The following is a 230,686-nucleotide window of genomic DNA, read 5'->3' as shown; positions in this document are numbered from 1 at the left end:
AATGCCGGCAAGTCCACCTGCATCAACACGCTCACGCAGCAAAAGCAACTGGCCTTCGCCTCCAAGAAGCCCGGTCGCACGCAGCACATCAATCTGTTCTCGCTGGGCAAGCAGGGCGTGACCGACGCCGTGCTGGCCGACCTGCCCGGCTACGGCTACGCCGCCGTGTCGCGCTCGGACAAGATCCGCTGGCAGCAGGTGATGCTGAGCTACCTGGTCACCCGCCAGAGCCTGACCGGCATCGTGCTGCTGTGCGATCCGCGCCTGGGCCTGACCGAGCTGGACGAGGCACTGCTGGAGGCCGTGCGCCACCGCGTCGAGGCGGGCCTGAAGTTCCTGGTGCTGCTCACCAAGGCCGACAAGCTCACCCGCGCCGAGCAGGCCAAGGCGCTGTCCATCACGCGACTGCAGGCCGGCGGCGGCGAGGTCAAGATGTTCTCGGCCCTCAAGAAGCAAGGGGTGGACGAGGTGGCGCAACTGCTGTGGCAGTGGTCGCACCCGGTAGCCGGCCCGTCGCCCGAGGCGCAGGACGGCACCGAAGAGGCACCCCTGGACGAGGATTCGGAAGACAACTAGTGGTGTGCACCAGAGATTCGCATGAACTTCTATGATGTGTTTCTGGCGGCTGTTTTTTGCAGCCCGGGAGCACATCATGGCCCGACCGCATGCCGTTGCTATCGAGTTGAGCGAAGCCGACCGAGCTGTGTTGCTCGGTTGGTCACGCCGTCGCAAGACCGCCCAGGCCTTGGCGCTGCGAGCACGCATCGTGCTGGCCTGTGCCGATTCAGCAGCGACCAACACGGCGATTGCCGAAGCCATGGGTTTGAGCCTGATGACGGTGTCGAAGTGGCGTCGGCGCTTTGCCCAGCATGGCATTGCCGGCCTCGACGATGCACCCCGCTCAGGCGCTCCGCGCACGATCCTGGACGAGCAGGTCGAGGCCGTGATCACCACGACGCTGGAGACCGTGCCAGAGAATGCCACCCATTGGTCCACCCGTACGCTCGCCGCTCATCTGGGACTGAGCCAGACCACCATCTCGCGCATCTGGCGTGCCTTTGCATTGGCGCCGCATCGCACCGAAGGCTTCAAGCTCTCCACCGACCCGTACTTCGTCGACAAGGTGCGTGACATCGTGGGGTTGTACTTGCATCCACCCGAGCGCGCTCTGGTGCTGTGCGTGGACGAGAAGCCCTCCATCCAGGCCCACAGTGATACCGCTCCGGCCATACCCATGCAACCGGGCCAGCCGGAGCGCCACACGCATGACTACCTGAGACACGGCACGACAGACCTCTTTGCCGCCCTCGATGTCAAGGCCGGCACGGTCATCGCCGAGGTCCACCGACGTCATCGCAGCGTGGAGTTCCGTCACTTCCTGCAGACCGTCGAACGTGCCACGCCCGCGGAGTTCGAACTGCATCTCGTGCTCGACAATGCCAGCACCCACAAGAGCCCGATCATCCAGCGCTGGCTGCTCAGGCATACGCGTGTGCACCTGCACTTTACGCCCACCTCGGCCTCTTGGATCAACCTGGTGGAATGCTGGTTCTCGATCCTCACGGCGCGTCGGCTCAAGCGCGGGAGATTCCCCTCGACCCGCGCCCTGGAGAACGCCATCCGCGCCTACGTGGCTACCAACAACGTCAATCCCAAGCCCTTCGTCTGGACCAAGACGGCCGATCAAATCCTTCAGTCCGTTGCAGAGTTCTGCATACGAACTTCCGGTTCACACCACTAGGCGCCCGCGCAGACAGGTCATGCGCGGGCTGCGATCCAAAGCAGAGCACCATGATCGACACCATTGCGCACGCCCTGCCCCACGGCACCACGCTGCACTGCCGCACCCGCGGCGAGCGCGGCCGCCCGGTGCTGCTGTTCCTGCACGGGTTTCCCGAAGGCGCCTTCATCTGGGATGCGCTGCTGGAGCACTTCGCCGACCCGGCCCACGGCGGCTACCGCTGCGTGGCGCCCTGGCTGCGCGGCTTCGCGCCATCGAGCGCCCCGCCGGACGTGGCCGCCTACCGCGCCAAGCACCTGGTGCAGGACATCACGGCCCTGATCGCGGCCGAATGCGGCGACTCGCAGCCCCTGGCCGCGCTGATCGCGCACGACTGGGGCGGCGCAGTGGCCTGGAACCTGGCCAACCAGCGGCCTGAGTTGATGCAGCGGCTGGTGATCGTCAATTCGCCGCATCCGGGCACGTTCCTGCGCGAGCTGCAGAACAACCCGGCCCAGCAGGCGGCCAGCCAGTACATGCACTTTCTCTGCCGGCCGGACGCCGAGGCGCTGCTTGCGGCCGACGACTTCCGGCGCCTGTTCGGCTTTTTCGACCGGGCCGACGGCACGGCGCCCGCATGGCTCACCCCCGAGGTGCGCGGCCAGTACCGCGCCACCTGGGGCGCCGGCCTGACCGGCCCGTGCAACTACTACCGCGCCAGCCCGCTGCGCCCGCCGCGCGAGGGCGATCCCGCCGCCGGCGCGCTCACCCTGCCGGATTCGATGCTCACCGTGAACGTGCCCACCCGCGTGGTCTGGGGCCTGGACGACCCGGCCCTGCTGCCGGGGCTGCTGCAGGGGCTCGCGCAATGGGTGCCTTCGCTCACCCGCACCGAGGTGCCGGGCGCCTCGCACTGGATCGTGCACGAGCAGCCGGCGGCGGTGATCCAGGCCATCACCGAAAGCCTGACGCCTGGAACGCTACAAAATCAATAGCAATACAGGCAATCAAACCGACGGCATGGCGCCGATTTGGCCACATATTGCTTTTATTTTTGGTACACCGAAGGCTCGCCGTCCGGGCGCGACTTGAAGCGCTTGTGCACCCAGTAGTACTGGCCCGGCATGGTGTCGATCCACTGCTGCAGCTCGCGGTTCATGCGGGCCGTGTCGGCTTCGGCATCCTCGGTCGGGAAGTTCTCCCAGGCCGGCATCATCTCGGCGCTGTAGCCGGTGGGGGTCAGGCGCCCCACCAGCGGCACGACCTTGGCGCGGCCCAGGCGGGCGAAGCGCGACAGCGAGGGGATCGTCGCCGCGCGCACGCCGTAGAACGGCACGAAGACCGACTCGCTCGGGCCGAAGTCCATGTCGGGCAGCAAATACAGCAGCCCGCCCTTGCGCAGCCCGCTCAGGATGGGCTTGACGCCGTCGCCCCGGTTGAGCATGCGCACGTTGCCGAAGCGCTGGCGGCCCGCGAACAGCCAGGCGTCCACGGCCGGGTCCGGGTGCGGCGTGAAGATCGAGGTGAAGGCCCGGTCGGTCTGCAGGGTGAGCGCCGTGCCCGCCGCATCCATGCCGAGGAAATGCGGCGCGAAGATGATGGTGGGCGCGTCGCCGTCCAGCTCGTGCAGCGCTCCGTGGATGGTGAGCCGCTTTTCGACCACCGCGCGCGGCGCCATCCACAGCCAGCTGCGGTCCAGCCAGGTCTGGCAAAAGCGCACGAAGGTCTCGCGGGCCCAGGCACGCCGCTGGGCGGGGGACGCATCGGGAAAGCACAGCTCCAGATTGCGCAGCGCCACCTTGCGGCGCGGCGCGGCCAGCCGATACAGCACCTGGCCGATCGACCAGCCCAGGCCGCGCAGCACCGGCAGCGGCAGGCGGGCCAGCACGCCCATCAGCCACACGTTCATGCGGCCCGTCATGCCGCGGCCCCCGCGGCGTGCGCTTCGGCCCGCGGCTGCTTGTAGCGGGCATAGCCCCACAGGTACTGGTCGGGGCTCTGACGGATGGTGCGCTCCATCGCCTGGTTGATCTGCAGCACGGCCGCGTCAAGGTCTTCGGACAGGGGCACGGACAACTCCTCGAAATGCAAGACATAGCCGCGGCCGGCGCCCAGCCGCTCGCAGCGCGCCAGCACCACGGTGGCGCCCGTCTGCTGCGCCAGCCGCGCGGCCAGGGTCATGGTGTAGGCCTCGCGGCCGAAGAACGGCGACCACACGCCCTGGCCTTGCGGCGGGACCTGGTCGGGCAGCAGGCCCACGGCCTCGCCGCGGCGCAGCGCCTTGATCATCTGGCGCACGCCCGTCAGCGCCGTGGGCACCGCGCGGATGCCGGGGCGGTTGCGCGCGGTGGCCATCACGCCGGCCAGCCAGGGCTGGCGCGCGGGGCGGTACAGGATGGTGATGGGTCCGCGCTCGGCGGCCCAGCGCTGGGCCGCGGCCTGCACCGACAGCTCGAAGCAGCCCAGGTGCGGCGTGAGAAAGACGATGCCCTTGCCCGCTTCCCAGGCCCGCTCCACCGCGGCAGCGTTCTCGATGCGGCACGGGGTCTGCTCGCGAAGCCACAGGCGGGGCAATTCGGCCGCCATGCGGCCGGCGTGGCCCACGGCCGCACGCACCTGTCCGAACGAATAGCCGGCCCGCGCCGCGTTCTCGCGAAAGCGCCGCCGGTAGGTGGGCGAGAGGCAAAAAACCAGCCAGCCCGCGGCCGCGCCGAGGGCATGGGCGAGCCAGAGCGGAAGCCGCGAAAGGAAACGGAAAAGGGTTGGCATTAAAATGGCGCGGTCGCTGAGTTAAATGAGCAACTTGCAGGGCGACGTAAAACAAATCTGCTAAAGCGTTCGCCAAAGCTCCCAAGGCTGAGGGCAACGCCCAAAATGCCGGAACACAGGAGTTTATTCAAATGGCGAACGATTTCCTTTTCACCTCCGAATCCGTCTCGGAAGGCCACCCCGACAAGGTCGCCGACCAGATTTCCGACGCGATTCTCGACGCGATCTTCAAGCAGGACCCCCGCAGCCGCGTGGCGGCCGAGACCCTCACCAACACCGGGCTCGTGGTGCTGGCGGGCGAGATCACCACCAACGCGCATGTGGACTACATCCAGATCGCGCGCGACACCATCAAGCGCATCGGCTACGACAACACCGACTACGGCATCGATTACAAGGGCTGTGCGGTGCTGGTGGCCTACGACAAGCAGAGCAACGACATCGCCCAGGGCGTGGACCAGGCGAGCGACGACCACCTGAACACCGGCGCCGGCGACCAGGGCCTGATGTTCGGCTACGCCTGCGACGAGACGCCCGAGCTGATGCCCGCGCCCATCTACTACGCCCACCGCCTGGTCGAGCGCCAGGCCCAGCTGCGCAAGGACGGGCGCCTGCCCTTCCTGCGGCCCGACGCCAAGAGCCAGGTCACGATGCGCTACGTGGACGGCAAGCCCCACAGCATCGACACCGTGGTGCTCTCCACCCAGCACCACCCCGACCAGAGCGAGACCTCCACCAAGATGAAGGCCAGCTTCACCGAAGCCATCATCGAGGAGATCATCAAGCCCGTCCTGCCCAGCGAGTGGCTTCAGGACACCAAGTACCTGATCAACCCCACCGGCCGCTTCGTCATCGGCGGCCCGCAAGGCGATTGCGGCCTGACCGGCCGCAAGATCATCGTGGATACCTACGGCGGCGCCTGCCCCCACGGCGGCGGCGCGTTCAGCGGCAAGGACCCGACGAAGGTGGACCGCTCGGCCGCCTACGCCGCGCGCTACGTGGCCAAGAACATCGTCGCCGCAGGCCTGGCGCGCCAGTGCCAGATCCAGGTGGCCTACGCCATCGGCGTGGCCCGCCCCATGAACGTGACGGTGTACACCGAAGGCACGGGCGTGATCCCGGACGACCAGATCGCCAAGCTGGTGCAGGAGCACTTCGACCTGCGCCCCAAGGGCATCATCCAGATGCTGGACCTGCTGCGCCCCATCTACGAAAAAACCGCCGCCTACGGCCACTTCGGCCGCGAAGAGCCCGAGTTCACCTGGGAGAAGACGGACAAAGCAGCGGCACTGCGTGCCGCTGCCGGGCTGTAAGCCCGCCACGCGACCAGCGTGGTTGGGCCGGGCTTCGGCAAAGGCTCGTATCGCACAGCGATGCGAAGGCCCACCGGGCCGGCCGGAGCCAAAAGACCGACAAGGCTGCGGCACTGCGGTCGGCCGCCGGGCGCTGAGCCCCTGAGGGCGCCAGGGCGGCGCCCTGCCGGCGGGCAATGCCGCCGCGCGAACGGCAGGCGCCCACCGCATCGCCCCCCTCCTACGCCCATGCCCCGCCCCGGCCGACGGGTGGGGCGCTTCCATGGCACTTATCGTCCTTGCATCCACCATCCAGTGCATGCACTGACTTTTCTAGGAGCTCTGCCATGCTGAAGTACGCCATCGTTTTCGCCATCATTTCCCTCATCGCCGGCGCGCTGGGGTTCACCGGGGTCGCCGCGGGCGCTGCCGGCATCGCGAAGATCCTGTTCTTCATCTTCCTGGTGATCGCCGTGGTGTTCGTCGTGCTGGCCGTGCTGGGCATCGGCGCGGCGCGCAAGGCCCTCAAGTAAGGGGCACCGCGCATGAACATCTTCGAAGCCCTGCGCGAAAGCCACGAGCGGCAGCGCGACATGGTCCGCCAGGTGGAGGCCACCAGCGGAGACACCCCGGAACGGCACGAGCGGTTCATCGAGCTCAAGCGCGAACTGGCGGCCCATGAACTGGCGGAAGACCGCCACTTCTACCGACCGCTCATGGAGCACGATGCCGGCATCGACCTGTCGCGCCACGCCATCGCGGAGCACCATGCCCTGGACGAACTGGTCGAAGACCTGGAGGCGGCCGACCCCGGCAGCTCCGCCTGGCTGGCAGTGGCCAAAAAGCTGGGCGAGAAGGTGCGGCACCATCTGGAGGAAGAGGAACACCGGTTCTTCCAGATGGCCGGCAAGCTGCTGACCGAAAAGCAGAAGACCGAGTTGGCGCAGCAGTACTTGCAAACCTACGACGAAGCCAAGGCGGTCGCCGCCTGAGATGCGGCTTGCTCCGTTCCCCACAAGCCCCGAAAGGGGCTTTTTTCTGTTCAGAGCGCGCGGGACGACAGCGCCAGGGCCTTTCGGAACGCGGGGCGCAGGCGGTACATCTGCGCGGGCCGGTGGGCACCGCCCTGCACCAGGCCGGGCACGGGTTCGAGCATGTCCAGCTCGTCCATCTTGCGGCGAAAGCTCACCTTGTTGAGCGGCTCGCCCAGCACCGCCTCGTACACCGCCTGCAGCTGCGGCAGGGTGAACGCGTCGCCGCACAGGTGCACGGGCAGCGAGGAATACAGGCTCTTGCTGCGCACGCGCGCCAGCGCCGCATCCACCATGGCGCGGTGGTCGAACGGCAGGGGCGGCAAGGCATCGACCGGCACCAGCTTCACGCCCTGCCGGGGCGGGATGCCCTGGAGCGCCTCGCCAGGCACCAGCGCGCAATACGCCACCGCCAGCGACCAGCCCCGCGGATCGCGCGCCAGGCCCGAGAACGTGGCGAGCTGCTCCAGGTAAGGGCTTTGCAGGCCGGCCTTCTCGCGCAGCACGCGCGCGGCGCTGGCCTGGGCATCGACATCGTCCTGCGCGTGGATGTAGCCCCCCGGCAAAGCCCACGCGCCGGCATAGGGGGCCTTGTCACGGCGCACGAGCAGCACGTGCAGGGTGCCGTCCTGCAGCGTGAGCAGCACGGTATCCACGGTGCAGATGACGGCGGGCGAAACGGCAGAAGACATTGAGGGATGGGTTATGTGCAGGATTGGACGAACGAGCCTACCACTCCCGGAATGCCGATGCCACCCATCAAGCCACTTCAGCCGGCTTTTCATTTCGTGAAAATGCCTTGCGATCTACTTAGTTGCAAAGTCAAACTAACAGGAATAGACTGCACCCATCGCACCGAGGACCTTGCACCATGACCCGATCCATGAACCGCTCCATGACGACCCAGTTGCTGATGATCGACCCCCAGAACGATTTCTGCGACCTGCCCACCGATTGGCAGCCGGCGCACCCGCTCACCGGCCAGCCCATCGCCCCCGCCTTGCCCGTGCCCGGCACCCATGCCGACATGCAGCGCCTGGCCGCCTTCATCCGGCGCCATGGCCCGGCGCTGGAGGCGATCACCGTCACGCTCGACTCGCACCAGCGCTACGACGTGGCGCACCCCCCGTTCTGGCACCAGGGCGACGGCGGCGAGGTCGCCCCGTTCACGACCATCACCGCGGCGCAGGTGCGCGCCGGCGAGGTCGCCCCGTTCACGACCATCACCGCGGCGCAGGTGCGCGCCGGCGCGTTCGCCCCGCGCGATGCCGCGGCCCTGCCCCGCGTGCTGGCCTACCTGGACGCGCTGGAGTCTCAAGGGCGCTACACGCTGATGGTGTGGCCCGTGCACTGTGAGATCGGCAGCTGGGGTCACGGCGTGCATGCCGACGTGCTGGCCGCCTGCGGCGCGTGGCAGGCACAGCGCCAGCGCGCGGTGCACCCCGTGTTCAAGGGCACCAACCCCTGGACCGAGCACTACAGCGCCATCGAGGCCGAGGTGCCCAATGCCGACGACCCCTCCACGTTGATCAACACCCGGCTGCTCCACGCGCTGGGGACGGCGGACCGCCTCGTCATTGCGGGCGAGGCCGGCAGCCACTGCGTGCGCGCCACCACCGAGCACATCGTGCAGCACCTGCCCCGGCTGCAGCCGGGCTGGCGGGCCGACCGCCTCGTGCTGCTGACCGACTGCATGGCGCCCGTGGCCGGTTTCGGGGCGCAGCAGCAGGACTTTCTGGACGCCCTGCAGGCCCAGGGAGCGCAACTGGCGCGCAGCGATGAAATCCGCCTCTAGCGCATATTCCATCCCGGCATCCACTCCTAAAACAATAGCAAACGCCATGCAACCCGTCATCACCAGCCTGCTCGACACCGACCTCTACAAATTCACGATGTGGCAGGCGCTGCTGCACGGCCACCCGCAGACGCAGGCCGAATACCGCTTCGTCTGCCGCAACCGGCCGGCCTATCCGCTGGCCGAGCTGCTCGGCGAAGTGAACGCAGCGCTGGACGCGCTGTGCACGCTGCGGTTTTCCCGGGGCGAGCTGGATTACCTGGCCGGCCTGCGCTTCATCAAAAGCGACTTCGTGGACTTCCTGCGCCTGTTCCAGTTCCAGCGCGCGTTCATCGAGGCACGGGCCGAGGGCGGCGACCTGCACATCGTGGCGCGCGGCCCGCAGGTGCATGTGATGGGTTTCGAGATCTTCGTGCTGGCGATCGTGAACGAGCTGTATTTCCGCCGCTTCGATCCGGCCGCGGCGCTGGACGAGGGACGCCGCCGGCTGACGGACAAGATCGCCCACGTGCAGGCGCTCTCGGGCGAGCCCGAGCGCACGCACCCGTTCGAGATGTTCGACTTCGGGCTGCGCCGGCGCTACAGCGGCGCGTGGCAGCGCGAGGTGGTGCAAGCTTTCGCACAGCAGGCGCCGCAGTGGTTCAAGGGCACCTCCAACGTGATGCTGGCGCGCGACCTGAACCTGGTGCCCATCGGCACCATGGCGCACGAGTATTTGCAGACCTACCAGGCCCTGGGCGTGCGGCTGCGCGACTTTCAAAAGGCCGCGCTGGAGGACTGGGTGCAGGAGTACCGGGGCGACCTCGGGATCGCGCTGACCGACACGGTGGGCATGGACGCATTCCTGGCGGACTTCGACCTGTACTTCGCCAAGCTCTTCGACGGCCTGCGCCACGATTCGGGCGACCCGGTGGCCTGGGGCGAGAAGGCGCTGGCGCACTACGCCCGCCTGCGCATCGACGCGCACACCAAGCGGCTCGTGTTCTCGGACGGGCTGAACGTGGACAAGGCGCTGTCGCTGCACCGCCATTTCAGCGACCGGGTGCAACTGGGCTTCGGCATCGGTACGCAACTGACCAACGACATGGGCGTGGCGCCGCTCAACATCGTGATGAAGATCACCCACGCCAACGGCCAGCCGGTGGCCAAGCTCTCGGACAGCCCGGGCAAGACTCTGTGCGACGACGAAACCTACCTGGCCTACCTGCGGCAGGTGTTCAACGTGCCACCGCCATGAGGCGCCGCGGCACGCCGCCGCCCCGCCACCGACCCATCGCCGCTTGAAGAAGAAAGACAGAAAGGAAAGACACCATGCTCCGCATCACCCTGGCCCAGTTGAACCTCACCGTGGGCGACATCGAAGGCAACGTCGATCGCATGATCGCCGCCGCGCAGGAGGCCGCGGCCGCGCAGTCCGACCTCGTGGTGTTCTCCGAGCTGTCGCTGTGCGGCTACTACCCCGGCGACCTGCTGGAGGAGCCCGCCTTTCTCGAACGCCTGGACGCGGGCCTGGCCCGGCTGTGCGAAGCATCGGCCGGCCTGCCCGCGCTGCACTGGGTGGTCGGTATGCCGGTGCGCACGCCGGGGCCGGGCAAGCGGCTGCTGAACGCGCTGCGGGTGCTGCGGGCGGGCGAGGTGCGGCTGTCGTATGCCAAGCAGCTGCTGCCCACCTACAACGTCTTCGACGAGCGTCGCCATTTCGAGCCCGGCCCGGACGTGGCCAAGGTGCTGCGCATCGGCACCTCGCAGGTGGGGTTCATCGTGTGCGAGGACGGCTGGAACGACAGCGGCGCCGACTACCAGACCAACCCCTTCCAGCGCATGGCCGATGCCGCGCCCGACCTGGTGGTGAGCATCAACGCCAGCCCCAGCCACATCGGCAAGCGAGAGCTGCGCCACCAGGTGTTCGGCGATGCGGCACGGCGTCACGGCCTGCCCATCGTCTACGTGAACCAGGTCGGCGGGCACGACCAGCTGGTCTATGACGGCGCCTCCTTCGCGGTCGAGCCCGAGGACGGCGTGGTCTTCGAATCGCGCCGCTTCGAGGAGGACGTGTCCACCGTGCAGTTGCTGGACAACGGCCACTTCGCCCGGCTGGACGGCACCGACCTGCCGCCCGTGCCCCGCGAGGGCCTGCCCACCATGGCGTTCTACCGCCAGCAGATCGTGCTGGGCCTGAGGGACTACGCACGCCGCTGCGGGTTCACGCAGGCGGTGGTGGGCAGCTCGGGCGGCATCGACAGCGCACTCACGCTGGCGCTGGCGGCCGAAGCGCTGGGGCCGGAGAACGTGGTGGGCATCACCATGCCCTCGCGGTTTTCGTCCAGCGGCTCGGTGGACGATTCGGTGCAGCTGTGCCGCAACCTGGGCGTGGTGCTGCACACCCACCCCATCGCGGACCTGGTGGCGGGCTTTTCCGCGCAGTTCGAGGCCAGCTTCGGGCAGCCGCTGCGCGGCCTGCCGCTGGAGAACGTGCAGGCCCGCATCCGCGGCACGACGCTGATGGAGTATTCCAACGCCTTCGGGCACCTGCTGCTCACCACCGGCAACAAGTCGGAAATCTCGGTGGGCTACTGCACGCTGTACGGCGACACCAACGGCGGCCTGGGCCTGCTGGGCGACCTGTACAAGACCGAGGTGTTCGAGCTGTCGCGCCACGTGAACGAGAACGCGGGGCGCGAGATCATTCCCCAGGCCATCATCGACAAGCCGCCCTCGGCCGAACTCGCGCCCGGCCAGAAGGACGACGACAGCCTGCCGCCCTACCCCGTGCTGGACGAGATCCTCAAGCTGCTCATCGAAGGTGAGGGCCTGTCGCGCGCCGAGTACGCCAACGCACAGGACTTCGCGCGCCAGTTGCAGGCCAGCGCGGACGGCCAGGCCCTGGCGCACCGCGTGCGCATGCTGGTGGCGCGCAGCGAATACAAGCGGCGCCAGGCCCCGCCCATCGTGCGCGTGAGGGCCAAGGCCTTCGGCACCGGGCGGCAGATGCCGATCGCCGCGCGGTATGTGTGAGGCGCTGGCCTGCGCCACGGAGAGGTTTGCATCAAAAATGCCTCCAGCACAATCATTACTAGGGCATATCGCTACTATTTTTATAGCAAATCGATAAATCCGGCCGCGTAGCGACCCATGCGGAGCGGTCGGCGCATTCGCCGCGCCCGCCGCCCGTCCCGGCCCGCCCGGCTACATTCCCAGAAGCCCCGAAGGCGCCGCTCACGGCGCGGGGCGCCCAACCGGAACACACATGTACGACACCGCCATCTACATCGGCCGCTTCGAGCCCGTCCACAACGGCCACCTGGCCCTTTTGCAGTGTGCGCTGGACAGCGCCAAAAACGTGATCGTGGTCATGGGCTCGGCCTGGCAGGCCCGATCGCCCAAGAACCCGTTCACCTGGGCCGAGCGCGAAGCCATGCTGCGCAATGCCCTGCCCGAGGCCGACCGGGCCCGGCTGACCGTGCTGCCCGTGCGCGATCACTACAACGAGGCCCTGTGGGTGGCGGCGGTGTTGCGCGCCGTGTCCACGCACGTGCTGCCCGATGCGCGCATCGGCCTGGTCGGCCATTTCAAGGACGCGACCAGCAGCTACCTGGACGCCTTCCCCGGCTGGTCGCTGATCCCCATGGACCGGCAGGGCACCATCGATGCCACCGCCATCCGCGACGCGTACTTCGGCGCGGCGCCGCAGGGCGTGCTGACGGCGCTCGGCCCCCTGGCCGACCAGATGCCGGCCAGCACGCTCGAATTTCTGGACGTGTTCGCCCGGCAGCCGCACTACGCGGCGCTGCAGGAAGAGTGGCGCGTGCTGCGCAGCTACCGCGAATCGTGGGCGCAGGCGCCTTACCCGCCGGTGTTCGTCACGGTGGACGCCGTGCTGCGCTGCCAGGACCACGTGCTCGTCATCCGCCGCGCGCACGCCCCGGGCAAGGGCCAATTGGCCATGCCGGGCGGCTTCATCGAGCAGCGCGAGACGCTGTGGCAGTCGTGCCTGCGCGAACTGGCCGAAGAGACGCACTGCGACGTGCCCGACGCCACCCTGCGCCGCGCACTGCGCGCCACGGCCGTCTTCGACCACCCCGACCGCAGCCAGCGCGGGCGCACCATCACGCACGCCCACTACTTCGACCTGGGCGATGCGCCCTTCCCTGCCGTGCAGGCCGACGACGACGCCATGCAGGTGCAGTGGATACCGGTCGCGGACCTGGCGGCCATGGAAGAGGCCTTCTTCGAGGACCACTTCCACATGCTGGACCACTTCCTGAACCTGACCGGCGCGCACGGTGCCGGCTAGTGTCCTGTCCCGTTAATTCGCAGGCACGATAGCTGCATGGTTTCGGGCCATCCTTGAGGTGCCGCCATGCCCAATGCAACGACCCGAACAGAAATTGCGCTTAGTGAAGTGGAGCGCGCGGAACTGACGTCCATGGCGCGATCACGTTCGCTGCCAGCGGCGTTGTCGCTCAGGGCGCGCATCGTGCTGACTTGCGAAGGCACAGATAAAGCCAGCACCGCGGTTGCGCAGGCTCTGGGGATCAGTCGTAGCACTGTCACCAAGTGGCGCGGGCGCTATGCGCGCCATCGCATTGCAGGGCTTTACGACGAGTTGCGCCCGGGTCGCCCCCGCACGGTAGATGACGAGCGTGTTGCTGAGTTGATTACCAAGACGTTGCACACCAAGCCTGCTGATGGGGGTACCCACTGGAGCACCCGCACGCTGGCCGCCGATACGGGCATCAGCAAGAGCACGGTGGCGCGCTATCTGCAGACCTTCAACCTCAAGCCGCACCGGGCCGACAGCTTCAAGCTGTCGACCGATCCGCTGTTCATCGAGAAGCTGCGCGACGTTGTGGGGCTGTACCTGAACCCACCTGACAACGCGCTGGTGCTGTGCGTGGACGAGAAGAGCCAATGCCAAGCTTTGGAGCGTACGCAGCCGATGCTGCCAATGGGGTTTGGCTATGTCGAAGGTGTCACGCACGACTACGTGCGCCACGGCACCACCACCTTGTTCGCGGCCCTGAACGTGATGAATGGCCAAGTGATCGCGCAGTGCCGGCCCCGGCATCGTCATCAAGAGTTCCTTGCCTTCCTGCGCGCCATCGACAAGGCAGTGCCCGACGAACTGGATGTGCACTGCATAGCTGATAACTACGCCAGCCACAAGCATCCAAAGGTGCGCGCTTGGTTGGCCGAGCGGCCTCGCTGGCACATGCACTTCGTTCCGACCTATTCAAGCTGGCTCAATCAGGTCGAGCGCTTCTTCTCGATCATCACCACGCGGGCAATCCGCCGTGGCTCGTTCACCAGCGTGAAGGATCTGATCAACAAGATCGACACATTCATCGCGAATTACAACCAGTCCTGCCAGCCGTTTACTTGGACAGCTACAGCAGACTCCATCCTCGAAAAACTCGCCAGACTATGCGGGCGAATTAACGGGACAGGACACTAGGCGCCAGCCGCCAGTGGGCGCGGACGACCGACTCGAAGCCGGCAGCCGTCCGGCAGCCGTTACTGGCTCAACTGGGCCGCGGTGGCGGCGTCGAGCCGGCCGGTAATGGGCAGGCCCCGCTCCTTCTGGAAGGCACGCAGGGCGGCCGCCGTCTTGGCGCCCATGGCACCGTCGGGCGTGCCGGTGTCATGCCCCAGGGCGTTCAGCTTGGCCTGCGCATCGCGCAGCGACAGGCCGCCGGTGGCCGCCGACACGGGCTGCGCGCGCGGCGCCGAGGTCTGCGACGGCGCGGCGCCGCCATCCACCCCCAGGCGACCGCCGCCGCCCAGGCCCTGGCCCTTGACCGACTGGGCCTTGTAGCTGCGCAGCGAACGCACCATCTGGTTGAAGGCGTCCATGAAGGCCGCGGCGATCACCTTGCCTTCGGCCGTGTTGCTGTAGCCGCCCAGGCGCGCGCCGCCCGATCCGCCGAACAGCTGGCCCACGGCGCCGAAGTCGGTCTTGGAGGCGCTGCCTTCGGAGGCTGCCACCTGCACGCCGGAGCGGTGGTCGATGAGGGTGAGCAATGCGCTCGCTTCCTTGGTGTTCAGGCTGCCGCCCAGCGCACCCAGCAGGCCGCCCGCGCGCCCGCCCAGCAGGCCGCCCAGCGATGCGGAGGCGCCGCCCGCGTTGTTGTTGTTGAACACGATCTCGGGCGACAGGCCGTAGTCGGAGGCGACCATCTGGCCCTTGCCGAAGTTGCTGCCGCCGCGCATCTCTCCGGATTGCATGATGGCGCGCTCGCGGTCCATGGCTGTCATGCCGGCCGCGCCGCGCTCGATCACGACGAAGCAGTTGGACTGCTGCACCAGCAGGCGCAGCAGGTTGGCCGTGGGCGGCAGGCGGTATTCATTGCGCAGAATGGTGTACCAGCCGGCCTGCTGGTTCTCGATCAGCGAGACGGTGCCCAGCGGCGATTCGCAGCGTTCGAGCTCGCTGCTGGCGCCTTCGGTGGCGCCACCGGTTGCGCTGCCTGTGGCCACGGTCTTGGCATCGGGGCTGCCCATGCGCATGTTGGTGGTCTCGCAGCCGGCCAGGGCCAGCGCGGCCACCACGGTGGCGGCCACGAGGGTCGCGCGGGCGGGGGTGGAAGGGAAGAAGGCGGAGGCAGCGCGCCCATCGGGCCGGTTCGGTGTCGTCATGGAAGGCATGGCTTCAAGCAAAGCGTTGAACGTTATGCGCTGAAGGGGCCTGCCACAACCCCACCGGGGGAGGGTTGCTGTAACACGGCGGCAGGCCGCCACCCCGGCCCCGCACCATTCAGGTGCCGGCGCGTTCCAGCATGGCATGCAGCAGCACGTTGCAGCCGGCGGTGATGTGCTCGGGTTGGGCGTCTTCGATCTCGTTGTGGCTGATGCCGTCCTTGCACGGAATGAAGACCATGCCCGCAGGTGCCAGGCGCGCCATGTAGACCGCGTCGTGCCCCGCGCCCGACACGGCCGGCATGTGGCTGTAGCCCAGGCTGGCGGCGGCCCGGCCGACCGCGTCCACGCAGTCGGGGTGAAACACCTGCGCGGGGTAGCTGGACACCAGGTCGATCTGGATCGGCAGGCCGGTTTCGGCGCTGAGGCGGGTGGCCACGTCGCGGATGTCGCGGTCCATGCTTTCGCAATCGGCGTCAGTGGCGTTGCGCAGGTCGATGCTGAACTTGACCTGGCCGGGGATCACGTTGCGGCTGTTGGGGTGCACCTGCACCATGCCCACCGTGCCGCGACCATGCGGCGGATGGCGGTGCGCGCAGGCCACCACCTCCTGCATGAGGCGCGTGGCGACCTGCAGCGCATCCTTGCGCAGGGCCATGGGCGTGGGGCCGGCATGGGCCTCCATGCCGGTCACGGTGCAGTCGTACCAGCGGATGCCGAGCACGCCCGTCACCACGCCGATGGTCTTGTCGTGGTCCTCCAGCACCGGGCCCTGCTCGATGTGGGTCTCGAAGTACGCGCCGATGGGGTGGTCGCCGGGCACCTGATCGCCCACGTAGCCGATGCGCTCGAGCTCGCCCTTCACCGTCTTGCCTTCGGTATCGGTGGCGGCGTAGGCATGCTCCAGGGTGAAGGCCTTGGCGAACACGCCCGAGCCCATCATCACGGGCACGAAGCGGCTGCCTTCCTCGTTGGTCCAGAAGGCCACCTCGATCGGCGCCTCGGTCTCGATGCCGTGGTCGTTCAGCGTGCGCACCACCTCGATGCCGGCCAGCACGCCGTAGTTGCCGTCGAACTTGCCGCCCGTAGGCTGGGTGTCGATGTGGCTGCCGGTCATGATGGGCGGAAGGTTGTTATTGCGCCCCGGGCGGCGCATGAAGCCGTTGCCGATCTGGTCGATGGTGACGGTCATGCCGGCCTCGCGCGCCCAGCGGGTGACGAGGTCGCGGCCCTGCTTGTCCAGATCGGTGAGGGTGAGGCGGCAGACGCCGCCTTTGGGCGTGGCACCGATCTGCGCCAGCTCCATGAGGGAATCCCACAGGCGCTCGCCGTTGACGCGCAGGTGGCTGATGTCGGTTCGGGTGGTCGTGTCCATGGTGTTCTCCGGATGCGTGGGCGGCCGTCAGCGGGCGACCGCCGTGGGGGCGAGGTCCTGCGCGCGCTTTTGCACGGCCTGGAACTGGGGGCCGAACGCGGGGCGCTTGATGTAGCGGCCCCGGCCCGGCTCGGCGCGCAGGTCGCCGTTGGCGAACACCACGCGCCCCTGGCTGATGGTGTGACTGGGAATGCCGCGCACGGTGCGGCCCTCGAAGATGTTGAAGTCGCCCTTGCTGTGCTGCGTCCTCGCAGAAAACGTCTTCGTGCCTTGCGGGTCCCAGAGCACCAGGTCGGCATCGGCCCCGGCGCCGACGAAGCCTTTGCGCGGGTAGATGTTGAAGAGTTTGGCCGCATTGGTGGAGGTGATGGCGACGAACTCCGAGGGCGTGAGCCGCCCGGTGTTCACGCCGCCGTCCCAGATGGCGGCCATGCGCTCTTCCACGCCGCCCGTGCCGTTGGGGATCTTGGCGAAGTTGTCGCGGCCCATGGCTTTCTGCGCAGCGCAGAAGGTGCAGTGGTCGGTGGCCGTGGTGTGCAACTGGCCCGATTGCAGGCCGCGCCACAGCGCCTCCTGGTGGCCGCCCGAGCGGGGGCGGAACGGCGGGCTCATCACGTGGGCGGCGGCGGTGGCGAAGTCCGGGTCGCGGTACACGCTGTCGTCGATCAGCAGGTGACCGGCCAGCACTTCGCCGAACACGCGCTGGCCCCGGGCGCGGGCGCGGGCGATGGCCTCCGCCGCTTCGGCGCAGCTCACATGCACCACGTAGATGGGCACGCCCAGCACGTCGGCGATGGCGATGGCGCGGTTGGCCGCCTCGGCCTCCACCATGGGCGGGCGGGCCAGCGGATGGCCCTCGGGACCGGTGATGCCCATCTTGGCCACCTCCTGCTGCAGCAGGTAGACGAGTTCGCCGTTCTCGGCGTGCACGGTGGGCATGGCGCCCAGCTCCAGCGCGCGCCGGAAGCTGTTCACCAGCGTTTCGTCGTCGCACATGATGGCGTTCTTGTAGGCCATGAAGTGCTTGAAGCTATTGACGCCCTCTTCCTGCACCAGCGTGCCCATGTCGGCCCGCACCTGCTCGCTCCACCAGGTGACGGCGACGTGAAAGCCGTAGTCGGCCGCCGATTTCTCGGCCCAGCCGCGCCACTTGCGGTAGGCGTCCATCATGGGCTCCTGCGGGTCGGGGATCACGAAGTCGATGATGCTGGTGGTGCCGCCCGCCAGGCCTGCCGCCGTGCCGGTGAAGAAATCGTCCATGGTGACGGTGCCCATGAAGGGCAGCTGCATGTGCGTGTGCGGATCGATGCCGCCCGGCAGCACGTACTGGCCGCTCGCATCCAGCGTCTCGGCACCGGCAGGCGCCTCGCCCGCCACATCGGGGCCCACGGCGGCGATGCGGCCGTCCACGCACAGCACGTCGGCGCGCTCTTCGCGGTCGGCATGAACCACGGTGCCGCCGCGGATCAGCACGGCGTTGGAAGGGGTCGGGCTCATGGCAGGTCTCCTGAAAGATGAAGGGGTGCCCGCCGCGCTCAGGCGCGGCGCAACGGAGTGGGCGCCAGGTGCGCCTGGCCGGCCATGCCCAGGCGGTACACCACGGCGGCAATCGCCAGGCCGATGAACCAGGCATAGGCATAGATCTGCTTGAACACCTCGCCCACGCCGGGGAAGGTGGCGGGGAATGCCGCGTTCAGGAAGCCGGGAATGTTGGGCGCCACGCCCAGCACGAAGGCCACCACGGCCACCGCATTCCAGCCGCCGCGGTAACGGTAGGCGCCGCGCTCTTCGTACAGCGCGGCCACGTCCAGCTCGGTGCGGCGCACCAGGTAATAGTCCACCATCAGGATGCCGGCCACCGGCCCCAGTAGCGCCGAGTAGCCGATGAGCCAGGTGAAGATGTAGCCCTGGGTCGATTCCAGGATCTTCCAAGGCATCATCGCGATGGCGATGCCCACGGTGATGTAGCCGCCCACGCGGTAGCTGATGCGCGACGGGCTCAGTGCCGAGAAGTCGTAGGCCGGCCCCACGAGGTTGGCTGCGAGGTTCACGCTGACGGTGTCGATCAGCAGGATGATGAGCGCGATCAGCACGGCCGCGCCCGTCATGCGGCTGGCCAGGTCCACCGGGTCCCACAGCGCCTTGCCGTAGATGACCACCGTGGCCGAGGTCACGAACACCGCCAGCGCGGCCAGCAGTCCCATGGGCACGGGCAGGCCGATGGCCTGGCCCACCACCTGATCGCGCTGCGACTGGGCGAACCGCGTGAAGTCTGGAATGTTGAGCGCCAGCGTGGCCCAGAAGCCCACCATGGCGGTCAGCGACGGCCAGAACACGGCGCTGAACTGCCCCGCCTTCTTGCCGCCGGGCGTGAACTGCGAGGGCTGGTCCAGGATGGGCCCGAAACCGCCCGCCTTGTCATACGCCCACCACAGCAGCAGAAAGCAGATGACGATCTTGATCGGCGCCGTCCACGTTTCGAGCTTGCGGATGGACTCGATGCCGTGCACCACGAAATAGAACTGGATGGCCCAGAACACCAGGAAGCACACCAGCTGGCCCAGGTTGATGCCCAGCCCCGCGATCTTGTCGCCCTCCAGGGGGTGCCCGAGGAGCACACCGGCCAGCGTGTAGATCATCATGCCGCCGAACCAGGTCTGGATGCCGTACCAGCCGCAGGCCACCAGTGCGCGCAGCAGCGCCGGCAGCTTGGCGCCGCGCGTGCCGAACGAGGCACGCGCCAGCACCGCGTAGGGAATGCCGTACTTGGCCCCCGCATGGCCGATGAGCAGCATGGGCACCAGCACGATCAGGTTGCCCAGGAACACCGTGCCCACCGCCTGCCCCCACGACATGCCGCTGTCGATCAGGCTGGCGGCCAGCGTGTAGGCGGGGATGCACATCACCATGCCCACCCACAAGGCCGCGAAGTGGTACCAGCGCCAGGTGCGCTGGTGCGGCTGGGTGGGCGCCAGGTCGTCGTTCCACAGTTCGTTGCTGGCACCGGGGGCATGCAGGGTCTTCATGGGGCGGTCTCCGAGACGTTGCAGACAGGCTGGCAGGCGGGAAGCGGGCGCGAAGGTGGGCAACAGCGCGGGCAATGGGCCGCGGCAGCGCGGCTCAGGCGGCCACGCGCTGCGGGTTGTTGGGGTGCATGGTCCAGTTGGCGTACTCGCCCGTCACCACCTTGCCGGTGCGCGCATCGACCTCGCCGGGCGCGAGGCTGCGCAGCGTGATGCATTCGGGCACGGGGCAGATCGAAACGCACAGGTTGCAGCCCACGCATTCGGCCTCGTTCACCTCGAACAAGCGCACGCCGCCTTCCTTGGTGAAGGTGATGGCCTGGTGCGAGGTGTCTTCGCACACCACATGGCAACGGCCGCACTGGATGCACGAATCCTGATCGATCACCGCCTTGTCGATGTGGTTCAGGTCGAGCTGCTTCCAGTCCTTGACCGTCGGCACGGCCTGGCCGCGGAAGTCGTCGAGGGTGTGGTAGCCGTGCGCGTCCATGAAGTTGGACAACCCGTCGCACATGTCCTGCACGATCTTGAAGCCGTACACCATGGCCGCCGTGCACACCTGCACGGTGCCGCAGCCCAGGGCGATGTACTCGGCCGCATCGCGCCAGGTGGAGATGCCGCCGATGCCGCTGATGGGCAGGCCGGCGGTCTGCGCGTCGCGCGCGATCTCGGCCACCATGTTGAGCGCGATGGGCTTGACCGCCGGGCCGCAATAGCCGCCGTGCGAGCCCAGGCCGCCGGTGCTGGGACTCATGGCCATGCGCTCCAGGTCCACGCCCATGATGGAGTTGATGGTGTTGATGAGCGACACCGCATCGGCCCCGCCGGCCTTGGCAGCGCAGGCGGGCTGGCGCACGTCGGTGATGTTGGGCGTGAGCTTCACGATCACCGGCAGCCGGCTGTAGTGCTTGCACCAGGCCGTCACCATCTGGATGTACTCGGGCACCTGGCCCACGGCGGCGCCCATGCCGCGCTCGCTCATGCCGTGCGGGCAGCCGAAGTTCAGCTCGATGCCGTCGGCCCCCACGTCCTCCACCATGGGCAGGATGCGCTTCCAGCTTTCTTCCACGCAGGGCACCATGAGCGAGACGATCATTGCGCGGTCGGGCCAGTTGCGTTTGACGCGGCGGATCTCGTCCAGGTTGGTCTGCAACGGGCGGTCGGTGATGAGCTCGATGTTGTTGAGCCCGATCACGCGGCGGTCCTGCGACATCAGCGTGGCATAGCGCGGGCCGTTGACGTTGACCACGTGCGGGTCTTCGCCCAGCGTCTTCCAGACCACGCCGCCCCAGCCCGCCTCGAAGGCGCGGGTGACGTTGATTTCCTTGTCGGTGGGCGGTGCGGAGGCCAGCCAGAACGGGTTGGGGCTCTCGATGCCGAGAAAGCGGCTGCGGATGTCTGCCATGGGAAATGCTCCGGGGATGCGGGGTGTTGGAGGGAGAAGGCGCCGGCCGTCAGCCGCGCAGCGCCTCGCTGATGGAGAGGGCGGACACCTTGCCGTGCTCGACCGCCTCGACCGTGAGGTCGCGCCCGCCGGCACGGCAGTCCCCGCCGGCCCACAGCCGCGCCACGCTGGTGCGGCCCATGTCGTCGGTGGCGATGCGCCCGCCCTGCAGGGCCACCGTGGGACCTGCATGCTCGGGCAGGTAACTCTGGCCGATGGCCTTGAGCACCATGTCGGCCTCCAGCGTGAAGGCTTCGCCCGTGTCCACGAGGCGTCCACCCGCCAGGGCCGTGGCCGCGAACCGCATGCCACGCACCACCCCGCCTTCGCTGAGCAGTTCCTTCGGCGCCGCCCAGTGGCGGATGGCCACGCCGTTCGTCTGCGCCCAGCGCTGCTCCACGGCGGAGGCGGACATGCCGTCGGCACTGCGGCGATAGACGATCGTCACCTCTTCGGCGCCCAGCTTGCGCGCCTGCACAGCAGCGTCCACGGCCGTCATGCCGCCGCCGATCACGACCACGCGGCGGCCCACGGGGACGGTCGAAAGGTCCTGCGCCTGGCGCACGTCGGCAATGAAGTCGACCGCGTTGCACAGCCCCTCGACCTGCGGCTCGGCGATGCCCAGCGCATTGACGCCCGCCAGTCCCAAACCCAGGAACACGGCGTCGTAGGCCTGAAGCAGGCTGTCCACGGTGGCATCGCGGCCCAGAACCTGATTGCAGCGCACCTCGATGCCGCCGATGGACAGCAGCCATTCGATTTCCTTTTGCGCGAAGCCGCCCGTGGTCTTGTAGCTGGCCAGGCCGTATTCGTTCAAACCGCCCAGCTTGGGGCGCGCCTCGAACAGCACCACGTCGTGCCCGCGCACCGCCAGGCCATGGGCGCAGGCCAGCCCTGCGGGCCCCGCGCCCACCACAGCCACCCGACGGCCCGTGGGCGCGGCACGGGTGAACAGGGGCGCGCCCGGGTCGGCAAAGTACGCATCGGTGGCGCGGCGCTGCAGCGCGCCTATCTCCACCGGCTTGTCGTCATGCGAGTTGCGCACGCAGGCCTGCTCGCACAGCACCTCGGTCGGGCAGACGCGGGCGCACATGCCGCCGAGCGGGTTGGCCTCGAGAATGGCGCGGGCCGCGCCGCGGTCGTTGCCCTGGGCGACGCGGTGGATGAACGCGGGAATGTCGATGCCGGTCGGGCACGCCGTGGCGCACGGCGCATCGAAGCAGTAGTAGCAGCGCTCGGCCTCCACCAGAGCCTGCGCCTTGGTGAGCGGCGGATGCGCGTCGCCGAAGTTCACGGCGTAGTCGGCCAGGTTCAGGCGTGCGGCATGAATGCCGCACGCGCGGTTTGCGGTCGTTTCCATCGGGAGTCCTCGGGGCGAAGGGTCAGGGACGGGAGATCAGGGGCGGGAAAGGGGCGCGCGAACACGGCGGGGCGCGTGGGCGTGGCGCTTGCGGCGTTGGCGGGGCCAGGCGCAGGCGACCGGGCGGCCGCACATCGGAACAGTCTGCAGAGGTTTCATCGGGGGGCCTCGCTGTCGTGGTGCAGGTGTCTTCGGCGGTGCCGTGCCCTGCTGGTTTTCAATTTACCAATCAGTAAAAATTTACCAATCGGTAAAATCCCCTAGTGCAAACACCGTGCCAGCGAAAACACCCCGCAGTCGTTCCACAATGGTGCAAATGAGCCCTTCGCCCAAGCCCTCCCGCCCCGCACCTGTGCGAACGCTCACCGCCCTGCAGCCCCCCGCGCCCGATGGAGCGCCCGCCGACCCGGGGCGCCCGCCCACCGCCTCGCGGCTCAAAAAGGAACAGGCCATCCTCACCGAGGCGGAGACGCAGTTTGCGCAGTTCGGTTTCGAGGGCGCGTCGCTGGAGAGCATCGCCGCGGCCATCGGGCTGAGCCGCCACAACCTGCTGTACTACTTTCCGAGCAAGGAGGCGCTGTACCTGCGCGTGCTGGACGACGTGCTCAACCAGTGGCTGGCCGGCATGGAAGAGATGTCCCATGGCGATGATCCGCACGAGGCGCTGCGCCGCTACATCCGCGCCAAGCTGCGCTCGTCGCTGGAGCGGCCGAACGCCGCCAAGGTGTTCGCCAAGGAGGTCATCGCCGGTGCGCCGCGCTACGCGGGCGTGATCGCCGAACGCGTGGGCCCTGTGCTCAAGAACGATGTGCGCACCTTCGAGCGCTGGGCGCGCGAGGGCCGCATCGCCAAGGTGAATTTCACCCACCTCATGTTCATCATCTGGTCCGTGACCCAGGCCTACGCCGACCAGCAGGCCCAGTTCGCGCTGCTGCTGGGCAAGCCCGCGCTGACCGAGCGCGACTACGACAAGGCGGAGGAATTGCTCTGCCACCTGGTGCTGCGGGGCCTGGAACCCGGGCCGGCGGCGCCCGTCCAGGACTGAAACCGGGCCGCTGCGAGCCCCTGCGTGTCGCTGGAAAATGGTCGGGCCTGGAGGCACCCCGCATCCGGCGGTGCCAAGCGGGTGCGAAAATTCCATCGCTTAGACTTCCCGGCTGCCTGCGCGCACTGCCACGCACCGCTGCGCCCGTCCACCTGCTTTCTATCCGCCCATGGCCAAACCGTCCATTTCCCTTGCTGTATTCGGCATCGCCGTTCTGGCGGCCGTGCTGGCCATCTACCTGCCCGGCTGGAACCATGCGTTGCTGTTCGACGATCTGCGGCTTTCCGACGGCGCGATCTTCGGTAGCTACGGCAGCCTGCTCACCTTCAAGCAGCGGATGCTGTCGTACGGCAGCTTCATCTGGGTGGACTCCTTGGCCGGCCCCGGCTGGGGCAAGCAGCGGCTCGTGAACATTGCACTGCACCTGGCCACGGTGGCCGCGCTGTATGCGCTGGTGCGCGATCTGCTGGCCCGCACGCGCTTCCCGGAGGAATTCGAATCGCAGCCGCATTTCGGCCTGTCGCAACAGGCGGCGGTGCGGGTGGGCGTGGCACTGTTCGCGGTCAATCCCATGGCGGTGTATGCCGTGGCGTACCTAGTGCAGCGCTCGATCGTCATGGCCACGCTGTTCTCGGTGCTGGCGTGCTGGTGCTTCGTGCGGGGCCTGTCCGGCCGGGGCGTGCTCTGGTATGGCCTGGCCCTGCTGAGCTACGTGGCGGCGGTGCTGTCCAAGGAACATGCGGTCATGGTCGCCGCAATGAGCGTGCCGCTGTACATCCATGTCCGCCGCCCGAGCTGGAAGACGGTCGCCACGCTGGCTGGCGCATCCGCCGCGCTGATCGCGGTGGCAGCGGTGGTCTTTTTCGGCATCTACGGCGAATTCATCGGCAAGCTCTTCGACCAGCGCTCGCTGGACTTCGCCCAGCAGCTGGAGCGCCTGAGCCCGGGGATCACGCAGCGCATGTACCCGCTCAGCATCCTGAACGAGGCGGCGCTCTTCTTTGCCTACGGGTTCCTGTGGTTCTTCCCCAACGTGATGTGGATGTCGGTGGACCTGCGGCCGGCGTTCCCGCTGTCGTATGCCGCATTCCCGCAGATCCTGGGCGTCTTCGGCTATGTGGCGCTGTGGGCCGCCGCGCTCTGGGCCGTGCTGCGCCGCCGCGGGGCGTTGAGCCTCGTGGGCGTGGCGCTGATGTTCCCGCTGCTGCTGTACGTGACCGAGTTCGCGACCGTGTGGGTGCAGGACCCGTTCGTGCTCTACCGCAGCTATCTCTGGGCCATCGCCGTGCCGGTGCTGGTCGCCATCGTGCTGACCGGCTTCAAGCCGAAAACCATTTACGTGCTGGGCTGCATGGTGGGCCTGGTGTTCAGCCTGCTGGCGTTCGAGCGGGTGGAATCCCTGCGGGATGACTACGCCGCCTGGGGCGATGCGGCCGAAAAGATCGATCTGCAGGCATCGCCGAGCGCCGTCGGCCGCTGGCGGCCGTTCCTGAACCTCGGGGCATACCACCTCGATCGCGGCTCGGTGGCCGAGGCCCAGAAGAGCTTTGCCACCGCCGAGGCGCTGGGATCGTTGCAGGGCTCCGCCCGCTTCAATATCGGCGTCGCGCTGCAACAGCAAAAAAAGCACACCGAGGCCTTGGCGGCCTTCGCAGAAGCGGAAAAGCAGGGCTTCACCGACCTGCCGCTGTACTACCACCGGGGCGAGTCCGCCTTCGCTCTGGGGCAGTTCGCCGCGGCGTACGACGCCTTCACGCAGGGCATGACCCGCGCGGCAGAAGGCATCACCGACAAGGAGGTCGAGCGCATGCGCGAATCCATGCGCATGCGCCGCGCCGAAGCCGCCATCGGCGCACAGCGGTACGACGATGCCATCAGCGATTTCAGTGCCTTGATGAAAGCCGCCCCTAACAACCAGCGCCTGATGCTGGGCCTGGGCATGGCGCAGGTGGGCAAGGGCGATGTGAAGGCGGCGATCGCGCTGTTCGACCAGATCATCGCGCGCATCCCCAACGCAGCGCCGGCGTACTACGGTCGGGCCATGGCCCACCGCGCGGCCGGCCGCCTGGACGACAGCCTCAAGGACCTGGACCGCGCCATCGCGATCGATCCGCGCAATCCGCAGTACCCGCAGGTGCGCGCCCAGGTGGCGGCCCTGAAGAAATAGCCTGCGGCAGCGAGACCCCCGTGGCACTGCGCGTCCTGCACATCGGCAAGTTCTTTCCGCCCTATCTGGGCGGTATGGAAGTGTTCCTGGCCGACCTCATCGAAGCCCAGCGGGCCCAGGGCATCGAGGCGTTCGCGCTGGTGCACGGAGCCCCCTTGCCGGACGACCCTCCCTGGCTGGTGCGGGTGCCGGTGCAGTTCAACCTGGTCTATGCGCCCATCGCCCTGGGCTTTCGCTCCGCGCTGGGAAGGGCCATCCGGCGCTTTCAGCCCGATGTGCTGCACCTGCACCTGCCCAACAACTCTGCGCTGTGGGCGCTGACGCTGCCTGCGGCCCGCAAGGTGCCGTGCGTGGTGCACTGGCATTCCGACATCGTCGTCTCGGACATCAAGTTGTCCGTGGCGCTGGCGTATTTTCTGTACCGCCCGTTCGAGCACGCGGTGCTGGACCGGGCGCAGTTGATTTTCGCCACGTCGCCCCCCTACCTGGAGGCCAGCCGTGCGCTGCAGCCGTGGCGCAGCAAGTGCGAGGTCATTCCGCTGGGCATCAACCTGCGCCGCCCTCCCCCGCCCGCTACCTTGCGCAGTGGGCTGCAATGGAGACCCGAAACCCAGCTGCGGCTTCTGTCCATCGGTCGGCTCACCTACTACAAGGGGTTTGAGACACTGATTCAGGCCGTGCAGGCCATGCCGGGGGTCGAACTCGTGATCGCCGGCGAAGGCGAGTTGCGGGTGTCGCTGGAGGCACTGATCCGGGATACCACGCCAGCCGGCCGAGAACCCGCGGTGCGCTTGGTCGGCTCGGTGCTCGATGCGGAAAAGCACGCCTTGCTGGAAGGCTGCGACGTCTTTTGCCTGGCGTCGCGCGAGCGCACCGAGGCGTTCGGCATCGTGTTGCTGGAGGCCATGATGCACAAGCGCCCCTGCGTGGTGACGGACCTGCCCGGCTCCGGCATGCCCTGGGTGGTGGCCTACGCCCATGCCGGGCTGCATGTGCCCATCGAAGACGTGGAGAGCTGGCGCAGTACCCTGGCCCGCCTGCAGCACGACACGCGGCTGCGCGCACAGTTCGGCGAGGCGGGCCATCAGGCACTGCTGAAGTACTTCGACATTGCCCAGTGCGAGCGTGCACTGGCGCACCAGTACCAATACCTGGCCCTGGGCAGCACGCCGGCCGAACCGAATCCGCGCGTACTGGTGGTGATTTCGACACGCAACCACGCGGCCGGCATTCAGCACCTCATCCAGCGGGTGCGATCACTCGTAGGCGCCGACGTGCTGGTGGTGGACAACCGCAGTACCGATGGCACCTGTCACCTCGCGGAGAGCACTGGCGCCACGGTGTTGCGCCCGCTGCTGGCCATGACCACCTGGGGGAGCTTGCAGACGGGGCTTCGCTACGGACTGGCGCGCGGGTACGACGCGGTGATCACCATCGATGCGGAAGGCCGTTACGAGGTGGAGGAGATCTCCAGCCTGTTGTCCCGACGCCAGGAAGGCGATGTGGTGGTGAGCCACTTTTCCACACGGACCAGTTGGGCGCGCCGGCTGGCGTGGAGCTGGTTCCGGTTCCTGACGGGTTTTGCGCTGCACGATTTCGTGTCCGGCTTTCGGCTCTACAATCGCAAGGCTCTCGAAGTCGCGGTCTCCACCGAAGCGACCTTGCTGGACTACCAAGACATCGGCACGTTGCTGCTGATGCGGCGCCAGGGCCTGCGCATCAAGGAAGTCGCCTTGCCCATGCACACCGCCAAGGTAGACCGGTCGAAGATCTTCCAGTCCTGGGCCAATGCGCTGCGATACGTTGCGGTGTCGTCGCTGCTGTGCATCGCGCACTGGAGAACCCGCGGCTCGGCCGACTGAGCCCAGGACCTATCGCAGGATCGCCTGCATTCGGTCGATGAAGGCGGCTTCGGTGAATCGCCTGGCGCGTTGCCGGCATTGTGCAGAAAGTCTCTCGCCATGGATCTGCTCAATCCGTGCCACGGCGTCCATCACCGCCTGGGGGGCGGGATCGGGTGCGATGAGCACCCCCGTTTCGCCGGGCAGCACCGTTTCCAATAACCCCCCTTCGGCCACACCGATCACGGGTTTGCCTGCAGCCATGGCCTCCACGGGCGACATGCCAAAATCCTCGTCCACCGGCAGGTAGATCACGCACCGGGCATTACCCACCCAGCGCCTCAGCGCCTCATCGGCCTGCCAGCCGGTGAACCGGATGTTGGGAGCCTCTCCGGCGATCGCTTTCAATCGCTCCAGTTCCGGCCCGCCAGAGAGCACGACCAGGGAGCGATCGGGCATCTGAAGGAAAGCCCGCACGATCACATCCACCCGCTTGTTGGGCACCAGTCGAGCGGTAGAGAGGTAGTAGCCTTCATCGGCCAAAAACCGGAAGTGCTGTGTGGCCACAGGGGGGTAGACCACCTCGGCATCCAGCCCGGTATACCGCTGGAGCCGTGCGCGAACGTTCTCCGAGTTCACGAAAATGCAATCCATACGGCCGATGGCCGCTTCGTACTGCTTGCGGAACCACCGCACGAAGATGGCGTAGAACGGCCGAAGCCACCACGGAAAACCCGCCAACGTGCTGTCGTACAGGTCATAGGCGAATCGGGGAATGGTGTGGCAATAGTAAAAGCGCCGGCCAGACCGCTGCTGGTAGACCGCCAATGGGGCATAGAAGCCGCTGTAGAGCACGGTATGGGCATCGTGCAACCGTCCGGCCCGAAACCGGAAGCACCACATGCTTTCCAGAATGCGCGGCAGGCGCGCAGACCAGCCACCCCGCAACTCCTGCACTTGGGCGGTGGAGGTATCCAGCAAGGGTTGGGCGTCCGGGTAGCACCGGCTGACCAGGGTCTGAAAGTCCGGAAAGGCCTCGGCCAGCGTGAGCGTGACCCGCTCCGCGCCTCCGGCCACCTGCATGAAGTCGTAGAGAAGGTAGTTTTTCATGCCAGCAACATCTCCAGACGGGCCAGCATGGCCTGGGCGCGCACACTCCAGTCGTGGGCTTGCACGAAGTCTTTCGCGAAGCTCGCAGGGCGACCCTGCGCCTGCTCCCGGGCCTGTACGATGGCATCGACAAATGTCCGCGCATCGTTGCCGTAGCAGGCCAGATCACCCATCCCATGGCGCATTGCGCCCAGATCCGTGCTGGCTACACCCAATCCCGTGGCGATGTACTCATAGAACTTCAAGGGACGCTCGACATAGCGCATGCGCCCATCGGCCTCGCAAAAAGGAATCAGGCCGACTTCATGGCTCTGAAGAACCGCTGGCAGTTCCGCACGGCCGACACTGCCGCGCCATTGGAGGTTGACAGGCCATCCGTGCTGCGGTGGCGTACCAGGGGCGTACACCGCAAAGGTCCAATCGGGAAGCAACCGCGCGGCCTGGGCGAGCAAGCCCGTGTCCAGCCAAGCCGTCAGCCCGCCGACATAGACCGCGCTGCGCGGCTGCCGCGCCACCGGGCTTTGCGTGGCAGGCATCAAAAGGCGGGCCTCCACCCCATTGGGAATGTGCACCACCTCACCCCGCGGGTGCAGCGCACGGGCATATTCCGCCAGGGGTTCAGAGACGGCCCAGACTTCATCGAAATCGGGGCCACCCACCATGGACTCGAGCGCATTGATGAGCACGGGGTGCAGGTCGCGGGCGAACCCCTGCGGCCAATCGTTGAGGCGGCAGATCTTGGCGCGGGCCGTGATCTGGTGCAGCAGCAACATGTTGGGTGCGACATCGGCGATGCACGCGTCGAACGGCACGTCGCGCAATGGCGACGGGCAGCGTCGGCCATACGCCTCCAATTGCCAAGGCCACCGCAGAAAAAGCCGATGCGCGGGAAACACCGATTGAAGACTCCACTCGGTGAGACCTTGCGAAATGCCCACTGCTCGCCGCGGCATCCCATGTCCCCATGCCCTCGCCAGCCGGGCATGGCGCTGGCGGCCCACGACGTCCAGCGGGGAGGAGAGCGTGGGCACATAGTCGACCGACCAACCCGCCGCCGCCAACGCTTGCGCCAGATGCTGAGAACCCACCTTGGTGCCGCCGTCGATGAACGACTGGGTTCCGAGAACAAGCGCGCGCATGGTGTCAATGCACCAAGCAGGCACGGTCGGCCAGCAAGCCGCGCACCTCGTCACGAAGCCATTGGCGGGTGGCCGCCGCATTGAACCGCTGGCTGGCCGAGTCCGAAGCGCGCTTCATGGCGTCGATGTCCTGGGGCGTGAGGCGCGAGAGATGCGCGGCCAGGTCTGCTGCTTCGAAACTACCGCTCACCACGCCACAACCCAGTTCGGTCACCAGCGCCTGCATCTCGGGCGACGGACCGATGGCGATGGCCAAGCGTGCCTGCATGAATTCGAAGAATTTGTTGGGCAGTGCATGCAGGTAATTGAAATTGGTGGGGGGCAGCAGGAACAATCCGATGTCATAGCCATTGGTGTGCGCGGCGATATCGCGCATGGGCACTGGCGGAATGAACCGGATGCGCGAATGCCGTGCGGCCCGTTGCTTCAGGGTGGCGAGGTACGCCGGGTCTTGCTCCATCAGCATCAGGTCGAGGCTGAAGCGATCATCCAGATGGTCCATGAGGTCGATCATCACCTCGATCTTGCGCGAGGCGATGGCTGCGCCATGGTGGATCAGCCGAATACGTTCGGCATGCGTTGGCCGCACGGGTAAGCGCTCTGGCTCGGGGCAATTGGGCATGACGGATACCGGAACGCCGTAGCACCGCTCGTACTCGCGCGCGATGCCTGTGCACACGGTACTCATGCGCGCGACCCGCGGCAGCGCATCGCGGCAGGTGGCATCGAAGAAAGGCCCCAGCAACGTGCGCCACGCCCAAAGGTCTTCGAATTCCCGCGGCGCGTATTCGTGCGCGTCCAGCCACACGGGCGCATTGCCGGCCAACCGCAACGCCATCGGCAGAGCCATCACATCGTTGGCCAATACCATGTCAAAACCCGCTGGCACCTGCGCTGCGGACTTCTCCAGCGCGCGGATCTGAGGGTGTTGCCAGTAATAGGCGTCGTAGCGTCGAAAGGCCAGACGCAGCGCATTGCGCAAAACCCCTTTGCGATCCGCACGCGTCTGTTCCACGGAGGTGAAATGCAGCACTCCAGGTGGACGTTCTCCGAACCCCAGCACATGGACTTCATGCTCGTCCTTCAGCGCCCCGTACTGGCGCATCACGCGGGGATCGGAGGCAATGGGTGAAAGCGACAACAGCAGCAGGCGGGCCACGGCAAACTCACCCAGCAAAATGCCGCGCATGCCAGCGCGTGAAGTTGATCCAGCGCCACACTTGCCAACTGAAAGGACGCTGTCCGGCAACGACCTGATCGAACGCCTTCAGCACCTCGTCCTGGCGAAAGAACGGCAAACCCAGCGGATACCGCAACCATTCCCGCACCTGTGGTGCCATTTGCAAAAGCCACGCTTGCTCGGGCGTGGCGAAGCCGATCTTGTCCCGGCGATCCAGCACTTCCTGCGGCACCAGGCCACGCATCGCCCGGCGCAATAGATGCTTGGTCTCACCTTGGGGCGACACCAGGTATTCCTCAGGCAGCGTCAGCAGAAAATCGGCCAACCCCGTCGTGAGGAAAGGGACCCGGCTTTCCACCGAGAACCGCATGGAATTGCGATCGCCATGGCGCAAAAGCCCAGGCAGGCCGACGCCATGCAGCGAACGGGCCAACTCTGCCACCAAACGGCGTCCCGGCGCCGTCTGGGGAGGCCGTTCGCGTGGGAAACGCAGCACCACGCCTGCATCGGACAGTACCTGTCCGTCGAGCCAAGGGGGGCAGGCCTTAGCTCCATTCAAGCGGCGCAACCTTTGGTAGGCGGAATCGCTGGTGTATTCCGCCACCGCAGCCTTGAATCCGTCCAGCGACGCCCTGCCGGGCCAATGCCCCCAATCCCGCAAGAATGCAGCCGCACCCAGCAACTGCCCTTCGTCCAGGAGACTGCGTACGCGCGGCCCAGGGTAGCCGACATAACCGCCGCACAGTTCATCCGCGCCTTGTCCATCGAGCGTCACGGTCACCCCGTGCTCCCGTGCCAGCTGAAACACCCGGTATTGGGCATAAATGCTGGTGCTGCCGAAGGGCTCACCCTGCGTCGCGATCATGTCGTCCAGGTCGGCGGCAAGCTCCTGCGGCGTGATGCTCAGCTTGTGCGACACCGCACCAACGTGCGCAGTCATGCGGTCGACCCATTGCTCTTCCGAAACCGAGTCCCCGGCTGCAATGAAGCTGAACGTATGGATGGTCGCTTCGGGCTCAAGGTGCCGCATGCAACCCACGATCGCGGACGAATCCAGGCCACCCGATAACGCGGCCCCCAGGGGTACGTCGCTGCGCAGATGAAGCCGCACGCTGTCCAACAGATGGCCGCGAAGCGCCTGCGCCGCGTCGTCGATCGTCAGTCGCGGGGCGGGTGCAATTTTGGGTGCCCACCAGCGTTGCAGGTCCAGACGCTGGGATCCCAGGTCGTACGTGAAACGGTGTCCGGGCGGCAGCGCACGCACTCCGGCAAAGAAGGTGCGCTCGCCCGTGTCGTAAGAACCATGCGCCAGGTAGTCATAGGCCACCTGCCAGTCGAGCGCCGGGGCGAACGACCGCAATGCCTGGACCGCCGGGATCTCGGAGGCGAAGCAGAAATTTCGATCATCCTGGTGGTAGTAAAGCGGCTTGATGCCAAAGGCATCGCGGGCGCCATGGAGCAAATTCGTTTCGCGATCGAAGACGACGAACGCGAACATGCCGACAAACCGGCCGAGTGCGGCTTCGCCCCATTGGGCCCAAGCCTGCAACAGCACTTCGGTGTCGGAAGCCGAGTGGACATGCCGGCCCAGCGATTGCAGTTCCGAACGGAGTTCGCGATAGTTGTAGATCTCTCCGTTGAAGACCAGCAAGAATCGCCCGTCCCGGCTCGCCATGGGCTGGTGGGCTGCATCGGTCAGGTCGATCACACTGAGACGGGTGTGCCCGAGGTGCATTTGGCCATCGGGTAACCACACGCTCGACAATCCATGATCGTCGGGGCCCCGGCGCCCCAACGTCGAAAGGCCCAGCTTGAGCCTGGCCTCAGCATTGTCGAGACGGCCAGCGCCATACAAACCAAGAATGCCGCACATGCTTATTTCGCCTTCAACGCTTCTTCGTACTTGGCCACGGTCAATGAAGCGACATGAACGGGGTCATGCCACCTGCGGGCATATTCAAAGCAGGCTTCTGCGTGTCCAGCTAACTTTGCGGGTGAATCCAGTAACCCTTCAAGAACCTCTTCAATGGTGTTCGGATCTGCCTGAATGACAGCTTGAAAAAGCTCTTCGCGCATCGGTGCAGGCACCGCAGGTACATCCCGTTCATCTATCCGCACGACGACAGGCTTTCCCAACATCATCGTCTCGACTGCAAATGCTCCATACCAGCCGATCAGCAATTGGTCTACGACGACATCCGCGGCACCGTAGATTTCAAGCGCCTCGGCATGCGATTTTCCCTCGACCAAAACAAGTTCGATGGCGTCGGGATGCCGCTTGTTAATTTTCTCCACGGCCTTCAGAAGAAACGCGGTGCCCTTGATTTCGCGGTTGGTAGGGGCGTGCGCAACACGCAGGCGACGCCTGGCCTCGTTCCGCAACGGCCTCGCCTTCTCCACAATGGGCACGGCATATGGAAGAAATCCAGAACGCTGGCTCGGCAAGAAGGGGAGCAAGTCGGGATTCAATGCCCAAAGGTGCTGGGCATGGCGTTCCATCTTGATGATTCCAGCCTCGCGGCTCCTGTCGAGGGCTGGCCCGCAATCCCGGACGACGCAGTGCTCACAAGCGCTGAAGCCACCCTTGGCCAGCGTGGGCGATTTCTGACGGGCATCGCACCCGTTGTATGTCGCAAACAAGGCCGCTGTGTCAGGGTAGAAAGGCAACTCAAGGTGCTGCAGATTGATTCCGCGCATCGTGAACAATGACGAGCCCCAGTTGAAGTGAAATACGTCATAGCGCGCTCTCACAGACAGGAACGCCTTGAGCAGGAGGTACCACCTTCCCCATGCCGTGCTGGAACCGCTGAGATCGATGATCGAGTCGGCAGGGTAGTCCAGATAGGACGTCTGAGTCACCAAAGTATCGCTGTGCACGCCCAATGACCGTTCGCCCCTGGAAAGGGCCCAGGCATTGTTGCCAACAGAGGTGGGAAGATGAAGAACCCTCATTGCGAGGCTTCTAGCACCTTTTGAACGCCCTCTTTGAATGGGGTCAGCGGAGAGGTGTAGTGAGAGCGGAACAGGGACGTGTCCCCGATCAGATCTCCTGCCCGCTCACGATCGTTCACGGCCACCTGCGGCAAGGTACCAGCCACTTCGCCAATGATTCCCACCATCTGCCGAATCGAAAGCACCTCATCGCCTGCAAAGTTCATGACCGGCACACCGCGCATCCCTGCCACCATTTCGATGGCCCGCACAGTGTCATCGATATAGATGGGATTGGTTCTCAACCCTTCAGGCTGGGCCTCCGCGGCGCAGGGCTGACGATCGACGGTCACGGTTTCACCCCGTGTCACACGCGTTATGAGATTGGGGATTAGCTTGTCTGTTTGGCCGGGCCCGTACACGCCGAAAATTCTGAGGCACGTCAGGTCCATTCCACCGGCGGCCAGGCGCAAACCTTCCTCGCCCATTATTTTCGATAGCGAATACCAGTTTCCACGGTCCAGCGTGGAATGCTCTTTGAATGCATCAAAAGATGCTTGGTAGACGTTTCCTGTCGATGCATAAATAAACTTGGAAACGTTCGATGCCTGAGCAGCGATCGCGACATGGACTGCACTGACGCAATTGACCGCTAAAAGATGGGGGGCCCGCTGAGGCAACTGCCGATAGAACGGCGACTGAGCGAGATACACCACGACGTCGACCTGTGCCAAATCCAACCCGGACAACAGTCCTGTGGCTGGGTCGATGCCCCCTGCCAGCGAGGAACTGACCTTGTCGACAGAGTGCCCCTGCTTGACCAAATACTCGCAAAGAAACCGGCCTATGTAACCACCAGACCCGACGACACAATATCTCATTTAGACACTCCAAGCTCCGTATATGCCTTGCCCAGACGTTTGGCAAAAGCGTCCATAGAATAATGCTTCTCAATAAAATGGCGACCCTGCAGGCCGCGGCCGAGACGTTCCGATCGACTCGCATTCACCCATGATCGGAGCACCTCTTTGATGTTCTCCGGATTGGCGTTGATAATGGGAGAGTTTTTTGCATCGATAAGATAGCGCTCCGGGTCGCGAATGAAGCATACGACCGGCTTGCTCATGGCCATTGCCTCCAGAGCAAAAAACCCATGAAAGCCCACCATGACTTGATCCACAATAATATCCGCTGTTTGGTAGATCTTGAGGGCCTGCTGATTTGGAACCCTCTCAACCAGCACGAGCTCTACAGCCAGTCCTTCGGCAGATAATTCCGAAACAGCCGCCTCTATGAATCTCGTGCCCTTGAACATACGATGGTTGGGAGCGTGGACAATCCGCACCAATGGTGAATTCAATTCAGAAACAGACTGAATATTTTTATATTTTTCATCGCCAATATCCAGTGGCCAGAAATATAGCGCATTGACGCTTCCCGGAGTGTACTCAATCATATCACCCATTGAGAAAACTGCCACGCATTTATCTCGCGCATAATCATATCGAGGTCTAAACAAGCCCTCATCACAGATACACGCTGAATTTTGAGCAGTGCAGTCTGTACAGCAGTTCGGATCTCCCAGCGAACGGGTGATGCGCTGGGTGCGGCAATCTCCACCATAGGTCCACGCGAAAACATCTACTGACAACAATTTATAGGCGAAAAGTTCCAGTTTATTGAAGGATCGCATCTTCGCGTTCGGCAAGATACCCCCATCCAAATAAATATGAACACGATCAGCGATCAAACAAATGATCCAAAAAGCAATATATCTATATTGCGTATTAAAAATTCGCCCAAGAGGAAGCCTTTGAAGATCGAAATCGAATTTATTGGTGATGAAATAGGTATGGGCAACCACCGAATAAGACCTGGCACCTGTCAACCTCTCCGAGTTGGAGTTGATTGCCATATTTAGAATGGGTGCACCAGTCCAAATACTGATAGGCGTTCGCCCCAGAGCCCACTTCAATGGCAGCCTCAGCACCGCAATCAAGGGCAATACAAGGATAGAAACCGAGTTGAGGAGAGAAATCATTCCTCCACGAAAAATATACATCGGCCAACCTAAAGATCTTGAATCGACATGCACGTCATGGCAATATAACCACCTCTGCAGTCAATGAATAACTCTTGTCCAAAGTTACGCGGCGATTTCTTTAATCAACCCGACGAGGCGCTCGGCGATCAATTTATTGGAATGATGCTGCAAATACCATTCTCGAGATTCATTCTCAACGCTATTGCGATAGGAAATATCACTCGCGAGTTGTTGCAGACAAGCGGCAACATCAGCATGCGACTCCACGCTAATTAGTGGTGGAATGACATCGAAGCAAGCCCTGTGCGGCTCCGGGTCGATATGACACAGTGTCGCCTTTCCACACATCAACGATTTGGCGGCCAAGCTCCCGAAAGCACCCACACCGATTTGATCCACTACAACGTGAGACAGACTGATCATCTCAATCATGTGCTGATTGGGTAAGACTGGTATCCAGACCACGGCATCTTCAATGCCCAATTTCTTGATAAGCCGTCGGCTCTGATCTATCGTCAATCCCCATTCCGTAAGAACCAAAACAGTTTTGACCTTTGATGTTTTTTTAAACTTTGCGAAGCCTGCAATGATTTTATCGTTTCCCTTTTCCCAACTGGGATCACGATGCCTGTCCCAATGGTGCCTAGCGGGATGAAAGACGATGAAGTCCTGTCCGTGAAGGCGCTCAGTACAACTGGGCGGAAGCTGGACCTTCTGAACCTCCTCGTTGATCGGGTGAGGAATAAATCGATAGTCTTTTAACTGCAACGTCTTTGCGGCCTTGATGTTGTCGCAGTTGGTAATAATTACTTTGTCTGCAGCTTTATAAACGGCTTTGCAAATTCGCCCCAGAGCATCATCAACAAATGGAATCTTCCTGATCGTTCCATGCTCAAAGGCAATGTATTTTTTATTGCATATCAGCGGATAAATTCCGTCTATGGAATATCCGATAACTGCATCATATTTCTTAAAAACCCGTTCCCACAAAGCTTGATGAAAAAAATAAGGGACTGCCTCTGAGCGCCTCAGGTCACATTTGGTACGTTTATTGATCTGATCCAAAGTAACGCGTATTTTTGCGAATCGATCCCCACCATTTTTTTTTAGTGCAGATTCAGCATAAAAATGCAAGCGACACATGACATGCAGGATCGGCACCGAAACCTTCGTCAGCAGGTTGACCAAGGATTTCTGTTTGGATCCGAAAAGTTTCGTCCAAGCATCCGTCAAAAGAAGCTCAAGCGTTCCCCCAAATGCGTGGCTGTGCGCTGTCCCGATGATTCGCGACAGGCGCCCCATCTTCTGCTCTGGAGCCGCAGCGTCTCCAGCCAACTCAGCCAGAATTTGACCTAAGGCACCTGAATGAAACCAATTCGGCCTTTTAAAGCCTTGCAAATCCAGACTGGCCCAATCAGGATTGAAGTGATCGATTCCCTCAAAATCAAATACCGCGTCTTCCCATTCTGGCGTACCCATGATATGATAATAATCTGCACAAATCACATCTGATTCCACCTCATGCTGGAGAAGCAATTTTGCGTTAAGATAAGCATTATTAGCAATATTGCCAATATGCAATACCTTATAGGATCTTCCCGCGGAAGAAATTCTCTTATTCATTTTTTATAAATTGTCTGATCATTGACTCCAGACTGATCAGTGACCAGATCTGTAAGCGGTGATTCATTTCTCCGCTGCCGTGCTGCCTGACGATCTCACTCACATAGTCACGGTTCAAGTATTGATGGGTCAACGCATTAGGACTGAGTAAAGTACGCTTGACATAATCAATACTTTCACCTTTGAACCAGCTCGCATCTGGAGCAGAGAAGCCCTGCTTTTCGCGATCCGTGATTACAGGAGGCAACAAGCGCTGCATCACCTGGCGTAAGAGCAGCTTCCCATCTTTGGTTTTCTGAAAATATTTGGCGGTCTTGGCTCCGGGTTCATTTTCATTCAGCTTGACGACTTCACCCAGATTTCCGAGCTTCATCCGTGCTGGCAATTGCATGGAAAAATCCACCAGATCATTGTCCAGGAATGGAACTCGCGTTTCAATGCCATGGGCCATGCTCAATTTATCTTCAACCACCAGCAAACCATGGAGGAACGTCCTGGCTTCAAAGTACAGGGAGTGATTGATATAGTCTTCCGGTCGGCCAATGTTTTGAGGTCGCTGATGAAAGACGGACTTGAACAAGTCTCGCGAATCAATGTGCTGAACCTCTGCCCACACAGGAGCCAGCGCGGCGGACATTCTTCCCTGGGGAATCAAACGCTGCCAGAAAGCGTGGTATTTATCTATATAGTGATCAAAGTCATTATTAACCACCGCCCTATAATATCGCCACGGATATCCACCGAAGAGTTCATCGCCACCGGCACCGGACAGCACAACTTTGACAAATTTGCTGGCCAACTGCGCCGCATAATAATTCGGATAACTTTGCCCTACGCGCGGCTCTTCGATGTGCCACGCCAACTTGGGCATGACTCGCTCCATATCTCCCGCCTTGAGCACCATTTCATAATGCTCGGTTTTGAAGAGATATGACATGTATTCAGCCGTCGGGCGTTCATCAAACCCCAGTTCAATCCCTGAAGCCGAGTTCAAATCGAAACCGCAGGTGAACGTTTTCATGTATGGGATCTGCTGGGCGGCGACTGCTGTGATGGACCCGCTGTCCATGCCACCACTCAAATAAGATCCAATGTCTACGTCACTGACCAGCTGCCGGGAGACAGCCTGCACGAACAGGCGATCCAGCTCTTCTGCATATTCCTCCAAATTTCGTGGAGATTCAGGCTCGACGAATTCATAGTCCCAGTACCGCGTAAACCTGGCTTCAGCAGATCCAGTATTGCTGCTTTTCACCGTTGCAAAGGTGCCAGCAGGAAAAAGACTGATGCCACTGAATATCGTTCGATCAGCAAGGAAATTTTGAAAACTCAGATATTCAAACAACCCGATGGAATCGACCTTAGGATCAACAACTCCATGTGCAAAAATTGCCTTGATTTCAGACCCAAAAACAAATGACTTTCCAGAGTTGTGATAATAAAGCGGCTTGACCCCATAGCGATCGCGTGCGAGCGTCAAAGTCTTTTCAGCATTGTCCCAAATTGCCAACGCGAACATGCCGTTGAGGCGGCTGAAACATTTCACGCCCCATTCGACAAATGCGTAAAGCAGGACTTCCGTATCGCTATGGGTATGGAAATGGCGGCCCAAGCTCTCCAGTTCCATACGGATTTCTTTGAAATTGTAGATTTCCCCGTTGTAGGTAATAACGTAACGGCCATCTTCGGAGGCTTTGGGTTGGTGCCCCCCGGGCGAGAGGTCGATAATGGCAAGACGTCGATGGCCTAAGGCCAAAGCTTCATGAACATAACTTCCTTCGCCATCTGGTCCCCGGTGCGCAATCGCATCGGTCATGCGTTTAATCACCACCGCCGAGGCTGGGTATTGGTCCGTGTTGAAATAACCCGCGATGCCGCACACGTTGGATACCTCAGAGGCCGACGGAAGCGCGACGAGCAGCCACCTCTGCTTTATGTGACGCACGCCAATCGATCAGCTTGCGCAAGCCTTCGTCGAGATCGATCTCTGCATTGAATTGAATTTCTTTGCGAGCCTTGTCAGGACTCCCAATGCGGTTGCGCACGAGCGTGGCCTGACTGCGGGGTGCATAAGTGATTTCTTTGGTAGAGCCAGTGATACGCAGAAGCTTTTCTGCCAACTCCTTCAACGACGTCCGCTTGCCGGTACCGACGTTGTAGAAAGCGTCAGTCGCGCTCGCCTTCATCGCGCAGACGTTAGCCAACGCACAGTCTTCCACGGCAACAAAGTCGAACGCCTCGGAACCATCGCCCATGATGGTAGGGCTATTGCCGCTGTCGATTGCATCGAGCATTTTCATGATCACGGCAATATAGGCACCATGATAATCTTGACGGGGGCCGTAAACATTCATGTATCGCAGTCCCACATAATCCATTCCGTAGCGATGATGATAGGCCCGCAAAAAAGCCTCGCCTGCAATTTTGGTGGCTCCATAGAAATTCTTGTTATTGAATGGATGATCCTCCGTCATGGGCTCCTGCACCGCATCGCCATAGACAGAAGCTGAAGAGGAATACACCAAGCGCTTCACCCCATTCCTCACACACGCGTCCATTACATTGAAAGTTCCCCGAACATTGGTTTCGAATGCGGTCCTGGGATATTCATGGCATTGAAGGAGCCAAAGCGCCGCCAGATGAAAAACCCCGTCGACGCCCTTGAGAGCAGCATCCAATATATCTGTCTGCAGAATATCGCCGCCAGCTTCAAAGATTTTTACCCGTGGATCTTTGAGCGACTCCGTTAAATTCTCTATTCGACCGCGTACGAAGTTATCGTAGATCACCACTTCGGCTACGTCTTCTTTCAGTAGCCGGTCAACGGTATGGGATCCGATCAAGCCGCCACCACCGATGATGACGAAGCGTTTGTTTTTGATGTCCATGATCATTCTTTCTAACAATTGATTGGGGCTGCCGACAGGCTTAGATGCGAGGCGACTCCCGACGACGAAATCAGGCAGAGGGGTTTTCGAAATAAAACTGCTGAATAGCCCGGGCTACCAAGGACTGATCCGAGTCGTTGAGGTAAGGGCCCATGGGAAGACTTAAAACCTCATTGGCCAGCTGATCGCCAATGGGGAGTTGCTTGCTGCCATCTTCCACTGCAGGCTGCTTGTTCAGAGGCAACGGATAATGCACCGTGGTGGGTATGTCTAATTTTTTCAGTGCTTGCTGAAGGTCATCGCGATGATTCGACCGGATCGTGTATTGGGCCCAGGCGCTCAGGTTGCCATTTTTGATGGATGGACAAGCTATTTGAGGAATTGGCAGCAATTTGCTTGCATATTGATCCGCGATCTTTTGGCGCTTGGCAATCTCTTCATCGAAAACCGCCAGCTTTCCCAGAAGCACTGCCGCTTGCAATGTATCGAGGCGGCTGTTCACACCTACGCGAACGTGGTGATAGCGGCGATCCTGTCCATGACGCGAAATCTGACGGACGACCCGAGCCAATTCCTCGTCACTAGTGAAAATGGCTCCGCCATCTCCATAGCAGCCTAAAGGTTTGCTGGGGAAAAAGCTGGCGCAAGCCAAAGTGGTGAGGTTGCAACTCTTGCGCCCTTTATAGGTGGCACCAAAACTCTGAGCCGCGTCCTCAATGACAGGAATTCGATATTTGGCGGCTATCTCGTTGATACGATCAAATTCAGCGCATTGCCCATACAGGCTGACCGGAATGATGGCCTTCGTACGGTGCGTGATGGCGGCCTCGAGTAATGAGGGATCCAGGTTGTATGTATCCGGCGACACATCTACATATACGGGCTTCGCACCAAGCAGCGCGACCGTCTCGGCAGTGGCGATATACGTAAAACCGGGGGTGATTACCTCGTCTCCAGGCTCAATGCCCAGAGCCATCTGGGCAATTTGAAGCGCATCAGTGCCATTGGCTACCGTAATGCAATATTTGGCTCCGGTGTACGTCGCCAATTGCTCTTCCAGTTCATGCACTTCCGGGCCCAGGATGTACTGGCCATGATCCAGTACTTTCTGAATGCGCACGTCGATATCAGACTTGAGCCGACGGTATTGCGCTCTTAGATCGGTGAATTCCATTACAACTCCATGCGATGGTGGGGATCAAACTCGCTGCAGCTCACCATCGATCAAACGATATAAATGACCGGTTTGCGGACAATGTGCTTGCGCGTCTCCAGTCAAGGGAAGATCGAGACGCTCCCCGTGTTCGCTCATCCATCCGATTTGCCGAGCAGGCACGCCTGCAACCAGTGCATAGGCCTTGACGTCGCGTGTGATCACCGCACCAGCGCCGACGAATGCGTGGGCACCAATGGTGGTTCCGCATACCACGGTTGCATTGGCACCGAGCGTGGCCCCCTTGCAAACCTGGGTTCGCCTGTACTCGTTTTTACGCACGACGCTGCTGCGAGGGTTGTACACATTGGTGAAAACAACGCTGGGCCCGCAGAAAACATCGTCTTCCAGCGTGACCGCATCGTAGACACTGACATTGTTCTGAACCTTGACGTTGTTGCCGATCATCACGTCATTGCCGACATAGACGTTCTGCCCGAAAGAGCAAGAAAGGCCAATCCGCGCCCCCGCTGAGATATGCACCCAGTGCCAGATGCGGGTCCCCGCGCCAATTTGCGCCCCTGCATCGACGATCGACGTCGGGTGTGCGGTATAGGATTTTTCGCTCATGCTGCCCAAAATAATGAAGCTAGTTGCCGTGATAGGCAGCCAGACAGTCTTCGATACTTCCCTGCATGCGGATCTGGCCCTCGTTGAGCCATATCCCTGTATTGCAGAACGTTTTCAAGATCGAGTCGTTGTGTGAAGCAAGTACTAGGATCTTGACCTTGCTCATCATGTTTTCCAGCCGAATACGTGCCTTATCAATGAATTGCGCGTCGCCCACCCCAATCATCTCGTCCATCAGCAAGATATCGGGCGCGACGGCTGTCGACACTGCGAAGGCGAGACGAAGCATCATTCCGGAAGAGTACGTGCGCACGGGCAGATGCAGGTAGTCGCCCAGTTCTGTGAACTCCTCTATATCGGGGACCAGGTCCTTGGCTTCTTTGCTGCCAATTCCCATCACGACGCACCGTGTGGCAATGAACTCGTAGCCACTGGCATCGGGATCCATGCCCAACATCAGGTCAATCAGGGAAGAGATGTGGCCATCCGCCCTCATCACGCCAGAGGTGGGTTCATACACGCTGGACAGCACCCGCAGCATGGTGGACTTGCCAGCCCCGTTGCGGCCGATCAGGCCCATCCGATCCCCATCCTTGAGAGACAGCGTGATGTCTCGCAGTGCACGCACTGCGATTGCGCCATGCCCGATGTCTTCGATTCGTCCCCGGTGCCCTTGGGCCTTGCCGAGCAGAGTGTTCAGCAATCCGCGTGAGCGTGATGAAAACAGCGGGAAGTCGACATTGACTCGCTCCAGTTCGATGCTTGCCATGATCAGAGCCAATACACAAGCCTGCGACGGCTCTGCAAAAACACGGTGAAAAATGCCAACAGCAATGCGAGAAAGGTGGCACCGGCCATCAGATAGCTGTAGGGATTGACGGATTCGCCTAAAACGGGGGCCCTCACCAAGTCAAGAAACGCAGCCAAAGGATTGACGTGCACGATCAATTGGGCCCGCTCACTGAGTTGCGATGCCTGCCACATGACCGGCGTGAGAAACATCGCAATCTGCATCAAGCTCGTGACAATCATGGGTATGTCGCGAAAACGCGCGCACAGGGCACCCAGGATGCAGGAAACGAGTACCGCGCACAACACCGTGAATGCGAGCCCGAGCAAAAATGGGATGGGCCTCACATCGTCCAGGCGCCCAAACGCCAGAAGAACGATCAAGGCAATCGGAATGTTGTGCCCCATCATCAACAGGTTGCGCCATATGACTCGCAAACCGAATGCAGTCTTGGGATAAGGTGTTTGTTTCAGGAATGCGCTGGAGCCAATAAACGTCTGGCAACTGTCGGAAATGCACTGTGAGATAAACAAAAACAGAACATGGCTGACACAGAAGAATGGCAGGTACGTCTGGATATCTATCTTGAAGACCTGCGATCCGATCAAGCCGAATGCGCCGATGAAAATAGCCGTGTTGATCGATATCCACACGGGTCCGAGAAACGAGCGGCGGTACTGCTTGAGGATGTCTTCCAATCCCAGATGCAGCCAGAAGCGCCAAAGCTTGAGCGCGCCCCGCACATCCCCGACCAGCAATTCGAACTGGGAAAGCGGCTTCAAACCAGAAGCTTGCATGCTCTCAATACCCCTTGCTGCGCACGAAGGGATGCACACGCTCATCCGTATCGGCCGCAATGGACGCGCTGCGAATCACGTCCACCGTTTCGATGCAATGCCGCGCATCCGCCAAGCCGTACCCTCGGCCCGCCAGGATCTCGCGGTAGCTGGTGGTGTGCAGATCGGTGAAGCCTTCGGAAAACTCGAGTTGCTCACCGCTGACATCGATGTTCCGGTACGTGGGCTTCTTGCCCTTGACTTCGTCCGGAAGATCATTCGCGTCGATCGACAGAAACCACCTCACCCGGGCCCGCTCGTATTCCAGATAGCCGGCCGCCTTGGTTTCTTCGCTCAAGTGAATGCGATTGTCCTGTAGCTTGCCGAAGATGAAGTGCAGCATGTCGAAGAAGTGCACCCCGATGTTGGTGGCCACGCCGAACGATTTGCGCGGGTCGCCCTTCCAGCTCTCCAGGTACCACTTGCCGCGCGAGGTGATGTAGGTCAGTTCGACATCGAACTTGGTGTCCTTGGGTGCCGCAGCCACTTTGTCGCGCAACTTCAGGATCGCTTCATGGTGGCGCAACTGGAGAATGTTGAATACCCGCCGGCCCGTTTCCTGTTCGATGCGCGCCAGTTCGTCCATCAATTGCGGCGTGGGAACGAGCGGTTTTTCGCAGATGACATCACACCCCAGGCGCAGGCCAGCGGCGATGTGGGCATGGTGCAAGTAGTTGGGCGAGCAGATGGACACGTAATCGAGTGCGGTGGCTGGATCGCGCTTGAGTTGGTGCGCATGCTCCGCAAACCGCTCGAACTCGGTAAAGAAGTCGCTCTGCGGCGAAATGCTGTCGATGATGCCGACCGAGTCGTTGATGTCGTAAGCCACTGCCAAATGGTTGCCGGTGTCCTTGATGGCACGCATGTGGCGCGGCGCGATGTAACCGGCGGCGCCGATGAGGGCGAAGTTTTTCATGGCGGATCCGAAGGAGAGAATTACAAGCGAAAGACGGTGAAGCCGGCCTCGGCGGCCTGCCCGCGGTGGTAGAGGCTTTTGACGTCGGCCAGGACAGGCTGTGCGCCACGGCAGTACGTGCGAAGCTCCACGGGCGTGGCCTGCCGGTATTCGTTATGGCCGACGGCCACCACCAGGGCATCGACCGGATGGTCGGCATCGACGCGGCCCAACGCCAGGCCGTACTCGTGATCCACCTCTTGCGCACTGGCCCAGGGATCGGCGATCACCACGTCCGCGCCCCACGCCAGGAACTCGCGCACCATGTCCACGACCTTGCTGTTGCGGATGTCCGGGCAGTTTTCCTTGAACGTGATGCCCAGGATGCCGATGCGGCAGCGGGGCACGTCCATGCCGTTCTTCAGCATGAGGCGGATGGTGTTGCGCGCCACGTAGCGCGCCATGTTGTCGTTGATGCGCCGCCCGGCCAGGATGACCTGCGGGTGGTAGCCCACTTCCTCGGCCTTGTGCGTCAGGTAGTAAGGATCGACGCCGATGCAGTGCCCGCCCACCAGACCGGGACGGAACGGCAGGAAGTTCCATTTGCTGCCGGCCGCTTCCAGCACGTCGAGGGTGTCGATGCCCAGCCGTTCGAAGATGACGGACAGCTCGTTCACCAGGGCGATGTTCAAGTCGCGCTGGGTGTTTTCGATGACTTTGGCCGCTTCGGCCACTTTCAGGCTGCTGGCCTTGTGGGTGCCAGCCGTGATGATGCTGCCATACAGGGCGTCCACAGCGTCGGCCACTTCGGGCGTGCTGCCGCTGGTGATCTTCTTGATCTTCGTAAGGGTATTGACCCGGTCGCCCGGATTGATGCGCTCCGGACTGTAGCCGCAGAAGAAGTCCGTGTTGAAGGTCTTGCCGCTGAGCCGTTCGAGCACCGGCACGCACACTTCTTCTGTCGCGCCGGGGTACACGGTGGATTCGTAGATCACCACGGCGCCGTCCGGCATGACCCTGCCCACCGTTTCACTCGCCTTGACCAGGGGCGTCATGTCGGGGCGGTTGGCCTTGTCCACCGGGGTGGGCACCGTCACGATGAAGACCTTGCAATCGCGCAGGTCCTCCGGGTTGGCGCTGTATTGCAGGTGGCTGGCGGCTTGCAGGTTTTCCGGGGTCACCTCCAGCGTGCCGTCCTGGCCCGATTGCAACTCGGCGATGCGTGAGGCATTGATGTCAAAGCCGATGACCGGCCTTTTGCGGCCGAACTCCACCGCCAAAGGCAGGCCCACGTAGCCGAGCCCGATCACGGCGATCCTTGCTTGTTCTAGATTCATGTTGTTATGTTGGAAGAATAGAGAGAGTCAAATGCGGGCGCCGCACTGCTCGCATGCCGGGAAATGCGCGCGCGGGCCTGGCAATCGTCACGCCGGTCGCAAAGGCAATCCAATCCCTCATGAAACGCCTTCGGCACCGGTAGAGCGCCCGTAGATGTCGTCGAACCGGACGATGTCGTCCTCGCCCAGATAGTCGCCCGACTGAACCTCGATGATTTCGAGAGGCGTCTTGCCCGGATTGGCCAGCCGATGACGGCGGCCCACCGGAATGAACGTGGACTCGTTCTGTGCCAGCAGATAGGTGTCGTCGCCATTGGTGATCTCGGCGGTGCCCCGCACCACCACCCAATGCTCGGCGCGGTGGTAGTGCATCTGCATGCTCAGGCGCGCGCCCGGGTTCACCACGATGCGCTTGACCTGAAAGCGTTCGCCGCTGTCGACGGCGTCGTACCAGCCCCACGGCCGGTGTACCTTCCGGTGGTGGTGGGCCAGCGCATGCCCTGCCTGCTTCAGCCGGGCCACGATGTGCTTGACGTCCTGGGTACGGCGCTTGTCGGCCACGAGGACCGCATCGGGTGTTTCTACGACCACGATGTGGTCGAGCCCCACGCCGGCCACGAGCCGGTGGGTGGACATCAGCAGCGTGTTCTGGCTGTCTTCCAGCAGGGCATCGCCGACGGTGGCGTTGCCTTCGCTGTCCCGCGGCAGCACGCCCCACAGGGCATCCCAGGCGCCCAGGTCGGACCAGCCGGCCTGCAGCGCGACCGCGAACGTGGGGATGCCGATCTCCGGCATCAGCGGCAGCCGTTCCATCACGGCGTAGTCGATGGAATCCGAAGGGCAGGCCTGGAAGGCCGCCGCGTCAGGCCGGATGAAATCGAGATCGCGCTGCGCCCCCTCCATCGCGGCCTCGCAAGCCTGGAGGATGTCGGGGCGGCAAGCGCGGATGGCGTCCAACCACTGGCTGGCGCGCACCATGAAAAGGCCGCTGTTCCAGAAATAATCGCCCGCGTCCAGATAGCGCTGCGCGGTCGCGGCATCGGGCTTCTCGGCAAAGCTGGCGATGCGGTGGATGTCCGCCCCCTCCGGGCCCGCCGCATGGCACTGGATGTAGCCGTAGCCGGTTTCCGGCCGGTCCGGCACGACGCCGAACGTCACCAGTCCGCCCGACAAGGCCATGGAATGGGCTCGCCGGACCGCGGCGTGAAACGCGGGCAGATCCTTCACCACGTGATCGGCCGGCATGGCCAGCATGATGGGATCGTCGCCCCCGGCGCATGCCTGCAAGGCGGCCAGCGTCAGTGCGGGCGCGGTGTTGCGACCCTCTGGCTCCAGCAGCACACGTGCCTTGCGAATGCCGACTGCCAGCAACTGGCTGGCAGCGATGAAACGGTGCTCGGTGTTGCAGACGAGGATGGGATCAGGCGCGACGCCGATCTCCGGCGCCCACCCCTTCAGCCTCAGTGCCGTGTCCTGAAGCATGGTGCTGGCGCCGGCCAACGCCAGAAACTGCTTGGGATAGGCCTCCCGCGACAGGGGCCACAAACGCGTGCCCGCCCCGCCGCACAGGATGACCGGCAACAACGGCCGCGCCAAGGTCATGGCTGCGTTCCATCGCCCATCACGCGCGCGCGCAGGCTTTCATTGTCGGCTTGCAACAGGGCCAGCCGCTGGTTCAACCGGCGGACATCCCTCTCGATGCGGGTGTTCACCATGTCGGTGTGCAACGACTTCACCAGCAGCACCATGCTGGCCAGCAGCAGCAGCAACGCGGGGGGATAGCTGATGCCCAGCAGCTTGGCCAGACGATCGATCAACCCCGGCCAGGCCCCCAGCAAGGCAGCGGCCCCAGCCACCACCACCCAGAACAGGCCGTGCATCAGATACAGGTGATCCCTGCGGATCAGGTAAAGGATCAGCACCGCCAGGCCGATGCCCATCAGCGCGGTGGTTGCTTGCAAAGACGCCATTGGACTTCCGAATCTATGGATCTGACCCGCATCGGGCGTTTGATGGAGAGCACCGCCGAGAACGGCACCTGCTTGGGAGGCCCCAAGCGGATTGCAGGAGGTCGGTATTGTAGGTGCACACCCCATCCTCCCCTCAGCCGCCGTCCTTCCGAATGCTGCGCCGCGCTCCCACGGCTGACCACCCTCTTGAAATGCAAAAGAATGCCCGTATCATTAGCACTCGACGCGACCGAGTGCTAGCAACCCTGGCGCCGGGCCGCTGAAGTCAGAAAGCGCCCGCACCCTGCGGGCGTGTTGTTGATGTCGCAATCCTTTTTTGAACCAGGAGAGATGCAATGAACCTTCGCCCCCTGCACGATCGCGTGATCGTCAAGCGCATTGAAAGCGAAACCACGACCGCTTCCGGCATCGTGATCCCCGACAACGCCGCTGAAAAGCCCGATCAAGGTGAAGTGCTGGCCGTCGGTCCCGGCAAGAAGAACGACAAGGGCGAACTGATCGCTCTGAACGTGAAGGTCGGCGACCGCGTTCTGTTCGGCAAGTACTCTGGCCAGACCGTCAAGGTCAAGGGCGACGAGTTGCTGGTGATGAAGGAAGACGACCTGTTCGCAGTCGTCGAAAAGTAAGCCTTCCGGCCCTTTTCCCGAACATCCTGTTTACTGAATCCGGAGAAATCAAATGGCAGCAAAAGACGTAGTTTTCGGCGGCGAAGCCCGCGCCCGCATGGTCGAAGGCGTGAACATCCTGGCCAATGCGGTCAAGGTCACCCTGGGCCCCAAGGGTCGCAACGTGGTGCTGGAGCGCTCGTTCGGCGCCCCCACCGTGACCAAGGACGGTGTGTCCGTGGCCAAGGAAATCGAACTCAAGGACAAGCTGCAGAACATGGGCGCCCAGCTCGTGAAGGAAGTGGCATCCAAGACGTCCGACAACGCCGGCGACGGCACCACGACCGCCACCGTACTGGCACAGGCCATCGTGCGCGAAGGCTTCAAATATGTGGCCGCGGGCATCAACCCCATGGACCTCAAGCGCGGCATCGACAAGGCTGTGACGGCCCTGGTGGAAGAGCTGAAGAAGGCTTCCAAGGCCACCACGACCTCCAAGGAAATCGCCCAGGTGGGTTCGATCTCCGCCAATTCCGACGAAACCATTGGCAAGCTGATCGCGGACGCCATGGACAAGGTCGGCAAGGAAGGCGTGATCACCGTGGAAGACGGCAAGTCCCTCGAGTCCGAACTGGACGTCGTGGAAGGCATGCAGTTCGACCGCGGCTACCTGTCGCCCTACTTCATCAACAACCCCGAAAAGCAATCCGCGATTCTGGACAACCCCTTCGTGCTGCTGTTCGACAAGAAGATCAGCAACATCCGTGACCTGCTGCCCACGCTGGAGCAAGTCGCCAAGGCCGGCCGTCCGCTGCTGATCATTGCCGAAGAAGTCGAAGGCGAAGCCCTGGCGACGCTGGTGGTCAACACGATCCGCGGCATCCTGAAGGTCGTGGCAGTGAAGGCCCCTGGCTTCGGCGACCGCCGCAAGGCCATGCTGGAAGACATCGCCATCCTGACGGGCGGCAAGGTCATCGCCGAAGAAGTGGGCCTGACGCTCGAGAAGGTGACCCTGGCCGACCTGGGCCAAGCCAAGCGCATCGAAGTGGGCAAGGAAAACACGATCATCATCGACGGCGCCGGCGCCGCTGAAGACATCGAAGCCCGCGTCAAGCAAGTGCGCGTGCAGATCGAGGAAGCCACGTCCGACTACGACCGCGAAAAGCTGCAAGAGCGCGTGGCCAAGCTGGCCGGCGGTGTGGCCGTGATCAAGGTCGGCGCTGCCACCGAAGTCGAAATGAAGGAAAAGAAGGCCCGCGTGGAAGACGCCCTGCACGCCACGCGTGCGGCGGTGGAAGAAGGCGTTGTGGCCGGTGGCGGCGTGGCTCTGCTGCGCGCCAAGCAAGCCGTGGGCAACTCGATCAAGGGCGACAACGCCGATCAGGACGCCGGTATCAAGCTGGTGCTGAAGGCCATCGAAGCCCCCCTGCGCGAAATCGTGAACAACGCCGGTGGCGAAGCCTCGGTCGTGGTGAACGCCGTGCTGGCTGGCAAGGGCAACTACGGTTTCAATGCCGCCAACGACACGTATGGCGACATGCTGGAACTGGGCATTCTGGACCCCACGAAGGTCACCCGCACGGCCCTGCAGAACGCCGCTTCCGTGGCTTCCCTGCTGCTGACGACGGAATGCATGATCGCTGAAGCCCCCAAGGACGACGCACCGGCCGGCGGCGGCATGCCCGACATGGGTGGCATGGGCGGCATGGGCGGCATGGGCATGTAATTGCCGGCCGCACCGGACGGGATGCACTCCCGCCCGGCTGCTCCATCAAAAAACCCCGCAGGCTGCAAGGCCTGCGGGGTTTTTCTTTGGCGGGGCCGTGGGTACGGCCCGCAGGATCGATGGGCCGCTCAGAAACGGTAGGTCGCGCTCAGCACCACGTTGCGCCGGGGTGCCCACCAGCAATCGCCGCGCGACAGGCAGGTGCTCATGTACTGCTTGTCGGCCACGTTGTTGATGTTGAGCGCGTAGCGCCATGCCTGGCTGTCATAGGCCAGCAGCGCATCTCCGACGAGCGAGGACGGAATGCGCGGGCCGGAACCATCGCGGAACGCGGAGAGGTACCGCACCCCGGCCCCGGCCGAGAAGCCGCGAATTCCCGCGACGGAAAATCGATACAGGCCCCACATCGCCGCCTGGTTGCGGGGCAGTCCTTCCAGGGTCGGATCCACGTCGGTGTAGTTGTAGTGGGCGATCAGATCGAACGCGGTGGTCACGCGGGTCTTCAGTTCCAGTTCCAGCCCCTTGTTGCGGGTCTGGCCGGCCTGCAGCGTGTTCATCGGATTGGTCGGATCGGTGACCTTCTGGTTCTTTTCCTTCAGGTCGTACACCGAGGCGGTGAACGAGGTCGCGCCGCCTTCGGGCAGGTACTTCACCCCCACTTCGATCTGCTCGCCTTGCAGCGGCTTGAAGCGGGCCCCCGAGGTGTTCGTGCCGCTCACCGGGCTGAACGACTCCGCATAGCTGATGTACGGCGTCCAGCCGCCGGCCAGTTGGTACATCACGCCCAGGCGCTTGGTGGTGTCGCTGGTGCGGTCATCGGCCGAGCCGGCCAGGGCATTCGCCACGCGGTCATGGCGCAGGCCGGCGATGAAGATCCATCGGTCCCACTTCATCTGGTCCTGCACATAAATACCGGTCTGGCGCTGCACATTCCGAGGCTGTGCGGTGAGCGGCCGGTCGGTCCGCCCGCTGTACACCGGCGCGAACGCGTCGATGGGCGAATCGTAGGCATCGCCGGATTCCGCCTTGTCCTCCGACTGGCGATTCCAGTCGAGGCCCAGCAGCAGCTGGTGCTGCACGGTGCCCGTGGTGAGCCGGCCCAGCAGGTTGGTGTCGACCGCGGCCATGCGCGTGCGCGTCACGTTCTGCCCGTACAGCCGGCCGATCAGGCGCTGGTTGACCGGGTCGGCGCCCCAGCCGCCCGGACTGGTGAAGAAATCCGCGTAGTGGTAGCCGCCCCGGTTCTCGTTGCGGGCCCAGCGCAGGTTCTGGCGTGCCGTCCAGGCATCGTTGAAACGGTGTTCGAACTGGTAGCCGATGGATTGCCGATCGGTGTCGTAGTAGTCGCCCGGCTCGCCGATGAACCGGCTGGTGGGCAACTGGCCGTTGGGATTGGGAAGCAAGGTGCCCGACCAGGGCAGGAACTGCGAGGTGCTGCCCGACCGGTCCTGCTGCCAGTGCGCCTGGAGCAGCAACGACGTCGCCGCATTGGGCCGCCACATCAGCGACGGTGCGATCAGGCGGCGGTCGTCGGGCACGTGGTCCACCTGCGTGTCGGCGTCGCGGGCCAGCGCCACGAGTCGGTACGACCACTGGCCATCGGCCGTCAGCGGGCCGGTCAGGTCGGCCTGCAGCTGCTTGCGGTTCCAGCTGCCGATCTGCACGCCCACTTCGCGCTGCGCCTCCTGCAGCGGGCGCTTGCTCACCATGTTGACAACGCCCGCCACGGTGCCGGTGCCGAACAACATGCCCGACGGGCCGCGCAGCACCTCCAGGCGCTCCAGCGTGCACAGCTCCGCGGGCGTGGTGCTGGTGTAGTAGTTGTAGCTCTGGCGCAGGCCATCGAGATAGATGTCCGGATAGCTGCCGCGCACGCGCACGCTGTCGGAGCGGCTGTCCAGCCCGTAGGCATCGCTGCGCACGCCCGCGGCATAGAGCAGCGCCCCCTGGAAGGTCGTCGCGCCCTGGTCGACCATCTGGTCGCGCGTGATGACGGTGACCGATTGCGGCGTTTCGCTGAGCGGCGTGTCGGTCTTGGTGGCCGTGGTGGCGTTGCGGGCGCGGTAGCCCACCACGGGGCCGGTGGCGGATTCCTTTTCGGCGTTGGCATCCACCCGCACTTCGGACAGCGTGGCGCCCACGCCCTGTGCATGCGCCCAAGGCACCAGCCCCAGGGCGGCGGCCACGCAAGCCGTGCCCCGCAGATCAATGAATTTCATGGCAAACATAAATAGTATTGATAACGATTACCATTCTAGAAATCGATGGCCGATCTGTAAGCAATTTGTCGCAATCAGGCGACATGCCGACGCTGCAACCGGCGGCAGCCCCTCCTGCCTCGGTGGACCCCCAAGAAAAATCCCCGCGGGTCGCGAGACCGGCGGGGATTGTCTGGATGCGCTGGCGATGTCAGCGCCGGCAGCGAAGCCTTCCCGTCACACCTTGAAGGCCCCCACCACCTGCCGCAACAGGTCGGTCTGCTCCTGCATGGAGCGCGCCGCGGCGGACACTTCCTCCACCAGCGCCGCGTTCTGCTGCGTCGTGGTGTCGAGCTGGGCGATGGCCTGGTTCACCCGCTCGATGTCCCGGCTCTGCTCCACGCTGGCGGCCATGATCTCGCCCATGATCGAGGCCACGCTGGTGTTGGTGGCGATGATCTCGCTCATCGTCGTGCCGGCCTGCACCACCAGGGCGCTGCCGGACTCCACCTTGGTGACCGAGTCCGCGATCAGGTTCTTGATGTCCTTGGCCGCTTCGGCCGAACGCTGGGCCAGGCTGCGCACCTCGCTGGCCACCACCGCGAACCCGCGGCCCTGCTCGCCCGCGCGGGCCGCCTCGACCGCGGCGTTCAGCGCCAGGATGTTGGTCTGAAACGCGATGCCGTCGATCACCCCGATGATGTCCACCACCTTCTTGGAAGACGTGCTGATCGAATCCATGGTCTCGACCACGTTGCCGATGACCTGACCGCCCCGGGACGCCACCTGGAACGCATCGGTGGCCAGGCGGTTGGCCTGGTTGGCGCTGTCGGCGTTGCGCTTGACGGTGCTGGTGATCTGTTCCATGGAGCCCGCCGTTTCCTGCAGGAACGCGGCCTGCTCCTCCGTGCGCACGGAAAGGTCGTGGTTGCCGCTGGAGATTTCACCGGAGGCCGAGGCAATCGACGATGCGCCCGTGACCACCTGGCTCACCACGCCCTGCAGGCGGGCGATGAAGGCATTGAAGCTCGCCGCGACCGCGCCGAACTCCGCCCCGCCGGTTTCGGGCAGGCGGCGCGTCAGGTCCGCCTCGCCGGCCGAGAGCGCGTCGATGTTGCCCTTGAGGACGGCCAGGCGCTTCATGAACAGGCGAACGCCCATCACCATCAGGCCCAGCAGCACCAGGGCCATGGGCACCTGCACGGCGGCCAGCTTGGTCAGGATGCGGTGGCTGTTGACCGCCAGCAACGAGGCCGGAAGGGCCGTGGCGATGAACCAGGGGCTGCCGGGAATGGGTTTCAGAAACAGCACCTGGGTCCCCTCGCTGTCCTTGAACGAACTCTCGGCCGCCGCGTTGGCTTGCAGGGTCGGCAGCATTTTCTGGATTTCCGCCGCCATGGGCGAGCTCGCCGCGATGTCCGAGACGTTCTTCAAGACGACGTTGCCCTGGATCTTCGTGCTGTTGCTGACGATCTTGCCGTCGCCCTCGACGATCAGGATCTGTCCCTGGATCCTGCTTTCCATGTCCGCCACGAGGCGGTTGAAAAAGCCCAGCGTCACGTCGATGGTGGACACGCCATACAGCTCGTCGCCCTTGTAGATGGGCATGGCGCAGTTGGTGCGCGGCTGCGGGCTGGCGGCGTCCTGGTAGGCCTTGGCCCACTTGCACTGGCCCTTGGGCGCCGTCTTGCCGTTCTCATACCAGGGCTGCTCCCAGTATTTGAGCGATTCCGGCGAGTTCCAATGGGTGTTCACCACCAGCTTGTTGCTGGCATCGCGCGCAAAGAAGGTGCTGAACTTGTCCCGCCCCGGTTCCCGCTTGTTGGGCAGGGGCCAGATGCCGCCGCCGAACACATTGGGGTCGCCGTATTGATCCACCAGACCGGGCTGCAGGACGTCGATCTGGTCGCTGGCGAGCAGGGCCACCGTCTGGGTGATGCTGCGCGATTGCGCCTCGACCTGCCGTAGCTGCTCGCTGATGCGCACGGAAATCTGGTCAACATTGCCAGCGGCGACCTTGCCTTCGAGGGTGGACAGGTCTGGCGTGACGGACAGTTGAATGACGGCGAACGTTCCCAGCAGCAGGAGCAGGAAGAAGCCGCAGATCAGGAGAGTGAACCGTGTTTGAGTGGAGGAGGTGCGGATCATAGGCAGCCAGGGAGTGGATGAAAGGATGAAAGACACGCGGTGTCCCCCGTTTATCGACAACAGCCAGGCAGTATTTAGGCCTGTCGGACTGCCATGACATTCCACCTCGCCCCGGCCCTCAATGCACTACGGGGTTTTCCCCCCCTGGCATGGGCCACCAGAGATTTCGATCACCGCAGCTGGCGCAGCAGGCCGGCGGTCGACGCGTCCAGCCCGTCGGTGTCGCCCGAGGACAGGCGGGGCTCCAGCTCCCGGGCCAGCACCTTGCCCAGTTCCACTCCCCACTGGTCGAAGCTGTTGATGCCCCAGACCGCGCCGCTCACGAACACGCGGTGCTCGTAGAGCGCGATGAGCGCGCCCAGCGACGCGGGTGCCAGCTGGTCCAGCACCAGGAACGTGCTGGGGCGGTTGCCGGTGAAGTGCCGGTGCCCGGACTCCTGCGGCCGGCCCAGCATCAGCGCCTTGGCCTGGGCCAGGGCATTGGCCACGAGGCGCGAGTGGTGGTGCGGCAGGTCGCGCGCGCCCTTGCGCAACGCGATGAACTCCACCGGAATCACGTCGGGGCCCTGGTGGACCATCTGGAAGAACGCGTGCTGGCCGTTGGTGCCGGGTTCTCCCCACACCACGGGCGAGGTCTGCACCGCCAGCGGCCGGCCTTCCCAGTCCACGCCCTTGCCGTTGCTCTCCATCTCCAGCTGCTGCAGGTAGGCCGGCAGCCGGCGAAGGCCGTGGCTGTAGGGCGCCACGCAGCGGCTGGCGAACCGGTGAAAGTTGCGGTACCACACGTCCAGCAGGCCGAGGCGCACCGGCAGGTTGCGCTCCAGCGGCGCGTGGCGAAAGTGCTCGTCCATCGCGTGGGCGCCGGCCAGCAGGTCGCGGAAATGCGCCGCGCCGATGGCGATGGCGATCGGCAGGCCGATGGCCGACCACAGCGAATAGCGCCCGCCCACCCAGTCCCAGAAGCCGAGCGTGGTGTCGATGCCGAACTCCGCCGCGGCTTCGACGTTGGTCGTGAGCGCGACGAAATGGCGCGACACCGACACGCGCCCGGCCTGCCGCGGGCTGCCGCCGTGCGACAGGAACCAGTCGCGCGCCGCGTGGGCGTTGGACATGGTCTCGGCGGTGGTGAACGTCTTGGAGGCGATGAGGAACAGCGTGCTCTCGGGCCGCAGCGTGTGCAGCAGCGTGCCCAGTTCCTGCCCGTCGACGTTGGAGACGAAGTGCAGGCGCTTGTCGCTCTGGCGCAGGTCGTCCAGCGCCTTCACCACCATCGAGGGGCCGAGGTCCGACCCGCCGATGCCGATGTTCACGATGTCGGTGATGGCGGTGTCGGCACGCACGCGCTCGGCCAGCGCCAGCATCGCATCGAGCGTGGTGTGCACGTCGCGCAGGCTGTTTGCTACGAAATCAGTAGCACCAGGGGCATGATTTTCTAGGGCATCGGCCGGATTTCGCAACAACCAGTGCATCACCGCGCGCTGCTCGGTGTGGTTGATCGCCTTGCCGGCGAACATGGCGTCGCGGTAGGCCTCCAGGCCGCACTCGCGCGCCAGTTGCATGAGCAGCGCCTCGGTCGGCCGGTCGATGCGGTTCTTGGACAGGTCGGCGAACAGGTGCGGAGCCTCCTGGCTGAAGTCCTCGAAGCGCAGCGGATCGGTGGCGAACGCCTGGCGCACATCGAAGGTGCGGCCGCTGTCGTCGTAGCGGGCCTGCAGCGCCGCCCAGGCGGTGGTGTGGTCGCAGCGGATGCGTTGGGGCATGGTCATGGGTCAGGCGGCCTGCATCATGTGTTCGAGCTTGGCCGCATCGGCCGCGAAGGCGCGGATGCCTTCGGCGAGCTTCTCGGTCGCCATGGCGTCGGCATTGAACGCGTAGCGGAAGGCGGGCTCGTCGTATTCGACGGCCGGCAGGTCCAGCGCGCGCGCGGCCTCGGGGTCGAGTGCCCGGGTCAGCGGCGCCTCGCTGGCCGCCAGTTGCGCGAGCAGGTCGGGGGCGATGGTCAGCAGGTCGCAGCCGGCCAGCGCTGTGATCTGCCCCACGTTGCGAAAGCTCGCTCCCATGACCTCGGTGGCGATGCCGAAGTGCTTGTAGTACTGGTAGATCTGGCGCACCGACTGCACGCCGGGGTCGTTGGGGCCGGCCATGGCCGCCTCGTCCCACTGGGCGCCGGCCTGCTTCTTGTACCAGTCGTAGATGCGGCCGACGAAGGGCGAGATCAATTGCACCTTGGCGCGGCCGCAGGCCACGGCCTGCACGGGCGAGAACAGGAGCGTGAGGTTGGTGTGGATGCCGCGCTCTTCCAGGATGCGGGCGGCTTCGATGCCCTCCCAGGTGGCGGCGATCTTGATGAGCACGCGGGCGGTGTCCACGCCCTCGGCCTGGTACAGCTCGATGATGCGTTCGCCTCGCGTGACGGTGGCCATGGTGTCGAACGACAGGCGCGCATCCACTTCGGTGGAGACGCGGCCGGGAATGAGGGAGAGGATTTCGCAGCCGAACCGCACGATCAGCCGGTCCATGATTTCTTCGACCGGATGGCCCTTCCAGCGGGTCACGGCTTCTTGCAGCAAGGGGGCGTAGTCGGGCTTTTGCACCGCCTTGAGGATGAGCGAGGGGTTGGTCGTCGCATCCTGCGGCTGGTAGGCGCTCAGTTGGCGGAAGTCGCCCGTGTCGGCCACCACGGTGGTGACTTGTTTGAGGGCGTCGAGTTGGTTCATGCAATGCTCCCGTGAGGTGGCGTGCGGGGGCGCTCGGGCGGGCCCCGTCGGCACGGCAACCGCAGAGTGTATTGCGCGGTAACCCGGGTTCCTGTCAGTCGCCGCCTCATCATGAAACTCGGTAACATGCCCGGCAGCTTAATTACCAATCTTCTGGGGACGCGACAACGATGAGTTTCGATCTGGTTCTGTTCGGCGGCACGGGCGATCTGGCATGGCGCAAGCTGCTGCCGGCCCTTTTCCAGGCGTTCCGCCACGGCTCGCTGCCCGCAGGCGGCCGCATCATCGGCGTAGCGCGGGACGACCTGACCGACGCCGCCTACCGCGAACTGATCGCCAGCCGCTTCGCCGCCGTGGTGGACGACAAGCGCCCGAGCGCGGAGGAGTTCCAGCAGTTCGCGGCCTTGCTGCAGTACCAGCGCATGGACCTGTCCAAGCCCGAGGACTACGCCCGGCTGGCCGAGCGGCTGGGCGAGCGGCAGGCCGACACCGTGGTGATGTATCTGGCCACCGCCCCAGGCCTGTTCACCACCGCCTGCGAGCAGCTCGGCGCCGCCGGGCTGGCCACCCCGAACACGCGCGTGGTGCTGGAAAAGCCGCTGGGCCACGACCTCGAATCCAACCGCGCCATCAACGCGGCGGTGCGCACGGTGTTCAACGAGTGGCAGATCTTCCGCATCGACCACTACCTGGGCAAGCCGTCGGTGCAGAACCTGCTGGCGCTGCGCTTCGGCAATGCGCTCTTTGAGCCCCTGTGGCGCCGCGAGACCGTCGCCAGCATCGAGATCACCATGGCCGAGAAGCTCGGCGTGGAAAAGCGCGGCGCGTTCTACGACGGCACGGGCGCCCTGCGCGACATGGTGCAGAACCACGCGCTGCAGCTACTCTGCGCGATCGGCATGGAGCCGCCCATCAACGCCCATGCCGATGCCATCCGCGACGAAAAGCTCAAGGTGCTGCGCTCGCTGGTCCCCTGGACGCCCGCCACCCTGGCACGCGACGTGGTGCGCGGCCAGTACACGGCCGGCAGCCTGAGCGGCGAGCGCGTGAAAGGCTACGCCGACGAGGACGGCGTGGCGCCCGGCAGCCGCACCGAGACCTTCGTGGCCCTGCGCACCGAGATCGCCAACTGGCGCTGGGCCGGCGTGCCCTTCTACGTGCGCACCGGCAAGCGACTGGCCTCGCACGAGGCGCACATCGCCATCAACTTCCGGCCCACGCCCCACCCCATCTACCGCTCGCCGATGGGCGCGGCCAACCGCCTGGTGATCCACCTGCAGCCGCGCGACGGCGTGGCCCTGCACCTGTTCGCGGCGGGCCAGGAAAAGCGCGGCACCCGCGTGTCGGAAGCGCAGGCGCTCGCGCCCGTGCACCTGGACCTCGACTTCGAGCAGCGCTTCGGCACCGAGCGCGTGGGCGCCTACGAACGCCTGCTGCTGGACGTGATCGGTGGACGCCTGAACCTCTTCGTGCGGGCCGACGAGCAGGAGGCCGCCTGGCGCTGGGTGGAGCCCATCATGCAGGCCTGGCGCGACTCCGACGACGGCCCCCGGCCCTACGCCGCCGGCAGCTGGGGCCCCAGCGCCGCCAGCGCCATGGTGGCGCGCGACGGCCACACCTGGATGGAGGAAGCGTGAGCCCCCCCCTGAGTCGCCTGCGGCGCCTTCCCCCCAAGGGGGGACGACGCCCGTGGCCTGGCAAAGCCAGTTCCACGGCGTCTGCGGGCGTGGCCTGCTCCGCGGCCATTCGACGGGTCAGGCCGCAGCGGGCGCATGGGCTGCAGGCGATGGGCTGCGCGCAGGAGCACTGACATGCTCGAACGCATCACCGCATCCCTGCCCTCGCTGGCCCCTGCCGAGCAGCGCGTGGCGCAGCTCGTGCTGGACGACGCGCGGGCCTTCGCCCGGCTGCCGGTGCGCGAACTGGCCGCCCGCGCCAGCGTGAGCAAGCCCACCGTGGTGCGGTTTTGCCGCAGCATGGGCTACGACGGCCTGGCCGACTTCAAGCTCAAGCTGGCCGGCAGCGTGAGCGAAGGGGTGCCCTTCATCCACCGCAGCGTGGACGCCGACGACAAGACCGGCGACGTGCTGGTGAAGGTGGTGGACAACGCCGCCGCCGCCTTCCTGCAGTACCGCAACGCCGCCAGCACGGGCGCCATCGAGCGCGCCGCCAAGGCCATCGCGGACACCTGGCAGACCGGCCGGCGCATCGAGTTCTACGGCGCCGGCAATTCGGGCATCGTCGCGCAGGATGCGCAGCACAAGTTCTTTCGGCTGGGCATCACCAGCATCAGCACGAGCGACGGCCACATGCAGGTCATGAGCGCCACCCTGCTCGGCCCGGGCGACTGTGCGGTGATCGTCTCCAACTCCGGCCGCACGCGCGACCTGATGGACGCGGCCGACATCGCGCGCAAGAACGGCGCCACCACCATCGCCATCACCGCGAGCGGATCGCCCCTGGCCCTGGCCTGCCACATCCACCTGGCGGCCGACCACCCCGAGGGCTACGACCGCTACAGCCCGATGGTGTCGCGCCTGCTGCACCTGCTGGTGATCGACGTGCTCGCCACCTGCGTGGCCCTGCGCATCGGCGAGCCGCTGCAGCCCCGCCTGCAGCAGATGAAGGACAACCTGCGGGCCAAGCGGTACACCTGATGCGGGGCGCCCACCAAAAGCAGAGGCTTTCAGGCCTCCAGCGCAATATCCACTAGGGCATTTAGCTATTATTTTTATAGCATTTCAGGGCGCCCATCGGCGGAACACCAGCGATGCGTTCACGCCTCCGAATCCGAACCCGTTGACCAGCGCATGCGCCAGACCAGCATGCCGGCGCCCTCCCCCATCGCGCGGCCGCATGCACAGCCATCTCCCGGGCGCAAAGTTGTGCGAAAACGCACTGACAGCCCCGGCGCGTCCCCGCATACTGCGGTTTTTTGACCTGGAGAGGAGAACCCCATGAACAACGCATCCCGCCACCCCGCTTCCGCCGCCGCATCCGACGATGCCGGCAAACTCATCTTGCGTGTCGCCGTCGGCGTGCTCGTGCTGCTGCACGGCATCTTCAAGCTGCAGAACGGGGTGGGCTTCGTCAGCGGCCTGCTGGAGCGGGCCGGCCTGCCGGGCGCGCTGGGCTACCTGGTGTTCGTCGGCGAAATCCTGGCGCCGGTGCTGATGATCGTCGGCCTGGCCACCCGCGCCGGCGCCGCCATCGTGGTGGTCAACATGCTGGTGGCGTTCGGCCTGGTGCACATGGCCGACCTGTTCGCGCTCAACAAGCAGGGCGGCTGGGCGCTGGAACTGCAGGGCCTGTACCTGTTCGGCGCGTTGAGCGTGGTGCTGCTGGGCGCCGGGCGCTACAGCGTGGGCGGCGTGAACGGCAAATTCAACTGAAGGGGGATGGGCGGTGGCGCCTGCCGCCCCTCACCCGAATCCACCCGAGCCACCCCTTTTTGCTATGAAAAATATAGCAAAAGGAACATGATCCACTAGGGCATCGGCCCGATTTCGATCAAACCGCGGCAGGAACGGGCACCGCCACCAGCGGAATGCGGCCTTCCTCGATGCCATGGCAGGCCACGCGGGCACCGCCCTGGTTCAGCAACTGCGGCCGCTCGGTGCGGCAGCGGTCGTTGGCGTGGGGGCAACGCGGGTTGAACGCGCAGCCGGATGGCGGATTCAACGGATTGGGCACCTCCCCCTGCACCGGCGTGCGCGAACGGCCGGTGTCGTGCATCTTGGGAATGGCGTCCAGCAGCATGCGCGTGTAGGGGTGGCGCGGCGTGGCGAACAGCTCGCGCTTGTCGGCCAGCTCCACCAGGCGCCCCAGGTACATCACGCCCACCTGGTCGCTCACATGGCGCACCACCGCGAGGTTGTGCGAGATGAACAGGTAGGTCAGGTGCCGCTCGCGCTGCAGGTCCTTCATGATGTTGAGCACCTGCGCCTGCACCGACACGTCCAGCGCCGACGTGGGCTCGTCGCACACGAGGAATTCCGGCTCGGTGGCGAGCGCCCGCGCGATCGAGATGCGCTGGCGCTGGCCGCCCGAGAACTGGTGCGGGTACTTCACCATGTCCAGCGGCGACAGGCCCACCGACTGCAGCAGCTCGCCCACGCGGGCCTTCAGCTCGGCCTTGTCGGTGATGAGGCCGTGCTCGCGCAGCGGCTCGCCGATGATGTCCTCGACCAGCCAGCGCGGGTTGAGGCTGGCATACGGGTCCTGAAAGATCATCTGGATGCGGCGGCGCATGGCCTGGGCATCCTTGCCCTTGAAGGCCGCGTGCGCGTCCTGCCCGTCGAAGGTGAGACCGCCGCGCGTGGGCTCGTACAGGCCCACCAGCAGCCGCGCCACCGTGCTCTTGCCGCAGCCGGATTCGCCCACGAGCGCCAGCGTCTTGCCGCGCTCGATCTCGAAGCTCACGCCGTCGACGGCGTGCAGCAGCGTGCGCGGCTTGCGCTCCAGCACGCGGTTGAGCCAGGGGGCGGACACATCGAAGGTCTTGGCCAGGTCGTGCGCCTGCACCAGGGGCTTGCCCGCGGCGGCACTGGCGCTGGCGGAAGGGGTGGGGGTGTGGGCGCTCATGCGGCGGCTTTCTTGGGCAGGTCGTGCAGCCAGCAGGCGGCTTTCGTGGCGCCGGCCTGGAGCAGTTCGGGGCGCTCCACCTTGCAGCGGTCGAAGGTGTGGGGGCAGCGCGGATTGAAGGCGCAGCCCTGGGGAATGGCGTTCAGGCGCGGCATGGCGCCGTCGATCTGGTTCAGGCGCTCGCGTTCCTGCTCCATGTCGGGGATGGACGCCATCAGGCCGGCCGTGTAGGGGTGCGCCGGGTGGTTGATGACCTCGTGCACGGGGCCGATCTCGGCCACGCGGCCGGCATACAGCACCGCCACCCGGTCGCAGGTCTCGGCGATCACGCCCATGTCGTGGGTGATGAGCATCACGGCCGCGCCGCGCGATTTGCAGATGTTCTTGAGCAGCTGGATGATCTGCGCCTGGATCGACACGTCCAGCGCCGTGGTGGGCTCGTCCGCCACGATGAGCTGCGGCTCGGCCGCCAGCGCCAGGGCGATCACCACGCGCTGGCGCATGCCGCCCGAGAACTGGTGGGGGTAATGGTCCACGCGTTGCTCGGCGGCCGGGATGCCCGTGTCCTTGAGCAGGTCGATGGCGCGGCGGCGCGCCTCGGCGGCGTTCACCGGCAGGTGGGCCTGGATGGTCTCGACGAGCTGCTGGCCCACCGTGTACAGCGGGTTCAGCGAGGTCAGCGGGTCCTGGAAGATCGCGCCGATGCGCCGGCCGCGGATGTGCCGCATCTCGCGCGACGACAGGTTGTCGATGCGCTGGCCCTCCAGCACGATCTGGCCGGAGGCCACCCGCCCCGGCGGCTCCAGCAGGCCGATGATGGCCGCGCCCGTGAGCGACTTGCCGGCGCCCGACTCGCCCACCACCCCCAGGATTTCACCGGGCGCGATGGAAAAGGAGATGTCGTCCAGCGCGCGCAGGGTGCCGCGGCGGCTGGGGAATTCGACGACGAGGTTCTTGACTTCGAGAAGGCTCATGGGTGTACTTTTTCGAGCGTGGGCGCCCATGCTTTTTTATCTAAGGCGGGGGTTGAGCGCATCGCGCAGCCAGTCACCCAGCAGGTTCACCGACAGGGCAATCAGCACCAGCATGGCGCCCGGAAACACCGTGATCCACCACTCGCCCGAGAACAGGTAGTCGTTGCCGATGCGGATCAGCGTGCCCAGCGAAGGCGAGGTGGGCGGCGCGCCCACGCCCAGGAACGACAGGGTCGCCTCGGTGATGATGGCCGTCGCCACCTGGATGGTGGCCAGCACCATCACCGGGCCCATCACGTTGGGCAGCACGTGCTTGCGCATGATGCGCAGCGAGTTGACGCCCGTCACGCGCGCGGCCTGGACGTATTCCTTGTTGCGCTCCACCAGCGTGGAGCCGCGCACGGTGCGCGCATATTGCACCCAGCCGGTGAGCGAGATCGAGATGATCAGCACCCCGAACGCCAGCGATTCGTGCGCATTGGGAAACACCGCACGGCCCACGCCGGCGATCAGCAGCGCCACCAGGATGGCCGGGAACGACAGCATCACGTCGCACAGGCGCATGAGCACCGCATCCACCCAGCCGCCGCGAAAGCCCGCGAGCAGCCCGAGCGCCACGCCCACCACCACCGACAGCACCACCGAAGCGAAGCCCACGATGAGCGAGATGCGGGCGCCGTAGATCACCGCGGACAGGATGTCGCGGCCCTGGTCGTCCGTGCCCAACAGGTACTTGGTGGAGCCCTCGGCGCTCCAGGCCGGCGGCAGCCGCGCATCGCCCAGTTCGAGCGTGGTCAGATCGAACGGGTTGTGCGGCGCGACCCAGCCCGCGAAGAACGAGCAGAACACGCAGATGAGCGCGATCACCGCCGCGCCGATGGCCACGGGCGAGGTGCGAAAGCTGTGGCCGACATCGCTGTCGAACCATCGGAAGAGCGTTTTTTTCATCGTGTTTGGAAACCCCAGGAAACTCACTGCGGCGGCGCCGGCTGGCCACCGCCTCGGTCGGGCACCTTGCCGACGCGCCCTGCTTGGTTGGCTACGCCGCTGCGGCACTCATTTGACGATGCTCATCCATTTGAAGGGCATGAAGTTGTCGGCCATCTGCACCAGCTTGACCTTCTTGCTCACGCCCCAGGCCAGCGCCTGCTGGTGCAGCGGCACATGGCCGATGTCGGCGGCGTGGATCGCGAACGCCTCGCGGATCATGGCGTTGCGCTGGGTCTTGTCGGTTTCCGCCTGGATCCGCCGGGTGAGCTCGTCGACCTTGGGGTTGCAGTACGCGCCCAGGTTGAACTGGCCGGCGCCCTTGTCGTCCACGCACGTCATGAGGGCGTTCAGCGCGTTGTGCGCATCGTAGGTGGCGGGCGACCAGCCCAGCATGTAGAAGCTCGTGTCGCGGCGCAGCACCTTCGGGAAATAGGTGCCCTTGGTCTCGGCCTGCAGGTTGATCTTGACGTTGATGCGCGCAAGATTGGCCGCCACCGCCTGGCACACGCGGCCGTCGTTCACATAGCGGTCGTTGGGGCAGTTCATCGTCAGCTCGAAGCCGTTGGCATAGCCCGCCTCGGCCATGAGCTTCTTGGCCGCATCCACGTCGTAGGGCAGCCGCTTCATGTCGGCCTGGAAGCCGTTGATGCCGGGACCGACCAGCTGGGCGGACGGGTTGGCCGCGCCGCGCATGACGGTCTTGCGGATGCCCTCGATGTCGATGGCCTGGTAGAACGCCTGCCGCACCCGCTTGTCCTTGAAGGGGTTCTTGCCCTTCACGCTGGAATACAGCAGTTCGTCGCGCTTTTGGTCCATGCCCAGGAAGATGGTGCGCAGCTCGGGGCCCGTCACGGCGCGGGTGTTGGGGCTGGTGTTGACGCGCTCGATGTCCTGCACCGGCACGGGCTCCATCACGTCCACCTCGCCCGACAGCAGGGCCGCGACGCGGGTGGCGTCGTTGCCGATCGGCGTGTAGATGATCTCGCTGGCATTGCTCTCGATGGCGCCCCAGTAGCTGCCGTTGCGCGTGAACACCGTGCGCACGTTGGGCTGGCGCTCGCGCACGCGGAACGGCCCGGTGCCGTTGGCGCGGAACGACGCGGCGTTCTCGATGCCCTTGCGGCGGTCCACCGGCGTCGTGGCCTGGTTGGTCTCGCACCACTTCTTGCTCATCATGTACACGAGCGTGAGCACGTCCGGCAGGATGGGATAGGGCGAGCGGGTCTCGATCTCGACCGTGTAGTCGTCGATCTTGCGCACCTCCTTGAAGTCGTTCGTGTAGCTCTTCATGTCCGAGCCGTCGACCTGCGTGCGGCCCAGCGAGAACAGCACGTCGTCCGCCGTGAACGGAGTGCCGTCGTGGAACTGCACGCCGCGCCGCAGTTCGAAGCGCCAGACCGTGGGCGAGGTCATCTTCCAGCTGGTGGCCAGCGCGGGCGCCAGGCTCAGGTCCTTGTTGCGGCCCACGAGCGGCTCGTAGACGTTGCCGGTCACGCTCAGCTGCAGCGATTCGTTGAGCGAGTGCGGGTCCATCGACAGGGCATCGCCCTGGTTCGCCACGCGGATGGTCTGCGCCCCTGCGACGGACACCATGGCGACCATCGCCAGGGCCAACGCCGTTTTTGTCTGGAATTTCATGGGGACTCCTGAGGAAGAAAAGGGGGATGTGCGCACACGGGCCGATGCGGGCGTCAGGCGCTCGCCAGCGGCATGGCCTGCTCGACCAGGCTGGCATGCAGCGCGGCGCCCAGCGGCAGGATGTCGTCGTTGAAGTCGTAGCGGTTGTTGTGCAGCGCGCTGTTGCCGGGGCCCGTGCCCTGGCCGATGCGCAGGTAGGCGCCGGGCTTGTTCTGCAGCATGAAGGAGAAGTCTTCCGCGCCCATGCTGGGGTCCATGTCGCGCACCACGTTCTCGCCGCCCACCAGCGATTCGGCCACGTCGCCCGCGAACTGCGCGTGGCTTTCGGTGTTGATGGTGGCCGGATAGATGCGTTCGTAGCGCACCGTGGCGGTGGCGCCGAAGCCGAGCGCAATGGCGCTGCACAGCTCCTGGATGCGCCGCTCCACCATGTCCTGCACCACCGGATCGAAACTGCGCACCGTGCCCACCAGCGTGGCCGTGCCGGGCAGCACGCTGAAGGCGCCCAGGTCGCCCGCCTGGATCGCGCACAGGCTGATCACGGCGCTGTCGATGGGGCGCACGTTGCGCGAGACGATGCCCTGCACCGCGGTGATGATGTGCGCCGCCACCAGCACCACATCCACCGTCTGGTAGGCATGGGCGCCGTGGCCGCCCCGGCCGGTGATCTCGATCGTCACGCGGTCGGCCGCGGCCATCATGGCGCCCGAGTTCAGGCCGATGGTGCCGGGCTTCATGGCGGGCCAGTTGTGCATGGCGTACACCGACTGCACGGGAAAGCGTTCGAACAGGCCGTCCTCCACCATCACCCGCGCGCCGGCAAAGCCTTCTTCGCCGGGCTGGAAGATCAGCACGGCGGTGCCGTCGAAATGGCGCGTGGCGGCCAGGTAGCGCGCCGCGCCGATCAGCATGGCGGTGTGCCCGTCGTGCCCGCACCCGTGCATGAGGCCGGACTTGCAGGACTTCCATGCGAAATCGTTCTGCTCGGTCATCGGCAGCGCGTCCATGTCGGCACGCAGGCCGATCATGCTGCGGCTGCCGCGGCCCTGCCCCCGGATGACGGCGACGATGCCCGTGCGCCCGATGCCGTCGTGGATCTCGTCCACGCCGCAGACCTTGAGGGCCTCTTTCACGCGGGCCCCGGTGTACACCTCCTCGAAGCCGAGTTCGGGGTGGGCGTGCAGGTCCCGCCGGAACGCGGTGAGTTCGGGGTGGTACTGCGCGATGTGCGCGAAGGCCCGCCCCCCGGCCTTGAAGCGAAGCGCCTGCGCCATGTCTCAGTGCCCTCCGGCCTTGCCCACGCGCAGGCGCGGATCGACGGCGAAATACAGCAGATCGACCACGAGGTTGATCACCACGAAGATGAGCGCGATCAGGCACAGGTAGGCCGCCATCACCGGAATGTCCGCGAAAGTGACCGCCTGGATGAACAGCAGGCCCATGCCCGGCCACTGGAACACCGTCTCGGTGATGATGGCGAAGGCGATGAGGCCGCCCAGCTGCAGGCCCGTGATGGTCATCACCGGCACCAGCGTGTTCTTGAGGGCATGGCCGAAGTGGATCGCGCGGTCGGACAGGCCGCGCGCACGGGCGAACTTGATGTAGTCGGTGCGCAGCACCTCCAGCATCTCGGCGCGCACGAGCCGCATGATCAGCGTGAGCTGGAAGATCGCCAGCGTGATCGCCGGCAGCGTGATGTGGTGCCAGCCCTTGGGGGTCAGCAGCCCGGTGCTCCACCAGCCCAATTGCGTGACGGGGCCCCGCCCGAAACTCGGGAACCAGCCCAGGTGCACGGCGAACACGAGGATCAGCAGGATGCCGATCAGGAAGGTGGGCAGCGACACGCCGAGCAGGGACAGCGTCATGAACAGCTGGCTCGCGAAGCTGCCGCGCCGCAGGGCGGCGTACACGCCCATCGGCACGCCGATCAGCAGCGCGAGCACGGCGGCCACGAGCGCCAGCTCCAGCGTGGCGGGAAAGCGCTCGGCGATCAGCCGCGACACCTTCGCGCCCTGGCGCAGGCTGAGGCCGAACTCGCCCTGCGCAGCGTTCACCAGAAAGTGCCAGAACTGCACGATGAAAGGCTTGTCCAGGCCGAGCGCCGCGCGCAGCTCACGGATCTGCTCGGGCGTGGCGTCCTGGCCGAGCAGGAAGGTGACGGGATCTCCGACGTACTGGAACAGCATGAAGGAGATGAAGGCCACCGCGATCATCACGATGACGGCCTGAATCAGGCGTCGCAGAATAAAGGCAAGCATCAGTGAACCGTGAGTGAATCGGGCATGCTAGCAGGGGGATGGGCCATCGCCACGAATACCCCCCGGCCGGCAGTTGGGCAAGCGCCAGGCCGGGTTGGCGGCCTGGACCGGATCGCGTGCATCAATTGATCTTGACCGTGCGCATGTCCACGCGGTTGTCGGCCCGGTGGACCACGTCCACCGTCTTTTTCATCGCCCAGGGAATGACCTGGTCGTACAGCGGAATGTGCGAAACCGTGTCGTTGGACAGCTGCAGCGCTTCGGTCAGCATGCGCGAGCGCACCGGCGCATCCGTCTCCGCCTTGATGCGGTCCACGAGGTAATCCATGCGCTCGTTGCTGTAGCGGCCCACGTTGTAGTTGCCGTCGCCGCCCGTGCCGACGGTGCGCACCAGCGACTGCAGGCTGTAGAGCGCGTCGAACGTCGGCACGCCCCAGCCGAGCATGTAGATGCTGGCTTCGCTGCGCTGGATCATCGGAAAGTACGTCACCTGCGGCAGCGTGCGCAGCTTGGCTTTCACGCCGATGCGCGCCCACATGGCCGTCACGGCCTGGCAGATGGCCTCGTCGTTGATGTAGCGGTTGTTGGGGCAGGCGAAGTCCACCTCGAAGCCGTCGGCGTAGCCGGCGTCCGCCATGAGCTTCTTCGCGGCCTCGACGTCATAGGGCATGCGCTTGCCTACCCCTTCGGTCCAGCCCGCGACCTGGGGCGCCACCAGCGTGCCGGTCGGTTTGCCCAGGCCCCGCATGATGCTGCGGGTGAGCGTGTTCACATCGACGGCCTGGTATAGCGCGCGGCGCACGCGCACGTCCTTGAACGGGTTCTTGCCCTTCACGCTGGAGCCCACCAACTCATCCCGGAACTGGTCCATGCCGAGAAAGATGGTGCGGTTCTCCACGCCATCGACCACCTTCAGGTCGGCGCCGGAGCGCAGCCGTGCCAGGTCCTGCGGCGAGGGATCGAGCACCATGTCCACCTCGCCGGAGAGCAGGGCCGCCACGCGCGTGGACGCGGATTTGATGGGCGTGTAGACGATCTCCGTCACGTTGCCTTCCATCGTGCCCCACCAGTTCGGGTTGCGCTTGAACACCATGCGCACGTCCGGCTGCCAGGACTCGAGGGTGTATGGCCCCGTGCCCATGGCATTGCGGTGCGCGAAGTTCTCGTCGGTGCCCTTGATGTCCTTGGGTTCCACGGACTTGTTCTTTTCGGCCCAGGCCTTGCTCATGATGCGCAGCTCGGTCAACTGGCGCAGTAGCACGGGATTGGGCGACTTGAGGAAGATGTCGAACGTCTGGGCATCGACCTTCACGATCCGGTCGAAACCTTGCACGAACGGCGTGTAGTTGGAGGTCTTGGCCATGGCCCGGGAAAGCGAATACACCGCATCGTCGGCCGTGAACGCAGAGCCGTCATGGAACTTGACGCCCTGCCGCAGCGTGAAGCGCACCTGCGTGGGGCTCACCTCGCGCCACGCAGTCGCCAGCACGGGTTCGATCTCGAAGGTGCGGCTGTTGTAGTACGTCAGCGTTTCGTACACGTTCGCGTGCAGCCCGTTCTGCAGGGCATTGTTCTGCGAGTGGATGCCCAGGTGGAGATTTCGCCTTGGCTGGCCCATTTGAACGTCTTGGAGTGGGCCAGGGGCGACGCGAGGATCGCACAGGCGGCAGCGCCCGAAACAATGGCAGTGATGAGCTTCATGGGAACCTCTCAAAACCCATCCGGTCCCTTGTTGATCGAGAATGCGTGCTCCATCCTTTGCCATGATCACTCCCCGTAGCGCCCTGAAGTTCGACCTGTTCGCTGAGGCCTCGCGCCAACACAAGAGAGATGAGGTGGGCGATCCGCTGCAGGTGATCGCGCGGCACATCGACTTCGCAGAACTGGCCCGGCTGGTGGATGCCTTGATCGAACGCGGGGGTGGCCGCCGGGGCGGTCGGCCCGCCTACCCCACCGAGGTGATGGTGCGCATCCTGGTGTTGAAGCGGCTGTACAACCTGTCCGATGAGCAGATGGAGTATCAGTTGCTGGACCGGGGGAGCTACCAGCGGTTTTGCCTGTTGCAGGATGCGATGAACGTGCCGGACCGCAACACGATCTGGCGCTTTGGCGAGCGCCTTGGCGTGGGCGGGGCAACGGCCTTGTTCCAGGGGGTGGATGCCCAACTGCAGCGCCACGGCTACATCGCCCGGGGCGGGCAAGCCATTGATGCCACGCTGGTGCCCGCGCCCCGACAGCACATCGGCCAGCAGGAGCGGCGAACGCTGGCACAAGGCGGGCAGCCGGACTGGAGCCAAGCGCGACGCAGGCAAAAGGATGTGGAGGCCACGCACACGAAGAAGCACGGCAAAAGCCACTTCGGCTACAAGCTCAGCGTGAGCGTGGACCTCAAGCACGGCTTCATCCGCCGCCTCGCCACGGGCACGGCCAGCGAGCACGACGGGCACCACTTCGATGAGGTGCTGGACATGCACAACACCGGGCGGGCAGTGCATGCGGACAAAGCCTACCCGAGCCGCCAAAGGTGCCAGATGCTGAAAGTGCTGGGATTCGTGGATGCGATGCAGCGCCGTGCGCAGGCGGGCCGACCACAGAGCGAATGCCAGAAGGGGCGCAACCAGCGCATCGCAAAGAAACGAGCCAAGGTGGAGCACGTGTTCGCCGGTATCCGCCACCTGGGGGGCAAGTTCGTGCGCACCATCGGACAGGCGCGCGCCACGGTGGGGATGACGATGATGGCCGCCTGCTACAACATGAAGCGACTGGCCTGGTTCCTGCATCGGGGCGTGGATGCTTTCTTCAAGCCCGCCACTGGCAAGGCACAAGTGCGCCTGCAAACGGTGAAAGCCTGAGCCACCGGGCCTGCAAGGCCCCTCATGCACCCAGGCGCAGACCGTTGCTGGGCCTCATCACGCTCAAACGGCTACTGGCGCCCACTCCTCCCTATTCGGATTCGTCAAACATGGGGTTGTGAGAGGCTCCCTCATGGAACCCTCTTGGATAAAGCGTGGAACATGCCGCTTCCTTTGTGAGGAATGCGGAAGGTCGCTGGAAGCCGGGGTCTGGCCGGCCCAGGATCTGGCATGAGCGGGAAACCCATGCAAGGAAGGTGCCAGTCCCCGCCCTGCGCGGATCGGCGCTGGCGGATCACCCGGCCCTTCGTGTGCACTCAGTGCAGACAGCCCCTTTCGAAGAGGCTGGTGTTCGCATCGATGATCGGCCGCGCCTCGGGGCGCGGCCAGGGCCCGTCAGAAGCGGTGGCGCAGGCCGATCGTGTAGCCCGTGCGGCTCTTGGCGCCATTGACCTGGCCCGCCGCGTTGCTCAGGCTGATCTGGTCACCCTTGAGCTTGGTGTGGTCGAGTTCGAGGTACGCGTCCGTGCGCTTGGAGAACGCGTAGTCGAAGGCCATCGTGAAGAAATCTGCCTTGCCCTTGGCGGCCGCCGTGTTGCCCTTCTGGTCGGCACGGAAGTAGTGCGCGCCGATGTTCAACTGGGGCGCGATCTGATAACCCGCACCGACTTTGTAGATGGTGCGCTTGTTGGCAGCCAGGAACGCCGGCCCGCCGAAGCCGCCGTTGATCGTGCCCTGCCACATGGCGCCCAGCACGGCCCGGTCGACCGCCGTGAGACCGTCATCCACCTTGTTCTGCCCGTAGCCCGCATTGAAGTACCAATCGCCCATGCGGTAGGAACCACCGACCGTCCAGGCATCGACCTTCTTGCCCGAGGCGAACTCGTAGTTCTGGTAACCCAGGCCAGCGGCCAGGCCGCCCGATGCATAGCGCAGATAGCCCCCGGCCGTCTTGCCGCCGGTGGGGCTCTTCTCATCGAACGAATACTGCAATGCGCCCCGCCATGGACCGACCTCGACCATGTACTTGAGCATGTTGTCGGCCCGCGCGCCCAGTGCGAAGCCGATTTCCGGCTTGTACACGTCCATGTAGGGGGAATAGGGATAGGAGGCGTAGGTGCTCGTGACCAAGTCGAACAGGATGTTGTACTGGCGGCCCATGGTCAGCCGTCCGAAGCCTCCCTGCACGCCCACCCAGGACTGCTGGAAATAGGGCGTCGCCGGGGTTCCCGTGTCTGCCCCGAATCGGTTTTCCAGATTGACCAAGGCCTTCAGGCCACCGCCCAGGTCCTCGGTCACATTGATGCCCCAACGGCTTTGCGACATGCCGCCGCCCACCATCTGGTTCAGCGAGCCCCCGGGACTGCCGGCCGGACCTTCGTTGTTCGTGTGGCGATATGCCATATCCACAATACCGTACAGCTGCACGCTACTGGTATTGGCCTGGGCGAAAAGCAATGGCGAGGCCACACCCAGCGCCGCGGCAGCGATGGTTTTTGTCACAAACGAAGTACGCATGTGTTGTCTCTTTCTGCTTGGAATAAGGGAAATTCATTTTAGAAATCCCGGTTTTTGCAGAACAGACCGTATGGCAGCATACCCACAGGCGTTTTCCCTAGTTTTTTGTTACATACGCGACACGGGGGACACCAATGCAAAAAGCCGCCGACCCGAAGGTCGGCGGCTTTTTTCTTCTTAAGAACCGCTGACTTACGTCAGCGCTCTATTAGAAGGAGTGACGGATACCAACTTGGTAGCCGTTGACGTTCTCGCCAGGCAGAGCGGTAGCGCCGGTCAGGCCGTTGCTGGCCAGAACGCGCGTTGCGCCGCCCTTGTTTTGCATGTGAGCGATCGTGCCGTACACAGCGGTGCGCTTGGACAGGTCATACACGTAGCCCAGAGCCAGCACGCGGGAATCGGCGCTGCTGTTCTTCAGGTCCAGGTTCGCGAACGAAGCCTTCACCGTGCCAGGACCGACAGGAGCGGTCAGGCCGATCAGGTACGTGCTGTACTTCGTTTGCACAGCAGCGTTGTTCTTTTCTTGGTGCCAGATGAAGATTGGCTTCACGACGCCCAGGTCGTACGAACCAGCGATGGAGTACGTGGTCACGTCTTGGGGAGCCGTAGCGCCGCGCAGCTTGTCAGCTGCCAGGGTCACGCTCAGAGGACCGTTTTCGTAGCCACCGGCCAGGCCGAGGTAGTTGCCAGCCTTGTCGTAGGCAGCGTTGGAAGGCGTTTCGCCGAAAGCGTAGTGCACGGTACCGAAGAAGCCACCCAGGTTGCCAGGGGTGCGGTAGCTCACGCCGTTGCCGATACGGAAAGGTTGGCCAGCGATGCCGAAGCCCAGGAAGTTAGCAACGCCAACTTGACCGAACGGGTCATACGAGCTGGGCTTGTCGTAGCCAGCCGTCAGTTCACGACCCAGACGAACTTCACCGAAGTTGCCCATCAGGCTCACCGTGGAACGGCGCTTGAATTCGAAGCCAGGACCCGTAGCGCCACCGCCAGCACCGGTGCCGGTGTCGTTCTGGATAGCGCCTTCGAGCCAGAAACCAGCCTTCAGACCGCCACCGAGGTCTTCAACGCCGCGGAAACCCAGACGGCTGGTTGCATTGCCGCTGTTGTACACGCCGGTCACGGAATTGTCGGCGGAGATGCGGCCAACGCCTGCATCAACGATACCGAACATCGTGACGGAAGATTGAGCCATTGCAGCGCCGGAAGCAGCCAGCACAGCCAGGGCAATCAGGGATTTTTTCATTGCGAGTTACTCCAAGGTTAAACGAGGGCGCCGGTTCGGGGGGCTGAGATGCACAAGCGCAGTCCGCCGGATCCCCGGGCCAACCTCCTGGTGGGGAAGTTGTCCTTATTGCAACAGAGCCACGTCCGTTTCGCAAAGGAATTCCCTCACAATTGCACCGAAAGGCCCAAATCGTTGCTGTGTTGCAACAACCCTTAGGGCGTCACGGAACTGACTTATCGCGGCGCCCAGCGGGCAAAGGATGCTCGCATTTTTGTATCCATTCGAAAATTCTGTAGCGCTTTCGAACTCCACCCGATTTTTCCATGGATCCACTTCTGACAGCGGTCGATACCGCACTGCGCACCCTCTTCGCCAAGCCCCGAGCCGGGGAGCCCTCACCGGCACGCGCCCATTCTGAAGGCAATCTCTCGCCGGCGGAAAAACGCCTGGCGGGCGCGCTCATGCGGGTGAACCACGTGGGCGAAGTATGTGCCCAGGCACTCTACACCGGCCAGGCCGCCGTGACGCGCGATGCGAACCTGCGCGCCCACCTGCTGGAGGCGGCGCGGGAGGAAACGGATCACCTCGCCTGGACGCGCGAGCGGCTCGACGCCCTGGGCGACCGGCCCAGCCTGCTCAATCCGCTCTGGTTCGCCGGGGCGTTCGCCATCGGCTGGACCGCGGCCCAGGTCAGCGACCGGGTGAGCCTGGGGTTCGTTGTGGAAACCGAGCGGCAGGTGGCGCAGCACCTGCAAAGCCATCTGGAGCGCTTGCCGGCACAGGACCTGGCGTCCCGCTCGGTCGTGGCACGCATGAAGAGCGATGAAGAGCGGCACGCGAGCGGTGCCCTGGCGGCGGGCGGCCAAGTGTTGCCGGCCCCCGTGCGCCTGCTGATGAAGGCTGCCGCCAAGTGCATGACCACGGTGGCGCACCGCATCTGAGCAAACGCCTTCGGAGCGGCGGCGGCCGTCAGCGCGCCGCCAGGCCGATCACCCCTCGACGATGTCGAAGCCCGTGGTGATCTCTGCCATCTTGCCCAGCATGATGCTGGCAGAACAGTATTTTTCGTGGCTCATGGCGATCGCACGCTCGACCGCCGCCGCAGGCAGCGCCTTGCCCGTTACGGTGAACTGCATGTGGATGCGGGTGAACACCTTGGGATCGACCGGCGCGCGTTCGGAGGTGAGCTTGACGCTGCAGCCGCGCACGTCGTGCCGGCCGCGCTTGAGAATCAGCACGACGTCGTAGGCCGTGCATCCCCCCGTGCCGGCCAGGACTGTCTCCATGGGGCGCGGCGCCAGGTTCTGCCCTCCGTTGGCGGGGTTGGCGGCATCGGGCGCGCCGTCCATGGCCAGGACATGGCCGCTGCCGGTTTCGGCGATGAATCCCATACCGGACCGGGTACCCGCGGCGCCCGTCCAGGTGACTGTGCATTCCATGTTGTTTTTCTCCATCAAAAAAAGCGAAACGGCATTTCCATCCCCAGATGGTCCGTCAATTTTGCTGCAACGCAGCATGGTTTGGGCTACACTTCTCACCATGCGTTGCCCGAAAGGGTGGACAGCAAGCCCAAACGGTTTGTTCGCACCGATTGTCTCCTCCATCTCCTCAAAGGATGGATTCGGCCCCGGACTTCACAGTCCGGGGCCGTTTTTTTTGCCCAGCGCACGACGGCAGCAGCGTCGGGCCACCGCCTATGATGGCGGCCCTGCCCGCGACCGGCGCGGCAACGATCCGCACGACATGACCCAGCACCTCACGCCCCTGGACTACCTGAAGAAGATCCTCACGGCCCGCGTCTACGACGTGGCGGTCGAATCGGCCCTGGAACCCGCCAAGGCGCTGAGCCGCCGGCTCCACAACCAGGTGCTGCTCAAGCGCGAGGACCAGCAGCCGGTGTTCAGCTTCAAGCTACGGGGCGCCTATAACAAGATGGCGCATCTGTCGCCCGAGCAGTTGCAAAAGGGCGTGATCTGCGCCTCGGCTGGCAACCATGCGCAGGGCGTGGCGATGAGCGCACACAAGCTGGGGACCCGCGCCGTCGTCGTCATGCCGACGACCACGCCGCAGCTCAAGGTGGATGCCGTCCGCACGCTGGGCGGCGAGGTCGTGCTGCACGGCGACAGCTACTCCGACGCCTACGAGCACGCGGCCCAGTTGCAGGCAGCCCAGGGCCTGACCTTCGTGCACCCCTTCGACGATCCCGACGTGATCGCCGGCCAGGGCACCATCGCCATGGAAATCCTGCGCCAGTTGCAGAGCCTGGGCAGCAACCGGCTCGATGCGGTGTTCGTCGCCATCGGCGGCGGCGGGCTGGTGAGCGGCGTGGCCAATTACATCAAGGCGGTGCGCCCCGAGATCCGCGTGATCGGCGTGCAGATGAACGATTCCGACGCCATGGCGCAGTCCGTGGCGTCGGGCAGCCGCGTCACGCTGGCCGACGTGGGCCTGTTCTCCGACGGCACGGCCGTCAAGCTGGTGGGCGAGGAGACCTTCCGCGTGGCCCAGGGCCTGGTGGACGAGTTCATGACCGTGGACACCGACGCCGTGTGCGCCGCGATCAAGGACATCTTCGTGGACACGCGCAGCATCGTGGAGCCGGCTGGCGCCCTGGCCGTGGCGGCCATCAAGCAATACGTCGATACGCACAAGACGCGGGGCGAGACCTACGCGGCCATCCTGTGCGGCGCCAACATGAATTTCGACCGCCTGCGCTTCGTGGCCGAGCGCGCCGAGGTGGGCGAGGAACGCGAGGCCCTGCTGGCGGTCACCATTCCCGAGGAACGCGGCAGCTTCAAGCGGTTCTGCGAGGTGGTGGGGGAACTGCCCGGCGGCCCGCGCAACGTGACCGAGTTCAACTACCGCATCAGCGACGCCGCACGCGCCCATGTGTTCGTGGGCCTGACCACGCACGGCAAGGGCGAGTCGGAGAAGATCGCCCGCAACTTCCAGCGCCACGGGTTCGAGGCGCTCGACCTCACGCACGACGAACTGGCCAAGGAGCACCTGCGCCACCTGGTGGGTGGCCGCTCGGCGCTCGCGCAGGAGGAGCGGCTGCTGCGCTTCGTCTTCCCCGAGCGGCCGGGGGCGCTGTTCAAGTTCCTGAGCCTGATGCAGCCGAGCTGGAACATCAGCCTGTTCCACTACCGCAACCAAGGCGCCGACTACGGGCGCATTCTGGTGGGCATGCAGGTACCGCCGGGCGATGCGGCGGCGTTCGACGCTTTCCTGGCCACACTGGGCTATCCCTATGTGGAAGAAACGCTGAACCCGGCCTACCAGCTGTTCCTGCAGGCCGGGCGCGCCTAGTCCGAAGGCTTTGCGCCAAAACGGCCTCCAGCACAATTAGTACTAGGGCATATAGCTATTTATTTGATAGCAAACAGCATGCAGGCGCTTCGCCACTATCTGCTGGCCGTGCAGTTCTTCACCCGGATTCCCGTCACCGGCCGGACCGCGGCCTGGGTGGGCTACAGCCCGGCCCTGCTGCGCGCCAGCGCCGGACACCTGCCGGGCGTGGGCTGGCTGGTGGCGGCGGTCGCGGTGGCGGTGCATGCCGCGCTCGCGTGGGCGCTGGGACCCCAGCCCGCGGCGCCCTGGGTGTGCGCGGTGTTCAGCACCGTGGCCACCGTGCTGGTCACGGGGGGGTTCCACGAAGACGGCCTGGCCGACGTGGCCGATGGCCTGGGCGGCAGCCTGCAGCGCGAGCGGGCGCTGGAGATCATGAAGGATTCGCGCATCGGCGCCTTCGGGGCCATGGCACTGGTGCTGGCGCTGGCCGCCAAGCTGGCCTTGCTGGCGCTCTTGGGCGCCGGTGGCCTGGGCGTGGTGTTGCCGGCGCTGGCCGCAGCGCATGTGCTGTCGCGCTTTTGGCCCCTGGTGCTGGTGCGCACCCTGGCCCATGTGGGCGACACGGCCACCTCCAAGAGCAAGCCGCTGGCGGACCAGATCAGCGGGCGCTCGCTGGCCACCGCGCTTTTGTGGTCGATCGGGCCTCTGGCGCTGATGGGATATGCGCTGGGCATTGCTGTATGGATAGCGTGCCTCGCGGCCAGCGCCCTGGCCGCGCTGTGCATGCGCCGCTGGTTCGCGCGGCGGCTGGGCGGCTTCACGGGCGATTGCCTGGGGGCCACGCAGCAGATCGGCGAAATCGCCATCTACCTGGCCACCGCCATCGCGCTGGGGCCTGGCCTGCGGTGACGCAGCGGCGCCTGTGGCTGGTGCGGCATGCGCTGCCGCTCGTGGCGCCGGGCGTGTGCTACGGCGCGCTCGACGTGCCCGCCGACCCTGCCGCGACGGCCGATGCCGCCCGCCGACTGGCCCGCGCGCTGCCCGGCACGCTCGCAGACATGCGCCACTCGCCGCTACGAAGATGTGAGCAGCTTGCGCAGGCCCTGATGGCGCTGAAGGCCGATTCGGCCAGCGAGCCCGACGCCCGCCTCGCCGAGATGGATTTCGGCACCTGGGAAGGCCGCGCCTGGGAAACCATTGCCCGGGCCGACATCGATGCATGGACGGCGGATTTCGGTGCGCCCCGCGCCAGCGGCGGCGACAGCCTGGCCGCGATGCTGCTGCGCGTGGATGCGGCACTGTCCGAGGCACGCCAGTTGTCCCACGACCGGGATGGCGATGTGCTGTGGATCACCCACGCGGGGGTGGCGCGCTGCGTGCAGTGGCTGCAGGCCCGGCCCGGGCGCCTGCCGCGGGCCGACGAATGGCCGGTGGCCGCACCGGGCTACGGGGAATGGACCACGGTTCCGCTGGACGCGTCAACGCACTGAACGCTTCGGAGACAGCGGCTTTCGCACCACCTGAAACAGGTGTCTTTCTTTGTGCCGCACACCCCGCGTGCGGCCCCCGAACCGCTACCGCTTGTCCGGAATTTCCAGCGTGACCGTGGCCGCACCGTCGTGCGACGGCCCCAGCCGCGCCTGGCGGCGGCCCAGGGCCTGGAGCACCAGTCCTTCGGCCACCGTGGCCCCGACGCGAAACGGCTTGGCCGGCTGGTTGTCCACGGCGATCAAGGCCGCGCCGCCGCCGCTGGACGTGCCCGCCAGCACGCCCACCAGCGCGAACCGGCTGGGTTCGCGCACCGCCGGCGCGGTCAGCGCGGCGGGCCCTGCCCCGAGCAGCCGCGCCAGGGCCTGGGCATCGGGGGCCAGGGGCGCGGGCGCTGCCGCCGCCACGCCCGGGCCGGCCGGCCGGGCAGAGAGGCGCAGGCCCCAATAGACCACGCTGGCGCCCGCCAATGCCCACAGGGCCATCGTGCCCAGGCGCACGCCCCACCTGCCGTATGTGTTTGTCACCATCGCACGATTATGATTGACCGCATCTGCCCTATCCGAGTCGCCCCTCAGTGAATTCACACGCTTTCTCCCTTGCCCGCACCGCACGCCGCCGCCTGGCGGCCGGTTTCACCCTGATCGAACTGATGGTGGTGCTGGTGATCATCGGCGTACTCGCCGCGCTGATCGTGCCCAACGTGCTCGACCGCGCCGACGATGCCCGCAGCACGGCGGCGCGCACCGACATCACCAACATCGTGCAGGCCCTCAAGCTGTACCGGCTGGACAACCAGCGCTACCCCACTGCCGAACAGGGCCTGCAGGCGCTCATCGCCAAGCCCACCTCGGGCCCCGCGCCCGGCAACTGGCGCCCCTACCTCGAAAAGCTGCCCAACGACCCCTGGGGCCGCCCCTACCAGTACCTCAGCCCCGGCATCAAGGGCGAGGTCGATGTGATGTCGTTCGGGGCCGATGGCCAGTCCGGCGGCGAGGGTAAGGATGCGGACATCGGCAGCTGGCAGTGACGGCCGCGCCACGGGGCTGCGGCCTCGGGCTGCCGCTCGCATGAACGCGCCGGCCCCCGCCCCTGTGGCGATCGATATCCCGTGACCCCGCACCCTTTCCGCCGCGCCCGGGGTTTCACCCTGTTCGAGCTGCTGGTGGTGGTTTCGATCATCGCGCTGGCCACGGCCGGTGTGGGCTTTGCGCTGCGCGACAACGGCCAGACGCTGCTGGACCGCGAGGGCGAGCGGCTCTCGGCGCTGCTGGAGGCGGCACGCGCACAATCCCGGGCGTCCGGCGCCACGGTGCGCTGGCGCGCGTTCGCGGGCGGCTTTCGCTTCGAAGGGCTGCCGGGCAATCCGTCGGCCGGCGCCTGGCTGGACCCTGGCACGCAGGTGCTGGGGCCGGGCCTGCTGCAGCTCGGGCCGGAGCCGCTCATCGGCCCGCAGCAGGTCGTGCTGGCCAACCAGGGCCACCCGGGGCGCGCGGTGCGCGTGGTCACCGACGGGCTGCGGCCCTTCGCCGTGGAGCCCGCGCCATGACCGGCCGCCCCGGCGGGCCGCGCCGGCCGCGCGAGCGCGGCTTCACGCTGGTCGAGGTGATGGTGGCGCTGGCCATCGTGGCGATCGCGCTCATGGCCGGGCTGCAGGCCACGTCGGCCCTCACGCGCAATGCCGCGCGACAGACCGACGTGCTGCTCGCCCACCTGTGCGCCGAGAACGAACTCGTGAAGGTGCGCCTGTCGCGCCAGATGCCGGCCATCGGCGACAGCACGCTGGCCTGCGAGCAGGCCGGGCGCCGCTACGACGTCACGCTGGTCGTGCGGCCCACGCCCAACCCGCAGTTCCGCCGGGTCGATGCCCAGGTGTCCGACGGGCAGAACTCCGTGCTGCGCCTGTCCACCATCGTGGGGAGGTACTGACATGCGCCGCCCGAACCGGCTTTCGCGCGGCTTCACGCTGATCGAGCTGCTCGTGGCCATCGTCATCATGGCCCTCCTGGCGATCATGAGCTGGCGCGGGCTCGACGGCATGGTGCGCGCGCAGGAGCAGACACGGGAGCGGGCCGACGGCCTGCTCATCATCCAGGCGGCGCTCGCCCAGTGGGGCACCGACCTGGATGCGCTGCAGGCCATCGACCAGACCGAGCCGCTCGACTGGGACGGCCAGGTGCTGCGCATGACGCGCCGCAGCAGCGCCGAGCCCGACGAAGGCCCGGTGGTCGTGGCCTGGACCCGGCGCAACGTGAACGGCATCGACCAGTGGCTGCGCTGGCAGTCGCCGCCGGTGCGCACGCGGGCGCAATGGCGCGAGGCCTGGCAGCGCGCAGCGCAATGGGCCCGCACGCCGGGCGAGGCCGAGCGGCGCACCGAGACCGTGCTCATGCCGCTGGTGAACTGGCAGATCTACTACTACCGCGACGGGGCCTGGTACAACGCCCTGTCCAGCAGCGAGACGACCGCCAACCTGCCGCAATCGCAGGGCCCGACGGCGGCCACCAACATCCCCGAAGGCGTGCGCCTGCAGTTGACGCTGCCGCCCGGCCGCGCGCTGGCGGGCACGCTCACCCGCGACTGGGTCAACCCGGTGAACGGCGGAGGCAAGACATGACCCGCGCCCGCCGCACGCCGCCCCGCCGCCCCGCCGCACGCGGCGCGGCGCTGCTGGCCGCCATGCTCACGGTGACGCTGGTGGCCACGTTCGCGGCCGCGGCCATGTGGCAGCAGTGGCGCGCGGTCGAGGTGGAGACCGCCGAGCGCGCGCGGGCGCAGTCGGCCTGGATCCTGGCCGGCGCGCTCGACTGGTCGCGGCTCATCCTGCGCGAGGACGCCGCCGCGCGCGATAGCGACGGCACCGACCACCTGGCCGAGCCCTGGGCCGTGCCGCTGGAAGAAGCGCGCCTGTCCACCTTCCTCGCGGCGGACCGCAACGTGAGCCAGCCCGAGGATGCGAGCACCGACACGGCCGATGCCTTCCTGTCCGGCCGGATCATCGACCTGCAGTCGCGCCTGAACCTCTTCAACCTGGTGGACGGCAACGCGGTGCAGGAGATCCCCCTGCGCCAGTTCACCCGCCTTTTCGAGCAGCTCGGCCTGCCGCGCCAGCAGCTGAACCTGCTGGCCGACGGGTTGCGCCAGGCCAAGGCCACGGGCGGCGATGCGGGCAACGCGCCCCTGATGCCGCGCACCCTGTCGCAGCTGTCCTGGCTGGGCGTGGACGCCGCCACCATCGCGGCGCTGGAGCCCTACGCCACCGTGCTGCCGCGCAGCACGCGGGTGAACCTGAACACGGCCAGCGCCCAGGTGCTGCAGGCCAGTATCGAGGGGCTGGACATGGCCGGCGCGCAGCAGCTGGTGCAGGCGCGCGAGGCCCGGCACTTTCGCAACGAGGAAGACGCGCGCAAGCTGCTGAGCGGCTCGGCGCGGATGGACACCACCACGCACACCGTCTCCTCGTCGTACTACGAAGTGCTCGGCCGGCTGCGGCTGGGAAGCACCGTGGTGCAGGAACGCTCCCTGGTCTACAAGGCCGGCCGCGAAGCCCGCACGCTGTGGCGCGAACGCGGGGTCTTCGCGCGCAACGACGCCGCCACGGCCACCCGCTGACCCCGGCCGCGCGATCCGTCATGCCACGCCCCTAAAATGGCCCGCGAAACCCATCCATGAGCACCCTCATCCTTTCCTTGCCCCCGGGCCACCCGGGGACGGCCACCGAGTACGGCTACACGCTGACCACCGACGGCCACACCGCCACACGACACGCGAACGCGCCCGCCGCGCTGCTGCCCGACCCGGGCCGCGCCGGCGAGGTGGTGGCCGTGGTGCCGGCACGCGCCCTGTCGTGGCAGCGCGTCACCCTGCCGCCCGGTGCCGGCACGCAGGCGCCGCGCCTGCGCGCCGTGCTCGAAGGGCTGCTCGAAGAGCGCCTGCTGGACGATCCCGCCGCGCTGCATTTCGCGCTGGAGCCCGGGGCCCGCCCCGGCGCGCCCGCCTGGGTCGCGGTGTGCGACCGGGCCTGGCTGCGCGCCGCGCTGCAGGCCCTGGAAGCGGCCGGCCGCCCGGTGCAGCGGGTGGTGCCCGAGTTCGCGCCCGGCCCCACCGCCAGCGGAGCGCCCGACCACTTCGCCCTGGGCACGCCCGAAGACGCCCATCTGGTGGCCACCGCGCAGGGGCCCGACCAGGCCGTGGCGGTGCTGCCGCTGTCCCCCATGGCCCTGCAGCTCACGGGTGCGATGGCCGGTGCGGATGCAGGGGAACAGCCCCCCCCCGTGCGCGCCGAACCCGCCGTGGCCGCGCTGGCCGAGCAGATGCTGGGCCGCCCCGCCGCGCTCTACACCGCCAGCCAGCGCGCCCTGGACGCCGCCCGCGGCGACTGGGACCTGGCGCAGTTCGACCTGGCCAGCAGCGGCCGAACCCGTGCGCTGCGCAAGGCCGGCACCACGCTCGGCACCTTCGCGCGCGCCCCGCAATGGCGCGCCGCGCGCTGGGCCCTCGGGCTGCTGGTGGCCACGCAGCTCGTGGGCCTCAATGCCTGGGCCTGGCAGGAACGCCAGGCGCTGGAGGCCAAGCAGGCCGGCGTGCGCGCCGCGCTCACGCAGACCTTTCCCCAGGTGAAGGTGGTGGTCGATGCGCCCGTGCAGATGGAGCGCGAACTCGCCCAGTTGCGCCAGGCCGCCGGCAGCGTCTCGCCACGCGACCTCGAACCCATGCTGGCCGCCGCGGGCGCCGCGCTGCCGCCGGGCCAGTTGCCCACCGCGCTCGACTACAGCGCGGGCGACCTGCGCCTGCGCGGGCTCGAACTGCCCGCCGAGGCACTGGCCAGCGCCAACCAGCGGCTGTCCGCCGCCGGGTATTACTCCCGCATGCAGGACGGCCAGTGGCTGCTGCGCACCGGAGGCCAGCCATGAAGCGCCCCGCACCCGCCGCGCCCTCTTCGCCCTCCAGCGCCGTCGCGCCCCTCAAGGCGCGCTGGAAGGCCCTGGCCCCGCGCGAGCAATCGCTGGTGCTGGCCGCCGGCGGCCTGGTCGCCGCCGCGCTGCTGTGGTGGGTGGTGGTCGCGCCCGCACTGCAGACCCTGCGCAGCGCGCCCGCCCGCCATGCCGAACTGGATGCGCAGCTGCAGCACATGCAGTCGCTGCAGTCAGAGGCCCTGCAGCTGCAGAGCGCGCCGCGTGCGCCGCTGGGCGACACCGCCCAGGTGCTGCGCAGCTCGCTCACACAGCGCCTGGGCACCACCGCGCAGATGGCGGTGCTGGGCGACCGCGCCACTGTCACGCTCAAAGGGGCGCCCGCCGATGCGCTGGCCCTGTGGCTTTCGCAGGCGCGCAGCAATGCCCGCACCGTGCCCATCGAGGCGCGCCTGGCGCGCAGCAGCACGGCCGTGGTCGGCCCCACGCCGGCCGGCAAGCCGCCCGCGGCCCTGTCCAACCAGCCTGCGGCGCCCGACATGCCGCGCTGGGACGGCACGCTGGTGCTGGCCCTGCCGCCGGGCTGATCCGCTGGTCCTTGCCATCCCTCCTCTCGCCCCCCTTCCCCGAGCCCCCTTCTTGAACGCCACCGTGTCCCGCAGCACCGCCCCCCGCCCTCCGTTCGCCGGCTCCGCCGTGCCGCGCTCGCCGCGCGGCTGGGCGCTGGCCGGCGTGCTGCTGGGCGCGTTGCCGGCACTGCTGGTCTTCGCACCCGCGCAGTGGCTGGCCAGCGCCGTGGAGCAGGCCAGCGGCGGGCAGGTGCGGCTGGCACAGGCGCGCGGCACGGTGTGGACCGGCTCGGCCCAGATGGTCCTCACCGGCGGCCGCGGCAGCCAGGACCAGGCCGCCCTGCCCGGCCGCCTGCAGTGGCGCCTGCGCCCGGCGTGGGACGGCGCCCGCGCCGAACTGCGGGCCGATTGCTGCACGCCCCAGCCGGTGCAGCTGCGGGTACGCCCGCACTGGGGCGGCGCCCGCATGACCGTGGCCGACGGCCGCAGCCAGTGGCCGGCCGCCGTGCTGGCCGGCCTGGGCACGCCCTGGAACACGCTGCAGCCGCAGGGCCAGCTGGCCCTGGGCACGCAGAGCCTTTCGTTCGACTGGTCCGCCGGCCGCCTCGTGGTGGACGGGCAGGCGCAGGTCGATGCGCTGGACATGTCCTCGCGCCTGTCCACGCTGCGCCCCATGGGCAGCTACCGGCTGGTGCTGCAGGGCGGGCAGGCGCCCACCCTGGCGCTGTCCACGCTCGACGGCGCGCTGCGCCTGTCCGGCAACGGCCAGTGGGTGGGCCAGCGCCTGCGCTTCACCGGCGAGGCCACCGCGGCGCCCGAGCGCGAGGGCGCGCTGGCCAATCTCCTCAATATCATCGGGCGGCGCACCGGCGCGCGCTCCATCATCACCGTGGGTTGACCCTATGACTTCCTTGACTTCGCAACGCCTGCGGTTCGCACTCCACGCTTTGGCCGCAGGGGCCCTGCTGGCCTGCGCGGGCGGCACGCTCCAGGCCCAGACGGCCGTGGGCACCGGCACCAGCAGCGTGCGCGCTGGCGAGCCGGTCACGCTGAACTTCGCCAACGCCGAGATCGAGGCCGTGGCACGCACCATGGCCACCATCACCGGCCGCAACGTGGTGGTGGACCCGCGCGTGAAGGGCCAGCTCACCCTGGTGACCGAACGCGCGGTGACGCCCGCCGCCGCCTTCCAGCAGTTCCTGGCCGCGCTGCGGCTGCAGGGCTTCACGGTGGTGGAGGCCGCGGGCCTGTACAAGGTCGTGCCCGAGGCCGATGCCAAGCTGCAGGCCGGCAGCGTGAACGTGTCGGAAAGCGGCCTCGGCGGCACGCGCGGCGGCGGGCAGATCGTCACGCAGATCTTCAAGCTCAACTTCGAGAACGCGGCCAACCTGGTGCCGGTGCTGCGCCCGCTCATCAGCCCCAACAACACGATCAACGTGAACCCCGGCAACAACTCGCTGGTGATCACCGACTACGCCGACAACCTGCAGCGCCTGGCGCGCATCGTGGCGGCCATGGATGTCTCCAACGCCAGCGACGTGGAGGTGATCCCGCTGCAGAACGCGCTGGCCACCGAACTGGCACCGCTGGTGTCGCGCCTGCTGGAGGGCAGCGGCACCGCCGCCGGGGCCGTGCCGGCCGTGGCCCAGGGGCAGTCGGACACGTCGTTCCGCACCACGCTGCTGGCCGAGCCGCGCAGCAACTCGCTCATCCTGCGCGCGGCCAACCCGGCGCGCCTGGCGCTCGTGCGGTCGCTGGTGCAAAAGCTCGACCAGCCCGCCACGCCCGGCAGCAGCGCCGCGGGCGGCAACATCCATGTGGTGTACCTCAAGAACGCCGACGCCACCAAGCTTGCGGCCACGCTGCGCGCGGCGCTGTCGGCGGCCACGGGCAGCGGGTCTTCGGGCTCGGGCACCACCTCCAGCGCGCCCACCGGCTCAGGCCTGGGCTCGACCGGGCTGACGGGCGGCATGTCGCAGACCGGGGGCAGCAGCTCCATGAACAACAACTCCACGTTCGGCGGGAGCAGCAGCGGCGGCGGGCTGGGCAGCAACGCCAGCAGCGTGGGCAACTCATCCAACAGCAACCAGCCCTCCACCGGCGGGCAGATCCAGGCCGACCCGACGACCAACTCGCTCATCATCTCGGCGCCCGAGCCGCAGTACCGGCAGTTGCGCGCGGTGATCGACCAGCTCGACGGCCGGCGTGCCCAGGTGCTGGTGGAAAGCCTGATCGTCGAAGTCGCCGCCAACAAGGTGGCCGAATTCGGCATCCAGTGGCAGAGCGTGGTGGGCAACACGGGCAGCGGCACGGTGGGCGTGATCGGCACCAACTCCACGCAGGGCGGCGGCTCCAACATCATCAACCTCGCCCTGGCGGCGGCCAGCGGCAACTCGACGAGCATCGCCTCGGCGCTCACCTCCAGCGGCAGCAGCCTGGGCAACGGCCTGAACGTAGCCGTCGCGCCGCGCATCAACGGCAACTACTACCTGGGCGCGCTGGCGAACTTCCTGGAGAACACGGGCGATGCCAACGTGCTCTCCACCCCGAACCTGATGACGCTGGACAACGAAGAGGCCCAGATCATCATCGGCAACAACGTGCCGTTCGTGACCGGATCCTACGCCAACAGCACCGGCAGCAGCACCGTCAACCCATTCACCACCGTCGAGCGCAAGGACGTGGGCCTGATGCTGCGCGTGCGCCCGCAGATCAACGAGAACGGCCAGGTCAAGCTCACGCTTTACCAGGAAGTCTCGCAGGTGGACTCGGCCACGCTCACCTCCGCCAACGGACCCACGACCAGCAAGCGGTCGATCGAATCCACCGTGCTGGTGAACGACGGCAGCGTGATCGTGCTGGGCGGCCTGCTGGAAGACCGCTACGCGCTCGGCCAGGACAAGGTGCCGGTGATGGGCGACCTGCCCCTGGTGGGCGGCCTGTTCCGCAACGAGAACCGCTCGCGCAAGAAGACCAACCTGATGGTGTTCCTGCGCCCGCTCGTGATCCGCGACGCGGCCACCAGCGACGCGGTGATGACCGACCGCTACGAAGCCATCCGCGCGCTGCAGCAGACCACCCAGCCCGCGCCCAGCACCGTGATGCGCAGCGTCTCGGACGCCCCCGTGCTGCCACCCCTGCCCGCCGCCCCGGTGGTGCCGCAGGCGCCGACCCGCACCGCGCCGCTCGCACCGCTCCTGCCCGAGCAGCGCGCCATCCCGCGGCCGGTGCCCACGCCGTCCGAGTACACCGCGCCCCCGGAAAAGCTCAGCCCCCAGTAAGCCCATGCGCCACCCGCTTCCCTACGCCTTCGCGCGCACCGCCCAGCTGCTGCTCGAGGACGACGGCCAGACCACCGTGCTGTGGCACGGCCCCGCGCCCGATGCCGGCGCCCTGTCGGAGGTGCTGCGCAAGTACGCGGTGCGCGAACTCATGCCGCTGGACGCCCACGGGCTGGCGCAGCGCATCAGCGCGGCCTATTCGCAGGGTGAGTCGAGCGCGGCCACGGTGGTGAGCGAGGTCGAATCCGACGCCGACCTCTCGCGCATGATGCAGGAGCTGCCGGCGGTCGAAGACCTGCTGGAATCGGCCGGCGATGCGCCCATCATCCGCATGCTGAACGCGCTGCTCACGCAGGCCGCGCGCGACGGCGCGAGCGACATCCACATCGAGCCCTACGAGCGCCACTCCAGCGTGCGCTTTCGCGTGGACGGCACCCTGCGCGAGGTGGTGCAGCCCAACCGCGCACTGCACGCCGCGCTGATCTCGCGCCTGAAGATCATGGCCGACCTGGACATCTCGGAAAAGCGCCTGCCGCAGGACGGCCGCATCAGCCTGCGCCTGGGCACCCGCGCCATCGACGTGCGCGTGTCCACCCTGCCCAGCGCCCATGGCGAACGCGCCGTGCTGCGCCTGCTGGACAAGAGCGAGAGCAAGCTGAGCCTGGAGGCCGTGGGCATGCAGGGCAACACCCTGCGCCGCTTCGACAGCCTGATCCACCAGCCGCACGGCATCATCCTGGTGACCGGGCCCACGGGCTCGGGCAAGACCACCACGCTGTATGCCGCGCTCGGCCGCCTGGACGCGGCCAGCAGCAACATCATGACGGTGGAGGACCCCATCGAGTACGAGCTGCCGGGCGTGGGCCAGACACAGGTGAACGCCAAGATCGACCTCACCTTCGCCAAGGCCCTGCGTGCCATCCTGCGCCAGGACCCGGACGTGATCATGATCGGCGAAATCCGCGATTTCGAGACCGCGCAGATCGCCATTCAGGCCTCGCTCACCGGCCACCTGGTGCTGGCCACGCTGCACACCAACGACGCCGCCAGCGCCGTCACGCGGCTGACCGACATGGGCGTGGAGCCCTTCCTGCTGTCCAGCTCGCTGCTCGGCGTGCTGGCCCAGCGCCTGGTGCGCAAGCTCGATCCGTCCGACCCCAGCGGCTACCGCGGCCGCACGGGCGTGTTCGAGATGCTGGTGGTGGACGACACGCTGCGCGCGCAGATCCACAACCAGTCCTCCGAGGCCGACCTGCGCGCCACGGCCCTGGCCGGCGGCATGACGCTGATGCGCGACGACGGCGAGCGCCTGGTGCGCGCCGGCATCACCAGCCCCGAGGAAGTGCTGCGCGTCACGCGGGATTGAAGCGGCGCTTCACGGAGCGGAGTACTTTTGGTGATCAACTGGTCCGTCGCCCCAATCAAAGTAGGTGATATCGCCATCTGCGGTGACGACCTCTGCCAATCCACCGGCGCGCAGCCGGTACTCTTTGCCTTCGATGGTGGTTTTGTAGTAGCAAGGCAGCCATGAGTAATCATCGAGGAACAACTGCCAGAAGTGCTTGGCCTGGTTGAACTTTTCATTGAACTGCTCGACGTTCATCTCAAAGCCGGCACACATCAAAGCGGTGTCGGGGTCCATATCCACCTTGACCACCTTCTCTATTCGCACAGCGTGCACATGCGGCGTATGGGTGATCCACAGATAGGCGATGCAAGCGGCCAGCGGCACCGGCAACACAAAGAGAAAGAATGCTTTTTTCTTCATCTCAAGAACTCAATACGCGACCTGAGAGGCTTCCGATTCCAGTTTTCTGGAAACCTCGGGATGGCGGTAAACCGCCGTGCGTTTGAGGTTGAGGTGCTGCATCAAGGCGTCGATGAGCCACACGCTGGCAGCGTTTTGTGCGGCAGTCGGCGATGCGTATTGATCATCTTTCGAGGCGCCCACGACTTCGATGCCCAGGGAATCCAGATTGCTCGGGTACCTGAGATGGGCCGGTTTTTTCATTTCCAGTTGGTGTATCGCAAAGTCCTTGTCCTTCTGCGGCAAAGACGAAGCCAGGATGCTTTTCAGTGCCTTGGTCTGGTCTGGGGTGCAGGTATGGGTCACCCTGCACTTGGACTTGATTGCACCGACATGGAAGCAAACCCGATCCATTCGCGCCGTCTGGTAAATCAATCCGCCAGGCGCGATGAGAAAGTGCGCGCCCACGCTGCGCCAGTAATAGGCCAGCAGCGTCGGAAAGGCGGTAGTGCTGTTGGTCTGGTGCAGGATGATGCCGTTGACGCTCGACAATTCGCCATGCTCAAGATTCGAATAACGGTTGTGCAATATCCGTGAGCCATGAATCATTCCATCGACAATTTTCATAGAAGTCGTTGCGGTCGGAGCCGCATTGTGTTGATCGTGTGATTTGCCATTGAGGTGATCACCCCTCCCTTGGGGGCCGAATACTACAAGGCGCCGACCCTGCGCGAGACGGCCTTGTCCATCGGCGGTATGAGTGGATGTCCATGGGCGAGCACAGGTTTGGCCGGCGCCCCACAATCGTTCGCATGACCTCTACGCAACGCCCCACGCAACGATTCCCCGCTCTTTCCATGCTCGATCTGGTGGCCGTTCGCGAAGGCGGCACGGTGGCCGAGGCCCTGCAGATCGCCGTGCGCACCGCGCAGCGTGCCGAATCGCTGGGCTTTTCGCGCTACTGGCTGGCCGAACACCACAACATGCCCGGCATCGCCAGCTCGGCCACGGCCGTGCTGGTCGGCCACATCGCCGGCGCCACGCAGCGCATCCGCGTCGGCTCGGGCGGCATCATGCTGCCTAACCACGCGCCGCTGGTGGTGGCCGAGGCCTTCGGCACGCTGGCCGAGCTGTACCCCGGCCGCATCGACCTGGGCCTGGGCCGCGCGCCCGGCACCGACGGCCCCACCATGCGCGCCCTGCGCCGCGACCGCGTGGAAACCGAGCAGGACTTTCCGCGCGACGTGGCCGAGCTGCAGCGCCTGCTGGGGCCCGTGCAGGCCAGCCAGCGCCTCGTGGCCACGCCCGGTGCCGGTACCGAGGTGCCCATCTGGCTGCTGGGCTCCAGCCTGTTCTCGGCCCAGCTCGCGGCCGAGCGCGGCCTGCCCTACGCCTTCGCCTCGCACTTCGCGCCGCGCATGCTGCACCAGGCGATCGATCTGTACCGGCGCCTGTTCCGCCCCTCGCCCACGCTGGCCGCGCCCTACGTGGTGGTGGGCGTGCCGGTGATCGCCGCCCCGACCGACGCCGAGGCCGAATACCTCGCCAGCAGCACCTACCAGCGGGTGCTGGGCATCCTGACGGGCAACCGCCTGCAGTTGCAGCCGCCCGTGGAAGACTTCGCGGCGCGGCTGTCGCCCCAGGAGCGCGCCGCCATCGGCGACTTCCTGGCCGCGGGCGTGATCGGCGGGCCGGACACGGTGCGTGCCGGCCTGCGCGAACTGGCCGAGGAAACCCGCGCCGACGAGTTCATGCTGGTGAGCGACGTGTACGACCCGGCGCTGCGCCTGCGCTCGCTGGACATCGTGGCCGCCGCCAACCGGGCGGAGTGAGCGGCCGGCCCGGTGCCGCGCGCGACGGACAGCGCCGGGGCGGCAGGCGCATGCCGGCCCTCTATCGCCGCGCGACACCGGCCTGCCATCGGCAGCGGCTACCATCACGCACCGCCCCGTTGCCCATCCCCCTCGCCGACCCCGACTGAACCGCATGCCCGCCTTTTCCTTTGAAGCCCTCGACGCGCAGGGCCAGACCCGCAAAGGCACCATCGAAGCCGACACCGCCAAGGCCGCCCGCAGCCTGCTGCGCGCCCAGGCGCTCGTGCCCATGGCCGTGGAGGCGCTCGCAGCGGGCCAGGGCCCCACCGGTGGGGGCGCGGCCACCTTCAGCCAGCGGCTCTTCACGCGGCCCGTGTTCGGCGCCACGGCGCTCTCCATCTGGACGCGCCAGCTCGCCGGGCTCGTCGCCTCGGGCCTGCCGCTGGAGCGGGCCCTCACCGCCCTGGCCGACGAGGCCGACGACGAGCGCCAGCGCCACCTCGTCGCCACCCTGCGCGCCGAGGTGAACGCCGGCTCCACCTTCGCCCGCGCCCTGGGCGCCCACCCGCGCGAGTTCTCGGCCATCTACTGCGCCGTGATCGGCGCCGGCGAGCACAGCGGCAACCTCGGCCTGGTGCTGGAGCGCCTGGCGGACGACCTGGAGGACCGGCAGGCGCTCAAGGCCAAGCTGATCGGCGCGGCGCTGTACCCCGCCATCGTCACCCTCGTGGCCATCGTCATCGTGCTGTTCCTGGTGGGCTATGTCGTGCCCCAGGTGGCGGCCGTGTTCGCCGGCACCAAGCGCGCCCTGCCCTTTCTCACCGTGGCCATGCTCGCCATCAGCGACGCGGTGCGCCACTACGGCTGGGCGGCGCTGATCGCTATTATTTTCATAGCATCCGGGGCAAGATATGCCCTGGCGCAGCCGCGTTTTCGCGAAAAATTCGATGCCGTGTGGCTGACCCTGCCGCTGGTGGGCAAGCTCGCGCGCGGCTACAACGCGGCGCGCTTCGCCGGCACGCTGGCCATGCTGGCGGGCGCCGGCGTGCCCATCCTGCGGGCGCTGCAGGCCGCCGCCGAGACGCTGAACAACCGCGCCATGCGCGCCGACGCGCTCGACGCGCTGGTGCTGGTGCGCGAGGGCGCGCCGCTGGCCTCGGCCATGGCGCAGAAAAAGCGCTTTCCCGGCCTGGTCGCCATGTTCGCGCGCCTGGGCGAGCAGACCGGCCAGTTGCCCGTGATGCTGCAGCGCGCGGCCACGCAGCTGTCCACCGAGGTGCAGCGCCGGGCGCTGCAGCTGGCCACCATCCTGGAGCCCCTGCTCATCGTCGCGATGGGGCTCATCGTCATGCTGATCGTGCTGGCGGTACTCATGCCCATCATCCAGCTCAACCAGTTCGTCAAATAAATGACCGGCCTGCGACCCCGCCACCGCCGGAGCCCTCCATGGCCATGACCCTGGACGACAAGCTCGTCGTCGCCATCTCCTCGCGCGCGCTGTTCGATTTCGAGGAGGAAAACCGCCTGTTCGATCCGCTGCAGCCGCAGACCTACATGCAGCTGCAGCTCGACCGGCTGGACACGCCCGCGCGCCCCGGCGTGGCGTTCTCGCTGGTCAAGAAGCTGCTGGCCTTCAACGAGCCCGGCCACCAGCGCGTGGAGGTGGTGGTGCTGTCGCGCAACGACCCGGTGAGCGGCATGCGCATCTTCCGTTCAGCCAGCGCCGCGCACGTGCCGCTGGAGCGCGGCGTGTTCACGCAGGGGCGCGACCCGTTCCGCTACCTGCGGCCGCTGGGCGCGCACCTGTTCCTGTCCGCCAACGAGGCCGACGTGCGCCAGGCCCTGCAGCTGGGCTACCCGGCCGCGCGCGTGCTGACCGAATCGGTGCAGGCCAGCCACGCCAATCCGCACGAGGTGCGCATCGCCTTCGACGGCGACGCCGTGCTGTTCTCCGACGAGGCCGAGCGCGTGTACCAGGCGCAGGGGCTGGCCGCCTTCCAGCGCCACGAGACCGACAAGGCCGCGCAGCCGCTGCCCGACGGCCCCTTCAAGCCGCTGCTGGCCGCGCTGCACCGCCTGCAGCAGGCGGCGGGCAGTTCGTCGGGCATGCGCCTGCGCACGGCCCTGGTCACCGCCCGCAGCGCACCGGCGCACGAGCGCGCTATCCAGACGCTCATGAACTGGAACATCGCCGTGGACGAGGCCATGTTCCTCGGTGGGCTGGACAAGGGCGGGTTCCTGCGCGAGTTCGAGCCCGATTTCTTCTTCGACGACCAGACCGGCCACGTCACCTCGGCGGCGCGGCACGTGCCCTCGGGCCACGTGAACAGCGGCATCTCCAACCCCGGTTGAAGGCCGTCGGCGCAGCGGCCCCGCCATCGAAAGGCAAAGAAGCGCAAACCTTTGCAACCGCCGGTGAAACCCTGCCGCCCCCGATTGCAAAAACCCGCCGGCCCCACCATCTGTGACACCATGCCCCGAATGAACACCCCTGCCGCTCCCCTGCCGTCCCGTGTCCATGCCGCCCGCGCCGCCGCGGCGCCGGTCCAGCCCGGTGCAGCCGCCCTGCGTGCCATCGCGCTGTTTTCCCTGCTCGCCATCGGCCTGGCCTTCAGCGCCGTGGCCGCCACGCCCCCGGCCGCCGCGCCCCAGGCCAAGGCGAGCGAGCCCCTGAGCAAGGGCGAAATCAAGGCGCAAAAAGAATTCAAGATGCTGGACTTCAACGGCGACGGCAAGCTGAGCCGCTCGGAAGTGGCGCTGTTCCCGCGCCTGGCCAACGCCTTCGACGACGCCGATACCAACCACGACGGTTTCGTGTCGTACGAGGAAGTGCGGGCGTTCGCGGCCAAGTACCGGGCCGAACGCGACCGCGCCCGGGCCGAAGAAGCGAAAACACCGGCCAGCGCGGCAGGCGGCGCAGCCAGCGCGGCCAAGCCCTAGGCGCCGTTCGCTACCGCACCGGCCTCCGGACTCGGGGCTTTGTAGTCAAAACGGCCTCCAGCGCAATCAGCACTAGGGCATCTTGCTATTAATTAAATAGCAAACTGTCTTACAGCCCGCCTGTTCGCTTGACCTTGGGGTCGGCATAGGTGAGGGGTTCGTCCTTGGCCTCCTGGGCCAGGCGCTCCTGCAGCGGGGTCTTGTTGAGTTCCTGCGCCATCTCGATGGCGCTGCCGCTGGCGCGCCACATCGACTGGATGAACTCGAGCAACTGCTTGTAGATGGGCTCCGGCGGCGGCTCCTGTTTCTCTTCGACCGTGTCCTTCTTCTTGACCTCGGTCCAGTCGCGGTTGCGTGTGTCCGGGTCGGACGGCTTGTCCGGCTCCCGCACGATGGCGCCCTCGCCCAGCCGGTCCATCGACTCGACGGGGTTGGCCGCATGGATGGGCCGAACAGGAACCGCGCCGGAGGCCCCCGTGGAATACAAATCGGCGCCCTGGGGACGCCAGCTTGGCGATCGGTCAACAGGTGGCATTTGCATGGCGGGGTCCGTTCGTGAAAGTGGAGCGGCAAGGGGAATTCATCCCTCGTCGTATTTCATAACGGCAAAAAGAAAGGGAAATTAAGGCCTTTTTAACGGATCAAGGCAAAAACCAGGGTTTACCCCTATCTCCCGGGCACACCTGCGCCCCGCCACGCCGCAAGGCAGGGCGGCATCCACCGGCGCTGGCCCACGACCGGCGCGGCCGGGGTGCTATAGAAAACGCTCCAGCAGCCGGCGCGAGGGTTTGTCCAGCGCGGTCACATCGGGCACGCGGAACTGCACGCCGTCGGCCGAGGCGATCAGCAAGGTGGTGCGCCCGCCCAGCCGGCGGATGTCCTCCTCGGCCTTGAGCACCAACTGCGCAGGGCCGCGGTCCGTCTCCACCACCCAGGTGCTGGGGGTGGAAAACCCCGAGACGCTGACCAGCCTCTCCAGGATCGGCACGAATTCGCGAGCATGAAGGTCTTCTTCGACCAGCGCCCGGGCGGCAGCGGGCAGGTGGTCCAGGTGCTCGATCCACTGCAGTTCATGGCCGTCCGCCCCGACCAGGGAGATGCCCTCGGCCGGCGCGGCGATGGGAAAGGCCCGCACCGGCACCACTTCGGCGTGCTCGGCGCCGCCGGGCTGGGTGAGCACCAGGCGGCCGTGGGCGTTGCGCTGCAGGCGGATGCCGGCCACGGCCGAAGCGGTGGCAGGGAAGGCGGCCGCGGTGGACGCGGCCGCGGACAAAGGAGAAGGCGAAGCAGTCATGGGCGTGCGCTCTCTTTCAAGGATCAGGAGTTGCCCGCGGGATGGGCGGGGTGCAGCAACGCGCTGTCGATGACGAGGCCCGACGCCTCGGCGTCCTCCTCGGCCCGGCGGGCCTGGGCTTCGTAGAGGCGCCAGTAGGCGCCCTGCTTTTCCATCAGGGCGTCGTGCGGGCCGACCTCGACCACCTCGCCCCGGTCCATCACCACCAGGCGGTCGGCCTTGCGCAGCGTGGACAGGCGGTGGGCGATGGCGATGGTGGTTCGGCCCTGCACCAGGTTGTCGAGCGCCTTCTGGATTTCCTTTTCGGTCTCGGTGTCCACGGCGGAGGTGGCCTCGTCCAGGATCAGGATGCGCGGGTCGATCAGCAGCGCGCGGGCGATGCTGATGCGCTGGCGCTCCCCACCCGACAGGCCCTGGCCGCGCTCGCCCACCAGCGAGTCGTAGCCCTGGGGCAGGCGCAGGATGAATTCGTGCGCGTGGGCGGCGCGCGCGGCCGCCACGATCTCGGCGCGCGTGGCCTCGGGCTTGCCGTAGGCGATGTTCTCGGCGATGGTGCCGAAGAACAGGAACGGCTCCTGCAGCACCAGCCCGATGTGCCGGCGGTAGTCGGCCACGCGCAGCCGGCGCACATCCACGCCGTCGACCTGGATCGAGCCCTCGGTCACGTCGTAGAAGCGGCTGATCAGGTTGACCAGCGTGCTCTTGCCCGAACCGCTGTGGCCCACCAGGCCGATCATCTCGCCCGGCCGGATATCGAGGTTCAGTCCCTTGATGACCGAGCGGCTGCCGTAGCGAAAGCCCACGTTGCGCATGGCGATGGCGCCCTCGACGCGCTCCATGGTCACCGGCTGCACCGGATCGGGCACGTTGCTCACGTGGTCCAGGATGTCGAAGATGCGCTTGGCGCCGGCCGCGGCCTTCTGCGTGACCGAGACGATGCGGCTCATGGAGTCGAGCCGGGTGTAGAAGCGCCCGATGTAGGCGATGAACGCCGCAAGCACGCCGACGGTGATCTGGTTGTGCGCCACCAGCCAGATGCCGAAGCCCCAGACGATGAGCAGGCCGATCTCGGTCATCAGCGAGACCGTGGGCGTGAACAGCGACCAGGTCTTGTTGAGCCGGTCGTTCACCTCCAGGTTGTGCTGGTTGGCATCGCGAAAGCGCTGCGCCTCGCGCTTTTCCTGCGCGAAGGCCTTCACCACGCGGATGCCGGGAATGGTGTCGGCCAGCACGTTGGTGACCTCGGACCACACGCGGTCGATCTTCTCGAAACCGGTGCGCAGACGGTCGCGCACGTTGTGGATCAGCCAGGCGATGAACGGCAGCGGCACCAGCGTGACCAGCGCCAGCCAGGGGTTGATGGAAAACAGGATGGCCGCCGTCATCAGGATCATGAGCACATCGGTCATGAAGTCGAGGGCGTGCAGCGACAGGAAGACGTTGATGCGGTCCGTCTCCGAACCGATGCGCGCCATCAGGTCGCCGGTGCGCTTGCCGCCGAAATAGTCGAGCGACAGGCGCAGCAGGTGCTCGTAGGTGGTGGTGCGCAGGTCCGCGCCGATGCGCTCGGACACCAGCGCCAGGATGTAGGTGCGCGCCCAGCCCAGCCCCCAGGCCAGCAGCGCCGAAAGCAGCAGGCCGCCCAGGTACAGCCCCACGAGGTGCACCGGAATCTGCTGGCCGTTCTGGTAGGGGATGAGGATGTCATCCATCAGGGGAATCGTGAGGTACGGCGGCACCAGGGTGGCCGCAGTGGAGGCCAGCGTGAGCCCGAAGCCCGTCGCCAGCTGCTTGCGGTACGGCCGGGCGAAGCGCCACAGGCGCAGCAGCACCCAGGTGGAGGTCTGCGGGGCCGGCGCGCGGGCACAGGCGGGGCACTCCTCGGTGTCGGGCGGCAGCGCGGTGTGGCAGACCTCGCAGCGGGCCTCGTCCGCGGGCTCGGACTCGAGCGTGGCATCGTGCGGCATGCCCAGCGCGGCCAGGCGCTGGTCGAACTTCTGCAGCATGCGCAGGGCCTGCGGATGCGCGCCGAGGGTGAAGCGCCACAGCGCCAGGCGGCGCTCGGTGTCGTGCAGTTCCAGGGCCCCCACGCCGCCATGATCGGACAGGCGCAAGGCCATGCCGGCGGCCAGCGGCCACTCCTGCACGGCACCGCCATCGGTGCGCGACAGCAGGCGCTGGGAGGTCAGCACCAGCAGGCCGGGCGCGAAGCGCAGGGCCGGGCTCAGGTCAACCTGCAGCGCGGCCAGCACGTTTTCGTGGGGGGCGAGCCTGGCTCGCCATTCGGCCCCGTCGGGGCCATTCAAGACACTCGAGGCGTCCACAGGATGTTGATGTTGCATTTTGGTTGGTTTTTCCGCCCTGGACGGCCCGAGAAGCCAGCCCGTGCTCTGGTACCCATTCTCCCCGATGCTCCACAGGCTGCTTTCGCATCTGCATGTAACGCCTTCCCCACTGGCCACGCTGACATCCTCTAGGCCACACCCGAGTGGGCGCACAATTGACCGACACTCCTTCCGCAAATCGGTCCGCTTCGGGCCGCAGTTTCCTTTACGCTGCACTCCATGGCGACATTCAATGACATCCAACTGCTGCGCATCAACTACCTGCGCGGTCCCAACATCTGGACTTACCGTCCAGTGCTCGAAGTCTGGCTGGATCTCGGCGCGCTCGAAGACCACCCGTCCAACGCCCTGCCGGGATTCAACGAGCGCCTGACCACCTGGCTGCCGGCGCTCATCGAGCACCACTGCGGCGTGGGCGAGCGCGGCGGCTTCCTGCAGCGGCTGGAGGGCGGCACCTGGTGCGGCCACGTGCTGGAGCACATCGTGATCGAGCTGCTCAACCTGTCGGGCATGCCCACGGGCTTCGGGCAGACGCGCAGCACCTCGCAGCGCGGCGTGTACCGCATGGTGTTCCGGGCGCGCGACGAGCGCGTGGCGCGCGTGGCGCTCGAGCAGGGCCACCAGCTCATCATGGCGGCCATCAACGACACCCCATTCGATGTGCAGGCCGCCGTGGCGCGGGTGCGCACCGAGGTGGACGACCAGTACCTCGGCCCCAGCACCGCGTGCATCGTCACCGCCGCGACCGACCGCGGCATTCCGCACATCCGGCTGAACGACGGCAACCTCGTGCAGCTGGGCTACGGCGCATCGCAGCGCCGCATCTGGACGGCCGAGAGCGAGTTCACCAGCGCCATCGCCGAAGGCATCGCGAGCGACAAGGACCTGACCAAGAGCCTGCTCAAATCGTGCGGCGTGCCCGTGCCCGAGGGCCAGGTCGTCAACAGCCCCGAAGAGGCCTGGGATGCCGCGCAGGACATCGGCCTGCCGGTGGTCGTCAAGCCCTCGGACGGCAACCATGGCCGTGGCGTGACGCTGGACCTGCGCAAGCAGGCCGACATCGAGGCGGCCTACCACGTGGCCTATCCCGAGGGCAGCGACGTGATGGTCGAGCGCTTCATTCCCGGTGACGAGCACCGGGTGCTCGTGGTGGGCGGCAAGGTCGTGGCCGCCGCGCGCGGCGAGGTGGTGAGCATCACCGGCAACGGCCGCTCCACCGTGCAGGAGCTGATCGACACGCAGCTCAACTCCGACCCGCGCCGCGGCTACGAAGAGGAATACCCACTCGAGCTGATCCAGGTGGACACCAACGTGGCCGTGCAACTCGAACTCAAGCGCCAGGACCTCAGCGCCACCGCCGTGCCCGAGGCCGGCCGCGAGGTCGTGGTGCAGCGCAACGGCAACGTGGCCGTGGACTGCACCGACGAAGTGCACCCCGAGGTGGCCTACATCGCCGCACTGGCGGCCAAGGTCGTGGGCCTGGACATCGCCGGCATCGACCTCGTGGCGCGCGACATCGGCCGCCCGCTGCAGGAGCAGAGCGGCGCGATCGTCGAAGTGAACGCCGGTCCCGGCCTGCTCATGCACCTGAAGCCCGCCATCGGCGCGCCGCGCCCCGTGGGCCAGGCGATTGCCGAGCACCTGTTCCCGGCCGAAGAAAACGCCGACGGCACGATCGGCCGCATTCCGCTGGTCGGCGTGGCCGGCACGCGCGGCACCAGCACCATCGCCCGCGTGGTGGGCTGGCTCATGCACCTGGGCGGGCGCCACACGGGCCTGGCCTGCCGCGAGGGCCTGTTCCTGGACCGCCGCTGCGTGGACACCGCCGACAGCGCCCACTGGGAAGCCGCGCACCGCCTGCTGATGAACCAGATGGTGCAGGCCGCCGTGATCGAGAACGACGCCCGCACCATCCTGCGCGACGGCCTGGCCTACGACCGCTGCCAGGTGGGCGTGGTGACCGACATGGACGGCAAGGACGGGCTGGCCGAGTTCGACGTGTTCGAGCAGGACCAGATGTTCAAGGTGCTGCGCACGCAGATCGACGTGGTGCTGCCCGGCGGCGCCGCCGTGCTGAACGCCGCCGAGCCCCAGGTGCTGGAGCTGGCCCCGCTGTCGGACGGCGCCGTGGTGCTGTACGCCCAGGACGGCACGCTGCCCGCGATCGCGGAGCACCGCGCGCAGGACAACGGCCGCGCCGTCTTCGTGAAGGCGGGCCGGGTGGTGCTGGCCACCGGCTCGGCCGAGCATGTGCTGGGCGCGCTGGCCGACCTGACGTTCGGCCGCAACGCCGTGCAGACCGAGCCCGACACCCTGCTGGCCATCGTGGCGACGGCCTGGGCGCTGGAAATCGCGCCGGACCTGATCGGCGCGGGCATCAAGACGTTCGAGCCCGAGTTGCCCTGCGCCGCGCCGGCCCGCTAGACCCCTTTCAACGACCGCATGGACTCGAGCCGGCGCCCACGCCGGCAACCCCAAGAAAGAGACGCTTTTCCATGGACGTATCCCGCACCCGGGCCCTGCGCGGCCCCAACCTCTGGAGCCGCCACACCGCCATCGAGGCCGTGGTGACCTGCGCAGAATCCGAACTCGCCATGCGCCAGATCGATGGCTTCGAATCCCGGCTGCGCGCGCTGTTTCCCGCCGTGGGCGTGCTGCACCCCGAGGGCAGCGATGCCGATGTCTCCCTGGGCCATGTCCTGGGCGGCGCGGCCTTGGCGCTGCAGGCGCAGGCCGGCTGCCCCGTGAGCTTCAGCCGCATCTCGGCCACCGTGGACCGCGGCGTGTACCAGGTCGTCGTCGAGTACAGCGAAGAGGCCGTGGGCCGGCAGGCCTTCGAGGATGCCCAGGCGCTGATCCAGGCCGCGCTGCAAGGCGGCCACTTCGACGCCGAGGCCGCCGTGGCCCGCCTGCGCGAGCTGGACGAGGACGAACGGCTGGGCCCCAGCACCGGCTCCATCGTCGAGGCCGCCGCGGCACGCGGCATTCCGTGGCGCCGGCTCACGTCGGGCAGCCTGGTGCAGTTCGGCTGGGGCTCCAAGCAGCGCCGCATCCAGGCCGCCGAGGTCGATTCGACCAGCGCCGTGGCCGAATCCATCGCGCAGGACAAGGACCTCACCAAGCGCCTGCTGCACGCCGCCGGCGTGCCCGTGCCGCTGGGCCGCCCGGTCGAGTCGGTGGACGATGCCTGGAAGGCCGCGCAGCAAGTCGGCCTGCCCGTGGTGGTCAAGCCGCAGGACGGCAACCAGGGCAAGGGCGTGACGGTGAACATCACCGAGCGCTCGCAGCTCGACGAGGCCTTCCGCACCGCCGCCGAATACGGCACGGTGATGGTCGAGCGCTTCCTGCCGGGCCATGATTTCCGCCTCCTGGTGGTGGGCGACCAGCTGGTGGCCGCCGCGCGCCGCGAGCCGCCGCAGGTGCTGGGCGACGGCGAGCGCACCGTGCGCGAGCTGGTGCACCTGGTCAACCTCGATCCGCGCCGCGGCGAGGGCCACGCCACCTCGCTCACCAAGATCCGCCTGGACGACATCGCCGTGGCGCGGCTGGCCATGCAGGGCCTCACGCCCGACGCCGTGCCGGCCAAGGGCCAGCGCGTGATCCTGCGCAACAACGCCAACCTGTCCACCGGCGGCACCGCCACCGACGTGACGGACGACGTGCACCCCGAGGTGGCGGCCCGTGCCATCGCCGCGGCCCAGATGGTGGGCCTGCACATCTGCGGCGTGGACATGGTGGCCGAAAACGTGCTGCAGCCGCTGGAAGTGCAAGGCGGCGGCTTCGTCGAGGTGAACGCCGCGCCCGGCCTGCGCATGCACCTGGCGCCCAGCTACGGCAAGCCCCGCAACGTGGGCCAGGCCATGGTGGACAAGCTCTTCGCCAACGGGCAGGACGGGCGCATTCCCGTGGTGGCCGTGACCGGCACCAATGGCAAGACCACCACCGCTCGCCTGATCGCGCATCTGTTCTCGGCCCAGGGCCTGCGCGTGGGCATGACCAACACCGACGGCGTGTACGTGAACGGCCGCCAGATCGACAGCGGCGACTGCTCCGGCCCCAAGAGCGCGCGCAACGTGCTTTTGCACCCCGAGGTGGATGCGGCCGTGTTCGAGACCGCGCGCGGCGGCATCCTGCGCGAGGGCCTGGGCTTCGACCGCTGCCAGGTGGCCGTGGTGACCAACATCGGCGCGGGCGACCACCTGGGCCTGAACTACATCACCACGGTGGACGATCTGGCCGTGCTCAAGCGCGTGATCGTGCAAAACGTGGCGCCGGACGGCTATGCCGTGCTCAACGCGGCCGACCCCATCGTCGCGGCCATGGCCTCGTCCACGCCGGGCAAGGTGATCTACTTCGCCAGCGACCGCCACCACCCGGTGATGGCCACGCACCGCGCGCAGGGCCACCGGTCGGTGTACATGGACGGCGAGTCCATCGTCGCGGCCGAAGGCTCGTGGCGCGAGACCATCCACCTGCGCGACGTGCCCATCACGCGCAACGGCAAGATCGGCTTCCAGGTCGAGAACGTCATGGCATCGGTGGCCGCCGCCTGGGGCGCGGGCCTGCCATGGCAGACCATCCGCCGCGGACTCTCGGGCTTCGTGAACGACAGCGACAACGCCCCTGGCCGCTTCAACGTGATGGATTTCAAGGGCGCCACGGTGATCGCCGACTACGGCCACAACCCGGACGCCATGCGCGCCCTGGTGGCCGCCGTCGATGCGCTGCCGGGCAACCGCCGCAGCGTGGTCATCAGCGGTGCGGGCGACCGGCGCGACGAGGACATCCGCGACCAGACGGTGATCCTGGGCGCGGCGTTCGACGACGTGATCCTCTACCAGGACGCGGCCCAGCGCGGCCGTGCCGACGGCGAGGTGATGGCGCTGCTGCGCGAGGGCCTGGCGGGCGCCTCGCGCACCAAGCACATCGAGGAGATCCGCGGCGAGTTCATCGCCATCGATTCGGCGCTGGACCGGCTGCAGCCGGGCGACCTGTGCCTCGTGCTGGTGGACCAGGTGGAAGAAGCCCTGGCGCACCTGGCCAAGCGCTGCGCGGAGGTGGCCGCATGACCGCCGCCCGCCGCCTCTCCAATGCCCTGCCCCGTGCCGCGCTGGCGCTGGGGCTGGCCGCCGCCGCGCTGTGCGCCCAGGCCGAGACCATCGGCACCGTGGACACCGCGTTCAAGCTCCTGGGCCGCGACCACGACATCATCGTGGAGGCCTACGACGACCCGGCCGTGCAGGGCGTGACCTGCTACGTGTCGCGCGCCCGCACCGGCGGCATCAAGGGCTCGCTCGGGCTGGCCGAGGACAAGGCCGAGGCCTCCATCGCCTGCCGGCAGACCGGGCCCATCGCGTTCCCCAAGCCGCCACTCAAGCAGCAGGACGAGGTGTTCAGCGAACGCATCTCCATTTTGTTCAAGCGCCTGCGCATCGTGCGGATGGTGGACCCGGCCCGCAACACGCTGGTGTACCTGACGTACTCCGACCGGCTCATCGAAGGCTCGCCGCAGAACGCGGTGACCGCCGTGCCGGTGGACCGCGCCACGCCGATTCCGCTCAAGAAGTGACCAACGGGGCACGGGCAAGCGATTCGTGGCCGAATCGCGTCCATGCCCTAGTACTCATTGCCCCTATTGCTATTATTTATATAGCAAACAGCTGATCCGGATCACTGGCCGCCGGCGATCTGGCGCAGCGCCTGCTTGAACACCTCGGGCGGCTGGCCGCCCTGGATGAGGTGGCGGTCGTTGATGATGACCGCCGGCACCGAATGGATGCCGTGCTGCTGGTAGAACGCCTCGCGTTCGCGCACCGCGTCGGCATATTCGCCCGAGGCCAGCACGGCCTGCGCCCGGTCCGCATCCAGGCCGGCGCCGGCCGCCGCGCGAACCAGCACGCCATGGTCGCCCGGGCTCTGCCCGTCGGTGAAGTAGGCCTTGAACAGCGCGTGCTTCAGGGCCGTCTGCGCGGCCTCGCCGCCCGCCTCGCTTGCCCAGTGCAGCAGGCGGTGCGCGTCGAACGTGTTGTAGATGCGGCTGCGCTGCCCCATGTCGAACGTGAAGCCCAGCGCGGCGCCGCGTTCGGCGATGGCTTCGCGGTTGCGCTGCGACTGCTCGGGCGTGGCTCCGTACTTTTCGGCCAGGTGCTCGGCGATGTCCTGGCCTTCCGGCGCCATCTGGGGATTGAGCTCGAACGGCTGGAAGTGCAGCTGCGCCGCCACCGTGCCGTCCAGCCGGTCCAGGGCCTGCTCCAGCGCGTGCAGGCCGATGGCGCACCAGGGGCAGGACACGTCAGAGACGAAATCGATCTTGAGGGGGACGGGGGTGGCAGGGGCCGGGGGGGTGGTCATGGCAACTCCATTGCAAAGGGTCGAACGCGTGATGCTAGGCCGCCTCCCATGACCGTGCACGCCTGTGGGCACTGCCCGGCAGCCTGCGAATGCGATCGCAAGAACCGGGGTGCGGGCCCGCAGCGCCGTGCGTAGATTCCAGGGCAGGCCCTTACCATTGAACGAGGAATCGACGCCATGGCTTCCCGCCCCCACTCCTGCCCCACCTCCCGCACCATTTCCCCGGCGGCGCAGCGCGCCGCCGCCACGCTGGCCGATCCCCGGTGGGCCGCCGTCGCGGCACGGGACGCCCAGGCCGATGGCCGCTTCGTCTATTCGGTCCGCACCACCGGCGTGTATTGCCGGCCCTCGTGCGCCGCACGGCCTGCCCGGCCGGAGAACGTGGACTTCCATGCCACGGCCGAGGCGGCGGCGCGCGCCGGCTTCCGGCCTTGCCGGCGCTGCCACCCGGACCGGCCCGCCGGCTTCGATCCGCATGCCGAGACAGTGGCGCGGCTGTGCCGCCTGATCGAAGCCAGCGAGCCTCCGCCCTCGCTGGACGCGCTGGCGCAAGCCGCCGGGCTCAGCCCGCACCACCTGCACCGCGTGTTCAAGGCGGCCACCGGCCTCACGCCGCGCGCCTATGCCGCGGCGCACCGCGCGGGAAAGGTGCGCGACGGCTTGCCCCACGCCGGCACGGTGACCGAGGCCCTCTATGCCGCAGGCTACGGCTCGCAGGGGCGCTTCTACGAAGAGGCCGGCCGCGTGCTCGGCATGGCGCCCAGCCGCTACCGCACCGGGGGCGCGCAGGTGCGCATCCGCTTCGCGGTGGGCCAGTGCAGCCTGGGCGCGGTGCTGGCGGCGGCCAGCGAGCGGGGCCTGTGCGCCCTGCTGCTGGGCGACGACCCCGGCGCGCTGGTGCGCGATCTGCAGGACCGCTTTCCGCGCGCGGAACTGCTCGGGGCCGATGCCGCGTTCGAGCAGTGGATGGCCCAGGTGATCGGCTTCGTCGATGCGCCCCGGCGCGGGCTGGCCCTGCCGCTGGACGTGCAGGGCACGGTGTTCCAGCAGCGGGTGTGGACCGCGCTGCAGACCATCGCCCCCGGCGAGACCGCCAGCTACGCGCAGATCGCCGAGCGCATCGGCGCGCCGCGCGCGGTGCGGGCCGTGGCCCAGGCCTGCGGGGCCAATGCCCTGGCCGTGGCCATTCCGTGCCATCGCGTGGTGCGCACCGATGGCGCGCTCTCCGGCTACCGCTGGGGCGTGGAGCGCAAGCGGGCGCTGCTGGACAAGGAGGCCCAGGCGTGAGCGCGCGAGACCTGTGCGCCATCGACTGGGACGCCGCGGCCCAGGCGCTGGACGGCCAGGGCTGCGCCGTGATCGACGCCCTGCTGCCCGCGGCCGACTGCCGCGCCCTCGCCGGCCTCTACGCGCAGCCTGCGCGCTTTCGCAGCCGCGTGGTGATGGAGCGCCACGGCTTCGGGCGCGGCGAATACCAGTACTTTCAGTACCCGCTGCCCGAGGCCATCGCGGCGCTGCGCACCGGGCTCTATCCGCACCTCGTGCCGGTGGCCAACCGGTGGCAGGCGGCCCTGGGCCTGGAAGACCGCTTTCCGGCGGACCACACGGCGTTCATCGCGCGGTGCCAGGCGGCCGGCCAGACGCGCCCCACCCCGCTGCTGCTGCAGTACGGCCCGGGCGACTACAACTGCCTGCACCAGGACCTGTACGGCGCGCACGTGTTTCCGCTGCAGGTGGCCGTGCTGCTCTCCGCGCCGGGGACCGATTTCACGGGTGGGGAGTTCGTGCTGACCGAGCAGCGCCCGCGCATGCAGTCGCGGCCCGAGGTGGTGCCGCTGCGCCAGGGCGATGCGGTGGTGTTCGCGGTGCACCACCGGCCGGTGCAGGGCACGCGCGGGCCCTACCGCGTGCAGATGCGGCACGGCGTGTCGCGGGTGCGGTCGGGGCAGCAGCATACCATGGGCCTCATTTTTCATGACGCGGCCTGACGGCAAGCCCCCCGGTGGTGGCCCTGGCCTCGGCCCTTCTTCGCTCGTTCCATGACCGACGACCTGTTCGACACCGATGAAGCGCCGGGCGGCCGGCTCGTCCTCGGGCCCGGCGCAGTGCTGCTGCGCGGCTTCGCCCGCCCCGTGGCCACGGCGTTGCACGCGCAGGTGGCCGCCATCGCGCGGCAGGCGCCGTGGCGCCACATGGCCACGCCGGGCGGGCGCCGCATGTCGGTGGCCACCACGAACTGCGGCGCCCTGGGCTGGGTGAGCGATGCGCGCGGCTACCGCTACGCCGCCGTGGACCCGGACAGCGGCCGGCCGTGGCCCGCCCTGCCTGCCGTGCTGTCCACGCTGGCGGGCGAGGCGGCAGCAGCGGCCGGCTTTGCGGATTTCGTCCCGGACGCCTGCCTGGTCAATCGCTATGCCCCGGGCACGCGCCTGTCGCTGCACCAGGACCGCGACGAGCGCGACCTGCGGGCGCCCATCGTTTCGGTCTCGCTCGGGCTCCCGGCCACGTTCCTCTGGGGCGGCCTGGCGCGCGGCGACCGCGCCCTGCGCGTGCCGCTGCGCCATGCCGGCGTGGTGGTGTGGGGCGGGGAGGACCGCCTGCGCTTTCACGGCGTGCTGCCGGTGCCGCAAGGCCACCACGCGGAGTGGGGAGCGGTCCGCGTGAACCTGACCTTCCGCCGGGCGGGGTGAGCGGCGGGCGCGTGGTGCTACCGCCGCTCCCGTGCCCGCGCCAGCCACTGGCCCACGGACTCCCGCACGCCCTCGGACAGCGATTCGGCCACGCCACGGGCATACCCCTCGCCCAGCATGCCCTGCCCCGCATGGTGGAGGACCACCACCGCGTTGGCCAGGACCACGCGGTCCAGCCCTGCGCTTCGCGGGCGGGGAGGTTCACCACGCGCCGTGGTGGTGCCCGGGATCGCGGTGGTGTCCGGCACCTCCGGGGGTGAAATCGGCGCAGGCGCCGGGGCGCGGTGCTTCAGGTGCCAGTGGGCCATCACCGCGCCGATCCCCACGAACAATTGAAGTCCTGCGACGTCGCGGTCGGGCAGCCGCTGGAGCAGGCCCTGGATCGCCTCGCCCAGCAGTTCGCCCGCCAGCCGTGCGGCATCCAGATCCACCAGCGCTTGCGCGATGCGGGCCACGGCCTGCGGGTCGTCGCGTTCTTGCAGTTGCCGCGACAGCGCGGCGGTGCCGGTGGCGAACAGCCCGGCCGCCACCGCCACGCGCTGCGCCAATGCGGTGGCGGAGGATGGGTCCTGCAGCGTGTGCACGGCCAACAGGGTCCATTCGGAATGCGTTCTCATCTGCTCGCCCAGCCACAGGACGGGAGGCGCCAGGTGGCGCGCCCCGAGCCGCACCAAGGCGGGATGGGGCTGAAGCAGGTGCATGCCACGCGAGGCCAGCGCCCCCCAGGCGGGGCCGGAAGGCGGCGCTGGGGACGACGCCTGGGGCGAGGAGCGGGGCGGCAAGCTCACCGTGCCCGCGGCCGCGGCGTCACCGGGCGGGATGGGCGCGCGCGGCAGGATCGCGGTGGGCTCCTGCCGCTGCGCCGAAGTGCGGGGAGAACCGGGGGCACGGGTGTGTGGATCGGGCCGGGGGCTGCCGGACGCAGCCCCTTCGTGCGAACCACCGTCCACCGGCAGGCGTCGGGAGGGGAGCGATGGAGGAAGAGCGGCAGATGGCATGACAGGCACTCGGCGTGGCAGGGTGGCGAAAGAAAGGTTTCGCACACGCACGCCGACCGAGGCCGGTGTCCCGCCCCTGTGCGCCCTGTGCCTGATCCCGGTCCCCGTGCAGCAGGGTCCGGGCCACCTCTCCGTGAGGCTGCATTCCAACCTCGCGGGGAACGGAAAGGGGGGATTCACCCGAAGTGGCATGCCGCCTGGCGAAGCAGCTCCGGGCCTGTGCGCCGGACACGGGGAAGCCGTCAGCGCATCAACGCCGAGATGCATGATTGCTACAAAATATATAGCAAACAGAGCAATCAGTACTAGGGCGTCGTGCCACTTTCATGGTCACCATGGGGTGCCGCATGCCCGCGGCAGGCGAGCGATGCCCCGCAGGCATGGCGCGCACGCGGGCCGGCGGGCGCCGCTGCGCTCCCAAACCGAAGGCTTCAGCCGGCCATCACCGAGCGGCCGCCAGGGGCCGAATCGCTGCGCCCACCGGACATCACGGGCGATGCGCCCGAGTTCTGCGGCGCGTCGGTGGACAGGGCCAGGGACGAGTGCTGCGGCAACTGAAAGCCCCGCGACGGGTCCTGCACGGCCCAGGCTCGGATCTTGGGCGGCTGCGACTGCACGCTGCCGAAGATGGTGGCAAAGGCCACGTCCGCGGCATCCCGGCCGGTGGCCAGGCGCAGCATACCCATGGGAATGGCCGTGCCCGACGGATCGAACAGGTACCAGCGGTCGCCGAGATAGGCCTCGACGTAGGCGTGAAAGTCCGGCGGGCCCAGCGCCGGGTCGGCGCCGTAGTCGGTGCCGGTGGCGATGCGCGCGGGAATGTTCACCGCCCGGCACAGCGCGATCATCAAGTGGGCGAAGTCGCGGCAGACGCCGACGCGTTCGACGAACGTGTCCACAGCCGAGGTGGTCGAATTGGAGGTGTTGGAGCGGAAGGCCACGTGGTTGCGCACCCAGTCGCAAATGGCCTGCACGCGGCTGTAGCCCTGCCACAGGTGCCCGAATTCACGAAAGGCCAGCGTGGCCAGCCGGTCCGACTGGCAGTAGCGGCTGGGGAAGATGTAGCCCACGACATCGTCGGGCAGGTGGCGAACGCCAACCTCGGGAATGAGCGCCGGATCGGCGGTGTGGTGGTTCAGGTCCACCGTCGCGGTGTAGGCCAGCGTGAGCGGCCCGGGTTCGGCGTGCAGCCGCAGGCAGCGGGTGCCCGTGGCGGGATCGGTGTGCAAGTGCGTCGGAATGTCCTGGCTGATGACCAGGTTCTCGTCCTGAACGGTCTGGCAATGCGTCTGCGCTGCGTGGATGTTGAAGACGAAGTCAGCGCCGGGATCGCCTACCGCGTACTCCAACTCCAACTGGAGTTTCATTCGGATCATGGGGCCTGCCGTGGTGGTAGAGGGGAAAGGGCCTGCGTCTGGTGGGTCAGGAACCTGATCGATGCCGCACCAGACGCTGCTGGAGTATGTGTCCCATCGCGAGCGCGCCTTGTCAGTGGAGAGCGCATCGAAGTGCCAGCCCCCACGGCAGGTACCGCGATGATCCGCCCTGCGGGCAGTTCGGCCGACGCGGGCTTGTCCTACACCGGTGTCCCCCTGCACGGCAAAAGATCGGCGGTCCCACGGTAATCAACCAAAAGGCCCCCATGGCAAAAGCACCCGCAGTTCAACGTCCCGTGAAAAAGGCCTCCGCCCCCCCGTCCAAGGCCCACGAAGGCGAAGAACTGCGCGGCACTGGGGGCGAGTTGCAGCAGCAGGCCGGAGGCGCCCACCCGGTGCTCACCACCCAGCAGGGCATTCCGGTCGGGGACAACCAGAATTCGCTGCGGTCCACGCCCCGTGGCCCCACGCTGCTGGAGGACTTCATCCTCCGCGAAAAGATCACGCATTTCGACCACGAGCGCATTCCCGAACGCATCGTGCATGCCCGTGGCACCGCCGCGCACGGCTTCTTCGAGTTGACCGAATCGCTGTCTAAATACACCACCGCCCGCATCCTCACCGAGGCGGGCAAGCAGACGCCGCTGTTTTGCCGTTTCTCGACCGTGGCCGGCGGCGCTGGCTCGGTGGACACCCCGCGCGATGTGCGCGGCTTCGCCGTCAAGTTCTACACCGAAGAAGGCAACTGGGACCTGGTGGGCAACAACATCCCGGTGTTCTTCATCCAGGATGCGATGAAGTTTCCCGACCTGGTGCATGCCGTGAAGATGGAGCCCGACCGCGGCTTTCCGCAGGCGGCCAGCGCGCACGACACGTTCTGGGATTTCATCTCGCTGATGCCCGAGGCCATGCACATGATCATGTGGGCCATGAGCGACCGCACCATCCCGCGCAGCCTGCGCACCATGGAAGGCTTCGGCGTGCATTCCTTCCGGCTGCTCGACGCAGAAGGCCAGAGCACGTTCGTGAAGTTCCACTGGCGCCCCAAGCTGGGCATCCAGTCCACCGTGTGGGACGAGGCTTTGAAGCTGCAGGCGGCGGACAACGATTTCCATCGCCGCGACCTGTTCGAGTCCATCCAGGCCGGCAGCTTCCCCGAGTGGGAACTGGGCGTGCAGTTGTTCACCGAGGAAGAGGCCGAGGCGTTTCCTTTCGATCATCTGGACCCCACCAAGCTCATCCCCGAAGAGCTGGTGCCGCTCAAGATGATCGGCCGCATGGTGCTCAACCGCTGGCCCGACAACTTCTTCGCCGAGACCGAGCAGGTGGCGTTCTGCCCTGCCAACGTGCCGCCGGGCATCGACTTCTCCAACGACCCGCTGCTGCAGGGCCGCCTCTTCTCGTACCTGGACACGCAGCTGTCGCGCCTGGGCAGCCCGAACTTCGTGCAGATCCCGATCAACGCGCCCAAGTGCCCCTTCCACAACATGCAGCGCGACGGCCACATGCAGATGCAGGTGCCCAAGGGCCGTGTGGCCTATGAGCCGAGCAGCCTGCTCGGAGACAGCCCGCGCGCCTCGCTGGCGCAGGGCACGCGGCATTTCGCCGAAGTGGCCGATGGCGGCTCCAAGGGCCGCGTGCGGCCCGAGAGCTTTGCCGACCACTACAGCCAGGCGCGCATGTTCTTTCGCAGCCAGAGCCCGCTGGAGCAGGCCCACATGGCATCGGCGCTGGTGTTCGAGCTGTCCAAGGTCGAGACGCCCGCCGTGCGGACGGCCGTGGTGGCGCAGCTGCGCAATGTGGATGACAGCCTGGCCGGCCGCGTGGCCGATGGCCTGGGCATGCCGGAGCTCCCCGAGCCGTTCCCTGCCGCTGCGGCCGTGCAGGACCTGCCGCTGTCGCCCGCGCTGCGCATCATCGACCGCATGAAGCCCACCCTGGAGGGTCGCTGCGTGGGCATCCTGGTGGCCGACGGTTCGGCCGCCGCACCCATCGCCGCGCTGCGCAAGGCGGCGGAAAAGGCCGGCGCCACGGTGAAGATCGTGGCCCCGAAGGTGGGCGGCGCCGTGCTCGCGGATGGCTCGCGCCTGCCGGCCGATGGCCAATTGGCCGGCACGCCCTCCACGGTGTTCGATGCGGTGGCCTCGGTCCTTTCGCCCGAGGCGGGCGAGCAACTGTCGCGCGAAGCCGCCGCCGTGGACTGGTTCCGCGACGCCTTCGGCCACCTCAAGGCCATCGCCGCGTGCAAGGGTTCGCAGCCGATCCTGAAGGCCGCGGGCATCCAGCCGGACGCCGGCGTGGTGGACCCCGCTGAGACCGCTGCTTTCATTCAAGCGGCCACCACGCGACAATGGGCGCGCGAAACTTCCGTGCGCACGCTGGCATGATGCAAGCGCTGGCCCACCCCTCCACCCCGTTTTCCACTGACGCGCGACCGCCAGCCGGAGACCTTCACAGACCGCTCGACCGGACCGACCACAGCATGACCCCTCCCTTGCGCATCCTTTACGTTGAGGACAACGCGGAACTCCGCGAGACCATCGGCATGCTGCTGGAGGGGGACGACCGGGAGGTGTCGCTGTGCGCCACCGCCGAAGAGGCGCTGAAGCTGGATGCGCAGGGCGCCTACGATCTGGTCGTCACCGACGTCAGCCTGCCCGGCATGTCGGGTACCGACCTGTGTCGCCAGCTGGTGGCGGAAAATCCGCAGCGCTGGATCGTGCTGTGCTCGGGCTACCAGTTCGGCCACGGCCTGAATGCCCTGGGCCCCAATGTGCGTGCGCTGCTCAAGCCGTTCGAGCTGGAAGAGCTGGAAGAGCTCATGGATTCGATCCGCGATCAACTGCGCGGATCCAGCTCCAATCACCCTGCCTGACCGCAGAGCATCGCCACAGTGAAAGGGGGGCTTCGTGCCCCCTTTTTTTCGTTCTTCTGGCGGCGCAGCCGCCGCAGCCACGCCAATAGATCCCAACACTCACTGAAGCCGGCCCAGACCGCGTGTGGCCCGTGGCGCAGGGATTAGCGCGCTGCGGGCCGGGCCGCGGCCGGTTGGCGGGGCAACTGCACATGGAAGGCCGTGTGGCCCTCGCGCGAGCAGACGTCGATGCGGCCGCCATGGCGCTGCACGATCTGGTGCACGATGTAGAGGCCCAGCCCCAGCCCCTGGTGCTGCCCCGGCTCGCGCTCCCGCCCCCGGAACGGATCGAACAGGTGGGGCACCAGTGCCGGGGGGATCGTCCCGGTATTGCGCACGGTGAGTTCCACCCGGTCGGCCGCCGTGCCGTCCAGCGTCACCTGCACCGGCTCGGCCGCATCGCCATGGTGAATGGCATTGCCCAGGAGGTTGGCCGCCACCTGGCACAGGCGCTCGGCATCCCACTGGCCCGTCAGGTTGCCCTTTTGCGTGACCTCGATGGTCCGGTCGGGGTGGCTGACGTGCAGTTCGTTCACCGGACGCTGCACCAGCTCGCCCAGGTCGGCGGGCCCGGTCTTCACGGGCAGCCCGCCGGACTGGCGCGCCCGCGTCACATCCAGCAGGTCCTCGATCATGCGGCCCATGCGCTGCGCGCTCGACTGCATCTTGCCGGCGATGGTCTGCACCTTGTCGGGCTCCTGCGGCCGCTGCAGCACCAGCGCGCTCGCCAGGAGGGCGCTCAGCGGCCCCCGCAGGTCATGGCTCAGGACGGCCATGAACATCTCGTTCACCCGAAGGGCTTCGGTGCGTTCCTGCAGTTCGCGCGCCAGGGCCACCTTCTGCTTTTGCAGGTCGAAGAACACGTTGGCCTTGTTCACCAGCACGTGCGGATCGATGGGCTTGTAGAGAAAGTCCACCGCGCCGGTCTCGTAGCCCTTGAACTGCCAGTTCTGGTCGCGCGAGCCCGCCGTCATGAAGATGAGCGGCACATGGCGGGTGCGCTCGCTGCCGCGGATCAACTCGGCCAGCTCGAAGCCGTTCATCTCGGGCATCTGCACGTCCAGCAGCGCCAGAGCCACGTCAGTGTGCACGAGGAGCAGTTCCAGGGCCTCGGAGCCCGAAGCGGCCTTGAGGATCTGCACGTCGTCGCGCTGCAGCAAGGCCTCCAGGGCGATCAGGTTTTCCTCCACGTCGTCGACGATCAGGCACTTCACCGGGGCAGTGCGCACGGGGGACGGCGGGATGGGGGCGGGTATCAAGAAGCTCTCCGATGGAACAGGGTCTCTAGCAGCGAAGCGATGCGCTGCGGGGAAAGAACATGGCCGGGCGTGCAGGCGCTCATCGCGGCTTCGGGCATGAAGGGCACGGGGGCGCTGTCCGGGTCCTGCACGACCGTGGTGCCCCCCGCGGCCTGCACGGCCGCCAATCCTTGCGCCCCGTCGCTGTTGGCACCCGACAGCAGGATGCCAAGCAAGCGCTCACCATACGCGTCCGCCGCGGATTCGAACAGCACATCGATGGACGGACGCGAAAAATGCACCGGATCGTCCACGGACAGCGCCAGCGAAGGCCCGCCATCGATCAGCAGATGGTAGTCCGGCGGCGCGAAGTACACGGTCCCGGGCTCGACCGGCTCCTTGTCCTGGGCTTCGCGCAAAGGCACGGCGCAGCTGGGCTGGAAGATTTCGCACAGCAGGCTGGGCCGCTCGCGCGGCAGGTGCAGCACCACGAAGACCGCGGCCCGCAGACCGGACGGCAGCGCCGGCAACAGGACCGAGAGCGCTTCGATGCTCCCCGCGGAGCCGCCGATCACCACCGCCTGCGGGCGGATGCGGTCGCTCATGCCCCACCCTTCTTCTGGTACAGGCGGTCCTGCGGCACGAGCTCTTCGAACTCCCCGGCATGCGAAGAAAAGCGCAGCGACTCCTTCGACCCCAGCCCGAGAAAGCCCTTGCGGCACAGCGCATCGCGGAACAGACCCAGCGCGCGGTCCTGCAGGTCGCGGTCGAAATAGATCAGCACGTTGCGGCAGGACACGAGCTGCACTTCGGCGAACACGCTGTCGGTGGCCAGGCTGTGGTCCGAGAACACGATGTGCTTGCGCAGGCTCTTGTCGAGCACCACGCGCCCGTAGGCGGCGGTGTAGTGCTCCGACAGGGAGGTGCGCCCGCCCGACCTGGCGTGGTTTTCGGTGAAGGCCGGCACGCGCTCGATGGCGTAGATGCCCGCCTCGGCCTTCTGCAGGGCGTTGGCGTTGATGTCGGTGGCATAGATCAGGGTGCGCTCCAGCAGCCCCTCCTCCCGCAGCAGGATGGCCAGCGAATACACCTCCTCGCCCGTGCTGCAGCCCGCCACCCAGATCTTGAGCGACGGGTAGGTGCGCAGCACCGGCACCACGGTCTCGCGCAGTGCGCGAAAGTACGTCGGGTCGCGGAACATCTCGCTCACCTGGACCGTGAGGTATTCCAGCATGGCGGGAAACACTTCCGGGTCGTGCAGGATCAGATGCTGCAATTGCGAGACCGTGCGGCAATGGAACCGTGTGAGCGCTGTCTGCAGGCGGCGCTTGAGCGAGGCCTGCGCATACCCGCGAAAGTCGTAGTGGTAGCGCCGGTAGATGGCCTCGACCAGCAGGTGCTGCTCGATGTCGAACGTCTTCTTTCGCTGCTGCTGCGCCGCCGGGTCTTCGCTCATTTGGGCATCCACACGCGAACGAGCGACAGCAGTTTCTCGACATCCAGCGGCTTGGCGATGTAGTCGTTGGCGCCGGCGGCCAGGCACTTCTCCTGGTCGTCCTTCATGGCCTTGGCGGTGAGCGCGATGATGGGCAGGCGACGCCATTCGGGGCGCTTACGGATCTCGCTCATGGCGGTGAAACCGTCCATCTCCGGCATCATGATGTCCATCAGGACGAGATCGACCGTGGCCGCGTCGCCGGACTGCGCACGCTGCAGCGCCTCCAGCGCCTCGCGGCCGTTGCGCGCGATCTGCACCTTGGCACCGGTGGGCTCGAGCACGCTGGACAGCGCGAAGATGTTGCGCACGTCGTCTTCGACCACCAGGATGTTGCGCCCCTCGAAGGTGGACTCGCGGTCCCGGGCCATCTGCAGCATCTGCTGGCGGTCCGCGGGCAGCTTGGACTCCACCTGGTGCAGAAACAGCGTGACTTCGTCCAGCAGCCGCTCAGGCGAGCGGGCGTCCTTGATGATGATGGACTTGGAGTAGCGCCGCAGCCGCTGCTCTTCGTCGCGCGACAGCGAGCGGCCGGTGTAGACGATGACGGGCGGGAACGCCACCTCTTCCTGGCCGGCCATCTTCTCCAGCAGCTCGTAGCCGCTCAGATCGGGCAGGTTCAGGTCCATCACCATGCAGTCGAACGTGCTGGAGCGCAGCAGTTCGAGCGCGCGCTGCGCCGTCTCGGCACCCACGATCTCGACATCGCCATTGGCCAGCAGGTGGTGCATGCTCTCGCGCTGGCGCTCGTCGTCCTCCACCACCAGCACGCGGCGCAGGGCCTGCGTGAATTTTGCCTCCATGCGCTGCAGCGCCTGCACGAGTTCGTCGCGCTTGACGGGCTTGAGCGCATAGCCGATGGCCCCCCGGCCCATGGCCTCCTGGGCGTAGTCGGCCACGGAGACGACATGCACCGGAATGTGCCGCGTCACCGGGTTGCGCTTGAGCTGGTCGAGCACCGCCAGGCCGGAAATGTCCGGCAGGTTCATGTCCAGCACGACCGCGCTGGGCATGTATTCGAGGGCCGCGGCCAGGCCTTCGCCACCGGTGTGCGTGATCACGGACTGAAAGCCCATCTCCCGCGACAGGTCCAGCAGGATGCGTGCGAAACGCACGTCATCCTCGACCACCAGGATGGTGCGGCGGCCGGGCGCCAGCTGGTCCCGGTCGTCCGCCACGGCATTCGCCGGGCGCCGCACCGCGCCGGCGGATGGCGGCACGGTCGGCGCACCGCCTGCCGGCGGCGCGGACAGGCCGGCAGGGCGGCCGGCCGGCGCCGGAGCCGCGGGGGCCGGCGAGGCCTGCGCGGTGGGCCGCGCCGCGTCCTGCGGGGCATTCAGGGGTGCCACCAGGGGCAGCACCAGCGTGAAGATGCTGCCTTGTCCCGGTGTGCTTCGCACGGTGATGCTGCCGCCGAGCAATTTCGCCAGGTCCCGGGAAATCGACAGTCCCAGGCCCGTCCCGCCGTACCGGCGGTGGGTGCTGCCGTCGGCCTGCCGGAACGCCTCGAAGATCAGTTCCTGCTGGTGCTCGGGAATGCCGATGCCCGTGTCGCTGACCGCGAACGACACCGTGCCGTCGGCGTTGCCGAAGACGCGCAGCGAGACCTCGCCCTGCTCGGTGAACTTCAGGGCGTTGGACAGCAGGTTCTTCAGCACCTGGCCGAAGCGCTGCACGTCGGTCTGCAAGGTGGCTGGGGCGCCTGGCTCCACCGTGCAATGCAGGGCCAGGCCCTTGTCGTGCGCGACGGGCCGCAACGGGTCCACCAACGCGTTCACCGCGCGGGCCACGTCCATCGGCTCGATGGAGATGGTGGCCTGCCCCGCTTCGATTTTGGACAGGTCAAGGATGTCGTTGATGAGGGACAGCAGGTCGTTGCCCGCACCATGGATGGTCTGGGCATATTTGACCTGCTCGCCCGTCAGGTTGCCGGACTTGTTGTCGGCGAGCAGCTTGGCCAGGATGAGGCTGGAGTTGAGCGGCGTGCGCAGTTCATGGCTCATGTTGGCCAGGAACTCGCTCTTGTACTGGCTGGCCTGCTCCAGGTCATTGGCCTTTTGCGACAAGGCATCCTGCGCGCGCAGCAACTGCTGCTTCTGGTACTCCAGCTGCTGCGTCTGCTCTTCCAGCTGGGCGTTGCTCTGCTCCAGCTCGGTCTGCTGCGCTTCCATCTGGGCCTGGGACTCCTGCAGCACCCGGCTTTGCTGCTCGAGCTCTTCGTTGCTCACGCGCAGCTCTTCCTGCTGGGCCTGCAATTCCTCGGCCTGGCGCTGGGTTTCTTCCAGCAGGGCTTCGAGCCGGGTCCGGTCGATGGCCGAGCGGATGGAGGTGGCGAGCAATTCCGACGCGCGGGTGAGCAACTGCAGATCGGCATCGCGCAACGTGCGGAAGAACCCGAACTCGATCACCGCATGCACGACGCCGTTGTGCACGGCCGGCACCAGCACGATCTCGGCCGGCGTGGCGTGCCCCACCCCCGAGGAGATCGGCAGGTAGTTCGTCGGCACTTCCGTCACATGCATCAGTTGGCGGGAATCGGCCACCTGCCCCAGCAGGCCCTGCCCGCTCAAGACCCGAGCGCCCACCTGCGGATCAGCGAGCGCATAACTGCCAAAGCGCTGGAATATGCCGCCGCCCTCCGACACGTAAGCTGCGCCCACCCGAGCGCCCAGCCAGTCGGCCAGGTAATCCATCACGATAGGCCCTAGATCGCTCAAGCGATGATCGCCCTGCAATCGGTTGCCCAGACCTACCAATCCGCTTTTGATCCAGTCTTCGCGCACCTTCACGCGTTGGTCCGCGCTCACCAACGCTGCAGAAGCCAGGATCAATATCAGTAAGACGAGGGAACTGGTCCATGTGAAATACGCCCCGAAACTAGCGACCTTCTCCCATTCCCCGCGACGGTTGTCCAACTCCTGGCGCTCGGCGTCTGACATATCGCGCACGATATTGCGGATGGCATCCATCGTGGCGCGTCCACGATCTGTGCGAACGATTTCAATCGCGCCTTCGGCATTGCCCGAGCGGCGCAAATTCACTGTTTCATCGAGTTCCGCCATCTTCTGCGCCACCAGTGCCTGCAGGTGATCGAACCTTTGCAATTGGTCTGGAGTGCCCTGCACCAACGAACGCAGCTTGCTCATTTCGGGCTTGAGGATCGCCTGGGCGGCAGAATAGGGCTGCAGGTAACGCGTTTCTCCCGTCAGCAAGTACCCCCGTTGCCCTGTTTCCGCATCTTTGGTGACGGACAACACCGTCTGCATCTGCGAAAGCGATTCAACCGCCGCATTGATGCGTGCCACAGCGTCTGCACGCTCTTGTTGAGACTGATAGGTGAACAATGCGATGACAGCTGTAGCGAAAGCCGCCAGCAAGAAGCCGGCAAGCAAGCGGATGGGCATGCCTCGCTGAATCTGGAAGGAGGGGGCGTTGGATGTCATGGCGCGGATCGGAGTGGGCCCAAATCATAGAGCCCAATGGCATGGCGGTAACACCCGCACACAAGGTGCGGATACCCGCGGAACAGGTGGGGCGCGGTGGCGCAAATGCCCTTGCGCCCTGTCCCTAGGTGCCTGGCTGCGCCTGACAGGCCGCCAACTGGCGGCGCAGTTCCTCGTTCTCGGCCGTGAGTTCGGCCACGCGGTCGCGCAACGACTGCAGCGTGTCGGGCGATGGGGCGTCGGCTTCGTCCCGCGGCTTGCGCTTGGCTTCGCGCACCCGCTTGGCCGCCTGCTTGAGTTCGTCGCCTCCCGCCATGGCCGCCGCACGCTGTTCGTCCTGCGGCAACGTGGCCACGGCCGCCGCCGCGTTGAGCGAGAGGGCGCCCGCCTTGACCGCGGCCACCACCTCGGGCGCGGCCTGCTTGCGTATTTTTTCGATCATCACCACCTGGCTGCTGCTCAGCCTTGCAGCCTTGGCAATGGCCTCCCTGCTGGACAGCGGCTGGGGCTCTGGCGATGGTGCCTGCGCCGGGGCATCGGCTGCGATCAGGCCCGGCGCGGCGGCATCGGCGGTGCCCACGCCATCCCCTGGTTGGCCGGGGGTCGCCCCCGTAAGGGCTTCGCCATTGGCGGCGCGCACGTTGCGGTCGGCCAGAATCTCCCGCTTGCGCAGGGCCAGCACGCCGCGCTGGAAGTCCGATACGCTACGCCGGCCCAGGTGCTGGTCGATCATCCACAGGTGCACGTCTTCCATGGAGCGGAAATTTTGATTTTGAACCGTCTGGAACGGCAACCCATGCTTTTGGCAGATACCGTACCGGTTATGGCCATCGACCAGCACCTCGCCCCACAGCACCAGCGCATCGCGGCACCCTTCCGCCAGCAGGCTGCGCTCCAGGGCCGCGTGCTCTTCGGGGCTCAGGGGGTCGATGTAGGCCTTGAGTTCTTCGTTGACGACGATATGCATGGGCGGGGTTTCCAGGACCAAAGGGCCGGCATTGTAGAGAGCCGATCCTGATCCGGAGAAAATCGCCAGGCGTATGAAAACCACCGACAAGGCCAACGGCTCACGCCAGAGCTTCAGAGGACAGCTGACCCTGCTGTTCGGCGGGCTGTCGCTCGCCAGCCTGCTGGGCGTGGGGGTTTACGTGGGCCACATCGCCACGGGGGAACTGGCCCGGTTCGGCGGCGAACTGCTGCACACCAGTGCCCGGTCGGCCGCCGACCTGCTGGCAACCAACCTGCGCGAGCGGGCCCAGGAGATCGACCTCCTGCGCCAGTTGGCACTCTTCACCCGCGGCGACCTTTCCGCCCAGGAAATGCGGCAGGCGCTGGATCTGCGCAAGACCACCCACAACGAATACGCCTGGATCGGCGTCACCGACGCGAGCGGACGGGTCACGCAAGCCACCGATGGCGTGCTGGTCGGAGCCCAGGTCGAGCACCGGCCGTGGTTCCAGTCCGCCCGTTCCGGACTGTTCGTGGGCGACGTGCACGAGGCCGTGCTGCTGGCCAAGCAGCTGCCCAACCGCAACCCGGACCAGCCGCTGCGCTTCATCGACTTCGCAGCCCCCATCCTGGACGAACAGGGCCAGTTGCGGGGGGTGCTGGGTGCCCATGCCCACTGGTCCTGGGTGACCGAGACGGTGGAGTCCATCGTGGTGAACCGGGTCGGTCAGCACGGCGCAGAGGTGCTGATCGCGGACAAGGCCGGGCACATTCTTTACCCGTTCCAGCATGCCGGACTGCTGAATCTTCCTGCCGGCGCCTCGCCGCAGGCACAGTCGGAGCGCCTGCAATGGAGCGATGGCGCGGTGTACCTCACCAGCATGGTGGAGATACCGACCGTGGCGCACACCGATCTGGGCTGGCGCATCGTGCTGCGCCAGCCGCTGGACAAGGCACTGGCTCCGGTGAAGGCGCTGCGCCAGCAACTGATTCTGCTCGGCCTGCTCACGGCCCTGGCCTGCGCCTTGGTGGCCTACCGGCTGGCAGCGCGCATCAGCCGACCCATCGAGCAGTTGGCCCGCGCCGCCCGCATGATCGAAAACCGCGCTGGAACGCCGGTGTATCCGGGCGACGAACACGCGTCGGAGATCACGCAGCTCAACCACTCCTTCCAGTCGATGACGGCATCCCTGCTCGAACGCGAGCGCGAGCTGTCCCAGTTGAACACCTCCCTGGAAGCCCAGGTGGCGGAGCGCACGCAGGCGCTGCACCGGGCCAACCAGGAACTGGAGAACCTGGCGATTCACGATGCCCTCACCGGCCTCTACAACCGCCGCAGGTTCGACGAAAAGCTGCGCGAGTACGTGCAGCTCTTTCAGCGCACGGGCCGGACCTTCGCGCTGCTGGTCATCGACGCCGACCATTTCAAGCATGTCAACGACCACCACGGCCACCAGGCCGGCGACGCGGTGCTCCAGCAACTGGCCCAGGTGATCTCCGGCAGCGTGCGAATCACCGATTTCGTGGCGCGCTACGGCGGCGAGGAATTCGTGGTGCTGCTGCCGGAGCCGCAGGACCGGCAAGAGGGCCGCGTGGTGGCCGAAAAGATCCGTGTCGCGGTGAGCCAGAGCCACTTCCCGGCCGTCGGCCAGCTGACCGTGAGCCTGGGCATGAGCTTTTGCAGCCTGAAGGACACCAGCGAAACCGACATCGTCCAGCGTGCCGATCAGGCTCTGTACCAGGCCAAGCAGCAAGGGCGCAACCAGGTGGTGGTGGCGACCGAAAGCGCCTGACACCTTTTACCCCGGCGGGAAAGCGGCAGAGACGCCGCTATGATTCGGCGCCCTCGCCATGAACCATCGCCGCGCCCTCCTTCGCCTGCTCCTGCTTGCCGTGTTCCTGCACACGTGCATCGGGCTGCCCTTGCACGAGGCGGAGCACCTGCGGGTCGCCATCGGCACAGGCCCGGAGGCCGTCAGCGTGGTGCAAGACGACGCGCCGCAGCCGGCGAAGCCGGCGCACGCGTTGGAGCACGGCCCCTGCGCCGGGTGCATGGCATTCGCGCAGCCCGCCGCCCTGCCCGGTGGCATCGGATTGCCGGTGCCGCAGGCAGGCGCCGGCCCCAACTGCCCGCAGCCCACAGCGGCATTTGCCTTCGTGCCGGCACCTGGCCGCTGGCCTTTTGCATCGCGCGATCCCCCTCTTCCCATCGCCTGATGCATGCCGCCCCGCAAGGCGGTCGCATCCCAGCTGGGTCTTTTCTCTCTCGCCGTGGCGGCGCTGCCGCCGCGGGCGGGTCCGTGCATGCCATCCGGCCGCCCTGCATCGCGGCCGGCGATTTTTCTTCAGTACGTCCATGTTCCTCATTTCCTGCCGGGGCGCTCGCACCCCCTTCCCCCTCACGCTCGCCATGGCGGCCCTGTCGTGCGGCTCTTCCATGGCGCAGACCGCCGACAGTGCGCCCCAACTGTCCACCGTCGAGATCGTCGGACGCACCGAGTCCGGGGCCTACCATGCCGAAGAGGCCGCGGGTGCCAAGACCGACCTGCCGCTGCGGGAGCTGCCGCAATCGGTGCGGGTCGTCACCCGCCAGGCCATCGACGACCTGGGTGCCACCCGGCTCGATGATGTGCTCGACTACGTGGGAGGTGTGTCCCGCCAGAACAATTTCGGCGGGCTATGGGACAACGTGGCCATCCGCGGCCTGCCTGGCAATGAAAACACCGGCATGGCCACGTTAATGAACGGCTTTTCCTCCAACCGGGGCTTCAACGCGCCGCGCGATCTGGCCGGCGTGGAGCGCATCGAATTTCTCAAAGGCCCCGCTGCAGCGCTCTATGGCAGCAGCGAGCCCGGCGGCACCCTGAACATCGTCAGCAAGCGGCCCTTGTGGAAGGCAGCCAACGCCGTCGAGGGCTCCGTGGGCAGCCAGGGCCTCAAGCGGGGCGCATTCGACAGCACCGGCCCCATCGGCGAGAACTTCGCCTATCGCCTCAACGTGGCAGCGGAGGACCGCGACAGCTTCCGCGACCATGTGAGTTCCGAACGGCGTGTGGTCGCCCCGGCATTCACCTGGAAGCTGGGCCGCGACACGTCGCTGGAATACGCCGGGGAGTTTCTGCGCCATGCCACGCCTTTGGACCGGGGCGTCGTGGCCGTGGGCAATCGGTTGGGCACCATCCCGCGCAGCCGATTCCTGGGCGAGCCGGGCGATGGCGATGTGACAGTGGAGAACCAGACCCATCAGTTCATCCTGTCGCACGAATGGAGCCCGCAATGGCGCAGCCGCGTGGGCTTGTCGTACCGCGAGACCTCCATCCAGGGCTTCTCCACCGAAGCCAGCGCACTGCAGTCCAATGGCCTGCTGACCCGCCAGCGCCGCTTTCGGGACTTCGCCTCGGACGACATCGCATTGCAGGCCGAACTGCAGGGCAACGTCAAGGCCGGCGGCATGGAACACGAACTGCTGTTCGGCGTGGAGAGCTTCAAGTTCCATCTGGACACGCTGATGCTGCGCGCCAACCCCACGGCGACCTCCCCCTATGCGATCGACATCCAGGCCCCTGTCTACGGACAGTCCCAGCCCACGCCATTGCCCAACACCGACACCCTGGAGCGCCAGCGCAACACCGCGCTTTATTTTCAGGATGCCATCAAGCTGTCGCCGACGTGGCGCCTGGTGGGCGGGGTGCGCGTGGACCAGTACCGGCAGTCGCTGGAAAACCGGCGCAATGGCACCACGGTCCGCCAGGAGCCGTCATCCACCTCGCCGCGCGTCGGCCTGAGCTGGCTGCCGTCCTCGCAATGGACGGTGTATGCGAACGCGGGGCGTTCGTTCCGCCCGAACGTGGGGTCCGACAGTGCTTCGCAGCCTTTCGATCCGGAAACCGGGCGTTCCCTGGAAGTCGGCGCAAAGTGGGAGAGTGCCGACCAGCGCATGGGTGCCACGGCCGCCCTGTTCGACATCCGCAAACGCAATGTACTGACCTCCGACCCGCTCAATTCGAGCTATTCCGTGGCCGCTGGCGAGGTGCGCAGCCGGGGCCTGGAGCTGGATTTCGCAGGCCAGGTGACGGCCCGCTGGCGGGTCAATGCCAGCCTGGTTCTGAACGACGTGGAAATCACCCGGGACAACACCCTGGAGGTCGGGGGCCGGCTGCTCAACGTGCCCAAGGTCAATGGCAGCGTGCTGGCGGTGTACGAGAACGCCTTCGACAATGGGCAACGCTATGGCATCGGTGGCGGCGTCACGCACGTCGGCCGCCGCCTGGGCCAGGCCCGCACCCAGGCCGAAGCCAATGCGGGATCGGCGGCCTTCGATCTGCCCAGCTACCGCACAGCCAAGCTGGTTGCCTACTGGCGCATCACCCCGGCCGTGCGGCTGACCCTGGACGTGGACAATGTTTTCGACACCACGTACTACACCAGTTCGTACAGCCGCCTCTGGGTTGCACCGGGCACGGCGCGCGCGGTGACGCTGGGCGTGCAGGCACGTTTCTGACACATCGCGCAGGGGGTGGAGGGGGCAGAGACAGCGGATGACATCCGGCGTGAGCAACGTCTGACGTGGGGGAGATGCGGCCCCCGCCAGCATGGCAGCCTATGCCTGTCATCCCGCCCCAGCCCATACCCGCCTCCCCCAAACGTGCCCGCCAGCCGAGAGCACCCCGCAAGCCGTCAGCGGCACGCATCCAGTCGGTGCTGAAGAAGACGTTCGGTTTGCGCGAGCTGCGGGCGGGCCAGCGCGAGGTGATCGACCGCGTGCTGCAGTCCGAAAACACGTTGGCGGTGATGCCGACCGGGGCGGGCAAGTCGCTTTGCTACCAATTGCCTGCCCTGATGATCGAAGGCAGGACGGTGGTGGTGTCACCGCTCATCGCGCTCATGCGGGACCAATGCGACTCGCTGCGCGAGCGGGGTGTTTCCGCCGTGCAACTGCACAGCGGGCTCACACCGCAGGAAACGCGCGAGGCAGAGCAAGCCATTGCTGATGGCAGCGCACGCATCGTGCTGACCACCCCGGAGCGGCTCGCCGACGCAGAATTTCTGGCCTTGGTTGCCTCCAGCGGCCCGATCGGCCTGCTCGCGGTGGACGAAGCCCACTGCATCTCCCAATGGGGCCATGACTTTCGGCCGGCCTTTCTCGAAATCGCCGGAGCGGTGGCACGGCTGGGCCGCCCGACCGTGCTGGCGCTGACCGCTACAGCGGCCGGGCCGGTGGCGGCGGACATTCGCAAGCAACTGGGCATTCCTGCCGCAGGCGTCGTCGACACGGGGACTTACCGGCCGAACCTCCGCTACCGCGCCGAAGCGCTGGCCAACGAAGCGGACAAACGGGCGCGCCTCATCGACATCGTGAAAGCGGCCGAGGGTTCCGGGCTGGTCTATGCCGCCACGGTGAAAGCGGCGCAGGAGGTTCATGCAGCGCTGCGCGCTGCGGAGGTCGCGGCGGGCCTCTACCACGGGCGCATGCCAGCCGCGGAGCGCAGTGAAGCCCAGGATGCGTTCATGCGGGGAGAAGTCCGCGTGATGGTCGCCACCAATGCGTTCGGACTGGGCATCGACAAGCAGGATGTCCGCTTTGTCGTGCACTACCAGATGCCGGGCGGCCTCGATGCGTACTACCAGGAATCAGGGCGTGCGGGACGCGATGGCGATCCAGCAGACTGCACGCTGCTGTTTCTCCGCAAGGACAAAGCGGTGCAGCAGTTCTTTCTGGCGGGCCGCTACCCTAGCGCGGACGACATCGACGCGCTCTACCAGGCATTGCGCGATCCCGCGCCGCAAGACCCGGGCGTCTGGACGCTCGACAGCCTGCAGGCCCGCCTGGACCGGCCCCGCAACAAGCTGCAGGTGGGACTGGGCCTGCTGCAGCGGCACAAGATTGTCTCGAAAGCGCGCAGCGGCGCACTCTCCCTGCGCAAGACGGAACTGGAGCCCGCGTCGGTGCGTGCGCTCCTGCAGGCCTATGCCGACAAGCGGGAGCAAGACCAGCAGGCGCTGGAGCGCATGGTGTTCTATGCGCAGACGGGTCGCTGCCGTTGGCAGGTGCTGCTCGAGTACTTCGACCCATCGGACGAACCGCAGCGTTGCGGTAACTGCGACAACTGCATTCGCATGGCCCAGCTGGCCCAACAGGCTTTGGCCGAGCGGGCTGCCGACACGGTGCGGAACCTGGGGGCGACCGACCTGGGCGAAATGGGAGAACCGGCCATCGCGTCGGCAGCGCAAGCCCGTCGTGATGCCCAGGCGCTCGAACCGGGGGCAACCGTTCGCGTCAAACGGTATGGCCAGGGCACCGTGGCGGCCATCGACGCGATTTCCGTCACGGTGGATTTTGCCGATGGGACCCAACGCTGCTTTCAGCCGGACTTCGTGCGGCGGTTTGTTCCCCGGGGCACCCGGGCCAAACCGCTGTCTTGAGCCGGGCCCACAAACCGGAGTGGGTTGGCTGAACGGGGGCCTGCCGCTTACGCCGTCGCTGGGCGTCCAAACCCTGCCAGTTCTTCGCACCTTGCAAAGCCCCTTCAGCCGTTGCGCGTTTCCCGGCAGGAGGGGTAGTCAGAGCATCCCCAGAACGATTGACCGGCCAGCACGCCCCGCTTGGCGGTGCGCCGCACCATCCGGCTACCGCATTGAGGACAGGACACTTCGGACCGCACTGCCGGGGTCTCCTGCGGTGAGGAAGGGACCGACACCTTGGACGCGGTTTGCGGGAGCGGGCTGCGATCCGCAGTGGTTTCGCGAATGAGTTGCAGCAGTGCGGCGCCATCGATCAGGCGGATGTTGCGCCCGCTGGCGAACGCCGTGGCGTCTTGCGTGAAGCGCCCGGACGTCACCACGAAGCCGGCGGACGCGCCGTGGGCGGCCATCACGCCGTACAACTCGCGGACCACCGGGACGCCGACCTGGAAGGCTTTCCAATGCTTGCACTGGACGAGGGACATTTCCCCCGCTTTGGTGAGGACCAGATCCACCCCACCATCCGCGCCCTCTTGCACCCGCTCCTGCACTGCATAGCCGCGCCGCCGGAATCCCTCACCCACGAGCTTTTCGAAAGCCTGCCAGGACATTCCTTGCAAGGCCTGTGCGCTGGAGCTGGCGGTCCCGCAATCGTCCAGCAGATGGCGCCGCTCCCGACGCCTCAGGGCGGAAAGCACGGCCCCCATCAGGCACAGAATCGGCAGCACGAATTGCCCGGCATAAGCCAGACTGCGCCAGAGCGCACCGGTGACCACCAGCCCCATCTCGTGCGGCGTTCTCATCGCCAGCATGGGCTGGGATGCCACCGCGTGCAGCGCCCAATAAATCATCGCCGCCAGGCCCAGCCCGACCCACCATGGAAGCCGTGCCACCCAATCCATGAAATCGTCTGCGGCACTTTGTTTTTGACGTCTTCTTGCCATTTCTCCCCTCCTGCATTCCGCCAAGCGGATCCATCGAACATTTTGCAACAAATCGCGGCTCGGAGGCCAGGGGGTCGGGAAATTTGCGGAAGATAGGAGGGAAGGAATCTGCCCGGGCGGAGATAACATGCTGTCGCCTTTCACGCCTGCCCTTCGCCCAGGCCACGCCGCAAAACGGTCATGCCCCGCCTGCCCATTGCGCCACACCCGCCCGTCTCAGTGGACACAACGCCTTCCGAAACCCGTGCGCACCGTTCCCTTGAAAACCCAATTGCTGCTGGTGGCTGCGGCGGCGATCCTGCCGCTGGCGGTCGTGTGCGGCATCTCCCTGTCCGCCCTTTTCGAAAGCCAGCGTGCGCAAAACGAGGCGTCGAGCCTCGGTGTCGCACGCGCGCTGGCCACGGCAGTGGAGGGAGAGTTGCGACTGACGATGTCCGCCTTGCAAACGCTGGCCCTGGCCGATCCGCTGGGCACGGCGGATGGCGAGGGCAAAGCGCAGGCGCTCGCACTCAGCCGGGCGGTGCGCGCCTCCCATCCGGAGTGGCGGGGCTTGCTGCTGGCGGACCCTTCCGGGCGCGTGGTGTTCTCCACCGAGACCGACCGCCCCACCAGCGCGAACGTGGTGAAGCGATCCAGCTTTGACGCAACAGTCCTGACCCGACGGCCCGTCGCCGGGTCCATGGCGCGTGGTGCCGGGGGCAATCTGGCCTTTCCGGTCCGCGTTCCGGTGGTACGGGATGGGGTGGTGAAATATGTGCTGACAGCCATCATTCGACCGGAGGCCATTGCCGCCATGCTGCGTGCGCAACGCGTTCCCGAAGGTTGGTACGTGTCCGTCTTCGATGCCAATCTGGCTCGCATCGCCCGCACGGTGGACGACGAAAAATGGCGGGGCTCCGGCCCCATTGAATCGCTCAAGCCCTTTTTCCAGGCACTGGGCCACGACAAGCAAGAACTCCTGGGCACCAGTACCAATGTCGATGGCGTGCTTGCGAAGACCGTGCTCGCGCGGCTCGACGAAGGGGGCTGGACGCTCGTCCTGGGCACATCGCTGTCGAAGGCAGAAAGCTCCTGGTGGCGCACCGCCGGGGCCTATGTACTGGGTCTTCTGGCATCGCTGATTCTCGGGGGCACGGGTGCCTGGTGGATGTCGAAGTCCATCACGATGCCCATGCGCAGCCTGCGAGACGACGCCGATGCCCTGGGCCGGGGCGAATTGCGGCCATCCGGCATGTCGCGCATCATGGAAATCGACGCCGTGGCCCGGGCGCTCGAATCGGCCGCCGTGCAACGCGCCGGCAGCGAGGCAGAGCGGGAAGAGTTGCTGCAGCTCGAAAGCCATGCACGGTCCGCGGCCCAGGCGGCCGAACAGCGGCTGGGGTTGCTGGTCAATGCCAGTGCCGTGCTTTCCGGATCACTGGAGGAGTCGGACACGCTCGACGCGATTGCCCGCCTGATGGTGCCCGCCATCGGCGATGCCTGCTGGATCGATCTGCTGGGTAAGCAAGGGGCCTTGCTGCCAAGGCTGAGCCATTCCAAATGGACGGAGCACAGCGGCAGGCTTGCCGAACAAGACAGCATGCCGGTCCATTCCGCGGAAACACCGCAAGTGCTGATCACCGCCCTGAAGACCGGCAAGCCCAGCCTGCATCCATCCGGCCAGACCGGCGAAGACGACGGCTGCAGCAAAGACATTTCAGCGCTTGTGCCGGAATTCGAAGCCGTCGCGGCCTGCGTCGTGCCGCTCATTGCGCGCGGGCGCACGATCGGCACCATGGCGGTGCTGCAGGCCGGCCCTAGTGGTGTGCACCAGAGATTCGCATGAACTTCTATGATGTGTTTCTGGCGGCTGTTTTTTGCAGCCCGGGAGCACATCATGGCCCGACCGCATGCCGTTGCTATCGAGTTGAGCGAAGCCGACCGAGCTGTGTTGCTCGGTTGGTCACGCCGTCGCAAGACCGCCCAGGCCTTGGCGCTGCGAGCACGCATCGTGCTGGCCTGTGCCGATTCAGCAGCGACCAACACGGCGATTGCCGAAGCCATGGGTTTGAGCCTGATGACGGTGTCGAAGTGGCGTCGGCGCTTTGCCCAGCATGGCATTGCCGGCCTCGACGATGCACCCCGCTCAGGCGCTCCGCGCACGATCCTGGACGAGCAGGTCGAGGCCGTGATCACCACGACGCTGGAGACCGTGCCAGAGAATGCCACCCATTGGTCCACCCGTACGCTCGCCGCTCATCTGGGACTGAGCCAGACCACCATCTCGCGCATCTGGCGTGCCTTTGCATTGGCGCCGCATCGCACCGAAGGCTTCAAGCTCTCCACCGACCCGTACTTCGTCGACAAGGTGCGTGACATCGTGGGGTTGTACTTGCATCCACCCGAGCGCGCTCTGGTGCTGTGCGTGGACGAGAAGCCCTCCATCCAGGCCCACAGTGATACCGCTCCGGCCATACCCATGCAACCGGGCCAGCCGGAGCGCCACACGCATGACTACCTGAGACACGGCACGACAGACCTCTTTGCCGCCCTCGATGTCAAGGCCGGCACGGTCATCGCCGAGGTCCACCGACGTCATCGCAGCGTGGAGTTCCGTCACTTCCTGCAGACCGTCGAACGTGCCACGCCCGCGGAGTTCGAACTGCATCTCGTGCTCGACAATGCCAGCACCCACAAGAGCCCGATCATCCAGCGCTGGCTGCTCAGGCATACGCGTGTGCACCTGCACTTTACGCCCACCTCGGCCTCTTGGATCAACCTGGTGGAATGCTGGTTCTCGATCCTCACGGCGCGTCGGCTCAAGCGCGGGAGATTCCCCTCGACCCGCGCCCTGGAGAACGCCATCCGCGCCTACGTGGCTACCAACAACGTCAATCCCAAGCCCTTCGTCTGGACCAAGACGGCCGATCAAATCCTTCAGTCCGTTGCAGAGTTCTGCATACGAACTTCCGGTTCACACCACTAGCCGCATCTTTGGAGTGGAAGACAGCGCACTGATCGGCGAGCTGGCGCAGCGTGCAGCCTTGGCGCTGGACAATGCACTGCTCTTGTCGGAGGCTAGAAAGGCACAGCGTGAGGCCGAGTCAGCCAACCGCGCGAAAGATGAATTCCTGGCCATGCTGGGCCATGAACTCCGCAACCCTCTGGCACCCATCGTGCTGGCCCTTCAGTTGATCGCCCGCCGGGATCCCACGGCGTTTTCCCGGGAACGCGAAATCATCGGCCGTCAGGTCAAGCACCTGTCGCGCCTGGTGGACGATCTGCTCGACATCTCGAGAATCGTGTCGGGAAAGATCACCCTGGCGCTGGAACCGGTGGATCTTCAAGAGGTGGTGGAGCATGCGCTGGAGCTGACGATGCCCGCCTTGCAGGCACGCAGCTCCATGCCCCAGCTAACCCTACCGAACGGGCCTGTCCTCGTGCAGGGCGAATTGCTCCGGCTCGTTCAGATCGTCTGCAATCTGCTCAACAACGCCGCGAAATTCAGCCCGCCGGAAACGCCTATCCGAATCAAACTCGCCAGCGAGACGGGCTGGGCCGTGCTCCGCGTCAGCGATGAGGGCGTGGGCATTCCTGCCCACTTGCTCCACCACGTATTCGAGCGGTTCGTGCAGGGCGAGCAAGCCTTGGAGCGCGCGTCCGGAGGGCTCGGCCTGGGACTGGCCATCGCCCGCAGCTTGACGGGCCTGCACTCCGGCACCATCGAGGCGCACAGCGACGCACCGGGCAGAGGAAGCACTTTTACGCTGCGCTTACCCTTGCTCGGCCAACGACAAGCCACCGATGACCCGCAAGGAGATGCGGGATCGGAGGCGTTGCCCGCACTGCGGTTGCTTTTGGTCGATGACAACAACGATGCCGCCGACCTGCTGGCGGAATGGCTGCGAATGGAGGGCCACCGGGTACAGGCCACCTACAGTGCTGCCGAGGGCCTGGCCCAATTGGCCGAAGCGCGGTTTGACGCGGCCATCTTCGACATCGGTCTGCCCGAGATCAGCGGGTACGAACTGGCGCGCCGCGTCCGCTCGCAGCCAGATACCAGGCACCTTCCTTTGATTGCATTGACAGGCTATGGAAGCGATGCCGACCGGCTGCTCGCGCTGGAGGCGGGTTTCGACGACCATTTTTCCAAGCCGGTGGACATGGGCCGGCTGCTGGAGCGCTTGAAAGCGCTGCTGGCCGCCCGCCACGAAAAGGATGCAGCACTGCATCCCCGCGCATGAACCCGGACTGACGGCCCGCCACGATCCGGTCGCCCGCCGCAGCAGCCCTGGCCGCCTACAGGGACAAAGCGTCCTCCGTGGAAGACGGCACGGCGGGTGGTGCAGGGAGCATCACCTTGTCAGGCGTCATGGGGGTGGAGCGAACGCGCCGGCCAGTGGCATGGAAGATGGCATTGCACACGGCCGCCGCCACACCCACGATGCCGATCTCGCCCACCCCCTTGGCGCCCAGGCGGCTGACGATGCGGTCATCCTCCTGCACAAAAATCACATCGATCTGTGGAATGTCGGCGTTGGTGGCAACGTGGTATTCCGCATAGTTGTGATTCATGAACCGGCCCAGGGCATGGTCGGTCTGCGTCTCTTCATGCAATGCCTGGCTGATGCCCCAGACCACGCCTCCGGTGATCTGGCTGTGGGCCGTTTTGGCATTCAGAATGCGCCCTGCGGCGATGGCACTGACCACCCGCGTGACACGAACCGTCCCCAGGGTCTCGTCTACCCGCACTTCGCAGAACACGGCGGAATGCGTGGCCCGCACGAACTTCTTTTGCCGGAGCAGGTTCGGAAGCATGAGGTGACGCACCTCGATCATCGAACGCCCTTGCGACGCCAGGATGTCGGCGAATGCGACACCCAAGTCCTGCGGCGGAGCGTCCCGGCGACGCATGCGACCCTCCTTGAATTCCACCTCCTTGAGCAGCACCTTGCCGAAGCCCATGCTTCGGCTGAGCCTTGCCAGCGCCCAGAGCAACCGCTGCAACTTCTCGCATGCGCCCTCCACCGCGGCACCGACCGTCGCTACATGCGACGAGCCGCCTTCCACAGGGGCCAACGGCAGGTTGGAGTCGCCCAGGGCGAAGGTCACCTGTTCCAGTGGCAGGCCCATCGCTTCGGCGGCGATCATGGCCATGACCGTGTACGTGCCGGTACCGATGTCGGAGGCCGCACTGCTGACGACCAACCGACCATCCGCATGCATCACCGCGCGGACACGCGCGAACATCTGCATGGCATCCCAGGTACCTGTGGCCATGCCCCAACCAATCAGCTCTCGCCCCTGCTGCATGGAACGCGGCTCCAGGGGGCGCTGCGCCCAACCGAACCGCTCCGCACCTTGCTGGTAGCACGCATGCAGCTCCTTGGTAGAGAAAGGCAAACCCTTCGAGGCATCGCGCTCCACATAGTTCTTGAGCCGCAAGATCAGCGGATCCATGCGCAGCTGATAGGCCAATTCGTCCATGGCCACTTCCAGCGCGTGCACACCATGGGCCGCCCCCGGTGCGCGCATGTCCAAGGGGCTGTACTGGTCGAGCGGCACCAGTCGGTACCCGAGGCTGACGTTGTCGCATTGGTATAGCTGACCGGACCAGTTCACCACCACTTCCACATAGTCTTCCAGGCGCGAGGTCTCAGCCACTGCCTCGTGCATGACGGCCTTCAGGGTACCGTCGCGATCAGCGGCGAGCCTGACGCGCTGCCATGTCTCGGGCCGGTGCCCGAACGTGAACATCTGCTGCCGCGTGAGCACCACCCGCACCGAACGCTGCAGGTGCAATGCGGCCATCACTGCCAGGATGAGCTGGTACTGCGGCCGCAGGCCCGACCCGAATGCACCGCCAACGAAGGGGTTGCGAACGGTCACCTCTTCCTGTGAAAGACCGAACACGCGCGACACCACCCATCGGCTGTTCTGCGGGCTCTGGGTCTTGTCGTAGATGGTGAGATGGCCATCGGCACCGCGCAATACGGTGGAGGCATGCATCTCCATGGGATTGTGGTGCTCCACCCCACTGTAGTACTGGGCGTCGATCTTGACAGGCGCCGCGCCGAACGCTCGCGGTGCGTCACCCCAGGGCTTGGGTGGCGGTGAATAGCCGGCCTTGAGCTCGCTCGGCTCCCGCGCGCGGCGCAAGTTGTGCAGCAGGTGGGTCTCGTGTTTTTCGACCTCGTAGTCCAGTTCCACCAAGGCGGCCGCACAGCGCGCCGCCTCGAAGGACGTGGCCACCACCAGCGCGACCGGCTGGCCGCTGTAGTGGATGCGCGCGTCGTGCAGCGGCTTGAACGGCGAGCCCCCAGGGGCGGTCATGTCCTTGTAGAAAAGATCGAGCGACCGAACCGCGGGGCGGTTCGTGTGTGTGATGACATCGAGCACGCCCGGCACCGCACGCGCTCGATCCGTCCGCAGATTCAGGATCCGCCCTTTTGCCACGGTGCTGTTGACGACCACTCCATACACCAGGTCATCGCTGGCATGCTCCGCTGCGTAGCGCGCCTGGCCCATGACCTTGAGGCGGCCATCGATGCGGGAGACGGGCGCACCCGTCTTCACCAGCCCGGTGCCGGGCTCCGCCATCGGCTGCTGGGAGAGGGCCTGCCCTGCGCCGGTGTCTGTCCGGAAATCATCGTGGGTGCTCATAGCTGAAATTCCTGTACAGGTTCGGTACCCAGCTCTCCGGTGTTGGTCAGTTCGCCATCGCGCGCCATCTCGAGCGCACGCAGGATGGCACGCCGGGCCAGAACGATCTTGAAACGGTTGTCGCCGGGTCCACCCGGGGCACCATGGCCACGGGCGTCCCGCAGAAGCAAATGCGCAGCCGCGTGGAAAGCCGCGGCTTCCGGACGCTGTCCCTCCAGAAGCTGTTCTGCCTCGGCGTCGCGCCAGGGCTTGTGGGCCACGCCACCCAACGCAATGCGGGCGTTTCGCATCAGCCCGGAAGCGTCCAGCTCGAACGCCGCAGCCACCGACACCAGGGCGAAGGCATAGGAGGCCCTGTCACGCAGCTTCAGATAGGTGCTGTGCCGCTGCAGCCCGTTGGCGGGCAGCTCGATGTGCACGATGAGTTCATCGCCTGCCAGCGTGTTGTCGCGCTGCGGCGCGTTGCCTGGCAAACGATGGAAATCGGCGAATGCGATGGTCCGCTGCCCGCTCGGCGATTGCACATGCACCACCGCGTCGAGCGCGGCAAGCGCCACGCACATGTCCGACGGATGCGTGGCCACGCAATGGTCGCTGGTCCCGAGGATGGCCAGTTGCCGGGCCAGCCCTGCCCGCGCGGGACAACCTGTGCCCGGTTCACGCTTGTTGCAGGGAGTTCCTGTGTCGTAGAAGTAGTGGCACCGTGTGCGCTGCAACAGATTGCCCCCATTGGTCGCCATGTTGCGAATCTGCGGCGATGCGCCCGCCAGGATGGCAGCCGACAGCAAGGGATAGCGCTCCCGCACCAGGGGATGGCGCGCGGTGGCAGCATTCCGTGCCATGGCTCCGAGGCGCACGCCGCCCTCGGGCCGGGCCTCGATGGCGGCCAGCGGCAGGCGGCTGACATCGATCAGCCGCCGTGGGCGCATGACGTCTTCCTTCATCAGGTCGATCAGGTTGGTTCCCCCCGCAAGAAACTTGGCCTGCGGTGCGGTCTCGCCAATGTCGGGCGCTTGGCCGGGCATCGCCGCCAGCGCAGCGTCGGCAGTGGCGACGGCTTCGTACACGAATGCCCTCATGCCTGGCTTTCTTGCACTGCGAAGGGGGCAGGCGGCGATAAACGCATGGCATCGACCCGAATGCCAGCCACCCGAGCGACTGCCTGCACGATCTGCGGATAGGCGCCGCAACGGCATAGGTTACCGCTCATGCGTTCGCGGACATCGTCAGCCGTCTGCGCACCGCCTTCGTTCATCAGACCCACGGCGGAGCACAGCTGCCCTGGCGTGCAATAGCCGCACTGGAATGCGTCATGGTCGATGAAAGCCTGCTGCAAAGGATGCAGTCCGGCGCTCGCGCGGCCCTCTCCGGCCAGTGCAGGCAGGCCCTCCACCGTGGTGATGTCGACCCCCTCCTGCATGACCGCGAGCGTGAGGCAAGCGTTGATGCGCTGCCCATCGGCCAGCACGGTACAGGCGCCGCACTGGCCGTGGTCGCAGCCTTTCTTGGTCCCCATGAGTCCCAACCGCTCGCGCAGCAGGTCCAACAGCGTGACCCAACTGGGAATTTCGACTTCATGGTCTTGGCCGTTCACGCGCAGACGCACGGAATGGACAGAGGCGAGGCCGTCGCCGGGGCTCTCTGTACGAGCTTCTAACGGGGGTGGGCTGGAGTGCATGGCGCTTCTTTCACGGCCGGGTGGGCGGGCCAGTTTGCTGGGCGGGCTGCAGCCAGGTTGTAGGAATTGCGCCTGCATCCACCCCAGCGTGAAATTTCTGCCAAGCTCCGGGAAAACCTCCCCGAACATCGCTCCATCCCATTGCCATTCGCCCCAGATGCCAGTCCCTGATCCCAAGGGTGCTCTCCCCGTGCTGTTTCCCCCATTCCTGCCCTGGCAGGCCGTGGGCACCCTGCAAAGACTGTGTCTGCACAGTCCAGCCGCGTTGGAACCCCAGTCCGTCCCTGAAGTCACTGCCATGGCCGATCAGGGATTGCTTGGCGACCGGCATGCCCACCGGCTTTCGCCACGCCAAGTCCTGCTGGCTGGGACCGACGTGTATCGCGATCTCCAAATGCCATCGTTCACACTGCGCGAAAACCTGCTCATCGATTGGCCTACGGCAGGCCTTCCCTGCGGCTCCCTGTTGAAGATCGGCCCGGAAGTGGTGCTGTGGATCACCTTTCAGTGCGAGCCCTGCGCCCGCCTGGAGCGGCGCAAGCCAGGCGTCGTCAAGGCCTTGAAGGGCCGCCGAGGCGCGCTGGCGCGGGTGCTGCAAGGCGGCATGCTGAGGGTAGGCGATGCGGTCTGCCAAGGACCTGCGCCGATTCCCCCCATGAGCAACGATTGGAAGGACCGCATCGCCCATATCGTGAGACGCATACCGGCTGGAAAGCGCATCGGGTATCGGCAGTTGGCTGAACTCGCTGGCGTCGCCAAGGGATACTGCCGAGCATTCCCGCGGGTGCTGAGCCAGTTGTGTCCTGATGTGGCAGAGCGTGCTCAAGCAGGCAGCGTGGCGATGCATGCAGAGCAGCGCTGGGAGGGCACTGAACTCTTCGATGTACACGCATACTTGGCTGCGCAGGCCACGCACCATGCGACGGGTGGCCAGCCCGTTACATGGGCCGTTTCAAAGCTTGCAGAAAAAATTCGTTGAATCCCCGTGCAGACCGTACTGCGGCGTGCCGGCATGCGCCTGGCGCCGAGGGGACGATCTACCCTTCCCTGGCGATCAGCCGCCCATGGCGGCAACCAGCGAACGGGGCCGCATGTCCGTCCAGTGGGCCTCGATGTACGCACGGCAAGCGGTTCTGTCGGACGCAGGCAAGGCCACCTCCCAGCCAGCGGGCACATCGAGAAACGCGGGCCATAGCGAGTGTTGGCCTTCAGGATTGGTCAGCACCAGAAAGTGGCCGTTTTCGTCGTCGAATGGGTTGCTCATGTCAGATCTCCTTGAAGGTCATGCAAATTCCGCGATGGCGGAGGATGTTTCACGCAGTGCCGCCAGGGCCGATGCGATCTCGGTCAGCGCGTGGTGGCGCGCGAAATCCAGTCGCAGCGCTCGGGCGCGCTGTCGGTAGGAAGGGTTGTCCAGCAGCTTGCGCACTGCATCGCCGATCTGGCGCGCGCTGGGCTGCCCGGTGGCCAGGTTGATGCCGGCGCCTGACCAGGCGACGCGCGCGGCAATTTCCGGCTTCTCTTCGGTTGCGCCCGCCACGGCCAGCGGCACGCCCAGGCTGAGCGCGTGGTTGACCGATCCATATCCACCATTGGTGACCATGGCATGCACCTTGGGCAGCAGACGGTCATAGGGCAGAAATGACACCACACGGGCGTTGGCGGGAAGCATCGCTGCGCTGAGGCCCGGAGGCACCGGTCCACCCGTGGTGGCAATCACCTGGATGTCATCGAACCTGGCCAGCGCCTGCACGGTGGGCCCGATCAACTGCGCAGGGTTCTGATTGGCCAGCGTGCCCTGCGTGACCAACACGACGGACCGGCCGTCATCCAGTTCGGGCCACCAGTCGGGTGGGTTGAAGTCGGCACGTGACGGTGCCAGCAGTGGCCCCACGAACCGGACGGAGCCAGGCAGGTCGCTGCGCGGATACTCGAAAGATGCCGACGTCAGTTGGAGGTACAGATCCGGCAGCGTCACCATCGCATCGATGAAAAAGCGGGGCAGTGCCGGCGCCCCCAAGCGTGCCAGTTCGCCATTGAAATGGCGTTGCACGTCGCCGAACATGGCCTGCTGAAGATTGCGGTTCATGGCTTGGTTGCGAATGCGACCTTCGGCCGTGGACGAAGGCGGTAGCGCCGTGCCAAAAAAGGCAGTGTCCTGGCTGGACAACGCCAGCGCCGAAATGCCGATGGCGACGATGGCGGGCCGCTCCTCCCTCGGTCCCAGCAGCAGCGGAAACGTGCCGCAAAACATCGTGTCCACCAAAATGGCATCGGCATCGAAATGCGCCAGGATGCGCCGCAACCCCGCCAACTGGGGTGCCATCGCGTCGGCGAAGAAGTGCTTCAGTCCAAAGCACAGCTGCGCATGGGCGGAGGGCTGTTGCAGACGTTGCGGAAACCGCCGGTCCAGCTCCTGGTGCTCGAAATCAATCGACGGATCGAATGCGGTGAAGGACGCGCCAGTGGCCAAGGCCTGGTCCCTGAAGTGGCTGGCAGTGTGCACCTGCATCTCGTGTCCCTGGCGCACCAGATGCTGGGCGATGGCCAGCATGGGCAACACATGTCCCGGCAAGGCGGTCGCTGCAATGAGATAACGTGCCATGGTTTCCTCCTTCGTTCATGAAATGCTGGTTTCCAGGGCACGGTGTGCCTTGGCGTCGATACCCAGATCGACGAAATAGCGGTGCAGCAGATCGCGATTCACCGGGCGGATCGCCGCGCCGATGGATTCGAGCTGCGCGTGCGTCGCCGCGCCGCACACCTTCGGTGGCGTGGCCGATGCGTCGTAGCGGTCCAAAATCGCCAGCACGGCAGCCAAATCGCGGTCCTGGCCCTCGGCCAGCCGCACATGGGCACGCCGCAGCCAGGACTCCAGCGCCAACGGTTCCAGGTGCAGGCCAAGACGCTCGAACACCGGAGGAATGTCCCGCACCCGCAGCGGCGCCGGACTCATCAGGTGATACACCTGCCCCCAAGAAGATGCCCGGGCAGCCAGACCCAGGATGGCCCGCGCCACATCGTCCACCGGGGTCATGTTCAGAGGCAAGTCCATGTCGGGGATGGACTGCAGGTCCGCATACAGGTGTGCCACCCGCCAGATCAGGTCAGCGGCATTGCAAATCGCGTGATCGTGGTCACCGGTCACTGCACCGAGCCGGTAGATGGCCACCGGCATTCCCCGCGCCTGCGCTTCCCGGGCCAATGCGTCGGCGACCCACTTGCTCTGGCTGTAGCCGTCCACCAGGCCGTTCCAGGAAGGCAGCGCCGAACGCTCCGTGACCGTGCCACCGTCCTCGTTCTGGCCAATCACGGCCAGCGTCGAGACGTAATGCAGGGTCTTGGGTCGCCCTTGCGAAGTCCATTCGAGCAACGTGACCACGCTGTCCACATTGGGGCCCTTCAGGCTGGCATACGGATGCAGAAAGTCCACTTGCGCGGCACAGTGGTAAATGGCGTCGCAGCCATCGCGGACCTGTTGCACGGCGGCGTCATCCAACCCCAGTCGCGGTGCACCCAGATCGCCGGTGACCACCTGGATTCGCGCATCGTCCCAGAGGGCGCCCAGTTGCCGCTCGGCCATGGTGCGCTGCAAGCGCTGCCGCCCCTGCGCCTCGTCGGCAGCCCGCACATGGCAGAACACGCAAGCCGAGGTGTCACGCAACAGCGCAGCCAGCAGATGGCTTCCGACGAATCCGCTGGCCCCGGTGAGAAAAACGCGCGCCGGCACCAGGCTGGGTGCGGCGGCCTGGCCCTGGATGTGCTCCGGCAAATGGATCTCGCGCGCCAGATCCAGGGCTGCGCCGTCATCGCCGGCCTGGTCGATCCATTGGGCCAATTGCGCGATCGACGGGCGGTTGTAAACCTCGGCATGCGGGAAATCAGGGTGGATCTGGTCCCGGATCCGCATACCCAGTTGGATCGCCATCAGCGAATGACCACCGATTTCGAAGAAGTTGTCATGAATACCCACCCGCGGCAAATGCAGGATCTCAGCCCACAGCGCGGCCAAAGCGATTTCCGTGTCGGTGCGTGGCGCGGCGTAGGGCTGGTCGCCTGGCGCCTGAGGCACGGGCAGTGCCTTCCGGTCGAGCTTGCCACTCGAGTTGAGCGGCAATACCGCCAGTTGAACGAAAACCGAAGGCACCATGTACTCGGGCAGCGACAGCGCCAGATGGCTGCGCAGGTCGCCGGGGGCAAGCTCGCCCTCACCAGCGGCCACCACATAGGCCACCAGGCGCTTTTCGCCTGCCACGTCTTCGCGGGCAACCACCGCCGCCTGCGCGACCCAAGGGTGCTGGAGCAATGCCGACTCGATCTCTCCAGGCTCGATGCGCAGGCCGCGGATCTTCACCTGCTGGTCGGCACGGCCCAGGAAGTCCAGGCTGCCATCGGCACGCCAGCGCGCCAGATCGCCCGTGCGGTACATGCGGCTGCCTGGCCCGCCATGCGGATTGGCCACGAATCGCTCTGCGCTCAGCGCCGGGCGCCCCAGGTAGCCCCGCGCCAGGCCTGCCCCTGCGACGTACAAGTCGCCGGCCACGCCCGCGGGCACCGGCTGGAGGTCTCCGTCCAGCACGTACATATGCGTGTTGCAGATCGGTTGTCCGATCGATGGCACGGTCCCGGCCTGCATGGGCTCGCTCAGGCTCGCGCAGATCGTGGTCTCCGTCGGGCCGTAGGCATTGATCATGCGGCGCCCCGGCGCCCACTGCGCTGCGAGCGCGGGAGGACACACATCGCCGCCGACCACCAGCGTTCGAAGCGCTGGGAATTCGCCGGGCGGCACCGAGGCCAGCGCGGCAGGTGGAATCAGGGCATGGCTGATCGATTGGCGAACCAGCCCTTGCGCCAGATCCTGCCCCAGCCATGGCGCAGGCCCGGGCACCACCAGCGCCGCACCGACGTGAAAGGCCATTAGCAGGTCCATCACCGAAGCATCGAAACCACTGGAAGAAAACTGCAGCACGCGGGAATCCGGGCCGATCTCCATCCGCTCCGCCATGGAAGCGGCCAGGCTGTGAAGGCCTGCATGCGGCACCACGACGCCCTTCGGTGTCCCGGTGGAGCCCGACGTGTAGATGAGGTATGCCGCCTCCTGTGCGTGGGGGCCATCCTGGTGTCGCGCTCCGCCCGAACCGCCTGGACGGCTGTCCGACTGGATCGCCAGGGCCGCAACCGTCAGGTCGCTGTCAAGCGCCATGCAATGGGCCACCTCGCTCAGCCTCGGCAGCAGCGCTTCGTGCGTAAGGACGGCGGTGGGAGCGGCCTCTTGGAAGACCAACGCACTGCGTCCTGCCAGATGGTTCGGATCGAGGGGCAGGTAAGTCGCCCCAGCCTTGACGATGGCCAGGTGCGCCACGACCAGATCGAGCGAGCGCGGCAGCACCGTCGCGACGATGGCCCCCGCAGCCACGCCCCGTGTCTGCAACAGATGGGCCAGGCGGTTGGCCCGTGTGTCGAGCTCGCCATAGCTGACCGTGGTGTCATCCAGAACCACCGCAGGTGCGTGCGGACGCCGGCTGACGTGGCCCTCCACCATGGAGGCAATGGTCTTGGTGGCCAAAGGTCGTTCGGAGCCGCTCCACTCCCGCAGCAAGCGGCGGCGCTCCTCGGGATGCAGGATGTCGATGCGGCCCAGCGCCTCGTCCGGTGTGTCGCACGCCTGCTCCAGCCAGTGCGCCAGCCGGGCCGCCAGAGACTCCACCGTGGTCCTGTCGAACAGATCGGTGCTGTATTGAATGCCGCCGGAGATCCCGCCCGGAAGGCCATCGTGACGGCGTTGCTCCGTCAGGATGAAAGACAGGTCGAATTTGGCGGTGTCGACGGCCACAGGCTGCGGCGTGATCGACAGCCCCGGAAGGCTGAATGACAGCCGGCTGCTATTCTGAAATCCCAGCATGACCTGAAACAGCGGCAGATTGGACCGCGAGCGTCCCGGCCGCAGCAGTTCCACCAGGCGGTCGTAAGGAAAATCCTGGTTCGCGTAGGCCGCCAGATTGGTGGTGCGCACGCGCGCAATCAGTTCGCGAAACCCTGGCTGGCCCGATATATCGGTACGCAAAACGAGCGTGTTCACGAAACAGCCGATCAGCCCATCGAGGGCATGATCGCTGCGCCCCGCGACCGGGCTGCCGATCACGATGTCGTCGCCCGCCCCCAGGCGGCTCAGCAACGCGGCCAGGGCAGCCTGCAGCACCATGAATAGGCTGGCTTGCCCGTCTCGGGCCAACTGCAGCATGCGTTCATGGACCGCAGCCGGTATGTGCAGTGGGACTACGTCGCCACGGTGGCTGGGCACCAGGGGGCGCGGACGGTCCATAGGCAATGCCATTTGCTCAGGCAGGTCGCGCAACGCGTCATGCCAGAACCCGCGCTGCCGGCCGGCCAGACTGTCGGGATCGTCTTCGCTGCCCAGCAGCGCCTGCAGCCAAAGTGCGTAGTCGGCGTACTGCAGCGGCAGCGGCTCCCAATCCGGAGTCTGGCCGCTGCAACGCGCGGCGTAGGCCACGCTCAAGTCCCGCGCCAATGGCAGCAGTGAAGCACCATCGCCTGCGATGTGGTGGGTGAGCAGCAACAGCACATGCTCGTCCTCGGCCAGCCGGAACAGCGAGACCCGCAAAGGCATCGAATGGCACAGGTCGAAGGCGTGGCGGGCCGCCGCGTGCAACTGCGCAGTCAAATCGTCTTCGCAGGCCTCCGCCTCGATCACGGGTGGGTGGGCTTCGGCACCATCAAGGATCTGCTGGTATGGCAGTCCCGCCTCATGCGGGTAGATCGTGCGCAAACTCTCATGGCGCTGCACCAGATCACCCAGGGCGACGTGCAGCGCCACGCGATCGAGCAGGCCGGACAAGCGCAACGCCAGGGGCATGTTGTAGGCCGGATTGGCGCCGTCCAGCTGGTTCATGAGCCATAAGCGACGTTGTGCGGACGACAGCGGAATCCGCGCCGGGCGGGGCATCGGTGCCAGGCGCGGCCGCGCTACCGCCTCCTGGTCCAGCCGCTCCGCCAGCCCCGCAATGGTGGAGACCTGGAACAGGGTGTCCAGGGGAAGATCGATCATGAACTGCTGCCGGATCATCGAGATCAACTGCACGATCATCAGAGAATGCCCGCCCAACTCGAAGAAGTTGTCGTGAATGCCGACACGGGGCAAATGCAGTGTCTCGGCCCACAGGTCCGCAAGTGCCTTTTCCGTTGGTGTGCGCGGTGCCGCATAGGCAACGGCGCTCTGCACTTCGGGTGCAGGCAGAGCCTTTCGGTCGAGCTTGCCACTCGGACCGAGCGGCAAGGCCGCCAGTTGAACGAAGGCCGAAGGCACCATGTACTCAGGCAGAGACAGCGCCAGATGGCTGCGCAGCTCACCGGGGGCAAGCTCGCCTTCACCGGCGGACACCACATAGGCCACCAGGCGCTTTTCGCCTGCCACATCCTCACGGGCAATCACCGTCGCCTGCGCGACCCAAGGGTGCTGCAGCAATGCCGACTCGATCTCTCCCGGTTCGATGCGCAGGCCGCGGATCTTCACCTGATGGTCGGCTCGGCCCAGGAAGTCCAGGCTGCCGTCAGCGCGCCAGCGCGCCAGATCGCCCGTGCGGTACATGCGGCTGCCCAGCCCGCCATGAGGATTGGCCACGAAGCGCTCTGCGCTCAGCACCGGGCGACCCAGGTAGCCTCGCGCCAGGCCCGTTCCCGCGATGTACAACTCGCCCGTCATCCCCACGGGCACGGGCTGCAGGCCACTGTCCAGCACCACCATTTGCGTGTTCCAGATGGGGCGGCCAATGGGCACGCCCTCCGCCCCCGGCTCCACTAGCACTAGCGGCGTGCTTGGGCAGGCCCATGCGGTCACATCGACAGCCGCCTCCGTAGGGCCGTACAAGTTGTGCAGTTCGCACCCCAACTGCTGGTGAAATTTGCGCGCCAGCGCAGACGACAGCGCCTCGCCGCTGCAAATCACTCGCCGAAGGCTGGAACAGGCGGAGGCGGCCGGCTCCAGCAGGAAGACCTCCAGCATCGAGGGCACGAAATGCAAGGTGGTGATGCCTTCGCGAACGATGAGCTCGGCCAAGTACGCTGCATCCTTATGCCCACCCGGCTTGGCAAGCACCAGCGTGGCGCCGTCGATCAGGGGCCAGAAGAATTCCCACACCGAAACATCGAAGCTGGAGGGGGTCTTCTGCAACACGCGGTCATCGGCTTGCAGGCCATAGTGGTCCTGCATCCACCGGAGCCGGTTGACAATGGCGCGGTGCGAGACGGCGACCCCTTTCGGATTTCCGGTCGATCCAGACGTGTAGATCACATAGGCCGGCTGCGCGGTATCGAGCGTTCTCAGCGGCCCGGGACGGGTCTCGGGATGGCTGCCCAGTTCGTCGATGGTTTCCGGGCCGTCGAGCAGCACGAACGACACCGGCGCGGGCAATGTCTGCGCCAGCGCCTGCGTAGTGACTAGGCATACCGGCCGGGCATCGCCGAGCATGTAGGCAATGCGATCTGCTGGAAAATCCGGATCGACCGGCAAGTAGGCCGCCCCGGTTTTCAGAATGGCCAGCAAAGCCACCATGAGATCCAGCGACCGCGGCACGGCGATCGCCACAACGCGCTCCGGCCCCGCGCCACGCGCACGCAGCAGGTGCGCCAGCCGATTCGCCCTTTGGTCCAGTTCACCACGGCTCAGCGCCTGGTCCTCGAACCGCAAGGCAATGGCTTGGGGATCGGCCAGCAAGCCGGCGTCGATGCAGGTGGAAAGGTGAGTGTCGGGCACCGCGCGCTCTGTGTCGTTCCAGCCCACCAGCACCTGTTGGCGCTCCTGGACGCTCAGCAGTTCGACGCGGCCGATGGCCTGATCCGGCCACTCGATCACTGCCGCTATGAGCGTCAGCAGCCGCCGCTGGTGATCGGCCAACGTCTGTGCGGTGTACAGCGCGGGATTCGCATCGAAATCGATCTGCAGATCTTGACCATTGCCGCGCTCGTATAGAAAGATGCCCAGATCCTCTGCCGTTCCGTTGGAAAGATTGCGTGGTTTGGCCACGTGCCCCGCAAAACGGAAGTCGTAGTCGAAAGGCTCCACATTGACGACCGTCGTGAATAGTTGTCGATGGTTCAGTAGAAGATTCAAATCACCGCGCAGGGTCTCGTATCGGTAGCACTGGTGTCGCAGAATCTGGCGCATCTGGCGCCCCACTTCGCGAACGAGCTCAGGGAAGGACAGGTCAGGGCGCATCGACAGGCGCAGTGGCAATGCATTCGCCACCATGGCAGGCACCCGCCGCATGCGCTCGTTGTGCCGCGCAGTGACCGGGATGCCGATCACCATGTCTTCTACCCCCGTCGCGCGGTAGAGGTAAGCGGCTGTCGTGGCGATCAGGATCTGAGGCAGCGTGCTTCCCCAGTCCTGACCGATGGCCTGCAGCGCTTGAACGCTGGCAGCCGGCAAGTGCACGGTCTGGCGCAGGAGGCCGCCGATGTTCACCGACTGGCGCGACGCGAGGGTCAAAGGCTCCGGCACGTCAGCAAAGCGCTCCATCCAGTATTGGCGGTCTCTCGGAAACCGACCGGATTCACGGTAAGCGCGCTCCTCTTCGGCCAACTGTGCCATCGGCGCAAGTCGCGAAGCTTCAGGAACGACGCTCCCCTGCGCCAGCGCCGTATAGAGATCCGCAATGCGCCGTGCCACTAGGCCACCACCGAAACCATCCAGCAAAATATGGTGGCTGCGCTGATAGCAAACATGCTTTCCTGGTGCGAGCCGGATGAGCGCACAGAGCCACAGCTGCCCTGATGCCAGTTCCGCCCGATGGCTGAAATCGGCCTGCATCCAAGCCTGCGCCGCAGCCATCGGGTCGGCCTCGCCACTGAAATCGAGGAAAGGAAGGTCCCCAGTGAAGGTCGGTGCAAGCACCTGCGTCGGGCCGTGCCCCGCATCGACGAAGTGGAGCCGCGTGGCCTCGGCTTCGTGGGTGACTCGGCGCACAGCCTCGGCGAACAATGCGGGATCGATGTCTCCCTCGATGTCGATGGCCTCAGCCAAGTTGAAGTTGGTGTCTGCCGAAGCGAACTGAGCCCCCAGCCACATGGCCATCTGGCCTGCCATGAGTTGGATGGAACCACCGGATTGATCGACCGTGCTCATGCAATTCTCCCTGTCGTATGGACGAAATTCAACATCCGCACCTGTACGGGCACGGACGTATGTCGCTCTTGAAATCGGTACTGGCAGGCTCGGACGAGCCTGGGACAGATCTGCCCGGCCAGGAATGGCAGGGCGTGGAAGTGCAGGCATCGCACGGCCTTGAAGGCCGCGCCTGCGCACTCAGTCGACGGTAGAGATCACGGGGAAAAGATCTTCACCGTTGCTTCTGAAACCGGATGAATGCCCAGGCCATCCGGCCTGTGCCCTGCCGCATGACGGAGCAGTGGCGCATTGCAGAGGCGTGGCGCAGAAGGCATCCGCGCAGCAAATGCACCGAAGGAACGAAAGCGTTTGCGCGCATGGAGGCGCTGGTAGGCGGTACAAGGACAAGCCCTGCCCGGGCTCGTTGGTGGGAATACCCTTTGGTGCTCGGCGTCGCTTGCTTCGGCACATGCCCGCAGTTGCAGGCCGAGCCCCTCGGCAACTTGGATGCGCATGCAATGACGCGCCCTCCGAATCACACCTTTGCTCGGCATGCACCCTCTCCATTGATTCAATGACATGAATCCCTCTCTTCCCTATCCATTACGGCTGTTTATTTTGAGCCGAGACATTTATTTTCAAAAAAGTCTATTAGGGATGCACTATCGCAATACAAGGGTTTACCCTTATTATTCAAACAATGAATAAAACACTCAGCAGCAATTCCACAAAAAATAATTACCAATAGAAAAAGATGATGAGCAATCACTATTCGTTTGGTCACCCTGAACCTGAACATAGCCCATCAGCGCTCCCAAGCAAGAGGCAGACTCCCTTCTGCGCGCAATCAATACTTCAAAACTCAAAGTATTTTTTACTTGAAGTATCGATAAATATTTGAGATCCTTGATTTACATAGCTACAAAGACTTTTTTATCAACAACTAGTGGTGTGAACCGGCGCTGTTGCACAAATCGAATTGCAGACGGCATGACCCCAACCCCAGACGGACCTATGGGAACCTCTCAAAACCCATCCGGTCCCTTGTTGATCGAGAATGCGTGCTCCATCCTTTGCCATGATCACTCCCCGTAGCGCCCTGAAGTTCGACCTGTTCGCTGAGGCCTCGCGCCAACACAAGAGAGATGAGGTGGGCGATCCGCTGCAGGTGATCGCGCGGCACATCGACTTCGCAGAACTGGCCCGGCTGGTGGATGCCTTGATCGAACGCGGGGGTGGCCGCCGGGGCGGTCGGCCCGCCTACCCCACCGAGGTGATGGTGCGCATCCTGGTGTTGAAGCGGCTGTACAACCTGTCCGATGAGCAGATGGAGTATCAGTTGCTGGACCGGGGGAGCTACCAGCGGTTTTGCCTGTTGCAGGATGCGATGAACGTGCCGGACCGCAACACGATCTGGCGCTTTGGCGAGCGCCTTGGCGTGGGCGGGGCAACGGCCTTGTTCCAGGGGGTGGATGCCCAACTGCAGCGCCACGGCTACATCGCCCGGGGCGGGCAGGCCATTGATGCCACGCTGGTGCCCGCGCCCCGACAGCACATCGGCCAGCAGGAGCGGCGAACGCTGGCACAAGGCGGGCAGCCGGACTGGAGCCAAGCGCGACGCAGGCAAAAGGGAACCTCTCAAAACCCATCCGGTCCCTTGTTGATCGAGAATGCGTGCTCCATCCTTTGCCATGATCACTCCCCGTAGCGCCCTGAAGTTCGACCTGTTCGCTGAGGCCTCGCGCCAACACAAGAGAGATGAGGTGGGCGATCCGCTGCAGGTGATCGCGCGGCACATCGACTTCGCAGAACTGGCCCGGCTGGTGGATGCCTTGATCGAACGCGGGGGTGGCCGCCGGGGCGGTCGGCCCGCCTACCCCACCGAGGTGATGGTGCGCATCCTGGTGTTGAAGCGGCTGTACAACCTGTCCGATGAGCAGATGGAGTATCAGTTGCTGGACCGGGGGAGCTACCAGCGGTTTTGCCTGTTGCAGGATGCGATGAACGTGCCGGACCGCAACACGATCTGGCGCTTTGGCGAGCGCCTTGGCGTGGGCGGGGCAACGGCCTTGTTCCAGGGGGTGGATGCCCAACTGCAGCGCCACGGCTACATCGCCCGGGGCGGGCAGGCCATTGATGCCACGCTGGTGCCCGCGCCCCGACAGCACATCGGCCAGCAGGAGCGGCGAACGCTGGCACAAGGCGGGCAGCCGGACTGGAGCCAAGCGCGACGCAGGCAAAAGGATGTGGAGGCCACGCACACGAAGAAGCACGGCAAAAGCCACTTCGGCTACAAGCTCAGCGTGAGCGTGGACCTCAAGCACGGCTTCATCCGCCGCCTCGCCACGGGCACGGCCAGCGAGCACGACGGGCACCACTTCGATGAGGTGCTGGACATGCACAACACCGGGCGGGCAGTGCATGCGGACAAAGCCTACCCGAGCCGCCAAAGGTGCCAGATGCTGAAAGTGCTGGGATTCGTGGATGCGATGCAGCGCCGTGCGCAGGCGGGCCGACCACAGAGCGAATGCCAGAAGGGGCGCAACCAGCGCATCGCAAAGAAACGAGCCAAGGTGGAGCACGTGTTCGCCGGTATCCGCCACCTGGGGGGCAAGTTCGTGCGCACCATCGGACAGGCGCGCGCCACGGTGGGGATGACGATGATGGCCGCCTGCTACAACATGAAGCGACTGGCCTGGTTCCTGCATCGGGGCGTGGATGCTTTCTTCAAGCCCGCCACTGGCAAGGCACAAGTGCGCCTGCAAACGGTGAAAGCCTGAGCCACCGGGCCTGCAAGGCCCCTCATGCACCCAGGCGCAGACCGTTGCTGGGCCTCATCACGCTCAAACGGCTACTGGCGCCCACTCCTCCCTATTCGGATTCGTCAAACATGGGGTTGTGAGAGGCTCCCCTATGCCACAGCAGTCACCGACACGGTGTGAGGACGGCCGATCTGACTGAACCGATTGAGCAAGGCCACGCGGACATGCAGCTCCACAACCTGGCGGTCGAACGTGCGCGCGATCACCCGTTCGCCCAGTCGCTTGAAGCAGTGCATCTTCGTCTCCACAAGGCTGCGCCGGTGGTAGCCGCTCCACTTCTTCCAAATGCCGCGACCCAGGCGCTGGCACGCCCGAATGGCCTCATTACGATGCGCCGAGCCCGGACTCGACTTCTTCCAATGGCTGGCGTTCTTGCGGGGCGGGATCACCGCCATCGCGTGCCGCTCGGCAATGGCGTCCAGGCAGGCGCGCGTGTCGTAGGCGCCATCGGCACTGACGCTTTCGATGGATTCGTCAGTGGGAATCTGAGCCAGCAACCCGGGCAACATCGGCGCATCCCCAATGGCGTTGCTGGTCACCTCGATGGCGCGTATTTCCAGCGTCTGCGCGTCGATGCCCAGATGGACCTTGCGCCATTCGCGCCGGTATTCAGCACCATGCTTCTTGCGTTTCCACTCTCCTTCGCCCAGGAACTTGATGCCGGTGCTGTCCACCAGCAACTGCAGCGGCGAGTTGGTTCGCTGGTAGCTCAGTTCGACCTGCAAGGTCTTTTGGCGCCGGCAAACAGTGCTGAAGTCAGGTACCGGCCAGTCCAGCTTTGCCAGCCGCAGCAGGCTCTGCACCATGCCCAGCGCCTGTCGCAAGGGCTGGCCGAACAGGCACTTGATGCTCAGGCAGAACTGGATTGCTGCGTCCGAGAAGGTTCGGCTGCGTCCACGCCTGCCGGTCGGCGTGCCAAACCACTGCATGCCCTCATCTAGCCACATCGTCAACGAGCCTCGCGCTTTCAGCGCCGCGTTGTACGCCTTCCAGTTCGTCGTGCGGTACTTGCTCCGCTGCCTGTTCTTCGTCTCTGTCACGCAGTCAGTCTACGGGCATCAGCATCGCGATTTGTGCAACAAAGCCATAATATGGACAACATTGATCGGAATCTGTTGAGCGCCTTGCACGAAGACGCCAAGACCACCGTGAAAGCGCTCAGCGAGCGGGTCGGCATGTCTCAGCCCAGCTGCGCCGAACGGATCAAGCGACTGATCGACCAGGGAGTGATCGAGAAATTTTCGATCCAGGTGTCGCCCAAGGCCATTGGGTTTCCGATTGCAGCGATCGTCCGGGTTCGCCCGCTGCCCGGAGAGCTATCCCGGGTCGAGCAGGTGATTCGTGAAATCGACGAAGTCGTGCAATGCGACAAGGTCACTGGCGACGACGCATTCTTCTGCCGGCTTTATTTGCGCGACATCGAAGCGCTGGACCCTTGCCTGGGCAAGCTCGCGCCGTATGCCACGACGAGCACGTCCATCGTGAAGTCCACGCAGATCGCCAACCGGCTCCTGCCGCTGGAAGACCCTGCCCGCACCCATTGACACGGATACCGGCGCAGCGGCGCCGATGGCTGCGATGCCGGGCGGGCATGCCCGGGACGCGGTTCAGGGGCGGCGCAGGGCGTCCACGGCGTGGCGCAGATCGTCGGCCCAGGCGCGGCGGTCGCGGCCCTGCGCCTGCTGCAGCGTGCCGTAATGCACCACCGCCACCAAGGCGTCTGCGGTCAAGGTGCGCCACAGGGAGCCGACCAGGGTGTCGTCGCCCACATAGTTGGGCGCGGTGGTCGGCGCGCCGGTGGCGCGCTCCACGAAACACAGGCCCACCGGCTGCACGGGCGCATCGGCGGCCACGGCAGCCTGCAGCAGGTTGGCGTGGAACGGCAGCAGCGCGGTGCCATCGGCCGTGGTGCCTTCGGGAAACACGGCCAGCACCTCGCGGCGCGCCAGCGCTTCCTGCATCAGCCGGACCATGCGCACAGCATCGCGGCGCGAACTGCGCTCCAGGTAGAGCGTGCCGGCCGCCGTGGCGAGCGTGCCCACCAGCGGCCAGCCCTTGACGTCGGACTTGGAGATGAAACGGCAATGCCGCGCGGCATGCATGACGGTGATGTCGAGCCAGGACAGGTGGTTGGCCACCAGCAGCACCGGGCCATGGGGCGCGGGCGCGCCGCGCACGTCGAGGGTGATGCCGGCGTGCACCAGCATTTGCCGCGACCAGGCCTGCACGCGCGCGTGCTGCTCGCTTTCCGGCATGCGGGGAAACCGCAGCGCCACGGTGCCCAGCCCGGTCACCAGATGCGCCAGCACGCGCACCAGGCGCCATGCGGCGCGGACCTGGCGCTTCATGCCGCGGGCCCGGTGGCGGCGGTGCGCACGCTCACTCGCTGCCGCGCTCGAAGGCGATCTGCCCGCCCACCAGGGTGCAGCGCACGCGGCCGGGCAGTTCGTAGCCGGAGAACGGCGTGTGCTTGCCCTGGCTGCGCAGCGCACCGGCCTCCACGGTCCAGGCCGCGGCGGGATCGACCACGCACAGGTCGGCCACGCCGCCTTCCACGATCTGGCCCACGCTGGCCTGCAGCGTGCCCAGGGCGCTGCCCAGCACGCGCGCGGGTTCCGACGTGACGGTGGCCAGCGCACGCGCCAGCGGCACGCCGTGGTCGGCGGACCACTTGAGGGCGATGCCCAGCAGCAGTTCGAGCCCGGTCGCGCCCGGCTCGGCCTCGGCGAACGGCAGGGTCTTGGCGTCTTCATCCACCGGGGTGTGATCGGACACCAGTGCATCGATGGTGCCGTCGGCCAGCGCGGCCAGGAGGGCGTCGCGGTCGCGCTGCTGGCGCAGCGGGGGCGACAGGCGGGCGCGGCTGTCGAAGAAGCCGATGTCGGTGTCGGTGAGCAGCAGGGAGTTGATGCTCACGTCGCAGGTCACCTTCAGGCCCTCGGCCTTGGCGCGGCGCACCAGTTCCACGCCCGCGGCGCTGCTGATGCGGCACAGGTGCACGCGTGCGCCCGTGGTCTTGAGCAGCTCAAAGATGGTGTGCAGCGCGATGGTCTCGGCCGCCACGGGCACGCCCGACAGGCCCAGGCGCGTGGCCAGCGGCCCGCTGGCCGCCACGCCGCGCCCCAAATGCAGCTCCTGCGGGCGCAGCCACACCGTGTAGCCGAACGTGGCGGCGTACTGCAGCGCGCGCTGCGTGACCTGGGTGCTGGCCAGCGGCACGTCGGCCTGGCCGAAGCCCACGCAGCCGGATTCGGTCAGCTCGGCCATTTCGGTCAGCACCTCGCCGGCCAGGCCGCGCGTGAGGGCGCCCAGCGGAAACAGGCGCGCCTGGTGCAGCTTCTCGGCGCGGAACTTGAGCATCTCCACCAGGCCGGGCTCGTCCAGCACGGGGTCGGTGTCGGGTGGGCATACGAGGCTGGTCACGCCGCCGGCCACGGCCGCCGCCATTTCGGATTCGAGCATGCCCTCGTGCTCGTGGCCCGGCTCGCGCAGCCGCGCCGCCAGGTCCACCAGCCCGGGCAGCACGATGCAGCCGGTGGCGTCGATCACGCGGTTGGGCGTGAAGTCGCGGGGCACCCGCTGCACGGCGATGACCCGCCCCGCGGCCAGCGCGATGTCGCCGGTCTGGTCGAGGCCGCTGGCAGGGTCGATCACGCGGCCGTTCTGGATCAGTATCTTCATGGTTTTAAGCAAAAAAGGCCGCCAGTGCAGATATCACTAGGGCATATAGCTATAAATTTCATAGCAGACGATCACGCCTCGTTGCCAGCGACGATCGACATCACCGCCATGCGCACCGCGATGCCGAAGGTGACCTGCGGCAGGATCACGCTCTGCTTGCCGTCCACCACGGCGGAGTCGATCTCCACGCCGCGGTTGATGGGGCCTGGGTGCATGACGATGGCATCGGGCTTGGCCAGCTGCAGCTTCTCGGGCGTGAGGCCGAAGCTCTTGAAGTATTCCTGGCTGGACGGCAGCAGCGCGCCGCTCATGCGCTCGTTCTGCAGGCGCAGCATGATGACCACGTCGGCGTCCTTGATGCCCTCCTCCAGCGTGTGGCACACGCGCACGCCCATCTGGGCCATGTCGGTCGGCACCAGCGTGCGCGGGCCCACCACACGCACCTCGGCGCAACCGAGCGTGGTGAGGCCGTGGATGTCGGAGCGGGCCACGCGCGAATGCAGCACGTCGCCCACGATGGCCACCGTGAGGTTGCTGAAATCCTTCTTGTAGTGGCGGATGGTGTACATGTCCAGCAGCCCCTGGGTGGGGTGGGCATGCCGGCCATCGCCCGCATTGATGACGTGCACGTGCGGCGCCACGTGCTGCGCGATGAGGTAGGGCGCGCCCGATTCGCTGTGCCGCACCACGAACAGGTCGGCGGCCATCGCCGAGAGGTTGGCGATGGTGTCCAGCAGCGACTCGCCTTTGCTGGCCGAGCTGCGCGCGATGTCCAGGTTGATCACGTCGGCCGACAGGCGCTTGGCGGCGATCTCGAAGGTGGTGCGGGTGCGCGTGCTGTTTTCGAAGAACAGGTTGAACACGCTCTTGCCGCGCAGCAGCGGCACCTTCTTGACCTCACGGTCATTCACCGACACGAAGTTGGCCGCGGTGTCGAGGATGTGCGTGACGATGCTCTTGGGCAGGCCCTCGATGGACAGCAGGTGGATCAGCTCGCCGTTGGCGTTCAGTTGGGGATTGCGCTTGTACAGCACCGTCAGGCCTCTTGGACTTGGAAGTGGAAGGTGCCGGCCTCGGTTCGGGCCAGCGCCAGCGATTGCGTGTCTGGCAGCGCCACGCGGGCGGCGGCGAACTCGGCCTGCACCGGCAGTTCGCGCCCGCCCCGGTCCACCAGCACGGCCAGCCGCACGCTGGCGGGGCGGCCGTAGTCGAACAGTTCGTTGAGCACCGCGCGGATGGTGCGGCCGGTGTAGAGCACGTCGTCCAGCAGCAGGATGTCGGCGCCGTTCACGTCGAAGGGCAGCGCCGTCTGCGCGCTCACCGCCATGCCGCGCTGCGAGAAATCGTCGCGGTGCATGGCCGACGACAGCACGCCCGCCTCACCGGGCAGGCCCAGGTCCTTTTGCAGCCGCTCGGCCAGCCAGGCGCCACCCGAGGCGATGCCCGCCAGCTGGGTGTTGGCGGTGCGCAGGCTGCGCACGCCGCGCAGCAGCTCGCGGTACAGCGCTTCGGCGTCGAGCGCGAGGGTGCCCGGGGTGGGCGGTGAAGGCGTGGGTGAAGTCGGAGGCGTGGCACTCATGGAAGATTCCTCAAAAACTGCTCCAGGATGATGCAGGCGGAGGCGGCGTCGGCATCGCGGGCGCCGGTCGAATGCGCCTCGGTGGTGCTGTAGCGCTCGTCCACCTCGAACACCTGCAGGCCGAAACGCCCGCGCAGCTGGCGCGCGAACTTGAGCGAGCGCGCGGTGTTCTCGTGGCTCGCGCCGTCGGGGTGGTAGGGCACGCCGATGACCAGCGCATCGGGCTGCCATTCGCGGATGCGCTCGGCCACCTGCGCGAAGCGGGCATCGCCTTCGGCGCGGATGGTGGCCTGGGGGGTGGCAGTGCGCAGCAGGCGCGAACCCACCGCGACCCCGGTGCGCTTGAGACCGAAGTCAAGCGCCAGAAAACTCTGGAAATGCGCGGGGACGGCCAGCGGGGCGGTGGGAGCGGCGGCGGGCGTGCCGCTCATGCATGCCCCGCGTCGGGCGAGAGCATCCAGGACTGCAGCCCCAGCAGGCCCAGGGCGCGGTCGTAGCGCTCGCCCACCGGGGTGTCGAAGATCACCGACAGGTCGGCGCCCACGGTCAGCCAGCTGTTCTCGGCCAGTTCGGATTCGAGCTGCCCCTCGCCCCAGGACGAGTAGCCCAGGGTGACCAGCACCCGGCGCGGGCCGGCGCCGGTGGACAGGGCCTCGAGCACGTCCTTGGAGGTGGTCATCTCCAGCCCGCCCGGAATGGTCATGGTGGAGGCATAGGCCGATTCGTCGGTGTCCACGCTGTCGGTCAGCATGGGTTCGTGCAGCACGAAGCCGCGCTCGGTCTGGACCGGGCCGCCCTGGAAGACGGGCTCCTGGGACAGGTCGGCGCGGCGCAGCGACAGATCGACCTTGTCGAACAGCCCCTTGAGGCTGATGTCGGAGGGTTTGTTGATGATGAGGCCGAGCGCACCACGCTCGCTGTGTTCGCACAGGTACACGACGCTGCGGGCAAACGACGCGTCTTCCAGTCCCGGCATGGCGATCAAGAAATGGTGCGTCAGGTTCATGGGCGCAGAATCGGCAGGCATTTGGCAATTTTAACGACGATCATGGAGCACACCTTTTCATCGGGCCTTGTCTGGTTCCGCCGCGACCTGCGCAGCAACGACCACGCCGCCCTGTACCACGCCCTGCGCCAGTGCGCGCAGGTGCATTGCGCCTTCGTTTTCGACCGCGAGATCCTCGGCGCCCTGCCCCGCGCGGACCGGCGCGTGGAGTTCATCCGCGAATCCCTGGTGGAACTGGATGAAGCCCTGCGGGCGCTCTCCAAGGACTCGCATGGCGGCCTGATCATGCGCCATGCCATCGCCCTCCAGGACATTCCCGCGCTCGCCCAGGCACTGGACGTGCAGGCGGTGTTCGCCAACCACGACGACGAGCCGCTGGCACTCGAACGCGATGCACGCGTGCGCGGCGCCCTGGATGGCATGGGCAAGCGCCTGCTCACCTTCAAGGACCACAGCATCTTCGAACGCGCCGAGGTGCTGACCCAGTCCGGCACGCCCTACACCGTGTTCACGCCCTACAAGAATGCGTGGCTGCGCAAGGCCGACGATTTCTACCTCAGCTCCTACCCCGTCGAGCGCCACGCCGCCCGGCTGGCCCCGCGGCCCGCGGGCCTGCGCCGCGGGGTGCCGTCGCTGCAGTCGCTGGGGTTCGAGCCCACGGGCCTGAAGTCGCTGCACCTGCCCACGGGCATGCAGGGCGCGCAGGCCCTGTTCGAGGACTTCCTCGGCCGCATCGACCACTACGGCGAGGCCCGCGACTTCCCGGCGGTGAAGGGCCCGAGCTACCTGAGCGTGCACCTGCGCTTCGGCACGCTGTCGCCCCGGGTGGCCGCACGCGCGGCGCACGAACGCAGCCGCAAAGGCAGTGCCGGGGCCGCCATCTGGCTGAGCGAGCTGATCTGGCGCGACTTCTACTTCCAGATCCTCGCCCACCACCCCCACGTGGCGGGCGCGAGCTTCAAGCCGGCCTACGATGCGATCGAATGGGAAAGCGGCACCCACGCCAAAGCCCTGTTCGCTGCGTGGTGCGAGGGCCGCACGGGCTACCCACTGGTCGATGCCGCCATGGCGCAGATCAACCAGACGGGCTACATGCACAACCGCCTGCGCATGGTGGTGGCCAGCTTCCTCACCAAGGACATGGGACTCGACTGGCGCTGGGGCGAGCGCTACTTTGCCGAGAAGCTGAACGACTTCGACCTGTCGGCCAACAACGGCGGCTGGCAATGGGCCAGCTCCAGCGGCTGCGACGCCCAGCCCTACTTTCGCATCTTCAACCCCGTGAGCCAGAGCGAGAAGTTCGATCGGGACGGCAAGTTCATCCGCCGCTATCTGCCGCAACTGGCGGGCCTGCAGGGCAAGGCGCTGCATGCGCCCTGGACAGTGCCCCCCCTGGAGCTGCAGGCGGCGGGCGTGGTGCTGGGCAAGGACTACCCCCGCCCGGTGGTGGACCATGACGAGGCGCGGCAACGCACGCTCGCGCGGTACGGGGTGGTCAAGGCCGCAAAGGACTGACCCGGCGGCGGCGAATGCCGGCGCGATCGCCTTTGCGGGACAGCGCGCAACCATGCCGACAGCCACCAGGGCATGGTGCGGCCGGCCCGCTGGATGAAAAGAAAAAGGGCCGCTCGAAAGCGGCCCTCATGGCGGTGGCAGCGGGGCAGCTCAGGCCACGGCCGCTTCGGCGGCTGCCCGCGCATAGTGCTGCACCAGGCTCAGCAACTCCTCGTCCGAATACGGCTTGCCCAGGTAGTGGTTCACCCCCAGTTCGGCCGCATGCTCGCGGTGCTTTTGCGCGATGCGCGAGGTGATCATGATGATCGGCAGATCGCGCAGCACCGCATCGGCACGGATGTTCCGGGCCAAGTCGAAGCCATCCATGCGCGGCATTTCGATGTCGGACAGCACGACGGTCGGGCGCTCTTCCTGCAGCCGCTCCAGGGCCTGCAGGCCATCGGCCGCCAGCACGACGCGGTAGCCTTCGCGCTGCAGCAGGCGCTGCGTGACGCGGCGCACCGTGATCGAATCGTCCACCACCAGCACCAGGGGCACCTGGCTGGCCGCCGACAGGGCCGGCACCGCCGCCTTGCGCTCGCCATCGCCGCCGCCTTGCGCTTCGGCACCGCCGGCCGGCGCCGACAGCGCTGCCAGCTGGGCCCGCACCTGGTCGCCGTACACCGTGGACAACGCCACCGGGTTGTAGATCAGCACGACGGCACCGGAGGCCAGCACCGACATGCCCGCCAGACCCGGCAGGCGCGACAGCTGCGGCCCGAGGTTCTTCACCACGACTTCCTGGTTGCCCAGCACTTCGTCCACGTGCACCGCGATGCGCTGCGATGCGCTGCGCAGCACCACCACCGGACGGGTCTTGCCCGAGGTCTCGCTGCTGCGCTGCGAAGACTGCAGCAAGGCACCCGCCCAGAAGAAGGGCAAGGCCTCCACGCCATCTTCGAACGCGCCATGCTGGTAGGCGGCGTCCAGCTCGCTGGCGGTCGTGCGGCGCACGATCTCCACCAGGTTGGCCGGCACGCCGATGGTCAGGTCGCCCGCGCGCAGCATGACCACCTGCGTCACGGCCGTGGTGAGCGGCAGCACCATGCGGAAGGAAGTACCCTGCCCCGCCGTGGTGTGGGTCTCGATGCGGCCGCCCAGGGCGTTGACTTCGGCCCGGACGACGTCCATGCCGATGCCCCGCCCGGACAGGCCGGTGATCTCGTTCGCCGTCGAAAAGCCCGGCGTGAAAATCAGGTTGGCGGCATCGGCCGTGCTCAACTCGGCGTCCGCAGGGATCAGCCCCTGGTCCACGGCCTTGGCGCGAATGCGGTCGATGTTCAGGCCCGCGCCGTCGTCGCGGAACTCGACCGACACGTCGTTGCCTTCCTGGTGCAGGTCCACCGTGATGGTGCCCGACGCCGGCTTGCCCGCGGCCGTCCTTACCTCGGGGGCCTCGATGCCGTGGGCCACGCAATTGCGCAGCAGGTGTTCGAAGGCGGGCGTCATGCGGTCCAGCACACCCCGGTCCATCTCGATGGAGCCGCCGGAGATGTCCAGCTTGATCTGCTTGCCGGTCTCCTTGGACGCCTGGCGCACCACGGCGTACAGGCGCTCGGAAATGCCTTCGAACTCCACCATGCGGGTGCGCAGCAGGTCGCGCTGCAGTTCGCGGGCCTGGCGGCCCTGCGCGATCAGATCGTCTTCGGCGCCTTCCATGGAGCGCTGCAGGTTGCGCTGCACCGTGGCCACGTCGTTCACCGACTCGGCCATCATGCGCGTCAGTTCCTGCACCCGCGTGAAGCGGTCGAACTCCAGCGGATCGAAGCCTGCGGCCGAATCCTTGGACAGCGCCAGGCGCGACTGCATCTGCGACTCCGCCTGCACCTCGATGTCGCGAAGCTGCTGGCGCAGGCGATCCAGGTTGCCCGACAGATCGGCCAGCGAACCCTTCATCTGCCCCAGCCGCACATCCAGGCGCGAACGGGCGATCATCACCTCGCCTGCCTGGTTGACCAGCCGGTCGAGCAACTGGGCACGCACGCGCACCGACTGGCTCGACACGGGTCGCACGGCCGTGAGCTGCGAGGCCGCCGGCAGGCGCACGGCGGGCAGCTTCTGCAGCACCGGTGCCTCGGGGGCCTCTGCCGACGCCGACGGCGACAAGTCCTGCCGCTCGGAGGCGGGCACGGGTGCCACGGCCACGGGCTCGACCAAGCCTTGCGAGCCGATCTTGCGCAGCGCATCGAAGCTGGCCTGCAGGCCGTCGAAGCTGGCCAGCAGGGGCTCGATCAGCTCCGCCTTGGGATCTTCGACGTCGATCTGCTCGACGGCCGACTCCAGGCGGTGGGCCATCTCGCCCAAACGCATGGCACCGGCCAGCCGCGAACTGCCCTTGAGGGTGTGCAGGGCGCGCAGCAGTTCGCTGCGGGCGCCCAGGTTCTCGGGCCGGGCGGCCCACTGCCGCAGCGCGGCGCCCAGCACCGGCAGCAACTCGATCGCCTCTTCCTCGAAGATGGGGAACAGGTCCGGGTCGATGACGTCCAGCGCGTCGATGTCGTCGTCGATATCGGACGACTGCGCCACCGCATGGGCGATGGCCGCGTCCACCTCGTCGTCGTACGGGTTGGACACCACGACCGACAACGCAGGCGCCACGTAGCCGCGGGCCACCGGCGCAGGCACGTCTTCGGGCTCGGACGGGGCCTCTGCGGAATCCGTCTGGGCCTCTTGCACCGGTTCCGGCGAAGTCTCTTCGCCCGGCACGTCGGCCTCGGCGGTCTCCTCGACCGCCGGCACCTGCGCGGGTTCGGCAGGCAGTGCTTCGGCCGGGGGCAGTTCCTGCAAGGCCTGCGCAGGCTCGTCGGCCAGGGCCTCGCTCTCGCTCTCCAGCGCAGCCAGGCCGCTGCCGACCTCGGTCTGCAAAATCTCGCGCAGCTCGGCCAGCACCTGCTGGTTCGGTTCTTTCAGGAAGCCTGCGGCAAACTGGTGCAGCAGGCGGCGGATGTCATCGGCCGCCGCCAGGAACACGCGGGCCTGGTCGGCCGTGCCTTCCCCGCGCAACTGCACGTGCTGGAGCGCATGCTCCAGGGCGCGCGCCATTTCCGACAGGGCATGGAAGCCGACGGTGGCCGAACTGCCGGCCAGCGAGTGCGCCAGGGCCACGGCCGTGTCGGGCAGCGGTTCGTGCAGCTCCAATGCCCATTCCTGCAGGCAGGTGGCCAGGCGGCGCGACCATTCGTCGGCCTCGTTGAGGTACACGTTGTACAGCGGGATGCCGATGCGCAAGGTCTCGATGACCTTCACCGCCTCGTCCTGCGCGGCCGCTTCGGCGTCGGCGTCGGCGACCGGTTCGGCCGGTTCGGCCGGCACATCCTCGACCCCATCCTCCATGGCTTCAACGACCTCGACCATGTCCCGCACGGAGGCCATTTCGGGCTCGGTCTCGGTGTGTGGTTCTGGCTCGATTGCGAGATCGTCCTGGTGGGCGGCGGTATCCGGCAACGCACCTGCCGCGTCGGACTCCAGTTCGGGCACGTCCAGCAGAGAGTCATCCGCGGCCAGCTCGGGCAAGGCCTCGGCCGCCAGGTCGTCGGGCAGGTCCAGCGCCAGATCGGCCAACTCGGCCTGCGACAGCTCGGACAGCGCCGCAGGTTCTGCCGCGTCCACCAGCGCGTCATCGAGCGAAGGCAGCGGCACGTCCTGCACCGGCTCCTGCGCAGGGGCCTCGGCGACCGGAGGCAATTCTTCCGCCAGGGCCTCGGCGAACACCGAAAAGTCGATGTCTTCGGCCATTTCGGGCGCCGCGGCTTGCGCAGGCTCTTGAGGCGCTGGTTCGGCACCGGCCAGCTCCGGCATTTCGGTGTCTGCGAAGTCGAGCATCGGCGGCTCGTCTTCGAGGATCAGGTCGAACTCATGGACCGGCACGGATGCCGTCGCGGGTTCGATGGCCTCGGCGGCCTCGATGGTCTCGATGGTCTCGGCAGCAGCGGGGGCGGCCTGCACCTCCGGCGTTTCGGCAGGCAGATCGATCTCGGGCAAGGTCTCCGACAGGTCCTCGGCCACGGTCGGCAGCGGCTCGGCCGGCGTTTCGGCCACGACGCCACCGGCCGAGGGCACGGCTAGCGGCAGGAAGGTGCCGGTGTCGCGCATGGCTTCGGCCGATGCGTTGAACGCCCGGGGTTGCCAGGCCGAGGCATCGCCGGCTGCAATGTCGTCCGCCCAGGCGCCGAAGGCCCGCAAGGCCTCGCCCGACAACTGCAGCAGAGCGGGGGGCATGGGCTTTTGCTCTGCCAGCCAGGCGTTGAGCACCTGCTCCATCGACCAGGCCGCTTCACCGAAGGCATCCAGGCCCACCATGCGCGAGCTGCCCTTGAGCGTGTGGAACGCGCGCCGCAGCGTGGTCTGTTCGCTCAGGTCGGCCGGCTTGGCTTTCAGGGCGTCGACCGCAGCCAGTCCGTTGGCCACCACTTCGCGCGCTTCTTCCAGGAAGATGTCGAGCAGTTCGTCTTCCTCATCGTCCTGCGTGGCATCTGCAGCCGCCACGGGGGCCGGTGCGGGCGCCGCAGGCGCGGGGGGAAGGCTCTCCACGGGTTCGATGGCGGCCGGCGGGGCCTCGGCCAGCGCCGCTGCGGAGGAAGGCAATTCCAGCACTTCTTCCAGCGTCGGGGCCAGTTCGCCCAGCGACTCCTGCACCACCTTGGGAGCGGGCTCCACGCGGGGAACGATTTCGGGCGCGACCACGGGGCCGCGCTCTTCGACCTTGGCGATCAGTTCCTCGGGCGCATCGGTGGCACGGCCACGGGTACGGCCCATGAGAATGCGCAACTCGCCCAACTCTTCGTCATAGACGAATAGCTTGCGGGCCATGGTGCGCTGGTAGCTCAGCATGTCGATCAGGAAGCCCAGGGCCCCCAGGCTGCTGCCCAGCTTCTCGAACACCTGCTGGCGCTCGGATTCGGGAACCTGGCCGATCAGCAGACGCTCGACGGTGTCGCGCATGCGCAGCACCGCCAGCGATGCCTGGTCCAGGCCCAGCACCGACAGCACGCCGCGCATCTGCGCCAGGCGGCCCGGCACGGGCGCCAGCGTGGACAGGTCGTCCGGGCTGCGGAAATACTGGTCCAGGGCCTTTTCGGCTTCGCCGAGCGTGGACCGGAGTTCGTCCACCACGCTGCCCATCGTCTGGTGGTCGCTGACGCGGCGGTACAGCTCTTCCATCCAGGGCTCGAGGGGGGCCGATTCGCCGCCCGCGGTCACGTTGTCCAGCCGCTCCGCCAGCCGCGCGGCGCGGTCCGCCATGTATTCGTGTGCCGAGTCCAGCTCTTCGAACGTGGCCTGCAGGTACAGCACGGCCGTCGCCACTTCCATGGCGAGGGCCGGCGACGGAGGCTCTCCGGAGCGGGTGGTCACCTCCACGGCGCGGGTCAGTGCCTTGGCGAGGCTGTCGCTGCCCGGGTGCAGCTTGGACAGCGAATCGCACACCAGGCTGAACTGGTCGGTGGCCGGCTTGAGCTTGTTGCGATCGCCGCCTGCGAGGGCCGACCAGGTTTCGGTGGCGGCCGACATGCGCTTGCGCGCCTGGGCCAGCAGCGCCGGATCGAACAGCCCGAACCGGGGGGTTTCGTAATCCACGGCCTTGAACCGGTCCAGGCCGAACGCCTGGCGCACGGCCTGCAGTGCCGATCCATCGCCCGCGGGCTCGTTGGCCGCCAGCGGCCGCGCCTGGGAGCAGAAAAAGAGCAGGTCCTGCACCAGCCGGTCGGCAATGGTCGGATCGCCCTTGGCCAGGGTGGCATATTGCATGAGCACGCGGGAGGCCACGCGCTTCACGTACAGATCGGGGTTGAGGCGGCCCTTGGAGAGCGCCTCGAAGAAGCCCGCGCAGATCTTCCAGAACGCGCGCGACTGGCGGTCCGACTGCGATGCCACGAAGGCCAGGCAGATGTCGCGCAGATCGCTTGCCGCGGTCAGGTCGCCCGTCTTGACGATGCGCAGCACGGCCGAGTCGAGCCGCGCACGCGCCTCGGGGCCATAGTCGAGCGGCGGCACGGACACGGCGAAGTCGGGCTCGCGAAAGCGCCTCTCCACCGGCCACAGGTCGGCCGGGTGCACACGTTCCGCACCCGCCAGCGCCTGGGCATCACGGTATTGGGGAAACAGCGCCACCGGCGAGACGGATTTGCCCGCCAGCACGCTTTCCAGGTATTCGACCAGCGCGAAGCTCGCGCGCTCGATCACGCCGGCGGCTTCGTCGCTGCACAGCTCGGGCCGGTGCACGAACTTCTGCACCGCTGCCTCCATGGCACGCAGCACGAGCGCCGGCGGGCCCATGCCCACCATCTCCAGCGCCCCGCTGGCCTGGTGCAGTTGCTGCCGCGCGATGCGCAATGTGCCGGCGTCGAGCGACGCCAGATCGGATTCGCGTGCCAGCTCGGCGTCGCGCACGAAGCGGCGCATGGCCTTGACGGCGCCGTCGAGGGACTTGCGCAACTCATCGAGCACCCAAGCAAGAGGACCCAGGTCCTGCTCACCCTGGGTCCAGTCTGCGGCGGGTGCGTTTGCGGCGTCAGTAGATGACATGGATTCGTCCCCGGCTCCGCGAGCCAGTTCGTTGATGGGTCCGCGCGTCAGGCGATCTTGAAACGTGCAACCGACTGGCGCAGCTCTTCAGCCATGTGCGACAGTTCGCGCACCTGCTGGGCCGTCGTGCGGGTGCCCTCGCCGGTCTGTTCCGTCACCGCAAAAATGTGCTGGATGTTGTCGGCCACTTCGTTGGCCAGTTCGGCTTCGCGGGACGTGGAGGACGAAATCTGCTCGATCAGGTCGGCCAGGCGGCGCGACACGCGATCGATCTCGGTCAGGGCCGTACCGGCGCTGTCGGACAGTCGGGCCCCTTCCACCACACCCTGCGTGGAACGCTCCATGGCGGCCACGGCATCCTGCGTGTCGGTCTGAATGGCCTTCACCAGCGCCGAGATCTGGCGCGTGGCATCGGCGGAGCGCTCGGCCAGCCGCTGCACTTCTTCCGCCACCACCGAGAAGCCGCGACCGGCTTCACCGGCCGACGCGGCCTGGATGGCGGCGTTCAGTGCCAGCACGTTCGTCTGCTCGGTAATGTCGGAAATCAGCTCGGTGATTTCGCCGATCTCCTGCGACGATTCGCCCAGGCGCTTGATCCGCTTGGAGGTGTCCTGGATCTGGTCGCGGATGGAATTCATACCGCCGATGGCGTTCTGCACGGCCTGCAGGCCGGAATCGGCCGCTTGCAGCGACTGGCGCGCCACCGAGGCGGATTCCTGCGCTTGCGTGGACACTTCGTTGATTCGGCTCGCCATGTCGAGCACCGAGCGGCCAGTTTCGCGAATTTCGCGCAGCTGCTCGGTCGAAGCGGCCAGCAGCTCGGTCGAGGTGCTGTCCACCTGGGACGTCGTCTGTGCCACGCGGGTGGCCGTGTTCTGCACGCTGCCCACCAGCTGGCGCAACTCTTCCACCGTGTAGTTCACCGAGTCGGCGATGGCGCCGGTGATGTCTTCCGTCACGGTGGCTTCCTGGGTCAGATCGCCTTCGGCGACCGACTGCAGTTCGTTCATCAAACGCAAAATGGCGGCCTGGTTGGCGTCGTTCACGCGCTTGGCTTCCTGCTCCTGGCGGCGGGCATCCTTTTGCTGCGATTCGGCAGAGGCCTGGCGCGAACGGCTGTCCATCAGCTGGACGCGCGAGATGCCGATACCGCACAACAGCACGAACAGGCCGGCGATGGCCAGCGCGGCGAACTGGCCGGCACCCAGGCCCGTCTGGGACGACAGCTTGGTCTGCAGGCCTTCCAGCTGGCGACGCAGCGGTTCGCTGTCGGCAATGATGGCGGACTGCGCTTCACGGGCGGACACCAGGCCTTGCAGGTTGCCCAGAATGGCGCTGGCTTGCGAACGCGTCTGTTCGTAGAGCTTGATCAGGCTTTCCAGTTGCTCGCGGGTCTGAGCATCCCGGGTGGCGGCCAGGCGCAGGTCGGCGCTGCCGTCCAGCATGCCCTGGGCGATTTCCTTGAACGAGTTCAAGTCCTTGCCCAGCAGGAACACGGCCTCGGGGCTCACGCCTTCGGTGGTCTGGAATTCGTTGGCGGACTTGCCGATGCGCTGGGTCAGCATCACCAGTTGGCCAGCGGCGGAGATTTCAGCGGCCGGGGCGTTCTGCTGCAGCTTGAGCGAGGAAATCGTTTCAGCGATTTCCAGCAGGTCGGACGATTGGCGGTTGATGGTGCGCAGTGCGTCGCCCACCTGCGTCAGGATCTTCTGCTGGCCCATCACCACGCTGGCGTTGCGCTCGGCGCGCTCCATCAGCGGGTTCACCGCCTCCAGGTCGGGCTTGAACTGCTCGCCCAGGGCCTGCACGTTCAGGTCGCTGTCGCCCGTGGTCAGGGCACGCACGTCACGCGCCAGGGAGCCCGAGCTTTCCATCACGTCCGGGAAGGCCTGGGGGCTGCCCACCAGCGCCTGCGAAACGGATTTGGCCAGGCGTTGCGACTGCATCAGCGACTGGCCGGTCGCGGCCAGTTGCTGTGCGGAACGGTCGGCCTGCTGCAGCACCCAGCCGGCGATCGCCGCCAGCACGATCACGCCGATGGCCAGCAGCATCAGCAGGCGGCGCTGGTGGCTGGCGGCCGTGGCCCGGCCCAGCAGGGGCAGCGAGATCAGGTCTTCGTCGGCGACTTCGCCTTCTGCGAACTGCGAGATCGCAGAAGGGTCACCCTGCACGCTGTTCATGGCGTCCGCCTGGTAGGAGTCACGCAGCGAGGACGCATCGGACGTCAACGGATCCAGCCCGGCATCCGCTCCCGAAAGCCCTGGGTTGGCATCCGGCTCGGCGGGCTTGCGGTTGAACATTTTTGCAAATGGGTTGACGACGGACATGGTGCGGCCTTACAGAAAAACTCAAGCACTGATGCTGAGGAAAGCGGGGTGTTGGGACAGGGCTTGCAGGTTGAGCTCCTGCCATTGGACTCCCTGGGAATCCAGATACGTGGTGCCGTAGAACGGGGGCGCGTCTTCGGCGGGGGGCTCGGAGGAAACGAAGGCTTCCGTGCCGCGCAGGCCGGCCAGGCGATCGACCAGCAGCGCGGCGTTCACATCGAGCACCGCATTGAAAGCCAGCAGGCTGGCATCGGCCAGCGCCTGCTCGGTGCGATTGGACGGCAAACCGAGCAACCCTGCCAGATCGACCACGCCGATCAGCGAGCCGCGCAGGTTGGCCACCCCGAGGAACCAGGCATGGGTATAGGGCACGGCTTGCACGCCCGCCCAGGGAAAGATCTCTCCCGACTGGCCCAGCGGCAGCAGGAAACGGCGCCCCGCCGACTCGACGGCCAGCCAGGACGAAACAGACACACCCTCGCCCCGCGCCGCCTGCAGGCGGGCTGCAAGGCGGGTCTGGAGCTCTCTCAGCGCTTCACGGTTGGCCATGGACGGTCCGGGCGCTTTTAGTTCAGTGCGTCGATCTTGGCTTGCAGCTCGGCAGGATCCACCGGCTTGGTGATGTAGCCGCGAGCGCCCTGGCGCATGCCCCACACCCGGTCGGTTTCCTGGTTCTTGCTGGTGCACATGATGATCGGCACGTCAGCGAACTGGGGGTCGCGGGTGATGGCGCGCGTGAGCTGAAAGCCGTTCTGGCCCGGCATCACGACGTCCATGAGGATCAGGTCGGGCTTTTCTTCCGCGAGGCGGCGGAAGGCTTCTTCGGCATTTTCCGCGGTGCGGACCTGCATGCCCTTTTTTTGCAGCAAGTCGGTCAGAAACATCAACTCGGTCTTCGAGTCGTCAACGACCAGTACTTTCTGGATAGGCATTACATCGCTCCTTGTTGGGCATTACCGAACTGCTGAACTGCTTTCAGCAGCTGGTCTTTGGTAAATGGTTTGGTGAGATATTCCTGGCACCCCACCATGCGTCCACGCGCCTTGTCGAAAACGCCGTCCTTGGAGGAGAGCATCACGACGGGCGTGTCGGCGAAGCGCGCGTTGCGCTTGATGATGGCGCAGGTCTGATAGCCGTCCAGCTTGGGCATCAGGATGTCGCAGAAGATCAACTGGGGCTGGTAGTCGTTGACCTTGGCCAAGGCATCGAAGCCATCGTCGGCGAGCAGCACTTCGTGGCCACCCTGCTTGAGAAAGATTTCTGCGCTGCGGCGGATGGTATTGCTGTCATCCACGACGAGCACCTTGAAGGATGCGCCTGTTGTAGTCAATTTCGTCACCGCTCCTGAAGGGGAAATAACAACGCTGGCAGGAGCCGCGCCTCAGATCTGGACCATTTCGAAGTCTTCCTTGCGAGCGCCACACTCCGGACAGGTCCAATTCATGGGCACTTGATCCCACGGCGTATTGGGCGCTATTCCGTGCTCAGGAGAACCTGTTGCCTCGTCATATATCCAACCGCAAATCAAGCACATCCAGGTTTTAGGGTCCGTCACAGCTTAAATGGCCTTCACATAGAATGCAACGATTGTATCCAAGCATCTCAACGGGAAGGCAGTTTCCGTGCCAACCGTTACGCTGGTGCGGCGCCATGACCACAGATTCCCCCCTCCCCCCAGACCTCTCCCCATCCCCCGATGAAGCCGACGACGACGGCGCCACCCCCGCCTGCGTGATGGTGTTCAACGCCAACGACCCGAGCGGGGCCGGCGGGCTGACGGCGGACATCGCCACCATCGCCTCCGTGGGTGGCCACCCGATCGCGGTGGCCACGGGCGCCTACATCCGCGACACGGCCGAGATCTTCGACCACTACGCCTTCGACGACGAGGCGGTGGCCGAGCAGGCCCGCACCGTGCTGGAAGACCTCACCGTGCAGGCCATCAAGGTGGGCTTCGCGGGCAGCCCCGAGAACCTGAGCGCCATCGCGTCCATCGCGTCCGACTACGACGACGTGCCCGTGATCGCCTACATGCCCAATCTGTCCTGGTGGCGGGACGACCTCATCGACCAGTACCTGGACGCCTTTCAGGAACTGCTGCTGCCCCAGGTCTCGCTGTTGGTAGGAAACCACAGCACCCTGTGGCGTTGGCTGCTGCCAGACTGGACCAGCGAGAAAAAGCCTTCCGCGCGCGACCTGGCCATGGCCGCCTCCGAGCTGGGCGTGCCTTATGTATTGGTGACCGGCATTCCCGCGCCCGAGCAGTTCGTGGAGAACGTGCTCGCCTCGCCGCAGACGGTGCTGGGCAGCGGCAAGTTCGAACTGTTCGAGGCCACCTTCGCCGGTGCCGGCGACACGCTCTCGGCCGCCCTGACGGCGCTGGTCGCCAGCGGCAACGACCTGGGCGAGGCCACGAGCGAGGCGCTCGCCTACCTGGACCGTTGCCTGGACGCTGGCTTTCGCCCGGGCATGGGCCACATCATCCCCGACCGCATGTTCTGGGCGCAGCCCGACGATGACGAGGATGACGAAGACGGCGAGCCCACTCCCGACCCCACCGCCATCGACGGCTTCGTGATGCCACCCCATGACACCCAGCACTGACCTCAACCTCTCCCTGTTCGAACGCGCCAAGGCGCTCATCCCCGGCGGCGTCAATTCGCCCGTGCGGGCCTTCAAGGCCGTGGGCGGCACGCCGCGCTTCGTGCAGCGTGCGCAAGGCGCCTACTTCTGGGACGCCAACGGCCAGCGCTTCATCGACTACATCGGCTCCTGGGGGCCGATGATCCTGGGCCACGGCCACCCGGCCGTGCTCGAGGCGGTGCAGAAGGCGGCGGTCGAGGGCTTCAGCTTCGGCGCCCCGACCGAGCGCGAGGTCGAACTGGCCGAGGCCATCATCGCGCACGTGCCGTCGATGGAGATGATCCGCCTAGTGAGCTCGGGCACCGAGGCCGGCATGAGCGCCATCCGCCTGGCGCGCGGCGCCACGGGCCGCAGCAAGATCATCAAGTTCAACGGCTGCTACCACGGCCATGCCGATGCCCTGCTGGTGAAGGCCGGCTCGGGCCTGGCCACCTTCGGCCACGCCACGAGCGCGGGCGTGCCGCCCGAGGTGGTGCAGCACACCCTGGTGCTCGAATACAACGACATCGCACAGCTGGAGGAGGCCTTCGCCCTGCATGGCCGGGACCTGGCCTGCCTGATGATCGAGCCGATCGCCGGCAACATGAACTTCGTGCGCGCCAGCGTGCCATTCATGCAGCGCTGCCGCGAGCTGTGCACGCAGTACGGCGCACTGCTGGTGTTCGATGAGGTCATGACCGGTTTCCGTGTGGCGCTGGGCAGCGCCCAAAGCCTGTACGCCCGGAGCATTCCCGGCTTCCAGCCCGACCTCACGGTGCTGGGCAAGGTGATCGGCGGCGGCATGCCACTGGCGGCGTTCGGCGGGCCGCGCGCGATCATGGAGCACCTGGCGCCGCTCGGGCCCGTGTACCAGGCCGGCACGCTGTCGGGCAACCCCGTGGCGACAGCCTGCGGCCTGGCCACGCTGCGCGAGATCGCCCGGCCGGGCTTCTACGACGCGCTGGGCGCACGCACCCGCTCGCTGGTCGAAGGCCTGGCGCAGGCCGCGCAGGCGGAAGGCGTGCCGTTCAGCGCCGACAGCGAAGGCGGCATGTTCGGCTTCTTCCTGCTGCCTGAGCTGCCGCAGAACTACCCCACGGTGATGGCGACGGACGGCGCGCGGTTCAACACGCTGTTCCATGGCTTGCTGGACCGCGGCGTGTACATCGCCCCGGCGCTGTATGAAGCCGGCTTCGTGAGCAGCGCGCACACCGCGCAGGACATCGACGAGACCGTGGCGATCGCGCGCGACGTGTTCCGTACGCTCGCCGCCCGCTAGGGACCGAGCCGCCCGCGGGGCCAACGCCGCCCACCCACGGCGCTTCGGGTGGTGCGGCGCCGCTTCGTGCGGCCGCCCTGCAAAGCAGGCGCGCAGCGCACAGTGTTCGCGAAGCCACGCATGTTGCGTGGCATTTTGACCGACGGCCCGTTCCGCCGGGATCGCGAGCACCCATGAGCCCCATCGACCTTCTTTCTTCCTTCAGTGCCTGGAACACCCACCGCAAGGCCCAGGTCCAGTCCGGAAATTCCCCGTCCTCCGCCTCGGGCACCGACAGCCAGACGCTGCAGAAAGCCATCGAGTCCCTGCTCAAGGGGTTTCTGGAAAAGCTGATCAAGGAATTGACCGGCCAGCAGGGGTCCGGTTCATCCGGCAGCTCCGGCGGCGGGTCGCCGTCCCCATCGCCATCTCCGGCACCGTCTTCTTCGCCCTCGCCCGCCGCCGCGCCTTCTTCGGGACCGTCGCCGGCACCGTCCCCCGGTGCGGCCACACCCACACCCGCGCCAGCGCCCACGCAAGCCCCGGCGCCGACGGCAGCGGCGCCCACGCCCGACCCGTCCACGATCACGAACGCGCCCAAGCCATCGCCGACGCCTGCACCGCCGCCCCCCACGGAGGTGGGTTCGGGCGGCAAGGCACCGGCGACCGCGCCGTCGTCAGCCCCCACGCCAGCCCCATCCCCGTCAACGAATTCAGCCATCACCAAGCCGCCGGCGAACATGAAGGTCGCCGAGCCCACGGGCGTGGAAGAGGTGAACAAGCCCATCATCGTGAAGGCGGGCACGACCTACGACGGGCAAGGCAAACTGTTCAACGCCGGCGCCGGGCTGAACGGCGGCGGCACCGCCGAAACGCAGTTGCCGATGTTCATCCTCGAACCGGGCGCATCGATCAAGAACCTGCAGTTCAAGGGCGGGGACGGCATCCACCTGCTGGGCGATGCCAAGCTGGACAACGTGCACGGCCTGCAGACCGGGGACGACTTCGTCACCGTGGACGGCGCGGAGAACAAGGCGGTCGACGCCCAGCGCGCCGGCATCTCGGCGAAGGACCTTCCGAGCGGCCCGGCCCAGGTGGAGATCACGAACTCGTCGTTCCAGAACAGCCACGACAAGGCGATCCAGATCAACGGCGACGTGAACCTGAAGCTCCAGGGCATCTACGCCGACAACATCGGCCAGCTGGCGGTCACGCGCGGCGGCTACCCGATCACGGCGAACGTGGACATCTCCGATTCGACCTTGCAGAACCTCAAGGCCTTCACCTTCCGCTTCGACTCCAAGCACTCCACCATCAACATCTCGAACACCGACGTGGACGGTGGCAAGACGCCGGTGAACGTGATGGCGGGCGACCCCAGCAAGGTGCACGGCGCCGGCAGCGTGCGCCAGTCCGTCCAGACCGTCGGGTGACCTGACGCGCCACAACGGCGAAGGCCCTGCCAGCGCAGGAAGGCAGGGTCGGCCTTTCCCGCGCTGGCAGGGCCTTCGCGCTTGGGGGAGGTTCCTGCCGACCGGCTCAGTGGCGGAAGTGGCGCACGCCGCTGAACACCATGGCCACGCCGCGCTCGTCGGCGGCGTCGATCACTTCCTGGTCGCGCATGCTGCCGCCGGGCTGGATGACGCAGGTCGCGCCCGCGTCCACCACCACGTCCAGGCCATCGCGGAAGGGGAAGAACGCGTCGCTCGCCACCACCGTGCCGGCCAGCGACAGGTTGGCGTGCTGCGCCTTGATGCTGGCGATGCGCGCCGAGTCCAGGCGGCTCATCTGGCCCGCGCCCACGCCCATCGTCATGCCGCCCTTGCAGAACACGATGGCGTTGCTCTTGACGTACTTGGCGACCTTCCAGGCGAACAGCAGGTCTTCCATCTCTTCCAGCGTGGGCTGCTTTTTCGTGACGACCTTGATGTCGATCATCGACAGCTCATGGTTGTCGGCCGACTGCAGCAGCATACCCGAGCCGATGCGCTTGGCATCCATGGCATTGCGGCCGCGGTGCCAGGGCGTGTTGCTGCCCAGGGCGTATTCCGCCGCGTCCAACGCCGGAGGCAGCGCGATCTTGAGCAGGCGCACGTTGGCCTTGGCCTTGAAGACATCGAGCGCATCAGCCGTGAAGTCGGGGGCCATCAGCACCTCCACGAACTGCTTGGCGATCTGCTGCGCCGCGGCGCCGTCCACCGGGCGGTTGAAGGCGATGATGCCGCCGAACGCGCTGGTGGGATCGGTCTGGAACGCCTTGCCGTAGGCGCCCAGGGCATCGAGCCCCACGGCCACGCCGCACGGGTTGGCGTGCTTGACGATCACGCAGGCCGGCACGTCGAAGCTCTTGACGCATTCCCAGGCGGCGTCGGCGTCGGCGATGTTGTTGTACGAGAGTTCCTTGCCCTGCAGCTGCACGCCGGTGACGATGGAGCCGGGCGCGGGGTACAGGTCGCGGTACAGCGCGGCCTGCTGGTGGCCGTTCTCGCCGTAGCGCAGATCCTGCACCTTGGTGAAGATGCCGTTGCTCTGGCCGGGGAAGGCCGTGCGGGCGGGCACGTAGTCCTCGGCCAGCTTCTCGGCCTCGAACGTGACGGACGAGAGGTAGTCGCTGATGGCCGCGTCGTACTGCGCGATGCGGTTGAACGCGGCGACCGACAGGCCGAAGCGCAATGCATCCGACAGCTTGCCCGACGCCTTCAGCTCGCCCAGCACGCTCTCGTACTGCGCGGCGTCGGTCACCACGCCCACGTCCTTCCAGTTCTTGGCAGCGCTGCGCACCATCGCGGGCCCGCCGATGTCGATGTTCTCGATCGCATCGGCCAGCGTGCAGCCGGCCTTGGCCACCGTGGCCTCGAAGGGGTAGAGATTGACCACCAGCAGGTCGATGGTGTCGATGCCGTGCGCGGCCAGCGCGGCCATGTGCTCGGGCAGCTCGCGGCGCGCCAGCAGGCCGCCGTGCACCTTGGGGTGCAGCGTCTTGACGCGGCCGTCCAGCATCTCGGGGAACTGCGTGACCTCGGCCACTTCGGTCACGGGCAGGCCGGCCTTGGCCAGCAACTGGGCGGTGCCGCCGGTGGACAGCAGCCGGATGCCCAGCGCGTGCAGGGCCTGGGCGAATTCAACGATGCCGGTCTTGTCGGAGACGGAGAGAAGTGCGTTCATGGCAGGGGGTGGGGTTTGATTGAAATCGGGCTTCAGCACAATATCCACTAGGGCATTACGCTATTAAATTTATAGCAACTGAATTACAGCAGCTTGTGCTCCACCAGCTTCTTGCGCAAGGTGTTGCGGTTCAGTCCCAGCCATTCGGCCGCGCGAGACTGGTTGTTGTCGGCGTGGCTCATGACCACTTCCAGCAGGGGTTTTTCGACCACGCGCACCAGCATGTCGTACATGCCGTCCGGTGTCTCGCCCCCTAAGTCGCGAAAGTAGCCCTGCAGGCTCTCCCGCACGCATTCTTCGATGTGTTTCTTGCTCATGCCGCCAGGTCTTCCTGTTTTTCGCTGGGGTCTGCGTCCTCGGTGTGCGCGGGGGGCAGCCGGTCCATCCGTTGCCCGATCGCATCCAGATAGTGGGCCACCGCGTGCCACTGTTCGGAGCAGTCCTCGATGGTGTTGATGTGTTGCCTGAACGCCTCGCCGCCGGGCAGGGCCCGCACGTACCAGGCGATGTGCTTGCGCGCGCTGCGCATGCCGGTGAACTCGCCGTAGAGGCGATAGTGGTCCTGCAGGTGGTCCAGCAGCAGGCGCCGCACCTCGGCCACCAGCGGCGGCGCGAGATGCTCGCCCGTGGCGAGGTAGTGGCCGATCTCGCGGAAGATCCACGGCCGGCCCTGCGCCGCGCGCCCGATCATGATCGCGTCGGCGCCCGTGGCGGCCAGCACCTCGCGCGCCTTCTCGGGCGAGGTGATGTCGCCGTTGGCCACCACCGGCACGCGCACCGCGGCCTTCACGGCGGCGATGGTGTCGTATTCGGCCTGGCCACGATAGCCCTGCTCTCTCGTGCGGCCGTGCACCGTCAGCATCTGGATGCCCACGCCCTCGAACGCCCGGGCCAGGGCCACGGCGTTCTTGTGCTCCTGGCTCCAGCCGGTGCGCATCTTGAGCGTGACGGGCACGTTGCGCGGGGCACAGGCCCCGACGACGGCCTCGGCGATTTCCAGGGCCAGGGCCTCGTTCTGCATCAGGGCGGAGCCCGCCCATTTGTTGCAGACCTTCTTGGCCGGGCAGCCCATGTTGATGTCGATGATCTGCGCGCCCCGGTCCACGTTGTAGAGCGCGGCCTCGGCCATCATCTGAGCGTCGGTGCCGGCGATCTGCACGGCGATGGGGCCGGGCTCGCCCTCGTGGTTGGCCCGGCGCGAGGTCTTGAGGCTGTCCCACAGGTCCTTGCGCGACGTGACCATCTCGCTCACCGCGTAGCCCGCCCCCAGCGCCTTGCACAGCTGGCGGAACGGCCGGTCCGTGACGCCCGCCATCGGGGCGACGAACAGGCGGTTCGCCAAAGGAATGTGGCCGATGTGCATGGGAGGGGGGAGGCAGCGCGTGCTGAAAAAGGAGGCAGGATTGTAGCTGCTCAAAATTTCAGCAAATGAAAAGTGCGTCCGGCGCCGCCACGGCCCCCCATCGGCGGCCCGCCGCGCCGTTCTTCAGCGCGCCCCGCGGCGCTCGCGGGCCATGTGCTGCAGGTAGCTCACCAGATCGTCCAGATCGCTGTCGCTGAGCCGGTCCGGCGCGAAGCTGGGCATCGACTGCCCGGGCCATTGGCGCACGCTGGCCGGGTTGCGCACCAGCTGGCGCAGCGCCTGCGGCTGGAAGTACTCCACGGGGCTCATCGGCAGGTTCAGGTCGGGCCCCAGGCGCGCTTCGCCGCCGCCGTTCATGGTGTGGCAGACGAAGCACTGCGCCACGAAGATCGCCTGGCCGCGCCGGCGCACATCGCCCGCGGGCACCTCGGGCGCGACGCCGATCCGGGGCCAGCGCTTTTCCGGTGCCTCGCGCACGTGCAGCCGGGCCACGGCATAGGGCCACTGCTCGCTGAGCACGCCGTCGGCCACCGGCCAGACGATGTAGAACGGTCCGGGGCCCGACGCCTTGCCCGGCAGCACAGGCCAGGGCGCACCGGCCGGCTCGACCGCCAGCCAGGCCTGGCCCCGCCCCGGGCGCAGCACCAGCGCGCCGGGCAACTGGGCGACGAAGCCATCGAGCGCGACCGCCTCCAGCACGTCGCCCGCGCCCAGGCCCAGGCCGTTCAGCACGGCGGCCAGGGGCACGGCGCGGTAGCGCATGGGCCGGTGGTAGGCCACGTCCGCCGGCACGTCGATGTCGCGCGCCTCGGGGTGGCGCAGCAGCGTTTCGGTATCGACCTGCCGGGCACCGCCCGGCCCCTCAAGATGCAGCGTGGCGGCCTGCGCCGCACCGGCCAAGCAGCAGGCCAGGCCGAGCGCGCCCACGGCCAGCGCCCGGCGCACGGCCGGGACGGAAACATCGAACCATTGCATGGTGGGGAACCTCCTCTTGTATGGGTGTGCGGCGGCGGCCCACCGGCGGGCCGCACCGCGGCGCGATCGTAGCGGAGCCCAAGCGCCTGTCTGACAGCGAAGGCTCGCCAGCGTCCCCTAAACTGCGCCCCAGTTATGGAAATCTGGATGAACCACCTCATGGACCTGCTGGCGCTGCCCCAGTACGGCCTCAGCACAGTGTTCATGGTGTCGTTCATCTCCGCCACGCTGCTGCCGCTGGGCTCCGAGCCCGCGGTGTTCGGACTCATCAAGCTCAACCCGGAACTCTTCTGGCCTGCCGTGGTGGTGGCCACCGCAGGCAACACGCTGGGCGGCGCCGTGAGCTGGTGGATGGGCCTGGGCGCGCACAAGGCCGTGGACCGCGCCCGGGGCGAGCATTCCAATCCCCGCGCCCTCGCCTGGCTGCAGCGCTTCGGCCCCAAGGCCTGCCTGCTGAGTTGGCTGCCCGTCGTGGGCGACCCGCTGTGCGCGGTGGCCGGCTGGCTCAAGCTGCCCTTCTGGCCCTGCGTGGCCTACATGGCGGTGGGCAAGTTCGGGCGCTACCTGGCCATGACGGCCGGGCTGCTGTACCTCTGGCCCGAGGCGGGGCGCTGAATCCCATTTGCTATTAATTCAATAGCAATATGCCCTAGTGGAATATGCGCTGGCGGCCTTTTTGCTCCCAATTCCTTTGAACGCCCTGGACCGCAGTCCCCTTGCGCCCGGCATGCGCCAGCACCGCGGTCCGTCCATGCGGGCAGGCAGGCTTTCTCGCCCGCCGTCCCTTGAGACACCCGCCGGTGGGGATGGAGGCACCCGCCGGTGAGGCCCCTGAAAGTCCCCTACCCCGGCCTGACCGGCCCCGGCTCGAAGTGGAGGATGGCCGAGGTGCCCACCGAGACCGACGACTCCAGCACCAGCCGCCAGCCGAACCGCTCGCAGATGCGCTGGGTCAGGAACAGGCCCATGCCTGCGCCCCCGGAGCGCTTGCGCGATTGCTTCAACGACTCGGTGAATCGGTGGGCGGACTGCGCCGTGTCGAAGCCGCACCCGGTGTCGCGGATGCACAGCGTGGCGCCGGTGATCGAAACATGGATCTCGCCCTCGTGCGTGTGCTCGGCGGCGTTGCGCAACAAGTTCCCCGCTGCGATGCGCACCATGGATTCGGGCGCCATCAAGGTGGTTGGCTCCAGCGCATCGAGCACATAGCGCACGGGCTTTCCGGACAGCAGATAGGCGTGGTCGCGCACCAGGTCGGGAACCAGCGCGTGCAGTAACGTGACCTGCCGGCGCTCTTCGGGGCTGGGCTCGCGCGACAGGTACAGCAGCGCCTCCATGATCTGGGTCAGGTTCTCCACCGCCTCGTCGATGCGGTGCAGGGGCCGCTGGGCGCGTTCGGGCAAGGCCTGCTGGTGCAGCACATCAGCCGCCCCGGAGATGATGGCCAGCGGCGTGCGGAATTCATGGCTGGCTTGGTCGAGCAGGCTGCGCTCGCGCTCCACCGCCAGCTCCACCCGCTCGAGGTGCGCGTTGGCCTCTTGCGCAATCACGTTGAGCTCGCTCTTGCGGTAGCGCACCGGCAGGCGCTGCGAGGGTTTCAGCGGATCGAGCTCGCGCATGCGCCGCGCCAGGTCCTGCACGGGCCGGGTCAGGCTCAGTTGAAGCCACCAGATCACCGCACCGATCATCAGGAGGTTGAACAGCATGAACAGCACGCTGAGCTGGACGCTGCGGTTCTGCTCGTCCTCCAGTTCGGTCAGATCGATGGACATGATCAGCCGGCCCTGCGGCACGGCCGTGACCATGACCGTGTAGCTGCGGGCGCGGTCCACCGCATCGCCTGCGCTGGCGAATGGCGCCTTGCGGGGCGTGAGAATCGAAACCGCGACTGCGAACGTCGAAGGATCGGCGATCTGTTCGATCTGGCCTTCGGTGTAGTACCCCGGGGCCAGCGCGGCGAAGAACGCCGGCATGCCGGGCGCTGCCGTGGCGCCGCTTGGCAGCAGCCAGCCCTTGACCGTGCCCTGGGTCGGCAGCGTGTCGCTCAGATCGGGCCGAGACGACTGCAGGACGCTGCGCGTGCCCGACTCCAGCAGGTGGTGCCAGATGGGGTGCTCGACCAGGCCCTGGCTCAGCTTGCACTGCACCAGCAGCGCCAGGGCGAGCATGGCGCCGAACATCAGCAAGGTGGCGTTGATCAGCCACTGCAGGCTCTGCACGCGCCATGGCCACTTCACGCCGAAGCCCCGCCCAGCCGGTAGCCGGCCCCGGTGACGGTGTGCAGCAGCCGGGCTTCGCCGGGCTGGTCGATCTCGCGCCGCAGCAGGTGCATCCTGGATCGCAGCAGGTCTGCGTCGGGAACGTCCTGGCCCCAGATCAGGCGCTCCAGCCGGTCGCGGCGCACAGTGCCCGGCGATTCGCGCATCAGCAGCTCCAGGATGTTTCGGGACGTGCCCGACAGCGCGACGGTGCGCGTGCCCCGCGTCACTTCCAGCGTGTCCAGGTGGTAGGCCAGATCGCCCACGCGCAAGGTGCGCCCGGCCGCCGCCCGGGCCTGGGCACGGCTGATCATCACCCGCAGGCGGATCTCCAGCTCGGGCAGGGCCACCGGCTTGACCAGGTAGTCGTCCGCCCCGTTCTCGAAGCCCAGCAGCTTGCCTTCCAGCTGGTCCTTGGCGGTGAGCATGATGATGGGGGTCACGCAGGCATGCTCCTGCCGCAGCTTGCACAGAACGCTCATGCCGTCCATCCGGGGCAGCATCCAATCCAGGACGATCGCGTCGTACCGGTTGCGGATGGCCAGATCCAGGCCCGAGTTGCCATCAGGCGCCGCATCCGGCACGTGCCCGCAGGCCTCCAGGTAGTCGAAGATGTTCGCGGCCAGCGCGCGGTTGTCCTCGATGATGAGGACTTGCAGGGGGACGGGATGGGCGAGGCTGGCGTTCACTGGACAGGCAGTTTCACAGCAAGGGGATGGAAGGCCGCGGCGGTCAGTCACGCCGGCAGAAGCCCTGCACAGACACCAGGGCGCCGGCGGCGATGCCGAAGACCGCACCCAGCAAAGCCAGGTTGATGCCCCACTTGAGGGCATTGTAGAGAGGGCGATTGCGCTCGCGCAGCTGCTTTCCCCGGGCGCGCACGGGGGCGAGCGCGGCGAACAAGGCACTGGCGAGGCCGCGCCGGTCGCGGGCATCGTTGGGCGTCTGGACCGCGCGGGCCAGCAGCGAATACGCCGCATTGAAAACGCGCCTGGGCAGCGCCATCGGCCTGCGCACGTCGCACATCAGGATGAGCCTCGGCGCGTCGGTGTCGTTGGTCACGAAGTGCAGGTAGGTCTCGTCGAACACGAAGGCCTCGCCATCGCGCCAGGCCCGCTCGATGCCATCGACGTTGATGAAACACTGCGCCGCATTGGGCGTTGCGAGCCCCAGGTGGTATCGCAGCGAGCAGCCCAGCGGATCGGCGTGGGGCGTGAGCCCCGAGCGCGGGGGCAACACGGCGAACATGGCCGCCCGGATGTCGGGAAACCGCGAGAGGATCTCCAGGGTTCGGGGGCAACTGGCGCTCGCCGACGGATAGGTGTAGCCATACCAGTGCAGGTAATAGCGGCTCCAGCCGTATTTGTAGAAGGTGCGAAAGCCCACATCGAACGACGCGGGCGAGCCCTGGCGCCGCGCCTCGTCGAATCCCCCGTGCGCCTGCATGACCAGGGCTTCATCGCGCAGGGTTTCCCAGTGCTGCGCCAACTGCGCAAGCGGGGCGCAGCGATCGACCGGCACGAACGGGCCACGGGCCCAGCGCCGGGTGAAGAGATACAGCACGGCATTGGGCAGCGCGAACACCGGCCAGCTCTTGCGCCAATACTGCTGCAGGCTGGCGTACCGCGCCCGGCCCCGGAACCGGTACACATAGGGGAACCTCTCAAAACCCATCCGGTCCCTTGTTGATCGAGAATGCGTGCTCCATCCTTTGCCATGATCACTCCCCGTAGCGCCCTGAAGTTCGACCTGTTCGCTGAGGCCTCGCGCCAACACAAGAGAGATGAGGTGGGCGATCCGCTGCAGGTGATCGCGCGGCACATCGACTTCGCAGAACTGGCCCGGCTGGTGGATGCCTTGATCGAACGCGGGGGTGGCCGCCGGGGCGGTCGGCCCGCCTACCCCACCGAGGTGATGGTGCGCATCCTGGTGTTGAAGCGGCTGTACAACCTGTCCGATGAGCAGATGGAGTATCAGTTGCTGGACCGGGGGAGCTACCAGCGGTTTTGCCTGTTGCAGGATGCGATGAACGTGCCGGACCGCAACACGATCTGGCGCTTTGGCGAGCGCCTTGGCGTGGGCGGGGCAACGGCCTTGTTCCAGGGGGTGGATGCCCAACTGCAGCGCCACGGCTACATCGCCCGGGGCGGGCAAGCCATTGATGCCACGCTGGTGCCCGCGCCCCGACAGCACATCGGCCAGCAGGAGCGGCGAACGCTGGCACAAGGCGGGCAGCCGGACTGGAGCCAAGCGCGACGCAGGCAAAAGGATGTGGAGGCCACGCACACGAAGAAGCACGGCAAAAGCCACTTCGGCTACAAGCTCAGCGTGAGCGTGGACCTCAAGCACGGCTTCATCCGCCGCCTCGCCACGGGCACGGCCAGCGAGCACGACGGGCACCACTTCGATGAGGTGCTGGACATGCACAACACCGGGCGGGCAGTGCATGCGGACAAAGCCTACCCGAGCCGCCAAAGGTGCCAGATGCTGAAAGTGCTGGGATTCGTGGATGCGATGCAGCGCCGTGCGCAGGCGGGCCGACCACAGAGCGAATGCCAGAAGGGGCGCAACCAGCGCATCGCAAAGAAACGAGCCAAGGTGGAGCACGTGTTCGCCGGTATCCGCCACCTGGGGGGCAAGTTCGTGCGCACCATCGGACAGGCGCGCGCCACGGTGGGGATGACGATGATGGCCGCCTGCTACAACATGAAGCGACTGGCCTGGTTCCTGCATCGGGGCGTGGATGCTTTCTTCAAGCCCGCCACTGGCAAGGCACAAGTGCGCCTGCAAACGGTGAAAGCCTGAGCCACCGGGCCTGCAAGGCCCCTCATGCACCCAGGCGCAGACCGTTGCTGGGCCTCATCACGCTCAAACGGCTACTGGCGCCCACTCCTCCCTATTCGGATTCGTCAAACATGGGGTTGTGAGAGGCTCCCATAGGCCATGGCCACCAACCAGGCCCCGGCAAGGCCCGCCAGCACGGCGGCGATCACAGCGCCGCTCCGGTTGCGCCATCGGCGCTGGCTGCTACCCCTGTCAGCGGCAGCGGGTCCGGTGCCTGCTCGCCACGGCCCGCCGTGCGCAGGCTGCCGTGGCCGTACACGGACATGTAGGCCTTGGCCAGCAGCCAGCTCCCGGCCGGGGAGGCCGGCCTGATCGCATTCGCGGCGCCGCCCACGGTCGCGCCCGCCCCCACGGAAGGCACCGATGCCTGTCGTTCCGGACCGCCGCGCATCAGAAGCTCCTGGACAGGCCGAACATCACCGACCCTTCGCCGTTCGTGCCGGCCTTCAGGAGCGGGCTGTTCGTGATCTTCTTGGGCAGCACCTTGTATTGCAGCGCCGTCATGAACTGCCAGTGCTGGCCGATCGGGTGCACGTAGGTCAGGCCCAGCTTGGGGATCGTCGCCGCACCGGGCTTGTAATCGACCACGCCCCGCGCCACTTCTTCGTTCAAGGTGCCGTAGTAGTAGTTGGCCATGTCCTTGGACAGATGACTCACGCTGATGCTGGGGGTGAGGCGCCCCCGGCCGAGCTGGAAGCCGTAGCCGTACCTGGCACTCAGCTCGAACCCTTCGCTCGCGCCCGTGACGTCGGCCTTGGCGGACAACTCGAACTCGCCGGCCGCGCCGCGCCAGGACGCGGCCACGCCCAGGTCCAGGCCGTTATCCCGGTCTTCCAGCAGGCTGCGGTTGATGCCGTTGCGCGCCAGCTCCTGCACGCCGAAGTCCTTGGCCGAGATGCCGTCGGTGCGCAGCGAGGCGATGGCATCCAGGCTGAAGCCCTTGCTGTGCATCAGATGCGCGCCGGCGGTCAGCCCGCGAAAGTAAAACCGTTCGCCTTCATAGCGGATCAGCGGCAACGCGGTGGTCTTGGTGCCTTCGCCGGCATAGGGGCTGTCCTTGACCATGAGCCCCAGGCCCAGGCCCCAGCGCGGGGACGAGGGCGACTCGGATTGCGATGCGGTCTGCGCCGTGGCAAGCATGGGCAGGGTGAGGAGGCAGGCCAGGACGGAGCAAGAGGTGTTCATAAGCGCCAGAAGTGCTGAAGGGTTCCAAAGATGTGCCGCGCACCGGGAACGAGAGGCCGGCACCGACCGGAATCGTTCGCCCGGGTGGGCAGCCATCGCAGCGTACGGATGGCATGTCGCAAGAATGTCGCGGCACTGCGCGGTGCCACGCTCATGCGGGCCCGGCCACGGCGGCCGGGCGCACTTCGGCGCTCAAGGGAAGGATGGACGATGCGGCACAGCGGCTCCGATGCACAGTGCCCGCGAAGAACGGTCAGCGGTCAGGGGCCAAGGCGCCGCACGGGTCCGGGCCGGGATGGACCTGCGGGAAGCAGGCATCGGCGCGAAGCCCGCGCCAGTCACCCCTGGCTTTGCGGCGATGGAGGAGAGCCGGTCGCCGGGACCGCTTGCGGCTCGGATTCAGGGGGTTCGGCCAGCGCTTCGGGCGATGCTTCCAGCGGCTCGACACCGTCGCGCAGCACCCCGTTGACCTCCGCGCCGAAGATCAACGTGGTGGCGCTGATGTACAGGAACACCAGCGTGGCCACCACGCCCGCGAAACTGCCGTAGACCAGCGCGAGCTTGCCGGCGCTGCGCAGCGTGTACGACAGGGTGGCGGCCGCCCCCACCCACATCGCCGCGCCCACGATGGCGCCCGGCACCACGGTGCGCAGCCGCTGCCGCAGGTCCGGCAGCCAGCCGTAGAGCAGCGCGTACAGCACCGTCAGCACCAAAAACGCCGAGCCGTAGCGCACGCTGTTGCGCAGCCAGGGCGTCTCCTGGCCCACGCCCACGTTGCGCTCCAGCAGTTGCCACACGTAGGGCATGACGATCACCGAACTGAACGCCGCGAAAATGCCGCCGCCCACCACCACCGTGAACACCGCCACCTTGATGCGCGCCTTCCAGAACGGCAGGCCGCGCTCGATGCCGTACGAGCGGTTGAGCGCCGTGCGCACCGCCTGCATGCCCGACGACGCCGTCCACAGCGTGACCAGAAAGCCGATCGCCAGCAGCGCCTGGTTGCGCTGCGCCAACACCTGCTGGATCACCGGCTGCATCGCATCGCGCACCACCGGCGGCGCGTATTCCAGCACGCGCTGGGCCAGCGCCGCCGCATCCCCCGGCTCGCCCACATAGGCCGCCGTGGCCGACAGCAGGATCAGCAGCGGGAACATCGCCAGCACCGAGGAGAACGCCATGCTCCCGGCCTGGTTGGCGCTCTGGTGGAGGATGTAGTTGCGGACCGCCAGGGCGATGACGGGCAACCCCGGAACGGACCAGGCGATTTGCCGCACGCGGTGCAGGATGGTCTTCGGTGCCATGCGTTTGTCCAACTCTGCATCCTTCTTCGTTCCGCCGATCGACCGGCGCTCATGTGAAACCAACCCATCGACACGCGAAGCGCCAGGAGAACCTGCGGCGCGGGGACGCACCCGCTGACTGTCGCCCAAGCCACGCAGGCCCTCTGTAGGACTCGAAGAACATCCTAAGCCCGCCCAAGGGGGCCCGCCGGACCAAGATGCCAACGCCGCTGGCTGCAGCGCGCAAGCTCTTGGACAGCCTGCACAGGTTACAGATGCATCCAGTAGTGACCGATCCAATATTCCGAACAGCGGAAAGATAGACTGCGCGCGGTCGTTTCCGGAGAAGTCCGGACGACCGGGTTCATTTCAATCAATACAACGGAGGAATTTCATGAAACTATTTCTGTGGGGCCTGGGAATGGCCCTGGCGCTGATCGCCCCCGGGGCGCAGGCGCATGGGAGCGCAGTAGCAGAAGCATTAGCAGCAGACGGCCGCTGGACCCGGCTGGTCACCACGGGCGAGGGGCCGTCCGTGCGCTCGACGCCCGCCGTGGCGCCGGTCCTCGGGTCCATCTACCTGTTCGGCGGGGTCAAGGACGATTTCGCCAGCGGCGAGAACACGTTCTACGACGACCTGTACCGCTTCGACCCCCGCCTGGCCCGGTGGACGCCGCTGTCGCCCTCCGGCGCCAAGCCGCCGGCCCGGGCCTTCGCCGCGAGTGCCGCCGTGCCGGCGTAGCACTGGATGCTGGTGTTCGGCGGCGCCAACTACAGCGCCGACCTTTCCTCGCTCACGTTCTTCGACGACCTGTGGGCCTACAGCGCCCTGCTGAACCGCTGGACGCAGTTGCAACCTGGCAATCCGGGGCCTTCGGCCCGATCGCGCCCCGCCCTGTGGGTGGATGGCGAGAAGGTCTATGTGTTCGGCGGCATCCAGACCGACTTCCACACCTTGAACGACCTGTGGGCCTTCGACCTGCGCACCAACCTGTGGACCCAGATCATCGCCAACGGAGACGCTAACTCGCCGACCTCGCGCCATGAGGCGGCGGTGGCCGGGCGTGCATGGGACGGGCAATTGACGCTGTACGGCGGGCAATTCAGCGACAGCGACGGCTTCGTCTCGTTGAACGACACCTGGCGTTTCGACCTCGCCACCCGCCAGTGGCAGAACATCACGCCCGCCGAAGCCGACAATGTCGATGCGCCCCGCCACCAGGGATCGACCGTGCAGATCGGCCACGCGCTGCTGATGGCCGGGGGCGACCTGCCGGGCGGCAGTTCCGGCTGCGGCGCCGCGTTCCCGCAGAACGCCACGTCCGAACTGTGGCGCTTCAACCTGCACGACCGCACATGGCGCCTGCTGGCCCCGGGCGGTGATGCCTTCCCGGCGATCAAACGCACCAACGCGGCCGCCGTGGGCGGCGTGATGTATGTGTTCTCGGGCTTTGGCTTCTCGTGCCAGAACGATGAGGGCGGACAGGTGTGGAACCCTGACGTCTACGCGTTCCGGCCCCGCTGACCGGGGGCGCCCGGGGGCTGCGTCAGGCAGCCTTCGGGCGCGGGTCTGGGCGGGCAGGCATGAACAGGATTCGATGGGTAGTAGTCTTTGGTCTAACGCTTGAGCCCTCTGGTCGGCTCCAGAAATACATCGGATAAACGTGAGCACCGACGAACAGGCGGGCGCTGTAATCGACTAGAAGGTGCATTGGCTTGGTCAACTTGAAGGTCGACTATGCAGCGGTTGCTGCCGGTCCGCCTGATCACCCTGAGGGAAAGTCTCAGCCAAAGCGGAAATTCGTTCGAAACGGCCGGCGGCTCAAAAAGGACTATTCGTCTTCCGGAGGGCCGTAGTCCAGCTCGACCTCGAACCCACTTAGGGAGTAGCGGCCGTCAGCGATCTCGATGTCGGTGTCCCAGTCGCTCGGTTCAGTTTGCAGATGCACGTCGGAGCAGGTCAGGAAGACCTCGACATCGACCTCTTCTTCAGAGCTGAACTCTTGAGATCCGAGGCTGAGTTCCTCTTTATCGATGGAGTCCCATGCAAAGAATTCGCAGGACACCTCTACACTCGCCTTGACGCGCACCGTCAATTCGACGATCCATGTGATGGGCTCGCCTTTCACAGACCAGACGCTTGTGTCTCCGTCGATGCTGTACTCGACGACATTGGCATCGTAGGCCTCCGCCTCAACCCGGTACGACGAACCTGTGTAAACCTCCGAAGCGTCCCAGTTCGCGTTGGCAATGTGTTGGCTTAGCGAGTGCGCGAGAGCAATACCCAATGGCGAACCGCCATCCTTGACCGCTGCTGCGATCTTCGTCTTGATGGATTCAGCGTATTCGTTGGTCGCAGCGAAGAGCGCTGTCAGTTCGTCGATCGAATTTGCGCAGTAGAGCGTTCCTGACTCGGCTGCGTATTGCTTCCACCCCTTGTCGTCCGACGCGATGATCCCTATGGTGTTATTGTCCTTGGCGTACTGCTCCAGCTGCCACAGGCACATGGCGTCCGGGAACTCTGACTTCTTCTTTTCGCTTAGGCCGAATGGGGGCTTCTGGGCGAAGTAGTCAGCGAACAGACTTCCCACCGCGTCCACTCCCGCCGTGGGCAGAACGGCGCCTCGGCACTGGGCCGTGTAGTCATGAACCTGCTGAGTGAACCGCTGAGTGGCTGCGCTAATGGCGTTAAGCCGTTCAACAGACTCCCGGACCTCCGAGACGTCAATTGTTGTCAGCCGGTGCAGTTCATCAGCCGCACCTGCCAGAACCTTGTGCGCCTTGTGTACTGATTCCATCCGATGCTTAACGATCTCGCTGACCACGATCTCCGGCAACTGCAGTCCGATCGACTCAGGTAGTTGATTGGGTAGCTGATGTAGTGCGCCTTGCGCGAAGTTGTAGCCAGCGGCCTGGATGAGATTGGTGTCGATCGAGAAGAAGGTGACGTCTTCCCAGGCCTGGGCGGCAGTCGGTAGATTCTTGGGCATACCGCATTCTCACCCGCCGATGCCCCTTACGGCCCTCGCGGCGTCGCTGGAGCTCCAAGAGCCCAGATACGGCTTTGGAACTGCACGGGTCAAGGCTCTACGATTCCCAGTTCCTGAAGCCAGTTCACCCACACCAACACCCCACTGCCATATCGCCGCAGGGAGGCCTCGGAGACGCCCATCTGGAATCGCGTCTCGAAGGCTTGTCCAACATGCACACCGCTAACCTCAGAGTTTCGGCGCTTCAGCTCGACGGCGACGCGGACCGTCGGCTGTGCGAGCACCTTCAGTGCGAGCCACCTTTCTTCCAAGCCCTTCCTTGGCCGGTCAAGCAGCGCTGGGTCCACAGTAGAGGTCACGAGACGAAGCGCGTTGAGTGCGTACAGCGCATTTCGATCTGAAGGTTCTCTGATGTAGTTTGGCTCCCGCAGCCGCCTCACCACGTCAAGCACGCGCGGCGGCGGAGCTTCACCCAAAAAGAGCCTTCTCCCGGTACGCCGCCGGCGTTCGGCCTGGAACTCATTTAGGTCAGCTGGCGGGCCCTGGTCCACTCGATGGGTTACCAGATCTCCACTGTCAACGGTCAAGATACCCAGTGATTGAAACCAGAGCACCATACGTCTGGAGACCGCCGCGATTGTGGCGGGCGCGTACTCCTCCGTGGAGAACTCCGTGGACCAAAGACCTATTAGTGTGGCCAGCGGCAGTTGACGAAATCCTTTGCCATGCGCGTCAACTGCTCGACGAAGTAGCGCGTGAGAGCCGAAGAATCGAAACGCGGCCGCCAAGGATTCCTGAATGTCAGTATGCAGCAGCCGCAGGCGCTCGTTCTTCCTGTCATAGGAGCACACGCCTAACATGACCAAGTCGCGAGCCACGTTGTCGATCGTGCCGCCCTGAAGCGACAACTTGTTTGCCAGCTTCGGGACCGCAGACAGTGTTGAACAAGTTTCGATCACCAGCTTCGCTGTGCTCGGAGCCGATACCGGGACGTACCGCGCGGGAATGGCTGGCGCCTGCTTGTAGAGAACGAAGTCTCTGAAAATGTCCCAGTACAAGACAAGCTTGCCAGAGCTTCGGACAACTAGGCGCCGGTGGATGAGCGAATCAACTGTCTGGTCGCCGAACTGGTCGACCATCTTGAAGTGATCAGCCGGTGAGTCGCCTGCGATGCGTTCCAGACAAGCGATCTGCCTATGGTCGAGGTCTAAGAAGTCCTTCTTAAACAGCGCCTCCACATCGAGCGCTCGATCAAGGAGTTCACGCTGCGCAGCAGGTTTCAATCGCAGCACCTGGAATACGTGTACGCATAGCTTTTTCAGTAGCCAGGGATACCCCTGGCAATGCTCACCGAGCAGCCGCCGTAGTCCGTGCTCGATCGGAGTATGGAGTTCCGTGGAGAGACGGTTAAGGAGCTTGGAAATGTCACTCTTGGAAAACAGCGGCAGTTCGAATTCACGACGTCGATCGGCGCTGTTGCACAAATCGAATTGCAGACGGCATGACCCTAACCCCAGACGGACCTATGCCACAGCAGTCACCGACACGGTGTGAGGACGGCCGATCTGACTGAACCGATTGAGCAAGGCCACGCGGACATGCAGCTCCACAACCTGGCGGTCGAACGTGCGCGCGATCACCCGTTCGCCCAGTCGCTTGAAGCAGTGCATCTTCGTCTCCACAAGGCTGCGCCGGTGGTAGCCGCTCCACTTCTTCCAAATGCCGCGACCCAGGCGCTGGCACGCCCGAATGGCCTCATTACGATGCGCCGAGCCCGGACTCGACTTCTTCCAATGGCTGGCGTTCTTGCGGGGCGGGATCACCGCCATCGCGTGCCGCTCGGCAATGGCGTCCAGGCAGGCGCGCGTGTCGTAGGCGCCATCGGCACTGACGCTTTCGATGGATTCGTCAGTGGGAATCTGAGCCAGCAACCCGGGCAACATCGGCGCATCCCCAATGGCGTTGCTGGTCACCTCGATGGCGCGTATTTCCAGCGTCTGCGCGTCGATGCCCAGATGGACCTTGCGCCATTCGCGCCGGTATTCAGCACCATGCTTCTTGCGTTTTCACTCTCCTTCGCCCAGGAACTTGATGCCGGTGCTGTCCACCAGCAACTGCAGCGGCGAGTTGGTTCGCTGGTAGCTCAGTTCGACCTGCAAGGTCTTTTGGCGCCGGCAAACAGTGCTGAAGTCAGGTACCGGCCAGTCCAGCTTTGCCAGCCGCAGCAGGCTCTGCACCATGCCCAGCGCCTGTCGCAAGGGCTGGCCGAACAGGCACTTGATGCTCAGGCAGAACTGGATTGCTGCGTCCGAGAAGGTTCGGCTGCGTCCACGCCTGCCGGTCGGCGTGCCAAACCACTGCATGCCCTCATCTAGCCACATCGTCGTAAGCGCCGTCTCAGCCCCCCTCTTGACGCGGGATCGACGGAAGAACTACAGCAGGTCGCTCTCGCCGTCGTTGACCTCGTCAACGAACGTGTCGTTTGACCAAGCCAGGCCGATGGCCTTGTTCAAGCGTTTGAGCAGGACGTTGAGGCTCTCACCGTCGCGACGCACGAGCATGGCCAGGCAGTTGCTGCCATCGGCGGCCGTGGCGACGCACTCGTGCGGTGGCAGCGCACCGATCGTGATGTCGCCGCCGTCCTCGATCAGGGCCTTGATGTAGTTCGTCCGAGACATCGTCGCTCAGACCTTGATCGCGGCGAGCCGGTCGTTGATCTCGATGCTGTCGAAGGCCAACGGGTCCCAGGTATCGGCACCGATCCATTCGACCAGGTTGTCGTGCTCGGGATCGTCAGGGTTCGCCATGGCCCGCACGAACTCCGCATAGCCCGGTGCGCCTCCGCAATCCTCCGGCGGCGTTGCACAGGCACCGCCGGCACAGAACGGGAGCACGAACTGCGGCATCGGTGCGATCTTCTTCTCGACCTTGATGCGGTGGTCCCAGTAGTCCCCGAAGTCGTAGACGTAGCTCAGCGTCGACCGGTTCAGGGCAGTGGTCAGTCGCGTGCTTTCGCTGGTGATCGAGCCAGGCTCGTCGTGCATCGGGTCTGGCGTGCCATAGCGCTCGCCGTCGCCAGCGATGAACTCGTGCAGATGCGAGTGGCCCCAGCCGAAGGCAGCCTGGACCACAAGATGCAGCTTGGCCAGGGTGATCGTCTCTGGCACCAGGACGCGGCGCCAGACCTTGGGCTTGGTGCCGCGCAATTCAATGTGCAGTTGCAGGATCGCCGCTGGTGCCTTGATCCGTTGGACCTTGCTCGCCATGCTCAAGCTGCTTGTCGTTGGTCTTCGGCGTGTCGGCCGATGTTCCACGGCAGCAACTCGTCGATGCGATTGATCGGATGGTCCGCAATGCGCCCGAGCACATCGCGCAGGTAAGCCTCGGGGTCGAGCCCGTTCAGCTTGGCCGTCTCCACCAGGCTGTAGATGGCCGCGGCGCGCTCGCCCCCAGCGTCCGAGCCCATGAACATGAAGTTCTTGCGGCCCAGGCTCACGCCGCGCAGCGCGCGCTCGGCGGCGTTGTTGTCGATCTCGATGCGACCGTCGTCACGGTAGCGCGTCAACGACCGGAGCCGTGTGAGCGTGTAGCCGATGGCGCGTGCGAGTTCCGACTTGGCACACACCTGCCCGAGCATCCCTCGCAACCAGGCGAACAGTTCCTCGAGCAACGGCCCGGCTCGCGCCTGCCGCTCCCGGCAGCGCTCATCCGGTGGGCGGCCGCGGATGTCGGATTCGATCGCATACAGCGCACCGATGCGCCGAAGGGCCTGTTCTGCAACCGAGCCCTGCGCCCGCCCCTGGCTCTCGTGCAGATCCCAGAATGGTCTGCGCGCATGCGCCCAGCACGAAGCCTCGATGACGTTGCCGTTTGCATAGAGCTTGGCGAAGCCGGCATACGCATCGGCCTGCAACACGCCCTTGAAGTTCTTCAGGTGCGCCTGAGGATGTTCACCCTTGCGGTCGGGCGAGTAACGCAACCACGCCGCGGGCGCGTCTGCACTCGCAGATGACCGATCGTCACGCACGTAGACCCAGAGCCGCCCGGTCTTGGTCTTGCCCCGCCCGGGCGAGAGCACCGCCACTGGCGTGTCGTCGGCGTGGAGCTTGGAGCCCGCCAGCACGTAGCGCCCGAGCGCTGCGACCAGTGGGTGCAAGAGCTTCTCGCTCTGGCCGACCCAGCCAGCCATCGTGGAGCGCTCGATCAGGACGCCCTCGCGTGCGTAGATCCGGCTCTGGCGGTACAGCGGTTGGTGGTCGCAATACTTGGCGACCAGCACGTGGGCCAGCAGCCCGGGGCCGGCCACGCCGCGTGCGATGGGCCGGCTGGGCGCTGGCGCCTGGAAGATCGATTCGCACGCCATGCAGGCGAGCTTGGGGCGCACGTGGCGGATCACCTTGAAGCGCGAGGGCACGTACTCCAGTTGTTCCGAGACGTCCTGGCCGATCTGCCGCAGCCGACCACCACATGCGCTGCAGCCGCAGGCCTGGCCGGCGGCATCGCGCCGCGCATCCGATGTCTCGGGCCGGTACACATGGTTCTCCCGCGGCAGGTGTGTGGGCAGGCTGCGGTCGAAGCCTTCGCTGTTGGCCGCTTGCGCCTTCGGTGTCTTGCCGACCGGTGCGAGTTCATGCAGCGGCAGACCTTCGATCAATGCGATCTGCGGATCGTCCAACTGCTCGCTGGAGGCGCCGAAGCGGGCGCGGACCTGGCGCAGCAACTGCACCTTGAGCTTGTCGACGAGCAGTTTGAGCAGGGCGACTTCCGCGTCACGGGCCTGCACGACACGCAGCAGCGAGTCGACGGTGTGGGGTGCGTTGGCGGTGTTCGGCACGCCATCTACTATGCCATCGGACCTACCCGGAATCGACCGCGACCAGCGCGTTCAGAAGACGAATTCTTGAGCCCAGTTCAAGCTGCGAGCGCAGGCTGATCTGTGCGCATCGGCATGCGCCAGTCGATGCCTTCGAGCAGCATCGAGAGCTGTGCCGGCGTGAGCGAGACCTTGCCGCCTTGCGCCTGCGGCCAGACGAATCGGCCGCGCTCCAGGCGCTTGGCCAGCAGAAGCAATCCCTGGCCATCGAACCACAGCACCTTGAGCATGTCGCCGCGCCGGCCGCGGAAGACGAAGACGTGACCGCAGAAGGGGTTGGCCGCCAGCGCCGTCTGCACCATCGCAGACAGGCCGTTGAAGCCCTTCCTCATGTCGGTGTGGCCGGCAACGATCCAGACGCGGGTGCTCGTGGGAAGGCCGATCACGCCAGCGCCTTGAGCGTCTGCAGGACATGGCGCACGCTGGCTTCGTCGACTGCACCGCGCAATCGCACCCTCGCCCCGCCGACATCGATCTCGATGGTCCCGCCAGGCTGACGAGGCGCCGCCGCCGTGGGTGAAGGGCATGGCGCAACCGGAGCAGCTTCGATGGTGACGGGCAGCAACATCGGCGAGGGCTGCGGCGGCGCTGGCGTCTGGGGCTGCTCTTGCGTGCTCAGGTGCATCCGGCGCCATGCGAACAGCAGGTTCGAGTTGATGCCGGCCTGCAGCGCGACGGCGGCCACTGACGCGCCGGGCACCAGGCTTCGTGCGACCAGCTCGCGCTTGAACATCGGGCTGTGCTCGCGCCGACGGCGCTTGCTCGGGGTGTCTTGATCGTTCATTGATGTGCATTAGCGGTTCTTCATGCACACCATCGCAGCGTACATGGACCACCGAGCCTGCACATCAGCCCTCAGCAAAAACAGAGGGTACTGAGAAGACGCTTACACATCGTCAACGAGCCTCGCGCTTTCAGCGCCGCGTTGTACGCCTTCCAGTTCGTCGTGCGGTACTTGCTCCGCTGCCTGTTCTTCGTCTCTGTCACGCAGTCAGTCTACGGGCATCAGCATCGCGATTTGTGCAACAAAGCCACGTCGATCGGAAAACGAGTGCCAAACGTGATAGGCCGGGTGATCCGTAGGGATCGAGCCGTCGGTCTTCCAGGAGAAGCCCAAAACGATTGACTCGTCTGCGGACTCCACCGCAGCGCACAGCATCCGAATCTGATTAAACAGCTCGGCTAGCTCTTGCTTGGTGGTTATCTCTTCAAACTGGTCAAAGAACAGGACGATGACCTTGTTCTTTTCTTTCAATTCATCAAGAACCGCGCGCATCGAAAGATCTGCGAATGGCTGACCAGCTGAGGTTACGCGACACGGCTTTCCAGCTCCGGTGACAAAGCCGCTCGCGACGGCCGCGTCAATGCATCGCTTCAATGCAAGTTCGGGATACCGAGGGGAGATTGCGGTGCGGCAATCGACTGCATAGAGAAAAAGCCTGTCCTTGTTTTTTCCCTGCTGACAAACCGATCGGAGCTTCACCAAGAACGAGCTTTTGCCCCACCCCGATGGTGCCTTGATGGCCAGAAGGCGCGCCCCCGATTCACCAGTTCGGACATCGTCAAAGTAACGGACGATGTCCTTCAACAGCTCGTCTCGCCCTACGAAGTCTTCCGCTCTTGCTGGTCGGTAGTCAGACCAATCATCAGCAACCGGTACAGACGCAATACTATCCAGTTCTTGACGGAGTGATGCATCAGCCACGGTGCCAACAGCGACGCCTTCCTCGCCTCCCGCAACCCACTCTAAGGTCTTCAAGTTCGAGTCTCTGGACGCCAACTGCTGGAGCAGGGCAGCGTTCTTTACAGGTGAGCCATCTGTTGCATCAAAGGCTAGCACCGTGTCGGCCACGCCCGACTTGGGGCCGATTGCGGTCACCGCCCAATACTCGCCGATGTCTGTAATGCAGAGCGTATGGCTGCCCAAGACGACGTGCGACGACGGCAATTGAAGTTTCTGCACCGGAACTATCTGACCAGTTGAAACCAATAGGTCAATAAGCGGCTGTGGTTCCCAGATTCGAAGTCGCTCGCGCTGCTCGGGAGGCCGCTGGCGATGCTGCTCAACCAGACCCAAAGCCTCCTTTCCTAGAGGACCCGTCGTGACCAGCCAACCCGCTTTGTACTCATCGCTAAAGGCAAGATTTCCCATCAGCTTTGTCAGGACGTCAGCGCTTAGCGTCTTGTCTCTGTAAGCCTTGCATTCGACTAACACTCGAGTTCCGGTCTGCTTGTCCTGTGCAACTACATCGAGTTCGCAGCCGGTCACTTTGACTGTCGTTCGCACATGCTCGTACTGGAGAGCAATCAGTACTCGCTTAACGAGAGACTCCAGGAGTGAACCCCGCGCAGTGCTGGAATCACCCTCTTTGACTGTTACCTCGATCTGCAGATCTGCCAAGTTATTCCCCTCTCTAGCGATCGTTGCTACCTGATCGCGCAATTCAATCCCATGGATACAGCCGTCAACCGCCTGGATAGGAACGGCCATCGAAAGCGTTTTGCAGCGCCGACTGGATTCATGCTAACTGCTGGCATTACTTGCCGCAGCGCAAGTTGTCGACGAATGGCAGTGCACCGGCCAGAAGGTCTCGAGGGGTCGGATCTCGCTGGTCATGACTGGCTTGTGGACGAGATATACGCCTGACCCCGAACGATAGGCCATAGCTAATGCACGGCAGCCATAGGCGCTGCCGACAAGACCGGCCGCTTTGACCGCAGAAAGCTGCCGGACATCGGCTGGGATGCGAACGGCTGCGACCAGCCTGAAGCGGCTCATGCATTTCTCCACACATCACGCTGTAGGCTTGGCCGCGCTCAATCCTTGAGGCTCACCCCCAAATTGCTCAGCTTTTTTGCATACGAGTCCCTGCGTCTTCCTGCCTTTGCGGCGGCTTCGGAGGCGGCTTGGACTGCCTTGGGGCCCTTAGCCGCAGCCGCTTTGATCAATGCGAACTTGTGAGCGGCATCGGCCTCGGCCCGCTTGAAAGTGGCGATGAGTGCAGCATGGGCAACGGATGGATTCACAGGGGCGCTGTTGCACAAATCGAATTGCAGACGGCATGACCCCAACCCCAGACGGACCTATGCCACAGCAGTCACCGACACGGTGTGAGGACGGCCGATCTGACTGAACCGATTGAGCAAGGCCACGCGGACATGCAGCTCCACAACCTGGCGGTCGAACGTGCGCGCGATCACCCGTTCGCCCAGTCGCTTGAAGCAGTGCATCTTCGTCTCCACAAGGCTGCGCCGGTGGTAGCCGCTCCACTTCTTCCAAATGCCGCGACCCAGGCGCTGGCACGCCCGAATGGCCTCATTACGATGCGCCGAGCCCGGACTCGACTTCTTCCAATGGCTGGCGTTCTTGCGGGGCGGGATCACCGCCATCGCGTGCCGCTCGGCAATGGCGTCCAGGCAGGCGCGCGTGTCGTAGGCGCCATCGGCACTGACGCTTTCGATGGATTCGTCAGTGGGAATCTGAGCCAGCAACCCGGGCAACATCGGCGCATCCCCAATGGCGTTGCTGGTCACCTCGATGGCGCGTATTTCCAGCGTCTGCGCGTCGATGCCCAGATGGACCTTGCGCCATTCGCGCCGGTATTCAGCACCATGCTTCTTGCGTTTCCACTCTCCTTCGCCCAGGAACTTGATGCCGGTGCTGTCCACCAGCAACTGCAGCGGCGAGTTGGTTCGCTGGTAGCTCAGTTCGACCTGCAAGGTCTTTTGGCGCCGGCAAACAGTGCTGAAGTCAGGTACCGGCCAGTCCAGCTTTGCCAGCCGCAGCAGGCTCTGCACCATGCCCAGCGCCTGTCGCAAGGGCTGGCCGAACAGGCACTTGATGCTCAGGCAGAACTGGATTGCTGCGTCCGAGAAGGTTCGGCTGCGTCCACGCCTGCCGGTCGGCGTGCCAAACCACTGCATGCCCTCATCTAGTGTCCTGTCCCGTTAATTCGCCCGCATAGTCTGGCGAGTTTTTCGAGGATGGAGTCTGCTGTAGCTGTCCAAGTAAACGGCTGGCAGGACTGGTTGTAATTCGCGATGAATGTGTCGATCTTGTTGATCAGATCCTTCACGCTGGTGAACGAGCCACGGCGGATTGCCCGCGTGGTGATGATCGAGAAGAAGCGCTCGACCTGATTGAGCCAGCTTGAATAGGTCGGAACGAAGTGCATGTGCCAGCGAGGCCGCTCGGCCAACCAAGCGCGCACCTTTGGATGCTTGTGGCTGGCGTAGTTATCAGCTATGCAGTGCACATCCAGTTCGTCGGGCACTGCCTTGTCGATGGCGCGCAGGAAGGCAAGGAACTCTTGATGACGATGCCGGGGCCGGCACTGCGCGATCACTTGGCCATTCATCACGTTCAGGGCCGCGAACAAGGTGGTGGTGCCGTGGCGCACGTAGTCGTGCGTGACACCTTCGACATAGCCAAACCCCATTGGCAGCATCGGCTGCGTACGCTCCAAAGCTTGGCATTGGCTCTTCTCGTCCACGCACAGCACCAGCGCGTTGTCAGGTGGGTTCAGGTACAGCCCCACAACGTCGCGCAGCTTCTCGATGAACAGCGGATCGGTCGACAGCTTGAAGCTGTCGGCCCGGTGCGGCTTGAGGTTGAAGGTCTGCAGATAGCGCGCCACCGTGCTCTTGCTGATGCCCGTATCGGCGGCCAGCGTGCGGGTGCTCCAGTGGGTACCCCCATCAGCAGGCTTGGTGTGCAACGTCTTGGTAATCAACTCAGCAACACGCTCGTCATCTACCGTGCGGGGGCGACCCGGGCGCAACTCGTCGTAAAGCCCTGCAATGCGATGGCGCGCATAGCGCCCGCGCCACTTGGTGACAGTGCTACGACTGATCCCCAGAGCCTGCGCAACCGCGGTGCTGGCTTTATCTGTGCCTTCGCAAGTCAGCACGATGCGCGCCCTGAGCGACAACGCCGCTGGCAGCGAACGTGATCGCGCCATGGACGTCAGTTCCGCGCGCTCCACTTCACTAAGCGCAATTTCTGTTCGGGTCGTTGCATTGGGCATGGCGGCACCTCAAGGATGGCCCGAAACCATGCAGCTATCGTGCCTGCGAATTAACGGGACAGGACACTAGCCACATCGTCAACGAGCCTCGCGCTTTCAGCGCCGCGTTGTACGCCTTCCAGTTCGTCGTGCGGTACTTGCTCCGCTGCCTGTTCTTCGTCTCTGTCACGCAGTCAGTCTACGGGCATCAGCATCGCGATTTGTGCAACAAAGCCGTTGCACAGCACATCATTAGCCATCCCACCCAAAATCGCAGATCGTGTTTTCACACCACGTCAATGGGAACCAATCGCTTTGGGTCTAAAACTGCCTGCCAATGGGAGATGAGTCAAAGTCCGAAATTGGCCTGAACTGCCGTTCAGCCGAAAGAGAGCATGCCGGCCGATAGATGTCTGATGCGAGAAGCTTATCGCGAGCGTTCAGGTCAACGGACTGGCCGAACTCCACCACTGCAATATGCATCTGCGGCAAAGCTCTGTCCAAGAAGCGCTATTTCGCTCTTGTTGAAATCTAGGAATCGAGAGCGCCACTAGACAGGCCTGCATTTTTCCGAGCGCTGGCCGACGCCCGCAAACGTCGGCCAAGCTTGAAAAACCGACGCGTGCCGGTTTAAACGTTGAACAGGAAGTTCATCACGTCGCCATCCTTGACGACGTATTCCTTGCCTTCCGCGCGCATCTTGCCCGCGTCCTTGGCGCCCTGCTCGCCCTTGAAGGCGATGAAATCCTCGAAGGCGATGGTCTGCGCACGGATGAAGCCGCGCTCGAAGTCGCCGTGGATCACGCCTGCGGCCTGGGGCGCGGTGTCGCCCACGTGGATGGTCCAGGCGCGCACTTCCTTCACGCCCGCCGTGAAGTAGGTCTGCAGGCCCAGCAAGTTGAAGCCGGCGCGGATCAGGCGGTTCAGGCCGGGTTCGGCCTGGCCCATCTCGGCCAGGAACATGTCGCGGTCCTCGTCGCTCATCTCGGACATTTCCGCTTCCATCTTGGCGCAGATGGCCACGACGGGCGCGTTCTGGGCGGCGGCGTATTCCTTGAGGCGCTCCAGCAACGGGTTGTTCTCGAAGCCGTCTTCGCTCACATTGCCAACGAACATGGCGGGCTTGGCGGTGATCAGGCAAAAAGGCTTGAGCAGCGGGGCGTCTTCCTTGCTCAAGGGCACGGTGCGCGCGGGCTTGCCCTGGTCGAGCGCGGCCTGGATGGGCGTGAGGAGGGACACCAGCTTGGCGGCTTCCTTGTCGTTGCCCGACTTGGCGGCCTTGCTGTAGCGGTTGAGCGCCTTTTCCACCGTGGCGAGGTCGGCCAGGCACAGCTCGGTCTGGATGACTTCGATGTCGGAGATCGGGTCCACGCGGCCGGCCACATGGATGACGTTGTCGTCCTCGAAGCAGCGCACCACGTTCACGATGGCGTCGGTCTCGCGGATGTGCGCGAGGAACTGGTTGCCCAGGCCTTCGCCCTGGCTGGCGCCGGCCACGAGGCCCGCGATGTCCACGAACTCGACGATGGCCGGAACGATGCGCTCGGGCGTGATGATGCCGGCGAGTTGCTGCAGGCGGGGATCGGGCACTTCCACCACGCCCGTGTTGGGCTCGATGGTGCAGAACGGATAGTTCTCGGCGGCGATGCCGGCCTTGGTCAGCGCGTTGAAGAGGGTGGACTTGCCCACATTGGGCAGGCCCACGATGCCGCATTTCAGGCTCATGGCAGGGCTTTCAGGTGTTCGGGAGACAAATCCGCGATTTTACGGGGTGGGCCCGGGGCCCTGGCGGCCGGGCGGATCCCGGCCCTTTTCGAACGGGCGATTCAGTCGAAGCGCAGATCGGCCGCGACGGGCTGGCCCACGCGCAGCATGCGGCCCGCGCCTTCGCGCACGATGGCGTTCATGCCGAAGGTGACGGCGCCGCCCAGCCGGCGGTCGTGGCGGTAGGTGCGCATCATGTCGCTCACCTCGGGGCTGCTGGCGGCGGTGGCCGGGTCGATGTCCGGGATGGGGCAGCGCGCGCAGGGCTTGGTGGGCTGCAGGTGCACTTCCTCGCCCTCCCCGGTGCCGATGTAGAGCCGGTCGATGCGGTCCTCGTCGTGCGCGTGCAGTCCATCGACCACGATGTTGGGGCGAAAGCGCTCCATGCCCACGGCCGCGTGGCCGGCGGCCCGCAGCCGCTCGTTCAGCCCGTCCAGCGACGCCTGGCTGGCCAGCAGCAGCGGGAAGCCGTCGGAAAAGAGGTTGGGCACCTCCAGGCCGTCGGTCCACTTCGGGCTGGACAGCCGGCGGTGCTCGGGGTCGAACCGCACCATGCGGCAGGGCTGGCCCAGGAAGTCGGTGAACCACTGGGCGGCCAGCGGGCCCATGTCCCAGGCGGGCACCGTGTCGTCCCACAGTTGCACGGTGGCGGGGCCTTCCACCTGGTCGATCGCCACGTGCAGCGCCAGCATGCCGGGGGCGCGCAGCACCATTTCGTGCACCTTGAGCTGGGGCCGGACCAGGGCCATGCGCGGCAGCGTGCGCTGGGTGAGGAAGTGGCCGGCCGCGTCCACGACCATCCAGGCGCGGTCCAGGTCCAGCCCGGTGTCGGTGAGCAGCGCCTGGCGCACTTCGATGCCGGCGCAGGATTTGACGGGGTGGACGAACAGGCGCGCGATGGTGCCGGCAAGGTCGTGGTCGGGGCGGAAAGTCACGGGGAAAAAGCTCCAGGGGCGCGGGCGCGAAAACCATCGGTGAAAGCGGGATTGTGCCCGCCCGTGCCGCCTTGGCCGGCTCCTACAATGCCCGGCATGGCCCAAACCTTTGATGTATGTATCCGTGGCGCTGGCGTCGTGGGCCGCACCCTGGCCCTGCTGCTGGCCCGCGAACGGCTCCGCGTGGCCCTGGTCGGCACGCCCGCCCCCCCGGCGGCCGATGTGCGCGCCTATGCCTTGAACGCCGCCTCGCGCGGGCTGCTCGAATCGGTGCGCGGATGGCCCGATGCCGCCCACGCCACCGCGGTGCGGCAGATGCAGGTGCATGGCGACCAGGGCGGCGAGGTGACGTTCGATGCCGAACGCCAGGGCACCGAAGCGCTGGCCTGGATCGTGGACGTGCCCGCGCTGGAGGCCCGCCTGGCCGATGCCCTGCGGTTCCAGCCCCAGGCCGAATGGGTGGACGCCCCGGTGCCCGCCGCGCTCACCGTGGTGTGCGAGGGCCGCGCCAGCCGCACGCGCGAGGAATTCGGCGTGGACTTCGCCACCATGCCGTATGGGCAGCACGCGGTCGCCACCCGGCTGCAGTGCGAACGGCCCCACGGCCAGGTGGCGCGGCAGTGGTTCCTGCCCGACGGCATCCTGGCCTTTTTGCCGCTGGACGGCGCCGCGGGGAACTCCGTCGCGGTCGTCTGGTCAGTCTCGCAGGACCGGGCGCAGCGCCTGGTGGCCCTGGACCCCACCGAATTCGAGCAGCAGATCCAGCAAGCCAGCCAGAACACGCTGGGCACCCTGCAGTTGAGCGCGGACCGCACGGCCTGGCCGCTGCAGCAGGCCCGCGCGGACCGCTGGTGCGGCCCCATGGCGGCGCCGGGCCAACCGGGCGCCGCGCGCAGCTGGGTGCTGGCAGGCGATGCGGCGCACAACGTGCATCCGCTGGCCGGCCAGGGCCTGAACCTGGGGCTGGGCGATGCGCAGGCGCTGGCCCGCGTGCTGAACGGGCGCGATTACTGGCGCGGCGTGGGCGATCTGCGGCTGCTGCGCCAGTACGAGCGCGAACGCAAGGCGGCCCTGCTGCCGATGGGCTGGACGATGGACGGGCTGCAGCAGCTTTTCTCGCGCAGCGAAGGGCCTTTGACGGCGCTGCGCAACTGGGGCATGAAGGGCTTCGAGCGCAGCGGCCCGCTCAAGGATTGGGTGACGCGCCAGGCCATGGGCCTGCGTTGACGGGATGGACCGAAGGGCCGCAAGGCGGGCCGCTGGCGACCGCCGCGGCGCATTGATGAACAACGAGTTGAAGAACGAAAGAATCGCATGAAACTGATCACCTCCCTGCTGGCCGGCGCCGCGCTCACCCTGTCCCTCGGCGCGTTCGCCCAGGAAACGGTCATCCGCAAGGCCCTGTCCGACCGCATTCCGCAGCTGGAGAAGATCGACGAGGTGCGCAGCACGCCCATGCAGGGCCTGTACGAGGTGCGCATCGGCACCGACCTGTTCTACACCGATGCCAAGGGCAACTACCTGATCCAGGGCGAGCTGATCGACACCAAGGCCCGCCGCAACCTGACCGAAGACCGCATCAACAAGCTCACCGCGGTGGACTTCGACGCGCTGCCGTTCAAGGATGCTTTCACCATCGTGCGCGGCAACGGCAAGCGCAAGATCGCGGTGTTCGAGGACCCCAACTGCGGCTACTGCAAGCGCTTCGAGAAGGACCTGCAGAACGTGGACAACGTCACCGTGTACATGTTCCTGTACCCCATCCTGAGCCCCGATTCGGCCGAGAAGTCCCGCAACATCTGGTGCGCCAAGGACCGCGTGGTGGCCTGGCAGGACCAGATGGTGCGCGACAAGCCGGCGCCCGCCGCCAGCTGCGACACCGCGGCCGTGCAGCGCAACCTGGCCTTCGGCAAGAAGCACAAGATCACCGGCACGCCGACGATCATCTTCGCCGACGGCTCCCGCGTGCCGGGCGCGATCAACGCGCAGGAAGTCGAAAAGCGCATGGCCGACGCCGGCGGCTCCGGCAATTGAGCCCCGGCGTGCGCGGCGGCCACCGCGGCGCACGCTCCTGACCGCCGGGCGGCGCGGACCACTTCCCTGCGCCGGCCCGGGCCTTCCCCGACCCTTCAGCGCCGCACGCACCATGTCCGTCCTTCGCCACGCCCACCCCGCCGTCCACTACCGTGTCGAGCCCGCGCAACTGCACGCCCACCTGTTCAGCGTGACGCTGACAGTCGCCAGGCCCGCGGCCCAGCAGGCGCTGTCGCTGCCGGTCTGGATTCCCGGCAGCTACCTGGTGCGCGAATTCGCCAAGAACCTGCAGAACCTGCGCGCGCAGCAGGATGGCAAGGACGTGCCCCTCGCCCAGTTGGACAAGTGCCGCTGGGAGGTGCAGTGCCGCAACGACCACCCGCTGGTGCTGACGTATGAAGTCTGCGCCTACGACACCTCGGTGCGCACCGCCTTTCTGGATGCCACGCGCGGTTTCTTCAACGGCACCAGCCTGTGCCTGCGCGTGCACGGCCAGGAGGCCCCGCGACACGACCTCGAAATCGTGAGCACGCCCGCCGTGGCGCGCTGGTCCGTCGCCACCGGGCTCGCCGCCGAGAAGACCACGCGCGCGGGCTTCGGCACCTACCGCGCCGAGCACTACGACGAACTGGTGGACTGCCCCGTGGAGATGGGCCCGTTCTGGAGCATCCGATTCACGGCCTGTGGCGTGCCGCACCGGCTGGTGATCGCGGGCGCCGCGCCTTCATTCGACGGCAACCGCATCGTGGCCGACGTGCGCCGCATCTGCGAGGCCGGCATCCGCTTCTGGCACGGCAGCGGCAAGCCGCCCTACCAGAACTACCTGTTCCTGCTGAACGTGGTGGACGACGGCTACGGGGGCCTGGAGCACCGCAACTCCACCGCCCTGATCTGCGGGCGGCGCGACCTGCCGCGCATCGGCCAGGCACGCGCGCCCGAGGGCTACAACACGCTGCTCGGGCTGGTGAGCCACGAGCACTTCCACACCTGGAACGTCAAGCGCCTGCGCCCGGCGGAGTTCGCGCAGTACGACTACACGCAGGAGAACTACACGCGACTGCTGTGGTTCTTCGAGGGCTTCACGAGCTACTACGACGACCTGCTGCTGCGCCGTGCGGGCCTGATCGACAACGCCACCTACCTGCGCCTGCTCGCCAAGACCGTCAACCAGGTGCTGCAGACGCCCGGCCGCAAGGTGCAGTCGGTGGCGCAGGCCAGCTTCGAAGCCTGGGTCAAGTACTACCGCCAGGACGAGAACACGCCCAACAGCACGGTGAGCTACTACACCAAGGGCTCGCTGGTGGCGCTGTGCCTGGACCTCGCGCTGCGCCGCGAAGGCCAGGCCACGCTGGACGACGTGATGCGCGCCCTGTGGGAGCGCTGCGCCGCCGGCCCCATGTCCGAAGCCGACCTGCTCGACGCGATCCAGGCGCTGGCGGGCCGCTCGTTCGCCACCGAGATCGCGCAGTGGGTGCACGGCACCGACGACCTGCCCCTGGCCGAGCTGCTGGCGGCCAACGGCGTGACGCTGCAGGGCGAGCCGGCGCAGCTGGCCCAGCGCCTGGGCGTGCGGGTGGCGGAGGGCCAGGGCCTGCAGATCAAGGTGGTGCTGCGCGGCGGCCTGGCCGAGCAGGCGGGCTTCGCGGCCGGCGACGAATGGCTGGGGATCGAGGTGCAGGGCGAGGCCTGGCGCGTGCAGCGGCTGGACGACGTGCCGCTCTACGCCGGCGTGGAACCCCGCGTGACGGCGCTGGTGGCGCGGGACCGGCGGCTGCTCGAGCTGCCGCTGGAACTGCCCTCGACGGCCCATGCGGGCGCCGAGGCCGAGGTCGACACCATCGGCCTGTCGGTGGCCGACGCGGCCCTGGCCAACCGGTGGCTGGACGGCGGCGCGGGCCAATAGAGAAAGCTTGCAGAGGCTTTCCGGAGCCCCTTGGGTATAGTCTGCCGATCACAACGAGCAACGGAGATACCCCTTGGCCTACGAAGTCATCGAGGTCCGCATCGAGGCGGACAAGGTCGGCGTCATCACGCTGAACCGGCCCAAGCAACTGAACGCGCTGAACGACCAGCTCATGAACGAGCTGGGCGAGGCGCTGCAGGCCTTCGACGCCGACGAGAAGATCGGCTGCGTCATCGTCACCGGCAGCGAAAAGGCCTTCGCCGCGGGCGCGGACATCGGCGCCATGGCGCAGTACAGCTTCGCCGATGCGTACAAGAGCGACTACATCACGCGCAACTGGGAGCGCATCCGCTCCATCCGCAAGCCGGTGATCGCCGCGGTGAGCGGCTTCGCCCTGGGCGGCGGCTGCGAGCTGGCCATGATGTGCGACTTCATCATCGCGGCCGACAACGCCAAGTTCGGCCAGCCCGAGATCAAGCTGGGCGTCATCCCCGGGGCTGGCGGCACGCAGCGCCTGCCGCGCGCGGTGGGCAAGTCCAAGGCCATGGACATGGCCCTCACCGGCCGCATGATGGATGCCGCCGAGGCCGAGCGCGCCGGGCTGGTCAGCCGCGTCGTGCCCTTCGCCCAATTGATGGACGAGGCCCTGGGCGCCGCGCTGCAGATCAGCGACTTCTCGCAGATTGCCGTGATGGCCGCCAAGGAATCGGTCAACCGCGCGTTCGAGGGCGGGCTGTCGGACGGCGTGATGTTCGAGCGCCGCCTGTTCCACGCACTGTTCGCCACGCACGACCAGAAGGAAGGCATGGACGCCTTCGTGAACAAGCGCAAGGCGACCTTCACCCACCAGTGAGGCGCCCAGCGCCGCGGCCCTGCCCCGGGGCTGCGGCGATGCCCACCGCCGCCGCTGCCCTCAGCGGTTTTTTTTCGCCCGCGCCGCGGCCTTGGCGGCCGGCGCGGACGGCCCGGCCTGCCAGTGCGTCGGATCGGCGAACCGCTCCACCAGGAAGTCCAGCAGCGCGCGCAGCGCCGGCGGCACCTGCCGGCGTGAGGCGTACACGCCGTGCACGCCCAGCGTGCGCGGCACATGGCCCGGCAGCAGCGCCACGAGCCGGCCCTGGGCGATCAGCGGCGCGGCGGCATAGACGGGTTGCAGCGTCACGCCCGCGCCGTGCAGCGCGGCGGCCAGCAGCACCTGCGATTCGTTGGCGCTCAGGCTGCCGCCCACCGGCACCGCGATTCGCTCGCCCCGGTGCGTGAACTCCCACAGGCTGCGCCCGAAGTACGAATACGTGAGGCAGTCGTGGGTCGCCAGGTCCTGCGCGCGGCGCGGCGTGCCGTGCGCGGCCAGGTAGGCGGGCGCAGCGCACACCACGGATGCGCACTCGCCCAGCGTGCGGGCGATGAGATTCGGGTCCAGGTCGTTGCTGATGCGCACCGCCAGATCGATGCGCTCCTGCACCAGGTTGACCGGCCGGGAATCGATGTGTAGATCGATGGCCACCAGCGGATGGCGGCGCAGGAACTCGGCCACGGCGGGCGACAGCACCTCCTGCGCGAGCGACTGCGAGCTGGCCATGCGCAGCAGGCCGCGCGGCACCTCGGCCCCCTCGCCCACCGGCGCCGCCATCTCGGCGGCCAGCTCCAGCATGCGCCGGCAGCGCGCCAGGGCCTGCTCGCCGGCCGCGGTGAGGCCCAGGCGGCGGGTGGTGCGGTGCAGGAGCCGGGCGCCGGCCCACGTCTCCATCTGCGCGAGGTAGCGCGTGACCATGGCGCGCGACATGTCCAGCGATTCGGCGGCGGCGGTCATGCTGCCGCGCTCTGCGATGCGCACGAAGACTTCGGCAGCGGTGAGGCGGTCCATATTCGATCGATCGATGCAACAAATCATTGCATGGTAGGGGGTTTTTCGGCCGATCCAGGCAACCTACGATGCGGGCCATTCGCTGTTCGCTCATTCCCCTTCGTCCATTGCGCACCAGGAGCCCCGCCATGCACCGCCCCCTCCGATTCCTCCGCACCCTGATCGCCGGCGCCGCCGGCCTCGGCCTCGCCGCCGCGGCGCTGGCCGCCGGCCCACTGCAGTTGCACGTGTACAACCCCGGCGCCAAGAGCCTGTTCCCGGTGTCGTCGGAGCTGATCACCGGCGAGACCGAAGCGGTGCTGATCGATGCGCAATTCCAGCGCGACGATGCCCAGGCCCTGGTGGAGAAGATCCGCGCCAGCGGCAAGAAGCTGACCACGGTGTACATCAGCCACAAGGACCCCGATTTCTATTTCGGCCTGGATGTCATCAAGGCGGCCTTCCCCGCGGCCCGGATCGTCGCCACGCCACAGACGGTGGCCGGCATCCGGGCATCCAAGGACGGCAAGCTCGCCCACTGGGGACCCATCCTCAAGGACAACGCCCCCAAGGCCCTGGTTGTGCCCGAGCCGCTGCAGGGCGACACCCTCGTGCTGGAGGGCCATGCCATCCAGGTGGTCGGCCTGAAAGGCCCCACGCCTGGCCGCACGGTGGCTTGGCTTCCCTCGCTGAAGGCGGTGGTCGGGGGCGTGCCGGTGGCGGCCAACATCCACGTCTGGATGGCCGACACCCCAACGCCCGAATCGCGCCGCGACTGGCTCGCCACCCTGGACCAGATCGACGCGCTGCAGCCGCAGGTCGTGGTGCCCGGCCATTTCCTGCCGGACGCCAGTGGCCGCGAGCCGCGCAGCGTGGCCTCGGTGGCGTTCACCCGCGGCTACGTTCAGGCGTTCGAGGAAGAGGCCGCCCGCGCCAAGGATGCGGCGGCGCTGGTGGCCGCCATGAAGCAGCGTTATCCGCAACTGGGCGACTCGTCTTCCCTGGAGCTGGGCGCCAAGGTCGTGAAGGGCGAGATGAAATGGCCGCAATGAACGCCGGCGCACCGTCCGCGGTGCTGCACTACATCTTCGACCCGCTGTGCGGCTGGTGCTACGCCGCGGCGCCGCTGGTGCAGGCTGCGCGGCAGCTGCCGGACCTGGCAATCGCGCTGCACGGCGGGGGCATGCTGGCCGGCCCCAACCGCATCGCCATCACGCCCCGGTGGCGCGACCACGTGGTGCCGCACGACCGGCGCATCGCCCAGCTCACCGGACAGCCCTTCGGCGAGGCGTATTTCGACGGCCTGCTGCGCGACCCGATGGCGATGATGGATTCGGAGCCGCCGACCACCGCCATCCTGGCCGCCCAGGCGCTGGGGGGCCACGGACTGGAGATGGCGCACCGGGTCCAGCACGCGCACTATGCACAAGGCCGCCGCGTGGCAGACGCCGCCGTGCTGCAGGCGCTGGCCGCGGAACTCGGCCTGAATGCACAGGCGTTCCGCGCGGCCTTCGCCCAGTGGCAGGGAGCCCCCACGCTGGCGCATTTCGCGGAGAGCCGCCAATGGCTGGCCCGCGCGGGCGGCCAGGGCTTTCCCACCCTGGCGCTGCAATGGCCGGGCGCCGCGCTGCAGACGCTGGACATCGGTCCGTGGCTCGGCCGGCCCGAAGCCTGGACGGCGGACCTGAGCCAGCGCCTGCAGGCCGGGCCGGCGCAGTGGCCGGCGGCCGGCAGTGGCGGTGGCGCACCGGCCTGCGGCCCGGACGGCTGCGCGATCTGACGCCCCACGGCCAGGGGCGCCCCGGCCGCACCCGGCGGTCAGCCGGGAAACACCGGCTCGCCCAGGTTGAGCATCAGCCGGTTCGCCCAGGCGAAGATCGCCACGGCGTGCACGGCATCGAGGATTTCCAGGTCCGACAGGCCGGCGGCGCGCAGCGGTCGCACCTGCTCGGCACCGAAGGCGCCCGGGGACCGCGTGAGGTCGATGCTGGCCTGCACGATGGCCTGCTCGCGTGACGTGGTGCCCGCGCCCTGCGGGTCGGTGAACACCTGCACGATGACGTCGTTGCGCTTGGCCAGTTGCTCGAACCGCTGCGCATGCACCGAAGCGCAGTACACGCATCCGTTCACGCGCGAGGCCACGGCGCTGGCCAGTTCGCGCTCGGCGCGCGACAGGCCGCCGGGCGCGTACATGATCGCGTTGAAGACGATCGAACGCTCCTGCAGGATGCGCGGCTGGTGCGCCAGCACGCGGTAATAGTCGCTGGTCCGGGCCTTGGGGTGGCTGGCCTCCAGCACCGCCAGTTGCGCCGGCGACGCCTGCTCCAGGTCCAGCACGGGCAACCAGGCCTTCCACTCCAGCGTCTCGCTGGTATAGCCGTTCACGCGCACGGGCTCGCCGGGCTTCGGGAGGTGGGCGGGGTGCACGAACGGGGCGGCGGCCGGGGCGGGTTCGCCGACCGATGCCTGTACGGATGCCTGGAGCGCGCCAAGCGCCGCCAGAGCCTGCAACCCGGCCACCACGCGCATCTGGTAGGCCACGAACGCAATGAGCTGCGCCAGCGCCACCACCGCCGGGGTGGTCAAGCCCGCTGCGGGCAACTGCAGCAGCGCCGCGCGGTCGCCTTCCACCGGCCGCGCGGCCAGCAGTTCGGCAAAGTGCAGGATGGCCTGCAGGCGTGCATCCCCCGCGGCCGCCGAGCCCGAGGCCACCGCCTCCCGCTGCGCGGGCGTGAGGTCGGCCAGGCCCTGCAGCCGCGCCGTGTAGTGCGCCACCGCCGGCGTGCTGCCGGCCTGGGTGGCGACGGCCCGCGCCGCCAGCAGGCGCTCAGCCAGGCTCAGGCCCTCCAGCGCGGGATCGAACAGGCTGTCGTAGCTGCCCTGGGTGGCGGCCACCACCTTGTCGCGCTGGTGGCGCACCACGTGCGCGGGGTCGCCAGGGTTCAGCGGCACCAGGGTGTCCACCCAGTCGGGGGCGAGGGAATCGGTCATGGTCGGCTCCGTTTCGGCGGCGCGTCGGCCGCCCCGGGGTTCAAGGGTTCGCAGGGCTGCAGCACAAATTTTTCTAGGGCGGCTTGCTTCAAAAATGATAGCACTTGCCGCCACGAGTGTTCGTCCGCCCAGGCGTTGGGCGCGGGCGCGCCGCCGCCGGTGCTGAGCCGGCCCGAGACCGGGTGGGCGTACACGGTCTGCGTGGTGGGCAGGTAGGGAAACAAAATCGAATGCCCCGCGCCCGCGTAGTCGTACTGCGCCACCGGGTGCGGGTGCGCATGGGCCTTGAGCCGCTCCACGACCATGCGGCCGTAGCGCGACGAGGGCCAGGAGCCGTCGTCCTCGGCGGTCAGCAGCAGCACCGGCCCGCGGATGCGCTCCACGCGGATGCGGGCGCGCTCCACGGCCTCCTCGTCCTGCAGCGCGGTGAGCAGCGCGTTGGCATGGCGGCGCGGCTCGGGTCCCTCGTCCCACGGCGCCCAGGTGGCCGTGCGGTTGTTCTCCCACAGGTGCGGCAGCGGTTGGCCGCGGAAGATCCACGCCGGGCCGTTGCGGCTGTCGGGGCCGTTGGCGGGGTTGCAGGCGTTCTGCGCGCTGTGCACCACCGCGCCCGGCACGTAGCCGATGACGGCCGAGACCTGCTCCGGGAACAGCGTGCCCAACAGCAGCACCAGCTCGCCGCCGCGCGACTGCCCGCTCAGCGCGACGAAGCCGCCGCGCGGGCGCACCGTGCGATGCAGCCAGGCGAGCGCGGTCTCGAAGTATTCGAGGTGCGTGTCCGAGATGTGGTCGGGCCGCCCCGGCGACTGGAAGTAGCCCAGCGCCAGCGCCGCGTAGCCGTGCGAGGCGTACAGCGCGGCGCGCGGCTCGTTGATGCCCCCGCCCGAGCCGTTGAGCACCAGCACCGCCGGGTGCGGGCCCGGGCCCGGCGGCAGGAACAGCGTGCCCGACAGGCCCTCGTCGCGCACCCCGCCACGAAGCTCGCGCCGCACCACGCCGGGGCCGACCAGGTGCTGCACGAAGCGGCCCGGGAGCGGCGCCCCGCCCGGCGCGCCGCGCTCCAGGGTGACCTCGGTGGCCAGCGGCGCGGCCGGGGTGCTGGCGAACAGCGCGCGCGGCGCCTGCCCGCCGTCGGGCACCTGCGACCACACCAGACCCATGGGCGACACGCCGGCGTAGCTGCCCGACAGCGGTGCGTCGCGCGACAGGTCCACCGTGCCATCGGCGTCGGCGCGGAAGACCGCTTCGGCGCGCCAGGCCACGGCCGGCCCGCGCAGCGTGTGGCTGCGCAGCGTGACCGTCTCGCCCGGCACGAGCCCGGTGGCCACGATGCGCCGGGGCACGTCGATCAGCGCGTCGGCGGGGGTGATGGTGAGCGCGGCCACGCCTTACTTGCCCACGCGGGTGACTTGCAGGGCGGTGGTGCGGTCGCTCAGGATCGGCTCGACCTTCAGCCCCTTCTTGGCGGCCCAGATGTTCTGGTAGTGGAACAGCGGGATCTGGCCCACGTCGTCGGTGACCAGCTTGGCGGCATGGCGGAACACGGCCTCGCGGCGGCGCGCGTCGAACTCCACCGTGGCGGCGTCGAGCGCCTTGTCCACCGCTTCATTGCTGTAGCGGCCCCAGTTGTTGGCGCCCCGCCCGCGCTGGGCGTCGGTGGTGGCCAGCGTCTGCAGCAGGCCGTAGCCGGCCTCGCCCGTGCCGTTGCCCCAGGCGATCACGCTGACGGCGAAGTCGTTCTTGTTGGCGCGGCTGGCGTACGAGGCCCAGGGCAGCACCTCCACCTTGGTCTTCACGCCCGCGCGGCTCCAGAACTGGGCCACGGCCTGCACGGTCTCGGGGGCCTGCGGGTAGCGGTCGCCGGGCACGTGGATGGTGATCTGGAAGCCCTGCGGAAAGCCGGCCTCGGCCAGCAGCTTCTTGGCCTGCTCCACGTTGTAGGGGATGTCCTTGACCTCGGGGTTGTAGCCGAAGCTGCCCTTGGGCATCCACTGGTTGGCCTCGGTCACCGTGCCCTGCAGCACGCGGTCCACGATGGCCTTGCGGTTGATGGCCAGCGACAGCGCCTGGCGCACGCGCACGTCCCGCAGCGGGTTCTGCGCGAGCGGCTTGCCCGCGTTGTCGGTGACGAACTCGTTGGCGCCGGCCTTGAAGCTGGGCTGCAGCAGCAGCGCGCGCAGGCCGGGGTAGGTGTACACGCTCACGCTGGGCGTCTTGCGCAGCTTCTCCACGTCGGTCACGGCGACCTTGTCGATCACGTCCACATCACCCGCCAGCAGCGCGGCGGTGCGCGCCGCGCCGTTGTTGATGTAGCGGTAGTTCACCTTTTCCCACAGCGGCTTGGTGCCGTAGTAGCTCGCGCTGCGCTCGAACACCGTGCGGTCGCCCGGCACGTAGGAGATGAATTTGTACGGCCCCGTGCCCACGACGGCGCGGCCGGCGTTGTAGTCCTCAGTCTTCGATTTTTCGCCCACGTGCTTGCTCACGATGTAGATCGAGGCGATCTCCAGCGGCAGCATGGGATTGGGCGTGTTGGTCTTGACGATGACGGTGTGCGCGTCCTTGGCCGTGGTCGATTCGACCGTGCGCAGCGCGCCCGCATAGGACGCCACGCTGCCGGGCACGTTGCGCGCGCGCTGGAACGAGAACACGATGTCGTCGGCGGTGAAGGGCGTGCCGTCCTGCCACTTCACGTCGGTGCGCAGCTTGAACTCCCAGGTCTTGTCGTCCAGCGTCTTCCAGCTGGCGGCCAGGCCCGGCTCCAACTTGCCGCCGTCGCGCGAGTTGACCAGCGAGTCCCAGAAATGCAGCGCCAGCGAGCGGTCGCCCGCGTGGTTGTTGAGCTGCGGATCGACCGACGACACCGGGTCGGCGAAGCCGATGGACAGCGTGTTGCCGTTCTGCGCGAGCGCGCCGGTGCCGGCGAGCAGCGCGGCGGCGGCCAGGGTGGCGAGGCGGAAGGAAGTCATGGCGGGCCTTTCAGGAAAAAACGAACGGGATACGGCGGGGGCAACGGGCGTTGGACGGTGAGCGCTCAGCCGTCGTTGAGATGGCAGGCGCTCTCGTGCCGCACGGCGATGCCGCGCAGCCGCGGCACCTCGGTGGCGCAGCGCGGCATGGCCTGCGGGCACCGGGGGTGGAAATGGCAGCCCGAGGGCGGCGAAATGGGGCTGGGGATCTCGCCGCGGATGGACGAAAAGCGCGTGCGCCGCGCGGCCACGCTCGGGATCTCGGCCAGCAGCGCCTGCGTGTAGGGGTGGTTGGGCCGGGCGAAGAGTTCCTCGACCGGCGCGCTTTCGACCACGCGGCCCAGGTACATCACCACCACGCGGTCGCACACGTGCTCCACCACGCCCAGGTCGTGGCTGATGAAGAGGTAGGTCAGGCCCAGTTGGTCGCGCAGGTCCATGAACAGATTGAGGATCTGCGCCTGGATCGACACGTCCAGCGCCGCCACGGCCTCGTCGCACACCAGCAGGCCCGGCTGCACCGCCAGCGCGCGGGCGATGCCGATGCGCTGGCGCTGGCCGCCGCTGAACTGGTGCGGGTAGCGGTGGCGCAGCGCCGGGTCCAGCCCCGCGCGGCGCAGCTGGGCGCTCACGTAGTCATCGAGCCCGGCGGCATCGGTCAGGCCGTGCAGCAGCGCCGCCTCGCCCACGATGCGCGAGACACGCAGGCGCGGGTTCAGGCTGGCGAACGGGTCCTGGAACACCATCTGCGTGCGCAGCCGCGCGGCCAGCCGGTCGCGGTGGCTCAATCCTTCGAGCGGGCGCCCGTCCACCCGCACCTCGCCCTCGGTGGCCGGCAGCAGCCCGGCGGCGATGCGGCCCAGCGTGGATTTGCCGCAGCCCGACTCGCCCACCAGCCCCACGACCTCGCCCGCGTGCACCGCCAGGTCCACACCGTCGACCGCGTGGGTGACGACCGGCGCTTTGGAAAGGCCCAGGCGCCGCAGCGCCCGGCCCACGGGGCCCGGCGGCGGCTGCTGGCCGAAGCGCTTGGCCACGCCGCGCAGCTCCACCAGCGGCGGGGCGGCGGCCGTGGCCGGGTTGGCGCCGCCAGGGCCTGGCGGCGAAAGAATGTCGCGAACCTCGCTCATGCCGCGCCCTCCCCGGTGCCCGGGTGGAAGCACCGCACCGCGTGCGCCGGGGCCTGGGCGCGCGGGTGCGTGATGGCCGGCGGCACGCCGCAGGCGGCGCTGGCGCGTGGGCAGCGCGGCGCGAAGGCACAGCCCGGCGGCATGTGCAGCAGCGACGGCGCCATGCCGGGAATCTGCCGCAGCCGCTCGCCGCGCCGGTTGGCGCTGGGCAGGCTGCCGATCAGGCCCTGCGTATAAGGGTGCTGCGGGTGGTCGAGCACGTCGTCCACCGTGCCGTGCTCCACGATGCGCCCGGCATACATCACGGCGATCTCGTCGGCCAGGCCCGCCACCACCGACAGGTCGTGGCTGATCCAGATCAGCGAGGTGCCGCGCTCGCGCACCAGCTTTTGCACCTCGGACAGGATCTGCGCCTGGATGGTCACGTCCAGCGCCGTGGTCGGCTCGTCGGCGATGACGAGGTCGGGCCCGTGCAGCAGCGCGATGGCGATCGCCACGCGCTGGCGCATGCCGCCCGACAGCTGGTGCGGGTAGGCCCGCAGCCGGTCGTCGGGGCTGGGAATGCCCATCAGCGCCAGCGTGTCGCGCGACAGGGCGCGGGCCTCGGCGGTGGTGGCGCGGCGGTGGGCCTTGACGGCCTCGATCATCTGCGTGTCCACGCGCAGCACCGGGTTGAGCGTGGCCATCGGGTCCTGGAAGATCATGGCGATGCGGTTGCCCTGCAGCGCGCGCCGCTCGGCGGCCGGCAGCGTGGTCAGGTCGCGGCCCTGGAACAGCACCTGCCCGCCCTCCACGCGGCCGGGCGGATCGACCAGCCCCATGATCGAGAAGCCGGTGACGGATTTGCCCGAGCCCGACTCGCCCACCAGGCCCAGCACCTTGCCGCGCCCGAGCGTGAACGACACGCCGTCCACCACCGGCAGCACGCCGGCGCGGGTGTGAAAGCGTGTGCGCAGATCGCGCACCTCCAGCGTGGGAACGCCGGCGGGCACCGCGGCAGCGGACGCCGGGATCGGGGAAGACGATGCGGTGCCCATCATTTCTGCAGCCTCGGGTTGAGCACGTCGCGCAGCTGGTCGCCCACGAGGTTGATCGCGACGATGGTGAACAGCAGCGCCAGGCCGGGAAAGAAGCTGATCCAGTATTCGTTGGACAGCAGGTACTGGTAGCCGTTGGAGATCAGGAGGCCCAGCGAGGGCTCGGTGATCGGCACGCCCAGGCCCAGGAACGACAGCGTGGCCTCCAGCGTGATGGCGCGCGCCACCTGCAGCGCGCCGATCACCAAGAGCGGCGGCAGGCAATTGGGCAGGATGTGCCCGGTGACGATGCGCCAGCCGGGAATGCCCTGGCCGCGCGCGGCCTCCACGTATTCGCGGCGCGCCTCCACCAGCGCCTGGCCGCGCGCCGTGCGGGCGTAGTAGGCCCACTCCAGCAGCACCAGCGTGAGCACCACGTTGCCCACGCCCTTGCCCACGTAGGCCAGGATCATCAGCGCCATGAGGATGGTCGGGAACGACAGCAATAGGTCGACCACGCGCATCAGCAGCGCATCGACCTTGCCGCCCGCGTAGGCCGCGAGCAGCCCCACCAGCGTGCCGATCACCGCCGCCACCACGGCCGAGCCCACGCCCACCAGCAGGCTGATGCGCAGGCCGTACACGATGGCCGAGTACAGGTCGCGCCCCTGCCCGTCCGTGCCCAGCCAGTAGGTGAAGGTGCCCTCGGCGTTGGCCGCGCCGGGCTTCAGGCGCGCATCCAGCACGTCGAGCTGCATCAGGTCGTAGGGGTTCTGCGGCGTGATCCAGGGCGCGGCCAGCGCCGCGATCACCACCAGCGCCAGCACGGCCAGCGCGGCGGCCGCGGTGCGCGAGCGCAGGAAATCCGCCGCCACGCGGTACCAGATCGAACGGTCGTCGAAGCCCCGCGCCACGGGAGCGTCGGGCGAAACCACAGGCTGCGTCATGCCGCGCCCTCCACCCGGGCGCGCGGGTCCAGCAGGCGGTAGAGCACATCCACCACCAGGTTGAGCGTCACGAAGATCACGACCACCACCATCAGGTAGGCCACCACCACGGGGCGGTCCAGGCTGTTGATGCTGTCCAGGATCAGCTTGCCCGCACCGGGCCACGCGAAGATGCTCTCCGTCACCACCGCATAGGCGATGGTCGAGCCCAGCTCCAGGCCCAGCACCGTGACCAGCGGGATCAGCGTGTTGCGCAGCACGTGCATGCCCATCACCCGCGCGGGCGACAGGCCCTTGGCGCGCGCGAACTTCACGAAGTCCTGCGGCAGCACCTCGCGCACGCCGGCCCGCGTGAGCCGCAGCACCAGCGAGATCTTGAACAGCGCCAGGTTGAACGCCGGCAGCGCCAGGTGCTGCAGGCCATCGAGCGTGAGGAACGACCACGGCACGCCGAACAGCTCGCGCGTGGCGCCTCGCCCGCTGGCGGGCATCCACCCCAGTTGCACGCTGAACACCATGATGAGCATCAGCGCCACCCAGAACGCCGGCAGCGAAAAGCCCGCGATGCTGATCGCCATGAGCGCCTTGGACACCGCGCTGTCCGGCCGCATGCCGGCATAAAGCCCCAGCGGCACGCCCAGCACCACCGCCAGCACCAGCGCGGCCAGGGCCAGCTCCAGTGTGGCAGGCAGGCGCTGCAGGATCAGGCGCACGGCGTCTTCCTGGTACACGAAGCTCTTGCCCAGGCTGCCGTGCAGCGCGCCGTCGATGAAGGCCAGGTACTGGCGCCACAGCGGCTGGTCGAGCCCCAGCCGCGCGATGGCGGCCAGGCGCTCCTGCTGGTTCATGTCGTCGCCGATCAGGATGTCCACCGGGTTGCCGATGGCGTGCAGGCCCACGAACACGATCACCGTCATGGCCAGCACCACCAGCAGCGCCTGGCCCAGGCGGCGCAGCAGCCAGCCGGTCATGGCCGCGGGGCCGCGGGCGGCCGCGAGCGCTTCAAGGCAAAAAGGCCTCCAGTGCAATATCCACTAGGGCATATAGCTATTATTTTCATAGCAATCATCGCGTGACCTCCGGGGCGCTTTCGGGGAGGGCCGGGGCGCTGGCGGCCGGCGCGGCGGCTTCGGGCCCATAGGCCGGGAAGGCCGCAGGCGTCCATTCGTCGCCGTCCAGCTCGGGTTCTTCGTAGCGCTGCATGGCCGCGTAGTGCAGCGCGGCGTCGTCGGCCAGCAGGCGGGCGGCCAGGCCCCGCGCCAGGCGCTGGGCGCCATCGCTGATCTGCGGGATGTCGCCCGCGCCCGCGCCCTGCGACAGCGCACCGCCGTAGTTGAAGCAGTGCACGCGGTCCAGGCCCGGGCAGGCGCCGGGCGCCTTTTCCTGAAACTCGAACAGCGGCCCCAGGTCGGGCGAGGCGGCCAGTTCGGCATCGTCCTCGCCGGCCGGCGGCGCGAAGCGGTCCTGCCACAGGCGCACGGCCGGCGCGAACGCGGCGAACTCCGGGCGCAGCGCCCAGTCGGTGCGAAAGCCGGTGCAAAAAACCACGAAGTCCGCGGCGATCGGGCCCTTGGCGGTCTCCAGGCGCAGCGCGCCATCGGGCCGCACGGACGCGCCGTGCACGCCGGCCCCCAGGTGGAAGTGCGCGTTGGCGTGGCGCGATACGCGCAGCGTGCTGCCGTGCGGCGGCGGCACCTGCTGCACGTTCAGGTAATGGCGAAAGCGCCACTTCCACGCGTCCGGCAGGGCCCAGAAGCCGTGGGCCATGCCGGGGTTGCCCGCGCCCTTGCCCTTGTTCACGCGCGGCAGCTCGGCGCGGCGCACCAGCAGGTCCACGCGCGCGGCGCCGGCCTCCAGCGCCGTGGCGGCCGAATCCATGGCCGAGGCCCCGCCGCCCACCACCGCCACGCGCAGGCCACGCAGCGCGGCGCCGTCCCACACATCGGCCGAGTGCGCCCAGCGGCCCGCCGGCAGCGCCCGCGCCCAGTCGGGCACCCAGGGGCCGCCCAGGCCGTCGCGGCCCGTGGCCAGCACCGCATGGCGGGCCAGCACGTGGTGGGGCGCGCCGCCGTTGGCATCGTCGGCCAGGTCGATCCGCACCAGGCCGTCGGCGCGCGGATGCACAGCCAGCACGCGCTGGCGGTTGCGCACGTCCAGGCCCAGCACGCGGCGGTACCAGCGCAGGTAATCCATCCACTGCAGGCGCGGGATCTTGTCCAGCGCCGCCCAGGCCGGCAGGCCGAACTGCGATTCGAACCAGGCGCGGAAGGTGAGCGCCGGCAGGCCCAGCGCGGGCCCCGTCAGCTCCTTGGGCGAGCGCAGCGTCTCCATGCGCGCGGTGGTCGCCCAGGGGCCCTCGAAGCCCTCGGGCGCGCGGTCGAACAGCGGTGCCTGCACGCCCATGTGCGCCAGCGAGGCGCCCAGCGCCAGCCCGGCCATGCCGCCGCCGACGATGGCCACGTCCAGCACCGGCTCGCTCGCCTCGGTCAGCCGGGGCGGCACCCAGCGCCGCGCGGGCAGGCCCAGCCATTGCAGGTCCTGGCGCAGGCGCGCCTCCAGGGCGGCGAGCCCGGCGGGCGCGGGCGCAAGGGTGGAATCGGTAGGGGTGGCAATCGTCATTCGGAAACCTCGGAAGCAGTGGGGCCGGCATCGCCGCCGTAGAGCGCCTGCAGCAGCGCGGCATGCGCTTGCGGGGCGTGCTGCACGAAGCCCGGCAGCGGCCGGGCCGCCTGCAGCAGCGCATCCGCCACGGCCTGCACCTGCGGCGTGACGGGCTGCGCCTGGGGCGTGATGACCCCGAAGAAAAAAGGAATGTCGGTGTCCAGCGGCCGCACGGCCACGCCGTCGCAGGGCAGGCCCAGCGCGGTCAGCGGCTCCAGCACGGCCACGCCCAGCCCGGCGCGCACGGCGGCCTGGGCGTTGACGGACGAATTGGTCTCGATGGCATCGCGGCGCGCCAGGCCCGGCCGGCCGACCTGCGCCAGTGCCCGGTCGATGCGCCCCCGCAGGCGAAACGGGTTGCTCAGCGTGATGAGGCGGCGCTCGGCCAGCGCCGCCAGCGGCACGACCGATTCGGCGGCCAGCGGGTCGTCCTGCGGCAGCACGGCCATGCAGGCGGTCTGGGCGATCCAGTGCACCTGCAGCCCACGGTGCTCCAGCGGCAGGCTGGTGGCCCCCAATTGCACCGCGCCCGTGAGCACGGCGTGCACCACCTCTTCGGGCGAGGTGCTGCGCAACTGGATGGCGGCGCTGCCGGTGTGCGGCTCGGCCAGGCGCAGCGCCTGGGGAAGCAGGCCCACGGCCAGCGCCGAGGTGGCGGCCAGGCGCAGGGGCCGGGCTTCGCCGCGCGCGATCTCGGCGGCGCGATCGCGGATCTGCCGCAGGCCGCCGAGTGCGCGCTCCACGTCCTCGTACAGCAAAAAGCCCTGCTCGGTCGGCGTGACGCGCGGGCCGCCGCGGGCGAAGAGCGCATAGCCGATCTCGGCCTCCAGTTCCTGCAGAGAGCGGCTGACGGAGGGCTGCGAGCGGTCCAGCAGGCGCGCGGCCGCGGTCACGCTGCCGGTGGACATCACCGCGGCGAAGGCTTCGAGCTGGCGCAATTCCATGGGCTTGATTTCATGCGTTTTGTGAAATCATTAGGCCCTTGCATGCGAAATACAAATACTTTGACCACATATGCAAATGCCGAAGGGGCGCAAGCGGGGGCTTGACGCACACCTTCGGCCTTGCGATCGAAAGGGTTTTGGGGTCTTTTGGGGTCGTCAGGCTTTCAAGGCCTCGGCGACGGATGCCGCCAGGGGCGTCGTCGGCCGGCCGATCAGGGCGCTGAGCTGGCGTGCGTCGTCGAACAAACCTCCACGCGCGGCGCCCGCATCGCTGTCCGCCAGCATGGCCGCCAGCGGGGCCGGCAACCCGACGCTCACGAGCAAGTCTCGGTACGCGGCCTCGGGCATGTCCTGGTAGACCAGCGGCTTGCCAGCCTGCCGCGCCACCTCCTGGGCCAGCTCAGCCCGCGTGTAGGCATCGTCGCCCGCGAGTTCATAGATCTTTCCTGCGGGGCTGTCCGTGGCGGCCAGCACGGCGGCGGCTGCCGCTGCATAGTCCGCGCGCGACGCCGAGGCGATGCGCCCCTCGCCCGAGCCGCCCACCAGCACGCCGCGGCCCAGCGCATCGCCGATGCCCATCAGGTTGTTTTCGGTGTACCAGCCGTTGCGCAGCAGCACGAAGGGCACGCCCGATGCCTGGAGCAGCGCCTCGGTCGCCCGATGTTCCTGGGCCAGGCCCAGCGGGGACACGTCCGCATGCAGCAGGCTGGTGTAGGCGATCAGCTGCACACGGGCCCGCGCCGCGGCGTGGATCACGTTGCCATGCTGCGCGACCCGGCTGCCGACCTCGCTGGAAGAAATCAACAGCACGCGGTCGATGCCCTGCAGCGCGGCATCCCATGAGGCCGCATCGCCGTAGTCCGCCTGGCGCAGCTCAATGCCTGCGGGCAGCACGGACGCGCTTTTCTCCACATTGCGCACCAAGGCCACGATCTGCGAGGCCGGCACCCGCGTGAGAAGCTGCTGGATGACGAAGCGGCCGAGCTGGCCATTGGCACCGGTGACGAGCAGGCGGGGGGAAGAAGTGGACATTGCAAAGATCCTCTGGGTATGGATTGGAGAGGAGGTCTATATTAGGAACCGCCCCAACTTCCACAAGAAGGCAGCTTTTCATGCCCTGGTTACCTGACGCTCACCCCCCTGCCCCGGCCGCCCCCGAGGCCCTTGAAGCCCTCGCTGCCACCCAGGCCTGGATGCGCGAGCGCCCCGAAGGTCTGGACCTCGGCCAGTGCCCGGTGCGCGACGTGCTGGACCACATCGGCGACAAATGGACCACGCTGATCCTGCTGACGCTCGCCCCGGCCCCCTTGCGCTTCGGCGCACTGCAACGGGCCGTGCCCGACATCTCCAAGCGCATGCTGGCCCAGACCCTGCGGTCCCTGGAGCGCGACGGCCTGCTGACCCGGCACGTCTTTCCGACCAAGCCGCCCAGTGTGGAGTACCGGTTGTCGGCTTTGGGGCAGTCGGTGCTGGCGCCGCTGTCGCAGTTGCTGCAGTGGGCGGAAATGAACCATCGGAACATCCGCAGTGCGCGGGAACGGTTCGATGGCGCGGCGTTGGAGCGGCCGGCAGAGGCGGTGGCGCCCGCCGCGATGGGGTGACCGGACGGCGGCTTTCGTGGCCGCCGGGCTCCGGGCCCATGGGGCACGAGGGAAGCATAAATCCCCACCATCCCTTGCCCGCCAGCGGGCCGAAAAAGCAAAAGGGGCTGCGTTTGCACGCAGCCCCTTTTTTGTTTGGTGGCGCTTCACGGAAGAAGCTTCACCAATCCTATAACCCGTTGATTTATAACGGTTTTGGCTAGCTGGTCGGTCTAAAAAAGTGTGCTAGACCGTGCCACCGATCGTACCACCTTGCATGGTCAATCAGTGCGCCCTTCAATTTTTTCAGTATCCCACTTTCTCAACTCGACACCCTTTGCAAGCATACCCAGGGTTAATGGAACCTTTTCAACCTCATTTTGAAATTTTCTTCGGAAGCTGGGAAATGGCAATAACAGTAGCTTTAATGGATTGAAGCCTTCTCCGTTGAAATACCTTTGAAACTCGAATTCCTGATAATCCACATCAAATTTATCAAAGAACTTTTCCATGAAATCTACTGCATCATCTCCTGTTATGTGAAGATCATCCTCAATGGCGCTGTTGCACAAATCGAATTGCAGACGGCATGACCCCAACCCCAGACGGACCTATGCCACAGCAGTCACCGACACGGTGTGAGGACGGCCGATCTGACTGAACCGATTGAGCAAGGCCACGCGGACATGCAGCTCCACAACCTGGCGGTCGAACGTGCGCGCGATCACCCGTTCGCCCAGTCGCTTGAAGCAGTGCATCTTCGTCTCCACAAGGCTGCGCCGGTGGTAGCCGCTCCACTTCTTCCAAATGCCGCGACCCAGGCGCTGGCACGCCCGAATGGCCTCATTACGATGCGCCGAGCCCGGACTCGACTTCTTCCAATGGCTGGCGTTCTTGCGGGGCGGGATCACCGCCATCGCGTGCCGCTCGGCAATGGCGTCCAGGCAGGCGCGCGTGTCGTAGGCGCCATCGGCACTGACGCTTTCGATGGATTCGTCAGTGGGAATCTGAGCCAGCAACCCGGGCAACATCGGCGCATCCCCAATGGCGTTGCTGGTCACCTCGATGGCGCGTATTTCCAGCGTCTGCGCGTCGATGCCCAGATGGACCTTGCGCCATTCGCGCCGGTATTCAGCACCATGCTTCTTGCGTTTTCACTCTCCTTCGCCCAGGAACTTGATGCCGGTGCTGTCCACCAGCAACTGCAGCGGCGAGTTGGTTCGCTGGTAGCTCAGTTCGACCTGCAAGGTCTTTTGGCGCCGGCAAACAGTGCTGAAGTCAGGTACCGGCCAGTCCAGCTTTGCCAGCCGCAGCAGGCTCTGCACCATGCCCAGCGCCTGTCGCAAGGGCTGGCCGAACAGGCACTTGATGCTCAGGCAGAACTGGATTGCTGCGTCCGAGAAGGTTCGGCTGCGTCCACGCCTGCCGGTCGGCGTGCCAAACCACTGCATGCCCTCATCTAGTGTCCTGTCCCGTTAATTCGCCCGCATAGTCTGGCGAGTTTTTCGAGGATGGAGTCTGCTGTAGCTGTCCAAGTAAACGGCTGGCAGGACTGGTTGTAATTCGCGATGAATGTGTCGATCTTGTTGATCAGATCCTTCACGCTGGTGAACGAGCCACGGCGGATTGCCCGCGTGGTGATGATCGAGAAGAAGCGCTCGACCTGATTGAGCCAGCTTGAATAGGTCGGAACGAAGTGCATGTGCCAGCGAGGCCGCTCGGCCAACCAAGCGCGCACCTTTGGATGCTTGTGGCTGGCGTAGTTATCAGCTATGCAGTGCACATCCAGTTCGTCGGGCACTGCCTTGTCGATGGCGCGCAGGAAGGCAAGGAACTCTTGATGACGATGCCGGGGCCGGCACTGCGCGATCACTTGGCCATTCATCACGTTCAGGGCCGCGAACAAGGTGGTGGTGCCGTGGCGCACGTAGTCGTGCGTGACACCTTCGACATAGCCAAACCCCATTGGCAGCATCGGCTGCGTACGCTCCAAAGCTTGGCATTGGCTCTTCTCGTCCACGCACAGCACCAGCGCGTTGTCAGGTGGGTTCAGGTACAGCCCCACAACGTCGCGCAGCTTCTCGATGAACAGCGGATCGGTCGACAGCTTGAAGCTGTCGGCCCGGTGCGGCTTGAGGTTGAAGGTCTGCAGATAGCGCGCCACCGTGCTCTTGCTGATGCCCGTATCGGCGGCCAGCGTGCGGGTGCTCCAGTGGGTACCCCCATCAGCAGGCTTGGTGTGCAACGTCTTGGTAATCAACTCAGCAACACGCTCGTCATCTACCGTGCGGGGGCGACCCGGGCGCAACTCGTCGTAAAGCCCTGCAATGCGATGGCGCGCATAGCGCCCGCGCCACTTGGTGACAGTGCTACGACTGATCCCCAGAGCCTGCGCAACCGCGGTGCTGGCTTTATCTGTGCCTTCGCAAGTCAGCACGATGCGCGCCCTGAGCGACAACGCCGCTGGCAGCGAACGTGATCGCGCCATGGACGTCAGTTCCGCGCGCTCCACTTCACTAAGCGCAATTTCTGTTCGGGTCGTTGCATTGGGCATGGCGGCACCTCAAGGATGGCCCGAAACCATGCAGCTATCGTGCCTGCGAATTAACGGGACAGGACACTAGCCACATCGTCAACGAGCCTCGCGCTTTCAGCGCCGCGTTGTACGCCTTCCAGTTCGTCGTGCGGTACTTGCTCCGCTGCCTGTTCTTCGTCTCTGTCACGCAGTCAGTCTACGGGCATCAGCATCGCGATTTGTGCAACAAAGCCAGCCGGACCGCAACACGATCTGGCGCTTTGGCGAGCGCCTTGGCGTGGGCGGGGCAACGGCCTTGTTCCAGGGGGTGGATGCCCAACTGCAGCGCCACGGCTACATCGCCCGGGGCGGGCAAGCCATTGATGCCACGCTGGTGCCCGCGCCCCGACAGCACATCGGCCAGCAGGAGCGGCGAACGCTGGCACAAGGCGGGCAGCCGGACTGGAGCCAAGCGCGACGCAGGCAAAAGGATGTGGAGGCCACGCACACGAAGAAGCACGGCAAAAGCCACTTCGGCTACAAGCTCAGCGTGAGCGTGGACCTCAAGCACGGCTTCATCCGCCGCCTCGCCACGGGCACGGCCAGCGAGCACGACGGGCACCACTTCGATGAGGTGCTGGACATGCACAACACCGGGCGGGCAGTGCATGCGGACAAAGCCTACCCGAGCCGCCAAAGGTGCCAGATGCTGAAAGTGCTGGGATTCGTGGATGCGATGCAGCGCCGTGCGCAGGCGGGCCGACCACAGAGCGAATGCCAGAAGGGGCGCAACCAGCGCATCGCAAAGAAACGAGCCAAGGTGGAGCACGTGTTCGCCGGTATCCGCCACCTGGGGGGCAAGTTCGTGCGCACCATCGGACAGGCGCGCGCCACGGTGGGGATGACGATGATGGCCGCCTGCTACAACATGAAGCGACTGGCCTGGTTCCTGCATCGGGGCGTGGATGCTTTCTTCAAGCCCGCCACTGGCAAGGCACAAGTGCGCCTGCAAACGGTGAAAGCCTGAGCCACCGGGCCTGCAAGGCCCCTCATGCACCCAGGCGCAGACCGTTGCTGGGCCTCATCACGCTCAAACGGCTACTGGCGCCCACTCCTCCCTATTCGGATTCGTCAAACATGGGGTTGTGAGAGGCTCCCATCAGTCTTGAAAATGCCTTTGGCGATATCCGCCTCAAACTTCTTGATTGACATGGACTTCCAGAAGTGGTACTGCGACATCAAAATTTTCGCAGTATTGAAGTCCTTTGTCCTCAGCGATACCTTTGTCTCTCTGCTATCGCTGTACGTCCGAAGATAGTAAACACCATGCCTCGACTTGCAGAGGTTCGGGAGCCTGTGGGCCATGACCGTCTCACCAACCACCGACCCACCGAAAAGACAAAACCCGCTGTAAGTGCTTGACTCACAACGGGTTTTTGGTGTTGGTGGCGCTTCACGGATTCGAACCGCGGACCTGTGGATTATGATTCCATCGCTCTAACCGACTGAGCTAAAGCGCCTAAGCCCTCAATTATAGCGCGACTTTTTTGGCGTTCAAGACTTTTCTTGTCGCCCCCTCCAACGCGGCCGGCGATCATCTCGGGCCTGCACGTAAAATCGCGCCCCCAGCCCCTGGATGTAAACCATGAACCGCTGCCCCACTGTCCCGTTTTCCTTTCTCTTCGCGCCCTTGCTGGCCGGCGCCCTGCTCTGCGGCGCGGTCCTGCCCGCCGCGGCCCAGGTGGTCGCCCCCCTGGGCGGCGTGCGCACCTTTCCTGAAAATGCCCTGCGCGGCACGCTGGCCATCAACAGCACCGTCGATGCGCAGCTGGATGGCAAGGCCATCCGCATGGCCCCTGGCATGCGCCTGCTCAGCCCGCAGAACACGCTGGTCATGGCCCACTCGGTGATCGGGCAGAAGTTCACGGTGAACTATGTCGTCGAGGCGAGCACCGGCATGCTGCTGACCGCCTGGATCCTCAGCAAGGACGAAGCGGCCCAGCCGCGCAAGGGTGCGACGGCGACGGACCGCAATTTCATCTTCGAATCCGAGATTCCCAAGCGATAAATAGGCTCTGGCGCCGCCAGCGCTGCGGCCGCTGGGTGCGCCATCCCTTTCCAGCCGCACGAACGGCCCCGCCCGCCATTGGCCGCGGGCAGCGCTACCGACACCAGAGATTCCCCATGAGCAAAAAAGTCTTCATCAAAACCTTCGGCTGCCAGATGAACGAGTACGACTCGGACAAGATGGCCGACGTGCTGCATGCCGCCCAGGGCTACGAGCCCACGCAGAACGTGGACGAGGCGGATCTGATCCTCTTCAACACCTGCTCGGTGCGCGAGAAGGCGCAAGAGAAGGTCTTCAGCGACCTCGGGCGCATCAAGCACCTGAAAGAGCGGGGCGTGAAGATCGGCGTGGGCGGCTGCGTGGCCAGCCAGGAAGGCACCGAGATCATCAAGCGCGCGCCCTACGTGGACGTGGTGTTCGGCCCGCAGACGCTGCACCGCCTGCCCGAGCTGCTGACCCAGCGCGAGGTGCAGCGCCGCCCGCAGGTGGACATCAGCTTTCCCGAGATCGAGAAGTTCGACCACCTGCCCCCCGCGCGCGTGGAAGGCGCCAGCGCCTTCGTCTCCATCATGGAAGGCTGCAGCAAGTACTGCAGCTACTGCGTGGTGCCCTACACCCGCGGCGAAGAGGTGAGCCGGCCGTTCGACGACGTGCTGGTCGAGGTCGCGGGGCTCGCCGACCAGGGCGTGAAAGAGATCACGCTGCTGGGCCAGAACGTGAACGCCTACCTGGGCAAGATGGGCGACACGGCGGAAATCGCCGACTTCGCGCTGCTGCTGGAATACGTGGCCGACATTCCAGGCATCGAGCGCATCCGCTACACCACCAGCCACCCCAACGAATTCACGCCGCGCCTGATCGAGGCCTATGCGCGCATTCCTAAGCTGGCCAGCCACCTGCACCTGCCGGTCCAGCACGGCTCCGACCGCATCCTCATGGCCATGAAGCGGGGCTATACCGCCATGGAATACAAGAGCACCGTGCGCAAGTTGCGCGCGATCCGGCCGAACCTGGCCATGAGCAGCGACTTCATCGTGGGATTCCCAGGCGAGACGGAAGAGGACTTCCGCAAGATGATGAAGCTCATCGACGACGTGCACTTTGACAACAGCTTCAGCTTCATCTTCAGCCCGCGCCCGGGCACGCCGGCCGCCAGCCTGCACGACGACACACCGCACGAGGTGAAGCTGCGCCGCCTGCAGGAACTGCAGGCCGTGATCAACGGCAACATCAAGTCGATCAGCGAAAGCCGCGTGGGCACGGTGCAGCGCATCCTGGTCGAAGGCGCCTCCAAGCGCGACGCCAGCGAGCTGATGGGCCGCACCGAATGCAACCGCGTCGTCAACTTCGTCGGCCAGCCCCGGCTGGTGGGGCAGATGGTGGACGTGGCCATCACCGAGGCCAAGGCCTACACCCTGCGCGGCGAGGTCGTGGTGCGCGAGCCGGCGCTGGCGCACTGAGCCGCATGGGCGTGGCATTCGCGATGCGCTTCCTGCGCCGGCAGCAAGGGGTCGCGGCCTTGGGCGGCCTGTCGTTCCAGCAGATGCTGCTGCTGGCCTTCCTCCTGATCGCCGGGCTGCTGGGCGCCAGCTCGCTGCGGGCGATCTTCACGCTGGAGCAGCTGATGGGCCAGAGCCGCAACGGTGCGGCCGAAGCGATCCAGCTCAACGCTTCGGCGCAGAGCCTGAACGGGCGCAGCCAGACACTGGAGCGCGCGGCGCGCCAGTCCCTGGTGCTGGCCGACAAGTCGCTGCGGCGGCGGTTCGACGAAGTCTCGCGCGAGGCCCGCGACATCCTGCAGCGGCTGGAGGCCAAGGGCCTGCCGCCGGACCTGGCCAACCAGTGGCGCAAGCACCTGGGCGAGGTCACGTCGCTGCTGGACGGCCCCGCGGCACTGTCGCTGGAAAACGAGCGGGTGGTGGCGGCGCTATTCCTTGAACTGGACGCGCTCAACGGCACCATCGCCCAGACCGTGCAGGACATGAATGCGCAGCGCAGCACCGAGCTGCTGGAGAAGATCGAGGCCAGCCGGCGCGAGGTGACGCACCAGGTGGTGGGCGTGATCGTGCTGGCGCTCGCCCTGGCGCTGGCCTTCGGCATCTGGCTGGCCCGGCCGTTCAAGCGCATGGAGCACGCCATCCGCCTGCTGGGCGAGAACGACCTGTCGCAGGCGGTGGACCTGTCCGGCCCGGTGGACATCCGCCGCGTGGGCCAGCAGCTGGAATGGCTCCGCATGCGGCTGCTGGAGTTGGATGCCGACAAAGCCCGCTTCCTGCGGCACGTCTCCCATGAACTCAAGACGCCGCTGGCCTCGATGCGCGAAGGCGTGGCGCTGCTGCAGGACGGCGTGACGGGCGAGCTGACCGAAGGCCAGCGCGAGGTGGTGGACATCCTGCACCAGAACACCCTGGTGCTGCAGGGCGAGATCGAGGCGCTGCTGCGCTTCAATGCAGCGGCGTTCGAGGCGCGCCAGTTGCGCCGCGCGGAGACCGACCTGCTCGCGCTCATCGAAAGCCAGGTGGAGGCCCAGCGCCTGCACTGGCAGGCCAAGAAGCTCGACGTGGTGGTGGAAGGCGCGCCGGTGGCGCTGCAGATCGACGCGGAGAAGATCGCACCGGCGGTCAGCAACCTGCTGTCGAACGCCATCCGTTTTTCGCCGCGCGGCGGAACGATTCGGATCACCTTGTCACGTTTTCCCGACCGGATTCGCATCGATTTCGCGGATGACGGCCCCGGAGTGCATGAGAATGACCGCTCCCGCATCTTCGAACCGTTTTACCGGGGTGTGCGCCAACCCGAGGACGCCGCACGCGGCACGGGCATCGGCCTGTCCATCGTCCAGGAATACGTGAGCGCCCACGGCGGTCACGTCACCCTTGTGGAAGACGGCGAACGCACCCCCTTCCGCATTGAATTGCCCCATGTCTCCTGATTTCCCGTCGCACTCTGTCCCGCGAGCGGTCTTCGGTGCGCGCAGCACCGGGCCGGCCGGCCTGCTGCTGGCGGTGGCCCTGCTGAGCACGGGCTGCGCCAATCCACCGCCGGCGGCGCCACCGCCACCTCCGCCCGTGGAAGTGCCCGCACCCACCACCCCGCCGCCGAAGGAAGAGCCCGACGAGCCCCCCGCCCCGGTGTCCGAACCCGCCAGCAAGGACAACAACGGCAGCCAGCGGCCTTCCGTTCCGCGGCAGATGCTGCAGTACGCGGACAAGGTGCGCAGCATGGGCACGGCAGAGCTTGCCGCCGAGATCACGCAGCTGTCCAACGCACAGCAGCAGTCGCCCGAAAAGCCGCTGCAGCTGGCCATCGTGCTCATGCACACGCGCCAGCCGCCCGACACGGCCCGGGCTCTCGGGCTGGTGCAGCGCGTGATGGCCGACACCACGGCGCCCGCACCGGCCTTGCATCCCCTGGCCCGCCTGCTGGAAGGCCGGCTGCTGCAACAGCGCCGGCTGGAAGACCAGTTGGACCGGCAGAACCAGCAACTGCGCGATGCTCAGCGGCGGATCGACCAGTTGAACGACCGGCTAGAGGCCATGCGCGCCATCGAGCGCAGCCTGAACGCGCGGCCCGGCGGCGTCAACGACCCCGCCAAGGGCGCGCAACCCCCTCCCGCCGCAGAACCCCAACGCTGACCGCCAACCGATCGCCACCATGAAAGCTTCCTCCGGACACCGCCAACGCATCCTTGTGGTGGACGACGACGCCGACATGCTGCGGCTGCTGTCCCTGCGCCTGCAGGGCGCGGGATACGAGGTCACGGCGGTGACCTCCGCCGAGGCTGCGCTCGCGCAGCTGGACATCGACCGTCCCCAGCTCGTGCTGAGCGACGTCCGGCTGCCGGGGCGCGACGGCCTGGCGCTGTTCGACGAGGTGCGCTCGCGCCACCCCTCGCTGCCGGTCATCCTGCTGACCGCGCACGGCACGATTCCCGATGCGGTGGAGGCCACGGCGCGCGGTGTCTTCACCTACCTCACCAAGCCCTACGACGCCAAGGACCTGCTGGACAAGATCGCCCAGGCCCTGGCGTTCAGCACGCCCACGGCCCAGGCCACCCGCGCCGACGACGCCTGGCGCGCCGAGATCATCAGCCGCTCCAACCGCATGGCGGACCTGCTGGCCGAGGCCCACATGGTGGCGCAGTCCGATGCCAGCGTGCTGCTGCTGGGCGACAGCGGCACCGGCAAGGAATTGCTGGCACGCGCCATCCACCGCGCCAGCCCCCGCGCCAGCCGGCCCTTCGTGGCGGTCAACTGCGGCGCCATTCCCGAGGCGCTGCTCGAATCCGAACTGTTCGGCCACATGAAGGGCGCGTTCACCGATGCGGTGACCAACCACAAGGGCCTGTTCCAGGCGGCGGACGGCGGTACGCTGCTGCTCGACGAAATCGGCGATATGCCGCCCGCCCTGCAGGTCAAGCTGCTGCGCGTGCTGCAAGAGCGTGCCGTGCGCCCGGTGGGCGCGAGCCAGGCGACGCCGGTGAACGTGCGCATCATCTCGGCCACCCACCGGGATCTGGAAACGGCCATGGCCGCCGCCCAGTTCCGGGAAGACCTCTACTACCGCCTGAACGTGGTCACGCTGACCCTGCCCACGCTGGGCGACCGGCGCGAGGACATCGCGCTGCTGGCCAACCACTTCCTGGACAACCTGGCCCGCAAGTACGACAAGCGCCTGTCCGGCTTCTCGCCGGAGGCCTTGAAGGCGCTGACCACGGCCGCCTGGCCCGGCAACGTGCGGCAGCTCTTCAACGTGGTGGAACAGGTCTGCGCCCTGTCCACCACGCCCCTGGTGTCGCTGGGCCTCGTACAGCGCGCCCTGCGCACGCCCTCGGCCCAGGTGCTCAGCTTCGCAGAGGCCCGCCAGCGGTTCGAACGGGAGTATCTGGTGGACCTGCTCAAGATGACGGACGGCAACGTGGCCGACGCCGCCCGCCTGGCGCAGCGCAACCGGACCGAGTTCTACCGGCTGCTGCAAAAGCACGCGCTGACCCCCGGCAATTTCAAGGCCGATGCGGGCGCGGCAGACGATGTCGCCGATGAGCGACAGGACTAAGTCGTTGATTTCAAAGGAAATGTGGTTTCCGACCCAGGGATGGGTCGCTGAATCCCGACAGATTCGGCCGTTTTGAGGTGGTTTTGCTGCGCCGCACAACCACTTACAGACCAAAAACTTCGTAAGTCTTTGATTTAAAAAGACTTTCAGAAGCTGGCACAGGGTTTGCCCTATAGACCGGTATGACGCAAGAAATTTCCTCCTCCACCGCCCGCCCAGCGCACCGCGCTGAAGCGAACCGGACACCTGCAGCAGGAGTGGCTGCAGGACAGCCACCGGCGCAGGCGGCCCGGGGTGAAACCTCTGCGCGTCCGGCCCCGTCCTCGGCCTTCGGCGCGTTTGTCGCCGAAAGCCGGACGGCCGCTTCTTCCCCAACGACAACCCAACTTCGCAGTGAGGGAACCATGGACCCACATCAATCTTCCCGTGCAGGACGTGTCGGCGCTGTCGCGCACGCACCCGCCGTGGTGGCGCGGCGCGGCGCCACGTACCCCCGGCCGGTGGCCTCGGACCGCAGCACGCTGCGCGAAGAGCGTCACCCCAACTCGCTCACCGCACCGCCGGTGCACCGCGGCTCCATGGCGCCCCTGCCATGGCGCGGCTTCTGGAACAGCATCGGTACCGCCTTGCTCATGCGCCTGAACGGCCAGCGCAACCGCCCCGCCGAGGGTTCTGAAATCACCGAAACCTGGCAACAGGCCGCCCAGCAGCGCCGCCTGGTGTTCATGCTGCTGACCGTGGCCAGCAGTGCGCTCGCCACCACGCTGTTCGCAGGCGTGCAGCCCAGCTACGACAGCGCCTGGCTCGAATACGGCCAACTCGCCCTGTTCGCCCTGCTCTCCACCTGGGTCGTCACCGGCTTCCTGACCGGCGTGATGGGCTTCTGGGTCATGCTGCGGGGTGACGCGCACGCGCTGTCCGCCGCCAGCGTGCGCCACAACCCGTTGAACGCCGATGCACGCACGGCGATCATCATGCCGATCTGCAACGAGGACGTCTCCACCGTGTTCGCCGGCCTGCGCGCCACCTGCGAATCCGTGGCCGCCACGGGGCATGCCAAGACCTTCGACGTGTTCGTGCTGTCCGACAGCTACGACCCCAAGATCGCCGCCGCCGAGCGCGCCGCGTGGGAAGACCTGCGCGCCGCCCTGGCCGCCAACGGCAACCAGCCGCAGGTCGAGGTGTACTACCGCCTGCGCACCCGCCGCAGCCACCGCAAGGCCGGCAACGTGGCCGACTTCTGCCGCCGCTGGGGCAAGGACTACCGCTACATGGTCGTGCTCGACGCCGACAGCGTGATGAGCGGCGATTGCATCGTCTCCATGGCCAAGCTGATGGAAGCGCATCCCCGCGCCGGCATCATCCAGACCGCCACCCAGGCCATCGGCCACGTCACCCTGCACGCCCGTGCACAGCAGTTCGCCTCCCGCGTGACGGGCCGCCTGTTCACGCTGGGCATGCAGTTCTGGCAACTGGGCGAGTCCCACTACTGGGGCCACAACGCGATCATCCGCGTGCAGCCCTTCATGGAGCACTGCGCGCTGGCCCCGATCAAGGGCACCGGCGGCATGAGCGGCGGCATCATGTCGCACGACTTCGTGGAAGCAGCCCTGATGCGCCGTGCCGGCTACCACGTGTGGCTGGTGTCCGACCTGGTCGGCAGCTATGAGCAACAACCGCCGGACCTGCTGTCCGAGCTGCAGCGTGACCGCCGCTGGTGCCAAGGCAACCTGCAGAACGCCCGCCTGATGGCCGAGCCCGGCATCCATCCCGTGCACCGCGCCATGTTCGTCACCGGCGCCATGGCCTACCTGTCGGCGCCCCTGTGGCTGGCCTTCATCACCTTCGGTACGGCCCTTTGGCTGGCCGGCGCCCGCCTGGTGTCCGACTGGAATATCCTGCCCAGCGAACTGATGGCGCTGTGGGCCTGGACGCTGTGCATGCTGTTCCTGCCCCGCGCTCTGGGCGTGGCAGCGATCTTCATGAAGGGCGAGCAAAAGCAGTACGGCGGCACCGCCAGCCTGATCAAGAGCGCCGGCCTGGAGAGCGTGCTGGCCATCCTGCAGGCCCCGATCCGCATGCTGGCCCATTCGCTGTTCGTGATCATCGCCCTCACCGGCCTGAAGCTGGAATGGAAGTCGCCTCCCCGCGAAGCCAACGCCGTGCCCTGGAGCGATGCGGTGCGCCAGTTGGCCCCGATGACCGGCGTGATCGCCCTGCTGGGCTTGGGCGTGGCGCTGATCGACCCGAGCGCGCTGATCTGGCTCATGCCTGTCGGCCTGCCGCTGGCCCTGTCCATCCCGCTGGTGGTGGTTTCCAGCCAGATCGCCCTGGGTCGTGCCGTGCGGGCCCAGCGCCTGCTGCTGATCCCCGAAGAGGCATGGTCTCCGCCCGTCCTGCGCCGCGCATGGATGCATGCCACCCAGCTGAAGAACCGCCCCCTGCGTTCCGCAGCCCCGGTGCTGAAGGCGGCCTGAACGGCATCCACCTGCCAACGCGCGCCACCCACCGCGGCGCTTCAATGAAAAAGCCGACCCTCGGGTCGGCTTTTTCTATGGGAAGGTGAATGGTGACCGGGCCGGTGCGAGCGCGTGGCGATCGGCCAAGCTCGGAGATCGGGCTCCATCCACCAAGCGCAGGCGCCGACAGATCAAAGTCTTTTCGGGCTCCAGCGCATGATTCACTAGGGCATATCGCTATATTTTTTATAGCAAAACACCACCGCCGGTGCCTACGATCCGACCGGCACGGCGGGCGTCGGGGCTCGGGTCAGAACGGCAGCTTCGGCATCCCGCCGCCGCCCAGGCCCTTCATGCCACCCATGCGCTTCATCATCTTCATGAGGCCGCCGCCCTTCATCTTCTTCATCATGCCCTGCATCTGATCGAACTCGTTCAGCAGGCGGTTCACCTCCTGCACATGCACACCGGAGCCGGCGGCGATGCGCTTCTTGCGCGTGGCCTTGATCAGCTCGGGCTTGCGGCGCTCCAGGGGCGTCATGCTCTGGATGATGCCTTCCTTGCGGCGGATGTCCTTCTCGGCCTTGTCCATGTCCACCTGGCCGGCCTTGGCGGAGAACTGGGCCGGCAGCTTGTCCATGAGGCTGGACAGGCCGCCCATCTGCTTCATCTGCTGCAGCTGCGACAGGAAGTCGTTCAGGTCGAAGCCGTCGCCGCTCTTGACCTTGGCCGCGAGCTTCTGCGCCGCCTCCATGTCCACGCCCGCGCTCACCTGCTCGACCAGCGCGACGATGTCGCCCATGCCCAGGATGCGGCCGGCATGGCGCTCGGCATCGAACACTTCCAGGCCGTCGATCTTCTCAGACACCCCGGCGAACTTGATGGGCGCACCGGTCACCTGGCGCACCGACAGCGCCGCGCCGCCGCGCGAGTCGCCGTCCAGCTTGGTCAGCACGATACCGGTGAGCGGCAGCGCCTCCTTGAAGGCGCGGGCGGTGTTGATGGCGTCCTGCCCCTGCATGGCATCGACGACGAACAGCGTCTCGACCGGGTTCAGCGCAGCGTGCAGTTCCTTGATTTCGTTCATCAAGGCTTCGTCGATGGCCAGGCGCCCGGCCGTGTCCACCAGCAGCACGTCGAAGTAATGCCGCTTGGCGTAGTCGATGGCCGCGCGGGCGATGTCCAGGGGCTTTTGGTCGGCCGTGCTCGGGAACCACTCGGCACCGGCCTGCGCCGTCACGGTCTTGAGCTGCTCGATGGCGGCGGGCCGGTACACGTCGCCCGACACGGTGAGCACCTTCTTCTTGCGCTTTTCGATCAGGTGCTTGGCCAGCTTGGCGGTGGTGGTGGTCTTGCCCGCGCCCTGCAGGCCGGCCATCAGGATCACCGCGGGCGGCTGGGCCGCCAGATTGATGTCGGCGATGCCCTCGCCCATGGTGGCGGCCAGTTCGCGGTTCACGATGGACACCAGCGTCTGCCCCGGCTTGAGGGAGCCCAGCACCTCCTGGCCCAGGGCCTTTTCCTTCACGCGGGCGATGAAGTCGCGCACCACCGGCAGGGCCACGTCGGCCTCCAGCAGCGCCATGCGCACTTCGCGCAGCATGTCCTGGACGTTGGATTCGGTGATGCGGGCCTGGCCGCGCATCTCCTTGACGAGTCGCGTGAGTTTTTCGGTAAGGGCGGAGGCCATAGGAGTGTTCCGGAAGTGCCCCTGTGCCTGGGCGGCTGGTGCCGCAGGCAGGTCCGCCGGGGGCGGGCGAAGGGCTAAACTGTGAGTCCATGATTTTACCCAGTGCGTCTCCCGTCAGCTGGCTGCTGGCCTTGTCCGCGGCGATGGCTTACGCCGCCCCCGCCGTGGCCGCCGCGCGGTTCGGCGGCAAAACGGGCCGCACCGCGCTCTGGGTCGCCTGGGGCCTGCACGCGGCGGTGCTGGCCTACAGCCTGCTCGGAGGCACGCCGCACTTCGGTTTCGCGCCCGCCCTCTCCATGACGGCCTGGCTGGTGCTCACCGTGTATGCCGTCGAACGCCAGATGTTTCCCGAACTCCAGGCCCGCTGGCTGCTGGGTGCCCTGGGCTCCGTGGCGGTGGTGCTCGCGCTGCTGTTTCCGGGCCAGCCC

187 protein-coding genes, 1 tRNA gene and 9 pseudogenes (2 of these 197 cut by a window edge) are annotated in these 230,686 nt (G+C 66.5%); 80 read left to right on the top strand and 117 right to left on the bottom strand.

All coding sequences use genetic code 11. From position 1 onward, the window contains the following. The 3 genes from yihA to M5C96_RS04780 form a co-directional block, all read left to right on the top strand. Nucleotides 1–576: the 3' portion of a ribosome biogenesis GTP-binding protein YihA/YsxC gene (yihA, locus tag M5C96_RS04790; protein WP_272567539.1), read on the top strand. It extends 165 nt beyond the left edge of the window; 576 of the gene's 741 nt are visible here — the last part of the coding sequence; its start codon lies beyond the left edge, outside the window; its stop codon occupies nucleotides 574–576. Nucleotides 577–652: 76 nt separating this feature from the next. Next, nucleotides 653–1,741 (top strand): IS630 family transposase, encoded by a 1,089-nt coding sequence (locus M5C96_RS04785; RefSeq protein ID WP_272564207.1) that lies wholly within the window; start codon nucleotides 653–655, stop codon nucleotides 1,739–1,741. Nucleotides 1,742–1,791: 50 nt separating this feature from the next. Then, nucleotides 1,792–2,715 (top strand): alpha/beta fold hydrolase, encoded by a 924-nt coding sequence (locus tag M5C96_RS04780; protein ID WP_272567537.1) that lies wholly within the window; start codon nucleotides 1,792–1,794, stop codon nucleotides 2,713–2,715. Between the two features lie 53 nt (nucleotides 2,716–2,768). Here the strand turns inward: M5C96_RS04780 and M5C96_RS04775 are convergent, their stop codons facing one another. Both M5C96_RS04775 and M5C96_RS04770 read right to left on the bottom strand, forming a co-directional pair. Beyond that, entirely contained in the window at nucleotides 2,769–3,641 is an 873-nt protein-coding gene (locus M5C96_RS04775) for a lysophospholipid acyltransferase family protein (protein WP_272567536.1), read from the bottom strand. Beyond that, nucleotides 3,638–4,489, bottom strand: coding sequence for a lysophospholipid acyltransferase family protein (locus M5C96_RS04770; RefSeq protein WP_272567534.1), 852 nt, complete (start codon nucleotides 4,487–4,489; stop codon nucleotides 3,638–3,640). Before M5C96_RS04770 ends, M5C96_RS04775 begins: the two co-directional genes overlap by 4 nt. 131 nt (nucleotides 4,490–4,620) lie before the next feature. Here M5C96_RS04770 and metK point away from each other — a divergent pair, with 131 nt between their 5' ends. From metK to M5C96_RS04755, 3 genes are all read left to right on the top strand, one after another. Then, nucleotides 4,621–5,802 (top strand): methionine adenosyltransferase, encoded by a 1,182-nt coding sequence (metK, locus tag M5C96_RS04765; RefSeq protein WP_272567533.1) that lies wholly within the window; start codon nucleotides 4,621–4,623, stop codon nucleotides 5,800–5,802. Between the two features lie 326 nt (nucleotides 5,803–6,128). Then, the gene (locus M5C96_RS04760) at nucleotides 6,129–6,314 is read left to right on the top strand and encodes a DUF1328 family protein (protein ID WP_272567532.1); all 186 of its coding nucleotides are present in this window, start codon (nucleotides 6,129–6,131) and stop codon (nucleotides 6,312–6,314) included. Nucleotides 6,315–6,326: 12 nt separating this feature from the next. Further along, nucleotides 6,327–6,773, top strand: coding sequence for a hemerythrin domain-containing protein (locus M5C96_RS04755; RefSeq protein ID WP_272567531.1), 447 nt, complete (start codon nucleotides 6,327–6,329; stop codon nucleotides 6,771–6,773). A gap of 50 nt (nucleotides 6,774–6,823) precedes the next feature. Here the strand turns inward: M5C96_RS04755 and M5C96_RS04750 are convergent, their stop codons facing one another. Then, nucleotides 6,824–7,504, bottom strand: a complete 681-nt coding sequence (locus M5C96_RS04750; RefSeq protein WP_272567530.1) for an NUDIX hydrolase — start codon at nucleotides 7,502–7,504, stop codon at nucleotides 6,824–6,826. A gap of 179 nt (nucleotides 7,505–7,683) precedes the next feature. On the opposite strand from M5C96_RS04750, the gene M5C96_RS04745 reads away from it, so the two are divergent. From M5C96_RS04745 to M5C96_RS04725, 5 genes are all read left to right on the top strand, one after another. Beyond that, on the top strand, nucleotides 7,684–8,607 hold the full coding sequence (locus M5C96_RS04745; protein ID WP_272567529.1) for a cysteine hydrolase: 924 nt from the start codon (nucleotides 7,684–7,686) through the stop codon (nucleotides 8,605–8,607). A 46-nt stretch (nucleotides 8,608–8,653) separates the two neighbouring features. Then, nucleotides 8,654–9,844 (top strand): nicotinate phosphoribosyltransferase, encoded by a 1,191-nt coding sequence (pncB, locus tag M5C96_RS04740; protein WP_272567528.1) that lies wholly within the window; start codon nucleotides 8,654–8,656, stop codon nucleotides 9,842–9,844. A 74-nt stretch (nucleotides 9,845–9,918) separates the two neighbouring features. Beyond that, entirely contained in the window at nucleotides 9,919–11,622 is a 1,704-nt protein-coding gene (locus M5C96_RS04735) for an NAD+ synthase (RefSeq protein ID WP_272567527.1), read from the top strand. 232 nt (nucleotides 11,623–11,854) lie between these two features. After that, the gene (locus tag M5C96_RS04730) at nucleotides 11,855–12,901 is read left to right on the top strand and encodes a bifunctional nicotinamide-nucleotide adenylyltransferase/Nudix hydroxylase (protein ID WP_272567526.1); all 1,047 of its coding nucleotides are present in this window, start codon (nucleotides 11,855–11,857) and stop codon (nucleotides 12,899–12,901) included. A gap of 66 nt (nucleotides 12,902–12,967) precedes the next feature. Next, the gene (locus M5C96_RS04725; RefSeq protein WP_272563777.1) at nucleotides 12,968–14,062 is read left to right on the top strand and encodes an IS630 family transposase; all 1,095 of its coding nucleotides are present in this window, start codon (nucleotides 12,968–12,970) and stop codon (nucleotides 14,060–14,062) included. Between the two features lie 59 nt (nucleotides 14,063–14,121). Here the strand turns inward: M5C96_RS04725 and M5C96_RS04720 are convergent, their stop codons facing one another. The 6 genes from M5C96_RS04720 to M5C96_RS04695 all read right to left on the bottom strand — a co-directional run bounded on the left by M5C96_RS04720 (nucleotide 14,122) and on the right by M5C96_RS04695 (nucleotide 22,445). After that, nucleotides 14,122–15,243, bottom strand: a complete 1,122-nt coding sequence (locus tag M5C96_RS04720) for a peptidoglycan-binding domain-containing protein (protein WP_272567524.1) — start codon at nucleotides 15,241–15,243, stop codon at nucleotides 14,122–14,124. Between the two features lie 118 nt (nucleotides 15,244–15,361). Further along, nucleotides 15,362–16,618, bottom strand: coding sequence for a Zn-dependent hydrolase (locus M5C96_RS04715; protein WP_272567522.1), 1,257 nt, complete (start codon nucleotides 16,616–16,618; stop codon nucleotides 15,362–15,364). Between the two features lie 27 nt (nucleotides 16,619–16,645). Continuing rightward, nucleotides 16,646–18,115, bottom strand: coding sequence for a dihydropyrimidinase (hydA, locus tag M5C96_RS04710; RefSeq protein ID WP_272567521.1), 1,470 nt, complete (start codon nucleotides 18,113–18,115; stop codon nucleotides 16,646–16,648). 38 nt (nucleotides 18,116–18,153) lie between these two features. After that, the gene (locus M5C96_RS04705) at nucleotides 18,154–19,644 is read right to left on the bottom strand and encodes an NCS1 family nucleobase:cation symporter-1 (protein ID WP_272567520.1); all 1,491 of its coding nucleotides are present in this window, start codon (nucleotides 19,642–19,644) and stop codon (nucleotides 18,154–18,156) included. Nucleotides 19,645–19,738: 94 nt separating this feature from the next. After that, entirely contained in the window at nucleotides 19,739–21,046 is a 1,308-nt protein-coding gene (preA, locus tag M5C96_RS04700) for an NAD-dependent dihydropyrimidine dehydrogenase subunit PreA (RefSeq protein WP_272567519.1), read from the bottom strand. A 49-nt stretch (nucleotides 21,047–21,095) separates the two neighbouring features. After that, entirely contained in the window at nucleotides 21,096–22,445 is a 1,350-nt protein-coding gene (locus M5C96_RS04695) for an NAD(P)-dependent oxidoreductase (protein WP_272567518.1), read from the bottom strand. Nucleotides 22,446–22,752: 307 nt separating this feature from the next. On the opposite strand from M5C96_RS04695, the gene M5C96_RS04690 reads away from it, so the two are divergent. The 3 genes from M5C96_RS04690 to M5C96_RS04680 all read left to right on the top strand — a co-directional run bounded on the left by M5C96_RS04690 (nucleotide 22,753) and on the right by M5C96_RS04680 (nucleotide 27,519). After that, nucleotides 22,753–23,490, top strand: coding sequence for a TetR/AcrR family transcriptional regulator (locus tag M5C96_RS04690; RefSeq protein WP_272567516.1), 738 nt, complete (start codon nucleotides 22,753–22,755; stop codon nucleotides 23,488–23,490). Nucleotides 23,491–23,659: 169 nt separating this feature from the next. Further along, nucleotides 23,660–25,657, top strand: coding sequence for a tetratricopeptide repeat protein (locus M5C96_RS04685; protein WP_272567514.1), 1,998 nt, complete (start codon nucleotides 23,660–23,662; stop codon nucleotides 25,655–25,657). A 20-nt stretch (nucleotides 25,658–25,677) separates the two neighbouring features. Then, nucleotides 25,678–27,519 carry a glycosyltransferase gene (locus tag M5C96_RS04680; protein WP_442867358.1) on the top strand — a complete coding sequence of 614 codons (1,842 nt, stop codon included), beginning with the start codon at nucleotides 25,678–25,680 and terminating at the stop codon, nucleotides 27,517–27,519. A 9-nt stretch (nucleotides 27,520–27,528) separates the two neighbouring features. On the opposite strand, the gene M5C96_RS04675 is transcribed toward M5C96_RS04680, so the two are convergent. The 18 genes from M5C96_RS04675 to M5C96_RS04590 form a co-directional block, all read right to left on the bottom strand. After that, a complete protein-coding gene (locus tag M5C96_RS04675) occupies nucleotides 27,529–28,608 on the bottom strand; it encodes a glycosyltransferase (protein ID WP_272567513.1) in 1,080 nt (359 codons plus the stop codon). Then, nucleotides 28,605–29,747, bottom strand: a complete 1,143-nt coding sequence (locus M5C96_RS04670) for a hypothetical protein (protein WP_272567511.1) — start codon at nucleotides 29,745–29,747, stop codon at nucleotides 28,605–28,607. Before M5C96_RS04670 ends, M5C96_RS04675 begins: the two co-directional genes overlap by 4 nt. Before the next feature lie 4 nt (nucleotides 29,748–29,751). Further along, on the bottom strand, nucleotides 29,752–30,906 hold the full coding sequence (locus tag M5C96_RS04665) for a glycosyltransferase (RefSeq protein WP_272567509.1): 1,155 nt from the start codon (nucleotides 30,904–30,906) through the stop codon (nucleotides 29,752–29,754). Nucleotides 30,907–30,913: 7 nt separating this feature from the next. After that, entirely contained in the window at nucleotides 30,914–32,800 is a 1,887-nt protein-coding gene (asnB, locus tag M5C96_RS04660) for an asparagine synthase (glutamine-hydrolyzing) (RefSeq protein WP_272567508.1), read from the bottom strand. 2 nt (nucleotides 32,801–32,802) lie between these two features. Next, nucleotides 32,803–33,879 carry a glycosyltransferase gene (locus tag M5C96_RS04655; protein ID WP_272567505.1) on the bottom strand — a complete coding sequence of 359 codons (1,077 nt, stop codon included), beginning with the start codon at nucleotides 33,877–33,879 and terminating at the stop codon, nucleotides 32,803–32,805. Then, nucleotides 33,876–34,739 (bottom strand): NAD-dependent epimerase/dehydratase family protein, encoded by an 864-nt coding sequence (locus M5C96_RS04650; RefSeq protein WP_272567502.1) that lies wholly within the window; start codon nucleotides 34,737–34,739, stop codon nucleotides 33,876–33,878. Before M5C96_RS04650 ends, M5C96_RS04655 begins: the two co-directional genes overlap by 4 nt. Beyond that, nucleotides 34,736–35,773, bottom strand: coding sequence for a glycosyltransferase (locus M5C96_RS04645; RefSeq protein WP_272567500.1), 1,038 nt, complete (start codon nucleotides 35,771–35,773; stop codon nucleotides 34,736–34,738). The genes M5C96_RS04650 and M5C96_RS04645 overlap by 4 nt, the downstream gene beginning before the upstream one ends. A gap of 231 nt (nucleotides 35,774–36,004) precedes the next feature. Beyond that, the gene (locus M5C96_RS04640; protein ID WP_272567497.1) at nucleotides 36,005–37,525 is read right to left on the bottom strand and encodes a glycosyltransferase; all 1,521 of its coding nucleotides are present in this window, start codon (nucleotides 37,523–37,525) and stop codon (nucleotides 36,005–36,007) included. Beyond that, nucleotides 37,518–39,407: an asparagine synthase (glutamine-hydrolyzing) gene (gene asnB, locus M5C96_RS04635; RefSeq protein WP_272567495.1), complete on the bottom strand. Its 1,890-nt coding sequence runs from the start codon at nucleotides 39,405–39,407 to the stop codon at nucleotides 37,518–37,520. Before asnB (M5C96_RS04635) ends, M5C96_RS04640 begins: the two co-directional genes overlap by 8 nt. Nucleotides 39,408–39,417: 10 nt before the next feature. Further along, nucleotides 39,418–40,413, bottom strand: a complete 996-nt coding sequence (locus tag M5C96_RS04630) for an NAD-dependent epimerase/dehydratase family protein (protein ID WP_272567493.1) — start codon at nucleotides 40,411–40,413, stop codon at nucleotides 39,418–39,420. Nucleotides 40,414–40,483: 70 nt separating this feature from the next. After that, nucleotides 40,484–41,587: a DegT/DnrJ/EryC1/StrS family aminotransferase gene (locus M5C96_RS04625; protein ID WP_272567491.1), complete on the bottom strand. Its 1,104-nt coding sequence runs from the start codon at nucleotides 41,585–41,587 to the stop codon at nucleotides 40,484–40,486. Between the two features lie 24 nt (nucleotides 41,588–41,611). After that, on the bottom strand, nucleotides 41,612–42,196 hold the full coding sequence (locus M5C96_RS04620) for an acyltransferase (RefSeq protein ID WP_272567489.1): 585 nt from the start codon (nucleotides 42,194–42,196) through the stop codon (nucleotides 41,612–41,614). Nucleotides 42,197–42,215: 19 nt separating this feature from the next. Then, nucleotides 42,216–42,965, bottom strand: coding sequence for an ABC transporter ATP-binding protein (locus M5C96_RS04615; protein WP_121454445.1), 750 nt, complete (start codon nucleotides 42,963–42,965; stop codon nucleotides 42,216–42,218). Nucleotides 42,966–42,967: 2 nt separating this feature from the next. Further along, on the bottom strand, nucleotides 42,968–43,783 hold the full coding sequence (locus M5C96_RS04610; protein WP_272567485.1) for an ABC transporter permease: 816 nt from the start codon (nucleotides 43,781–43,783) through the stop codon (nucleotides 42,968–42,970). 4 nt (nucleotides 43,784–43,787) lie between these two features. Next, on the bottom strand, nucleotides 43,788–44,738 hold the full coding sequence (locus tag M5C96_RS04605; protein WP_272567484.1) for a Gfo/Idh/MocA family oxidoreductase: 951 nt from the start codon (nucleotides 44,736–44,738) through the stop codon (nucleotides 43,788–43,790). Nucleotides 44,739–44,758: 20 nt separating this feature from the next. Continuing rightward, nucleotides 44,759–46,054, bottom strand: a complete 1,296-nt coding sequence (locus M5C96_RS04600) for a nucleotide sugar dehydrogenase (protein ID WP_272567482.1) — start codon at nucleotides 46,052–46,054, stop codon at nucleotides 44,759–44,761. 117 nt (nucleotides 46,055–46,171) lie between these two features. Further along, the gene (locus M5C96_RS04595) at nucleotides 46,172–47,656 is read right to left on the bottom strand and encodes a mannose-1-phosphate guanylyltransferase/mannose-6-phosphate isomerase (RefSeq protein WP_272567480.1); all 1,485 of its coding nucleotides are present in this window, start codon (nucleotides 47,654–47,656) and stop codon (nucleotides 46,172–46,174) included. Beyond that, complete coding sequence (locus tag M5C96_RS04590) at nucleotides 47,653–48,024, bottom strand: DUF2304 domain-containing protein (RefSeq protein ID WP_272567478.1); 372 nt, start codon at nucleotides 48,022–48,024, stop codon at nucleotides 47,653–47,655. Before M5C96_RS04590 ends, M5C96_RS04595 begins: the two co-directional genes overlap by 4 nt. A 335-nt stretch (nucleotides 48,025–48,359) precedes the next feature. Here M5C96_RS04590 and M5C96_RS04585 point away from each other — a divergent pair, with 335 nt between their 5' ends. Next, nucleotides 48,360–48,650, top strand: coding sequence for a co-chaperone GroES (locus M5C96_RS04585; protein WP_005799501.1), 291 nt, complete (start codon nucleotides 48,360–48,362; stop codon nucleotides 48,648–48,650). A 52-nt stretch (nucleotides 48,651–48,702) separates the two neighbouring features. Then, entirely contained in the window at nucleotides 48,703–50,355 is a 1,653-nt protein-coding gene (groL, locus tag M5C96_RS04580) for a chaperonin GroEL (protein ID WP_272567476.1), read from the top strand. A gap of 128 nt (nucleotides 50,356–50,483) precedes the next feature. Here groL and M5C96_RS04575 read toward each other — a convergent pair whose 3' ends face one another. The 4 genes from M5C96_RS04575 to tal form a co-directional block, all read right to left on the bottom strand. Beyond that, nucleotides 50,484–52,574, bottom strand: a complete 2,091-nt coding sequence (locus M5C96_RS04575) for a TonB-dependent siderophore receptor (protein WP_272567475.1) — start codon at nucleotides 52,572–52,574, stop codon at nucleotides 50,484–50,486. Nucleotides 52,575–52,790: 216 nt separating this feature from the next. Continuing rightward, nucleotides 52,791–54,701, bottom strand: a complete 1,911-nt coding sequence (locus M5C96_RS04570) for a methyl-accepting chemotaxis protein (RefSeq protein WP_272567473.1) — start codon at nucleotides 54,699–54,701, stop codon at nucleotides 52,791–52,793. Nucleotides 54,702–54,871: 170 nt separating this feature from the next. After that, nucleotides 54,872–56,467 carry a glucose-6-phosphate isomerase gene (pgi, locus tag M5C96_RS04565; protein ID WP_272567472.1) on the bottom strand — a complete coding sequence of 532 codons (1,596 nt, stop codon included), beginning with the start codon at nucleotides 56,465–56,467 and terminating at the stop codon, nucleotides 54,872–54,874. A gap of 3 nt (nucleotides 56,468–56,470) precedes the next feature. Further along, on the bottom strand, nucleotides 56,471–57,418 hold the full coding sequence (tal, locus tag M5C96_RS04560) for a transaldolase (RefSeq protein WP_272567468.1): 948 nt from the start codon (nucleotides 57,416–57,418) through the stop codon (nucleotides 56,471–56,473). 170 nt (nucleotides 57,419–57,588) lie between these two features. On the opposite strand from tal, the gene zwf reads away from it, so the two are divergent. The 3 genes from zwf to M5C96_RS04545 all read left to right on the top strand — a co-directional run bounded on the left by zwf (nucleotide 57,589) and on the right by M5C96_RS04545 (nucleotide 60,810). After that, nucleotides 57,589–59,055, top strand: a complete 1,467-nt coding sequence (gene zwf / locus M5C96_RS04555; protein ID WP_272567467.1) for a glucose-6-phosphate dehydrogenase — start codon at nucleotides 57,589–57,591, stop codon at nucleotides 59,053–59,055. 174 nt (nucleotides 59,056–59,229) lie between these two features. Continuing rightward, the gene (locus M5C96_RS04550) at nucleotides 59,230–60,075 is read left to right on the top strand and encodes a MurR/RpiR family transcriptional regulator (protein WP_272551228.1); all 846 of its coding nucleotides are present in this window, start codon (nucleotides 59,230–59,232) and stop codon (nucleotides 60,073–60,075) included. A 300-nt stretch (nucleotides 60,076–60,375) separates the two neighbouring features. Then, complete coding sequence (locus M5C96_RS04545) at nucleotides 60,376–60,810, top strand: DoxX family protein (RefSeq protein WP_272567466.1); 435 nt, start codon at nucleotides 60,376–60,378, stop codon at nucleotides 60,808–60,810. A gap of 118 nt (nucleotides 60,811–60,928) precedes the next feature. On the opposite strand, the gene M5C96_RS04540 is transcribed toward M5C96_RS04545, so the two are convergent. The 7 genes and pseudogenes from M5C96_RS04540 to M5C96_RS04510 form a co-directional block, all read right to left on the bottom strand. Continuing rightward, nucleotides 60,929–62,002 carry an ABC transporter ATP-binding protein gene (locus M5C96_RS04540; RefSeq protein WP_272567464.1) on the bottom strand — a complete coding sequence of 358 codons (1,074 nt, stop codon included), beginning with the start codon at nucleotides 62,000–62,002 and terminating at the stop codon, nucleotides 60,929–60,931. Continuing rightward, nucleotides 61,999–62,976 (bottom strand): ABC transporter ATP-binding protein, encoded by a 978-nt coding sequence (locus M5C96_RS04535; protein WP_272567463.1) that lies wholly within the window; start codon nucleotides 62,974–62,976, stop codon nucleotides 61,999–62,001. Before M5C96_RS04535 ends, M5C96_RS04540 begins: the two co-directional genes overlap by 4 nt. A gap of 36 nt (nucleotides 62,977–63,012) precedes the next feature. Then, complete coding sequence (locus M5C96_RS04530) at nucleotides 63,013–63,924, bottom strand: ABC transporter permease (RefSeq protein ID WP_272567462.1); 912 nt, start codon at nucleotides 63,922–63,924, stop codon at nucleotides 63,013–63,015. Between the two features lie 108 nt (nucleotides 63,925–64,032). Further along, complete coding sequence (locus M5C96_RS04525; RefSeq protein WP_272567460.1) at nucleotides 64,033–65,604, bottom strand: ABC transporter substrate-binding protein; 1,572 nt, start codon at nucleotides 65,602–65,604, stop codon at nucleotides 64,033–64,035. A gap of 53 nt (nucleotides 65,605–65,657) precedes the next feature. Continuing rightward, a complete protein-coding gene (locus M5C96_RS04520; RefSeq protein ID WP_272567459.1) occupies nucleotides 65,658–66,878 on the bottom strand; it encodes a M20 aminoacylase family protein in 1,221 nt (406 codons plus the stop codon). Between the two features lie 3 nt (nucleotides 66,879–66,881). Continuing rightward, complete coding sequence (locus tag M5C96_RS04515) at nucleotides 66,882–67,862, bottom strand: ABC transporter permease (RefSeq protein WP_272567456.1); 981 nt, start codon at nucleotides 67,860–67,862, stop codon at nucleotides 66,882–66,884. Nucleotides 67,863–67,983: 121 nt separating this feature from the next. Beyond that, nucleotides 67,984–69,563, bottom strand: a pseudogene (locus M5C96_RS04510) (ABC transporter substrate-binding protein). A 65-nt stretch (nucleotides 69,564–69,628) separates the two neighbouring features. On the opposite strand from M5C96_RS04510, the gene M5C96_RS04505 reads away from it, so the two are divergent. After that, a complete protein-coding gene (locus M5C96_RS04505; protein ID WP_272569564.1) occupies nucleotides 69,629–70,714 on the top strand; it encodes an IS5 family transposase in 1,086 nt (361 codons plus the stop codon). Between the two features lie 396 nt (nucleotides 70,715–71,110). Here M5C96_RS04505 and M5C96_RS04500 read toward each other — a convergent pair whose 3' ends face one another. Both M5C96_RS04500 and M5C96_RS04495 read right to left on the bottom strand, forming a co-directional pair. Beyond that, entirely contained in the window at nucleotides 71,111–72,232 is a 1,122-nt protein-coding gene (locus tag M5C96_RS04500; protein ID WP_272567455.1) for a porin, read from the bottom strand. Nucleotides 72,233–72,440: 208 nt separating this feature from the next. After that, a complete protein-coding gene (locus M5C96_RS04495) occupies nucleotides 72,441–73,475 on the bottom strand; it encodes a porin (RefSeq protein WP_272567454.1) in 1,035 nt (344 codons plus the stop codon). A 305-nt stretch (nucleotides 73,476–73,780) separates the two neighbouring features. On the opposite strand from M5C96_RS04495, the gene coq7 reads away from it, so the two are divergent. Beyond that, nucleotides 73,781–74,398, top strand: a complete 618-nt coding sequence (gene coq7 / locus M5C96_RS04490; protein WP_272567453.1) for a 2-polyprenyl-3-methyl-6-methoxy-1,4-benzoquinone monooxygenase — start codon at nucleotides 73,781–73,783, stop codon at nucleotides 74,396–74,398. 48 nt (nucleotides 74,399–74,446) lie between these two features. Here the strand turns inward: coq7 and M5C96_RS04485 are convergent, their stop codons facing one another. Further along, nucleotides 74,447–74,896: an OsmC family protein gene (locus M5C96_RS04485; RefSeq protein ID WP_272567452.1), complete on the bottom strand. Its 450-nt coding sequence runs from the start codon at nucleotides 74,894–74,896 to the stop codon at nucleotides 74,447–74,449. A gap of 304 nt (nucleotides 74,897–75,200) precedes the next feature. On the opposite strand from M5C96_RS04485, the gene ilvA reads away from it, so the two are divergent. From ilvA to M5C96_RS04470, 3 genes are all read left to right on the top strand, one after another. After that, nucleotides 75,201–76,766 (top strand): threonine ammonia-lyase, biosynthetic, encoded by a 1,566-nt coding sequence (gene ilvA / locus M5C96_RS04480; RefSeq protein ID WP_272567449.1) that lies wholly within the window; start codon nucleotides 75,201–75,203, stop codon nucleotides 76,764–76,766. 78 nt (nucleotides 76,767–76,844) lie between these two features. Further along, nucleotides 76,845–77,657: an adenosylcobinamide-GDP ribazoletransferase gene (gene cobS, locus M5C96_RS04475; RefSeq protein ID WP_272567448.1), complete on the top strand. Its 813-nt coding sequence runs from the start codon at nucleotides 76,845–76,847 to the stop codon at nucleotides 77,655–77,657. Beyond that, on the top strand, nucleotides 77,654–78,238 hold the full coding sequence (locus tag M5C96_RS04470) for a histidine phosphatase family protein (protein WP_272567447.1): 585 nt from the start codon (nucleotides 77,654–77,656) through the stop codon (nucleotides 78,236–78,238). Before cobS ends, M5C96_RS04470 begins: the two co-directional genes overlap by 4 nt. Nucleotides 78,239–78,322: 84 nt before the next feature. On the opposite strand, the gene M5C96_RS04465 is transcribed toward M5C96_RS04470, so the two are convergent. Beyond that, entirely contained in the window at nucleotides 78,323–78,766 is a 444-nt protein-coding gene (locus tag M5C96_RS04465; RefSeq protein WP_272567446.1) for a general secretion pathway protein C, read from the bottom strand. Between the two features lie 122 nt (nucleotides 78,767–78,888). Between M5C96_RS04465 and gspG the strand changes: the two genes are divergently transcribed. The 10 genes from gspG to M5C96_RS04415 all read left to right on the top strand — a co-directional run bounded on the left by gspG (nucleotide 78,889) and on the right by M5C96_RS04415 (nucleotide 88,365). Further along, on the top strand, nucleotides 78,889–79,266 hold the full coding sequence (gene gspG, locus M5C96_RS04460; protein ID WP_272569606.1) for a type II secretion system major pseudopilin GspG: 378 nt from the start codon (nucleotides 78,889–78,891) through the stop codon (nucleotides 79,264–79,266). Nucleotides 79,267–79,347: 81 nt separating this feature from the next. Beyond that, nucleotides 79,348–79,785, top strand: a complete 438-nt coding sequence (locus tag M5C96_RS04455; protein WP_272567445.1) for a pilus assembly FimT family protein — start codon at nucleotides 79,348–79,350, stop codon at nucleotides 79,783–79,785. After that, nucleotides 79,782–80,165 carry a type II secretion system minor pseudopilin GspI gene (gene gspI / locus M5C96_RS04450; protein ID WP_272567444.1) on the top strand — a complete coding sequence of 128 codons (384 nt, stop codon included), beginning with the start codon at nucleotides 79,782–79,784 and terminating at the stop codon, nucleotides 80,163–80,165. The genes M5C96_RS04455 and gspI overlap by 4 nt, the downstream gene beginning before the upstream one ends. A gap of 1 nt (nucleotide 80,166) precedes the next feature. Next, nucleotides 80,167–80,853, top strand: a complete 687-nt coding sequence (locus tag M5C96_RS04445) for a PulJ/GspJ family protein (protein WP_272567443.1) — start codon at nucleotides 80,167–80,169, stop codon at nucleotides 80,851–80,853. Beyond that, the gene (gspK, locus tag M5C96_RS04440) at nucleotides 80,850–81,848 is read left to right on the top strand and encodes a type II secretion system minor pseudopilin GspK (protein WP_272567442.1); all 999 of its coding nucleotides are present in this window, start codon (nucleotides 80,850–80,852) and stop codon (nucleotides 81,846–81,848) included. Before M5C96_RS04445 ends, gspK begins: the two co-directional genes overlap by 4 nt. A 56-nt stretch (nucleotides 81,849–81,904) precedes the next feature. Beyond that, nucleotides 81,905–83,149 carry a type II secretion system protein GspL gene (gene gspL, locus M5C96_RS04435; protein WP_272567441.1) on the top strand — a complete coding sequence of 415 codons (1,245 nt, stop codon included), beginning with the start codon at nucleotides 81,905–81,907 and terminating at the stop codon, nucleotides 83,147–83,149. Continuing rightward, on the top strand, nucleotides 83,146–83,736 hold the full coding sequence (gene gspM, locus M5C96_RS04430) for a type II secretion system protein GspM (RefSeq protein ID WP_272567438.1): 591 nt from the start codon (nucleotides 83,146–83,148) through the stop codon (nucleotides 83,734–83,736). Before gspL ends, gspM begins: the two co-directional genes overlap by 4 nt. Nucleotides 83,737–83,800: 64 nt before the next feature. Beyond that, a complete protein-coding gene (gspN, locus tag M5C96_RS04425; protein WP_272567437.1) occupies nucleotides 83,801–84,616 on the top strand; it encodes a type II secretion system protein N in 816 nt (271 codons plus the stop codon). Between the two features lie 4 nt (nucleotides 84,617–84,620). Beyond that, a complete protein-coding gene (gene gspD / locus M5C96_RS04420; RefSeq protein WP_272567435.1) occupies nucleotides 84,621–86,999 on the top strand; it encodes a type II secretion system secretin GspD in 2,379 nt (792 codons plus the stop codon). A 4-nt stretch (nucleotides 87,000–87,003) separates the two neighbouring features. After that, on the top strand, nucleotides 87,004–88,365 hold the full coding sequence (locus M5C96_RS04415) for a GspE/PulE family protein (RefSeq protein WP_272567432.1): 1,362 nt from the start codon (nucleotides 87,004–87,006) through the stop codon (nucleotides 88,363–88,365). A gap of 9 nt (nucleotides 88,366–88,374) precedes the next feature. On the opposite strand, the gene M5C96_RS04410 is transcribed toward M5C96_RS04415, so the two are convergent. Then, entirely contained in the window at nucleotides 88,375–88,767 is a 393-nt protein-coding gene (locus M5C96_RS04410) for a hypothetical protein (protein WP_272567431.1), read from the bottom strand. Between the two features lie 9 nt (nucleotides 88,768–88,776). Next, on the bottom strand, nucleotides 88,777–89,373 hold the full coding sequence (locus M5C96_RS04405) for a peptidoglycan recognition protein family protein (protein ID WP_272567430.1): 597 nt from the start codon (nucleotides 89,371–89,373) through the stop codon (nucleotides 88,777–88,779). Between the two features lie 185 nt (nucleotides 89,374–89,558). On the opposite strand from M5C96_RS04405, the gene M5C96_RS04400 reads away from it, so the two are divergent. The 4 genes from M5C96_RS04400 (at nucleotide 89,559) to M5C96_RS04385 (ending at nucleotide 93,500) form a co-directional block, all read left to right on the top strand. Further along, entirely contained in the window at nucleotides 89,559–90,578 is a 1,020-nt protein-coding gene (locus tag M5C96_RS04400) for an LLM class flavin-dependent oxidoreductase (protein ID WP_272567429.1), read from the top strand. A gap of 154 nt (nucleotides 90,579–90,732) precedes the next feature. Then, a complete protein-coding gene (gene gspF / locus M5C96_RS04395; RefSeq protein ID WP_272567428.1) occupies nucleotides 90,733–91,968 on the top strand; it encodes a type II secretion system inner membrane protein GspF in 1,236 nt (411 codons plus the stop codon). 38 nt (nucleotides 91,969–92,006) lie between these two features. After that, nucleotides 92,007–92,912 carry a 5'-nucleotidase gene (locus tag M5C96_RS04390; RefSeq protein WP_272551189.1) on the top strand — a complete coding sequence of 302 codons (906 nt, stop codon included), beginning with the start codon at nucleotides 92,007–92,009 and terminating at the stop codon, nucleotides 92,910–92,912. A 120-nt stretch (nucleotides 92,913–93,032) separates the two neighbouring features. Continuing rightward, nucleotides 93,033–93,500: an EF-hand domain-containing protein gene (locus M5C96_RS04385; protein ID WP_272567427.1), complete on the top strand. Its 468-nt coding sequence runs from the start codon at nucleotides 93,033–93,035 to the stop codon at nucleotides 93,498–93,500. A 109-nt stretch (nucleotides 93,501–93,609) separates the two neighbouring features. On the opposite strand, the gene M5C96_RS04380 is transcribed toward M5C96_RS04385, so the two are convergent. The 3 genes from M5C96_RS04380 to M5C96_RS04370 form a co-directional block, all read right to left on the bottom strand. Beyond that, the gene (locus M5C96_RS04380; RefSeq protein ID WP_272567425.1) at nucleotides 93,610–94,041 is read right to left on the bottom strand and encodes a hypothetical protein; all 432 of its coding nucleotides are present in this window, start codon (nucleotides 94,039–94,041) and stop codon (nucleotides 93,610–93,612) included. 213 nt (nucleotides 94,042–94,254) lie between these two features. Next, the gene (locus M5C96_RS04375; protein WP_272567424.1) at nucleotides 94,255–94,794 is read right to left on the bottom strand and encodes a cyanophycin metabolism-associated DUF1854 family protein; all 540 of its coding nucleotides are present in this window, start codon (nucleotides 94,792–94,794) and stop codon (nucleotides 94,255–94,257) included. A gap of 23 nt (nucleotides 94,795–94,817) precedes the next feature. Continuing rightward, complete coding sequence (locus M5C96_RS04370; protein WP_272567423.1) at nucleotides 94,818–97,136, bottom strand: cyanophycin metabolism-associated ABC transporter; 2,319 nt, start codon at nucleotides 97,134–97,136, stop codon at nucleotides 94,818–94,820. 222 nt (nucleotides 97,137–97,358) lie between these two features. On the opposite strand from M5C96_RS04370, the gene M5C96_RS04365 reads away from it, so the two are divergent. From M5C96_RS04365 to M5C96_RS04355, 3 genes are all read left to right on the top strand, one after another. After that, on the top strand, nucleotides 97,359–99,563 hold the full coding sequence (locus tag M5C96_RS04365; protein WP_272567421.1) for a cyanophycin synthetase: 2,205 nt from the start codon (nucleotides 97,359–97,361) through the stop codon (nucleotides 99,561–99,563). Nucleotides 99,564–99,634: 71 nt separating this feature from the next. Continuing rightward, nucleotides 99,635–102,208, top strand: coding sequence for a cyanophycin synthetase (gene cphA, locus M5C96_RS04360; RefSeq protein ID WP_272567419.1), 2,574 nt, complete (start codon nucleotides 99,635–99,637; stop codon nucleotides 102,206–102,208). Further along, nucleotides 102,205–102,708 (top strand): CreA family protein, encoded by a 504-nt coding sequence (locus M5C96_RS04355; RefSeq protein WP_272567418.1) that lies wholly within the window; start codon nucleotides 102,205–102,207, stop codon nucleotides 102,706–102,708. The genes cphA and M5C96_RS04355 overlap by 4 nt, the downstream gene beginning before the upstream one ends. A gap of 101 nt (nucleotides 102,709–102,809) precedes the next feature. On the opposite strand, the gene M5C96_RS04350 is transcribed toward M5C96_RS04355, so the two are convergent. Further along, on the bottom strand, nucleotides 102,810–103,490 hold the full coding sequence (locus tag M5C96_RS04350; RefSeq protein ID WP_272567416.1) for a DsbA family oxidoreductase: 681 nt from the start codon (nucleotides 103,488–103,490) through the stop codon (nucleotides 102,810–102,812). 177 nt (nucleotides 103,491–103,667) lie between these two features. Here M5C96_RS04350 and ada point away from each other — a divergent pair, with 177 nt between their 5' ends. The 3 genes from ada to alkB are packed head-to-tail and all read left to right on the top strand — an operon-like array spanning nucleotide 103,668 to nucleotide 106,180. Further along, nucleotides 103,668–104,777: a bifunctional DNA-binding transcriptional regulator/O6-methylguanine-DNA methyltransferase Ada gene (gene ada / locus M5C96_RS04345; RefSeq protein ID WP_272567414.1), complete on the top strand. Its 1,110-nt coding sequence runs from the start codon at nucleotides 103,668–103,670 to the stop codon at nucleotides 104,775–104,777. Then, nucleotides 104,774–105,478 (top strand): 2OG-Fe(II) oxygenase, encoded by a 705-nt coding sequence (locus M5C96_RS04340; RefSeq protein WP_272567413.1) that lies wholly within the window; start codon nucleotides 104,774–104,776, stop codon nucleotides 105,476–105,478. The genes ada and M5C96_RS04340 overlap by 4 nt, the downstream gene beginning before the upstream one ends. A 51-nt stretch (nucleotides 105,479–105,529) precedes the next feature. Next, nucleotides 105,530–106,180 carry a DNA oxidative demethylase AlkB gene (gene alkB / locus M5C96_RS04335; RefSeq protein ID WP_272567412.1) on the top strand — a complete coding sequence of 217 codons (651 nt, stop codon included), beginning with the start codon at nucleotides 105,530–105,532 and terminating at the stop codon, nucleotides 106,178–106,180. A gap of 17 nt (nucleotides 106,181–106,197) precedes the next feature. Here alkB and M5C96_RS04330 read toward each other — a convergent pair whose 3' ends face one another. Continuing rightward, nucleotides 106,198–107,178 (bottom strand): hypothetical protein, encoded by a 981-nt coding sequence (locus tag M5C96_RS04330; RefSeq protein ID WP_272567410.1) that lies wholly within the window; start codon nucleotides 107,176–107,178, stop codon nucleotides 106,198–106,200. Nucleotides 107,179–107,609: 431 nt separating this feature from the next. Continuing rightward, nucleotides 107,610–108,554, bottom strand: a complete 945-nt coding sequence (locus M5C96_RS04325; protein ID WP_272567408.1) for a transglutaminase-like domain-containing protein — start codon at nucleotides 108,552–108,554, stop codon at nucleotides 107,610–107,612. 266 nt (nucleotides 108,555–108,820) lie between these two features. On the opposite strand from M5C96_RS04325, the gene M5C96_RS04320 reads away from it, so the two are divergent. Continuing rightward, nucleotides 108,821–110,941, top strand: coding sequence for a catalase (locus tag M5C96_RS04320; protein ID WP_272567406.1), 2,121 nt, complete (start codon nucleotides 108,821–108,823; stop codon nucleotides 110,939–110,941). 95 nt (nucleotides 110,942–111,036) lie between these two features. After that, nucleotides 111,037–111,429, top strand: coding sequence for a response regulator (locus tag M5C96_RS04315; protein WP_442867357.1), 393 nt, complete (start codon nucleotides 111,037–111,039; stop codon nucleotides 111,427–111,429). Nucleotides 111,430–111,572: 143 nt separating this feature from the next. Here the strand turns inward: M5C96_RS04315 and M5C96_RS04310 are convergent, their stop codons facing one another. The 5 genes from M5C96_RS04310 to M5C96_RS04290 all read right to left on the bottom strand — a co-directional run bounded on the left by M5C96_RS04310 (nucleotide 111,573) and on the right by M5C96_RS04290 (nucleotide 118,611). Then, the gene (locus M5C96_RS04310; RefSeq protein ID WP_272567404.1) at nucleotides 111,573–112,697 is read right to left on the bottom strand and encodes a hybrid sensor histidine kinase/response regulator; all 1,125 of its coding nucleotides are present in this window, start codon (nucleotides 112,695–112,697) and stop codon (nucleotides 111,573–111,575) included. A 26-nt stretch (nucleotides 112,698–112,723) separates the two neighbouring features. Next, complete coding sequence (locus M5C96_RS04305; protein ID WP_272567402.1) at nucleotides 112,724–113,311, bottom strand: chemotaxis protein CheB; 588 nt, start codon at nucleotides 113,309–113,311, stop codon at nucleotides 112,724–112,726. Continuing rightward, entirely contained in the window at nucleotides 113,308–114,162 is an 855-nt protein-coding gene (locus M5C96_RS04300; RefSeq protein ID WP_272567401.1) for a CheR family methyltransferase, read from the bottom strand. The genes M5C96_RS04305 and M5C96_RS04300 overlap by 4 nt, the downstream gene beginning before the upstream one ends. Beyond that, nucleotides 114,159–117,644 carry a response regulator gene (locus tag M5C96_RS04295; RefSeq protein WP_272567399.1) on the bottom strand — a complete coding sequence of 1,162 codons (3,486 nt, stop codon included), beginning with the start codon at nucleotides 117,642–117,644 and terminating at the stop codon, nucleotides 114,159–114,161. The genes M5C96_RS04300 and M5C96_RS04295 overlap by 4 nt, the downstream gene beginning before the upstream one ends. A gap of 124 nt (nucleotides 117,645–117,768) precedes the next feature. Beyond that, entirely contained in the window at nucleotides 117,769–118,611 is an 843-nt protein-coding gene (locus M5C96_RS04290) for a plasmid replication/partition related protein (protein ID WP_272567398.1), read from the bottom strand. Between the two features lie 73 nt (nucleotides 118,612–118,684). Here M5C96_RS04290 and M5C96_RS04285 point away from each other — a divergent pair, with 73 nt between their 5' ends. From M5C96_RS04285 to M5C96_RS04270, 4 genes are all read left to right on the top strand, one after another. Then, the gene (locus tag M5C96_RS04285; protein WP_272567397.1) at nucleotides 118,685–120,385 is read left to right on the top strand and encodes a sensor domain-containing diguanylate cyclase; all 1,701 of its coding nucleotides are present in this window, start codon (nucleotides 118,685–118,687) and stop codon (nucleotides 120,383–120,385) included. Between the two features lie 58 nt (nucleotides 120,386–120,443). Continuing rightward, on the top strand, nucleotides 120,444–120,809 hold the full coding sequence (locus M5C96_RS04280; protein WP_272567394.1) for a hypothetical protein: 366 nt from the start codon (nucleotides 120,444–120,446) through the stop codon (nucleotides 120,807–120,809). Nucleotides 120,810–120,948: 139 nt separating this feature from the next. Beyond that, nucleotides 120,949–123,093, top strand: coding sequence for a TonB-dependent siderophore receptor (locus M5C96_RS04275; RefSeq protein WP_272567392.1), 2,145 nt, complete (start codon nucleotides 120,949–120,951; stop codon nucleotides 123,091–123,093). Between the two features lie 101 nt (nucleotides 123,094–123,194). Then, on the top strand, nucleotides 123,195–125,015 hold the full coding sequence (locus M5C96_RS04270; RefSeq protein ID WP_272567390.1) for a RecQ family ATP-dependent DNA helicase: 1,821 nt from the start codon (nucleotides 123,195–123,197) through the stop codon (nucleotides 125,013–125,015). Nucleotides 125,016–125,119: 104 nt separating this feature from the next. Here M5C96_RS04270 and M5C96_RS04265 read toward each other — a convergent pair whose 3' ends face one another. Continuing rightward, nucleotides 125,120–125,998: a restriction endonuclease gene (locus M5C96_RS04265; RefSeq protein ID WP_272569602.1), complete on the bottom strand. Its 879-nt coding sequence runs from the start codon at nucleotides 125,996–125,998 to the stop codon at nucleotides 125,120–125,122. A gap of 244 nt (nucleotides 125,999–126,242) precedes the next feature. Here M5C96_RS04265 and M5C96_RS04260 point away from each other — a divergent pair, with 244 nt between their 5' ends. Genes M5C96_RS04260 through M5C96_RS04250 form a run of 3 tightly spaced genes read left to right on the top strand, consistent with a single transcriptional unit; the run spans nucleotide 126,243 to nucleotide 130,221 of the window. Further along, a complete protein-coding gene (locus M5C96_RS04260) occupies nucleotides 126,243–127,823 on the top strand; it encodes a cache domain-containing protein (protein ID WP_272567388.1) in 1,581 nt (526 codons plus the stop codon). Nucleotides 127,824–127,874: 51 nt separating this feature from the next. Continuing rightward, nucleotides 127,875–128,963: an IS630 family transposase gene (locus M5C96_RS04255; RefSeq protein WP_272564207.1), complete on the top strand. Its 1,089-nt coding sequence runs from the start codon at nucleotides 127,875–127,877 to the stop codon at nucleotides 128,961–128,963. 13 nt (nucleotides 128,964–128,976) lie between these two features. Further along, the gene (locus tag M5C96_RS04250) at nucleotides 128,977–130,221 is read left to right on the top strand and encodes a hybrid sensor histidine kinase/response regulator (protein ID WP_272567386.1); all 1,245 of its coding nucleotides are present in this window, start codon (nucleotides 128,977–128,979) and stop codon (nucleotides 130,219–130,221) included. A 55-nt stretch (nucleotides 130,222–130,276) separates the two neighbouring features. Here the strand turns inward: M5C96_RS04250 and M5C96_RS04245 are convergent, their stop codons facing one another. From M5C96_RS04245 to M5C96_RS04235, 3 genes are read right to left on the bottom strand one after another with little or no spacing between them, the layout of a single operon-like run. Continuing rightward, entirely contained in the window at nucleotides 130,277–132,640 is a 2,364-nt protein-coding gene (locus tag M5C96_RS04245; RefSeq protein ID WP_272567384.1) for a xanthine dehydrogenase family protein molybdopterin-binding subunit, read from the bottom strand. Then, nucleotides 132,637–133,719: an FAD binding domain-containing protein gene (locus M5C96_RS04240; protein ID WP_442867356.1), complete on the bottom strand. Its 1,083-nt coding sequence runs from the start codon at nucleotides 133,717–133,719 to the stop codon at nucleotides 132,637–132,639. The genes M5C96_RS04245 and M5C96_RS04240 overlap by 4 nt, the downstream gene beginning before the upstream one ends. Next, the gene (locus M5C96_RS04235) at nucleotides 133,716–134,318 is read right to left on the bottom strand and encodes a (2Fe-2S)-binding protein (protein ID WP_272567383.1); all 603 of its coding nucleotides are present in this window, start codon (nucleotides 134,316–134,318) and stop codon (nucleotides 133,716–133,718) included. The genes M5C96_RS04240 and M5C96_RS04235 overlap by 4 nt, the downstream gene beginning before the upstream one ends. 298 nt (nucleotides 134,319–134,616) lie before the next feature. On the opposite strand from M5C96_RS04235, the gene M5C96_RS04230 reads away from it, so the two are divergent. Next, the gene (locus M5C96_RS04230; RefSeq protein WP_272567381.1) at nucleotides 134,617–135,297 is read left to right on the top strand and encodes an MOSC domain-containing protein; all 681 of its coding nucleotides are present in this window, start codon (nucleotides 134,617–134,619) and stop codon (nucleotides 135,295–135,297) included. Between the two features lie 75 nt (nucleotides 135,298–135,372). Here the strand turns inward: M5C96_RS04230 and M5C96_RS04225 are convergent, their stop codons facing one another. The 3 genes from M5C96_RS04225 to M5C96_RS04215 are packed head-to-tail and all read right to left on the bottom strand — an operon-like array spanning nucleotide 135,373 to nucleotide 144,459. Beyond that, complete coding sequence (locus M5C96_RS04225) at nucleotides 135,373–135,582, bottom strand: MbtH family protein (RefSeq protein ID WP_272567380.1); 210 nt, start codon at nucleotides 135,580–135,582, stop codon at nucleotides 135,373–135,375. Between the two features lie 18 nt (nucleotides 135,583–135,600). Beyond that, nucleotides 135,601–136,923: a glycosyltransferase gene (locus M5C96_RS04220; protein ID WP_272567379.1), complete on the bottom strand. Its 1,323-nt coding sequence runs from the start codon at nucleotides 136,921–136,923 to the stop codon at nucleotides 135,601–135,603. Nucleotides 136,924–136,938: 15 nt separating this feature from the next. Continuing rightward, nucleotides 136,939–144,459: a non-ribosomal peptide synthetase gene (locus M5C96_RS04215; RefSeq protein WP_272567378.1), complete on the bottom strand. Its 7,521-nt coding sequence runs from the start codon at nucleotides 144,457–144,459 to the stop codon at nucleotides 136,939–136,941. A 1,063-nt stretch (nucleotides 144,460–145,522) separates the two neighbouring features. Here M5C96_RS04215 and M5C96_RS04210 point away from each other — a divergent pair. Beyond that, nucleotides 145,523–146,071, top strand: a pseudogene (locus M5C96_RS04210) (transposase); the annotation flags it as partial. A gap of 64 nt (nucleotides 146,072–146,135) precedes the next feature. Further along, nucleotides 146,136–147,221 carry an IS5 family transposase gene (locus M5C96_RS04205; protein ID WP_272569564.1) on the top strand — a complete coding sequence of 362 codons (1,086 nt, stop codon included), beginning with the start codon at nucleotides 146,136–146,138 and terminating at the stop codon, nucleotides 147,219–147,221. A gap of 131 nt (nucleotides 147,222–147,352) precedes the next feature. Here M5C96_RS04205 and M5C96_RS04200 read toward each other — a convergent pair whose 3' ends face one another. After that, complete coding sequence (locus tag M5C96_RS04200) at nucleotides 147,353–148,303, bottom strand: IS5 family transposase (RefSeq protein ID WP_272563652.1); 951 nt, start codon at nucleotides 148,301–148,303, stop codon at nucleotides 147,353–147,355. A gap of 51 nt (nucleotides 148,304–148,354) precedes the next feature. Between M5C96_RS04200 and M5C96_RS04195 the strand changes: the two genes are divergently transcribed. Continuing rightward, nucleotides 148,355–148,807 carry an Lrp/AsnC family transcriptional regulator gene (locus M5C96_RS04195; RefSeq protein WP_272567377.1) on the top strand — a complete coding sequence of 151 codons (453 nt, stop codon included), beginning with the start codon at nucleotides 148,355–148,357 and terminating at the stop codon, nucleotides 148,805–148,807. Nucleotides 148,808–148,870: 63 nt separating this feature from the next. Here M5C96_RS04195 and M5C96_RS04190 read toward each other — a convergent pair whose 3' ends face one another. From M5C96_RS04190 to M5C96_RS04165, 6 genes are all read right to left on the bottom strand, one after another. Beyond that, nucleotides 148,871–149,611, bottom strand: coding sequence for a lysophospholipid acyltransferase family protein (locus M5C96_RS04190; RefSeq protein ID WP_272567376.1), 741 nt, complete (start codon nucleotides 149,609–149,611; stop codon nucleotides 148,871–148,873). Between the two features lie 31 nt (nucleotides 149,612–149,642). Next, entirely contained in the window at nucleotides 149,643–150,944 is a 1,302-nt protein-coding gene (locus M5C96_RS04185) for a dihydroorotase (RefSeq protein WP_272567375.1), read from the bottom strand. A gap of 71 nt (nucleotides 150,945–151,015) precedes the next feature. Then, nucleotides 151,016–151,978, bottom strand: coding sequence for an aspartate carbamoyltransferase catalytic subunit (locus M5C96_RS04180; RefSeq protein WP_272567374.1), 963 nt, complete (start codon nucleotides 151,976–151,978; stop codon nucleotides 151,016–151,018). Nucleotides 151,979–151,980: 2 nt separating this feature from the next. Continuing rightward, on the bottom strand, nucleotides 151,981–152,523 hold the full coding sequence (gene pyrR / locus M5C96_RS04175) for a bifunctional pyr operon transcriptional regulator/uracil phosphoribosyltransferase PyrR (protein WP_272567373.1): 543 nt from the start codon (nucleotides 152,521–152,523) through the stop codon (nucleotides 151,981–151,983). Further along, nucleotides 152,520–152,954 carry a Holliday junction resolvase RuvX gene (ruvX, locus tag M5C96_RS04170; protein ID WP_272567372.1) on the bottom strand — a complete coding sequence of 145 codons (435 nt, stop codon included), beginning with the start codon at nucleotides 152,952–152,954 and terminating at the stop codon, nucleotides 152,520–152,522. The genes pyrR and ruvX overlap by 4 nt, the downstream gene beginning before the upstream one ends. Further along, entirely contained in the window at nucleotides 152,951–153,550 is a 600-nt protein-coding gene (locus M5C96_RS04165) for a YqgE/AlgH family protein (RefSeq protein WP_272567371.1), read from the bottom strand. Before M5C96_RS04165 ends, ruvX begins: the two co-directional genes overlap by 4 nt. 21 nt (nucleotides 153,551–153,571) lie before the next feature. Between M5C96_RS04165 and M5C96_RS04160 the strand changes: the two genes are divergently transcribed. After that, nucleotides 153,572–155,044 (top strand): cryptochrome/photolyase family protein, encoded by a 1,473-nt coding sequence (locus tag M5C96_RS04160; protein ID WP_272567370.1) that lies wholly within the window; start codon nucleotides 153,572–153,574, stop codon nucleotides 155,042–155,044. Between the two features lie 150 nt (nucleotides 155,045–155,194). On the opposite strand, the gene M5C96_RS04155 is transcribed toward M5C96_RS04160, so the two are convergent. Genes M5C96_RS04155 through M5C96_RS04130 form a run of 6 tightly spaced genes read right to left on the bottom strand, consistent with a single transcriptional unit; the run spans nucleotide 155,195 to nucleotide 165,487 of the window. Beyond that, nucleotides 155,195–161,605, bottom strand: coding sequence for a hybrid sensor histidine kinase/response regulator (locus tag M5C96_RS04155; RefSeq protein ID WP_272567369.1), 6,411 nt, complete (start codon nucleotides 161,603–161,605; stop codon nucleotides 155,195–155,197). Nucleotides 161,606–161,652: 47 nt separating this feature from the next. Further along, nucleotides 161,653–163,932, bottom strand: coding sequence for a methyl-accepting chemotaxis protein (locus tag M5C96_RS04150; protein ID WP_272567368.1), 2,280 nt, complete (start codon nucleotides 163,930–163,932; stop codon nucleotides 161,653–161,655). A gap of 21 nt (nucleotides 163,933–163,953) precedes the next feature. Then, on the bottom strand, nucleotides 163,954–164,481 hold the full coding sequence (locus M5C96_RS04145; protein WP_272567367.1) for a chemotaxis protein CheW: 528 nt from the start codon (nucleotides 164,479–164,481) through the stop codon (nucleotides 163,954–163,956). A 17-nt stretch (nucleotides 164,482–164,498) separates the two neighbouring features. Continuing rightward, nucleotides 164,499–164,864, bottom strand: a complete 366-nt coding sequence (locus tag M5C96_RS04140; protein WP_092741674.1) for a response regulator — start codon at nucleotides 164,862–164,864, stop codon at nucleotides 164,499–164,501. Next, nucleotides 164,864–165,262, bottom strand: a complete 399-nt coding sequence (locus M5C96_RS04135; protein ID WP_092741676.1) for a response regulator — start codon at nucleotides 165,260–165,262, stop codon at nucleotides 164,864–164,866. Before M5C96_RS04135 ends, M5C96_RS04140 begins: the two co-directional genes overlap by 1 nt. A 51-nt stretch (nucleotides 165,263–165,313) precedes the next feature. Continuing rightward, the gene (locus M5C96_RS04130) at nucleotides 165,314–165,487 is read right to left on the bottom strand and encodes a rubredoxin (protein ID WP_272567365.1); all 174 of its coding nucleotides are present in this window, start codon (nucleotides 165,485–165,487) and stop codon (nucleotides 165,314–165,316) included. A gap of 95 nt (nucleotides 165,488–165,582) precedes the next feature. On the opposite strand from M5C96_RS04130, the gene thiD reads away from it, so the two are divergent. From thiD to M5C96_RS04115, 3 genes are all read left to right on the top strand, one after another. After that, nucleotides 165,583–166,536 carry a bifunctional hydroxymethylpyrimidine kinase/phosphomethylpyrimidine kinase gene (thiD, locus tag M5C96_RS04125; protein ID WP_272567362.1) on the top strand — a complete coding sequence of 318 codons (954 nt, stop codon included), beginning with the start codon at nucleotides 165,583–165,585 and terminating at the stop codon, nucleotides 166,534–166,536. After that, complete coding sequence (gene hemL, locus M5C96_RS04120) at nucleotides 166,520–167,833, top strand: glutamate-1-semialdehyde 2,1-aminomutase (protein WP_272567360.1); 1,314 nt, start codon at nucleotides 166,520–166,522, stop codon at nucleotides 167,831–167,833. The genes thiD and hemL overlap by 17 nt, the downstream gene beginning before the upstream one ends. A gap of 173 nt (nucleotides 167,834–168,006) precedes the next feature. Then, nucleotides 168,007–169,245, top strand: a complete 1,239-nt coding sequence (locus M5C96_RS04115; protein ID WP_272567358.1) for a pectate lyase — start codon at nucleotides 168,007–168,009, stop codon at nucleotides 169,243–169,245. 106 nt (nucleotides 169,246–169,351) lie between these two features. Here M5C96_RS04115 and purH read toward each other — a convergent pair whose 3' ends face one another. From purH to M5C96_RS04095, 4 genes are all read right to left on the bottom strand, one after another. Continuing rightward, the gene (gene purH, locus M5C96_RS04110) at nucleotides 169,352–170,977 is read right to left on the bottom strand and encodes a bifunctional phosphoribosylaminoimidazolecarboxamide formyltransferase/IMP cyclohydrolase (RefSeq protein WP_272567356.1); all 1,626 of its coding nucleotides are present in this window, start codon (nucleotides 170,975–170,977) and stop codon (nucleotides 169,352–169,354) included. An 83-nt stretch (nucleotides 170,978–171,060) separates the two neighbouring features. Beyond that, entirely contained in the window at nucleotides 171,061–171,294 is a 234-nt protein-coding gene (locus M5C96_RS04105; RefSeq protein WP_005799570.1) for a Fis family transcriptional regulator, read from the bottom strand. After that, nucleotides 171,291–172,340 (bottom strand): tRNA dihydrouridine synthase DusB, encoded by a 1,050-nt coding sequence (dusB, locus tag M5C96_RS04100; RefSeq protein WP_272567353.1) that lies wholly within the window; start codon nucleotides 172,338–172,340, stop codon nucleotides 171,291–171,293. The genes M5C96_RS04105 and dusB overlap by 4 nt, the downstream gene beginning before the upstream one ends. Nucleotides 172,341–172,463: 123 nt before the next feature. Then, on the bottom strand, nucleotides 172,464–173,315 hold the full coding sequence (locus M5C96_RS04095; protein ID WP_272567351.1) for a c-type cytochrome: 852 nt from the start codon (nucleotides 173,313–173,315) through the stop codon (nucleotides 172,464–172,466). Between the two features lie 135 nt (nucleotides 173,316–173,450). On the opposite strand from M5C96_RS04095, the gene M5C96_RS04090 reads away from it, so the two are divergent. Then, nucleotides 173,451–173,930 (top strand): YqaA family protein, encoded by a 480-nt coding sequence (locus tag M5C96_RS04090; RefSeq protein WP_442867355.1) that lies wholly within the window; start codon nucleotides 173,451–173,453, stop codon nucleotides 173,928–173,930. 227 nt (nucleotides 173,931–174,157) lie between these two features. Here the strand turns inward: M5C96_RS04090 and M5C96_RS04085 are convergent, their stop codons facing one another. Genes M5C96_RS04085 through M5C96_RS04075 form a run of 3 tightly spaced genes read right to left on the bottom strand, consistent with a single transcriptional unit; the run spans nucleotide 174,158 to nucleotide 177,247 of the window. Then, nucleotides 174,158–175,552 carry a sensor histidine kinase gene (locus M5C96_RS04085; protein WP_272567347.1) on the bottom strand — a complete coding sequence of 465 codons (1,395 nt, stop codon included), beginning with the start codon at nucleotides 175,550–175,552 and terminating at the stop codon, nucleotides 174,158–174,160. Next, entirely contained in the window at nucleotides 175,549–176,262 is a 714-nt protein-coding gene (locus tag M5C96_RS04080) for a response regulator transcription factor (RefSeq protein WP_272567346.1), read from the bottom strand. Before M5C96_RS04080 ends, M5C96_RS04085 begins: the two co-directional genes overlap by 4 nt. A gap of 43 nt (nucleotides 176,263–176,305) precedes the next feature. Then, nucleotides 176,306–177,247, bottom strand: a complete 942-nt coding sequence (locus M5C96_RS04075; RefSeq protein WP_272567345.1) for an aspartyl/asparaginyl beta-hydroxylase domain-containing protein — start codon at nucleotides 177,245–177,247, stop codon at nucleotides 176,306–176,308. Between the two features lie 45 nt (nucleotides 177,248–177,292). On the opposite strand from M5C96_RS04075, the gene M5C96_RS04070 reads away from it, so the two are divergent. Beyond that, nucleotides 177,293–178,378: an IS5 family transposase gene (locus tag M5C96_RS04070; protein ID WP_272569564.1), complete on the top strand. Its 1,086-nt coding sequence runs from the start codon at nucleotides 177,293–177,295 to the stop codon at nucleotides 178,376–178,378. A 184-nt stretch (nucleotides 178,379–178,562) separates the two neighbouring features. Here the strand turns inward: M5C96_RS04070 and M5C96_RS04065 are convergent, their stop codons facing one another. The 3 genes from M5C96_RS04065 to M5C96_RS04055 all read right to left on the bottom strand — a co-directional run bounded on the left by M5C96_RS04065 (nucleotide 178,563) and on the right by M5C96_RS04055 (nucleotide 180,906). After that, nucleotides 178,563–178,778, bottom strand: coding sequence for a hypothetical protein (locus M5C96_RS04065; RefSeq protein ID WP_272567342.1), 216 nt, complete (start codon nucleotides 178,776–178,778; stop codon nucleotides 178,563–178,565). A 29-nt stretch (nucleotides 178,779–178,807) separates the two neighbouring features. Further along, entirely contained in the window at nucleotides 178,808–179,557 is a 750-nt protein-coding gene (locus M5C96_RS04060; RefSeq protein WP_272567340.1) for a MipA/OmpV family protein, read from the bottom strand. Nucleotides 179,558–179,940: 383 nt separating this feature from the next. Next, the gene (locus M5C96_RS04055; RefSeq protein WP_272567338.1) at nucleotides 179,941–180,906 is read right to left on the bottom strand and encodes a YihY/virulence factor BrkB family protein; all 966 of its coding nucleotides are present in this window, start codon (nucleotides 180,904–180,906) and stop codon (nucleotides 179,941–179,943) included. Nucleotides 180,907–181,279: 373 nt separating this feature from the next. On the opposite strand from M5C96_RS04055, the gene M5C96_RS04050 reads away from it, so the two are divergent. Together M5C96_RS04050 and M5C96_RS04045 are read left to right on the top strand one after the other, a co-directional pair. Beyond that, nucleotides 181,280–181,627, top strand: coding sequence for a kelch repeat-containing protein (locus M5C96_RS04050; protein WP_272567337.1), 348 nt, complete (start codon nucleotides 181,280–181,282; stop codon nucleotides 181,625–181,627). 6 nt (nucleotides 181,628–181,633) lie between these two features. Then, nucleotides 181,634–182,410, top strand: a complete 777-nt coding sequence (locus tag M5C96_RS04045; protein ID WP_272567335.1) for a Kelch repeat-containing protein — start codon at nucleotides 181,634–181,636, stop codon at nucleotides 182,408–182,410. Nucleotides 182,411–182,717: 307 nt separating this feature from the next. On the opposite strand, the gene M5C96_RS04040 is transcribed toward M5C96_RS04045, so the two are convergent. The 15 genes and pseudogenes from M5C96_RS04040 to M5C96_RS03970 all read right to left on the bottom strand — a co-directional run bounded on the left by M5C96_RS04040 (nucleotide 182,718) and on the right by M5C96_RS03970 (nucleotide 196,453). Next, complete coding sequence (locus M5C96_RS04040; RefSeq protein WP_272567333.1) at nucleotides 182,718–183,875, bottom strand: PIN domain-containing protein; 1,158 nt, start codon at nucleotides 183,873–183,875, stop codon at nucleotides 182,718–182,720. 89 nt (nucleotides 183,876–183,964) lie between these two features. After that, nucleotides 183,965–185,359 carry a hypothetical protein gene (locus tag M5C96_RS04035; RefSeq protein WP_272567332.1) on the bottom strand — a complete coding sequence of 465 codons (1,395 nt, stop codon included), beginning with the start codon at nucleotides 185,357–185,359 and terminating at the stop codon, nucleotides 183,965–183,967. Between the two features lie 39 nt (nucleotides 185,360–185,398). Then, a pseudogene (locus tag M5C96_RS04030) lies at nucleotides 185,399–186,259 on the bottom strand (IS5 family transposase); the annotation flags it as partial. A 48-nt stretch (nucleotides 186,260–186,307) separates the two neighbouring features. Next, a complete protein-coding gene (locus M5C96_RS04025; RefSeq protein WP_272563685.1) occupies nucleotides 186,308–186,553 on the bottom strand; it encodes a hypothetical protein in 246 nt (81 codons plus the stop codon). A 6-nt stretch (nucleotides 186,554–186,559) separates the two neighbouring features. After that, a complete protein-coding gene (locus M5C96_RS04020; RefSeq protein ID WP_272563684.1) occupies nucleotides 186,560–187,141 on the bottom strand; it encodes a plasmid pRiA4b ORF-3 family protein in 582 nt (193 codons plus the stop codon). 2 nt (nucleotides 187,142–187,143) lie between these two features. Beyond that, complete coding sequence (tnpC, locus tag M5C96_RS04015; RefSeq protein ID WP_272564826.1) at nucleotides 187,144–188,709, bottom strand: IS66 family transposase; 1,566 nt, start codon at nucleotides 188,707–188,709, stop codon at nucleotides 187,144–187,146. 77 nt (nucleotides 188,710–188,786) lie between these two features. Next, the gene (gene tnpB, locus M5C96_RS04010) at nucleotides 188,787–189,134 is read right to left on the bottom strand and encodes an IS66 family insertion sequence element accessory protein TnpB (protein ID WP_272563683.1); all 348 of its coding nucleotides are present in this window, start codon (nucleotides 189,132–189,134) and stop codon (nucleotides 188,787–188,789) included. Beyond that, entirely contained in the window at nucleotides 189,131–189,532 is a 402-nt protein-coding gene (gene tnpA, locus M5C96_RS04005; RefSeq protein ID WP_272563682.1) for an IS66-like element accessory protein TnpA, read from the bottom strand. The genes tnpB and tnpA overlap by 4 nt, the downstream gene beginning before the upstream one ends. Before the next feature lie 71 nt (nucleotides 189,533–189,603). Then, the gene (locus M5C96_RS04000; protein WP_272567330.1) at nucleotides 189,604–189,735 is read right to left on the bottom strand and encodes a hypothetical protein; all 132 of its coding nucleotides are present in this window, start codon (nucleotides 189,733–189,735) and stop codon (nucleotides 189,604–189,606) included. Between the two features lie 4 nt (nucleotides 189,736–189,739). After that, nucleotides 189,740–191,239 (bottom strand): restriction endonuclease, encoded by a 1,500-nt coding sequence (locus tag M5C96_RS03995; protein ID WP_272567329.1) that lies wholly within the window; start codon nucleotides 191,237–191,239, stop codon nucleotides 189,740–189,742. Between the two features lie 593 nt (nucleotides 191,240–191,832). Further along, a pseudogene (locus M5C96_RS03990) lies at nucleotides 191,833–192,684 on the bottom strand (IS5 family transposase); the annotation flags it as partial. Next, a complete protein-coding gene (locus M5C96_RS03985) occupies nucleotides 192,681–193,775 on the bottom strand; it encodes an IS630 family transposase (RefSeq protein ID WP_272563777.1) in 1,095 nt (364 codons plus the stop codon). The pseudogene M5C96_RS03990 and the gene M5C96_RS03985, both read right to left, overlap by 4 nt. Nucleotides 193,776–193,842: 67 nt before the next feature. Continuing rightward, nucleotides 193,843–193,944, bottom strand: a pseudogene (locus M5C96_RS03980) (IS5/IS1182 family transposase); the annotation flags it as partial. A gap of 440 nt (nucleotides 193,945–194,384) precedes the next feature. After that, entirely contained in the window at nucleotides 194,385–195,479 is a 1,095-nt protein-coding gene (gene ychF, locus M5C96_RS03975; protein ID WP_272567328.1) for a redox-regulated ATPase YchF, read from the bottom strand. Nucleotides 195,480–195,580: 101 nt separating this feature from the next. Beyond that, a complete protein-coding gene (locus M5C96_RS03970; protein ID WP_272567326.1) occupies nucleotides 195,581–196,453 on the bottom strand; it encodes an MOSC domain-containing protein in 873 nt (290 codons plus the stop codon). A gap of 96 nt (nucleotides 196,454–196,549) precedes the next feature. Here M5C96_RS03970 and M5C96_RS03965 point away from each other — a divergent pair, with 96 nt between their 5' ends. The 4 genes from M5C96_RS03965 to M5C96_RS03950 all read left to right on the top strand — a co-directional run bounded on the left by M5C96_RS03965 (nucleotide 196,550) and on the right by M5C96_RS03950 (nucleotide 201,243). Then, a complete protein-coding gene (locus M5C96_RS03965; protein WP_272567324.1) occupies nucleotides 196,550–197,680 on the top strand; it encodes an FAD-dependent monooxygenase in 1,131 nt (376 codons plus the stop codon). A gap of 87 nt (nucleotides 197,681–197,767) precedes the next feature. Beyond that, nucleotides 197,768–198,487 (top strand): DsbC family protein, encoded by a 720-nt coding sequence (locus M5C96_RS03960; protein ID WP_272567323.1) that lies wholly within the window; start codon nucleotides 197,768–197,770, stop codon nucleotides 198,485–198,487. Between the two features lie 112 nt (nucleotides 198,488–198,599). Further along, nucleotides 198,600–200,390, top strand: coding sequence for a M61 family metallopeptidase (locus M5C96_RS03955; RefSeq protein ID WP_272567322.1), 1,791 nt, complete (start codon nucleotides 198,600–198,602; stop codon nucleotides 200,388–200,390). A gap of 73 nt (nucleotides 200,391–200,463) precedes the next feature. Continuing rightward, nucleotides 200,464–201,243 (top strand): enoyl-CoA hydratase, encoded by a 780-nt coding sequence (locus tag M5C96_RS03950; RefSeq protein ID WP_272567321.1) that lies wholly within the window; start codon nucleotides 200,464–200,466, stop codon nucleotides 201,241–201,243. Nucleotides 201,244–201,303: 60 nt separating this feature from the next. Here the strand turns inward: M5C96_RS03950 and M5C96_RS03945 are convergent, their stop codons facing one another. Then, nucleotides 201,304–202,254, bottom strand: a complete 951-nt coding sequence (locus tag M5C96_RS03945) for a LysR family transcriptional regulator (protein WP_272567319.1) — start codon at nucleotides 202,252–202,254, stop codon at nucleotides 201,304–201,306. Nucleotides 202,255–202,382: 128 nt separating this feature from the next. Here M5C96_RS03945 and M5C96_RS03940 point away from each other — a divergent pair. Together M5C96_RS03940 and M5C96_RS03935 are read left to right on the top strand one after the other, a co-directional pair. Then, nucleotides 202,383–203,279, top strand: a pseudogene (locus M5C96_RS03940) (MBL fold metallo-hydrolase); the annotation flags it as partial. Beyond that, entirely contained in the window at nucleotides 203,273–204,013 is a 741-nt protein-coding gene (locus M5C96_RS03935; protein WP_272567315.1) for a DsbA family protein, read from the top strand. The pseudogene M5C96_RS03940 and the gene M5C96_RS03935, both read left to right, overlap by 7 nt. Nucleotides 204,014–204,051: 38 nt before the next feature. On the opposite strand, the gene M5C96_RS03930 is transcribed toward M5C96_RS03935, so the two are convergent. The 10 genes from M5C96_RS03930 to M5C96_RS03885 form a co-directional block, all read right to left on the bottom strand. After that, the gene (locus tag M5C96_RS03930) at nucleotides 204,052–205,224 is read right to left on the bottom strand and encodes a CMD domain-containing protein (RefSeq protein ID WP_272567314.1); all 1,173 of its coding nucleotides are present in this window, start codon (nucleotides 205,222–205,224) and stop codon (nucleotides 204,052–204,054) included. Then, a complete protein-coding gene (locus tag M5C96_RS03925; RefSeq protein WP_272567313.1) occupies nucleotides 205,221–206,609 on the bottom strand; it encodes an acyl-CoA thioesterase/bile acid-CoA:amino acid N-acyltransferase family protein in 1,389 nt (462 codons plus the stop codon). The genes M5C96_RS03930 and M5C96_RS03925 overlap by 4 nt, the downstream gene beginning before the upstream one ends. 3 nt (nucleotides 206,610–206,612) lie before the next feature. After that, on the bottom strand, nucleotides 206,613–208,193 hold the full coding sequence (locus tag M5C96_RS03920; protein ID WP_272567312.1) for an ABC transporter substrate-binding protein: 1,581 nt from the start codon (nucleotides 208,191–208,193) through the stop codon (nucleotides 206,613–206,615). A 65-nt stretch (nucleotides 208,194–208,258) separates the two neighbouring features. After that, a complete protein-coding gene (locus M5C96_RS03915) occupies nucleotides 208,259–209,323 on the bottom strand; it encodes an ABC transporter ATP-binding protein (RefSeq protein WP_272567311.1) in 1,065 nt (354 codons plus the stop codon). Next, on the bottom strand, nucleotides 209,320–210,360 hold the full coding sequence (locus tag M5C96_RS03910) for an ABC transporter ATP-binding protein (protein WP_272569598.1): 1,041 nt from the start codon (nucleotides 210,358–210,360) through the stop codon (nucleotides 209,320–209,322). Before M5C96_RS03910 ends, M5C96_RS03915 begins: the two co-directional genes overlap by 4 nt. After that, the gene (locus M5C96_RS03905; protein WP_272567310.1) at nucleotides 210,360–211,286 is read right to left on the bottom strand and encodes an ABC transporter permease; all 927 of its coding nucleotides are present in this window, start codon (nucleotides 211,284–211,286) and stop codon (nucleotides 210,360–210,362) included. Before M5C96_RS03905 ends, M5C96_RS03910 begins: the two co-directional genes overlap by 1 nt. Then, on the bottom strand, nucleotides 211,283–212,257 hold the full coding sequence (locus M5C96_RS03900; protein WP_272567309.1) for an ABC transporter permease: 975 nt from the start codon (nucleotides 212,255–212,257) through the stop codon (nucleotides 211,283–211,285). Before M5C96_RS03900 ends, M5C96_RS03905 begins: the two co-directional genes overlap by 4 nt. A gap of 94 nt (nucleotides 212,258–212,351) precedes the next feature. Next, complete coding sequence (locus M5C96_RS03895; RefSeq protein ID WP_272567308.1) at nucleotides 212,352–213,905, bottom strand: flavin-containing monooxygenase; 1,554 nt, start codon at nucleotides 213,903–213,905, stop codon at nucleotides 212,352–212,354. After that, nucleotides 213,902–214,891, bottom strand: coding sequence for a LysR family transcriptional regulator (locus M5C96_RS03890; RefSeq protein ID WP_272567307.1), 990 nt, complete (start codon nucleotides 214,889–214,891; stop codon nucleotides 213,902–213,904). The genes M5C96_RS03895 and M5C96_RS03890 overlap by 4 nt, the downstream gene beginning before the upstream one ends. Before the next feature lie 156 nt (nucleotides 214,892–215,047). Continuing rightward, the gene (locus M5C96_RS03885) at nucleotides 215,048–215,923 is read right to left on the bottom strand and encodes an SDR family oxidoreductase (RefSeq protein ID WP_272567306.1); all 876 of its coding nucleotides are present in this window, start codon (nucleotides 215,921–215,923) and stop codon (nucleotides 215,048–215,050) included. A gap of 80 nt (nucleotides 215,924–216,003) precedes the next feature. Between M5C96_RS03885 and M5C96_RS03880 the strand changes: the two genes are divergently transcribed. After that, nucleotides 216,004–216,492 carry a winged helix-turn-helix transcriptional regulator gene (locus M5C96_RS03880; protein ID WP_336297880.1) on the top strand — a complete coding sequence of 163 codons (489 nt, stop codon included), beginning with the start codon at nucleotides 216,004–216,006 and terminating at the stop codon, nucleotides 216,490–216,492. 260 nt (nucleotides 216,493–216,752) lie between these two features. On the opposite strand, the gene M5C96_RS03875 is transcribed toward M5C96_RS03880, so the two are convergent. The 4 genes and pseudogenes from M5C96_RS03875 to M5C96_RS03860 all read right to left on the bottom strand — a co-directional run. Next, the gene (locus M5C96_RS03875) at nucleotides 216,753–216,983 is read right to left on the bottom strand and encodes a DUF1493 family protein (protein WP_272567304.1); all 231 of its coding nucleotides are present in this window, start codon (nucleotides 216,981–216,983) and stop codon (nucleotides 216,753–216,755) included. 99 nt (nucleotides 216,984–217,082) lie between these two features. After that, nucleotides 217,083–217,934: pseudogene (locus M5C96_RS03870) on the bottom strand (IS5 family transposase); the annotation flags it as partial. Beyond that, the gene (locus M5C96_RS03865) at nucleotides 217,931–219,025 is read right to left on the bottom strand and encodes an IS630 family transposase (protein ID WP_272563777.1); all 1,095 of its coding nucleotides are present in this window, start codon (nucleotides 219,023–219,025) and stop codon (nucleotides 217,931–217,933) included. The pseudogene M5C96_RS03870 and the gene M5C96_RS03865, both read right to left, overlap by 4 nt. 67 nt (nucleotides 219,026–219,092) lie before the next feature. Next, a pseudogene (locus tag M5C96_RS03860) lies at nucleotides 219,093–219,194 on the bottom strand (IS5/IS1182 family transposase); the annotation flags it as partial. Between the two features lie 48 nt (nucleotides 219,195–219,242). Here M5C96_RS03860 and M5C96_RS03855 point away from each other — a divergent pair. Continuing rightward, a pseudogene (locus tag M5C96_RS03855) lies at nucleotides 219,243–220,013 on the top strand (IS5 family transposase); the annotation flags it as partial. A 416-nt stretch (nucleotides 220,014–220,429) separates the two neighbouring features. On the opposite strand, the gene M5C96_RS03850 reads toward M5C96_RS03855, so the two are convergent. After that, nucleotides 220,430–220,506, bottom strand: a tRNA-Met gene (locus M5C96_RS03850). 125 nt (nucleotides 220,507–220,631) lie between these two features. On the opposite strand from M5C96_RS03850, the gene M5C96_RS03845 reads away from it, so the two are divergent. The 6 genes from M5C96_RS03845 to mdoH all read left to right on the top strand — a co-directional run bounded on the left by M5C96_RS03845 (nucleotide 220,632) and on the right by mdoH (nucleotide 228,586). Continuing rightward, complete coding sequence (locus M5C96_RS03845; protein ID WP_272567303.1) at nucleotides 220,632–221,054, top strand: hypothetical protein; 423 nt, start codon at nucleotides 220,632–220,634, stop codon at nucleotides 221,052–221,054. Nucleotides 221,055–221,170: 116 nt separating this feature from the next. Beyond that, complete coding sequence (miaB, locus tag M5C96_RS03840; protein ID WP_272567302.1) at nucleotides 221,171–222,514, top strand: tRNA (N6-isopentenyl adenosine(37)-C2)-methylthiotransferase MiaB; 1,344 nt, start codon at nucleotides 221,171–221,173, stop codon at nucleotides 222,512–222,514. An 11-nt stretch (nucleotides 222,515–222,525) separates the two neighbouring features. Continuing rightward, nucleotides 222,526–223,986 (top strand): sensor histidine kinase, encoded by a 1,461-nt coding sequence (locus M5C96_RS03835; RefSeq protein WP_272569595.1) that lies wholly within the window; start codon nucleotides 222,526–222,528, stop codon nucleotides 223,984–223,986. Then, nucleotides 223,976–224,689 (top strand): hypothetical protein, encoded by a 714-nt coding sequence (locus tag M5C96_RS03830; protein ID WP_272567301.1) that lies wholly within the window; start codon nucleotides 223,976–223,978, stop codon nucleotides 224,687–224,689. Before M5C96_RS03835 ends, M5C96_RS03830 begins: the two co-directional genes overlap by 11 nt. A gap of 19 nt (nucleotides 224,690–224,708) precedes the next feature. Next, nucleotides 224,709–226,109 (top strand): sigma 54-interacting transcriptional regulator, encoded by a 1,401-nt coding sequence (locus M5C96_RS03825; protein WP_272567300.1) that lies wholly within the window; start codon nucleotides 224,709–224,711, stop codon nucleotides 226,107–226,109. Between the two features lie 404 nt (nucleotides 226,110–226,513). Beyond that, complete coding sequence (gene mdoH, locus M5C96_RS03820) at nucleotides 226,514–228,586, top strand: glucans biosynthesis glucosyltransferase MdoH (RefSeq protein WP_272567298.1); 2,073 nt, start codon at nucleotides 226,514–226,516, stop codon at nucleotides 228,584–228,586. Nucleotides 228,587–228,878: 292 nt separating this feature from the next. On the opposite strand, the gene ffh is transcribed toward mdoH, so the two are convergent. Continuing rightward, entirely contained in the window at nucleotides 228,879–230,258 is a 1,380-nt protein-coding gene (gene ffh / locus M5C96_RS03815; protein WP_272567296.1) for a signal recognition particle protein, read from the bottom strand. An 89-nt stretch (nucleotides 230,259–230,347) separates the two neighbouring features. Between ffh and M5C96_RS03810 the strand changes: the two genes are divergently transcribed. Next, nucleotides 230,348–230,686: the 5' end (the start) of a cytochrome C assembly family protein gene (locus M5C96_RS03810; RefSeq protein WP_272567294.1), read on the top strand. Its footprint extends 459 nt past the window's final position; 339 of the gene's 798 nt are visible here — the first part of the coding sequence; it begins with the start codon at nucleotides 230,348–230,350; its stop codon lies off the right edge, out of view.

The organism is Acidovorax sp. GBBC 1281 (genome assembly GCF_028473645.1).
Lineage (GTDB): Bacteria > Pseudomonadota > Gammaproteobacteria > Burkholderiales > Burkholderiaceae_C > Paracidovorax.
This window is presented reverse-complemented; position numbering and strand designations above follow the sequence as displayed.

Coding starts and splice junctions, on each gene's coding strand:
- M5C96_RS04785 (WP_272564207.1), top strand. CDS start 653: ATGGCCCGACCGCATGCCGTTGCTATCGAGTTGAGCGAAGCCGACCGA.
- M5C96_RS04780 (WP_272567537.1), top strand. CDS start 1,792: ATGATCGACACCATTGCGCACGCCCTGCCCCACGGCACCACGCTGCAC.
- M5C96_RS04775 (WP_272567536.1), bottom strand. CDS start 3,641: ATGACGGGCCGCATGAACGTGTGGCTGATGGGCGTGCTGGCCCGCCTG.
- M5C96_RS04770 (WP_272567534.1), bottom strand. CDS start 4,489: ATGCCAACCCTTTTCCGTTTCCTTTCGCGGCTTCCGCTCTGGCTCGCC.
- metK (WP_272567533.1), top strand. CDS start 4,621: ATGGCGAACGATTTCCTTTTCACCTCCGAATCCGTCTCGGAAGGCCAC.
- M5C96_RS04760 (WP_272567532.1), top strand. CDS start 6,129: ATGCTGAAGTACGCCATCGTTTTCGCCATCATTTCCCTCATCGCCGGC.
- M5C96_RS04755 (WP_272567531.1), top strand. CDS start 6,327: ATGAACATCTTCGAAGCCCTGCGCGAAAGCCACGAGCGGCAGCGCGAC.
- M5C96_RS04750 (WP_272567530.1), bottom strand. CDS start 7,504: ATGTCTTCTGCCGTTTCGCCCGCCGTCATCTGCACCGTGGATACCGTG.
- M5C96_RS04745 (WP_272567529.1), top strand. CDS start 7,684: ATGACCCGATCCATGAACCGCTCCATGACGACCCAGTTGCTGATGATC.
- pncB (WP_272567528.1), top strand. CDS start 8,654: ATGCAACCCGTCATCACCAGCCTGCTCGACACCGACCTCTACAAATTC.
- M5C96_RS04735 (WP_272567527.1), top strand. CDS start 9,919: ATGCTCCGCATCACCCTGGCCCAGTTGAACCTCACCGTGGGCGACATC.
- M5C96_RS04730 (WP_272567526.1), top strand. CDS start 11,855: ATGTACGACACCGCCATCTACATCGGCCGCTTCGAGCCCGTCCACAAC.
- M5C96_RS04725 (WP_272563777.1), top strand. CDS start 12,968: ATGCCCAATGCAACGACCCGAACAGAAATTGCGCTTAGTGAAGTGGAG.
- M5C96_RS04720 (WP_272567524.1), bottom strand. CDS start 15,243: ATGACGACACCGAACCGGCCCGATGGGCGCGCTGCCTCCGCCTTCTTC.
- M5C96_RS04715 (WP_272567522.1), bottom strand. CDS start 16,618: ATGGACACGACCACCCGAACCGACATCAGCCACCTGCGCGTCAACGGC.
- hydA (WP_272567521.1), bottom strand. CDS start 18,115: ATGAGCCCGACCCCTTCCAACGCCGTGCTGATCCGCGGCGGCACCGTG.
- M5C96_RS04705 (WP_272567520.1), bottom strand. CDS start 19,644: ATGAAGACCCTGCATGCCCCCGGTGCCAGCAACGAACTGTGGAACGAC.
- preA (WP_272567519.1), bottom strand. CDS start 21,046: ATGGCAGACATCCGCAGCCGCTTTCTCGGCATCGAGAGCCCCAACCCG.
- M5C96_RS04695 (WP_272567518.1), bottom strand. CDS start 22,445: ATGGAAACGACCGCAAACCGCGCGTGCGGCATTCATGCCGCACGCCTG.
- M5C96_RS04690 (WP_272567516.1), top strand. CDS start 22,753: ATGGTGCAAATGAGCCCTTCGCCCAAGCCCTCCCGCCCCGCACCTGTG.
- M5C96_RS04685 (WP_272567514.1), top strand. CDS start 23,660: ATGGCCAAACCGTCCATTTCCCTTGCTGTATTCGGCATCGCCGTTCTG.
- M5C96_RS04675 (WP_272567513.1), bottom strand. CDS start 28,608: ATGAAAAACTACCTTCTCTACGACTTCATGCAGGTGGCCGGAGGCGCG.
- M5C96_RS04670 (WP_272567511.1), bottom strand. CDS start 29,747: ATGCGCGCGCTTGTTCTCGGAACCCAGTCGTTCATCGACGGCGGCACC.
- asnB (WP_272567508.1), bottom strand. CDS start 32,800: ATGTGCGGCATTCTTGGTTTGTATGGCGCTGGCCGTCTCGACAATGCT.
- M5C96_RS04655 (WP_272567505.1), bottom strand. CDS start 33,879: ATGAGGGTTCTTCATCTTCCCACCTCTGTTGGCAACAATGCCTGGGCC.
- M5C96_RS04650 (WP_272567502.1), bottom strand. CDS start 34,739: ATGAGATATTGTGTCGTCGGGTCTGGTGGTTACATAGGCCGGTTTCTT.
- M5C96_RS04645 (WP_272567500.1), bottom strand. CDS start 35,773: ATGGCAATCAACTCCAACTCGGAGAGGTTGACAGGTGCCAGGTCTTAT.
- M5C96_RS04640 (WP_272567497.1), bottom strand. CDS start 37,525: ATGAATAAGAGAATTTCTTCCGCGGGAAGATCCTATAAGGTATTGCAT.
- M5C96_RS04630 (WP_272567493.1), bottom strand. CDS start 40,413: ATGGACATCAAAAACAAACGCTTCGTCATCATCGGTGGTGGCGGCTTG.
- M5C96_RS04625 (WP_272567491.1), bottom strand. CDS start 41,587: ATGGAATTCACCGATCTAAGAGCGCAATACCGTCGGCTCAAGTCTGAT.
- M5C96_RS04620 (WP_272567489.1), bottom strand. CDS start 42,196: ATGAGCGAAAAATCCTATACCGCACACCCGACGTCGATCGTCGATGCA.
- M5C96_RS04615 (WP_121454445.1), bottom strand. CDS start 42,965: ATGGCAAGCATCGAACTGGAGCGAGTCAATGTCGACTTCCCGCTGTTT.
- M5C96_RS04610 (WP_272567485.1), bottom strand. CDS start 43,783: ATGCAAGCTTCTGGTTTGAAGCCGCTTTCCCAGTTCGAATTGCTGGTC.
- M5C96_RS04605 (WP_272567484.1), bottom strand. CDS start 44,738: ATGAAAAACTTCGCCCTCATCGGCGCCGCCGGTTACATCGCGCCGCGC.
- M5C96_RS04600 (WP_272567482.1), bottom strand. CDS start 46,054: ATGAATCTAGAACAAGCAAGGATCGCCGTGATCGGGCTCGGCTACGTG.
- M5C96_RS04595 (WP_272567480.1), bottom strand. CDS start 47,656: ATGACCTTGGCGCGGCCGTTGTTGCCGGTCATCCTGTGCGGCGGGGCG.
- M5C96_RS04590 (WP_272567478.1), bottom strand. CDS start 48,024: ATGGCGTCTTTGCAAGCAACCACCGCGCTGATGGGCATCGGCCTGGCG.
- M5C96_RS04585 (WP_005799501.1), top strand. CDS start 48,360: ATGAACCTTCGCCCCCTGCACGATCGCGTGATCGTCAAGCGCATTGAA.
- groL (WP_272567476.1), top strand. CDS start 48,703: ATGGCAGCAAAAGACGTAGTTTTCGGCGGCGAAGCCCGCGCCCGCATG.
- M5C96_RS04575 (WP_272567475.1), bottom strand. CDS start 52,574: ATGAAATTCATTGATCTGCGGGGCACGGCTTGCGTGGCCGCCGCCCTG.
- M5C96_RS04570 (WP_272567473.1), bottom strand. CDS start 54,701: ATGATCCGCACCTCCTCCACTCAAACACGGTTCACTCTCCTGATCTGC.
- pgi (WP_272567472.1), bottom strand. CDS start 56,467: ATGACCATGCCCCAACGCATCCGCTGCGACCACACCACCGCCTGGGCG.
- tal (WP_272567468.1), bottom strand. CDS start 57,418: ATGAACCAACTCGACGCCCTCAAACAAGTCACCACCGTGGTGGCCGAC.
- zwf (WP_272567467.1), top strand. CDS start 57,589: ATGAGTTTCGATCTGGTTCTGTTCGGCGGCACGGGCGATCTGGCATGG.
- M5C96_RS04550 (WP_272551228.1), top strand. CDS start 59,230: ATGCTCGAACGCATCACCGCATCCCTGCCCTCGCTGGCCCCTGCCGAG.
- M5C96_RS04545 (WP_272567466.1), top strand. CDS start 60,376: ATGAACAACGCATCCCGCCACCCCGCTTCCGCCGCCGCATCCGACGAT.
- M5C96_RS04540 (WP_272567464.1), bottom strand. CDS start 62,002: ATGAGCGCCCACACCCCCACCCCTTCCGCCAGCGCCAGTGCCGCCGCG.
- M5C96_RS04535 (WP_272567463.1), bottom strand. CDS start 62,976: ATGAGCCTTCTCGAAGTCAAGAACCTCGTCGTCGAATTCCCCAGCCGC.
- M5C96_RS04530 (WP_272567462.1), bottom strand. CDS start 63,924: ATGAAAAAAACGCTCTTCCGATGGTTCGACAGCGATGTCGGCCACAGC.
- M5C96_RS04525 (WP_272567460.1), bottom strand. CDS start 65,604: ATGAAATTCCAGACAAAAACGGCGTTGGCCCTGGCGATGGTCGCCATG.
- M5C96_RS04520 (WP_272567459.1), bottom strand. CDS start 66,878: ATGGCGCAGGCGCTTCGCTTCAAGGCCGGGGGGCGGGCCTTCGCGCAC.
- M5C96_RS04515 (WP_272567456.1), bottom strand. CDS start 67,862: ATGCTTGCCTTTATTCTGCGACGCCTGATTCAGGCCGTCATCGTGATG.
- M5C96_RS04500 (WP_272567455.1), bottom strand. CDS start 72,232: ATGCGTACTTCGTTTGTGACAAAAACCATCGCTGCCGCGGCGCTGGGT.
- M5C96_RS04495 (WP_272567454.1), bottom strand. CDS start 73,475: ATGAAAAAATCCCTGATTGCCCTGGCTGTGCTGGCTGCTTCCGGCGCT.
- coq7 (WP_272567453.1), top strand. CDS start 73,781: ATGGATCCACTTCTGACAGCGGTCGATACCGCACTGCGCACCCTCTTC.
- M5C96_RS04485 (WP_272567452.1), bottom strand. CDS start 74,896: ATGGAATGCACAGTCACCTGGACGGGCGCCGCGGGTACCCGGTCCGGT.
- ilvA (WP_272567449.1), top strand. CDS start 75,201: ATGACCCAGCACCTCACGCCCCTGGACTACCTGAAGAAGATCCTCACG.
- cobS (WP_272567448.1), top strand. CDS start 76,845: ATGCAGGCGCTTCGCCACTATCTGCTGGCCGTGCAGTTCTTCACCCGG.
- M5C96_RS04465 (WP_272567446.1), bottom strand. CDS start 78,766: ATGGTGACAAACACATACGGCAGGTGGGGCGTGCGCCTGGGCACGATG.
- gspG (WP_272569606.1), top strand. CDS start 78,889: ATGGTGGTGCTGGTGATCATCGGCGTACTCGCCGCGCTGATCGTGCCC.
- gspI (WP_272567444.1), top strand. CDS start 79,782: ATGACCGGCCGCCCCGGCGGGCCGCGCCGGCCGCGCGAGCGCGGCTTC.
- M5C96_RS04445 (WP_272567443.1), top strand. CDS start 80,167: ATGCGCCGCCCGAACCGGCTTTCGCGCGGCTTCACGCTGATCGAGCTG.
- gspK (WP_272567442.1), top strand. CDS start 80,850: ATGACCCGCGCCCGCCGCACGCCGCCCCGCCGCCCCGCCGCACGCGGC.
- gspL (WP_272567441.1), top strand. CDS start 81,905: ATGAGCACCCTCATCCTTTCCTTGCCCCCGGGCCACCCGGGGACGGCC.
- gspM (WP_272567438.1), top strand. CDS start 83,146: ATGAAGCGCCCCGCACCCGCCGCGCCCTCTTCGCCCTCCAGCGCCGTC.
- gspD (WP_272567435.1), top strand. CDS start 84,621: ATGACTTCCTTGACTTCGCAACGCCTGCGGTTCGCACTCCACGCTTTG.
- M5C96_RS04415 (WP_272567432.1), top strand. CDS start 87,004: ATGCGCCACCCGCTTCCCTACGCCTTCGCGCGCACCGCCCAGCTGCTG.
- M5C96_RS04410 (WP_272567431.1), bottom strand. CDS start 88,767: ATGAAGAAAAAAGCATTCTTTCTCTTTGTGTTGCCGGTGCCGCTGGCC.
- M5C96_RS04405 (WP_272567430.1), bottom strand. CDS start 89,373: ATGAAAATTGTCGATGGAATGATTCATGGCTCACGGATATTGCACAAC.
- M5C96_RS04400 (WP_272567429.1), top strand. CDS start 89,559: ATGACCTCTACGCAACGCCCCACGCAACGATTCCCCGCTCTTTCCATG.
- gspF (WP_272567428.1), top strand. CDS start 90,733: ATGCCCGCCTTTTCCTTTGAAGCCCTCGACGCGCAGGGCCAGACCCGC.
- M5C96_RS04390 (WP_272551189.1), top strand. CDS start 92,007: ATGGCCATGACCCTGGACGACAAGCTCGTCGTCGCCATCTCCTCGCGC.
- M5C96_RS04385 (WP_272567427.1), top strand. CDS start 93,033: ATGCCCCGAATGAACACCCCTGCCGCTCCCCTGCCGTCCCGTGTCCAT.
- M5C96_RS04380 (WP_272567425.1), bottom strand. CDS start 94,041: ATGCAAATGCCACCTGTTGACCGATCGCCAAGCTGGCGTCCCCAGGGC.
- M5C96_RS04375 (WP_272567424.1), bottom strand. CDS start 94,794: ATGACTGCTTCGCCTTCTCCTTTGTCCGCGGCCGCGTCCACCGCGGCC.
- M5C96_RS04370 (WP_272567423.1), bottom strand. CDS start 97,136: ATGCAACATCAACATCCTGTGGACGCCTCGAGTGTCTTGAATGGCCCC.
- M5C96_RS04365 (WP_272567421.1), top strand. CDS start 97,359: ATGGCGACATTCAATGACATCCAACTGCTGCGCATCAACTACCTGCGC.
- cphA (WP_272567419.1), top strand. CDS start 99,635: ATGGACGTATCCCGCACCCGGGCCCTGCGCGGCCCCAACCTCTGGAGC.
- M5C96_RS04355 (WP_272567418.1), top strand. CDS start 102,205: ATGACCGCCGCCCGCCGCCTCTCCAATGCCCTGCCCCGTGCCGCGCTG.
- M5C96_RS04350 (WP_272567416.1), bottom strand. CDS start 103,490: ATGACCACCCCCCCGGCCCCTGCCACCCCCGTCCCCCTCAAGATCGAT.
- ada (WP_272567414.1), top strand. CDS start 103,668: ATGGCTTCCCGCCCCCACTCCTGCCCCACCTCCCGCACCATTTCCCCG.
- alkB (WP_272567412.1), top strand. CDS start 105,530: ATGACCGACGACCTGTTCGACACCGATGAAGCGCCGGGCGGCCGGCTC.
- M5C96_RS04330 (WP_272567410.1), bottom strand. CDS start 107,178: ATGCCATCTGCCGCTCTTCCTCCATCGCTCCCCTCCCGACGCCTGCCG.
- M5C96_RS04325 (WP_272567408.1), bottom strand. CDS start 108,554: ATGATCCGAATGAAACTCCAGTTGGAGTTGGAGTACGCGGTAGGCGAT.
- M5C96_RS04320 (WP_272567406.1), top strand. CDS start 108,821: ATGGCAAAAGCACCCGCAGTTCAACGTCCCGTGAAAAAGGCCTCCGCC.
- M5C96_RS04315 (WP_442867357.1), top strand. CDS start 111,037: ATGACCCCTCCCTTGCGCATCCTTTACGTTGAGGACAACGCGGAACTC.
- M5C96_RS04305 (WP_272567402.1), bottom strand. CDS start 113,311: ATGAGCGACCGCATCCGCCCGCAGGCGGTGGTGATCGGCGGCTCCGCG.
- M5C96_RS04300 (WP_272567401.1), bottom strand. CDS start 114,162: ATGAGCGAAGACCCGGCGGCGCAGCAGCAGCGAAAGAAGACGTTCGAC.
- M5C96_RS04295 (WP_272567399.1), bottom strand. CDS start 117,644: ATGACATCCAACGCCCCCTCCTTCCAGATTCAGCGAGGCATGCCCATC.
- M5C96_RS04290 (WP_272567398.1), bottom strand. CDS start 118,611: ATGCATATCGTCGTCAACGAAGAACTCAAGGCCTACATCGACCCCCTG.
- M5C96_RS04285 (WP_272567397.1), top strand. CDS start 118,685: ATGAAAACCACCGACAAGGCCAACGGCTCACGCCAGAGCTTCAGAGGA.
- M5C96_RS04280 (WP_272567394.1), top strand. CDS start 120,444: ATGAACCATCGCCGCGCCCTCCTTCGCCTGCTCCTGCTTGCCGTGTTC.
- M5C96_RS04275 (WP_272567392.1), top strand. CDS start 120,949: ATGTTCCTCATTTCCTGCCGGGGCGCTCGCACCCCCTTCCCCCTCACG.
- M5C96_RS04270 (WP_272567390.1), top strand. CDS start 123,195: ATGCCTGTCATCCCGCCCCAGCCCATACCCGCCTCCCCCAAACGTGCC.
- M5C96_RS04265 (WP_272569602.1), bottom strand. CDS start 125,998: ATGGCAAGAAGACGTCAAAAACAAAGTGCCGCAGACGATTTCATGGAT.
- M5C96_RS04255 (WP_272564207.1), top strand. CDS start 127,875: ATGGCCCGACCGCATGCCGTTGCTATCGAGTTGAGCGAAGCCGACCGA.
- M5C96_RS04245 (WP_272567384.1), bottom strand. CDS start 132,640: ATGAGCACCCACGATGATTTCCGGACAGACACCGGCGCAGGGCAGGCC.
- M5C96_RS04240 (WP_442867356.1), bottom strand. CDS start 133,719: ATGAGGGCATTCGTGTACGAAGCCGTCGCCACTGCCGACGCTGCGCTG.
- M5C96_RS04235 (WP_272567383.1), bottom strand. CDS start 134,318: ATGCACTCCAGCCCACCCCCGTTAGAAGCTCGTACAGAGAGCCCCGGC.
- M5C96_RS04230 (WP_272567381.1), top strand. CDS start 134,617: ATGGCCGATCAGGGATTGCTTGGCGACCGGCATGCCCACCGGCTTTCG.
- M5C96_RS04225 (WP_272567380.1), bottom strand. CDS start 135,582: ATGAGCAACCCATTCGACGACGAAAACGGCCACTTTCTGGTGCTGACC.
- M5C96_RS04220 (WP_272567379.1), bottom strand. CDS start 136,923: ATGGCACGTTATCTCATTGCAGCGACCGCCTTGCCGGGACATGTGTTG.
- M5C96_RS04215 (WP_272567378.1), bottom strand. CDS start 144,459: ATGAGCACGGTCGATCAATCCGGTGGTTCCATCCAACTCATGGCAGGC.
- M5C96_RS04195 (WP_272567377.1), top strand. CDS start 148,355: ATGGACAACATTGATCGGAATCTGTTGAGCGCCTTGCACGAAGACGCC.
- M5C96_RS04190 (WP_272567376.1), bottom strand. CDS start 149,611: ATGAAGCGCCAGGTCCGCGCCGCATGGCGCCTGGTGCGCGTGCTGGCG.
- M5C96_RS04185 (WP_272567375.1), bottom strand. CDS start 150,944: ATGAAGATACTGATCCAGAACGGCCGCGTGATCGACCCTGCCAGCGGC.
- pyrR (WP_272567373.1), bottom strand. CDS start 152,523: ATGAGTGCCACGCCTCCGACTTCACCCACGCCTTCACCGCCCACCCCG.
- ruvX (WP_272567372.1), bottom strand. CDS start 152,954: ATGAGCGGCACGCCCGCCGCCGCTCCCACCGCCCCGCTGGCCGTCCCC.
- M5C96_RS04165 (WP_272567371.1), bottom strand. CDS start 153,550: ATGCCTGCCGATTCTGCGCCCATGAACCTGACGCACCATTTCTTGATC.
- M5C96_RS04160 (WP_272567370.1), top strand. CDS start 153,572: ATGGAGCACACCTTTTCATCGGGCCTTGTCTGGTTCCGCCGCGACCTG.
- M5C96_RS04155 (WP_272567369.1), bottom strand. CDS start 161,605: ATGTCATCTACTGACGCCGCAAACGCACCCGCCGCAGACTGGACCCAG.
- M5C96_RS04150 (WP_272567368.1), bottom strand. CDS start 163,932: ATGTCCGTCGTCAACCCATTTGCAAAAATGTTCAACCGCAAGCCCGCC.
- M5C96_RS04145 (WP_272567367.1), bottom strand. CDS start 164,481: ATGGCCAACCGTGAAGCGCTGAGAGAGCTCCAGACCCGCCTTGCAGCC.
- M5C96_RS04140 (WP_092741674.1), bottom strand. CDS start 164,864: ATGCCTATCCAGAAAGTACTGGTCGTTGACGACTCGAAGACCGAGTTG.
- thiD (WP_272567362.1), top strand. CDS start 165,583: ATGACCACAGATTCCCCCCTCCCCCCAGACCTCTCCCCATCCCCCGAT.
- hemL (WP_272567360.1), top strand. CDS start 166,520: ATGACACCCAGCACTGACCTCAACCTCTCCCTGTTCGAACGCGCCAAG.
- M5C96_RS04115 (WP_272567358.1), top strand. CDS start 168,007: ATGAGCCCCATCGACCTTCTTTCTTCCTTCAGTGCCTGGAACACCCAC.
- purH (WP_272567356.1), bottom strand. CDS start 170,977: ATGAACGCACTTCTCTCCGTCTCCGACAAGACCGGCATCGTTGAATTC.
- M5C96_RS04105 (WP_005799570.1), bottom strand. CDS start 171,294: ATGAGCAAGAAACACATCGAAGAATGCGTGCGGGAGAGCCTGCAGGGC.
- dusB (WP_272567353.1), bottom strand. CDS start 172,340: ATGCACATCGGCCACATTCCTTTGGCGAACCGCCTGTTCGTCGCCCCG.
- M5C96_RS04095 (WP_272567351.1), bottom strand. CDS start 173,315: ATGCAATGGTTCGATGTTTCCGTCCCGGCCGTGCGCCGGGCGCTGGCC.
- M5C96_RS04090 (WP_442867355.1), top strand. CDS start 173,451: ATGGAAATCTGGATGAACCACCTCATGGACCTGCTGGCGCTGCCCCAG.
- M5C96_RS04075 (WP_272567345.1), bottom strand. CDS start 177,247: ATGGGTTTTGAGAGGTTCCCCTATGTGTACCGGTTCCGGGGCCGGGCG.
- M5C96_RS04060 (WP_272567340.1), bottom strand. CDS start 179,557: ATGCTTGCCACGGCGCAGACCGCATCGCAATCCGAGTCGCCCTCGTCC.
- M5C96_RS04055 (WP_272567338.1), bottom strand. CDS start 180,906: ATGGCACCGAAGACCATCCTGCACCGCGTGCGGCAAATCGCCTGGTCC.
- M5C96_RS04050 (WP_272567337.1), top strand. CDS start 181,280: ATGAAACTATTTCTGTGGGGCCTGGGAATGGCCCTGGCGCTGATCGCC.
- M5C96_RS04045 (WP_272567335.1), top strand. CDS start 181,634: ATGCTGGTGTTCGGCGGCGCCAACTACAGCGCCGACCTTTCCTCGCTC.
- M5C96_RS04040 (WP_272567333.1), bottom strand. CDS start 183,875: ATGCCCAAGAATCTACCGACTGCCGCCCAGGCCTGGGAAGACGTCACC.
- M5C96_RS04025 (WP_272563685.1), bottom strand. CDS start 186,553: ATGTCTCGGACGAACTACATCAAGGCCCTGATCGAGGACGGCGGCGAC.
- M5C96_RS04020 (WP_272563684.1), bottom strand. CDS start 187,141: ATGGCGAGCAAGGTCCAACGGATCAAGGCACCAGCGGCGATCCTGCAA.
- tnpA (WP_272563682.1), bottom strand. CDS start 189,532: ATGAACGATCAAGACACCCCGAGCAAGCGCCGTCGGCGCGAGCACAGC.
- M5C96_RS03995 (WP_272567329.1), bottom strand. CDS start 191,239: ATGGCCGTTCCTATCCAGGCGGTTGACGGCTGTATCCATGGGATTGAA.
- M5C96_RS03985 (WP_272563777.1), bottom strand. CDS start 193,775: ATGCCCAATGCAACGACCCGAACAGAAATTGCGCTTAGTGAAGTGGAG.
- ychF (WP_272567328.1), bottom strand. CDS start 195,479: ATGAGCCTGAAATGCGGCATCGTGGGCCTGCCCAATGTGGGCAAGTCC.
- M5C96_RS03965 (WP_272567324.1), top strand. CDS start 196,550: ATGGCCCAAACCTTTGATGTATGTATCCGTGGCGCTGGCGTCGTGGGC.
- M5C96_RS03960 (WP_272567323.1), top strand. CDS start 197,768: ATGAAACTGATCACCTCCCTGCTGGCCGGCGCCGCGCTCACCCTGTCC.
- M5C96_RS03955 (WP_272567322.1), top strand. CDS start 198,600: ATGTCCGTCCTTCGCCACGCCCACCCCGCCGTCCACTACCGTGTCGAG.
- M5C96_RS03945 (WP_272567319.1), bottom strand. CDS start 202,254: ATGGACCGCCTCACCGCTGCCGAAGTCTTCGTGCGCATCGCAGAGCGC.
- M5C96_RS03935 (WP_272567315.1), top strand. CDS start 203,273: ATGGCCGCAATGAACGCCGGCGCACCGTCCGCGGTGCTGCACTACATC.
- M5C96_RS03930 (WP_272567314.1), bottom strand. CDS start 205,224: ATGACCGATTCCCTCGCCCCCGACTGGGTGGACACCCTGGTGCCGCTG.
- M5C96_RS03920 (WP_272567312.1), bottom strand. CDS start 208,193: ATGACTTCCTTCCGCCTCGCCACCCTGGCCGCCGCCGCGCTGCTCGCC.
- M5C96_RS03915 (WP_272567311.1), bottom strand. CDS start 209,323: ATGAGCGAGGTTCGCGACATTCTTTCGCCGCCAGGCCCTGGCGGCGCC.
- M5C96_RS03910 (WP_272569598.1), bottom strand. CDS start 210,360: ATGGGCACCGCATCGTCTTCCCCGATCCCGGCGTCCGCTGCCGCGGTG.
- M5C96_RS03905 (WP_272567310.1), bottom strand. CDS start 211,286: ATGACGCAGCCTGTGGTTTCGCCCGACGCTCCCGTGGCGCGGGGCTTC.
- M5C96_RS03900 (WP_272567309.1), bottom strand. CDS start 212,257: ATGACCGGCTGGCTGCTGCGCCGCCTGGGCCAGGCGCTGCTGGTGGTG.
- M5C96_RS03895 (WP_272567308.1), bottom strand. CDS start 213,905: ATGACGATTGCCACCCCTACCGATTCCACCCTTGCGCCCGCGCCCGCC.
- M5C96_RS03890 (WP_272567307.1), bottom strand. CDS start 214,891: ATGGAATTGCGCCAGCTCGAAGCCTTCGCCGCGGTGATGTCCACCGGC.
- M5C96_RS03885 (WP_272567306.1), bottom strand. CDS start 215,923: ATGTCCACTTCTTCCCCCCGCCTGCTCGTCACCGGTGCCAATGGCCAG.
- M5C96_RS03880 (WP_336297880.1), top strand. CDS start 216,004: ATGCCCTGGTTACCTGACGCTCACCCCCCTGCCCCGGCCGCCCCCGAG.
- M5C96_RS03875 (WP_272567304.1), bottom strand. CDS start 216,983: ATGGAAAAGTTCTTTGATAAATTTGATGTGGATTATCAGGAATTCGAG.
- M5C96_RS03865 (WP_272563777.1), bottom strand. CDS start 219,025: ATGCCCAATGCAACGACCCGAACAGAAATTGCGCTTAGTGAAGTGGAG.
- M5C96_RS03845 (WP_272567303.1), top strand. CDS start 220,632: ATGAACCGCTGCCCCACTGTCCCGTTTTCCTTTCTCTTCGCGCCCTTG.
- miaB (WP_272567302.1), top strand. CDS start 221,171: ATGAGCAAAAAAGTCTTCATCAAAACCTTCGGCTGCCAGATGAACGAG.
- M5C96_RS03830 (WP_272567301.1), top strand. CDS start 223,976: ATGTCTCCTGATTTCCCGTCGCACTCTGTCCCGCGAGCGGTCTTCGGT.
- M5C96_RS03825 (WP_272567300.1), top strand. CDS start 224,709: ATGAAAGCTTCCTCCGGACACCGCCAACGCATCCTTGTGGTGGACGAC.
- mdoH (WP_272567298.1), top strand. CDS start 226,514: ATGGACCCACATCAATCTTCCCGTGCAGGACGTGTCGGCGCTGTCGCG.
- ffh (WP_272567296.1), bottom strand. CDS start 230,258: ATGGCCTCCGCCCTTACCGAAAAACTCACGCGACTCGTCAAGGAGATG.